Raw genomic sequence first — 230,686 nt, 5'->3', positions numbered from 1 at the left:
GCCCGCGCGGTGATGCCCACGTTCGTGCAGGTCTTCGTCGCGGACGCGCGCGCAGCGGAGGCCGCTGGGCCCGCGTGCGCCGACGGTGCGGCGTCGTCGGAGCGGGACGCGGCGCAGCTGGAGCTGGACCAGCGGGTCTTCCGCGTGCGCAAACGGGCCCAGAACAAGTTCGGGATCTACTTCCCGTCCTTCTCCTCCCGCACGCTCGTGTACAAGGGCATGCTGAGCACGGCGCAGCTCGAGCCGTTCTACCCGGACCTCTCCGACCCCCGCTTCACCACCGAGCTGGCCGTGGTGCACTCCCGGTTCTCCACCAACACCTTCCCGTCCTGGCCCCTGGCACAGCCCATGCGCACCCTGGCGCACAACGGGGAGATCAACACCGTGGTGGGCAACCGCAACTGGATGCGCGCCCGGCAGTCCTCGATGTCCGGGGCGGTGCTGGGCCGCCAGCCGGAGGACCTCTACCCGATCTGCTCCGAGGGCGCGTCCGACTCCCAGTCCCTGGACGAGGTCGCCGAGCTGCTGCAGCTCGCGGGACGACCTGTCACCGAGACCATGCTCATGCTGATCCCGGAGGCCTGGCAGAACCACGAGAGCATGGATCCCCGGCTCAAGGCCTTCTACGAGTACCATTCCACGCTCATGGAGCCGTGGGACGGCCCGGCGTGCGTGTCGTTCACGGACGGCGTGCGCGTGGGGTCCGTGCTGGACCGCAACGGTCTGCGCCCGGGGCGCTTCTGGCAGACCCAGGACGGCCTCGTGGTCTTCGCGTCCGAGGTGGGCGTGGTGGATGTGGGGGACCGTCGCGTGGTCCGCAAGGGCCGGGTGGCTCCCGGCACCATGTTCCTCGTGGACACCCGGGCGGGGCGGATCGTGGAGGACGCCGAGATCAAGGCCGAGCTCGCGGCCGCGAAGCCCTGGGAGGACTGGGTGCGAGAGTCGGTCCGGCCGGTCTCCGAGCTTCCCGAGCGTGAGCACATGAGCCACCCGGCCCACTCCGTGCGGCTGCGGCAGAAGACCTTCGGCTACACCGAGGAAGAGCTCAAGATGATCGTGGGCCCCATGGCCACGACGGGTGCGGAGCCCATCTACGCGATGGGCACCGACACCCCCGTGGCCGTGCTCTCCAACCGGTCGCGTCTGCTCTACGACTACTTCGTGCAGTCCTTCGCGCAGGTCACCAACCCCCCGCTGGACGCCATCCGCGAGGAGCTCGTGACCTCCATGGCGGGCGCCGTGGGGCCCATGGCCAACATGCTCTCCACCGCCCAGACCCGCACGCGGCAGATCCGCCTGGACTTCCCGGTCATCGACAACGACCAGCTGGACCAGTTCGCCCACCTGGACGACGACGACGGCGCGTCGCTGAGTCTGCGCGTGCGCGGGCTCTACCGGCCCGTGGACGGGGCGCGGTCGCTGCGGGACAGGATCGCGGAGATCTGCGAGAAGGTCTCCGCCGCGGTCAACCGCGGTGTGCAGTTCGTGATCATCTCGGACCGCGACTCCAACGGGGCGTGGGCCCCCATCCCGTCCCTGCTGCTGACCTCGGCCGTGCACCACCACCTGCTGCGCTCGGCCACCCGCACCAGGGTGGCGCTGATCGTGGAGTCCGGTGACGTGCGCGAGGTCCACCACGTGGCGCTGCTGCTGGGCTACGGCGCCTCCGCGGTGAACCCGTACCTGGCCATGGAGTCCGCGGAGGAGCTCGTGCGGCGCGGTGAGGTCACCGGCGTCAACGAGGAGCAGGCCGTGTCGAACCTCATCACGGCGCTCGGCAAGGGCGTGCAGAAGATCATGTCCAAGATGGGCATCTCCACCGTGCAGTCCTACTGCGGCGCCCAGACCTTCGAGGCGCTCGGGCTGTCCAGCGAGCTCGTGGCGGACTACTTCTCCGGAACCCGCACGCAGATCGAGGGCGTGGGCCTGGACGTGATCGCCGCGGAGACCGAGGCGCGGCACCGGCTCGCGTACCCGGAGGACGGTGTCACCGAGCCCCACCGGGACCTCGCGACCGGCGGCGAGTACGACTGGCGCCGCGAGGGACCCCGCCACCTCTTCGACCCCCACACGGTGTTCCGGCTGCAGCACGCCACGCGCACGGGGCGCTACGACATCTTCAAGTCCTACACGCAGCGGGTGGACAGCCAGGCCCGGGAGATCGCGTCGCTGCGCGGGCTGATGAGCTTCGCCTCCACCCGCGAGCCGGTGGACATCGACGAGGTCGAGCCGGTCAGCGAGATCGTCAAGCGCTTCTCCACCGGGGCCATGAGCTACGGCTCCATCTCCATGGAGGCGCACGAGACCCTCGCGATCGCCATGAACCGGCTGGGCGGGAAGTCCAACACGGGCGAGGGCGGCGAGGACGTGGAGCGGCTCGTGGACCCCGAGCGCCGTTCCGCCATCAAGCAGGTGGCCTCGGGACGCTTCGGTGTCACGAGCCTCTACCTGGCGTCCGCGGACGACCTGCAGATCAAGATGGCCCAGGGTGCGAAGCCCGGTGAGGGCGGCCAGCTCATGGCCCAGAAGGTCTACCCGTGGATCGCCCGCACCCGGCACTCCACCCCCGGGGTGTCCCTGATCTCTCCGCCGCCGCACCACGACATCTACTCGATCGAGGACCTCGCGCAGCTCATCTACGACCTCAAGCGCTCCAATCCGAAGGCGCGCGTGCACGTCAAGCTCGTCTCGGAACGGGGGATCGGCACCGTGGCGGCGGGCGTGACCAAGGCCAAGGCCGACGTCGTGCTGGTCTCCGGCCACGACGGCGGCACCGGTGCCGCGCCGCTGAACTCGCTCAAGCACGCCGGGATGCCGTGGGAGCTGGGGCTCGCCGAGACCCAGCAGACGCTGCGGCTCAACGGCCTGCGCGAGCGCGTGGTGGTGCAGGCGGACGGGCAGCTCAAGACCGGGCGGGACGTGGTCGTGGCCGCGCTGCTCGGGGCGGAGGAGTTCGGCTTCGCGACCGCTCCGCTCGTGGTCGAGGGCTGCATCATGATGCGCAAGTGCCACCTGGACACGTGTCCCGTGGGCGTGGCCACGCAGAACCCCGAGCTGCGTTCACGCTTCACCGGCAAGGCCGAGCACGTGGTGAACTTCTTCGAGTTCATCGCCCAGGAGGTGCGCGAGCACCTCGCGGAGCTCGGCTTCCGCAGCATCGCGGAGGCCGTGGGCCACGCCGAGGTGCTGCGCACCCGGGAGGCCGTCGAGCACTGGAAGGCCAAGGGGCTGGACCTGAGCCCCGTGCTGGACTCGTTCCGCGCGGAGGGCGTCACGGACGGACTGCGCAGCACCACGTCTCAGGACCACGAGCTGGAGAAGCACTTCGACAACCGGCTCATCCCGCTCGCGGCCCCGGCCATCGAGCGCGCGGAGCCCGTGCGGGTCCAGGAACGCGTGGTCAACACGGACCGTGCGGTGGGCACCATGCTCGGCTACACCGTCACGAACGCCCTGGGCACGCGCGAGCTGCCGGACGACACGATCGACGTGACCCTCACGGGCCAGGCGGGCCAGTCGCTCGGCGCCTTCATCCCGCGCGGCATCACGCTGCGTCTCGAGGGGGACGCCAACGACTACACCGGCAAGGGACTCTCCGGCGGGCGGATCGTGGTGCGGCCACCGCGGGATGCGGCCTTCACGGCCCACGAGAACGTGATCGCGGGCAACGTGATCGGCTACGGCGCCACGAGCGGTGAGATGTTCTTCAACGGCGTGGTGGGCGAGAGGTTCCTGGTCCGCAACTCGGGCGCCACCGCGGTGGTCGAGGGCATCGGGGACCACGGCTGCGAGTACATGACCGGCGGCGTCGCCCTCGTGCTCGGTGAGACCGGACGCAACTTCGGCGCCGGCATGTCCGGGGGAGTGGCGTACGTGCTGGACCTGGACGAGACGGACGTGAACCGGCAGGCACACGCCAACGGCGACCTGCAGCTCGGGCACCTGGACGGCAACGACCGCGAGCTGGTGCTGGAGCTGCTCAAGCGCCACGGCGAGGAGACGGGCTCCGAGTTCGCCGCCGCGCTGCTCGCGGACCCCCAGCACAGCCTGACCCGCTTCACCAAGGTGCTGCCGCGGGACTACTCCGCGGTGCTGGCACTGCGCAACGAGGCCGAGGCCGAGGGCGAGGACCCGGACGGCGACGGCACCTGGCACAAGATCCTGGAGGCGACCCGACGTGGCTGATCCCCGTGGTTTCCTGACGGTCCGCGAGCGTGCGGACCGTCCCAAGCGTCCCGTCCCGGTGCGCCTGATGGACTGGAAGGAGGTCCAGCAGCGCCAGGAGGCCGGCGTGCTCCACCAGCAGGCCGGGCGCTGCATGGACTGCGGCGTGCCCTTCTGCCACCAGGGGTGCCCGCTGGGCAACCTGATCCCGGAGTGGAACGACCTGGTGTGGCGGGAGCAGTGGGGCGAGGCGTCCGAGCGGATGCACGCCACCAACAACTTCCCCGAGTTCACCGGCCGGGTCTGCCCCGCGCCGTGCGAGTCCTCGTGCGTGCTGGGCATCAACCAGGATCCCGTGACCATCAAGCAGGTGGAGTACGCGATCGGGGAGAAGGCGTTCGAGGACGGCCTGATCAAGCCCTGCATCCCGCAGCGACTCGTGGGCCGGACCGTCGCGGTGGTCGGCTCCGGGCCCGCGGGTCTTGCGGCGGCCCAGCAGCTCACGCAGGCGGGCTTCACGGTGGCGGTGTACGAGCGCGACGACCGCATCGGTGGGCTGCTGCGCTACGGCATCCCCGACTTCAAGCTCGAGAAGTCTGTGCTGGAACGCCGTCTGGACGTCATGCGCCAGGAGGGCACGCGCTTCCGAGCCGGCGTGGAGATCGGCCGGGACATCACGTGGGACGTGCTGCGCCGGCGCTACGACGCCGTGGTGGTGGCCACGGGTGCCACCCTGCCCCGCGAGCTGGAGATCCCCGGGCGGGACCTCCACGGGATCCACCCCGCGATGGACTACCTGGTGCGCTCCAACAAGCACGTGGCGGGGGACGAGGTCCCGGACCTGGTGGACGCCCGCGGCAAGCACGTGATCGTGCTCGGCGGCGGGGACACCGGGTCCGACTGCATCGGCACCGCCCTGCGACAGGGTGCTGCGTCCGTGACGTCGCTGGCCATCGGCCGCAAGCCGCCGGTGGACCGGGCGGACGAGGAGCCCTGGCCCATGATGCCCAAGGTCTTCGAGGTCTCCACGTCCCACGAGGAGGGCGGGGAGCGCACCTTCCTGGCCTCCACCGTGGAGTTCGTGGGGGAGGACGGTCACGTCACCGGACTGCGCGTGGCCGAGACCGAGTACCGCGAGGACGGCTCCCGCGGTCCCCGCACCGGGACCGAGAAGGTGCTGCCCGCTGACCTCGTGCTCCTGGCCCTCGGGTTCACGGGCAACGAGTCGGAGCAGCTCACGGAGCAGCTGCCCGTGGCACTGGACGGCCGCGGCAACGTGGCACGGGACGAGAGCTACATGACCGCGGTGGACGGCGTGTTCTCGTGCGGGGACGCCGGGCGCGGTCAGTCGCTCGTGGTCTGGGCCATCGCGGAGGGCCGCGCGTGCGCCGCGAACGTGGAGCGCCACCTCACGGGCCAGACCCGGCTGCCGGAGCCCGTGGCACCCTCGGAGCGGGCGATCGACCTGAGCCTGTGAGGCACGGTGCGGCAGACCCCGGCCCAGCGGCGTCGGGGCCCGTGCGGAGGGTGTGACGCAGTGTGCGGCGCCCCGTAAGCGGGCTCATGTTCTTCCGGTGCCCGGGATTGCTAGGCTGGGGACAACATCGGCGGAGCGGCCGCGGCCACGCAGCATCGGCAGCGTGACCCGGCCGCTTCCGTTGTGTGTGACAACCATCCGTTCTTCGAGAAGGAGTCACCCATGCGTCGAGCGAAGATCGTGGCCACCATCGGCCCCGCCATCTCCTCGTACGAGAACATCACCCAGGCGATCCGGGCCGGCATGAACGTGGCCCGCCTGAACATGAGCCACGGGGACCACTCCGTGCACAGCGCCTCCTACGAGAACATCCGCCGGGCCGGCGAGGAACTGGACACCACGGTGGCGATCCTCGCGGACCTGCAGGGTCCCAAGATCCGCCTGGGCAACTTCTCGGACGGCCCGCACGAGCTGGAGGTCGGTGACACCTTCACGATCACCGTCCGGGACGTGCCCGGGACCCGGGAGATCTGCTCCACCACGCACAAGGGCCTGCCCGGGGACGTCTCCGTGGGGGACCCGCTGCTGATCGACGACGGCAAGGTGGCCCTGCGCGCCACCCAGGTCACGGACACGGACGTCACCACCGAGGTGGTCGTGGCCGGACCGGTCTCCGACCACAAGGGCATCAACCTGCCCGGTGTGGCCGTCAACGTCCCCGCCCTGAGCGACAAGGACGAGGCGGACCTGCGCTGGGCGCTGCAGCGCGGCGTGGACATCATCGCGCTGTCCTTCGTGCGGGACGCCAAGGACATCACCCGCGTGCACGAGATCATGGCGGAGGAGGGTCGCAAGATCCCCGTGATCGCCAAGATCGAGAAGCCCCAGGCCGTGGACGCGCTGCACGAGATCATCGACGCGTTCGACGGCATCATGGTGGCCCGCGGCGACCTCGGTGTCGAGCTTCCGCTCGAGGCCGTGCCGATCGTGCAGAAGCGCGCGATCGAGCTCGCGCGCCGCTGGGCCAAGCCCGTCATCGTGGCCACCCAGGTGCTGGAGTCCATGATCGACAACCCGCGTCCCACGCGCGCCGAGGCCTCCGACTGCGCCAACGCCGTGCTCGACGGCGCGGACGCCGTGATGCTCTCGGGCGAGACCTCGGTGGGCAAGTACCCCATCAAGACGCTCGAGACCATGGCCAGCATCATCGAGGCCACCGAGACCGAGGGCATGGACCGGATGCCGCCGCTCGGCACCGAACCGCGGACCCGCGGCGGTGCGGTCACTCGCGCGGCGGTGACCATCGCCCGGCAGCTGGACGTCGAATACATCTGCACGTTCACGCAGTCCGGTGACTCCGCACGTCGGCTCTCCCGGCTGCGTCCCGACCGGCCCATCCTGGCCTTCACGCCCGAGAAGAGCGTGCAGTCCTGGTTGCAGCTGCTGTGGGGGGTCCAGTCCATCCGCGTGGACCGCGTGGAGCACACGGACGACATGACCCGCCAGGTGGACCACCACCTGTTGCAGTACGACCTCGCGGACACCCAGGACATGGTGGTGATCTGCGCCGGTTCGCCCCCCGGCCACGCCGGGTCCACCAACCTGGTCAAGGTCCACCGGGTGGGAGACCTCCAGGACGCGGGGGAGGCCCCGCAGCGCGAGCCGCACGAGGGTGTGGGCCCGTGGCGGGAGACCCTTCGCGGTTCCGGTTCCTGGCGCGAGCCGTGAGCCGGTGACCGGCCGAACGGCACGCTCCCGGTCTCACGGGGGCGCCGTGGACGACGACGCGGGGTGCGGATCGTGGGATCGGCGCCCCGCGTCGTCGTCGTGGGGACCGCCCACCGGCCCGCCCGGGGGCGCGACCCGGTGCGGCGGACGCAGCGGTGGCGCGAGCGGACGGGCACCCGGGAACGACGAACGGCCCCGTATCTACGGGGCCGTTCTCGTGCTGGTCCGACCAGGTGGTTCGTGGTGCCCAAGGTGGGACTCGAAAACGCCTCCCGCGCGTGTCCTGAGACGGTACGGCCCGGAACGGCGCGGAACGCGGCTAACCCGATGCGGGCCGGGGCGCCGGGCTCGTTGACGCGGTCAACACGCCCCAAACCTACCCCGCCGCGCCCTGCAGCTCCTCGAGCTCCACCGCGCTCGCGAAGTGCAGGCGGTCGATGAGCACCTGCTCGGTCACACCGAGTTCTTGGGCCAGGTGCCATTCGTCCAGTTGGGATCCCACATGCGCAGTGATCGCCTCCCACGGTACGAGTAGCCGCGCGGTCTGCGCTCGGACGTCGTCTTCCACCGCCGCGGGCTGGTGCCGGGTGTGGCCGCGGCTGATGTGCACGAGCTCGTGCGTCAGCGCGCAACGGGCCTCTACATCGGTGAGGTGTTCATCCAGCCACACGTGCCGCCCGTCGGTGCATCCGCTGGCCACGCGAAGCGGCGCGCGCTGCACGGAGATGCCGTGCTTCTCGATCAGGGCCCAGGGGTCGAACATGCGTTCGAATGTAGTTGTGGCCGGGGACACGCATAGGCCCCCGCCCTCAGAGGAGCTGCGTCTCTCCCTGCGCACGGAAACTGTCAGGTTGACGCATAACGAGGCCCTGGTTGGTCGCAACCACTCTGCCGCGGGCTTCGACAATCTCGTGGTGCTTGAACCAGTCGTGGGCTTGCGCCAGAGTTTCGTCGGCACGTAGGTGGATCTCGACGCTGGCCGCGCGTCCATTGCGGCGTGTGTCGACGGTGGCTATCCCGAAGGGCTCCCCAGTCTTGTGCTGCATCCGGTAGATGGGACCAGATAGGACCTCGGTCTTCTGCACCGCCGATCGTCTGAACTTTGGGATCATCTGATCCAGGAGATCTGTGGCTTCCGAGGGGATGTCGACATGAACCGAGTAGAGGCTCCGCGCTACAGGCACCTCGGTGGCCCACTTTGGAGTCACGTCGAGACTCTTGACGTCATCGTGTTCGATGATGTTCTTGACCGAGACGAGCAAGTTACGTGTGACACCTCGGTGGATCAGTTCGTTCACGGCCTCCGTATCGGGGACACGGGCCCGGTCAATCGCGATCGTCTGGAGTTGCCCTAGCGCGTCGATCATTGTGCGGGTGACCCGGCGTTCTTCAGGCTCGCGGATAGCCACCTGCGTGTCCGGCAACGGCTGGGTTTCCTCAGCGTTCTGCGCTGTCGTTGTCTGCGGCAGCGGGACGATGAGTGGAAGGATGTAGGAGCCGGGCTTTGTCTGCCCGAACTGCGCGTGTTTCACGACGCGGTCGCCGATCCTCGACCAGTTCGTGATGTGGGGTTGCGGCCTCTGCGCTGCAGTGGCCGCAGACCGCAGGACCTGCCACACGCTGCGGAAGAGATCCGCTCCGGAGGCTGCGTAAATCGTGTGTTCTGATGCCAGCGCTGTTCCGGCCCGGAAGTCGAAGACATCGGCCCACAAGCCACGGAGTCGTGAGTCGACCTCCTCGACGGCAAGACCCATGCCGGAAGCAACTCGTTCAAGAACGCCAGCCCACCCCCAGTCTTGCTGGGTGAGTCCGTTTGGGATGCCGACGCGCGCGCCTAGGGGGGAGGCCCAGAGCTCGCCAGCGGGTCCACGTGATGCCAGTGACCATCCGGCATCTTCAAGTACCTTGAGAAGGCCGGAGCGATCGGCGGGGGCGCTCAATTCAGTGGCTGTATCCATCAGGCTCCGAACCACCTTTCCAGCTCCTCGAAGATCTCACGAACAGTGTCCGCCGTGAAGCGCTGGGACCGTGGGAACACAACCCCACCGGAGGTCTGAGTTACGGTCGGGCCATTCAGCTTAGCCCAGTAGGCTGCAGCTGGAATGCGAGTGACATCCTCGACCGAACTGTCCATCCATTGCGCGTCGTCAGGGGTGTTCTCAAGGACGACCAGTACCCCGTAGACAGGAAGCAGGTTCTCAGACCACTGTTCCCAGTGCTGTGGGGTCACCTGAATCCTGGCTTCGCCTGCCTGGTTGAACTTGGGCGCTGTGGTCGCCTTGACCTGCACCCGCACAGGACCCAAGTTGTACTCGATGTTCGCGTCGATGCCGATGACGTCTTCATCGGAGGAGGTCTCACTGAAACCGACGCCAGCGCTAGCCATCACTGCGCGTACGTAGGCCACGCCGAAACGACCCGTTCGGGCAGTACGCGCCAGCGTCTGATGTGGCAGACGCGAGACCTGGGAAGCGCTCATGCCTGGTCTGCCTCATGTGCGCCGTTCGGCAACTGCGGCCTCTCGGCCGTCTCGTCCTGCGCCCGCCGGCGCTCGCTGCTGGTCACTGGAGCTCCGGACTCACGGAGCCGGCGTCGCGTGCGGATGCAGCGGAGTTCTTCTTCTCCCGCGTTTTGGCCGCCTTGCGCAGCTTCTTGATGACCGTCTTCTCGTTGAAGAGGCTGTCCCTGCGCGTGTTGATGACCCCGTTCTCGTCGATGCTGATGATCTCAAGGCCGGGCGCTACGTTCCCGTCCTTCTTGGAGCGAGATAGCCCCAGAAGGAGCAGGACGACCAGCCAGAGGCCAAGCGAGATACAGATCAGCAGGATGTGAAACGAAAGGACGAGGATCCCGCCCACTGTGCCGAGTGACAGGTCTGTCAGGTCTCGGAGGAGGCTGGTCTTGGGGCGCGCGTACTTGAGGCACACCGTGCTGTCGTCCCGGTAGAGGATGGTCGTCTCGAGTGGATCTCGGACTCGAGCACTCCGACGGACTACCTCCTCTGTGAGTAGCTGGTCTCGTTGACTCTGCGAAACGGTGTTCAAGGCGTGACTCCTGGGGGGGGTCAGGCGGGGTCCCATTCCCCGCCGTCTTGCGAGGCTTCCGCCTCCTGGTCTTGGACTGTGCGCATGGCACGTCCCTCGCTGGGGGCATCGTAGGCCGCCAGCGCGTACTCGTCGGGGACGGGTGGTGCGGTGTCCTCGGGCGCCGGGCTCTCCCCGGCGTGGTTCATGGGGGACGGTTGCGTCGGCTGCGCGCCGCCCGCTTCCGTCCGCGGTTCCTGCTCGTGGTCCTCGGGGTCGTGTTCATGGGTGCTTGCTCCTTCAGTGGCTGCGCGGATCACGTGCAGGATGGCGTCCTGCATCATCGGATCCAGCGTCGAGACGGTGGCCGGCAGTCGAACCTCGAACGGGCTGCGGGTCTCGCGAACGTCGATGCCGAAGGATGCCGCGTAGGCCAGCACCACGGTCCGCTCGGGGACGTCCAGGGCGACCGACAGGGCCTTCACCATGTCCGCGCTCTTGGGCCACCCCTTGGGCCGGTTGTTCGCAAGGTCCGACAGCTGCTGCTTCGTGAGGCCAAGACCGGCACCCTGCGCTCGCTGGGCGAGGGCTTCATAAGAGAGGTCGCTGGCCGCCTTCTGGGCCTTCACGAGGTCGCTGATCGTCTGCACGGATCCAATATCTCCACTGCCGGGGGAGCGGTCTAGCGGGCCGCAACACATACCGTCTACCACTGATTGACGTCCCCACCATACCTAGGCGGCTACTAGAAAAACGTCACGAGAGGGGCGCGCCGCGCAATAACGGCGCGGATTGGGGGTGTCCCGCCCTCTTGCACCGTCTACCAGTAGGCACTACTCTGTCCATCAGTAGTTGACAGATATACGCCTACTAGGAGACACTCAGATGCACAAGGTGACGAGACTGAAGCACCGTTGGCCGAAAGGAACTTGGATGCGACTCAAGAGCGCAGACACCTTGCGGGCATTGATGGATCAGGACGGGTTCTCCCACGGTCGACTCGCGCGCTACGCCGGATGCAGCAAGGGGTTCATCTCCCACCTGCTGGCCGGCCGCCGCAGCTCATGCACCCCCGAGCTCGGGGCTCGCATCGCGGAGGCGCTGAACGTACCCGTCCAAGTCCTTTTCGACGTCCACAAGTCCACCAGCAGCAGTACGAACGACATCCACGAGAGGACGGCGGCATGAGCCAGCAACTCACTGAGTTCATCTACGGCAACCAGCAGGTGCGCGTCGTCGAGCACGAGGGCATGCCCTGGTTCGTCGCCACGGACCTGGCGCGGGTCCTTGAATACCGAGACTCGGCGAACCTCGTGCGTGGTCTCGACGAGGAGGACGTTCGTACTCACATTGTGAGTACGAACGCCGGGCCCCGCGAGGCACTGGTCATCAGCGAAGGCGGGCTGTACACGATCCTCGTCCGGGCCCGCACGGAACGGGCTCGCCCGTTCCGCCGGTGGGTGACCCACGAGGTGCTCCCGCAGATCCGGAAGACGGGCGCGTACACCGCCCAGCCGCAGCTGCAGGTCCCGCAGTCCCTCCCGGAGGCGCTGCGAGCTTACGCCCGTGAGGTGGAAGCTCGGGAGGCCATGGAGGCCTACGCGAAGGAGCTTGAGCCCAAGGGCGAGGCCTATGACGCCTTCCTCTCCGGTGACGGGACCTACTCCATCGGCAACGTCGCGAAGATGCACGGCCTGTCCCAGAACAAGCTGTTCGCGCTGATGCGCTCGGCCGGGGTGATGATCTCTAAGGGCGCCATGCGCAACACCCCGTACCAGCGGTACATGCACCACTTCGCTGTGAAGGCCTACGACTTCACCCGCACGGACGGCACGGTCGGCACCTCGTACACCACCCGCGTGCAGCCCTCCGGCGTGGACTTCCTCCGCCGCAAGCTCTCCCTCACCCCGGCCACGGACGTGGAGGTGGCGGCGTGAGCACCCCCACGGACTTCACCGGCTGGATGCCCGCCGAGGTCTCGGCCATGACGGGCCTGTTCTCGGAGACCGAGCTCAAGCGCATGGCCGGGCGCGGCGAGATCGCACACCACCGCGGCGCCCGCGGCAAGGTCGTGTTCTTCCCGGACGACGTGAAGGCCCTACTGCGCCACACCGCGGTCCGCCCTGCCAAGGCCGAGAAGACCACCCCGGCACCCGCACCCGCGGAGCTCGTCCCGCCGGTGGTCTCACCGTTCCGCACCACGTCGCGCTCGCGGGCGGCTCATAACGAGGCGGCGGCGTCGTGAGCGCGGCGCGGCGGGTCACGTACGAGCGGGTCACGTTCACGGACCTGCGAGCAGACCCCTTCCGGGAGGTGGTGGGCATGGTCCGGCACACGGACGCCCCATCCCGGCGGGTGGCAGTGGGGACGTTCGTCCAGCACTGCCTGTCTCGTGCGACGCGCAACAGCGCGGCGTTCGAGATCGCGTGGGGGAACTCGGGGTCAGCCCCAGCACAAGTGCTCTTGGGGGGCATATGTGCCGGCGACCTCGAGTTCGCCCCCGCCACTTTCGATCAGGCCCACGCGGCCGCAGACCACGACGCCGGCCAGCCGCTGGCTGTCGGACATGCAAGGGGAGACTAATGAGCACCATCCTCAACGCGCTGTGCGCGATCATCCCGGACCCGCTCGAGGCGTGGCTGGCCGGTGGCGGGAACATGACCGTCCTGGTCCTCGGCCTGGTCGGCCTGGGCCTGTACACCTGGGTGCGCCCGGCCGGGGGTGAGCGTCGTGGTTGAGACGACCCTGTCCCGCCGCCTGGCTGCGTTCGCTGACGCGGTGACCACGGCGATGACGGGCGCTACCGCGGTCATGCAGGCCCGCGAGGAGGAGCAGCAGGCACGGGCCTCCCGTGCGCGGCGTCGCGACCTGGACCGTCCCCGGGTGCACGTGCACAAGGGCGGGGCGAACCTGTTCAGCAGGCTCCCGCAGGGCGACCCCCGCAACCTGATGCCGGCAGGCGGGCGGCTGTCCCAGGACAGCTGGCACGTGTGGACCCTGCAGCCCGAGGCCGCAACCGAGGGCATCACGGGATCCTTCGTCGGGTCCTTCGACACGTGGGACGAGGCCATGCTCGTCGCCCACCATGTTGCCGAGCACGGACGTGTCCCGGCCCAGTGGGTCCCCAACGTCTCCGACCTGATCGAGGGCCTGCTCGACGAGACCACCGAGGACGTTTTCTGCGGGGTGGGTGAGGTCCCATGCTGACTGCCCCCACCATATTTCTCGTCGTGCTCCCCGGGTGCATCGCCGTCATCGCCGCGGGTGCCCTCGGCGCGCACTGGTCCGCGGCCCAACGCGCCCGCCAGCAGCGCGACCTCCTCGCACGCATGCAGGGCCGGGGTGATCGCTCATGAGCGGCTACGTGTACCGCGGGGGCAAGCCCGAGGACCGGTCCGCGCTCAGTCAGCGCAACCGCGCCCTGGCCGCGGAGCTGGAGACCGCGCGGCAGCGTATCCAGCAGCTCAGCGGGGCCGTCTCCACGCTCACAGGCGTGAGGGACCGGCAGCGCGCCGAGGTCCTGGACCTCACCCGGCAGGTCGCGGCCGCCCGCGCCGAGACCCCCGCACCGGCCCCGTCCCAGGACGTGGCCGTGCACCGGGGCCGGGTGCGTGCCCTGCTCACCGCGCTGCGCGCCGAACGCGACGCCGCTCAGCGCGCGGCCGGGGAGGCCACAGCCGAGCGCGCCCGCCGTACCCACGCCGAGACCGCCGCGTCCCGCGCCGAGCAGGCACTGCAGGAGCTGCGCGCCGAGATCGCCGAGGACCACCAGGCCCGCGTGGAACGCGTCACCACCGAGACCACCACCACCCGCGAGAACGCCCGCCTCACCCAGCGTGTCGCTGACCTCGAGGGCGCCCTCACCGACTGCCAGCAGATGCGCACCGACGCGCTCGCGGATCGTGACCGGGCGGTGGCGGAGGCCATGACGGTCCAGGCCGCTCTGGACGAGACGCACACGACGATCACCCACGCGCTGCCCGCCATGTGGGCGGTCCGCCGGCACCGCAACGAGATCGAGAAGGAGAACGCCTGATGGCTGGAGAGACCAACCTGACCGTGGTCGGGAACCTGACCGCTGACCCTGAGCTGCGCTTCACCCCCTCCGGGGCTGCGGTGGCGAACTTCACCGTGGCGTCCACGCCGCGCCAGTTCGACCGGCAGGCCAACGAGTGGCAGGACCAGGAGACCCTGTTCATGCGCTGCTCGGTGTGGCGTGAGGCCGCGGAGAACGTGGCCGAGTCCCTGTCCAAGGGCACCCGCGTGATCGTGCAGGGCAGGCTCAAGGCCCGCTCGTACGAGACCCGTGAGGGGGACCGCCGCACCAGCATAGAGCTGGACGTGGACGAGGTCGGCCCGTCCATGAAGTACGCCACCGCCAAGGTGCAGCGCAACGCCAAGGGCACCGGCAACTCCTCGCAGGACTTCGGCGGCCATCAGGGCGGCGGGTACGGCGGCGCCCAGGGCTACGGCGGCGCCCGGGGCTACCCGCAGGGCCCCGAAGCCCAGCAGGGCGGGTCCGCGTGGGACGCGGCCACCCCCGGCGCTCAGAACGCCTTCGACGGGATGCCCGCCGGGGACGCCGAGCAGGAGCCCCCGTTCTGATGGGCGCCCGGACCCCGTACACGGCGACGTTCACCGTGCGCTTCACCCGCGCCGGCCACATCAAGGACCTCGCGTGCACCGTCGAGCTCGACATCAACCCGGCCCGGGCCGACCCGTCCGACGTGATGCCCGCCCTCCACGCCGCTGTAGGCCCCTGGCTGATCCAGCACGCCCCCGGGATGACCGGCCAGGACCTCGAGTTCGTGCAGGAACGCGTGGACCCACCCGCCGGATTCATGCGCCTCAACGGCGGCCTCTACGGCGGCGGCACCTGGGAACAGACCGCCACGAGACCAATCACCACCCCGGAGGCCACCCCATGACCATCACCACACCCCGCCCCATGCCCGTCAGCCAGTGGGACGACTACCTCGCCGCACTCCAGCGCGTCACAGCCGGCCCGCACACCGAGGACATGGTCGAGCTCTGCCGCACCCGCTACGGAGCCACCACAGCCGAGACCACCGCCGCGCTCGCAGCGATCCAAGACACCGAGGAGCCCCGATGAGCCCAATCATCTACGCCCGCCACCGTTGCGCCCCCGCCGAGGACCCCGACGGCGCCGCCATGGGCTGCGATGAGGCCGAGGGCGTCATGTGGCAGTGCCCCGAGTGCGACGCCTACTGGGAGACAGAGGTCACGAAGGCCATCAACGGGCAGGTGCTCAGATTCGCCTGGGCCTGCATGGGCCGGCCCCGCGAGCAGGCACAGCTCCGCGAGGTCGAAGCTGCTCTCAACCCCACGGCTACCACCCCCACGGTGACGCCGGACATGGTGCAGCTCGTGCTCGACACGTACGCGAAGCACATGAGCGTCACCCCGAACGACGGCGCCGAGCCTCTCGGATGGTGCGGGGAGTGCGAGACCGGCATCTACGGACCGCACACCATCCAGGCGCACGCCCGGGAGAAGGCCGCTGAGGCCCTGCAGGGCGCGCTCGCCGCGGGCGTTCACCAATGAGCGCCTACACGCCCCGCCCGGGGGAGCGCGCCGTGCTCCACACCGCCAGCACGGGCCAGCTGTGGCTGCTGGTCATGAACCCGATCGGGAAGTGGCAGCACATCGGCGCATTCGACCCGGATGGACCCCACGTCTCCTGGTACCCGCACGTCACCTACGAGGAGGACTGGTGCCGGTCCCGGCCCACGGACCACGCCACCCAGGAGTGGGCATGGAACCTGCTCGACCTAGCGAGGAACCGAGCCCGGCTCGGATATCCCCTCGCCGACCTGGCCACCCACGAGGTGACCGTGATGCCGCGCGCTCCGCGGCATGTCCTGCAGCTGGGACCACTGGACCGGCCCGCCGAGACCACACCCACCCACCAGCCCGCGGAGACGGAGGAACTGTGCCTGTTCTGACCACCCACAGCGCTCGCCGCGACCCCGGGAGCCGACCGTGATTCTCGGCGTCCTACTAGCCCACGTGGCGGCCCGATGGGCTGCCACCCGAGACCGAGCACCCGTCCACGGGTGGGTGCCAGACGAAAGCGAGACCGAAGAATGAAACCGATCATCAGAGACCGCGCCCGCGCCGCATTCACCCAGCTGCGTGAGGACCTCGCCGCCGTAGCCCCGACGTTCGCGTACCTGCTGCGGGTGGCCGCCGACTGCATCGTGCCCACGAGCCGAACCATCGCCAGGCGCGTCTACCGCGCCTGGGAGGACGGATGCCCTAGCGCTGAGGTGCGTCGAGACCTGGAACGCCGCGGACAGGAGGGGGCATGACCCTCATCCTCGGGATCCTCATCGCCGCGGCCCTCGGCCCCACCCTCACCGGCGCCGCCATGACCATGCTCCTCATCATCTTCGCGCTCGCCGTGCTCCCGCCCGTGGAGCCCGCCGAGCGGGTGACCCTCATCGACGTCCTCGAAAGGAAGTAGCCATGCCCACCGATTCCAAGGTGACCGTGGAGTCCACCTACCAGAACCCCATCCCCTTCGGTGAGATCCAGCGGTTCGTCTCGGACGTGGGCCACTACATCGGGGATGACGCCGAAGTGAGGATCCGCCAGACCCCAGAGACAGGCCACCCGACCGACCCCGGCGGGGACATCACCATCAGGGCCACCGGCTCACCGCGACCCCACACCCAGGAAGGAAACCTCCGATGACGAAGCTCTCCGGCTCACTCCCCAAGGAGAACGGCCTCACCCAGATCAACAGCCTGATGGTCAACGACCCCCAGCAGGGCTACCTCGTGGTCGGGATCGTCCGCCCCTCCAAGATCACCACCGACGTCGACACCGGCGAGGCGGAAGCCACCGCCACCCTGCATCGGCTCGAGGTCATCACCGGCCAGGACCTCATGACCGCGGACCAGCTCATCCGCCGAGCCACCGAACGCCGCACCGGCATGCAGGAGCTGCCCATCGACATGGAGGACGAGCTCACCCGGCTGCTCGCCGACGTCGTCGACCCTGAGACCGGCGAGCTAAACGAGGACCAGCCATGATCGACCGCCCGCACGGCGCCGACTGCAGCTACTGCAACCGTGCCGTCGAGGAAGCACGCCGCACCGGGGACGAGCTCGGCCGCGCCTGGACGAGCGAGTTCTACGACTACGACACCGGCACCCACCACATCGTCCACTACGACCCCGAGACCCCCGCCGAGCAGGTCACGGCCACGGCCGAGACCTTTGAGGAGGAGGTCATGAAGCTGGCGGTGGCCCGGTACAAGTACCGGGGCGTGAGGGACCAGGACATCTACGACTTCATGCGCCGGCACGGCCACCGGCCAGGGGGCGTTGGGCTAAACATGCGGTTCTGGATGACGGTGAACCGGCTCCGCCAGGACCCGGCGGTCATCGCCGCGCACCCGCAGCTCACGGCGGAACTCAACCGCCGAGTGGAGGCGGCGGGATGAGCGGGTACACCCCGGGAGAGCGCCGCGAGCATCACCGCACCCTCCACACCGCACGCGAGGTCACCGCTGACCACGTGGGCCACCTGGTCAGCGTGGCCACCACGGATCGCACGAGCCGCGGCTTCTTGCAGGCCGTGGCCTCGGACGGGGACTTCGCCCGCCTGGACCTCCAGGTCCGGGATGGGCGGGTGCTCTCGGTCTGGGTGCAGCAGGACACCGCGGTGCTCGTGCACCGCACACGACAGCAGGACAACCGGAAGGACAGGACATGAGCGCGACACCGATCACCACCATCCAGGCCATCGACAAGCGAGGCGGGCTCACGGTCGCCGATCTCGTGGTCTGGACGAACCACCTCCGATTCCTGGACCTGGACCCCCGCACGCCGGTCCAGGCTCGCGTGGGATTCCGTGGCCAGCTCCTCGAGGTCAAGCCGCGCCTCGACCAGGAGCCACCACGCTGAGGCGCTGCGCCGCAGGACGGCGCGCCCCGCCCGAATGATCCACCAGATGGGAGACCCCAGTGCCACCACGCACGCAGCACACTGCCGGCCGCACCGCAGCACGCCGCCTCGACCGCGCGACCCCCGCCCAGCGGGGACACCGCCGCACGTCGGGCTGGAAGCGCGACGGCCACCCGCAGGACACCGCCCGAGCCGCGCGACCCACCACCGTGGGTACCGCTGCACGCCGGGCCGGGACCGCGACCAGGCAGGAGCGCGTCTGATGCCGTGGCTACGCGTGGGCGACTCAGCCGCCACCAACCCGATCGTTGCAGAGGTGCGCGAGCACCCAGCCGCGGACGACCGAACGAAGCTCGAAGTGTTCGGGTTCGTCACGCTGTGCGCGACGGTCGGAGCGCAGCACCTCACCGACTACGTCGTCTCGCGGGCCACCGCGGCCGACGTCGCCGGTTCGATGGAGCGCGCAGACCTGCTGCTGGAACAGGCCGTGTTCGCCGGGTACCTCGAGCCCGTCACCGAGCTGGTGCGCGGGCAGGAGCGGGCCCGCTGGCGGATCGTGGAGGACCCCGAGTTCATCCACATGCGCACCCAGGAGGAGGTGGAGTGGGAGCGGCGTCGCAAGCGCGACAACTCCAACCCCGCCCTCACGATCCCCGTGCGCCTGCGAGACGGGGACGCCTGCCGGTACTGCGGGCAGGTCGTCCGCTTCCGAGCGCGCACCGGGCGTCTGGCCGGCACCTACGACCACCGGAGCCCCGGCCGCGGCGCCGAGACCCCGGACGATCTCGTGGTGGCCTGCACTCGGTGCAACTCGGGCAGGAAGAACAACCCGCACGCGGAGAGGGAGTACCCGCTGCTCCCGGTCCCCGAGAAGCCGTACTACTCCCTGGACACGATCGAGTTCGTCAAGAACAGCGACTGGGCCAGGAGCAACGGCATCGAGCCACCACCCGCCCCGAAGACCAAGGTCCAGCCCGGCCACGTGCCGGCGGGCCACGCCACACCAACACCCGGCACTCCCGCCGCGGGAGAGGACAGCGCGCCCACGGGCAACAGCGACTCACCCGCCCGCGAGCCTGACACCGCAGCCCCCACACCCGTGGACGAGGCGCGACAGGCCACCGCCGAGGGACGACCATCCGGGCGCTCTGCAGAGACAGGCAGGTCTCGGCAGGAATCCGCAGGGAGCCTTCCTCCGGATCCTGACAGCCCGGGACGGGGCGGGACGGGTCGGGCCGGTACGGGAGGGAACGGGAACCCAGCACGACCACCTCAGAGACAGAACACGCCAGACCACCATGACCACCCACCCAAGAAGCGCGGATCAAGATCACGACGCAGGGGGAGAAGGGGAAAGCGATGAGAGCCACAGATCACCAGGAGCAGATGATCCTGTCCTGGAAGGAAGCCCAGCTGCAGAACCACGTCGTCCAGATGGCCACGGCCCTGGGGTGGGAGCACTACCACACCCACGACAGCCGGCGGTCTCCGGGCGGGTTCCCGGACCTGGTGCTAGTGCACCCGCGCAAGCGGATCTGTCTCGTGCGTGAGCTGAAGACCGAGCGGGGCCGGTTCCGCCCGAAGCAGGAGCAGTGGCTGGAGAACCTGCACGACGCCGGCGTGGACGCGGGGGTGTGGCGTCCGAGCGACGTCGTGTCCCAGCGGGTGCACCGTGAGCTGTCGGCGGGCACCGGGTACGGGACCGGGTCGATGGGGGGTCGGCCATGAGCGCGCTGTGCGTGGTGGACGGGGCGCCGGCCACGATGGGCAACCTGTGCACCCAGTGCGTCACCGCTCTGCACACCGCGGTGCTCGAGGTTCCGCGTCTGCTGCGGGAGTTGGACGTGACCATCACCAAGCAGTCCAGGCAGGGCACGTTCGTCGCCGGGGCCTCCGGTGAACGCCCGCTGGTGCTCAACCTCTCGGCGTCGGCGGTGGCCGACTCGATCACCGTGGCACTGCGCACGGTCGCGCACCTCGGCGCGCAGGAGCACGAGCCCATCCCCGTGGCGGCCGCGGCCCTGTCGCCATGGACGGCCCGCCGCCTCAAGTTCGCGGTGCGCCGCCCCGAGATCGAGGGCGCGCACGATGCTCTCCTCGAAGCGGTACGGGAGGGATGGCGGTCTGTGGACCGTGCGCCGGAGCGGCGCGTGGTCGGGACGTGCGACTGCGGGGGCGTGCTGGCCACAGCCCAGCTCGAGGGGGAAGTGCGGTGTCCGGCGTGCGGTGTGCTCTGGGACGTGGAGGAACGGGAGGAGGCCCGCAACCAGATGTTGCTGGGGCTCACCGTGTGCACCGCTGATCTCGTGACGTTGTTCCGCACCGTGCTGGGTAAACGCATCACCACGGACACGGTGCGGAAGTGGGTGCAGCGTCGACAGCTGCGGCCGGTGCGCGTGGACCCGATGATGTTCCGTGCCACAGATGCAGTGCAGACCTGGGAACGGCTCCACGGTCTGCAGACGGACGAACGACAAGGCCGGGCGAAAGAACCAGCCTGAGCGATTCCAGCCCGTGGTGTGGACGAACACGGTGCTGTCACGCTACTGTGTACTCAAATGGAAGCAGTCTCGGATAGGGACGCGCTAACACGAAAGGCCCCGGCAATTCTGTCGGGGCCTTCGTCGTACCCGGAGCAGGACGCCATGCCTCACGCAGCACCGACTCGATGCACGGCCCGGGGATGCTCGGCCTTCGCCACCCGCAAGGGCCGGTGCGACGAGCACCAGTCCTCGGGCTGGACCGAACGACGTCGACCGCAGGACGACCGGAGCACGAGGGACCGCCTCGGCATCGGCGAGGGCGCTTGGCAACGACTCCGCAAGCAGGTGCTCGCCGAGCACGAGGGCATCTGCTACGTCTGCGGAAAGCCCGGCGCCACGGAAGTTGACCACGTGCAGGCCATCGCCCTCGGCGGGGCCCGCACGGACCGCGCGAACCTCGCCCCGATCCACTCCAGTCCCTGCCATGAGCAGAAGACCCAACGCGAGCTCGCGCTCCTGCGCCGCCTCGCCGGAACCGCCCGTCGCACCGGAATCTGACCCTCTCCAGGGGGTGCCCCCAGGGGGTAGGGGAGTCAGAATCCCGGAAATTGCAACGCGCCGTTGCGGCGCCGGTCAAAAAACGCACGTCCCCGCGAAATGTGGACCCCCCTTTGTTGACCTGGGGCGATAACCGAAATTCAGGCCCGTTCGAACCCGTTTGGCGGGGGCGATCGACGACATGAGGAGACGCGAATGGGCGCAGCGAATCTTGGGCGAAAGCCGAAGCCTCGAGCGCTCAAGGTCGTGGAGGACAACCCCGGCCATCGCCCGATTGAGCCGGAGGTCCCGTTCAATCGTGGGTCTCCCGTCAAGCCGGAGGACCTCAGCGAGGACGCATCGACGCTGTGGGACCTCGTAGTCGAGCAGATGCAATCTGTCGGCCTGCTCAAGCCCCTCGATGCACCGTCTTTGGAGATCCTCTGCGAGACCTACGCCCGGTGGAAAGAAGCCGCGCGGATGAGGCGCAAGGACTCGATCCTGGCGGACAACAGCCAGGGGCGTGTGTCCGCGCCGTGGGTGGGCATCGAAGAGCGCGCGGGCAAAGAGTTCCGCGCCTGGTGCTCGGAGTACGGGCTCACCCCAGCAGCGGAGCGAAACCTTGTGCCGGACGCCGAGAAGGAGGACGCTGACAATCCGTTCGCGTAGGAGGGGGCCGCCGTGGTGCTGAAGCAGCCCCGGGCTTTCGCTGAGCAGCACGAGGACGGGCGCCGGTGGAACGGCAAGCGGTGGGTCGAGGAGGAGACGCTCCTGCGGAAGCTGCGGCTCTCCCCGGAGGTCGCCGCCTACCTGGATGCGCGGGACATTCCGTGGCCGGAGATCCCGCCGAAGATCAAGACCCCGGAGCCCTCGGGTGTGACGGACGCGGCGTTCAGCTTCGCCCGCGTGGACCGCGTGCTCGACGCGTTCAGCCGCCTACGGCACACGCAAGGCCCGCTCGCGGGTCAGCCGCTGGTGCCGGACCCCTGGCAGGTCGCCTACTTCCTCGCCCCCGTCTTCGGCTGGATCAAGCCCGGCGGCGGGCGCGACGGGTACGTGCGGATCATCCGCAACGCCACTCTGGACGTGCCGCGCAAGAACGGCAAGACCACGCTGTGTGGCGGCGTCGCGATCTACCTCACCGCGGCGGACGGCGAGGCTGGCGCGCAGGTGATCGCCGCAGCCACGACGAAGGACCAGGCAGGGTTCACGTTCGCGCCGATCAAGACCCTGGCGGAGAAAGCCCCGGCCCTGCGCGGGCACGTGAAGCCGTTCAAGGAGCGCATCACGCACCCCCGCTCCGGCTCCTACTTCCAGGTGATCTCCTCGGCCGCGGACGCCCAGCACGGCGCCAACTTGCACGGCGGCATCGTTGACGAACTGCACGTCCACAAGAAGGGCGACCTCGTCGAAGCGATCGAGACCGGCACGGGCTCCCGCGAGCAGCCGCTGATCTGCAAGATCACCACGGCCGACGACGGCAAACCCCAGTCGCCCTACTCCCAGAACCGGGAGTACCTCGAGAAGCTCGCCCGCGGGGTGTTCAAGGACCCCACGGTCTACGGGGTGATCTTCGCCGCTGGGGACAACGACGACCCGTTCAGCCCGGAGACCTGGCGGAAGGCTAACCCCGGATACGGAGTCAGCCCGAAGGCCGACTACCTGGCCTCGGAGGCGAACAAGGCGAAGAACAGCCCCGTGCTGCTTGCCCGCTTCAAGCGCCTGCACCTCGGGATCCGCACCCGCCAGACCACCGCGTTCATCCAGACGAAGGACTGGAGGATGAACAGCGGCGGCCCGATCCGCGAGTCGGACCTCGCGGGGCGGCCCGCCTACGGCGGCCTGGACCTCGCCTCGGTCTCCGACCTCACGGCGCTGTGCTGGCTGTTCCCGTACAGCCCCGAACGGGGACCGGGATACGACGCCCTGTGGCGCTTCTGGACCCCCGAGGAGAACCTCGACGCGCTCGACGACCGCACCGCCGGCCGCGCGTCCCGCGACTGGGTCAAGAACGGCTGGCTCACGGTCACCCCGGGCAACGTCACCGACTACGGCTGGGTCAAGGCGCAGATCAAGAAGGACGCCGACACCTTCGACGTCCAGTCGGTCGGCTTCGACCGCTGGAACTCCTCACAGCTCGTCACCGACCTCATGGACGACGGCGTGAACATGGTCCGCGTCGGCCAGGGCTACATGAGCATGAGCCCCGCGCTCAAGGAGGTCCAGCGCCTCGTGCGCATGGGCGCCAGCGGCCGCCCCGCCGACCGCGTGCCCCGGCTACGCAACGGCGGCAACCCCGTCGCCCTCTGGTGCGTCGACAACCTAGCCGTGGACATGGACCCCTCCGGGAACGTCAAGCCATCCAAGGCCAACAGCGCCGACAAGATCGACGGCGTCTCAGCGCTCTGCGACGCGATATACGAGGCCATCAGCTCCGGCGGCGTCCGCGCCAGCACCTACGAATCAGACGACCTGCGGGTCGTGTAACCACGAAAGGAGGCCCCGATGCGCACGCTCCGAGGACTCGAAGGCGTCAAGATCATGGTGAACCTCACCACCGGGGACGCCCTCGTGGGACGACTCGCCCGCACCGGCCGCGACTACCTCGACCTCACCAGCGCCGAGCTGCGCTCGCGGGAGGGCAACGGGTCTCTGGACGGCACGGTGATCATCCCCGTGGAGCGCGTCGCCTGGGTGCAGGTGGTCGCCTGATGGGGTACGGGCTGCGAGACGGCGACATCATCAGCACGGACAACGAGAAGTTCGGTGCGCTGGTCCACTCGGTGCCGGTGACCAACTACGACGGGTCCGGGTTCTCCCCGGCGGCGATGTGGGCGGACCAGCCCCAGATCCGCACGGTGGTCGACTTCATCACGAACAGCATCGCGCTGGTGCCCTTCGACGTGTACGAGCGGACCCCGGACGGCGGCCGCCGCAAGGCCCGCGGGCACGCCGTGCAGGAGGCGCTCAAGGCCCCCGGATTCCGCATGGGGCAGCGCCGCTGGGTGCAGCAGCTGCAGCACGACATGCTCCTCTACGGCCGGTGGGCGTTCACCACGTACCCGCGCGAGGACGGCGGCCTGGAGTTCATCATCATCCCGGCCCACATGTTCAGCATCGCCGTGGACGGCCTGGGCCGGTACACGGACCTCGTGCTGTACCTCGGGGACGGCCGGAAAGTCACCCGCCCGCTCACGGACGTGACCTTCGACCTGAACGTTCAGGTGTGGAAGGCCGGCACGCGCACGGGCAGCACCCCGGTCAGCACCCTGGACGGGCTCGCGCGCGAGACCGAGGCGCTCAACGAGTACCGCTCCGAGCTGTTCCGAAACTCGGCCATGGTGCCCGCGGTGATCGAACGCCCAAACGAGGCCGGCAAGTGGTCCGATGAGGCGTGGGCACGGTTCCGCAAACAGTTCTCCACCTACCGGCCCGGCGGCGGCTCCGCCGGCGGCGTCCCGATCCTCGAGGACGGCATGACCTACAAGCCGGTGGACACGGTCAACCCCAAGGACCTCGAATACGTCCAGGTACGCCAGCTCACGCTCATGGAAGCAGCGCAGGCCCTCCACATACCCCCGGAACTGGTCGGGGCGAAGGACGGCACGCACAGCAACATCGTCGCGCTGCGCGAGCAACTCTACGTGGACGTGCTCGGCGCGGACATCGGGTTCTTCGAGGACGCGCTCAACGCCGGCCTCCGAGACCACCTCGGACCGGACCACTACGTGGAAGCCAACGTCGACGCCCGCCTGCGCGCCACCTTCACCGAACGGGTCAAGGCGTACCAGTCCGCCGGCGGCGGCCCCTGGATGACCCGCGCGGAGATCCGCAACCGCGAGAACCTCGAATTCCTCGACGGCACCGACGAACTCATCGTCCCCATGAACGTCACCGCCGGCGGCCTCGCCTCCCCGAACGACACCGGGCAGACCAACGAGGAAGGCGGGGAACCGTACAAGGCCCGCAGCACCCCGGGAAAAAAAGCGCAACCGCCGGCACCCCCGCGCCGGCGCACCGAACGCGCTCGCAGCGAGTGGGAAGCGGCCGTGCTGGAGAAGGGCCGGGAGATTCGGGAGACCTGGATCCGCCGGCACGACATCACGGACGGGGAGCAGAAGGCGGCCAAGGCGCTGCCGAAGCTCACCCCGGATGACGCGTTGCAGGACATGGACGATCTGCAGCGGTGGGCCTACCCCCGCATGATGCGGGTCATGGAGGCCGCCTCGCAGGACACCCTCGAGGAACTCGACGCGGGGGACTGGCGCGAGTGGGACACCACCACGCAGAGCAAGTGGTGCTGGAAAACAGCAGGCTCGTGGTCCGAACAGGTGATTTACCAGGAATATCAGCAGATCATCACGGACGCGATCGCGGAGGACCCAGCCCGGTGGGAGCACCTCGCGCTCCTGCGGCTGGGCGAGGAAACCGCGCTGAGCAAACGCGCCATGACCCTCGGCACCGAGATCGAGTCCGTGGGCCGTAACGACGCCGCCCGTTCGGTGGGCGCCACCACCAAGACGTGGCTCACCACCTCGAAGAATCCCCGGCCCACGCACGCCGCGCAGTCCGGGGCCACGGTCCCGATCGACGGCTACTTCCTCAACGGCCTGCGCTGGCCGGGAGACCACACCGGCCAGGGACCGGAGACCGCGAACTGCAAGTGCGTCCTCAAGTACGGGGGCGTGCCGGGAAAGGACACCGAATGACCACACAGGCGAAGTTCAAGGCCACCACCACAGCAGGCACCGGGGCGCTCGCCGCGGGCCAGTTCCGCGCGCTGGTCTCCGTGTTCGACAACACGGACTCCTATGGGGACGTGATCCGCCCCGGCGCCTTCGCGGAGAGCATCGCGGAGTGGGAGGCGAAGGGCCAGCGCATCCCGGTGATCTGGTCCCACGACTGGGGGGACCCGTTCTCGCTGGTCGGCAGCGTCGTCAAGGCCACCGAGACCGCCGACGGCCTGGAGGTCATCGGGGAGATCAGCGCGGAGGACCTGGAATACAACCCGAAAGCCGCCCAGGTGTACCGGCTGCTCAAGGCCGGGCGCGTCAACCAGTTCTCCTTTGCCTACGACGTTCTCGAAGGCGGGTGGGCGGAGCAGGACGGCCGGGAGGTCTACGAGCTGCGGAAGCTCGCGATCCTCGAAGTCGGCCCCTGCCTCGTGGGCGTGAACCGCGAGACCGAACTGCTCGAGATCAAGGGCGTGGACCCTGCGGCGCTCGCCGCGTTCGAGCGCGAACTCGTGAACGCCACCGGCTCGAAGGGCACGCACCTCCACGACGTCGCCCACGCGCTCGCCCGCGCGGCCGCCCGGAAGTCCCGGGACGCCACCACGGCCGAGAACACCACCACGGTGGAGGACACCGCGCAGCGGCCCTCCGACACCGACACCCCGCCGGCGCCCGCGCCGGACGGGGACCAGACCACCTCGCCGGCCGCATCCGGTGAGGCAGAAGGGGACCCCGACACCGACCAGGACCCCGCCCCGGCTCGCACGCCAGGGCAGGACCCGCACCCGGACGGTGACGTGGACCCCGCGATCTCTCTCACGGAGATCGACCTCATCCAGATTCAAGCCGAAGGAGAAGCATCGTGAACAAGAAGGCACAGGAACTGCTCACCGCAGCCCGCGACGTCGCCAAGGCCGCCGAGCTGGCCGGCCGCTGGCTGACCACCGAGGAGAAGGCCCAGATCGACGACCTCACCACCCGCGCACGCGGTGAGTTCGAGCAGGAGAAGGCCGCCCGCCAGGCCCGCCAGTCCATCGAGGACCTCGGCCGCGAGATTGAGTCCGGCGAAGCGGCCGAGCTGAACGCGAAGGCCCTGGAGGGCACCCGCCAGGGCATGGGCGCCGCCCGCAAGTCCGTGGGCCGCACCTTCACCGACTCCGCGCAGTTCAAGGCGCTGCAGGATCGGTTTCCCGGAGGGAACGTGCCCCGTGAGGCTCGAGTGACCATGGACTCCGTCCAGGTCGACGGCATGAAGGCGCTCATCACCTCCGGCGCCGGCACCGCCACCGCGGACTCGTCCGCGAACGGCCTGGTGACCCCGGACCGCCTCGGCCTCGTGCCCTTCCCCCAGGTGCAGCCGAAGCTCCGCGACGTGATCACCAACGGCACCACCGGCTCGGACCGCATCGAGTACGCGCAGCTGCTGCCCGACACCGACGACGCCGTCACCAACGCCGCGAAGGGCGTGAAGGAGGCCCCGGCCACCACCGGCACCGTCGGCGTGAAGCCGGAGTCCGCCTTTGGATTCCGTAAGGCGTCCGCGGACGTGATCACCATCGCCCACTGGATCCCCGTGACGAAGCGGGCGCTGTCGGACGCCGCCCAGATCGCCACCATGATCGACGGGTTCCTCGCCCGCGGTCTGGAGCAGGAGATCGAGCGGCTCGTGGTCGAGGGCAACGCCACCACGCCCAAGAAGGGCGAGGAAGAGTGGAACGGCATCTTCAACACCACCGGGGTCCAGGACCAGGCGTTCGACACCGACGTGTTCAAGACCGCCCGCCGCGCGCTGACCCGCGTCACCAACCTCGGCGGCCAGGTATCCGCGTTCCTCGTCTCTCCGGAGCTGGACGAGCAGATCGACCTCGCCCGGGACCAGAACGGCCGCTTCTACGGCCAGGGCCCGTTCAGCCTCGGCCCCGGCACGCTGTGGGGACGCCCCCGCATCGTGATCCCCGCGCTCACGGGCACCGGGAAGTTCATCGCCGGGGACCTCAGCCAGTGCGTGCTCTGGGACCGCGAGCAGGCCACGATCACGGCCACGGACAGCCACGCGGACTTCTTCGTCCGGAACCTCGTGGCGCTGCTGTCCGAGTGCCGCGCCGGCTTCGGGATCCTCAACCCCAGCCTGCTGGTCACCGGCCACGAGTCCGGTGAGGGGGCGGGCGCGTAATGGCCGCCGGCGATATCCACGTGATCAACGGGATCCGCTACCAGGAACACGACGCGATCACGCGGGGCCTTCTGGGGAAGGACGGCCGGCCCTCGCGAGAGGACCCGGCCACCGCCGGGAAGGCAGCCCGCCCCGCGCGCAATAAGGCCCGGAAGGCGCCCGCGCGCGTCACCAGCGAGTCCGAAGGAGGACAGACCAGTGAGCACGCCGAGCACGGCGCCGCTGCTGGCTGACCCGCAGGACCTCGTGGACGTCCTCCCCGCCGGCACCATCGCCGGCGGGGAGGACCCCCGGGCGGTGCAGGCAGTCCGGCGGGCGTCCAACAGGTTCCGGGCAGCAGCACGCCACCCCGTGCACCGAGTCACGGGCGACCAGATGACCTTCGACGGGCCCGGCGGGCACGTACTCCGCCTGCCCGTCGTCCGGCCCACCGTCCACCGGGTCACAGACCAGGGGCAGGACATCACCGCCCACATACGGGTCTCCCCGGACGGCTACCTCCAGACCACCGGCCGCCCGTTCAGCACCGGATACGGGGCCATCGTCGTGGAGCTGGACCACGGATACGAGCACGTGCCCCCGGAGATCGCGGACGCCGTGCTCGACGCCGCAGCCCGCGCGCTCGCTATCCCCGTAGGCATCAAGGACCTCGCCCTCGACGGGGCGTCGGTGTCGTTCGGCAGCGACCAGGGCACCTCGCAGGACTGGGCGGACGCGGTCAGCAGGTACGGCATCGGGGCGGGGGACCGCGCATGATTCACCCGTTCTTCGCCACCAACACCGTCACGATCCACCCGGCCACCGTGCTCACACAGTTCGGCAAGACAACCCGCAAGTGGGGCGTCGAGCCGGACCGGGCCGTCGAGGGCTGCCACATCAAGTCCGGGCCAGCCCAGGAGGTCCTCACCCGGGAGGAGGCCGCGGTCACCGAGTACACGATCTCCATGCCCCCGGGCGTGCAGATCAGCCGCCACGACCGGGTCTCCTTCACCTACGGCGGCCAGCAGTACGGGGGGTCACCGGGCACCGGCCTGGAGCTCACCGCACCGCCGCGCCGACCCTCGGGGCCCACGGGCCTGCTGGACCGCACGATCGTTGCCACCCGCAGCCGAGAGGAGACCTGACCCATGGCGAACAAGTTCGAGCTGAACAGGAAGGCCGTGGGCCGCTTCCTCAAGAGCCCCGAAGTCGCCCGCGGCGTCCGCCGGGTCGTCGAACCCATCCGGGACCAGGCCGAGACCAACGCCCGGACCGCCCGCCCCCGCGAGAACCCCGAGGTCGAGCTCAAGGAATACATCGGCCGGGACCGCGTCCGATTCCACGTGGCCATGGTCAACCCCGCGGCCATCCGCGCGGAACAGATCGACCGGGCACTGACCCGCGCGAAACCCGCCGGCGGCCGCTGATGAGCACCATCGCCGCCCCAGCCCTCGTCGCCGTGGACGCCGTACTCCGCGACGCCGGCCTCACCGCCGGCATCCGCCGCCCCAGCAAGTACCCGCCAGACGGCTTTCTCGTGTACTTCCTCAACGGCGGCGGAGACCCCACACGCGTGACCCAGGACGTCCGGATCGAACTCGAGGGCTGGGGCCCAGACGTCCTCACCGCCATCGGGCAACTCGACCGCGCTCGCGGCGCGCTGCACGCGGCCACGGGCACGCACGGGATCCGGCATGTGGAGAACGCCGCGGGCCCCGTAGATCTCCCCACGGGGGAGGAGGACTGGACGCGGTTCACCGCGACCGTCCGAATCACCATGCGCACACCGAACATCTAGCGGAAGGACCACCACCATGGCCACCAACGACACCACCGAGGCTCTGACCTTCGTCACCACCGTCCGAGACCCCGTGAACGGGTCGTTCTACGTCCAGGGCAAGACCTACGACATCCCGACCGCGTGGGCGAAGAACCTCCTCCACCAGGGCGTGGCCGTGCCGAAAGGCAGCCCGGCGGCCAAGACCGCCGAGGACGGCAAGTCCCTGTCCGAGCTGGCAGAGGACCACCGAGGCGACAAGACCGCGGCGCCCGCCGGCAAGGCCGCCTCCAAGACCACGAGCAAGTGACCGGGCCGCGCGCCCACCACGGAAGGACACACCGATGAGCGAGAAGACACTGAACAACGCGAACGTGCGGGTCTACGGATCCATGTTCGACGGGATCTGGGTGGCGCCCCTGGGCACCCCGGACCCCGTGATCAAGTCCGAAGCGGACCTGCTCCTGGACCTCCCGAAGCCCTGGGTGAACGTGGGCTGGCTGAACGAAGACGGGATCCCGCTGACGGTCTCCACCGACATCGAGAAGATGAAGGGCCACCAGGGCGGCTCGCTGCTCCGCACGAAGGTCACCTCCACGGAGAAGGGCTTCAGCATCGGAGCCCTCGAGGAGTCCCCGCTCGTGACCGGCATGTTCTTCGACCACAAGGACCCCTACAAGGTCACCGAGGACGTCGCCCGCGTGGACCTCCCCAAGGGCATCGGCACCGTCGCCGTGAAGACCATCCAGGTGGTCAACGACGACGACGTCACGAAGTGGATCGTCTCCCAGCGCACCGAGATCGGTGAGCGCGAGGACGTCGACCACCAGAACGCCGCCATCTCCGGCTACACCATGGCCGCGTCCATCGTCGGCGAGGCGTACATCCTCACCAACAGCCAGTCCTACATCGACGCCGCGAAGCCCCTGGTCGACGCGGAGGGCTGAGCACCCCACGACAGGCCCCGGCCGGCGATCGGCGATCTCGCCGGCCGGGGCCGCACCACACCCCACCAGATCGCCACCGAGATAGGAGATCGCCGCAATGCCCAAGAACGAAACCCCCGCAGAGAAGCTCGAGCGCAAGTCCCGGGAGGAAACCGGCCGCGCCCCCGCCGGGTCCCCGAAGGACCGCGCCGGAGCCAAGCGCCCCCAGGACCGCAAGAAGCCCGCCCCGAAGCCCAACAAGGACGGCATGCTCGACGTCGAGCTCGACGGCGTGAAGGTCACCGTCGACACCAACGGCATGCGCGACTGGCGCTTCATCGAATCCAGCGGCGCCGTCGAAGCCGGCGCCGGCGGCCCCGCAGAGATCTACCAGGTCGTCGCCCTCGTCATCCCCGACCGCAACGACCGCGCTCGCATCTCGGAGCATGTCAAGGACGACACGGGCTTCGTGGACGTGCAGCGGTTCTTCGAGTTCTACCAGCGGCTGGTGCAGGAGGCGGGGGCAAAAAACTCCTGATCCTGGCCCGGCTGCTGCTGGACGTGCCGGAGGAGGTGACCGCGGACCTGCACCAGGTCTACGGGATCCGCCTCCGGCAGGTCCGGGAGACCGGGGAGTACGGGGCCGGTGAGATAGCGGACCTCGTGATGCAGCTCCCGGCCGGGTCCCGCGTGTGGGCTGCGGTGGGCGGCTGGGCCGCCCTGACCGTCGAGGCACGTCAGGTGCAGGTCGTCGAGTACCAGATGCGCGCGATCTGGCACGCCTACACGGGGGGCAAGGGCAAACGCCCGAAGCCCCCGGAGGCTCCGAAGGGCTGGCTCGTGGAGCAGCAGGAGGAGCAGCGCAAGGCCGCACAGTGGGCGGACCGCGCGACCGCCTGGCGGGCGCGGTATGCCGAGCACCGCGAGGAGATGCAGCGCCGGGCGGCCGCGTTCCGGCTCAAGCCGGAGAAGCAGCCCGACCAGAAGTAATCGAACACAGCAGAAGGCCCCGCCGGTCACCGGCGGGGCCTTCCCCGTACCCGAGGAGGGCGAGATGGCCGAGAGCATAGCCACTCTCTACGTGGACATCGTCCCGTCCGTGCGCGGCATCCAAGGCCAGCTCGCCAGCCAGCTCAACCCGCAGGTGGTCAAGGCCGCCGAGCAGGCCGGCAAAGAGGGCGGCAAGGCCCTCGGGAACAACATCAGCTCAGGCGCCCGGGACTCGCTGGCCGCGACGAAGACCCTCGGCAAGGACCTCGCCGCCGCACTGCGCCCGGCGCTGACCGGCACGCAGAACCTCGTATCCGGCTTCCGGGACGCGCAGGCCGCGGCCAGCTCGTTCACGGGCTATCTCGGCAGCGTGGGAGGCGCGGCACGCAAGGTCGCCGACACGGCGGCTGTGCCCGGGCAGAACTTCGTGTCCGGCTTCAAGGACGCGCAGGCCGCAGCGTCCACCTTCACGGGCCACTTGGGCACGCTGGGTGGCGCTACCCGCAAGGTCGCGGACGTGGCCGCGCTCCCGGCCCAGAACTTCGTCTCCGGGTTCCGCGACGCGCAGGCGGCCGCCTCCTCGTTCACGGGCCACCTGGGCACGTTGGGTGGCGCTACCCGCAAGGTCGCGGATGTGGCCGCGCTCCCGGCCCAGAACTTCGTCTCCGGGTTCCGCGACGCGCAGGCGGCCGCCTCCTCGTTCACGGGCCACCTGGGCACGTTGGGTGGCGCTACCCGCAAGGTCGCGGATGTGGCCGCGCTCCCGGCCCAGAACTTCGTCTCCGGGTTCCGCGACGCGCAGGCGGCCGCCTCCTCGTTCACGGGCCACCTGGGCACGTTGGGTGGCGCTACCCGCAAGGTCGCGGATGTGGCCGCGCTCCCGGCCCAGAACTTCGTCTCCGGGTTCCGCAACGCGCAGGCCGCGGCGTCGACCTTCACCGGGCACATGGGCTCCCTCGGCGGCGTCACCCGCACCCTCGCGACCACCGCAGCACTGCCCGGCCGGGAGTTCGTGACCGGCTTCAAGAACGCCGGTGACGCCGCAGTCCGCTCCAGCAGCCTCTTCGCGCGCGCGGGATCCGCCGTGGGCACCATGGCCACCAGCGCGCAGACCGGTCTCTCCCGCGTCACCACCAGCACTCTCAACGCCGGCCGCCAGGTCGCCGGAGCAGTCTCCGCAGCCAGCGGCGCCGTCCGCGGCGTGGTCACCGAGACCACCGGGGCGTTCAAGACCTTCGGCACGAGCATCAGCAGCTCGATCGCGCCCGTGCGAGGCCACGTCACAGACCTCACCAACGGCATCAGCGGCATCGGCACCGCAGCACTCACCGCCGCCGGCACCACCGCCGGCGCGATCGCCGGTATCGCCGCGGTCGGTGGCTTCAACCGCGCCGTCCAGATCGAGCAGGCACAAGCCAAGCTCAAGGGCCTCGGGAACACCACCGAGGACATCCAGATGATCATGGAGAACGCCAACAACGCGGTCAAGGGCACCTCCGCCGCGCTGAACGAGTCCGCCTCAGTCGCCGCCGCGGCCGTGGCATCCGGCGTCGCCCCCGGCGAAGACCTCGAGCGGGTGCTCCGCACCATCAACGACACCGCCGGGATCGCCGGCATGTCCATGCAGGACGCCGGCGCGATCTTCAACTCCGTGCTCGCCCGCGGCAAGCTCCAGGGCGACGACCTGCTCCAGCTCACCAGCCGCGGCGTGCCCGTCCTCAAGTTCCTCTCCGACGAGCTCGGCGTCAGCACCGAACAGGTCTCGAAGTGGGTCTCCAAGGGACAGGTCTCCTTCGACGAATTCGCCTCCGCCATGGAGCACGGCGTCGGCGGCTCCGCCGTCGCCATGGGCAAAACCACCTCCGGCGCGCTCGCCAACCTCACCACGGCCATCAGCCGCTTCGGGGCCAACGCCATCACCCCGTTCATGCCGATCATCCAGAGCCTCGCACTCGGACTCACCGCCGTGTTCGACGGACTCGGCGCCGCCGTGAAGCCCGCCGCGCAGGCCGTCGCCAACGCCCTCGTCGCCATGGTCCAGCCCGGCAGCCTCGTCGCCAACACCTTCCAGTTCATCTCCGACAAGGCCGCCGCGTTCATCGACATCGCCGCCGGCGTCATCGACGCGATCCCCGCCCCCGCGCTCGCGGGCATCGCCGGGGTGCTCGGCGTCCTCGCGGTGAAGTTCGGGGCCGCGAAGATCGCCGCGGCACCACTGGTGGGCATCATCGGCAAGCTCTTCGCCGCACTCGGTCTCACCACCGGCAAGCTGGCGATCTTCGGCCGCGCCTTCACGCTGCTGACCGGCCCGGTCGGTATCGCCATCGCCCTGGTGGGTGCGGCGATCGGCAGCAGCGAGGAGCTCCGCACCACCATCGGCCAGGTAATGGGGACCATCGGCGGGCTCGTGGCCACGCTCGTAGCCCAGCTCGTCCCGCTCTTCGCCCAGCTCGCCTCGGCGATCCTCCCCGCGGTCGTCATGGTCTTCCAGGCAGTCGTCACCGTGGTGGCGCAGCTGCTGACCGCGATCCTGCCGCTGGTGGCCACGCTGCTCGCGCAGCTCCTGCCGGTCTTCGTGCAGCTCATCTCGACGATCCTGCCGCCAGTGGTGACCATTATCACCGCGATCATCCAGGTCGTGGCCGCCCTCGTCATGGCCCTGATGCCGGTCATCACCACCATCCTGAATCTGCTGGTCCCCGTCCTGCAGTTCGTGGTCACGGTCGTGGCCGCGCTCGCCTCGGGGATCTTGACGCTGATCGGTGGGGCCGTCACGTGGCTGACCACCGTGGCCGTGCCCGCCCTCGGCGTGGCGCTGCAGGCGGTCGGCGGGTTCTTCTCGTGGCTGTGGACCGGCGTCGTGCAGCCGGTGTGGACCTGGATCCAGGGCGCGATCAGCAACGTCGTGACCTGGATCGCCACCATCGTGGTGCCGTGGGTGCAGACCGCGATGGCCGCGCTCGGGCTCGTGTTCTCGTGGCTCTACACGACCGTCGTGCTCCCGGTGTGGGACGGCATCAAGACCGCCATCGCCGTGGCCGTGGCCGTAGTCATGACGATCTGGCAGGGCCTGGTGGCCTTCGTCCAGGGCGTGCTCGCACCGCTGTGGAACTGGCTCTACGCCACGATCATTCTCCCGGCGTGGAACGGCATCAAGAACGTCATCGCCGCGGCCTGGGCATGGATCCGGGACACCGTTTTCACCCCGCTGATGAACTTCGTGCGCGGGCCGCTGACCAGCGCGTGGCTGTGGATCCGTAACATCGTGGCCCAGGTGTGGGGCGCGATCCGCAGCGCCATTTCGGCAGCCTGGACGTGGATCCGCGACGTCGTGCTCGTGCCGCTGATCAACTTCGTGCGCGGCGCGCTGACCAGCGCGTGGCTGTGGATCCGTAACATCGTGGCCCAGGTGTGGGGCGCGATCCGGGGCACGGTATCCAGCTCGTGGGCCTGGGTGCGGGACGCGGTCCTGGTGCCGCTGATCAACTTCGTGCGCGGGGCCCTCACGGGCGCGTGGCTGTGGATCAGCACGGTGGTCTCCCAGGTCTGGACCGGGATCCGCAACACGGTCTCCAACACCTGGAACTTCGTGCGCGGCTCGATCCTGCAGCCGATGATCAACTTCCTCCGGGGCAGCGTGGTCAACGCGTGGAACGCCGCGAAGGACGGCATCAAGAACGCCTGGGACAAGATCAAGTCCATCGTGGACAAGCCTGTCGACTTCGTGATCAACACGGTGATCAACGGGGGGTTCATCAAGAACTTCAATAAGGTCGCCACGAAGTTCGGCATCGACCCGGTGGACGAGATTCACTACAAGGGTCTGGCACGCGGTGGCGTGGTGCCTGGCTACCAGCCCCGGAAGATTGACGACCACCTCTATCCGGTGGCCGGCGGCGGGGTGCAGCCGCTGCGTGGCGGGGAAGGAATCCTCACCCCCGAGGCCACACGCGCACTCGGCGGCGAGGCGTGGATCCACGGGGTCAACGCCGCGGCGAACACCGGGGGCGTGGACGGCGCCCGCTCCTGGCTGGACGCCTCGAAGCCCTCGATCGAGACGTTCCCGAAGGCTGGGGACAGGCGCTTCGCGATGGGCCCCCCGGGCGGTCCCTCGGGCGGGCTATGGTCCTCGAACCAGGCGCGCGCCTCGCAGCTGGGGTACTTCAACGTGCCCCGCGGGTCGATCAGCGGTGTGTCCTTCGAGTCTGCGGCCAAGGCATGGATGGGCCGGTCGGCGCTGGAGATCCGCATGGGCTCCGGCGGCCCGGGTGTGCAGTCCATCTCCGGCGGCGGTGGTGGCCCGTGGGGCTACGCCACCTCGGACGGTCGGATCACGATCACCCCGGGCGGCCCGGCGGCTGTGGGCAAGAACGCGGTGCGTGGCACGCTGATCCATGAGATCGGGCACGTCCTGTCCCTGAACCACCCGCCCGGTGGGTACGGGGCCACGGGCACGATCATGTCCGCGGGCATGTCCGGCGGCTACTGGCCCTCGAGCCTGGACTACGCGAAGCTCGCGGAGATCTACGGCCAGCCGGGCAAGGGCGTCAAGAAGTACGACGACCCGGGCGGAGGCGGGGGCATCCTCTCCGGGCTGCTCGACATGATCGGCTTCGACAAGCTCATGGAGAAGATCCCCGGCGCGGGATTCGCGAAGGACCTCATGGTCGGTGCCGCGAAGACCGCGTGGGAAGGCTTCAAGTCCTGGGCGGCGTCCGTCATCAACCCGTTCGACGGCGGCGACTCCGAGGTGGCCTCCGGGCAGTCCGCGGAGTCCTGGCGCGACACGGTGATCGAGGCGCTCAAGCGCGCCGGCCTGCCCTCCACGAAGCCCTACCAGGACGCGTGGATCAAGCAGATCCAGTCGGAGTCCGGCGGTGACCCGAACGCGATCCAGGGCAACATCGGCGACGTGAACAACGCCACGGGCGACCTCGGCAAGGGCCTGGTCATGGTCATCGGCTCGACATTCGCGGCGAACAGAGACCCGGCCCTGCCGAACAACCAGTTCGACCCGCTCGCGAACCTCACCGCCGGCATGCGCTACGCCAAGGGCCGGTACGGCGTTGAGGGCATGCTCGCCCAGATCGGCCACGGCCACGGATACGCGCGCGGTGGTGTGCTCCCCACCAACCTCAAGGGGCTCACCGCCGGCACCCAGGTGTTCGACGGCGGAGGATGGCTCAAGCGCACCACGGACCCGATGCTCGTCCACCACCGCGAGACACGGCCCGATGCCGTCCTCACGCACCAGCAGTTCCAGGACATGCACGCGCTCGCGCGTGAGGTCGAGGAGCAGCGCGGGGCGGCCGGTGCGTGGGAGAACCACTTCCACCTGGAGGGCGCCCCGGAGGACCCGGACAAGTTCGGCCGCCGGGCCGGGGAAGCATTCGCCTTCGAGATGATGAGAGCGGGGATCTAGATGGACGACATCAGCCGGCGTCGCGCCGAGCTGCGCTGGGGCGATCAGGTCTTGACGCTGAGCACCTTCGAGGACGACCGGGAGGAGGAGCACCACCTCACGGACCTCGAGGGGTGGTTCGGTGGCGTGGCCGTCTACGGCACGCAGCCGCAGCGGGAGCTCGGGCACGGGCTCTTCCCGCGCAAGGCTCTGCGGACCGGGCGCACGCTCACGCTCAAGGGCTCGCTCTGGTTCCGTGAGGAGTCCTGGCGGGACCTCGCGGACCGCTACGTGTCCGGGATTCTCGGGGACGGGCAGTTCGGGACGCTCACCTACACGGTGGACGGGCTCGAGCTGTCCACCCGGGTTCGCCTGGACGGGGAGGTCAAGCACACCACGAAGGGCTACGAGTGGATCGACTTCGAGGTGCCGCTGAGCGCCCCGGACCCGTTCCTATACGCCCCGCCGACCACTGTCCAGGTGTCCCCGCCCGGCGCGGGTGTGGGGTTCTCCTGGGCCAACGGTGTGTTCCCCGGCGGCGGTGTGGAGTGGCGGGAGGGCCGCAACACGGCGGCGCGGATCGTGAACGAGGGCAACGCGGACGCGTACCCCGTGATCGCCGTCCAGGGCAGCTGGCCGAACGGGTTCCGGCTCACGGACGGCCGCCACGCGGTCGAGTACCCACACGCGGTGTTCGACCAGTCCCCGGTGACCGTGAACATGCGCGCCGGGTCCGTCACCGTGCGCGGCGCGGACCAGACGCACCGGCTCACGAAGCGGCAGTGGTTCAAGGTGCCGCCGCGGGGCGCGCTCACGGTGCGCACCGAGCAGTTCGCCCCATCCACGGGATGGGCGGACATCACCCTTCACTCGACCTACATCTAGGAGGACTCATGACCACTGCCTGGGGCATCCCCGACCTGCGCGACGAGAACGGCGTGATCATCGACGCCACGACTCCGCAGGACATGCAGCTGATCATCGACGCCCAGTACCAGAACGCCGGCATCCTCACGGGCGCGTACATCGGGCTGCGCTCGGACCTGAAGGTCGACGTGTACGACGGCGCCGTGGTCATGAAGTGGAACAACCGCGGCTCGGTGCTGGTGCCGGTGTACCGGCAGACCATCACCCTCGACCCGCCCCCGGCCACTGGTGACGTGACCGTGAGCTTCTACGTGGAGCAGGCCGACACAGCCACCTCGAAGGCGGCGTCGGTGGTGATGACCACGGGCGCGGTGCCGGCGGGCCGGGTGGTGCTGGACAAGATCCGCGTCCCGGCCGGGACCACGAAGACCTCGTCCTGCACCCGGGTGTGGGACCGGCAGTACGCGATGCACTCCCAGTCCACCCTCGGCAGTCTGTCGGTGGCCGTGGACCAGGGCGGGGACGTACGGAAGAAGGGCGCCAAGTACAAGAAGTGCGCCCAGCGGTTCACGGTCGACACGGACCGTGAGGTGAACGTGAAGCTGTCGACCACCGCGGGGCGCACGAACGCCTCCGGGGTGTCGAGCATCGGGACGGTCGCCGGCACCGCGGGGTCCCTGCGGTACAGCCTGTTCATCGACGACGAGCTCGTGAAGACCTTCGAGGTGCCCATCGACCGCCGGTGGACCACTATGCAGGTCGAGGCCATGCACACGGTCACCCGCGGCGCGCACACCGCGCACGTGGTCTCGGAGTGGGCGGATGACGGGGACATGGCCACCAACACGTGCTGGGTGGTGCGCTGGGGCGGCACGCAGAAGTTCCCCGGGGACGCGCTGACGATCTTCGACGCGGGGGTGGCGGTGTGAGCTGGCAGGTGAACCTCGTGGAGACGGTCACTGGGCAGGTCGGCCGCACGCTGTCCCCGGAGTCCGGGTCGTGGGCGATCGAACTGAACAAGGCCGACTCGGGTTCCGTGAGGATCTCCAAGGAGGACGTGGCGGACATCGACCGACGGCGCCTGTCCCCGTGGTGGGCCTCGGTCCTGCTGTCCTACATCACCCCGGACGGGAGGGTCATCCCCGTGTGCGGGGGCCCGATCATCTCGTGGCCGGCCGAGGACCAGTACAGCCTGACGCTGGACTGGCGGGGCATGCGCGAGATGTTCACCCGCCGCCACCTCGAGAAGGACTACGCGCTGCGGGGCCTGTCGCTGGGCACGATCGCGTGGGAGGTCGTCAAGGCCGGGATGGACCGGCCCGCCGGGGGGCTGCCGATCTTGCACGGCTCCCCGTACGAGTCGAAGTCCACGCTGAACGAGCGCACCTACGAGGCGTGGAACCTCGCGAACAACAACTGCGAGAAGCGCCTCACGGAGCTCACCAACGTGATCAGCGGCCCCGACATGATGTTCCGGCCCGAGTGGGCCGACGACGAAATGACCCGGGTCCGCTGGCGGTTCGTGCACGGCACCTCGTGGGATCCGACCATCGCGCAGGACACCACGATGGTGTGGGACACCACCGCCGCGGGCACCCACGTCACCAACCCCTCCGTCACCTCGGATGGCTCCAAGATCGTCACCCGCGTGTTCGGCACCGGCGCCGGGGAGGGCGCGAAGGTCACCCGCACGCAGGCCGAGTCCCTGGCACTGGTGAAGGAGGGCTGGCCGCCGCTGGAGACGGTGATCTCCGACCAGGACCAGGCCAAGCCCGAGCCGATCCGCCAGAAGTGCCTGGGTGAGCTCGCGGACTCCCGGCGGATGGTGGACCAGCTCTCGGTGTCGGTGTACGCCGCGCACGAGGCGTCCCCATGGGGCACCTGGCATGTAGGCGACACGGTGACCGTGGTGCTCACCAACGACTGGTGGTCGATCCCGGGCGGGGCGCACGACATGGACATCATCAAGGCCAGCGGGGACCTCACCGACATGGTGAAGGTCGAGCTGCAGCAGGGCCAGTGGTACACCCCGGCCGATCTGATCTAGGAGGCCCACATGCCACAACGGCAGAACCTCAAGCCCGCGCTCGCGGACACGCTGCGCGCGCTGCGCAACGACGTCCAGTCCGGCGCCACCGTCCCGCACGGGGTGAAGACCGTCCAGCCTGGGGAGGGCCTGCAGCTGCTGTCCCCCGAGGGCGCGGAGATCTTCTGGGACTGGGCGACCGCTAACAGCGTGGAGCAGCGCATCCAGGACGGCACGGCGCTGATCGACCAGACCCGGGCGACGCTCGCGCAGACCGAGCAGGAGCTGCAGTCCGCGCAGGACCGGATCGGGCGGGTCGCGGCCGGGGAGATCGAGAAGATCGACGGGCACATCATCATCAACGGCACCGTGGACCTGCCGGCGCTGAACGTGACCGGGGAGCTGTCCACGGCGATCGTGAAGGCCCTGGACGTGGAGGCCCGCCGGGGCATCTTCACGGAGGGTCTCACCGCCCAGGACTCCACCCTGCTGGGCACCACGGTTGCGGAGGTCATCAACGCGGGCACGGTCGCCACCCGGATCATGACCTCGGGTCTGCTGCAGACCACCACGGACACGAACCGCGGCGTGAAGATCGACAACACGGGCATCCGGGCGTGGGACGAGAACGGCTCCCAGACCGTGAATCTCAACGGCAAGGACAACTACATCACTGGGACGTTCGCCACCGCGGAGAAGGAGCAGCGGGTGGAGATCAAGTCCGGAGGCTCTATCGCCGCCGCAGACTTCTACGGCTCCGGGCAGACCACCGACCACCTCGGGGTGTGGCATCAGGCCGATCGCGGCGCGGACACCGTCTCGAAGATCATCTCCTTCAACCAGGTTGCTCAGCACGCGAATTCCCCCGGGGTGCTTATGTACCCGTTCCGCGGGGAGGTCGCGCTCGCCGGGCGGTGGGCGCGAGAGTCGGACACGCTGAAGATGTTTTTCGTCCAGAGCTTCAACGGCATGGACGAGGGCAATTGGATGGACCTCGTTTACACGTACGCGACCCCCTTCACAACGCTTTACTCTCTGCGGTTCCCGGTCCTATCGGTTGAGACCTCCAGCGGCCGCGAGTGCACGGTCGGTATCATCGAGCAGACCGAAAAATATATCAAGATGCGCGTCGTGAACAAATCCGCTGGGCCGACGGGAAAGCTCATCGTCCGCGGCATCGTGTTCAACGCGAACAGTCAAATCTATGGCAGGTATTGGTGACATATGGCACAAACGGATTGGTTCTCACCCGGCGGCGGAGCCGTCGAGATCACCGCAACGGGCCTATATATCGACGGGGAGTTCCTGCCCGACAGGACGCAACCCACAACGGAAGGAACCACCCATGACGCAGACGCCTGACCTCACCCCGCAGGACTACCAGCGGATCATCGCCACCTTGAACGCGCAGAAGGCCGCGGCCGAACTTGCCGCCTTGGAGTGGCAAGTCCGCGCCGAGAACGCCACGGCCGCGCTCGCCGCGCAGACCACCACCGAGGAAGCCACCTCGTGAGCGCGTTCATCCCGTCCCACGACCCGCCCACCTGGTGGGAGCGGGCCCTGACGCACCCGATCATCTGGGTGGCGGCGTGGTCAGTGATCGCTGGCACGCTGCTGGGGGTCTCCCCGTTCTTCCCGGAGTACACCCCCTCCAAGTCGTTGGGTCGCCTGCCGGGGTGGACGGCCGCTCTGCTGGCGGTCACGCTGGTGGGCGGTGGGACGGCGGGGGTGGTTGGCATCCTCAACGACTGGGAGAACCGGTCGCGGGCATGGAACGTGGAGCAGGCGGGCTGGATCCTCATGGCCGCCGGGTGGGCGTCGTACGCGTTCGTGGTGCTGCAGAACTTCCCGCGGTCTCAGTTCTCCTGGGGTCAGGGGGTTATGTTCGTGGCCATGGCCGCCACCCGGGTGGTCGCGTTGCACCTGATGGCCCGGCGTACCCGGGCGAAGCTCCGAGAGATCCGGGAGGCGGCGACCAGCGAGCAGGAGGTGATCACCCGTCATGAGTGAGGACAGCATCGTGGCGATCGTGGTCGCGGTCCTCGCCGGTGGTGGCATCTGGACGTTCCTCGCCGCGCTGATCCCGAAGAAGCAGCCGCCGATCAAGAAGGACGACGCGGAGACCGTCGCCGCGCACACCTCCCAGCAGATGACCCTGGAGCTGCTGCACGACGTGCAGAACGAGCTGCGCGAGACCCGGGAGAACGCGGATCGGGAGTACCGGGCGCGGCTGTGCCTGGAGTCCAAGGTCCAGGGCTTGCAGGCCGACCGTGAGGCCGACCGGCAGGAGCTTGGCCTGCTCCGCCAGGCCGTGGAAGTCCTCGTGGGCGGGTGGCGTGACATTCAGGAGCGGTGGGAGGAGCTGCGCCACCGCCCGGACCCGCCCGCGTTGCCGCACTTCCGCATCCCCCCGCGCCGGGGGTCCGCGGCCACCCACGAGCAATAGACCACCACATACATCAGCCCCGCAGGCATACGCCGCGGGGTTTTCTCATGCCCGAGCACGGGCGGAAAGGAGGGACCCCATGGGCATGCGCCCGGTGCCGGACAGCGCACCGATCACGCAGGAGTACGGGGCGAACCCGTCCGAGATCAACGGCCCGAACGGCCACTCTGGCCGGGACTACGGGGTGACCACCGGCACCCCCGTGGTGTCGCTCGTGGACGGCGTTGTGCGGTGGGCGGACTGGTGCACGAAGTTGCCGGGTGGCCCGAACGGATGGGCGGCCCGCTGGTTCCTGTCCCTGACGTTCGGCGGGATCGTGGTGGTGGTCGAGCACGACGACTGCTTCGCGATCACCGCGCACCTCTCGCGCACGGACCTCAACCCCGGCGACGTCGTGGCCAAGGGCCAGGTCATCGGCTGGTCTGGTGCCACGGGGCTGGGTACGGGCCCGCACGCGCACACCGAGATCCTCCCGAAGCCGGTGAACTACTCCATCGGCTCCTACGGGCGGATCAACCCCGGGCCCTACCACCTGGAGCCTTACCGGCCACTGACGGGCAAGACGCCGTCGCCGGCGGGCCGGGCCACGCGCAATGGCATCGACGTGTCCTCGCACCAGCCCGCCGACGTCACGAAGCGGGTGGCGGCGGACTTCGTGATCGTCAAGGCCACGGAGGGCACGGGGTACGTGAACCCGTTCCTGGGCGAGCAGGTGGCCGCGGCCCGCACCCGCGGGGCGGCCGTGGGGCTCTACCACTTCGCCACCGCACAGGCGTCCTCGGATGAGGAGGCCGCGGCGTTCCTGCGGGCCGCGAAGCCCTACCTCGACGCGGGGGCGGTCGCGTTCCTGGACTGGGAACCGGCGGGACTGACCTCATACACGGCGTGGGCGGAGGACTGGCTGCGCCGCGTGGACCAGGCCACGGAACGGACCACGCCGGTGTACATGAACCTGGGGGTCTCCCGGCTCACCTCGTGGTCCGCGTTCGTGAAGCGCCACCCCCTGTGGTTGGCGTACTACGGCAAGGAGGACCACTTCGACGGGTACGCCACGAGCTTCGATCCGCCGGCGGTGCCGGGCTGGCGTCTGGCGCTGTGGCAGTACAGCGAGCACGGTCGGCTTCCCGGCTATGCCGGCTACCTCGACCTCAACGTTTATCTCGGCGGAATCGACCAGTGGGACAAAGCCACTGGCGCCGCCATCGGCATCGACCCTCTGGAGGAGATCATGGGCTGGTACAAGAACAAGGCGGACTTCGAGCACTCCGTGGCCATGGCCGTGCTCGGCTACCGCAACCCGAAGGTCAACGGGAACCGCGACGCGTACGCGTTGCTGACCGAGGCCGCGAAGAACACCAGGGGTCTGCTCGGCCTCGTGAAGGGGATCCCCGCGTCCGTGATGGGCGTGAAGGTCGTCCGCAAGGGCAAGGACGCCGGCACGACCGTCACCCCCGCTGAGGCCCTGGCCTGGGAGCGGGACAACGCCGCCACCGACCGCACCAACGCGGAGAGGATCCTGAGCATCCTCACCAGCATCGAGCAGCGCCTGACCGCGCTGGAAACCACGAAGGAGTCCTGATCATGGCAGCAGCAGTGACCACAACCCCGGACGGCAAGACCGCCGGCCGGGTGACCATGGCGACCACGGTCGCCTCGCTCGTGCCTCCGCTGGCTGCGGCGGCCGTGGTGATCGTCTGCTTCCTCGTGGGGATCCTCGACGCGGAGGCCGCGGCCGCGGCGATCCTCGCGATCCTGGCGACTGCGGGTCTCACGACCAGCGCCGTGTTCACCACGGCGAAGAACACGCCCACGGACCAGGTTGTGGTCCGCCGCGAGATCCTCACTGCGCAGGAGGGCACGGCCGAGGAGAAGGAGGCCGCCGCCGTTGCGGCCGCCCCGCAGCCGGCTGGTGTGCCCGGGGCCGTCCCGGACGGGACGGGCGAGCACCGCGCAGCCGAGGACACGGCTTCTGTCGGATCTACGGTCGCGGCCGTGGAGCCGGCGGACCCGGACCCGGTGGTCACCGAGACCACCGTCGAGGTGCCCTGACCCCATACAGCGAAGCGCCCCCACCATCCCGGTGGGGGCGCTTCCGTCATGCCCAGGGACCGGTCCATCAGTCCAAGGCCGCTGCCGCGGCCTGATCCGCGTCGTCCGCCAGGTGCCCGTACGTGTCCGACGTCGTCTTGATGGACTCGTGCCCGAGCCGCCGCTGGATCACGGTCAGCGGCACCCCGGCCGCGATCAGCCACGACGCGTGCGTGTGCCGCAGGTCGTGCACACGCGGCGTCCCGGGGAGCTGCTTACCGACCTTGGCCAACGCTGGTTGCCACATGGCCTTGTGGAACTCGCCGTTCCAGATCCGCCCCCCGTGATACCCGGTGAACAGCAGCTCGTCCCGCCCGCGCCCCCTCGCGCGCCCCTGCACCAGCGAAGTGAGCGCCGCCGGCATCACCACGGTGCGCCGCCCGCGCGAGGTCTTGGGTGCTCCGATGACCCACCCGTCCCCGTTCTCCTTCCACGCACGGGTGACGTGCACCGTCCCGCGCTCGCTGGTGAGGTCGACGTCGCGGATGCGCAGAGCCGTGGCTTCGGACCAGCGCAGCCCGGTGCCGGCGAGGAAGTGGATGAAGGGGCGGTAGTGCTCGGACATGGCCCCGGCGATCGCATCTACTTGGTCGCGGGTGAGAAAGACGGGCTCGCGGCGGCTGTTGGACTTCGTGAAGCGGATGCCGTGCGCCACGTTGGTGGGGACGTGGCCGTCCCGCTGGGCGTCACCCAGGGCGGCTGACAGCAGGGAGTGGACGTTCTTCTTGCTCTTGGTGGCCAGGGGCAGGCCATTGAGCCACCGGGAGACGTCCACGCGGGCGAGGGTGTCGATGGGGATCCCGCCGAGCTCGGTCTGCGTGATGTGACGGTCGGCGAGCAGTCGGTAGCGGTGCCGCGTACCGGGGGTGACGCTCGTGAGAGTCTCGATGTGGTTCGCCACCGTCGCGGCCACGGTGGGGGCGGGGGAGCGGAGCCGAGCTGCAGCTTGGGCCGCGAGGGCGAAGCTCTGCCCGTTGGCGTTGAGGAAGTCACGCAGCTCGAGCGCATCCTGCTTGGTGACCATCGACCGGGACGTCTGCTTGCCGGTCTCGGCTTCGCGCCAGAGCACGGCCCAGGTGATCGTCCCGTCCTTTCGCACGCGCTCGCGGATGCTTGCCATGGGGTTGAGCATAGGGGCCGTGTCAACGAAAAACGGCCTCGTGTCAACGAGGCCGTTCCTGTACCGCTCTGACTAGGCGGTTTACGGTGCCCAAGGTGGGACTCGAACCCACACATGTCTCCATACCGCATTTTGAGTGCGGCGCGTCTGCCAATTCCGCCACTTGGGCCCGGACCGTGCGCGTCCCGCCGCGGATCGTCGAGGGATCCGGGGGCTCCGGCGCCGGTGCGGCTCACAGCCTACATGATGGGACTAGCATGACAGGGACACCGGGCGCCCCGCCGGTGACCCCGCCCGGCGCGGCGGTGTGCTGTGCCTCACGGGGCGCCGGGGCCGCGCCCGTGGTTGGATGCGGTCTCGAGACGAACGTGACCACCTCGAGACCAGGAGTGCCCGTGACGGATACGCCGACCACCCCCGAGCCCGCCCCGACACCGTCGGAGGAGCTGGGCGAGCAGGAGACCGCATCGACCGCGGACGCCACAGGGACCGCACCCCGGACGGTCGTCGTGGCCGAGGACGAGGCCCTGATCCGCATGGACGTCGTGGAGATGCTCGAGGACGCCGGCTACCGCGTGGTGGCCCAGGCCGAGAACGGCGAGCAGGCGGTGGCACTGGCCACCGAGCACCGCCCGGACCTCGTGCTGATGGACGTCAAGATGCCCGTGATGGACGGCATCACGGCTGCGGAGCAGATCGCCGCGGACCGGATCGCCCCCGTGGTGCTGCTGACCGCCTTCAGCCAGCGCGAGCTCGTGGAGCGCGCCCGCGAGGCCGGGGCCATGGCCTACGTGGTCAAGCCGTTCACCGTGGACGACGTGGTGCCCGCGATCGAGATCGCCATGTCCCGCTTCGAGGAGATCGCGGCACTCGAGAACGAGGTCGCGGACATGAAGGAGCAGTTCGCCACCCGCAAGCTCGTGGAGCGCGCCAAGTCCCTGCTGCAGTCCAAGATGGGGCTGTCCGAGCCCGAGGCGTTCCGCTGGATCCAGAAGACCTCCATGGACCGCAGGCTGTCCATGCGCGAGGTCGCGGAGGCCATCATCAACCAGGTGGCCTGAGCGTTCCCCAGCTCCCTGTCCGGGGGTGCCCCTAGGATGGGTGCGTGACCGAGACGAGCCAGCAGCCCAGCCAGGATCCGAGCACGCCCCGCACGGTGGTGATCGGCGAGAAGACCGACGCCCCGCAGCAGGTGCCCCTGCCCGAACCGGTGTCCCGCCCGGACAGGAGGCTGCTGCTCATCGACGGGCACTCCCTGGCGTTCCGTGCCTTCTTCGCGCTGTCCCGCGCCGCCGAGTACGGCGGCGGTCCCGGATTCGTGACCTCCGAGGGTGTGCACACGGAGGGCGTCTACGGCTTCGTGAACACCATGGTCAAGCTCGTGCGCGAGGAGAAGCCCACGCACCTGGTGGTCTCCTTCGACCTCGAGGGCCCCACGCTGCGCTCCCAGGAGTACGGGGAGTACAAGGGCGGCCGCGACGAGACCCCCGAGGAGTTCCACGGCCAGGTCCCCAACATCCAGCGTGTCCTGGAGGCCCTGGGCGTGCCGATCGTCACCATGGAGGGCTACGAGGCGGACGACGTCCTGGCCACGCTGGCCTCCCGGGCTGCCGCAGACGACTTCGAGGTCCTCGTGTTCTCCGGGGACCGGGACGCGTTCCAGATGATCACGGACCACGTGAACGTGGTCTACCCCGGCCGCACCCCCTCGGACCTGCGCCGCATGGACGCGGCCGCCGTGTTCGAGAAGTACAAGGTGGCGCCCCAGAACTACCCCGATCTCGCCGCGCTCACGGGCGAGACCGCGGACAACCTCCCGGGTGTCCCGGGGGTGGGCCCCGGTTTCGCCGCCAAGTGGATCACCGCCTACGGCCCCGTGGAGTCCCTGCTGGAGCACGCGGGGAAGATCACCGGCAAGAAGGGGGAGGCCCTGCGCGAGAACGAGGACCTCGTGCGGCGCAACCGCAAGCTCAACCGGCTCGTCACGGACCTGCCCCTGGACATCGACCTGTCCACCGCGGTGCTGCCGCGGGCCGACGCCGAGCGCGTGGGCGAGGTCTTCGACGAGCTCGAGTTCGGCTCCCAGCTGCGCGGACGCCTGCTGGACGCCTTCGGCGGGGACGTTCCCGCGGACGACGCCGCCGTGCTCGCCCCCGCCACGGACGTCACCGTGGTGCGCACCGCCCAGGAGTTCGCCGACTGGTTGGCCGTGCAGGAGGACGGTGTGCCCGTCGTCGTGCGCCGGCTGTCCCCGGACCCCAAGGCGCTCAGCGGGGAAGAGGTCACCACGCTCGTGCTCACCGGGGACACGGGTGCCGTGGTCGACCTCGTGGCGGCGGACGAGGACCTCACGCACGCCGTGGAGTCCTGGCTCGGGGACGTCGCGGCCCCCAAGATCGTGGACGGCCTCAAGGACCTGTACCACGGCCTGATCCAGCGCGGCATCGACCTCGCGGGGGCCGTGGACGACGTCCAGCTCTCGGGCTATCTGGTGCGGCCCGCGCTGCGCTCCTACGAGCTGGAGGCCCAGCTGGCCCAGCACCTCGAGGTCGAGGTCCCCGCGGCGGAGGACACCGCCGGGGATGCGCACGGGCAGACCGAGCTGGCCCTGGACCAGGAGGACGGGCTCGGCGACGTGAGCGAGGCGGTGCTGGTGCGCGAGGCCACCCTCGGTCGCGCGTGCCGGGACCTCAGCGAGCACCTGCGCGGGCTGCTGGAGGCGGACGGGCAGCTCGGACTGCTCACCGAGCTCGAGATGCCGCTCGCGGTGATCCTCGCGCGCATGGAGGCCACCGGGATCGCGATGGACCGGCCGGGGATCGACGCCCTGTTCGAGGACCTCCAGCACCCGATCGACCAGGCGTTCGAGCAGGCCCAGGCCCAGCTCGACCACGAGGTCAACCTGGGCTCCACCAAGCAGCTGCAGGCCGTGATGTTCGACGAGCTGGGACTGCCCAAGACCAAGAAGACCAAGACCGGCTACACCACGGACGCCGCCGCCGTGGCGGACCTGATCGGCAAGGTCTCCCCGGACACCCCCGGCTCCCGGTTCCTGGTGGCCCTGATGCACTGGCGCGAGTACTCCAAGCTCAAGCAGATCGTGGCCGGGCTCCGGGACGCGATCGCGGACGACGGCCGCATCCACACCACCTACCAGCAGACCGTGGCGGCCACCGGGCGGCTCTCCTCCACGGGCCCCAACCTGCAGAACATCCCGGTGCGCACCGAGCAGGGCCAGCGCATCCGGGACGTCTTCGTGGTGGGGGAGGACTCCGCGGGGCCCTTCGAGTGCCTCATGACCGCGGACTACTCCCAGATCGAGATGCGGATCATGGCGCACCTGTCCGGGGACGAGGGGCTGATCGAGGCCTTCCGGGGCGGCGAGGACCTGCACCGGTTCGTGGGCTCCCGCGTCTTCGACGTGGCCCCCGAGGACGTCACCCCGCAGATGCGCTCCAAGGTCAAGGCCATGAGCTACGGGCTGGTCTACGGGCTGAGCTCCTACGGGCTCTCCCAGCAGCTGAACATCGGCGTGGATGAGGCCCGGACCATGATGAGCGGCTACTTCGAGCGCTTCGGCGGTGTGCGGGACTTCCTGCGCGGCGTCGTCGAGGAGGCCCGGTCCAAGGGCTACACCGAGACCATCGACGGCCGCCGCCGCTATCTCCCGGACCTCACGAGCGACAACCGGCAGGCTCGCCAGGCCGCGGAGCGCATGGCCCTGAACGCCCCCATCCAGGGCTCCGCGGCGGACATCATCAAGAAGGCGATGATCGGTGTGGACCGGGCGCTGCGCGACGGAGAACTCCGCTCCCGTGTGCTGCTGCAGGTCCACGACGAGCTCATCGTGGAGGTGGCCCCCGGGGAGAAGGACGCCGTGGAGAAGATCCTGCGCACCGAGATGGCCGGCGCGGCCGATCTCACGGTGCCCCTGGACGTGAACGTGGGCACCGGGCCCACGTGGCACCAGGCGGCGCACTGACCACTGCCCGACCCCCCGCCCGGCAGTTCTGATCGGCTGCCGGGCACCGCACCCCCCGACCCCCTGCGGCCCCGAACGGCTCCTCCCTCCGAGGGACGGAACCGGGGACCGGAGCACGGAACGAAGGAGCACGATGAGCACGACACCCCCTCAGGACCAGCCCACCGAGACCACCCACACCGCCCGGGGCAACACCTACCGGCTGCGGCGGTTCACCGTGACCGAGGGCTCGCTCGCGGACAACCCCGAGGCCGTGCAGTGGAACCGCGCCGTGTACCAGGGCTTCCACGACGCCGAGCCCACCGACGAGGCCACCCGGCGGATCCTGCGCTCCCTGCGGGAGGCGGGCACCCGGCTGCGCTGCGTGTACACGACGGATCCCGTGCCCCCCGCGGCCCTGGGGGCGGAGCGTCCCGTGGCCACGTTCTGCTCGTGGGACTCCGAGCTGACGCTGGGCGAGGGCCGCAGCATCCCCGCGTGGCTGATCTCCGAGGTCACCGTGCGACCCACCCACGCCCGCCGGGGACTGCTGCGCCGCCTCATGACGCAGGACCTCACCGAGGCGCACGAGGCCGGGTTCCCGATCGCGGCGCTGACCGCCTCCGAGGCCACGATCTACGGGCGGTTCGGATTCGGCGCGGCCACCTTCAACGCCGAGGTCACGGTGGACGCGCACTCCCGGCTCCAGCTCAAGGCCCCCACCGTGGGGACCGTCGAGATGGCCGACAACCTGGCCGTGGCCGAGCTTGCCCCGCAGATCTTCGAACGCTTCCACCGCACCACCGCCGGTTCGCTGCGGCGGACGGTGAAGTGGTGGGACTACGTCTCGGGGCAGTGGAACTGGCACCGCGGCGCCGCCGAACCCGAGCTGCGCACCGCCGTGCACTACGACGAGCAGGGCCAGCCGGACGGCTACGTCAGCTACAAGTTCCTGCCCACCCAGGGCTACGAGGGAACCCTTGAGGTCGTGGACCTGGTGGGCGCGGACTCCCAGGCGCAGATCGCCCTGTGGGAGTTCCTGTGCAACCTGGACCTCGTCACCGAGGTGCGCTACAGGTCGGCCCCCATCGAGGACCCCCTGATGTGGGGCATGGTGGACATGTCCGCGTACACCGTGCACAAGCGCACCGACCGGGTGTGGCTGCGGGTCCTGGACCCCGTGGCCGCGCTGTCCGCCCGTCACTACACCGCGCACCGGAGGATGACCCTGTCCATCGTGGACTCGCTGGGCTTCGCGGACGGGATCTACGAGATCGACACCACGGGCGAGGAGACCCGGGTGGCGCGGGTGGGGGAGCGGCCCCGCACCGAGAGCGACCGTGCCGGCGCCTCCCTGCCGGCGGTGGAGCTGCCGGAGGGGGTCGACGCCGCGCTGACCGTGGACCTGCTGGGCTCCCTCTACCTGGGCGCGGTCAAGGCGTCCACGCTGCACCAGGCCGGTCTGCTGCGGGTGCGGGACGAGGACGCGCTGCGGGACCTCCAGGACCTGATGACCACCACGGCGGACCCGTACTGCATCTCCCCGTTCTGATCTTCAGCCGCTTGAACACGCACCTGCCGGGCACTAGACTGGTACGGTGCGTGTTTTCGCACGCCCACACCAAGTTCTACTCTTCCGCTCGACCGTGCCCTCGAGGTGCGGGTGCGGAAGTGACAATCCATCACACCAATTCCATCGGAGTCCCTACTACATGACCACCACCACCCAGCAGGTCGCCGTCAACGACATCGGAACCGAAGAGGACTTCCTCGCCGCTGTCGACGCGACCATCAAGTACTTCAACGACGGCGACCTCGTGGAAGGCACCGTCGTCAAGGTCGACCGCGACGAGGTCCTCCTGGACATCGGGTACAAGACCGAAGGTGTCATCCCCTCTCGCGAGCTGTCCATCAAGCACGACATCAACCCCGACGATGTCGTGGCCGTGGGTGACGAGGTGGAGGCTCTGGTCCTCACCAAGGAGGACAAGGAAGGTCGCCTGATCCTGTCCAAGAAGCGCGCCCAGTACGAGCGCGCCTGGGGCGACATCGAGAAGGTCAAGGAGGACGACGGCGTCGTCACCGGTACCGTCATCGAGGTCGTCAAGGGTGGTCTCATCCTGGACATCGGCCTGCGCGGCTTCCTGCCGGCCTCCCTCGTGGAGATGCGTCGCGTCCGCGACCTCGCGCCGTACATCGGCCAGCAGCTCGAGGCCAAGATCATCGAGCTGGACAAGAACCGCAACAACGTGGTCCTGTCCCGCCGTGCATGGCTCGAGCAGACCCAGTCCGAGGTCCGCGCCAACTTCCTGCAGCAGCTGCAGAAGGGCCAGGTCCGCACGGGCACCGTGTCCTCGATCGTCAACTTCGGCGCGTTCGTGGACCTGGGTGGCGTGGACGGCCTCGTGCACGTCTCCGAGCTGTCCTGGAAGCACATCGACCACCCCTCCGAGGTCGTCGAGGTCGGTCAGGAAGTCACCGTGGAGGTCCTGGACGTGGACATGGACCGCGAGCGCGTGTCCCTGTCGCTGAAGGCCACCCAGGAGGATCCCTGGCAGTTGTTCGCCCGCACCCACGCCCTGGGTCAGGTCGTGCCGGGCAAGGTCACCAAGCTGGTTCCGTTCGGTGCGTTCGTGCGCGTCGAGGACGGCATCGAGGGCCTGGTGCACATCTCCGAGCTGGCCCAGCGCCACGTGGACATGGCCGAGCAGGTCGTCTCCGTCAACGAGGAGCTGTTCGTCAAGGTCATTGACATCGACCTGGAGCGCCGCCGCATCTCGCTGTCCCTGAAGCAGGCGAACGAGGGTGTGGACCCTGAGTCCACCGAGTTCGATCCCGCCCAGTACGGCATGGCCGCGGAGTACGACGAGCAGGGCAACTACAAGTACCCCGAGGGCTTCGATCCCGAGACCAACGAGTGGATCGAAGGCTACGAGGAGCAGCGCTCGGCGTGGGAGGAGCAGTACGCTCAGGCCCAGTCCCGCTGGGAGGCCCACAAGGAGCAGGTGCGCAAGCACATCCAGGACGATGCCGAGGCCGCGACCACGTCGTCCTCGTCGTCCTCCTCCTCGTCCAGCCCCTCGCAGAGCCACTCCTCCGGCCCCACGAGCTTCTCGTCCGAGGCTCCGGCCGAGGACTCCGGCACGCTGGCGTCCGACGAGGCCCTCGCCGCTCTGCGCGAGAAGCTCACCGGCCACTGAGTCGAGCGTGTGGGTGATCCCGTGAGGGCAACCCGCCCGTGAGAGAGGCCCCGCACCCCGGATGGGGTGCGGGGCTTCTTTGCATGTCCGCCCGGTCAGCGCAGCGGCACGTCCTCCCACCGGGTGGTTCCCTCCACCACCGTGGCGAGACCGGAGGTTGCCGCAGCGAGGTCCTCGTGGGCTCGGGCGATCTGCGCGGCGTGGTCCGGGACGAGCAGATTCAGGGTGGCGTGGGCGGCGTCGTAGCCGGTGGGGAGCACGGTGTATTCCTGCAACCGCAGCTCGGCCTCGATCCGCCCGGCCTCGGCGTGCGGTGCGGACACGCTCAGTTCCCGGCAGCGGAGCCTGCGGGCCAGGGGAGCGGTCTCGAGTGCGGCCGTGATGGCGCCGGAGTAGGCGCGGACCAGACCGCCCGCGCCGAGCTTCACGCCGCCGAACCAGCGGACCACCACGGCGCACACGTCCGAGAGGTCCCCCGGTTCCCCGGCCTCGTGCTGGCGTGGCGTGGCGAACTGGGTGAGCGTCTGCAGCATGGGAACGCCCGCGGTGCCTGCGGGTTCCCCGTCGTCCGAGGAGCGGGTGGTGTCCCGCGCGGGACCCAGCACGAACGCGGTGCAGCGGTGGCGGGCGTCCCGGTGCTGGGTGGCGACCTCGGCAATGGCCGTCCGCGCCGCGTCCTCGGAGTCCACCCGGGTGAGCACCGCGAGGAACCGCGACTTCCTGATCTCGAGCTCCGCGGTGTGCGCCGTCCCGGCCCGCAGGACGGTGTAGGACACGTGCGGTGCGCGGCCGGCGTCGGGCTGGTCGGGGTGCGCGTCGGAAGGCATCGTCCCAGTGTAGGCACGCGGGGCCCGGTGCTCCCGGCGCTCTCGTGTCCGGGCACCGTGGACCGATACAGTGAGCACGGCCACCGTCGCGGTGGCCGAACGCGTCCTGACCGTCGACCGAAAGCGCCCTCTGTGCTCAACCGCCTCCACGACCGCCTCGGACTACGCACCACACCCTCCATCTTCTTCGTCTCCGCCGCACTCATCGTGGTCTTCACGGTGGCCATGGGACTGTTCCCCGGACCGGTGCAGGGGATCTTCGGGGCCGTGGCGCACGTGCTGCGGTACGAGACGGGCTGGTTCTACACGTTCAGCGTGACCGCCCTGGTGATCTTCGCCCTGGGACTCGCGCTCAGCCGCTACGGCAGGGTCCGGCTGGGCGACGACGACTCCGCGCCCGCGTACTCCGGCCTCACCTGGTTCGGCATGCTGTTCGCCGCGGGGGTGGGCGCCGTGCTGATGTTCTGGGGTGTGGCCGAGCCCATCAACCACTACGCGAACCCGCCCATGTACGGCACGGAGCCCGGGTCGGACCAGGCCGCCGTGGAGGCCCTGAACATCGCCAACTTCCACTTCGGGCTGCACATGTGGGCCATCCTGGCCGTGCCCGGGCTGGCGTTCGGCTACTTCACGTACAAGCGCAAGCTGCCGCCGCGGGTCTCCTCCGCGTTCCACCCCCTGCTCGGGGACGGCATCCACGGCCCGTGGGGCAAGGCCATCGACATCCTCTCCATCGTGGCCACCGTGTTCGGTCTGGCGGTGTCCGTGGGCCTGGGTGCCCTGCAGATCAACAGCGGGCTGAGCTACGTGTACGGGATCCCCATGGCCGGCTGGATCCAGGCGGCCATCATCGCGGTCATCACCGCGGTGGGGCTGGCCTCTGTGCTCGCGGGCATGGAGAAGGGCGTGAAACGGCTCTCCTACGGCAACATCATCCTGGCCGTCGCCCTCATGCTGTTCGTGCTCATGGCCGGTGCCAGCATGGACACGATGCGCGCGATCGTGGAGTCCGCGGGAAGCTACGTCAACCAGCTGCCCACCCTGGCGTTCTTCAACGACACCTTCGGGGGCGGACAGTGGTCCGGCGACTGGACGGTGTTCTACTGGGCCTGGACCGTCACGTGGGCGCCGTTCGTGGGCATGTTCGTGGCCAAGATCTCCCGGGGGCGCACCATCCGCCAGTTCGTGGTGGGTGTGCTGGGTGTGCCGTCCGCGTTCGTGGTGGTCTGGATGGCGATCTACGGCTACAACGCGATCCGCATCGACCGGGCCCCCGGCACGGAGGGCAGCCTCACCGAGACGATCGTGACCCAGTCCAACCCGGAGGCGGCGCTCTTCCAGTTCCTGCAGTCCATGCCGTTCTTCGGCGTCACCGCGTTCGTGGCCCTGATCGTGATCACCATCTTCTTCATCACCTCGATCGACTCCGGGGCCCTGGTCATGGACGCCATGGCCAACGGTCACGAGGACGAGGGCCCCCGCCGGCAGCGCATCTTCTGGACCCTCTCCGTGGGTGCGGTGTGCACGGCCATCGTGCTGACCTCGGGGGAGAACGGGCTCAACGCCCTGCAGGAGGTCATCATCGTGATCGGCGCACCCGTGATGCTGCTCGAGGTGCTGCAGGCCGTGATGCTGCTGCAGGCCCTGCGCCAGGACGCGGGCACCGCGCGTCCCATGCGCACGCGGCAGTGGAAGCGCGTCCTGCCCGCGGAGGAGTACCACCGCCGGGCGCAGGAGGACACCTCGGCGGTGTCCGAGTACGTGATCCGTCCCGAGTACGAGGTGGGCACGGAACCGGAGCACGACACGCACCAGCCGCGCACGTGGCACTGGCAGCGCGAGCAGGAGGGCCGTCCGGTCTTCCAGCTCGCCCTCACCGGTGGCGCCTCGGCGGGCAAACGCACCGCCGCGCACGCGTTCGAGGAGCTCGGTGCGGTCATGCTCGACAGCGTGCAGATGTGGCAGGAGCTGCTCGAGCCCGGCACACAGACCCGCGCGGAGGTGGACCGGATCTTCGGGGAGCAGCTGCCCACGGGGCCCGGCGCGGGTGCCGCGGACACCACGGAGGCCCTGGACGAGCTGATGGCCGGCAACGACACCGTCCGGGCCCGCGCCCACGAGCTGCTGCTGCCGCACATGCGGGAGTCCGCGCGGCGTCGTGCCCGCGAGGCCGGGCCGGACCGCGTGGTGGTCCAGGTGCTGCGGGACCCCCTGGAGACCGAGCAGCGGGACCGCTTCGACCTCGTGGTCGCGGTGGCGGCACCGGCCGAGGAGCGCGTGCAGCGCCTGCGCCGGGACGAGGGGGTGCCCGCGGACGTCGCGTGGGAGATCGTGGACCAGGCCCCGTCCGACGACGAGACCCGCGAGGTCGCCGACCGCGTGATCGTCAACGACGGCGGCGTCGAGCGGGTGCGCGAGCAGGTGCGGGAGATCTGGGAGGACACCGTCCGCCCGGTCCTCGACGAGGACGAGCCCCAGGAGGTGGCCGACGATGACCACGCCGTTCGCACGCCCGGGACGCACTGACGTGCTGCGCGTGGGCCTCACGGGAGGCATCGCCTCCGGGAAGTCGACCGTGTCCCGCTGCCTGGCGGAGCTCGGGGCGGTGGTGGTGGACGCGGACGCGATCGCGCGCCGGCTGCAGGAACCGGGAGAAGCCGGCTACGAGGCCGTGGTCGAGCACTTCGGGGACACCGTGGTGGATGCGGCCACCGGGCGCCTGGACCGCGCGGCGCTGGCGGGGATCGTGTTCGCGGACGAGGCCCGGCTCGCGGAGCTCAACGCCGTCATGCACCCCCTGGTGCGGGCCGAGGCCGCACGGCTCGCGGACGCCGTCCCGCCGGGGGGCGTGCTCGTGCAGGACATCCCCCTCCTCGTGGAGACCGGTCAGCATGCGGACATGGACCGCGTGCTGGTGGTCGAGGCCCCCGAGGACGAGCGGGTGCGGCGCATGGTCGCCGACCGCGGCATGGACCCGGACGACGCACGACGCCGCATCGCCGCCCAGGCCTCGGACGCCCAGCGCCGCGCCGTGGCCACCACGGTGTTCGACAACTCGGGCACGCGTGAGGACCTCGTGCGCCAGGTGCACGAGTGGTGGGCGGAGGAGACGGGCTGAGCCGGAGCCCGGACCGCGGCCGCCGCTGGTCGTCGATTGCCTCGGGTTCTCCGGGCCCGGCCGTGGCAGCTTTCGACCGTGCCGTGGCCGGGCCCGCAGCGTGCTGCGCGCCCGGGTGCGGTGGCGCACCCGGGCGGCCGTGCGGCGTCGTCGTGCGTGTCGGAGGGCCCGCGTAGCCTGGTGCCATGTCGCTCGCCCAGAAGATCAACCGTGTGGTCGCCCCGTTCGAGGTCGTGTCCGAGTTCCAGCCCGCCGGGGACCAGCCCAAGGCCATCGCGGAGCTCTCGGAGCGGATCCAGGGCGGGGAGAAGGACGTGGTGCTCATGGGCGCCACGGGCACCGGCAAGTCCGCCACGGCGGCCTGGCTGATCGAGGCCGTGCAGCGGCCCACGCTGCTGCTCGTGCAGAACAAGACGCTCGCGGCGCAGCTGGCCAACGAGCTGCGGGAGCTGCTGCCGAACAACGCCGTGGAGTACTTCGTCTCCTACTACGACTACTACCAGCCCGAGGCCTACGTCCCGCAGACGGACACCTTCATCGAGAAGGACTCCTCCATCAACGAGGAGGTCGAGCGGCTGCGCCACTCCGCCACCAACGCGCTGCTGACCCGCCGGGACACCGTGGTGGTCTCCACCGTGTCCTGCATCTACGGCCTCGGCACGCCCGAGGAGTACGTCAAGCAGATGGTGACCCTGGCCGTGGGCCAGGAGATGGACCGGGACGCCCTGCTGCGCCAGTTCGTGAACATGCAGTACGTGCGCAACGACGTCGACTTCCACCGCGGCACGTTCCGCGTGCGCGGGGACACTGTGGAGATCATCCCCATGTACGAAGAGAACGCCCTGCGCATCGAGTTCTTCGGGGACGAGATCGAGGCCATCTACACCCTGCACCCGCTCACCGGGGAGGTCATCAACGAGGAGCGGGAGATGTACGTGTTCCCGGCCTCCCACTACGTGGCCGGTGCGGAACGGATGGCCACGGCCATCGAGTCCATCCAGAACGAGCTGCAGGAGCGGCTGCAGGAGCTCGAGTCCCAGAACAAGCTCGTGGAGGCCCAGCGGCTGCGCATGCGCACCCAGTACGACCTCGAGATGATGGAGCAGATGGGCTACTGCAACGGCATCGAGAACTACTCGCTGCACATCGACGGCCGCCCGCGCGGCTCCGCCCCCCACTGCCTGCTGGACTACTTCCCGGACGACTTCCTGCTGATCATCGACGAGTCCCACGTGACCGTGCCCCAGATCGGCGGCATGTACGAGGGGGACATGTCCCGCAAGCGCACCCTGGTGGACCACGGTTTCCGGCTTCCCTCCGCCATGGACAACCGCCCGCTGAAGTGGGACGAGTTCCTGGAGCGGATCGGTCAGACCATGTACATGTCCGCCACCCCCGGACCGTACGAGATGTCCAAGGTGGACTCGGTGGTGGAGCAGATCATCCGCCCCACGGGTCTGGTGGACCCGCAGGTGGTCGTGAAGCCCACCAAGGGCCAGATCGACGACCTCCTGGAGCAGATCGAGCTGCGCGTGGAGCGGGACGAGCGCGTCCTGGTGACCACCCTGACCAAGCGCATGGCCGAGGACCTCACCGAGTACCTCATGGAGCACGGGGTCAAGGTGCAGTACCTGCACTCGGACGTGGACACCCTGCGTCGTGTGGAGCTGCTGCGCGAGCTGCGCATGGGCACCTTCGACGTCCTCGTGGGCATCAACCTGCTGCGTGAGGGCCTGGACCTCCCCGAGGTGTCCCTGGTGGCCATCCTGGACGCGGACAAGGAGGGCTTCCTGCGCTCCACCACGTCCCTGATCCAGACCATCGGCCGTGCCGCCCGCAACGTGTCCGGCGAGGTCCACATGTACGCGGACAAGATCACGCGCTCCATGGACGTGGCCATCGAGGAGACCAACCGCCGCCGCGAGATCCAGGTGGCGTACAACACCGAGCACGGGATCGACCCCCAGCCCCTGCGCAAGAAGATCGCGGACATCACGGACCAGCTGGCCCGCGAGGACGAGGACACCAGGACCCTGCTGGCCCAGCGCTCCGCGGCCAACAACCACACCGCCCCCGTCAAGGGCGGCAAGGGGAAGAACTCCGAGAAGGACCAGGCCGCGGCTGCCGCGGAGTCCAAGCTGCTGCGGGACGGCGTGGCCGCGGCGCCCGCCGAGGACCTCGTCCAGCTCATCGAGGACCTCAGCGAGCAGATGCGCAATGCCGCAGCCGAGCTCAAGTTCGAGCTGGCCGGCCGGCTCCGGGACGAGATCGCGGACCTCAAGAAGGAGCTGCGGCGCATGAAGGACGCCGGCCACGCGTGAGCGGGGCCACGTCCCTCCTGGCCACGCCAAGGGGTCGGGTAAACTGGCGGTCCTGTACGGCCCGCACCCGGGTTGTTCCCTGTCGTCATCTCACCTAAGGGGTACCCGTGGACATCTCCAGTCTGCAGTGGGGTCTCACCATTGCACTGATCGTGGGTCTGCTGGCCTACGACTTCATCTTCCACGCCCGCAAGCCGCACGAGCCGACCGTCAAGGAAGCGGCCATGTGGACGGGGCTGTACGTGTCCCTCGCGCTGCTGTTCGGGCTGGTCGTCCTGTTCCTCGACGGCCCCACCTACGCGGCGGAGTACTACGCCGGCTTCGTCACGGAGCAGGCGCTGTCCGTGGACAACCTGTTCGTGTTCCTCATCATCATGGCGTCCTTCAAGGTGCCCCGCGCGGACCAGCAGAAGGTGCTGCTGTTCGGCATCGTGGTGGCGCTGATCGCCCGCACGGTGTTCATCTTCGTGGGCGCGGCCGCCATCAACCGCTGGTCCGCGCTGTTCTACGTGTTCGGTCTCTTCCTCATCTACACCGCGGGCAACCTGGTCAAGGGTGAGGTCACCGACTCCGCGGAGGACGAGGACGCCAACAACATCATGGTCCGGCTGGCCAAGCGCTTCCTCAAGACCACGGACGAGTACGACGGCGACAAGCTGTTCACCCAGGTGGACGGCAAGCGCGTGATGACGCCCATGCTGCTGGTCATGGTGGCGATCGGCCTCACGGACATCATGTTCGCGCTGGACTCGATCCCGGCGATCTTCGGCCTCACCCAGGAGACCTACATCGTCTTCACGGCCACGGCGTTCTCCCTCATGGGTCTGCGCCAGCTGTACTTCCTGATCGACGGTCTTCTGGACCGGCTCATCTACCTCTCGTGGGGCCTGGCCATCATCCTGGGCTTCATCGGTGTGAAGCTCATCCTGCACGCGCTGCACGAGAACACCCTGTCGTTCATCAACGACGGTGAGCCGGTGCACGTGGTCGAGGTGACCACCGGGTTCTCCCTGGCCGTGATCGTGGGCGTTCTGGTCCTCACGGTCCTGGCGTCCCTCTTCAGCCCCAAGGGCCGCGCGGTGCGCATCATCAACGGCGCACGCGACTGGTCCGAGCGCTACCTCGAGATGCCGGAGTCGGCGCCCGTGGAGGAGCGCACCAAGGCCGCCGAGAAGATGAAGAAGTACCGCGAGCAGCTGCCCACCGTGAAGGCCAAGTACCGGGACGAGCTCATCGAGTCCGAGGCCCGCTACCACGACCTGCTGGAGCGTGCCCACGGTCTGCGGCAGGAGCGGCTGGCCGAGGCCGAGCGCCAGAACTGACCCGAGCGGGCTGAGAAACCTGCCGCCCCCTGCGACGTCCCTCCTGCCCCGCGGCGGAGGGACGTCGTCGTTTTCCGGATTCCTCTGGGCCCACGGGTCCGGCACGGGTAGAATGGATCTCGATCAAGGGAGTATCCCTCACCTCCGTGCACGTCAATACGTCCAGCGCCGCCGCTGGGCCGGGTGCGGACCACGTTCCTGCCGGCCCCGGGTCGGAGAGCGTGGGGGAGAGACTTGTGCGGTTCATCCCACCCACAAGGAGTTCCCACCGTGGAAATCACCACGTTGCAGTGGTCTGTCACCATTGCGTTCATCCTGGGCCTGCTGGCCTACGACTTCATCTTCCACGTGCGCAAGGCGCACGAACCCTCCATCAAGGAAGCGGCCGTCTGGTCCGCCGTGTACGTGGGCATCGCGCTGCTGTTCGGTCTCGTGATCCTGTGGCTGGACGGTCCCACCATGATGGCCGAGTACTACGGCGGCTACGTCACGGAGAAGGCGTTGTCCGTGGACAACCTCTTCGTGTTCCTGATCATCATGGGCTCGTTCGCCGTGCCCCGGGCGGACCAGCAGAAGGTGCTGCTGTTCGGCATCATCTTCGCGCTCGTGGCCCGCACCGTGTTCATCTTCGCGGGAGCGGCGGCCATCAACGCCTTCTCGTGGGTGTTCTACCTCTTCGGTCTCATCCTGATCTTCACGGCCGGCAACCTCATCAAGGGGGAGATGTCGGAGAACGCCTCCAACGAGGCGGACAACATCGTGGTGCGCCTGGCCCGGAAGGTCTTCCACACCACGGACTACTACGACGGTGACAAGCTCTTCACCGTGCACAACGGCAAGCGCGCCCTGACCCCCATGCTCCTGGTCATGGTGGCGATCGGCGGCACGGACATCCTCTTCGCGCTGGACTCGATCCCCGCCATCTTCGGGCTCACGCAGGAGCCGTACATCGTCTTCACGGCCACGGCGTTCTCGCTCATGGGCCTGCGCCAGCTGTACTTCCTGATCGACGGTCTGCTGGACCGCCTGATCTACCTCTCGTGGGGCCTGTCGATCATCCTGGCTTTCATCGGCGTGAAGCTCATCCTGCACGCGCTGCACGAGAACACGCTGCCGTTCATCAACAACGGTGAGCACGTGGACGTGGTGGAGATCGGCATCGGCACGTCCCTCGCCGTGATCCTCTCGGTGCTCGCCATCACGGTCCTGGCGTCTCTCTACAGCCCCAAGGGTCGCGCGCTGCGCACCATCCAGAAGACCCAGGACCTCACCGAGCGGTACCTGGCACTGCCCGCGGACGCCCCGGCCGAGCAGCGCAACCGGATCGACGCCGAGCTCGCCGATCTGCAGGCGCACTTCCCGAAGATGTCGGAGAAGCACAAGAACGAGCTCATCGAGCACCGGGCCCGGTTCCGGACCATGCTCGAGACCGCACGCGGCCAGCACCGGGAGTTCGCGGAGACCGGGGCGGTGCAGACGCCCTCCCCGGACTTCACGCCGGACGGCGAGGGTGAGCGGACGGCCGCTGATTCGCCGGGCGGCGACAGCGGGCGCGGCGCCGGCTCGTCACCCGCGTAGCACGACGCCGCACGGCACCCTGACCGGGCCCGTTCCCTACCCGGGGAACGGGCCCGGCGGCGTCGAGCACCACAGCGCCGCGCCCGCGAACAGGGCCGCCCACAGGAGCGAGGCGAGGGTGCCGATGATGAACTGCTCCCGCTGCTGCGCGTTGGTGAACTCGCCGTAGCGCGCGAGGCCCTTGACCGCCACGACCACACCGATGCCCGCGACCATGCCGGTGAGCAGCGAGACGATGGCCGCGGCACGTTCCAGGGCACCGATCACGAGGCCCCCGCGCAGGGGCGGGTCCACGGGTTCCGCGGCGGCCTCGGAATCCACCCAGGGACTCTCGGAGGGCTGGGCGCGCACGGCGGAGAGGTCCGCGAAGCGGAAGACGGCGCGGACCACGGGATCCCCGGAGAGCGCCCCCGCCACGAGCAGGGCGGGGTACGCCCACTCGCGCGGCACGGTGCCCGCGGCCCAGGTCCAGGCCACGGTGACCAGCAGGAGCGTGAGCGGCAGCACCACGGTGGTGAGCGGTCGCACGTGGTTCATGAGCGGTGCCCCCTGTCCGCCGGGGTGGCGGGTGCGGCCGACGTCGTGTCCTCGGACCCGGCCTGGGCGTCCGCGAGCTCGAGCAGGGCGACCACCGTGGTCCGCGCGTCGCGCTCCTCCCGCCACAGTGCGGCGTCGAGCCGCCGGGACACCGAGGACTGCGTGATGCCGAGGCGCTCGGCCATCTGCTGCTGCGTGAGTCCGGTGTCTGCGAGTGCCGCTGTCTGGATCCCCGACGCGGTCCTGCGCCGGCGCACGGCGCACACGAGGTCCAGCACGGAGCCCGTGCGCTCCGCCCACGCGCCACCGTGGACGGCGGGGGAGTCGGAGTCCTTGGCGGCCTGGACGGCCTCCCGGGCCGCCACGAGGGCAGGACCGGTGCTCTCGCGCACCGCGCCGGCGAGGGGAAGGTCCACCGGGCCGAGGCCGAGCCCCACGTGCCACTCGCCGGTGTCGGCCAGGGCTAGCGCGGCGGCGAGGACCGCGGCGGCGTCGTCGTAGAGGGCTTGGAGCTCGTCCCCCGCGGTGATGTCCCACGGGAGCACGGGGGAGGGGAGATCACGCTGGCACGATGCCAGGTGCTCCCGCATGTTCAGGCGCGGGCCGTCCCTGCGGGAGTCGCGGCGATCCACGGTGAGGGCGAACATGGACCCCATCCCTTCCTGCTATGCAACTGCAACTGCATCACGACCGAATATGCTATCCAGACTACATGCTGAAGGTGGCTGTCACCGACCGGTCTCGGTCACGGGACCCACGTTGTCCACGAGCACGGCGGGAAAACCGTCCTCGTCGGAGGCGGCCAGGTCGATGCGCGCGTTGATGCCCCAGTCGTGGTGGCCGTCGGGGTCGTCGAAGACCTGCACCACGGTCCAGAAGCCCGGCAGACCCTCGGGGTGCTCGGTGATGCGGATCAGGGAGGGGCCGCGGGACTGGGCGTCGGTGTAGATGTCCTCGTACTCGTCGAAGTACGCGTCCATGGCGTCCGCCCAGCGGTCGCGGTCCCAGCCGGACTTCTCGTCCAGGGCACCCAGCACCTTGTCCTTCTCCTGCGCGAAGAGCTCCACGCGCTGGAAGAGCGCGTTGCGCACCATCACGCGGAACGCCCGCGGGTTGGAGGTGACCCCCTCGGGCTGCTCCGCGACGAGCTCCTCCAGGGAGTCGGCGCTCGTGCCGGACGGGGACTCCTCGCCGGAGGCCAGCTTCTCCCACTCGTCCAGCAGGGAGTTGTCGGTCTGGCGGATGCTCTCGCCGAGCCACTCCACGAGGTCCGTGAGGGTCTCGGTGGTGGCGTCCACGGGCACCGTCTGGCGCAGGGCCTTGTAGGCGTCCGAGAGGTAGCGCAGCAGGATGCCCTCGGAGCGCGCCAGCCCGTAGTACTGCACGTAGTCCCCGAAGGTCATGGCGCGCTCGTACATGTCCCGCACGATCGACTTGGGGGACAGCTCGAACTGGGACACCCACGGGGCGGAACCCCGGTAGGTCTCGAAGGCCTGGTCCAGCAGCTCCTTCAGCGGCTGCGGGTAGGTGATCTCGTCCAGTTCGCGCATGCGCTCCATGTATTCGATGCCCTCGGCCTTCATGGTGGCCAGCGCCTCGCCCTTGACCTTCTTCTCCTGCATGTTCAGCACCTGGCGGGGCTTCTCCAGGGTGGCCTCGATGACCGAGACCACGTCCAGCGCGTAGGTCTCGGACTCGGGGTCCAGCAGGCCCAGGGCCGCGAGTGCAAAGGGGGAGAGGGGCTGGTTGAGCGCGAAGTTCTCCTGCAGCTCGACCGTGAGGCGGTAGCGGCGCCCGGTCTCGTCCGGTTCGGGCAGGCGTACGACCACCCCGGCGCGCAGCAGCTCCTTGAGGATGGACAGGGCGTGGCGCAGCAGGGCGCGCTGCCGGGCGCGGGGCTCGTCCACCGAGGTGAGCAGCCGGTAGCCCGCAGCGATGTTGTCCCCGGGGCGCTGCAGCATGTTGAGCACCATGGAGTGCGTGATGGCGAAGGACGAGCTCAGCTGCTCGGGGGTGGCCTCCACGAGGTGGTCGAAGGTCTTGCGGCTCCACGACACGAAGCCCTCGGGCGCCTTCTTCTTGGGCACTTGGCGCAGCTTCTTCTGGTCGTCGCCGTGCTTGGCACGTGCCTTGGCCATGGCGCGCTCGTTCTCGATCACGTGCTCGGGGGCCTGGACCACCACGGTCCCGGCGGTGTCGTAGCCGGCCCGCCCAGCGCGGCCGGCGATCTGGTGGAACTCGCGCGCGCTGAGCCGGCGGGTGCGGCGGCCGTCGTACTTGGACAGCGCGGTGATCAGCACCGTGCGGATGGGCACGTTGATGCCCACGCCCAGGGTGTCGGTGCCGCAGATGACCTTGAGCAGCCCGGTCTGCGCCAGCTGCTCCACGAGCCTGCGGTACTTGGGCAGCATGCCGGCGTGGTGCACGCCGATCCCGTGGCGCACGAGCCGGTTGAGGGTCTTGCCGAAGCCCGCCGAGAACCGGAAGTCCTTGATCAGCTCCGCCACCCGCTGCTTCTCCTCCTTGCTGAGCACGTCCACGGACATGAGGCTCTGCGCCTGCTCCGCGGCCGCCAGTTGCGAGAAGTGCACCACGTACACGGGAGCCTGGTGGGTGGTGAGCAGCTCCTCGAGCTCCTCGTGGATGGGCCGTTCCGAGTAGTAGAAGTGCAGGGGGATGGGCCGCTCGCCCGAGGAGACCAGGGACGTGGTCCGGCCCGTGGTCTCGGTGAGCCGCTGCTCGATGCGGGTGACGTCCCCCAGGGTGGCGCTCATGAGGAGGAACTGCGCCTGCGGCAGCTCGATGAGCGGCGCCTGCCACGCCCAGCCGCGCTGGGGGTCGGAGTAGAAGTGGAACTCGTCCATGACCACCAGGCCGAGGTCCGCGTCCGGTCCCTCGCGCAGGGCCACGTTCGCGAGGATCTCCGCGGTGCAGCACACGATGGGCGCGTCCGCGTTCACGGCGGAGTCCCCGGTGACCATGCCCACGTTCTCCGCCCCGAAGATCTCGCAGAGGTCGAAGAACTTCTCGGACACGAGCGCCTTGATGGGGGCGGTGTAGTAGGAGCGCTGCCCGCGCGCCAGGCCCGCGAAGTGCGCGGCCACGGCCACGGTGGACTTCCCGGAGCCCGTGGGCGTTGCGAGGATCACGTTGGACCCGTTGGCCACCTCCAGCATGGCCTCGTCCTGCGCGGGGTACAGCTCCATGTCCCGGGAGGCGATCCAGCCGAGGAACCCCTCGTAGATCTCGTCCTCGCTCAGCGGGTTGGACGCGAAGTCGCCGCGCAGGTACTGGTGACCGGGGGCGGAGAGGTCTGGGGCCAGGGAGTCGAGGAGTTTCATCCCCGCCAGCCTATCCGCCGCCGGGGACACCCACACGGGGCGCGTCAGTCCACGACGACGCCGCGCGCGGCCTTCGCATCCGCGCGGCGGCACAGCAGCGCGAACACGGCCCCGGAGAGGTTGTGCCAGACCGAGAACACCGCACCGGGCAGAGCGGCGAGCGGGGACATGTACTGGGCGGCCAGCCCCGCGGCGAGCCCCGAGTTCTGCATGCCCACCTCGATCGCGGTGGTGCGTCGGACGGCCGCGGGCTGTCCGGTCAGACGCCCCACGAGCCAGCCGAGTGCCATGCCCAGCGCGTTGTGCACCGCCACCGCCACCAGGACGAGCAGTCCCGCCTGCAGAATCTTCTCCGCAGAGCCGGAGACCACGATGGCCACGATCACCGAGATCGCGAGCACTGAGAGCCACGGCAGCACGGGCAGCAGCCGGGTGATCACCCGGGGCAGGAGGAGACGCACCACCAGGCCGGCGAGCACGGGCAGCAGCACCACCACGGCAATGGAGCGGGCCATGTCGGCCCCGTTCAGCGGCATGTACGCGCCGGCGAGCCACAGCGTCAGCAGGGGAGTGAGCAGTGGAGCCAGCAGGGTGGAGATCGACGTCATGGTCACGGACACCGCCACGTCCCCGCGGGCCAGGTAGGACACCACGTTGGAGGCGGTGCCCCCGGGCGCGCATCCCACCAGGATGACCCCGGCCGCGATCTCGGGCGGCAGCTGCAGGGCCCACGTGACGAGCACGGCGATCCCGGGCATGAGCACGTACTGCGCCAGGACCCCCAGCACGACCGGCACCGGCCGCCTGGCCACCAGCGCGAAGTCCGCGGGGCGCAGGGTGAGCCCCATCCCGAACATCACGAGTCCGAGCAGGGGGTTGGTCCAGCTCGCGGCCTGGTGGACGGTCGGTGCGAACAGGTACCCGCCCAGTCCGCCCGCGAGCACGAGCAGGGGGAACACCAGCACCGCCACGTAGGCGGCGCGGTCCGCGGAGGACTGCGCGGCGGCGTCGTGCCCGGTGGCATCCGCGGGCGAGGCGGGTGAGCTCACCAGCCGCGCTCTTCCCACTCCCGCAGGTGCGGCCGCTCGGCGCCCAGGGTGGTGGGCTCGCCGTGGCCCGGGTGGATCACAGTGTCGTCGTCGAACCGGTCGAAGATGCGCTCGGTGACGTCCCGGAAGAGCTGACGGAAGTCCTCGGGGGAGTTCGTCTTCCCCAGCCCGCCGGGGAACAGGGAGTCCCCCGTGAAGATGTGGGCGGGGCCCTCGGGATCCCGGTAGACCAGGGCGATCGAGCCGGGGGTGTGCCCGCGCAGCTCGAGAACCTCCAGCTCGATGCCGTCCAGCTCGGCGGTGTCCCCGTTCTCGAAGGTGAGGTCCATGGGCACGGCGATGTCGGCCTCGTCCGCGGCGCCGCACGCGGTCATGGCCTCGGCGTGGGTGGCCACGCTCTCCAGGGCGCGCACGTGGTCCCAGTGCGAGTGCGTGGTGACAATCAGCTGCAAGTTGCCCCAGTCCGAGCAGTCCCCGGAGCCGGCGGCGACCATGCCCGCGATCGCACGGGCGTCGTCGGCGGCGTCGATGAGCACCTGCGTGCCCTCGGACTTGGAGGTGAGCAGGTAGACGTTGTTGTCCATCTCGCTCACCGAGATGCGGCGGACGGTGATCCGGGCGAGTTCGATGACCTCGGTCTGCGTGGCGATCATGCCCACGAGTGTAGGCGCCGGGAGCGGTGCGGGCGAATACCACGGGGGCCTGGGAGGCCGCCCGGGGGAGATGGGGAACGCGGTGGACAGCATGCGGCGGAATATATATAGTTGCGTGAAGCAAATAATTGACGGGGAGTGGTGCGCCCACCGGCCAACTCCCGGAGGGGACAGGCATGGGCGTCTCGCACAAAACCGCCGAGGACCTGGTCCGCGACCTGCTGGAGCTGCAGCGGGCCACCCGAAGGGTGGTCAAGGCCACAGAGGCCCACCGGGGGCTGAGCGTGGTGCAGACCAACATCCTCACGCTGCTCAGCTGCGTGCCCGGACGGCGCGCCAAGGACATCGTGGCGGAGTCAACGCTCGGCGCCTCGGGGCTGAGCCGACACCTCGCCACGCTCGAGCAGCTCGGCCTCGTGTCCCGCGCTCCGGACCCCGAGGACGGACGCGCGCAGATCGTGTCCATCACGGAGGCGGGCCGGCACGCGCTGGACACCAACCTGCGGGCGGACGCGGAGAACCTCGTGTCGCGCCTCGGGGACCTCAGCGAGGAGGAGGCGGCGCGCGCGAGCGCGTCCCTGAACCGGATCACCGAGCTGTTCCTCGACTCGCTCGGGATGTCCCGGATGACCTCGCCGCCGTGGTCCGACCGCCCCCGAACCCCACAGACCAGCGCGCCCCGCGGCACCGGGTGCGGAGAGGAGCCCACCCCGTGACGCCACCCCACGACACCGCGCGCAGCACGCGCCCGGCACGCACGAGCCAGCAGGAGCACCGAGACGTCCTGCGGGCGCTGACCGGCATCCTGTCCGCCTTCTTCATGGCCATGGTCACGCTGACGATCATCGGCACCGCCCTGCCCGTGATCATGGCGGACCTGGGCGGGGACCAGACGGCGCTGTCCTGGACGGTGACCGGAACCCTGCTGGCCAACGCGGTCACCACGCCCATGTGGGGCAAGCTCGCGGATCTCTTCGACAAGAAGAAGCTCCTGCTGATGGCCATCGTGATCTTCGTGATCGGCTCCGGCGCGGCGGGTCTGGCACCGAGCATCGGCATGCTCGTGGTGGCCCGTGTGATCCAGGGTGTGGGGATGGGTGGGCTGATGGCTCTGGCCCAGACCATCCTGGGCACCATCATCCCGCCGCGTGAGCGCGGTCGCTACGCCGGGTACATGGGCGCCGTCATGGCCGTGGCCACGTCCGTGGGTCCGCTGCTGGGCGGGCTCATCGTGGACGCCTTCGGGTGGCGGTGGTGCTTCCTCATCCCGGTTCCCCTGTCCATCCTCGCGGCCATCCTGATCGTGAAGACCCTGCACCTGCCCGAGGTCACCCGGGACCGCACGCCCCAGGTGGACTTCCTGGGCATGGGGCTGCTCGCCGTGGCCACGTCCGCGCTGCTGCTGTGGGTCTCGTTCGCCGGGAAGCTCTTCGACTGGGGCTCGTGGGAGTCCGTCCTCCTGGCTGTCGTGGCGGTGCTGGGCGCTGTCGCGTTCGTGGCGGTCGAGCGCCGCGCGAGCGAACCCACCATGCCGCTGCACGTGATCACGGAGCGCACCACGGTGCTCGCGATCATCGCGGCGATCGCCACGGGTGCCGCGATGTTCGCCTCCACCACGTACCTGGGCCAGTACTTCCAGCTCGGCCAGGGGTACAGCCCCACCGAGTCGGGTCTGCTCATGCTCCCGCAGGTCGTGGGGTCCTTCCTGGGCTCGATGGTCGCCGGGCAGCTGATCTCCCGCTTCGGACGGTGGAAGCGGATCCTGGTGATCGGCGCCGTGGTCCTGGCCGTGGGTCTGTTCCTCGGCTCGCAGCTGACCCACACCACCCCCGCGTGGCTCGTGGGCGTCTACATCTGCCTGGTGGGCCTGGGTGTGGGCACGCTCAACCAGAACCTCGTGCTCGCCGTGCAGAACACCGTGGGTCTCAAGGACATGGGCTCCGCATCCTCCGCGGTGGCCTTCTTCCGCACCGTGGGCGGTGCCGTGGCCGTCTCGCTGTTCGGTGCGCTGCTCACGCGCCACCTCACCACGGAGATGGCCAGCTTCGCCGCCGAGCACGGCATGGACGCCTCGGCCGCGCCCGACGCCGCGTCGATCGACTTCGCGGGTCTGCCCCCGGCCGCCCTCGAGGCCGTGCGCGAGGCGTACGGCACAGGCACCGGGCTGCTGTTCCTGGTGGCGGGCGTCGCCTCGCTCGTGACCCTGCTGTGCGTGCTCCTCATGAAGGAGGTTCCGCTGCGCACCACCGTGGACGTGGCCGAGGTGGACCCGGACACGGGCGAGATCACCGTGGTGACCCGGCAGGTGGACCCGGTGGAGGCCGCCGGGCTGCGCATGCAGCGTGCGGAGACGGGGCAGATCCCCGTGATCGACCCGGACGCCACGGGTCTGCGCCGCGGCCGCGGCGAGCAGGGCACGGACCCCGCGCAGGCGGCCCGGGCGGCGTCGACCGCGGAGGCCGCGGCCGTGGAGAACTCGGCGCCGGAGCGCTCGGGCCCCGGGCGTCACGCGCAGGGCGGGGTGGCCGACGACGCCGCCGGCCGGCCTTCGGGCCGAGCTCGCCACCGCGCGTGAACCCGCACCCGGGGCCGGGCGGCTGCTGCCGTGTCGGGGCCGGGTACTAGAGTTGCAGCCGTGTCAGAGCGAACCCACGAAACGTCCAGCGAACGCCCCTCCACGTCCGTTCTCGCGGAACGGACCGCGCACGAGCACGCCCCCGCCACCCGCGCCTCAGGGGTCTCCGACCTCACGGAGATCGTGGTCCAGGGTGCCCGCGAGCACAACCTCAAGAACGTGGACCTCACCATTCCGCGTGACTCCATGGTGGTGTTCACGGGTCTGTCCGGATCCGGGAAGTCCTCCCTCGCGTTCGACACCATCTTCGCGGAGGGTCAGCGGCGCTACGTGGAGTCCCTGTCCTCCTACGCCCGCATGTTCCTGGGCCGGGTGGACAAGCCGGACGTCGACTTCATCGAGGGGCTGTCCCCGGCGGTGTCGATCGACCAGAAGTCCACGTCCCGCAACCCGCGCTCCACGGTGGGCACCATCACCGAGATCTACGACTACATGCGCCTGCTCTGGGCCCGCATCGGCCGGGCCCACTGCCCGGTGTGCGGCGAGCCCATCACCCGGCAGACCCCCCAGCAGATCGTGGACCAGCTGCTTGAGCTGCCGGAGCGCACCCGCTTCATGGTGCTGGCGCCCGTGGTCAAGGGCCGCAAGGGCGAGTTCCAGGACCTCTTCCAGCAGCTGAGCCAGCAGGGCTACGCGCGCGCCGTCGTGGACGGCGAGACCGTGCAGCTCGAGGACGCCCCCAAGCTCAAGAAGCAGTACAAGCACACCATCGACGTGGTGGTGGACCGCCTCACCGCCAAGCCGGATGCCCGCCAGCGGCTCACGGACTCCGTGGAGACCGCGCTCAACCTCGCGGACGGCCGCGTGGTCGTGGAGCTCGTGACCCGCGAGGGGGAGGAGTCCCCGTGGCAGGACGTGCGGCGCACGTTTTCCGAGAACCTCGCGTGCCCCAACGAGCACGAGCTGCAGACGGACGAGATCGAGCCCCGCTCGTTCTCCTTCAACGCGCCCTTCGGTGCGTGCCCCGAGTGTGACGGCATCGGCTCGCGGCTCGAGGTGGACGAGGACCTCGTGGTGCCCAACCCGGATCTCTCCCTCGTGGAGGGCGCCATTGCCCCGTGGTCCCTCGGCAAGGCCACGAGCGAGTACTGGAACCGGCTGCTCGCCGGCCTCGGCAAGGAGGTGGGCTTCGACATGGTCACACCGTGGAAGGACCTCCCCGCCAAGGCCCGCAAGGCCGTGCTCGAGGGCAAGGACCACAAGGTCACCGTGGCCTACCGCAACCGGTGGGGCCGCGAGCGCAAGTACTCGCAGGGCTTCGAGGGCGTGTACGGCTACATCAAGCGCAAGCACGAGGAGACCGAGTCCGACCACGCCAAGGACCGCTACGAGCAGTACATGCGCCAGGTGGCGTGCCCGGCGTGCGGCGGTGCCCGGCTGAATCCCACCATTCTGGGCGTGACCGTGGGCGGGAAGAACATCGCGGAGGCCACCCGGCTGCCCATGCGGGAGTCGCTCACGTTCTTCGAGGAGCTCGAGCTCAGCGACCGTGACGCGCAGATCGGCGACCAGGTGCTCAAGGAGATCGTCGCGCGCCTCACGTTCCTGATCGACGTGGGGCTCGACTACCTCAACCTCGAGCGCGCGGCGGCCACGCTGTCCGGCGGCGAGGCGCAGCGCATCCGCCTGGCCACGCAGATCGGTGCGGGACTCGTGGGCGTGCTCTACGTCCTGGACGAGCCCTCGATCGGTCTGCACCAGCGTGACAACCGCCGCCTCATCGACACCCTGCTGCGGCTGCGGGACATGGGGAACACGCTCATCGTGGTCGAGCACGACGAGGACACCATGCGCGAGGCCGACTGGATCGTGGACGTGGGCCCGGGTGCGGGCATCCACGGCGGTGACGTGGTGCACTCCGGGACCTACGAGCAGCTGCTCGAGAACCGGAAGTCGATCACTGCGGACTACCTCACCGGCCGGTCGCTGATCGAGGTGCCCGCACGGCGTCGTCCGGTGGACCGCAAGCGGCAGCTCACCGTGGTGGGGGCCAAGGAGAACAACCTCCAGAACCTCACGGTGGACTTCCCCCTGGGCGTCTTCGTGGCGGTCACCGGAGTCTCCGGGTCCGGCAAGTCCACGCTGGTCAACGACATCCTCTACACCAGCCTGGCCAACCAGCTCAACGGCGCCAAGCAGGTGCCCGGGCGGCACCGGCGCATCGACGGCCTGGAGCACCTGGACAAGGTGGTGCACGTGGACCAGAGCCCGATCGGGCGCACCCCGCGCTCCAACCCCGCCACCTACACCGGGGTGTTCGACCGGATCCGCAAGCTGTTCGCGGAGACCCAGGAGGCCAAGGTGCGCGGCTACCAGCAGGGCCGCTTCTCCTTCAACGTCAAGGGCGGGCGCTGCGAGGCGTGCTCCGGGGACGGCACCCTGAAGATCGAGATGAACTTCCTCCCGGACGTCTACGTGCCCTGCGAGGTGTGCAAGGGCGCGCGGTACAACCGGGAGACCCTGGAGGTGCACTACAAGGGCAAGAACATCGCCGAGGTGCTCGACATGCCCATCGAGGAGGCCGCGGAGTTCTTCGCGCCCTTCACCGCCATCGCGCGCTACCTCAACACCCTCGTGGAGGTGGGTCTGGGCTACGTGCGCCTCGGCCAGCCCGCCACCACGCTCTCCGGCGGTGAGGCGCAGCGCGTGAAGCTCGCCGCCGAGCTGCAGAAGCGCTCCAACGGCCGCACCATCTACGTGCTGGACGAGCCCACCACGGGGCTGCACTTCGAGGACATCCGCAAGCTGCTGAAGGTGCTGCAGAGCCTCGTGGACAAGGGCAACAGCGTGATGACCATCGAGCACAACCTGGACGTGGTGAAGTCCGCGGACTGGATCGTGGACCTCGGACCGAACGGCGGTTCCGGGGGCGGCACCGTGGTGGCGCAGGGCACCCCGGAGGAGGTGGCCGAGAACGAGGACAGCTTCACCGGGCAGTTCCTGCGCGAGGTGCTGGAGAACTCGGCGGCCCGCGAGAGCGCCCACCGGGCCGGCTCCCCGGAACCCGCGGCGGCCGCCACGGGGCAGGGCGGGGCCCACGGGGCGTCGTCGTGAGCGGTCAGCGTCCCGTGGTGCTGTGGGACCTGGACGGAACGGTCCTGGACCCGGCCGGCGCCATCACGGAGGGCATCGCCGAGGCACTGTGGGCGTGCGGCTTCGAGGCGCCCGAGAACCTGGAGCGGTTCGTGGGCCCGCCCATCGGGGAGTCGCTGCGGCGCTTCACGGACGTCCCCGAGGAGCAGATCCCCCAGGTGGTCTCCGTCTACCGTTCCGGCTACCTCACGGAGGGGCTCGAACGGACGCGCATCTATCCGGGGATCGGGGAGATCCTGCAGTCGCTGCACGCGAGCGGGGTGCGCCAGGCCGTGGCGACCCAGAAGCCGGAGCACATCGCGGTGGAGGTCGTGTCCAGGTTCGGGTTGGGGGAGTACTTCGAGACCGTGAGCGGCGCCTCGGACGACCTCGCCCCGCCCACGAGCGGTGCCGGGCAGATGCACGACAAGCCCGCCATCGTGGGCGAGGCCCTGCGCCGGCTGGGTGCCCTGCCGCCGGATCCGGCGCGCACGGTCATGATCGGCGACCGCAGCTACGACGCCGATGGCGCGCGCAGCCACGGCATCGACTGCCTCGGCGCGGGGTGGGGTTTCGCGCAGCCCGGCGAGCTGGACACGGGGTGTGCCGCGCTCGCCCGGGAGCCCGGTGATTTGGCACACTTGCTCAGTCGGTACACGGACCTCTAGGGAGCACGGGCAATGATCACCAAGTACGACCTGACCAAGGCCACGGTGGCGCGGGCCCTGCGTGTCCTGTGCCGCCCCGTGGTCACCGGCCTGGACCGGCTGCCCGAGACCGGCCCCGTGATCATCGCGTCCAACCACCTCACCTTCCTCGACTCGGTCATCATCTCGGCGTTCATGCCGCGTCGCGTGAAGTTCATCGCCAAGGCGGAGTACGTCAACAGCCCCGGGATCAAGGGGAGGCTGATGCGCGAGGCCTTCGAGTTCATCGACATCATCCCCGTGGCCCGCGGCCAGCAGAGCGAGTCCGTGGCGGCCCTGCAGCCCGCCGTGGAGCACCTGCGGGAGGGCAAGGTCTTCGGCATCTACCCCGAGGGCACCCGCTCGCGGGACGGCTACCTGTACCGCGGCCACTCCGGGGTGGCGTACCTGGCCTACCTCACGGGCGCCCCCGTGGTCCCCGTGGGGATGATCGGGACCCAGCGGCTGCAGCCGCCGGGCGCCACGATGATCCGCCCCGCCAAGTTCGAGATGCACGTGGGCGAACCCATCACGGTGGCCCACGCGGGGGAGCAGCAGACGGGCAGAATGCGCAAGGAGCTCGTGGCGCAGGTCATGGACACGATCGCGGAGCTCTCCGGCCAGCCCCGCAAGGACGTGTACAACGTCTCGCCGTCCGCGGGGAGGGACCTGGGGCGTGGCTGACCCGGCCAGCTACCGGCCGGCGCGCCAGGACATCCCCACCAATCCGGGGGTGTACCGCTTCCGCGACGAGCACGGCCGTGTGATCTACGTGGGCAAGGCCAAGAACCTGCGCAACAGGCTGTCCTCCTACTTCGCGCCGCTGCACCAGCTCGCCCCCAAGACCCGCGCCATGGTCACCACGGCCGCAGCGGTGCAGTGGACCGTGGTGGGCTCCGAGTTCGAGTCCCTGCAGCTCGAGTACACGTGGATCAAGGAGTTCGCCCCGCGGTTCAACATCGCCTACCGGGACGACAAGTCCTATCCGTACCTTGCGGTCACCATGTCCGAGGACGTGCCGCGCGCCATGGTGACACGCGGGGAGAAGAAGCCCGGCAACCGCTACTTCGGCCCGTACTCCCAGGCGTGGGCCATCCGTGACTCCCTCGACGCCCTGCTGCGGGTGTTCCCCGTGCGCACGTGCACCAAGGGCGTGTACCAGCGTGCCGAGCGCAGCGGCCGGCCGTGCCTGCTGGGCTACATCGACAAGTGCTCCGCGCCGTGCGTGGGCGAGATCTCCCAGGAGGACCACCGGGCCCTGGCGGACGACCTTTGCCGCTTCATGGCCGGGCACGCCAAGCCGTACATCCGGGAGCTCACCCGTCAGATGAACGAGGCCGCCGAGGCCATGGACTTCGAGACCGCCGCGGCGCGCCGCGACGACATCGGGGCGCTCGAGCGGGTGTTCGAGCGCAACACGGTGGTGCTGCCCGACTCCACGGACGCGGACTTCTTCGCGATCGCGGAGGACGAGCTGGAGGCCGCCGTGCAGGTGTTCCACGTCCGCGGGGGACGCATCCGGGGCCAGCGCGGCTGGATCACGGAGAAGGTGGAGGACGTCACCACCCCCCAGCTGATGACCCACCTGCTGCGGCAGGTCTACGGCGAGGTGCACTCGGAACTGGCCCCGGCGGCGTCGGGCCGCAGACGGGGCGCGCGGCAGGGCAGCGAGGACGTGGTGGGCCAGCACCGGCGCACCTCGGAGCTCGCGTACCGCCAGGACACCGTCCCGCGCGCTGTCCACGTGAGCGTGGAGCCGGACGAGGCGGACGAGATCGCCGGGTGGCTCAGCGAGCTGCGCGGCTCCCAGGTCACGGTGCAGCGCCCGCAGCGCGGGGACAAGGCGCAGCTGCTCGAGACGGTCGCGGAGAACGCCCGGCAGGCGCTGACCCTGCACAAGTCCCGCCGGGCCGGGGACCTGACCACGCGCTCGGCGTCCCTGCAGCAGCTGCAGGAGGCCCTGGACCTCCCGGACGCCCTCATGCGCATCGAGTGCTACGACATCTCCCACGTGCAGGGCACCAACGTGGTGGCGTCCATGGTGGTGTTCGAGGACGGGCTGCCGCGCAAGTCCGAGTACCGCAAGTTCTCGATCACCGGGGACGCCGCCCGGGACGACACAGCCTCCATGTACGACGTGATCCACCGGCGCTTCTCCCGCCACGTGGAGCAGCAGAAGCGTGCGGCGGAGAAGGGCGTGAGCACGGGGGAGGTGGACGCCCAGGAGGAGGAGCCCACGTCCCGCGCGTTCGCGTACCCGCCCAACCTGGTGGTGGTGGACGGCGGCCCTCCCCAGGTTGCCGCCGCGCAGCGTGCACTGGACGACCTCGGCGTCACGGACGTCCACGTGGTGGGCTTGGCCAAGCGCCTTGAGGAGGTCTGGATCCCGGACGACGAGTTCCCCGTGATCCTGCCCCGCGCCTCCGAGGGCCTGTTTCTCATGCAGCGCATCCGGGACGAGGCCCACCGCTTCGCCATCACCTTCCACCGGCAGAAGCGCTCCAAGGCCATGACGGTCTCCGCGCTGGACGAGATCCCCGGACTGGGCCCCGCCAAGCAGAAGGCGCTGCTCAAGCACTTCGGCTCCGTCAAGAAGCTGCGGGCCGCCGCACCGGAGGACATGCTCGCGGTCAAGGGCGTGGGACCGGCACTGGCCGTCAAGGTGGCGCAGGCCCTGGGAGGGCAGGCGGCGGCGTCGTCCGGGCCCGCGGTCGACACGGAGACGGGCGAACTGCTCGACTGATCTGGTCTACCCTGGAGGGGAACCTTGCAGTCGGCAGATCAGGCGGTCCGTCACCCCATGAGCACCCCACCCCCGGATGCCTCGGCCCCCGCGCTGGAGCCGGTGAAGCCCCCCACGGCCGAGCTGCTGATCGTCACGGGGATGTCCGGTGCCGGCCGCTCCACCGCGGCCCATGCCCTGGAAGACCTCGGGTGGTACGTGGTGGACAACCTGCCGCCGCAGATGCTGGGGACCCTGGCGGACCTGGCCTCCCGCACCCCGCAGACGCTGCCCAAGCTCGCCGTGGTGATCGACGTGCGAGGCAAGGCCCTGTTCAACGACATGCGCGAGACGCTGGCCGCCCTGGAGACCTCGGGCGTGGACTTCTCGGTGCTGTTCCTGGAGGCCTCGGACGAGGTCCTGGTGTCCCGCTACGAGCTCCAGCGCCGCCCGCACCCGCTGCAGGCCGGCGGGCGGATCCTGGACGGCATCAAGGCGGAGCGGGAGCTGCTGCGTGATCTGCGCGAGACCGCGGACTCCGTGCTGGACACCACGTCCTTCAACGTCCACGCCCTGACCAAGGCCGTGGCGGACATGTTCTCCACGAGCGGGCCCGTGGTGCTGCGCCTCACCGTGATGAGCTTCGGCTTCAAGTACGGCGTGCCGGCGGACGCCAACTACGTGGCGGACGTCCGCTTCATCCCCAACCCGCACTGGGTGCCCGCCCTGCGCCCGCGCACGGGCAAGGACCCGGAGGTGCGGGACTACGTGTTCGGCAACGACGGCGCCCGGACGTTCGTGGACCGCTTCGTGTCCATGCTCGAACCGGTCTTCGCCGGATACCGCAACGAGAGCAAGCACTACGCCACCATCGCCATCGGGTGCACGGGCGGCAAGCACCGCTCCGTGGCCATCACCGAGGAGGTCGCTCGGCGGCTCAGCAAGTCGCCCCGGGTGACCGTCAACATCCAGCACCGGGACATGGGCCGCGAGTAGCCTGCCCCCAGACATGACGGAATCGATGAGTTCACTTCCCACCACGGGTGCCCTGCCCCGGCTGCCACTGAGCAGCCGGCGTGACGTGGACCCCTACCACTCCCTGGACCCCTCCGCCCGGGACGCCCTGACCGACGCGGACTCGGTGGTGGCCCTCGGCGGCGGCCACGGGCTCTCCGCGAGCCTCTCCGCGCTGCGGCTGCTGGCCCCCGCCCTGACCGCCGTGGTCACGGTCGCGGACGACGGCGGGTCGTCCGGTCGGCTGCGCAACGACCTCGGCGTGCTGCCGCCGGGCGATCTGCGGATGGCGCTGGCGGCCCTGTGCGACGACTCCCAGTGGGGCCGCACCTGGAGCGACGTGATGCAGCACCGCTTCAGCATCGAGGGGCACCCGGACGAGGGACTGGACAACCACGCGCTGGGCAACCTGCTGATCGTGACCCTGTGGGAGCTGCTGGGAGACCCCGTGGAGGGACTGCGCTGGGCGGGGGCCCTGCTCGGGGCACGCGGTCAGGTGCTGCCCATGAGCTGCACTCCGCTCGTGATCGAGGGGGACGTCTCCCCGGGCAGCAGCCCCACGGTTGCCTGCCCGCCCGAGGCCGTCACGCGCACGGTCACGGGGCAGGCGCGCCTCGCCAAGGAGGCGGACGTGTGCAACGTGCGGCTCTGCCCGGCAGACGCCGAGGCGTGCCCGGAGGCCGTCACCGCGATCGAGGAGGCGGCCTGGGTGGTGCTCGGCCCCGGCTCGTGGCACACGTCCGTGCTTCCGCACCTGCTGCTGCCTCAGCTGCGGGATGCCATCTGTGCTTCTCCCGCCAAACGGCTAGTCACGCTCAACCTCTCCCGCGACTCGGAGACCCTCAGCATGGGCTCGGGGGACCAGCTGCGGGTCCTCAAACGCTACGCCCCGGAGCTGCGCCTGGACGTGGTGCTCGCGGACCCGTCCGCGGCCGAGTCCCCCAAGGACGTGGAGGCCGCCGCGGCGCAGCTCGGCGCGGTGGTGCACTGGGACTCCCTCCGGGACAAGGACGGCGGCTCGGTGCACAACCCCTTCAAACTGGCCGCGGCCTACCAGCAGATCATGAACGCGGAGCACTGACCGGGGCAGCCCCGGCCCCGCCCGAGCACGACAAGGAGATCGACGTCTATGGCATTGACCGCCTCGGTCAAGGAAGAACTCGCCCACCTGCAGGTGCGCAAGTCCGCGGTGCGCGCGGCGGAGCTGTCGGCCCTGCTGCGCTTCGCGGGCGGGCTGCACATCGTGGGCGGGCGAATCGTGGTGGAGGCGGAGCTGGACACGGAGTCCGTGGCACGCCGCGCAGCACGCACGGTGGGGGAGGTCTTCGGCCACGACTGCGAGCTCGGGGTGATCAGCGGCGGCGGTCTGCGCCGGGACCGCACCTGGGTGGTGCGGGTCGCCCGCGACGGCGAGGCCCTCGCCCGGCGCACCGGACTGCTGGACGCCCACGGCCGGCCCGTGCGCGGGCTGCCCCCCACGGTGGTCAACGGCAGCGTGGAGGAGTCCGCGGCCGTGATCCGCGGCGCGTTCCTGGCGCACGGCTCCCTCACGGAGCCCGGTCGCGCGGCCGCCATGGAGTTCACGTGCCCGGGACCGGAGGCGGCCCTCGCGCTCGTGGGCTCCGCGCGCCGTCTGGACGTCCTCGCCAAGGCGCGGCAGGTGCGCGGCGTGGACCGCGTCGTCGTGCGCGACGGCGACACGATCGCCGCGCTGCTCACGCGCCTGGGCGCCCACCGCGCGCTGCTCCAGTGGGAGGACCGGCGCATGCGCAAGGAGGTGCGGGCCACGGCCAACCGGCTCGCGAACTTCGACGACGCCAACCTGCGGCGTTCCGCGCAGGCCGCCGTCACGGCGGGAGCCAAGGTGGAGCGCGCCCTCGACATCCTGGGCGACGACGCCCCCGAGCACCTGCGCGCGGCCGGGCGGCTGCGCGTGGCCAACAAGCAGGCGAGCCTGGACGAGCTGGGCCGGCTGTCGGACCCGCCGCTGACCAAGGACGCGATCGCGGGCCGGATCCGCCGGCTGCTGGCCATGGCCGACCGCCGCGCGGAGGAGCTCGGCGTGGCCACCACCACGGAGTTCGCGGCCCAGGCGGGCGGGGAGCGGCGGCGCGGATAGTACCAGCCGCCCGTGACCCCGCAGTGAATGTTGGTTCATGTGGGGTTTGCGAACAAGTGGCGCGTCGGTCCCCGCAGCACTGTCCTCGCGACGCCGGACGCGCTAGAATGGACACGGAAGAGCAGGTGGGTCCGTTGGTCGCCGAGCACTCCGGGTGTGGGAATCATGCCGAATGGTTTTGATCCCACATCCAGGCGATCACCGTCCGCCGCACACCCACACGCAGAGGAGAACGCAGTGACAGTCAAGGTTGCCATCAACGGATTCGGACGCATCGGCCGTTGCTTCGCGCGGGCCCTGTACACCCACCACGGCCACGACATCGAGCTGGTGGCCGTGAACGACCTCACCGCCCCGGAGACCTTGAAGCACCTGTTCGAGTTCGACTCCGTCATGGGTCGGCTGGGCTCCAAGGTCACCCTGGACGGTGACGTCATGTCGGTGGACGGCCACCAGGTGAAGTTCTTCGCCGAGGCCGATCCCTCCAAGCTGCCGTGGGGTGAGCTCGGGGTGGACATCGTGGTCGAGTCCACGGGCAAGTTCACCACCGGCCCCAAGATGCAGGCCCACCTGGACGCCGGCGCCAAGAAGGTCGTCCTCTCCGCCCCGGGCAAGGAGGTGGACGGCACCTTCGTGTACGGCGTGAACCACGAGAGCTACGATCCCGCCACCATGAACCTGGTGTCCGCGGCGTCCTGCACCACCAACTGCCTGGCCCCGCTGGCCAAGGTCATCAACGACGAGTTCGGCATCGAGCGCGGCCTGATGACCACCATCCACGCCTACACGGGTGACCAGCGCCTGCACGACGCCCCCCACAAGGACCTGCGCCGCGCCCGTGCCGCCGCCCTGAGCATGATCCCCACCACCACCGGTGCCGCTGCGGCCGTGGGCCTCGTGCTCCCGGAGCTCAAGGGCAAGCTGGACGGCTTCGCCGTGCGCGTCCCGGTCCCCACGGGCTCGCTCGTGGACCTCACCGTGGACGTCCGCGAGGACGTCACGGTCGAGTCCGTCAACGCCGCCGTCAAGAAGGCCGCGGAGGGCCCCTTCCAGGGCATCATCGAGTACTCCGAGGAAGCGCTGGTGTCCAAGGACATCGAGGGCTACGACGTCTCCACGGTGTTCGACGCGCCGCTGACCAAGGTGATCGACAACCAGGTCAAGGTCATCGCGTGGTACGACAACGAGTGGGGCTACACCATCCGCCTCGTGGACTTCGTGTCCTACGTGGCCGATAAGCTCTGAGACAGACCGCTCAGTGGCGCCGGTGCCCCGAGGGTGCCGGCGCCATTGTCGTCAGCAAGCGTTCACCACAGGGAAAGGGATGACAGACATGGCCAAGTCTTTGGACGATCTCATTGCGGAGGGGGTCGCGGGTCGCCGCGTCCTGGTGCGTTCGGACCTCAACGTCCCGCTGGACGGCTCCACCGTGACGGACGACGGTCGCGTGCGGGCGTCGCTGCCGGTGCTGGAGAAGCTCGCCGACGCCGGGGCGCGGGTCATCGTCACGGCCCACCTCGGCCGGCCCAAGGGCACCGTGGACCCCAAGTACTCGATCAAGCCGGCCGCGGACCGTCTGGCGGAGCTCTCCAAGACGCCGGTTCTGGTGGCCGCCGACGTGGTGGGCGAGGACGCCCGGGCCAAAGCGGAGGCGTTGCAGGACGGTCAGATCCTCGTGCTGGAGAACGTCCGCTACGATCCCCGCGAGACCTCCAAGGACGACGCCGAGCGGGGCGAGTTCGCGGCCGAGCTCGCGGCCCTGACCGGTGAGAACGGCGCCTACGTGGACGACGCCTTCGGGGCGGTGCACCGCAAGCACGCGTCCGTGTACGACATCGCGCAGAAGCTCCCGGGCTACCTGGGTGACCTCGTCAAGACCGAGGTGGACGTGCTGAGCAAGGTGATCTCCGATCCCGAGCGCCCGTTCGTGGTGGTCATGGGCGGTTCCAAGGTCTCCGACAAGCTCGCGGTGATCGACAACCTCATCGGCAAGGCGGACTCCCTGCTGATCGGCGGCGGCATGGTGTTCACGTTCCTTGCCGCCCAGGGCCACGCCGTGGGGTCCTCCCTGCTGGAGAAGGACCAGATCGAGACGGTCAAGGGCTACCTGGACCGGGCCGAGAGCGCGGGCACCGAGATCGTGCTGCCGGTCGACGTCGTCTACGCCTCCCGCTTCGCCGAGGACGCCGAGCACGAGGTGCGGCCCGTGGCGGACATCGAGGGTGGCTCGATCGGCGACTCCGGACTGGGTCTGGACATCGGGCCCGAGTCCGCCAAGCTCTTCGCAGAGCGGATCGGGCAGGCCAGGACCGTGTTCTGGAACGGCCCCGTGGGCGTGTTCGAGATGGCGGCGTTCGCCGGTGGCACCAAGGCCGTGGCCGAGGCGCTGGCCACCTCGGACGCCATGAGCGTGATCGGCGGCGGCGACTCCGCCTCCGCCGTGCGCAACCTGGGGTACCGGGACGAGCAGTTCGGTCACATCTCCACCGGGGGCGGCGCCTCCCTGGAGTTCATCGAGGGCAAGGAGCTGCCGGGCGTCGTCGCGCTCGGAGCCTGAGCACCCCTCGGCGATCCGTCCCACAGCGAAGGAGAACCAGCATGACCACGCAGACCAACGGTGCTTTCGACCGCACGCCCCTGATTGCGGGCAACTGGAAGATGAACATGGACCACACGCAGGGCATCGCCCTGCTGCAGAAGCTCGCCTGGACGCTCAAGGACGCCAAGCACGACTTCTCGCGCGTGGAGGTGGCGGTGTTCCCGCCCTTCACGGACCTGCGCTCGGTGCAGTCCGTGGTGGAGGGGGACGGGCTGCAGGTCCGCTACGGTGCCCAGGACCTCTCGGACCAGGACTCTGGCGCCTACACGGGTGACGTCTCCGGGCAGTTCCTGGCCAAGCTCGGGTGCACCTACGCCCTCGTGGGCCACTCGGAGCGCCGGGCCATCCACGAGGAGTCGGACGAGACCTGCCGGGACAAGGTCCGCGCGGCCATCCGCCACGGGCTGACCCCGGTGCTGTGCGTGGGGGAGGGCCTCGAGGAGCGCCAGGCCGGCAACCACGTGTCCTACACCCTCGAGCAGCTGCGCGGGAGCCTTGCCGAGCTCTCGGAGGGTGAGCTCGATGGCCTTGTGGTGGCGTACGAGCCCGTGTGGGCCATCGGCACCGGGGAAGTGGCCGGGCCGGAGGACGCGCAGGAGATGTGCCACGCCATCCGTGACGAGCTGACCTCGCTGCACAGCAAGGGCTTCTCCGACGCCACGCGCATCCTGTACGGGGGATCGGTCAAGTCCTCCAACGTGGCGGCCATCCTCTCCGGCGCGGATGTGGACGGTGCCCTGGTGGGCGGCGCGAGCCTCGACGCGGAGGAGTTCGCCAAGATCGCGCGCTTCGAGCAGCACCTGGTCACCGGCTGACCGGTGCACGGCCGGACCCGGGAGGGAGCTCTTCCCGGGTCCGGTTCGGGACCCCTCGTGCTCGCGCGAGTGGTTTTCCAGTGTCCGCCTGTAAACTGTCCCGAGAACCTGCGTCCGTGCCCCGGGCCGGAGGCCGCTCACGCGGCCGCCGTGGCACCCGCGCAGCAGTCCCAGCCATCGTGAAGTGAGGCAATTCGTGGAGATCCTCCAGATCGCCCTGCAGGTCGTCATCGTGGTGACCAGCATCCTGTGCATCATGTTCGTCCTGCTCAACAAGGGCAAGGGCGGTGGACTCTCCGACATGTTCGGTGGCGGCATGACACAGTCCCTCAACACCTCGGGTGCCGCTCAGAAAAACGTGGTGCGCATCACCACGGTACTCGCCGTCGTGTGGGCACTGGCTATCGTGTGCTACGCGCTCGTGCTGCGGTTCGGCCCTCCGGCCGCCTGAGCCCGGGGCACCGCACGCGGGTCGGCAGTCGGCCACGCCGGCGCCCCGGGGTGGAACAACCCGGCACCGCGGTCGAGGTGAACTTACTCGTGACGAAGGCCCGGACCTGAGGTCCGGGCCTTCGTCGTGCTCGGGGGTTCTGCGCCTCACGGCCCGGGCGTCAGGACTGGCGCAGCACGGACTGCACCCCGCTATGTTCCGCACGGCCGGGGAGTGACGACGTGGGGGACACGGACTGCGGGTGACGAGCTGCGGCGGTGCACTGGCCTGGCCAGCCGCCGCCGGTCGTCGGAGCCGCCTGCACAGTCAGCCGATGTCCTCCGCAGGATCCTGCGGGACACCGGGCAGCGCGTCCTCGGTGACCAGCCACAGGGTCTCGTGCACGCCCCGCACAGCGCTCCCGGGCGCGGCCACCGGCGAGGTCTCGCGGCGGATGTGCGCGAGCGCGTCCGCCTTGGCGGCACCGGAGACGAGGAGCCACACACGGTCCGCCGAGTTGATGGTGGCCATCGACATGGTCACCCGCTCGGGCGGGGGCTTGGGGGAGTCCTTCACGGCGAACACCGGTTCGTCGTGGCGCAGCACGTCCTGCCGTCCGGGGAACAGGGATGCCACGTGGGTGTCCGGGCCCAGGCTCAGCAGCGCGAGGTCGACGTGCGGCAGCCCGGTGGGCGAGTCCTCCGCGGCGGCTGCCGCCGCCAGCTCGTCCCGGTAGTCCGCGGCCGCGGCATCCACCGTGTCGATCTCGTCTGCTCCGGCCACTGGGTGGACACGGTCCCACGTCAGCGCGAGGGACTCGTTCCACGCGTCGGCGGCCTGCACGCCGTTGCGCTCGGGATCGGCGCCCGGCAGGAAACGCTCGTCCGACCACCACACGTTCACGCGTGACCAGTCGACGAGCTGGGCGTCCGGGTGCGTGGCAACCTCCCGGATCACCCGGGTGCCCATGCTTCCGCCCGTCAGGGCGATCGTTGCCTCACCCCGCTCGTCCTGGGCCCGTTCCAGCACCTCCAGGATCCGTCGGGCGGTGTCCTCGGCCAGACGGTCGTCGTCCGCGTGGGGCACGAGCCGGGGGACTGGCCGGTCGTGCGCGCTCACGACCGTTCCCCCGCGCCTGTGGACCGGGTTCCTGACCCGGGGTCCCCGGCGGGCGAGGTCCCCGGCGCCGACGTCGCGGGCGCGCCGTCGGTCTCGTCCGGAACCGTGGCCGATTCGCCGGTGTCGTCCGCCCCGGCCATGGCCTCGTCGAGCGGGTCCTCCGCGCCGGGCTCGTCCGACGAGCGCGTGGTGATCCGTGCCCTGGACAGGCCCTGGGTGATGACCTCTCCGTAGATCTCGTCCGCGTCCAGGCGGCGTAGCTCCTCGGCCAGGCACGCGTTCAGGTCGCGGACGGGCATGGCGATCTGCTGCTGCGGCTGACCCGGCTGGGTCAGCACGGCCACGGTGCGCCCCGGGCGGTCGAGCTCCACGGGCCCGTGCTCGGTGACCAGGCACACCCGGTCGAGGGCACGGCGGGAGTCGTCGCTCACGATCGTGGCGGGCGCGTCCAGCCGGCACGAGAGCCACACACCGAGCAGCACCATGGACGGGGCCACCGCGGCGCCCTCGAGGATGATCTCCCGCACGTCCACGGGGCCCACCTGGTCGAGCACGGCGGCGAGTTGGACGCGCCAGTTGGTGATGCGCGTCCACGCGAGATCCGTGTCCCCGGGGGTGTACTGCCGGGACAGCTGCTCGAGCGACTCGAACGGCTCGTCGGCCCGGGACGAGTCCGTGATGCGGCGGTGGGCGATCCGCCCGATCGAGCTGCCGCTCGGGTTCGCCGGGAAGTCGTGCGGCCACCACGCGACGATCGGGGCGTCGGGCAGCAGCAGGGCGGAGACCAGGGTCTCCGTGGGCTCCGCGAGCTCGCCGTAGCCGTGCATGAGGATGACCTCCGAGGCACCGGCGTCACCGCCCATGCGCAGCTGGGCGTCCAGCCGTGTCTCGTCCGAGGGGGAGTGCGCCACGTGCACGATGATCCGGCACGGGTGCTCGTGGCTCGCGTAGTTGGCCGCCTCGATGGCCATCTCCGAGTGCCCCGCCTGCGCCAGGATCACGAGGGTGAGCACGCGCCCGAGGGTCACCACGCCGTTCTCGTCCCGCAGCTCGTTGAGCTTCTTCTCGATGCTCGCAGCGGTGGTGTTTTCCATGTCAACTATCACGGTCGCCTCCAGACGCGTCCGTCACGAGCCATGAGCTCGTGCGCCGATGCGGGACCCCAGGAGCCCGGTTCGTACGGCTCGGGGGTCACCCGGTGCTCGCTCCAGTACTGCTCGAAGGGGTCCAGGATCTTCCAGGACTGCTCCACCTCCGAGTGGTCGGGGAACAGCGGCGGCTCCCCGAGCAGGACGTCGAAGATCAGCCGTTCGTAGGCCTCGGGGCTGGACTCCGTGAACGCGTGGCCGTAGCCGAAGTCCATGGTCACGTCCCGGATCTCCGACTGCGTGCCGGGGACCTTGGAGCCGAAGCGGATGGTCACGCCCTCGTCCGGCTGGATCCTGATCACGATGGCGTTCTGACCGAACTCCTCGTGGTCCGTGTCACGGAACAGCAGGTTGGGGGACTTCTTGAACGCCACGGCGATCTCCGTGACCCTGCGGCCCAGCCGTTTGCCGGCCCGCAGGTAGAAGGGCACCCCGGCCCAGCGCCGGTTGTTGATGTCCACGCGCAGGGCAGCGAACGTCTCCGTCCGCGAGTCCGCCGGGATGTCCGACTCCTCGTGGAAGCCCTTGACGAACTCCCCGCCCTGCAGCCCCGAGGTGTACTGGCCCAGGGCCGAGTGCTCGCCGAGGTCCTCGGGCAGCACCACCGACTCCAGCACCTTGGCCTTCTCCCGCCTCAGGTGGCTGGCGCTGAACGAGGCGGGCTCCTCCATGGCGGTCAGGGCGAGCAGCTGGAGCAGGTGGTTCTGGATCACGTCCCGGGCCGCACCCACGCCGTCGTAGTACCCCGCACGGGAACCGATCCCGATCTCCTCGGCCATGGTGATCTGCACGTGGTCCACGGAACGGGCGTCCCACAGCGGCTCGAACATCTGGTTGGCGAAGCGCAGCGCCAGGATGTTCTGCACCGTCTCCTTGCCCAGGTAGTGGTCGATGCGGAAGACGCTGTCCGCGCGGAACACGCGCTCCACGATCGCGTTGAGCTCGCGCGCTGACTCGAGGTCGTGGCCGAACGGCTTCTCGATGACCACACGGCGCCAGCCCGTGCTGTTCTCGCTGTCCGCGAGGTCGCGGTCCGCGAGCTGCTGGCACACCGTCTCGAAGGCCTTGGGCGGGATCGAGAGGTAGAACGCGTGGTTGCCGCGGGTGCCCCGGTCCCGGTCCAGCTCCTCGAGGGTCTGCGCGAGACGGTCGTAGGCGTCATCGTCGTCGAACTCACCCTGCACGAACCGCAGGCCGGAGGCGAACTGGTTCCACAGGTCCTCGTTGTACGGCGTGCGGGCGTGCTGCGTGACGTTCTCCTTGACGTACTCCGCGAACTGGGCGTCGTCCCAGTCCCGCCGCCCGAAGCCCACGAGCGAGAACGCCGGGGGCAGCAGGCTGCGGTTCGCGAGGTCGTACATCGCGGGCAGCAGCTTCTTCTTGGCGAGATCGCCGGTCACGCCGAACAGCACGAGGGCCGACGGCGCCGCCACGCGCGTGAGCCGCCGGTCGCGCGGGTCCCGCAGGGGGTTGGGATTCTTGGTGTCGGGCACGGGACTTCCTGTCCGGTCGCTGGTGGGTGGCGGATCTCAGAGGGCGGACGCCGCCTCGAGCAGCTGGGCCACTCCCGCCGCGCGGTCGGTGAGACGCAAGCGAAGGACAGGGCGGTCGTGCTCGCCCAGCACGGCCGCGTCCCCGTCCGCCTGGGCGCTGATGAGCTCTCCGAACGTGAAGGGGATCCCGGGGATGTCCACGTCCGTGTCGGTGGCCGCCGTGATCTGCAGGTACACGCCCTGGGCGGGCCCGCCCTTGTGGTACTGCCCGGTGGAGTGCAGGAAGCGGGGACCCCAGCCGAACGTCACGGGACGGCCGGTGTGCCGGGCCAGCTGGTCACGGATCGCCTCGAGCTGCGTCCAGTGCAGCCGGTCGAAGTAGGCCTGGACGCTGACGTAGCCGTCCTCGGGGAGCTGCTCGAGCAGTGCCGTGAGCGCGTCCTGCACGGTGGTGGCGCCGTGTAGCAGGGACTCGTCGCCCCGAATCTCCACGCTCCCATCCGTGGCCACGGCCGGGGAGGGCTCGGGGGAGGAGGCCAGCAGCTCGCGCGTGGCGGCCTTGGCGGACTCCACGTCCGGCTGGTTGTAGGGGTCGATGCCGAGCAGGCGCCCGGCCACGGCGGTGGCCACCTCGAAGGCCAGCATGAGCCCGCTGAGGGAACCGGCCACGCGCACGCCGTCACCGGAGCCGGTCTCCACCGACTCCTCGTCCACGAGGGACACCACGAGCACGTCCTGCGCACCGGAGGTCAGCTCGGGTGCGGACTCGTCCACCACCACGGGCAGGACACCGGTGCCCGACTTGCCGGTGGACTCCGCGATCAGCTGCTCTGCCCAGTCCGCAAAGCCCACGAACGGCGCGCCCTGGTTCACCAGGACGATCTTGTCGCGCAGCGGATCGGTTCCGCCGAGCGCCGCGCCCAGCTGCAGGCCGATGTTGTTCTCGTCGTCCTCGCGCAGCATCTCGGCGGCCTCCTCGGCGTCGTCGAGCAGCGCGGCGACGTCCACCCCGGCGAGCCCCGAGGGAACCAGTCCGAAGGCGGTGAGCGCGGAGAAGCGGCCGCCCACGTTCGGATCGGCGTTGAAGGTCTTGCGGTAGCCGGCCTCGCGCGAGGCCGAGTCCATGGGGGAGCCCGGGTCGGTGACCACCACGACGCGCGACGGGCCGTCGATGCCGGCCCGTTCGAACGCCTCGAGGAACACGCGGCGGGCGGAGTCCGTCTCCACGGTGGAACCCGACTTCGAGGAGACCACCAGAGCGGTGCGCTCGAGGTCCTGGAGGGCCGTGGAGACCATCTCGGGATCGGTGGAGTCCAGCACGAACAGCTCCACACCGGCGCTGCGCGTGATGACCTCGGGGGCCAGCGAGGAGCCGCCCATGCCGGCGAGCACGAATCGGGTGACGCCCTCGCGGGCGAAGTCGTCGCGCAGCTCCATGATCTCCGGGATCAGGGGACGGGAGACGGTCGCGGCGTCCGTCCATCCCAGCCGGATCGCAGCCTCCTCTTCTGCCGCGGCACCCCACAGCGTGGGATCCTGCGCGAAGAGCTTGGAGGCGAAGTTGTCGGCGACGAGACGGGGCACGTGGGTGTCCACGGCGTCGCGCGCGGATCCTGCGGCCTGCAATGACAATGAGCTCACGGGGAGCCTCCTCGGACTGGTCGAGCTGGCGGTGTGGTGGATCGTGGGACCGTGCGCCGCGCCCTGCCGGGGAACCCGACGGGACGCGGCGCACGGGCAGGCCCGGCGGTGGCCGGGCAGGGTCTCAGCGGGCGTCGTCGAGCGCGGTGCGCACGGTGGCGAGCAGCTCGTCCCAGGAGGCGTCGAACTTCTGGAGACCCTCGGTCTCCAGCTGCTCCACGACCTCCTGGTAGGAGACGCCCAGCGCGCCGATCTCGTCGAGGATCCGGGAAGACTCCTCGTACGTGGCGGTCACGGTGTCCGCGGTGACCTCCGCGTGATCGAACGTGGCGTCCAGGGTCTTCTCCGGCATGGTGTTCACGGTGTTCGGCGCCACCAGCTCGGTCACGTAGAGGGTGTCGGGCAGCTCAGGGTCCTTGACTCCCGTGGAGGCCCACAGCGGGCGCTGAGGGTTGGCGCCCGCGGCCGCGAGACGCTTCCAGCGCTCCGTGTCCAGGGACTGCTCGTAGACCTGGTAGGCGAGACGGGCGTTGGCGAGCCCCGCCTTCCCCTTCAGTGCCGCAGCTTCACTAGAGCCAACGGCGTCCAGGCGCTTGTCGATCTCCGTGTCCACGCGGGACACGAAGAAGGACGCCACGGAGTGGATGGTGGAGAGGTCCTTGCCGTTCTCGAGAGCCTTCTCCAGCCCCTCCATGTAGGCGTTGATGACGTTGCGGTAGCGCTCGAGCGAGAAGATCAGGGTCACGTTGACCGAGATGCCCTCGGCGATCGTGGCCGCGATCGAGGGCAGGCCCTTCTCCGTGGCCGGGATCTTGATGAGCGCGTTCGGCCGGTCGATCGTCTGCGAGAGCTTCTGTGCCATGGTCGAGGTCGCGTCGGCGTCCTGGGCGAGCCGCGGGTCCACCTCGATGGACACGCGCCCGTCCTGGCCCTGCGTGGCCTCGGCGATCGGCGCGAAGAGGTCGCACGCGTCTCGGACGTCGTCGGTGGTGATGCGGAACACGGCGTCGTCCACCGAGGTGCCGGCCGCGGCGAGCTCGGCCACCTGTTCGCGGTAGGACTCGCCGTCGGCGAGGGCCGCCGCGAAGATCGTGGGGTTGGTGGTCACGCCCACCACGTTCTTGGTGTCGATCAGCTCTTGCAGGTTGCCGCTCGTGAGCCGCTGGCGGGAGAGGTCGTCCAGCCAGATGGAGACGCCGGCGTCCGAGAGCTTCTGAGTGGGAGTGGTCATGTCTGTGTCCTCCGGTCGCGTGGGAAATCTGGGGCCGTTGCGGGCGGCGGGTCCGCCGCCCGCAACGGGTGCAGGGGTGTGGGGCTCAGCGCGCGGCGGCGATGGAGTCCAGGGCGGCCTCCGTCACGGCCTCTGCGGTGATGCCGAACTCGCGGTAGAGCGTCTCGTAGTCCGCGGACTCCCCGAAGTGCTCCAGGGAGACGGCCCGCCCGGCATCGCCGAGGAGGTCGTTCCAGGACATCCGGATACCGGCCTCGACCGTGACCCGGGCCTTGACGCCCGCGGGGACCACGGACTCGCGGTACTGCGCGTCCTGGGCATCGAACCACTCGCGGCACGGCATCGAGACCACGCGGGCGGACACGCCCTGGGCCTTGAGCTGCTCGCGGGCCTGCAGTGCGAGCTGCACCTCCGAGCCGGTGCCGATCAGCACCACGTCCGGCGTGCCCTCGCTGTCGGCCAGCACGTAGCCGCCGCGCGCTACGCCCTCGGCGGAGGCGAACTTCTCGCCCTGCGCGTCCGGGTGCAGGTCCTCACGGGCCAGCGTGGGCAGGTCCTGGCGCGTGAGCGCGATGCCCGCCGGGTGCTCGTGGCTCTCCAGGATGGTCCGCCACGCCACCGCGGTCTCGTTGGCGTCCGCGGGGCGCACGACGTCGAGTCCCGGGATCGCGCGCAGCGAGGACAGCTGCTCCACGGGCTGGTGCGTGGGTCCGTCCTCGCCCAGACCGATGGAGTCGTGGGTCCAGACGTAGATGGAGGGCACCTTCATGAGCGCACCCAGGCGCACGGCCGGGCGCTGGTAGTCGGAGAAGATGAGGAACGTCCCCGAGAAGGCGCGGGTCTGGCTGCTCATCACGATGCCGTTGACGATCGCCGCCGCCGCGTGCTCACGGATGCCGAAGTGCAGCACCCGGCCGTACGGGGAGCCCGTCCACTTCTCGGTGGAGCGCTTCTCCGGGATGAAGGACGGGGCGGAGTCGATCGTGGTGTTGTTGGAGCCCGCGAGGTCCGCGGAGCCGCCCCACAGCTCGGGGAAGGTGTCCGCGATCGCGTTGATGACCTGCCCGGAGGCCTTGCGGGTGGCCATGGCCTTGCCCGCAGGGAACGTGGGGAACGCCGCGCGGTAGTCCTCGGGCAGCTCCTGGTTCTTGATGCGGTCGTAGAGGGCCGCCTTGTCCGGGTGGGCGCTGCGCCACTGCTCGAAGGACTTCTCCCACTCGGCGCGCTCGGCCTTGCCGCGCTGGGCGACCTCGCGCACGTGGTCCATGATCTCGAGCTCGATCTGGAAAGACTTCGCGGGATCGAAGCCCAGGATCTCCTTGGTGGCGGCGACCTCGTCCGCACCGAGCGCGGAGCCGTGGATGCCGCCGGTGTTCTGCTTGGTGGGGGAGGGCCAGCCGATGATGGTGCTGAGCGCGATCAGGGACGGCTTGTCCGTGACCTTGGTGGCGGCCACGATCGCGTCGTAGAGGCCCTGGACGTCCTCCTGGTACTCCCCGCCGTTGCGCCAGTCCACGCGGGTGGTGTCCCACCCGTAGGCCTCGTAGCGGGCCAGCACGTCCTCGTTGAACGCCACGTTGGTGTCGTCCTCGATGGAGATCTTGTTGTCGTCGTAGATCACCACCAGGTTGCCCAGCTCCTGCGTGCCGGCCAGGGACGAGGCCTCGGAGGTGATGCCCTCCTGGAGGTCCCCGTCCGAGGCGATCACGAACACGTGGTGGTCGAACGGGGAGGTGCCCTGGGCGGCGTCGGCGTCGAAGAGCCCGAGCGTGTAGCGCTGGGCGTACGCGAAGCCCACGGAGGAGGCGAGCCCCTGGCCCAGCGGTCCGGTGGTGATCTCCACGCCCGTGGTGTGCCGGTACTCGGGGTGGCCCGGGACCTTGGAGCCCCACGTACGCAGCGACTCCAGGTCCGACATCTCCAGGCCGTAGCCCGAGAAGAAGAGCTGCAGGTAGAGCGTCAGCGAGGTGTGCCCGGGGGAGAGGATGAACCGGTCGCGCCCGGTCCAGCGGTCGTCCGAGGGGTCGTGGCGCATGATCTTCTGGAACAGCAGGTAGGCCACGGGTGCCAGGGACATGGCCGTGCCGGGGTGGCCGTTGCCGACCTTCTGCACGGCGTCCGCCGCGAGGACACGCGCGGTGTCCACGGCGCGGGCATCCTGTTCGGTCCAGTTCAGCGGTTGATCGAGGTTCGGCACGGTGGCGCGCCCCTTTCCTGTGGGGATGTGCGATGCGAACCGCCGCCCGACCGGCCGCAAGGCCTCCGGGCGCCGCGGAACGCGAGTTCCGCGCTCAACCTTAGTCCCGAGAAGCCGTGCCCGTCAGGGACGTACGCTGTGAGCGCGAACGGCCACCGGGCACCGGGTCGAGCGCCATCCAGGTGTCAATCCCGGCGGCTATACTGTTGACCGGGTGTCCCCGCGCGCACTGCCGCGCCGGACGCCGCAGGACTCCCGCCCGTGCGGGCCGCACACGTTCTTTGGAGCATCGATTCCGTGAATCACCTCGATACCGCGACGCATCCGGATTCCTCGGGATCCCCCGCGCCGCAAGGACACGGAGTGACCGGGACCCGGATCGGGGAGGTCGCCCCGGTGGGGTACCAGGGCCCGATGACCGCGCGCCGCAAGCTCAAGGCGTACGTGGCGCTCACCAAGCCCCGGATCATCGAGCTGCTCCTCGTGGCCACCGTGCCCACCATGTTCTTCGCCCAGCAGGGCGTCCCTGATTTTTGGCTCGTGCTCAACACCCTGGTGGGTGGCACCCTCGCGGCGGGCGCCGCGGGAGCCTTCAACTGCTACATCGACCGCAACGAGGATCGTCTCATGCGGCGCACGGCCAAGCGCCCCCTGGTCACCGGGGAGGTCAGCGACCGTGAGGCCCTGGTGTTCGCGTGGCTGCTGTCCGCGGTGGCCGTGGCCTGGCTGACCCTCGGGGTCAGTGTGCTGTGCGGTGTGCTGGGTGTGGTGGCCATCGCCCTCTACGCCGTCTTCTACTCGATCATCCTCAAGCGCCGCACCGCGCAGAACATCGTGTGGGGCGGGATCGCCGGGTGCATGCCCGTGCTGATCGGCTGGGCCGCAGTGCGCGGCACGCTCGAGTGGCCCGCGTTCGTGCTCTTCGCGTTCATCTTCCTCTGGACCCCGCCGCACTACTGGCCGCTGTCCATGAAGTACGCGGAGGACTACTCCCGCGCGGGGGTTCCCATGCTCGGCGCGGTGGACACTGCGCGGACCGTGGGCGCGCAGGTGGTGCTGTACGCGTGGGCCACTGTGATCTGCTCGCTGCTGCTGATCCCCGTGGGCGGTGCGGGCTGGGTCTACGGGATCATCGCGCTGCTCTCCGGCGCGTGGTTCACCTACCACTGCCACAAGCTCTACGGTCTGGCCCGGGCCGGGCGGCCCACGCTCAAGCAGGCCATGTACGTCTTCCACGGGTCGATCGCCTACATCACGTTCGTGTTCGTGGGCGTGGCCCTGGACCCGTTCCTCGGCGGTCCCATTCTCTGACCGGTGTGTCCGGCCCGTTGCATCCTGTGCGTCCCGTCCACCGGCCGTCTCGCCGTGGCCCGGGACGACGCCGCTCGGCCGGCCCGGCCGCGCCGCTCGCCTAAACTGGCCCCATGCTCTCCATGGACTTCTCCGGTGTGATCGCCTACCCCGTGACCCCGCTGCACCCCGGTGGTGCCCTGGACCTGGACTCCCTGGAGAGCAGCGTGGCCCGGCTGGCCCGCAGCGGTGTGGACGGGATCGTCGTTCTCGGCACCTCGGGCCTGTTCGCCTACCTCGACGCCGCCGAGCGGTCGGAGGTGGTGCGCACCGCCGTCCGCGCGGCGTCCGGCTCGGGAACCCCCGTGGGGGTTGGCATCTCGGCCATCACCACGCGTGAGGTCCTCCAGCACGCCTACGCCGCGGAGAACAACGGTGCGGACGGGCTCGTGCTGAGCCCCGTGAGCTACATCCCGCTGGTGTCGCAGGAGATCGCGGACCAGGTGGAGACCGTGTCCTCGGCGGTGTCGCTGCCCGTGTGCCTCTACAACAACCCCTCCACCACGGGATTCACGTACCCGGTGGAGCTCGCCGCGGAGCTGTCCTGGCTGGACACCGTGGTGGCGTTCAAGGACACGGCGAGCTCCGGGCGGCTGTTCCACTCACGCCAGCTGCTGTTCGCCCAGCAGGCGGAGCCCGGCACGGTCCACGGTGTGAGCCGGGACCAGCTGATCGTGGAGGAGTACCCGCCGGCCGCGTGGCACAGCGGCATGGCCGCCCTGCTCGCTCCGGAGTTCGTGGAGTTCCACCGGGCGGTGCGGGAGGGTCGCGCGGAGGATGCGGCGGCCTGGAGCTCCGCACTGCGCCCCCTCATGCAGCTCATGGGGCACGAGCGCCCCCTGTCCGTGCTGTACGCCCTCGCCGAGGTCTGCGGCGTGCGCACGAGCGCACCGCGGCGTCCGCTGCTGCCCATTCCCTCCAGCGGCAAGCGCGCACTCGCGGACGCCGTCGCGCAGCTGCGCAGCCGTCCCGCGGCGCCGTCGGAAGCCTGAGCGCCTGCGGCACGGTGCGTCGTCGGGGGCATGAGCACCCGCGTGGTCGCGAGCCTGGGAACCAGCTGCTCCCGGCGGTGTCGGGAGTCCCTGCACCAGCGGCACAGGACGGAAAAACGTCTGCCCCCGGGATGACCGGGGGCAGACGACGTAGGGGGAGGCGCGCGGTCAGCGCACCGGCTGTGCGGGCGCGGAGGCGGGCGAAGTCTCGCCCAGGTCCACGGGCGCCGCGTGCTCGTGGTGGTCGTCCGCGAGGTAGAAGCTGATGGAGACCACGCGGGTGGCCGCCCAGATCAGCACTGCCGAGAGCACCATGTGCAGGGACACGGCGGCCTCCGGAACGCCGTTGAAGTACTGGTAGTAGCCCACAGCGCCCTGGGCCATGATCACCAGGATCATGATGGCGTACGCGTTGCGCAGCACACGGGGCAGGGACTTCACCGTGGTCACCACGATGCCCGTCACGGCCGTGAGGGTGAGCAGGTAGACGGGGACCGCGTGGGCGCGGGCAATGACCACGGAGTCGAAGGCCAGTCGTGCGCTGTCCTGGTCCCCGGCGTGGGGGCCGGTGCCGGTCACCAGGGTGCCGAGGTATAGCACCACGGCCGCGATCACGCCCGTGGCGACCGCGAGGCCGCGCACCAGGGTGGTGTGGCCGTGCAGCTGGCCGGGGCGCTGGTCGTGGGCCACTCGCGAGAGGCCCTCACGCCGGGTGTTGAGCACCAGCAGCGTGGACAGCGCGATCATGATGGCCGAGAGGAAGTAGTGCGCACCCACGAGCAGCGGGTGCAGCTCCAGGTGCACCAGCACGCCGCCCACCACGGCCTGCACGGGGATCCCGAGCAGCAGGAGAAGGGCCAGCCGGAACAGCTTGGGGTGCTCGTGGCGCAGCTTCAGCACGGACAGGAACGTGAGGACCGCCACCACGGTGAGGACGAACGTGAGCAGGCGGTTGCCGAACTCGATGACCCCGTGCAGCCCCATCTCCGGCGTGTTCGTCCAGGAGTCGGCCGTGCAGCGGGGCCACGTGGGGCACCCCAGGCCGGAACCGGTCAGCCGGACGAGGCCTCCCGTGAAGATCAGCAGTCCGTTGGCCACCAGGGACGCCACCGCGAGGAAGCGCACCCAGGGGGTCACGGTGCTGGGCCACCAGAACGAATCGACGGCGGTGCGGGGAGCGGTGTCAGACATGGCGGGGCATCCAGGGGCAGAGGGGACGGTACCCCCTCAGTGTAGCGAGCCCGCCGTGGGAGCATCCTGGACGGGACCCCGCGCCCAGGGGGTCAGACCCACTTGAACCACCGCACGGTGGCCGCCCAGCTCGCCACCGCCCATGCGGTGAGGACCAGCAGGGGAGCGGCACTCACCCGGCCGTGCAGGAAGCACTCCCGCAACACCTCACCGGCGGCCGAGGAGGGCAGCCAGGACACGATCCCGGCGAGCCAGCCCGGCAGCGCGGACGCGGGGAAGATCACACCGCCGCCCGCGGCGAGCGCCACCCACACCACGTTGAGCACCGCCAGGGTGGCCTCGGCGCGCAGGGTCCCGGCGATCAGCAGGCCCAACCCGGTGAACGCCACGGCGACCAGCACGAGCAGGGGGAGGGAGCTGAGCACGGAGGCCACGGTGGGGTGCCAGCCGAGCCAGAGGGCCACGGCCGCCACGATCACGTACTGCACGGCGAGCACGGCCAGCACGGCGAGCAGCTTGCCCGCGATCAGACCGGAGCGTCCCAGGGGAGTGGTCGAGAGCTGGCGCAGCACCCCGTAGCGGCGGTCGAAGCCGGTCTGGATGCCCTGCCCCGAGAAGGCGCTGGAGAGCACGCACAGCACCAGGATGCCGGGCACGGCCACGTCCGCACGGGAGGCCCCGTCCACGCGGTAGGGGTCCAGGAGGTCGGTCATGGTCAGGGCCACGAGTGCCATGACGGGCAGGATCACGAGCAGCAGCAGCTGCTCCCCGTTGCGCAGCATCGTGGTGGCCTCGAAGCGCGCCTGGGACACCACGCGCCGGGGCAGGGACGCGGCACGACGCCGCTCGTCCGGGTGTGGTGCCGAGGTGACGGCGTCTGCGGGGGTCATCGGGCATCCCTCCCGGCCACGTCCAGGAACACGTCTTCGAGGGAACGGGGTTGCACGCTCAGCGCCTCCGGCAGGGTGTCGTTGCGGGTGGCCCACGCGGTCAGCTCACGGACGCGGGCGGCGTCGAGCGGGCCGGTGAGGGTGACGGTGCGGTCCTTGACGACCCAGCGGACGTCGTCGTAGTCGGGGCGGCGCCAGGGCGGGTCCGTGCGCAGCACGGGACGCTGCTCCGGCGTGACGGTGATGGTCATGACCAGGGACGAGTCCCGGCCGGTGCGCACGAGGTCGGCCACGGTGCCCTGGGCGGCCACCGCGCCGTGGTCCACGATGTACACGTAGTCGGCCAGCCGGGCGGCGTCGTCCATGAGGTGCGTGGTGAGGATGATGCAGGTTCCCTGGTCCCGCAGGCGCTGGACCACGTCGAAGACGAGCTGGCGCGAGCGCGGGTCCAGCCCGGCGGACGGCTCGTCCAGGAACAGCACGTCCGGGCGGCCCACGAGCGCCGCGGCGAGCGCCACGCGTTGGCGCTGGCCGCCGGAGAGCCGACGGACGGGCGTGTGGAGGAAGGACCGGATGCCGAGGCGCTCCACCAGCTCGGTCTCGGGGACCGGGTCCGCGTAGAGGTTGCCGAGGTGGCGCAGCAGTTCTGCGGGTCGCACGGCCTGCGGGAGCCCGCCGTCCTGGAGCATGACGCCCACGCGGGCGCGCAGCTCCGGGGAGGCCCGCCAGGGGTCCTGGCCGAGCAGGCGGACCGTGCCCGAGGTGGGCTGCTGGAGGCCCTGGGCACACTGCAGCGTGGTGGTCTTGCCCGCGCCGTTGGCCCCGAGCAGGGCCGTGACGCGCCCGGCGTGGGCCGCCATGCTGAGACCGCGGACCGCGCGGACGGGCTCACCGCGCCCGTGGAACGTCTTGACCAGGTCGCTGATGTGCAGGGCCGCGGTCCCCGGATCGGGGGCGGCAGCGGGGACTGAGGAGAATTCTGGGGGCGTCTGCACCCGGACAGTCTAGGACGGCCCGTGCCGTGACGCCCGGTGGGGACTCCCGCCCGCGCCTCGGCGGGCGCCTCCCCGGGGCGAGCTCCGGGCGTTTGTCGGGGAATGGATTACCGCATACCCTCGTTATGTATTGCGTGCCTCACCGGTGAACCCAGTTCCCGTGGGGCCCGGGCCGCACGGAGCTGCACCGGCCCGGTCACCTCCCCGACACGCCGCGAAGGATGTTGCACCCAGCATGAGTTCACCGGCCACGGACCGCACGAGCGCGGTGCGCACGGACCAGGATGACACCACCCGCTCGCGGGTGCTCTCGCTGGTGCTCGCCCACGGGCCCATTTCCGCCGCGCAGATCGCCAAGGACCTCGGACTCACGCCCGCCGCCGTCCGGCGTCACCTGGACGCCCTGGAGTCTGAGCAGTTCGTGGAGGTGTCCATGGTGCGCAGCACCGCCTCGGGAGCCGGTCGGCCGGCGCGCCGCTACGTGGTGGCACCGGGCGGGCACGAGCAGCTCGCGCAGGACTACCGAGGGCTTGCCAGCCGTGCTCTGGCCACCATGGCCCGGGTGGGTGGTGAGGATCTCGTGCACGGGTTCGTGACCGAGGAGGTCGAGCGCTGGCGTGAGCGCTACCGGCCCAGCGTGGAGGCCGCGGGTCCGGACGTGGAGGACCGCCTCAACGCGCTGACCGCCGCCATGAGCCACGACGGCTTCGTGGCGTCCCACACCACGGTCACCCCCCGTGGTCCCAAGGGCGTGACGCTGCGCTCCGCCCAGCTGTGCCAGGGCCACTGCCCCATCCAGGACATCGCGAACGAGTACCCCGAGTTCTGCGAGCAGGAGACCGCCATGATCGCCGAGCTGCTGGACGTCGACGTCCGCAGGCTCTCCACCATGGCTGCGGGCGCCCACGTCTGCACCACACACGTCCCGCTGCAGCTGCGTGCTGCGGGCACCAAGAACTCCACCAACCACACAACCGCACGACAGGGAGGGTTGTCATGACCGAGCGCATCGAACCCGCGGACACCGCGGGCACCATGACAGGCGACACCACGATTTCCGAGATCCTGGAGATGAACCCGGAGCTCGAGGGGATCGGCCAGTACCAGTACGGCTGGGCCGACAAGAACGACGCCGGCGCCTCGGCACGCCGCGGCGTGAACGAAGAGGTGGTCCGGGACATCTCGGCCAAGAAGAGCGAGCCGGACTGGATGACGCAGCTGCGTCTGAAGGGCCTGAAGTTCTTCGACCGCAAGCCCATGCCCACGTGGGGCGCGGACCTGTCGGGCATCGACTTCGACAACATCAAGTACTTCGTGCGCTCCACGGAGCAGCAGGCGGGCTCCTGGGAGGAGCTGCCCGAGGACATCCGCAACACGTACGAGAAGCTCGGCATCCCCGAGGCGGAGCGCAACCGCCTGGTGGCCGGCGTGGCCGCGCAGTACGAGTCAGAGGTGGTCTACCACCAGATCCGCGAGGACCTCGAGGCCCAGGGCGTGATCTTCATGGACACGGACACCGCCCTGAAGGAGCACCCCGAGTTCTTCGAGGAGTACTTCGGCACCGTGATCCCCGTGGGCGACAACAAGTTCGCCGCGCTGAACACGGCCGTGTGGTCCGGCGGCTCGTTCGTGTACGTCCCCAAGGGCGTGCACGTGGACATCCCGCTGCAGGCGTACTTCCGCATCAACACCGAGAACATGGGTCAGTTCGAGCGCACGCTGATCATCGCGGACGAGGACTCCTACGTCCACTACATCGAGGGTTGCACCGCGCCGATCTACAAGACCGACTCGCTGCACTCCGCCGTGGTGGAGATCATCTGCAAGAAGAACGCCCGGGTGCGCTACACGACCATCCAGAACTGGTCCAACAACGTGTACAACCTGGTGACCAAGCGCGCCATCGCCCACGAGGGCGCCACCATGGAGTGGGTGGACGGCAACATCGGCTCCAAGGTCACCCAGAAGTACCCCGCGGTCTACATGACCGGCGAGCACGCCCGCGGTGAGACCCTGTCCATCGCGTTCGCGGGTGAGGGCCAGCACCAGGACACCGGTTCCAAAATGGTGCACATCGCCCCCAACACGTCCTCTTCGATCGTGTCGAAGTCCGTGGCGCGCAACGGCGGGCGCTCCGCCTACCGCGGCCTCGTGCAGGTGCGCGAGGGCGCCACGCACTCCAAGTCCAACGTGGTGTGCGACGCCCTGCTGGTGGACACCATCTCGCGTTCGGACACCTACCCCTACGTGGACATCCGCGAGGACGACGTCACCATGGGCCACGAGGCCACGGTCTCTCGCGTGTCCGAGGAGCAGCTGTTCTACCTCATGCAGCGCGGCATGCCCGAGGAGGAGGCCATGGCCATGATCGTGCGCGGCTTCGTGGAGCCGATCGCGCGTGAGCTGCCCATGGAGTACGCGCTCGAGCTCAACCGTCTCATCGAACTGCAAATGGAAGGATCCGTTGGCTGATATGTCCACCACTGATCAGACCGCCCGTGCCGCACAGGACGCCGACGAGCAGGTGAACGGCGTGCCCACCGGCGAGGACCGCGTGGCCATCCCGGGCATGAGCCAGGAGGGCGAGACCCTGCAGGAGGGCCGCAACCAGGCCGGTGAGCCCGAGATCCGCCACACCCAGCACGGAGACATCTCCGGCGTGCCGGACTCCTCCCGCGCGGGCCGCACCACGTCCTACGACGTGGCCGACTTCCCGCCGCTGAGCAGCAAGCTCGAGGACTGGCGCTTCACGCCCATCAAGCGCCTGCGCGGGCTCGACGACGCCGCCCTGCAGGGCCCCGCGCCCGCCGTCTCCGTCTCGGGGGACGACGCCGTGCAGGTCACCTCCGTGGGCCGCGACGACTCCCGCGTGGGCTCGGCCGGCATCCCGGAGGACCGGGTCTCGGCGAACGCGTGGTCCTCGTTCCGCGAGGCCACCGTGATCGCCGTGCCGCGCGACGCCCAGGTGGCGGAGCCCGTGATCGTGACGCTCACCGGTGAGTCCGAGGAGCCCGCGGCCCAGCACATCGTGGTGGACGCCGGAGCCAACTCCAAGGCGCTCGTGGTGCTGCGCCACGTGGGCACCGCCGTGCTGGCCCAGAACATCGAGTTCTCGGTGGCGGACGGCGCCAACCTCACCGTGGTCTCGCTGCAGGAGTGGACGGACGACTCCGTGCACGCGTCCTCGCAGCAGGCCAAGCTGGGCCGCGACGCCACGTTCAAGCACGTGCTCGTGAGCCTGGGCGGTGACCTGGTGCGCGTCACCCCGTCCACCCGCTTCACCGCTCCCGGCGGCGACGTGGAGATGTACGGACTCACGTTCGTGGACGACGGCCAGCACCTGGAGTCCCGGCTGTTCGTGGACCACTCCGTGCCGCGCTGCCGCTCCCGCGTGAACTACAAGTCCGCGCTGCAGGGCGAGAACGCCCACGGCGTGTGGGTGGGCGACGTCCTGATCCGCGCCGAGGCCGAGGGCACGGACACCTACGAGCTCAACCGCAACCTGATCCTCAACGACGGTCCGCGCATGGACTCCGTGCCGAACCTGGAGATCGAGACCGGCCTGATCGCCGGTGCCGGTCACGCCTCCACCACGGGGCAGCTGGACGACGAGCACCTGTACTACCTGATGTCCCGCGGCATCCCGGAGGACCAGGCACGGCGCCTGGTGGTCCGCGGATTCCTGTTCGAGATCATCCAGCAGGTGGGCGTGGAGGCCCTCGAGGAGCAGCTGCGCGCGTCCCTGGAGGACGAGCTCGCCCGCACCGAGAGCTGAGACCCCGGCCCAGCGCCGTCGTCAGACCCGAGAATTCCGCACCGCGCCCGTGAACGGGCCGGTGCCCACGAGACCCAAGGAGAAACACCGCATGTCAACTCTGGAGATCAAGGACCTCCACGCGTCCGTCATCCTGGACGACGAGAGCACCAAGCCCATCCTCAAGGGCGTGAACCTGACCATCAACTCCGGTGAGGTCCACGCGATCATGGGCCCCAACGGCTCGGGCAAGTCCACGCTGGCGTCCACGATCGCCGGTCACCCCAAGTACCAGGTGGACTCCGGCTCCGTGACCCTGGACGGGCAGGACGTGCTGGAGATGTCCGTGGACGAGCGCGCCCGCGCCGGTCTCTTCCTGGCCATGCAGTACCCGGTGGAGATCCCCGGCGTGACCACCTCCAACTTCCTGCGCTCCGCGAAGACCGCGATCGACGGCGAGGCACCCTCCCTGCGCACGTGGACCAAGGACGTCCGCACCGCCATGGACAAGCTGAAGATCGACAACGACATGCTCATGCGCAACGTCAACGAGGGCTTCTCCGGCGGCGAGAAGAAGCGCCACGAGATCCTGCAGCTGGAGATCCTCAAGCCGAAGATCGCCCTGCTGGACGAGACGGACTCCGGCCTGGACGTGGACGCGCTGAAGATCGTGTCCGAGGGTGTGAACCGCGCGCTGTCCGAGGACAACACGGGCATCATGCTGATCACGCACTACACGCGCATCCTGCGCTACATCAAGCCGCAGTTCGTGCACGTGTTCTCCGACGGCCGCGTGGTGGACCAGGGCGGTCCGGAGCTCGCGGAGCAGCTGGAGAACGAGGGCTACGACCGCTACGTCCAGGCCGCTGCCAAGTAGGCACCGGCGCACCACTTCCTGAGGAGGTCGCCATGAGCGAATCCACCGGCACCGCCGCGGCGGAGACCACCGGGCCCAACGGCCAGGCCTCGGTCGAGGAGATCACGGACCTGCTGAAGAACGTGATCGACCCCGAGCTGGGCGTGAACATCGTGGACCTGGGCCTGCTCTACGGCCTGGAGTACCAGGACGACGCCTCTCTGCGCCTGGACATGACGCTCACCACGGCGGCGTGCCCGCTGCAGGACGTCATCGAGGAGCAGGTCTCCCAGAACCTCTCGCCCGCCGTGGACGAGTGGCACGTGAACTGGATCTGGATGCCCCCGTGGGGTCCGGAGCGGATCACGGAGGACGGCCGGGACCAGATGAGGGCCCTGGGCTTCAACATCTGATCCCACCGGGTCCGCCACGCGCGGGCCACGGTGGCCACCATTCTGGAAACGGGGCACGGGAAGGGCACGATCCGCAGGGATCGTGCCCTTCCCGCCGTTCGCCGACGGAACAGCCGCCCCCTGCAGACGCCGGAGCGTGCGGCGGCGTCCGTGCGCACCGGACGTGACGGCACGTGGGCGGACCGTGAGGCCGACCGCAGGTGTCCAGCGGAACCTGGTCTGGGTGCCCTGGTAGTTTCGAGCGAGAATCCGCGACCGGGAGGACCCCATGGAACGCCAGCTGCCGCAACTGTCCGAACTCACACCGCTCATGCGGTTCGGCTCCTTCAACCCGGACCGGCGCGCCGCGAGGCTCGCGAAGGCCGCGGACGTGGAGGCACTGCGGCGGATCGCGCGGCGTCGTACGCCCCGCCCGGCCTTCGACTACGTGGACGGCGCGGCCGGGCAGGAGATCACCCACCGGCGCAACCGGGAGGCGTTCGAGTCCGTGGAGTTGCTGCCGCGGATCCTGCACGGCACGGACACCGCAGACCTGAGCACGGAGATCGCCGGTGTCCGCAGCGCTCTGCCGTTCGGGATCGCCCCCACGGGATTCACCCGCTTCATGCACTCGGAAGGTGAGATCGGGGGAGTCCGCGCCGCCCAGCGTGCCGGCATCCCGTTCTCCCTGTCCACCATGGGCACCCGCTCCATCGAGGAGGTCCGGGACGCCGCTCCGGACGCGCAGCGGTGGTTCCAGCTCTACCTCTGGCGTGAGCACGATGCGTCCCTGGACCTGCTGCGGCGCGCCAAGGCCGCGGGCATGACCACGCTGCTGGTCACGGTGGACACGCCCGTGCCCGGTCAGCGGCTGCGGGACACCCGCAACGGCATGACCATCCCGCCCAGGATCACGCCGAAGACCGTTCTGGACGCCTCCTACCGCCCGGAGTGGTGGTTCAACTTCCTGACCACGGACTCGCTGAAGTTCGCCTCGCTCTCGGACACCTCTGGCGCCCTGGCGGAGCTGATCTCCACGATGTTCGACCCCGGACTGAACCTGGAGCACCTCGCGTGGATCCGGGAGAACTGGGACGGGCAGCTGTTCGTCAAGGGCATCCTCACGCGGGAGGATGCCCGGCGCGCCCTGAGCGTGGGCGCGGACGGGCTGGTGGTCTCCAACCACGGCGGGCGCCAGCTGGACCGCGCACCGGTCTCCCTCACCGCGCTGCCGGAGATCCGCGACGAGGTGGGCCCGGACGTTCCCCTGATCCTGGACTCCGGGGTGATGTCCGGCGCGGACGTGGTGACGGCCCTGTGCGCGGGCGCGGACTTCGTGCTGATCGGCCGCGCGTACCTCTACGGCCTCATGGCCGGGGGAGAGCAGGGGGTCTCACGGGTCATCGAGCTGCTCGAGGAGCAGATCCGCACCACCTTGCTGCTCATGGGCGCCCAATTGGTGGCGGAGCTGGGCCCGCACGCCATGCGGGCCCCGTGGCTGCCGCGCGCGGAGGATGCGCGACGCCACTGACTGCCGCGGGCGTCAGGCCAGGGCGCCCGGGTGGTCCAGGTCCTCGGCGGAGAACGTGCTGCACGCGCGGATGTCGCCGGTCTGGTAGCCGCTCAGGAACCAGGCCTGGCGCTGGGCGGACGTCCCGTGCGTGAAGGACTCCGGGTTGGCCCGCCCCTGGGCGGCCTCCTGGATCCTGTCGTCGCCGATCGCGCCGGCCGCCTCGATCGCGTCCGAGAGCTGGGCGCGCGTGATGGGCTGCAGCTGCACGGCTCCGCCCGGCTCCACGGCGTGGTGGGCCCACAGTCCGCCGTAGCAGTCCGCCTGCAGCTCGGTCCGCACGGCCGCGGACGTCGCACCGTGGGGATCGCGCTGGGCGCGCCCCAGGGTGCCCTGCAGGTTCTGCACGTGGTGGCCCACCTCGTGGGCCATCACGTACTCCTGGGCCAGGGCGTCCGCGTCCGCACCGAACTCCGTGCGCAGCTGCTCGAAGAACCCGGTGTCCAGGTACACGGTCTGGTCCGGCGGGCAGTAGAACGGACCCGTGGCGGAGGACGCCTGCCCGCAGGACGTGCCCGCCGAGCCCGCGAAGAGCATGACCTCGGGCAGCACGTACCGCTCACCCGTGGCCTGCGGGTAGTACTCGCCCCAGAACTGGTCCAGGGACTGCACGGTGGCCACCATGCGGCACTGGGGGTCGGAGTTCGCGTCCGCTCCGGTGCGGCAGCGGTCCTCCAGCCCGGAGTCGACCTGCTGCGTCCCTGTGGTCTGCGCCTGGGTGCCGCCCGTCACGGCGTCGATCCCGTCCTGGCCGAAGAACAGTCCCGCGAGCAGCAGCAGGACGACGCCGCCCAGCCCGCCTCCCACGGCGATGCCGCGTCCGCCACCGCCGCCGGTGCGGACCCGTCCGGCGTCCAGCTGTGAGTTGTCGTTGAAGCTCATGAGCGCATCATAGGACCACGCTGACGCTCAGGGGTCCCCGGGAGCCCCGGTGTCACTCGTGTCTGCGCGTCACTCCAGTCCGCGCGCCACAAGGGCCTCGCCCGTGCGGTGGGCGTAGTCCACGGTGGCGATCACCGCCGGGGTGACCAGCTGAACGGGGCGGGGACGCACGGTGCGCGCCGCGGCGGCGTCGCGCAGGGAGGAGATGACGCCGAAGAGCCAGGGGACGGAGCGGATCATGAGGGAGACCGCCAGCCCGATGCGCTCGGGGTCGATGCCCACGCGGCGCAGGGGGGAGCACAGCCGGACGAGCCCGTCGATGAGCCGGGGCAGCTCCGTGGTGGTCAGCAGCAGGCGGGTCAGGGTCACAACCGCCAGCAGGGACAGCACCACGTCCGCTGCCCGGGCGGGACCGGTGGCCAGCACGTGGTAGACGGTCAGCAGCAGCACCAGGAACCACAGGGGGCGCAGCGAGGCCGCCCAGCGGCGCACACCCAGACCGGTCGTGACGGAGATCAGCGCGGTGAGGGCCAGCGCGGTCAGGGACACCGGCCACGAGCGCAGCAGCATCACGGCGAGGCACGAGCCCAGCACCAGCACGGCCTTGAGCCCCAGCGGACAGCGGTGCAGCCACGAGGTGCCGGGAACGTAGGTGCCCAGCAGGTCGTCGGGGCGGGCGGCGGTGCGGCTCACCGGGCGCGGTCCACGTGCGGCACGGCGCCTCGGCGGGAACAGGGGCTCACGCGGCTTCCCCCGGGAACCCCGTCTCGCACCACGCGCGGTAGCGGGGGATGACCTCCTCCGGCGGGCCCTGCGCGATGATGCCCGCACCGTGGACCACCGCCACGTGCTGGGCGGTGGCCGCCAGCTCCAGGTCGTGCGTGCTGATGAGCTGCTGCTGGGGCAGTCCGTCCAGCATCTCCCGCAGCCGCAGCCGGTTGCGCAGGTCCAGCAGGGTGGTGGGCTCGTCCAGGACCAGAACACGGGGGTCCACGGCGAGCACCGCGGCCAGGGCCACGAGCTGGCGCTCACCGCCCGAGAGGTCGAACACGGAGTGGTGCGCGCGGTCCGCCAGGCCCATGCGCCGTAGCCACTCGACGGCCTGTTTCGTGCGTTCCGTGCGGTCGCGGACGCGGCGGCGCAGGGACAGCTCGATGTCCTCCACGGGGGTGGGCATGAGGATCTGTGACGCGGGGTCCGTGAAGACGAATCCCACCCGGGACCGGGCGTCCTTGGGGGAGGCCACGGGGTCCACGCCGTGCGTGCGCACCGCACCCGAGGACGGCGTCACCAGCGCGTTGAACAGGCGCAGCAGGGTGGACTTGCCGGAGCCGTTGAGCCCGATCACGGCGGTGCGCCGTGCGGTGAACTCGCACGAGATGCGGTCCAGGACGGTCACCGGACCGCGGGGCCCGTCCACCGCGACGGTCACGTCCGCGCAGGACAGGGACTCGCGCCGCGCGGAGCGTGGCTCACCGTCCACTCAGAGGACCGCCCCGGCCATGCGGGGGAACGCGCGGTGCACGGCCACGGCGATCAGCGCGGCCACGATGACCTTGAGCACATCTCCGGGGATGTAGGCGAGGTCGGCGATCACGGCGGCCTGCAGGCCCAGCCCGCCGTTGATCATCATGCCCGCGATGCCCATCACGTGGGAGAGGATCATGCCCGCGAGGCCGGCAAGGAACAGTTTGATGCCCAGCGCACTGCGACGGTCGGGGTCCACGGCGGAGGATCCCTCGCGGCGGGTCACGCGCTCCACCCGCACGAAGTAGTGCGACATCCAGCCCACGAGGCCGGCCACGAACGGGAACGACAGCAGGTAGCCCGCGGACGGGCCGGCCAGCACCGCGGGCCCACCCGTGAACCCGGCGAAGACCGGGACGCCCAGCAGGCCGACCACCACGTACAGGGCGAGGGCCAGGAAGCCGCGCCAGCCGCCCAGCACCATGCCGGTGAGGAACACCGCGAGGGTCTGCAGCGTGATGGGTACTCCCAGCGGGCCCACGGGGATCGCGGGGACCAGGGCGAGCACGCACGTCAGCGCGGCGAACACGGCGATGTTCGCGAGGTCGAAGGAGGTCACGGTGCGGGGGGCGCGGGTGGCTTCTGTCATGGGGTGCAGTCTAGTTGCTGGCCCCGTGGGAACGGCCCGAGCCACGATTTGCGCGAGCGGATAGACTGGTGCGGTTCCCCGCTCCCACGGGGTGACCGCATGCCCGGAGCTCTTCCGGGCCCCGCACCCTCCGCCCACGCCACCTCGCGTGCGCGCGCGGCACCGTCCCACGAAAGGCCTTGCTCCGTTGATCACCGTGACCGACCTCGAACTGCGCGCCGGAGCGCGTCTGCTCATGGACGAGGTGAACTTCCGGGTGGACAAGGGCGACAAGGTGGGTCTGGTGGGCCGCAACGGTGCCGGGAAGACCACCATGACCAAGGTGCTGGCCGGGCTCACCCTGCCCGCCGCGGGTGAGGTCGCGCGCTCGGGATCCATCGGCTACCTGCCGCAGGACCCCAAGGTGGACGACATGAACCAGCTGGCGCGGGACCGCATCCTCTCCGCGCGCAACCTCGCCGGTGTGATCAGCAGACTGCGGCGCACCGAGGAGGAGATGGCCTCGGAGGACGACGCCGTCCGCGCCAAGGCCATGCGCCGCTACGACCGCCTGGAGTCCGAGTTCCTGGCCGGCGGCGGCTACGCGGCGGAGTCCGAGGCCGCCACCATCACCAACAACCTCAACCTTCCGGCGCGCGTGCTGGAGCAGCCCCTCCACACGCTCTCGGGTGGTCAGCGCCGGCGCGTGGAGCTCGCGCGGATCCTCTTCGCGGACGCGGACACCATGCTCCTGGACGAGCCCACCAACCACCTGGACCACGACTCCGTGGTGTGGCTGCGCGAGTTCCTGCGCTCCTACCAGGGCGGGCTGCTCATGATCTCCCACGACGTGGAGCTCATGGAGATGGTGGTCAACAAGGTGCTGTACCTGGACGCCAACCGGTGCGTGGTGGACGTCTACAACATGACCTGGAAGAACTACCTGCAGCAGCGCGAGCAGGACCAGGCCCGCCGCAAGCGCGAGCGCGCGAACGCGGAGAAGAAGGCCGGGGTCCTCATGGACCAGGCCAACAAGATGCGCGCCAAGGCCACCAAGGCCTCCGCCGCCCAGCAGATGATCCGGCGCGCGGAGCGCCTCATGGCGGGCATCGAGGGCGAGCGCGTGCAGGACAAGGTCGCGGCCATCCGCTTCCCCAAGCCCGCGGACTGCGGCAAGACCCCGCTCACCGCGCAGGGGCTGTCCAAGTCCTACGGCTCGCTGGAGATCTTCACGGACGTGGACCTCGCGATCGACCGGGGCTCCCGCGTGGTGGTGCTCGGGCTCAACGGCGCGGGCAAGACCACCCTGCTGCGGATGCTCGCGGGCCAGGCCGAGCCGGACACCGGTGAGGTGGTCGCGGGGCACGGGCTCAAGCTGGGCTACTTCGCCCAGGAGCACGACACCCTGGACACGGACCGCACGGTGCTGGAGAACATGAAGTCCGCCGCGCCCGATCTCGCGGACACCCAGGTGCGCACCATCCTGGGCTCGTTCCTGTTCCAGGGCGACGACGTGGACAAGCCCGCCGGGGTGCTCTCCGGCGGCGAGAAGACGCGACTGGCGCTGGCGACCCTCGTGGCGTCGTCGGCGAACGTGCTGCTGCTGGACGAGCCCACCAACAACCTGGACCCGGCCTCGCGCCACGAGATCCTCAACGCGCTGCGCACGTACGAGGGCGCCGTGGTGCTCGTCTCGCACGACGAGGGCGCCGTGGAGGCGCTCGAGCCCGAGCGCGTGGTCATGCTCCCGGACGGCGTGGAGGACCTGTGGAGCCAGGAGTACCAGGACCTCATCAGCCTGGCCTGACCCCCGCCCGCCACGCGGCACGCGGCCGACGACGCCGCGGGGCCGGGCGCGTGGCTCATCGCACGGGTGCGGCGGGCGTCAGTCCTCGAACAGGATGACCTGGCGGACCGCGCGTCCGTCCGCGAGCCGGTCGAAGCTCTCGTTGATGTCCCCGAGCGCCACGCGCTCTGAGATCAGCTCCTCGATGGGCAGTTTGCCCGCGCGCCACAGGTCCAGGTACACGGGGATGTCCCGGGCGGGGACCGCGGAGCCCAGGTAGGAGCCCACGATCGTGCGTGCCTCCGCCGTGAGGCCCAGCGGAGCGATGGTGGAGCGGGCGTCGGGGGAGGGCAGGCCCACCGTCACGGTGATCCCGCCGGGTGCCGTGGCGGCCACTGCCGTCTCGAACGCGCGCGGGTGCCCGGCGGCCTCGATGACCACCTGCGCCCGCACCCCGTTCTCGGCGAGCTCGTCGGGGGAGTGCACGGCCGTGGCGCCCAGTTCGGTGGCCCTCGCGAGCTTCTCAGGGTTGGCATCCACGCCGATCACGGGCCCCTTCTCCAGCGACAGCGCGGTGAGCAGCGCGGCCATGCCCACCCCTCCGAGACCCACGACCATCACGGTGTCCCCGTCCGAGGGGCGTCCCGCGTTGAGCACGGCACCGCCGCCCGTGAGCACGGCGCAGCCCACCACGGCGGCGATCTCCGGGGGCACGTCCGCCCCCACGGGGACGACCGACTGGCGGCTCACCACGGCGTGGGACGAGAAGCCGGAGACCCCCACGTGGTGGTGGACGTCCTGCCCCTCGCGGTGCAGCCGCAGCGCGGAGCCCGGCAGCAGCCCGGCGTTGTTGGTCTCGGTGCCCGGGGTGCACGGCAGCTTGCCGTCCGTTGCGCAGTTGGCGCACTGCTCGCAGCGCGGCAGGAACACGGTGGTCACCTGGTCGCCGGGGGACACGTCCGTGACGCCCTCGCCCACCTGTTCCACGATGCCCGAGGCCTCGTGACCCAGCACCATGGGCATGGGGCGGGGCCGGTTGCCGTCCACCACGGAGAGGTCCGAGTGGCACACACCTGCCGCACGGATCCGCACGAGCAGCTCGCCCGGTCCGGGGCCGTCCAGCTCCAGCTCCTGCACGGACAGCGGACGGGACTCGGCGTACGGGCGGGACAGCCCGATCTCGTCCAGCACGGCAGCGGTGATCTTCACGGCGACTCCTTCGTCACGGGTGGGGTGGGCCGGGGCGGATCGCGCCGCCCGGTCGGCTCACCGGTGGTTCTGCGCCTCGAGCGCGTCCAGCAGCGCGTCCTCCTCGTCCTCCGCGGTGGGGGCGGTGGAGGTCCTGGTGCGCTTGGGCCGGTAGAGGGACTTCAGGTGGGCGGGCATGTCGTCCGCCATCTGCAGCTGGCGGATCACGAGGGACTCGTCCACGTCACCGATGTAGTTGCCCTCGGCGTCGTAGTAGCGGGCGAGCTGCCGCTCGACCTCCGCGGCGTAGGCGCGGTCCCACTCCTCGTTCTTGACGTGCTGGCGCGCCGAGTAGCCGTAGGCCACGAACACCAGGACGGCGAACGCGTACCACTGCATGGAGTAGGACAGGTGCGGTCCGTAGTCCACCTCGGGGCGCTCCGCGGCCTGGGGGGTGTTCGCGGCGGGCGGCTGCTCGGAGACGAGCTCTCCGTAGCCCTCCGTGGCCACGTCCCCGCCCCACTGGGTGCTGAGAACCGGGAGGTCGATGGAGGCGGACTGGCCCTCGGGCGCCCCGCGGTCCACGGTGCCCTCCGAGGGCCGCAGGCGGACCGTGACGCTCACCGTGCCACCGGGCGGAGGGGGCACGGCGGAGGGCATCCCGTTCGCGGAGTTGTCGGTGGGGATCCAGCCCCGGTCCACCGCCACCACGGTGCCGTCGTTCGTGCGGAACGGGACCACCACGTCGTAGCCCACCCGGCCGTCGTGGGGGCGGTTGCGGATCAGCACGGTGTCCTCGGGCACGTAGCTGCCCTCCAGGGTCACGGGGTGCCAGGTCTTGGACTCGTCGTAGTCCTCGAACAGCGGCGTGCCCTGCGCGGCGTCGTACGGGGCGGCGTCGTAGTTCTCGGTGATCTTGGTGTTCTCCGCCACGAGGTGGTCGTTGCGGGACATCTGCCACTGCGCCAGGTACAGGCACACCACGGCGGCCACGCACGTGAGCGCGAACCACCCGATCCAGGCGGGGGAGGTCAGGAAGGAGTACTTGCGCATCAGTCCAGCTGCTCCGTCCCTGCGGGGCGGACGCCGCTCGCACGCTCGGTGGTCTCCGGGGCGGCCTCGCGGGGGGCCTCGTCCCGTCCGGTGCTCCGCGCGCCAGGGACGACGCCGCCGGTGGGCTGCTGCTCGAACGGCTCCACGTCCTTGAGGAACCCGCGCTGGCCCAGGAAGTCCGCGAGGTGCTCCCGGTGCTCGTCGCACGCGAGCCACGTCTTGCGCCGCTCGGGGGTGTGCACCCGGGGGTTGTTCCACACCAGGCTCCAGCGTGCGGCGGCACGGCAGCCGCGACGGGAGCACACCGCGTGAGGTGCGGTGTCCGCGGGGCCGGACGCGGCGGCGTCGTGCCCCGTGGTGCGAGGTGCCAGCGAGCCGAGCAGATCGAAGTCCACGGTGAGATGTTCCTCCGGATTTCGTGTGGTGGGCAGAGCGCACTCCACCCTAGTTGCGCCGCGTGGCCGAGTGGCCGGGGGCCGGCAGCTGCCGGGGTGCGTGGTGCACCGTGTACTCGCCGTCCACCACCACGTCCCCGGCCTCGGGGGAGACGTCCCGCGTCTCGGCCACGGTGGGCAGCTCCGTGCGCGTGGGGGGCTGGTAGGCGGAACCGGCCCGCTGGGAGCGGTCCGCGCCGCGGTTGGCAAGCATCACCGCGAGCCACGGGAGCACCGCGGCGCCCAGGATCAGCAGGACGCGCACGGTGAGGTTGTCGATCAGGAAGACCCCGATGATGCAGGCCACGCGCAACGCCATCTGCACGCCGTACACCTTCATGCGGTGCGACATGTCCGTGGTGTGCGCGTCCGCCGCCGAGGTGATCGAATGGACCTCGGTGGAGCCGTGCGTGGGGTGCTGGGAACGTGTGATGGGAACCGGTCCTTTGGCGGATGTCCTGTGGGATGTACCCGGTGGTCACGCTTCCACCACTGACTGGGAGCGTGCTGACCATTGTGGCACCGTTGCGGTGCGGCCCCAAGTGGAGGAGCCCAGCAGGTCGGGGGACGGCTAGGATGCTGTGACGTCTTGATCCCCCTGGGCGCGGCAACCCCATCGCGTCCGCCCTCCACGGAAGGTTCCACCATGTCTGAGAAGCCCTCAACCGCGCGCACCGTGCTCGTAACGGGAGGCAACCGCGGCATCGGACGCGCCATCGCGGAGGCCTTCGTGGCGGCCGGGGACAACGTGGTCATCACCTCGCGCTCCGGCGGCGAGGGACCGGAGGGCGCCCACACGGTTGCCGCGGACGTGACGGACTCCGCCTCGGTGGACGCGGCCTTCAAGGAGGTCGAGGCGAGGTTCGGTCCCGTGGAGGTCCTCGTGGCCAACGCGGGCATCACCAAGGACAACCTGCTGGTCCGCATGAAGGAAGCCGACTTCCAGGACGTGATCGACACGAACCTCACCGGGGCCTTCCGCGTGGTGCAGCGCGCCACCAAGGGTTTCATGCGCCTGAAGAAGGGCCGTGTGATCTTCATCTCCTCCGTGGTGGGCTACACGGGAGCTCCGGGGCAGACCAACTACGCGGCGTCCAAGGCCGGGCTCATCGGCATGGCGCGCGCCATCACCCGTGAACTGGGCTCCCGCGGTGTCACGGCCAACGTGGTGGCCCCGGGATACATCCACACGGCCATGACGGAGGGGCTCTCCGAGGAGGTCACGGCGAACTACCACTCGATGATCCCCGCCGGGCGCTTCGGGGAGGTGCAGGAGGTCGCCAAGGCCGTGACATTCCTGGCCTCGGAGGACGCCGGCTACATCTCCGGCGCTATCATCCCCGTAGACGGCGGGCTCGGCGTGGGTCACTGATCCACCGCACCGGGCCCCACCACCCCACCTGCTAAGGAGTCACAGCATGAGCTCAGTCGCCGGCAAGACCGTCATCATCACCGGGTCATCGCGAGGGGTGGGCGCGGACACCGCCAAGATCCTCGCGTCCCAGGGCGCCAACGTGGTGATCAACTACCGCCAGAAGGCCCCGCGTGCCACCAAGGTGGTCAAGGAGATCACCGAGGCGGGCGGCCGCGCGATCGCCGTGCAGGCGGACATCACGGACCCCGAGTCCCGCGGCGGCCTCTTCCGCGCGGCGCAGGACGAGTTCGGCGGGGTGGACGTGCTGATCCTCAACGCCTCCGGCGGCATGGAGACGGAGCTCGGCGAGGGCTACGCGCTGAAGCTCAACCGGGACGCCCAGAACGACACCCTCACCGAGGCACTGGAGCTGCTGCCCCGGGGCGGTCGCGTGGTGTTCGTCACGAGCCACCAGGCGCACTTCATCAACGAGGTGGAGACCATGCCGGAGTACGAGGCCGTGGCCAGGTCCAAGCGGGCCGGCGAGGACACCCTCTCCGCGCGCGTGCCGGAGATGGCCGAGAAGGGCGTGAGTTTCGTGGTGGTCTCCGCGGACATGATCGAGGGCACCGTCACCGCCACCCTGCTCAACCGCGCCCGCCCGGGTGCCCTGGACGAGCGCCGCGCCGCCGCGGGCAAGCTCTACACCGTCAACGAGTTCGCGCAGGAGATCGCCACCATGGTCACCGCGGACGTCGAGTCCGGGCACGTGGAGCTCGTGGGCGGGGCCGAGGACTTCCTGGCCCAGGCTGGCAAGTGACCGGCACCGCCACAGCCGCTGGCTGAGCCCCGCGGACCACGACGCCGCACGCGCACCCCGCGTGCGGCGTCGTCCCGTTCCGGGGCCGGCCCGGTTCGAACGGCCCCGCGAACTGTGGTAGGTTTTCTGTCGTTGCCGAGGGCCACGGAGTTTCTGTTCACAGAACTTCACCGGCCCAGACACCTGCGCGGGTGGCGGAATAGGCAGACGCGCTAGCTTGAGGTGCTAGTCCTCGTATTAGAGGGTGGGGGTTCAAGTCCCCCCTCGCGCACAGAGAAGAACCCCGTTCGACCACTGGTCGGACGGGGTTTTCTCGTTCCCGGTTCTGCGGTCGCCGGGGTTGCGGCTCAGAGCCCGTTCGCGGTGGCTCCGTGCGCCGCCTGCTCCGGGGTGAAGCCCTCGAAGACGAGCTGGTCGATCAGCGCGGAGCGCGAGAATCCGGACATGTCCAGGTACTGCTTGCCCTTCTTGGCCGCCTGCGCCATGTAGTCCGGGTTGGTGGTGTCCACGCCGTAGGTGGCCTGCTCGGTGGTGAAGCCCTCGAACTCGAGCTGCTCGATCAGCCCGGTGCGGGAGAACGCGGAGGTCCGGAGGTAGTCCTTGGCCTTCTTGGCGGCCTGCTCGTTGTAGTTGGTGGAGAGGCTGTCCACCGCGGCCGTGGCCTCCTGGGTGGTGAATCCCTCGTACTCCAGCTGCTCGATCAGTCCGCTCCGGGAGAACGCCATGAACGCGAGGTAGTCGGAGGCCTTCCGGGTGGCGCTGTCCTGGGACACGCCGCCCTTGGTGCCGCCACCGCTCGTGCCGGCCTTCGCTGCGCCGCCGCTCTGAGAGCCTGAACCGGTAGTGTCCTCGGCCGGGCTCGGTGCGGGCATTTCGGGGGCGGGACTCTCCGCGACCGCAACGTAGGTGGTGCTCTCCTCGGTCGGCGTCTAGGCGGCCTCGGTGCTCTGGGGTGCTTCGGACGCCGGCGCCGTGAACGTCTCGGTGGACGAGCTGGACGCGGGGGAGCTCTTCGTCGGAGCGGAGTCCGCAGAGGTCGCGGTGGATCCGCATCCGCTCAGCAGTGCGAGCGCCACGGCGCCACCGGTGAGCAGGAGAACGGGGGAGGGTCGCTGAGCCATGGCTGGCCTTTCGAGAAGGGATGTGCCGAGAGGGCATATCGAATGCATGAGCATGTATTTGCTTTCATACATAGTGGCACCCGCACGCCCCGGTGGATGCCCCCACTACGGCCCACACGGCCCGTCCCGCGGCTGGAGCCTCACGCACCCGGACAGGGCCCGGCCGTACCCGTAGCATGAGGGGCAGTGACCCGCGGCACGCAGCGCCGCCGCGTCGTCGTCAGGGCCGGAGCGCAGTGCGCGGACGGTCGTCCGTGCGTCGAGACCCCAGGTGAGACATGCCGAGCAGCCCCCAGCCGTCCCCCGATCCGAACAGCAGCAGGACGGGCGAGACCACCGTCCGCACCGCAGGACTCGACCGTGCGGGTGAGTGGTGACGGCCCGCAAAACGCGAACCAGGACCCTGCCGCCAGCGCGGCGGAGCGCGCCGCTCCGGATCGCGGCATCGGCCACCCACGCGGTGGCACCGGCGTACCGGGATGGCTGCGCTGGCTGATCCCCGTGGTGCTCGTGCTCGTGTGGCTGGGCGTGATGGGCGTGGGCGGCCCCACGTTCGGGAAGCTCTCGGAGGTGACCTCCAACTCGCAGGCGGACTTCCTGCCCGTGGACTCGCAGGCCACCCAGGTGCAGGCCCGGCTGGGGGAGTTCCGGGACTCGGACGGCATCCCCGCCATCGTGGTCATGGAGTCGCAGGGTGAGATCACCCAGGCGCAGCTGGGGGAGATCGGGGCGGCCACCCAGGACCTCGCGGGCGTGCCGGACGTCCTGGAGGTCTCTCCGCCCATCCCGTCCGAGGACGGGCGCGCGGTGGAGGTGGTCGTGCTCGTGGATGCCGAGGCGGAGACGGGCGACGTGGTCGCCGAGCTGCGCGACGAGCTGGCGCAGGACACCCCGGAGGGACTCACCGTGGCCGTGACCGGCCCGGCGGGCCTCGTGGCAGACCTGTCCGAGGCGTTCTCCGGCATCGACGGGCTGCTGCTGGGGGTGGCGCTGCTCGCAGTGCTGGTGATCCTGGTGATCGTCTACCGCTCACCGCTGCTCCCGTTCCTGGTGCTGCTCACGAGCGTGGCCGCGCTGTGCGGCGCGATCCTCGCGGTCTACTTCCTGGCGGAGCGCGGGGTCATCGCCCTGAGCGGGCAGACGCAGGGCATCATGTCGATCATCGTGATCGGCGCGGCCACCGACTACGGACTGCTCTACACCGCCCGGTTCCGCGAGGCGCTGCACACCACGCCGTCCCGCTGGACCGCCACGCGGATCGCGTGGAAGGGCACCGTCCCCGCGGTGCTGGCCTCCGGGACCACCGTGATCGCCGGCCTGCTGTGCCTGCTGTTCTCGGAGCTCACCTCCAACCGCGGGGTGGGACCCGCCACCGCCATCGGCGTGGTGTTCGCGATCCTCGCCGGGCTGACCCTGCTGCCGGCGCTGCTGGCGATCTTCGGCCGCGTGGCCCTGTGGCCCAGGATGCCGCGCGTGGACGAGCACCCCGAGGCCCACGAGCAGGCCATGGACCCCTACACCCACAAGGGCCTGTGGCCCGCCGTGGCCCGGCTGGTGGACCGGAAGTCGCGCGCGGTGTGGATCGTGTGCACCGTGCTGCTCGGTGTGGCTGCGCTGGGCGCCACCCAGCTGGACGCGGGCGGTGTGCCGGAGTCCGAGTTCGTGCTGGGGGAGTCCGAGGCCCGGGACGGCACCGCCGTCCTGGAGCAGCACTTCCCGGGCGGTTCCGGGGACCCGGTGTACGTCATCGCTCCGCAGTCCGAGGCCGACGAGGTGGCCCAGCACCTCGCGGGGGACGACGACGTCGCCTCGGTGGCCTTCGCAGCGAACGAGTCTCCGAGCGGAACGCTTCCGTACCCCGCTCCGCAGGGCGGTCCGTTCGCGGGGGTGGAACCCACCGTGAGCCAGGGGGACGTGCTGATCCAGGCCACGCTGACCTCTGCCTCGGACTCCGAGGAGGCCCAGGCCGCGGTGCAGCGGCTGCGGGGTGAGCTCGCCGAGATCACCCCGCAGGCCGCCGTGGGCGGAACCACCGCGGTCCAGGTGGACACCATCGCGGCCTCGGAACGGGACCGCGCGGTGATCATCCCGATCATCCTGGTGGTCATCCTGCTGATCCTCATGGTCCTGCTGCGCAGCGTGCTGATGCCGGTGCTGCTGATCGCCACCACGGTGCTGTCCTTCCTGGCGGCACTGGGGATCTCCACGCTGGTGTTCGAGCTGCTGGACCTCAACCAGGCGGACCCCACGGTGCCGCTGTTCGGGTTCGTGTTCCTGGTGGCGCTGGGGATCGACTACAACATCTTCCTCATGAGCCGCGTGCGCGAGGAGGTGGTGACCGCGGGGCACCGCGCGGGTGTGCTGGCCGGGCTCACCACCACCGGAGGGGTCATCACCTCGGCGGGCATCGTGCTCGCCGCCACGTTCGCCGCCCTGGCGGTGCTGCCCATCCTGTTCCTGGTGCAGCTCGCGGTCATCGTGACGGTGGGGGTGCTGCTGGACACCGTGGTGGTGCGCTCCCTGCTGGTGCCCGCCCTGGTGCTGGACATCGGGCCCCGGTCCTGGTGGCCCTCCCGCGTGGGAACCCCCGGCCGGCACCGGGCCGTGGAGGGGCACGAGGCCTAGGCGGCGCTCCCGCGGTCTTTGTGCGCCCCGCCGGGTGGCCGATACACTGCGGCCATGCCCCAGAACTGTGCCGTCGTCGCCCTTGCCGTGTCCCCGGACGATGAAGCCACGCAGGCCGTGGCGGACCTCCTGCAGCGCGCGGGAGTGACCGTGGACTCGCCCACCTGGGTGCGTGTCACCGGCACCGCGTCCGACGACCAGGCCGCGGACGTGGAGGGGTACAACGCCCTGACCATCCCGGTGGAGACCGAGGACCCGGCCGCCCTGCGGCGTGCCCTGCAGCCGGACCCCCGGCGCCAGAGCGTCCCCGGGGTGGACCTCAACGTGGTGGAGGCCCGGTGGACGGACCAGTCCCGCCGCAAGCTCGTGGTCCTGGACGTGGACTCCACGCTGATCCGCCAGGAGGTCATCGAGCTGCTGGCCGCCCACGCCGGGCGTGAGGCGGAGGTCGCGGAGATCACCGAACGCGCGATGCGCGGGGAGATCGACTTCGAGCAGTCCCTGCGGGAACGGGTGGTCGTCCTGGCGGGCCTGTCCGCCGAGGTGGTCGACGACGTCGCCGACGCCGTGCGGCTGTCCCCGGGCGCGCAGGCGCTCGTGCGCACGCTGCTGCGGGAGGGCCACGCTGTGGCCGCCGTGTCCGGAGGCTTCCGGCAGGTGCTCGCCCCGCTGGCCTCCTCCCTGGAGCTGACGCGCTGGGCCGCGAACGGGCTCGAGGTGGAGGACGGGCGGCTGACGGGTCGCGTCGGCGGCCCGGTCGTGGACCGCGCCGCCAAGGCGGAGATCGTGGCGCAGTGGGCCCGTGATCTCGAGATCGCACCCGAGGACGTCCTGGTGGTGGGCGACGGAGCCAACGACGTGGACATGGCCCGTGCGGCCGGGCTGTCCGTGGCCTACCGCGCCAAGCCGGCCCTGCAGGACGTGGCGGACACGCAGATCAACATCCCCAACCTGGACGCCCTGCGCTTCTTCCTGGACCTGTGACCCGCGCGTCCTGTCCGGTGGTCCCGCGCCGGTGCGCCGGTCTGGGGACGCGCCCGTCACGGGCACTAGAGTGGCCGTCATGAGCTCAGTTCTTGAAGTGGCGGACGTCTCGGTGGTCCGCGGTGCGAAGACCCTGCTGGATTCCGTGAACTGGACCGTGCAGGACGGCGAGCGCTGGGTCATCCTGGGCCCCAACGGGGCGGGCAAGTCCACGCTGCTGTCGATCGCCGCGGCCCGGCTGCACCCCACCACCGGCATGGTGGACATCCTGGACGAGATCCTGGGCGCGGTGGACGTGTTCGAGCTGCGTCCGCGCATCGGCCTGAGCTCCGCCCCGCTGGCCGGCCAGATCCCGCACGCCGAGACCGTGGGGGACGTCATCCTCACCGCGGCCTACGGGGTCACCGGGCGCTGGCGCGAGGAGTACGACGACGCCGACGTCCAGCGCGCCGAGGAGCTGCTCGCCACGTGGGGACTCACGGAGCTGCGGGACCGCAGCTACGGCACCCTCTCCGAGGGTGAGCGCAAGCGCGTGCTGATCGCCCGGGCGCTGATGACGGACCCGGAGCTGCTGCTGCTGGACGAGCCCGCCGCCGGGCTGGACGTGGGCGGGCGCGAGAAGCTCGTGCAGCGCCTGGACGAGCTCGCCCGGGACGAGTCCGCGCCGGCCATGGTCATGGTGACCCACCACCTCGAGGAGGTCCCGGACGGGTTCACGCACGCGCTGCTGCTGCGCGAGGGCCGGGTGGTGGCCGCGGGCCCCGTGGGCCACGTGATGACCCAGAAGAACCTGTCCGAGACGTTCGACATGCCGCTCAAACTGGTCAAGGTGGGCGACCGGTACGCGGCGTTCGCCCGCTGAGCCGCTCGTGATCGCACTGTCAGCCGCGTCCGTGCCGGCCGAGGTCTTCGGCGCCGGGGGAACCGTGGGCTTCGAGTGGTGGCAGGTCCTGCTCATCCTCGTGGCCGGTCTGTGGGCCGGGACGATCAACACGATCGTGGGCTCCGGAACCCTCGTGACGTTCCCGGTGCTCGTGACCATGGGGGTTCCCCCGGTCACGGCGTCCATGTCCAACGCCATGGGCCTGATCGCGGGCAACCTCACCGGGGCGTGGAGCTACCGCAGCGAGCTGCGCGGGCTGAAACGCACCCTGCTCAAGCTCCTGCCGTGCTCGGTGGCGGGCGGTGTGATCGGCGCGGCGCTGCTGCTGCACCTGCCCGAAGAGGTCTTCGAGGTGGTCGCCCCGGTCCTGATCGTGGTGGCCCTGCTGTTCGTGGTGTTCCAGCCGCGGCTGCAGGCGGTGGTGCGCGCCCGCAAGGAGCGCCAGGCGAGCACGTCGGGCACCGCTCAGGGCGCCCCGGGGAACGACGGCGCTGGCCCCGCCGAGGGGGGCACGGCGACATTGTCCGCCCAGCCCTACGGCGCCGTCCCCGCCCAGGCGGGCACGGCGGCGTCGTCCGCGCAGGTGGACGGCTCCCGGCAGCCCGCGATCCTGTACGTGCTGGTGTTCCTGGCGGGGATCTACGGCGGGTACTTCGTGGCCGCTCAGGGAGTGCTGCTCGTGGGCATCCTGGGCGTGTTCCTGCTCGCGCCGCTGCAGTCCGCGAACGCCGTGAAGAACGCGCTCGTGGCGGCGGTGAACATCGTGGCCGCGATCTCCTACGTGCTGCTCGCGTTCGACCGCATCAACTGGTGGGTCGTGCTGTTCATCGCGGTCAGCTCCACCGTGGGCTCGTGGCTGGGTGCCAAGATCGGCAAGCGGCTCTCCCCGGTGGCGCTGCGCACCGTGATCGTGGTGCTGGGGCTCGTGGCCCTGGCGAGCATGGTGTCCAACCTGATTTGACCCGCGCCCCCACCTGGGCGCGCGCGACCGCACCCTGAACCCGCCGCGCCGGGCCGGCCCGTCCCAGGACCTCCCGGATCCCATGCACAGCCCAGGTGCGCGCACGGCACGCACCGGAACGAATCCCGACCTCGACACCCCAGGAAGACCCGTGACCTCACCCGCGCCCCTGTCCGAACGCCTCGTCGAGCTGAGCGACCCCGCCGATCCCCGCGTGGCCGACTACACGAGCCTCACGGACGTGTCCCTGCGCCGCAAGCTCGAACCCGAGCGCGGGTTGTACCTCGCGGAGTCCTCCAAGGTGCTGCGCCGCGCCCTGGACGCCGGTCACCGGCCGCGGTCCTTCTTCATGGCGGAGAAGTGGGTGGACGGGCTCCGCGACGTGCTGGAGTCCCACGACGTGCCCGTGTACGTGGGCACGGACGAGGTGCTCGAGCAGATCACCGGCTTCCACCTGCACCGCGGGGCGATGGCCGCGATGCACCGGCCGGCACCGCTGCCCCTGGAATCCGTACTGGCCTCCGCGCGGCGCGTGGCCATCCTTGAGGACATCGTGGACCACACGAACGTGGGGGCGATCTTCCGCTCGGCCGCGGCCCTGGACGTCGACGCCGTGCTGGTCACCCCGCGCTGCGCCGACCCGCTCTACCGGCGTGCGGTGCGGGTCTCCATGGGCACGGTGTTCCAGGTCCCGTGGGTGCGCCTGGAGCACTGGACCGCGGACCTGCAGCGGGTCAAGGACGCCGGGTTCCTCACCGCGGCGCTGGCCCTGAGCGACGACGCCGTCACGGTGGACGCCCTGGCCGCCGAGCAGCCGGAGAAGCTGGCGCTGGTCCTGGGCACCGAGGGCCAGGGCCTGGGTGCTGCGACCCTGCACCACGCGGACCGCCACGTGGTCATTCCCATGAGCCACGGCGTGGACTCCCTCAACGTGGCGGCCGCGAGCGCGGTGGCGTTCTGGGAGACGCGGCCGCGCTGAGGTGACCGGCCTGCGAGCCGGTGCGAGCGGCGTCGTCGGCCGTGGACCTGCACGACCTCACCGAGGATGCGTCACAGCTGGGCCCCCGCAACGCGTGGGCCACACGTGCCCAGCCTTTTGGAGCGGCAGGCCGTTCCCGAGACGCCGACGGGCGGCTCCCCAGAGGGGAACCGCCCGTCGTTCGTGTCAGCGCAGCTGCGGCGAGGGGACCGTCAGCGCGTGGTCCACACTCCGCGCTGGGGGGTCCAGTGGGCGGTCACGCCGTTGGAGAAGCGCTGGTGGACCACCCCGTTGGACGTGTACTCGTCCGTGGCGGGCCAGCCCCAGCCGCGTTCGAGCCCGGCTCGCTTCCATGCCTTGCCGATGGCTCCGGTCTCCTTCACCGCGTGTGCGCCGGTGGCCTGGCTCCACAGCACCTTGGTCTGCGCGGAGCCCTTGCGGTGCACCTGGTAGGCGCCGCCGGAGACACGCATCTCGTCGGTGCTGGGGTAGCCGTAGCCGCGCTCCCGGCCGGCCGAGACGAACTTCTTGCCCACCAGGGTGGCGTTCTCCAGGATGTGGGCGCCCGTGGCCGAGCTCCAGTAGATGGTGGTCTTGCGGCCGTTCTTGGAGAACTCCTGGTAGCGACCGCCGTTGGCGGCGTCCGCCTCGCTCGAGACCGGGTTGCCCCACTTGGCGGCACCGCCCGTGGAGCGCCACTTGGCGCCGATGCCACCGGACGTGGTGTAGCCGCCGGCGGGAACGACCGCGCGCACGGCGGCGGCCGGGTTCAGGTTCAGGGATCCCATCCGGCCGCTCGCGGTGGACTTCAGGATCTGCTCCACGCGGGCGGGCGTGATCGAGGGATCGCGCTGCTTCATCAGGGCCACGGTGCCGGAGACCAGCGGGGTGGCCATGGAGGTGCCCATCATGTTGCCGTACGTGGCGCCCGCCGGGCCGCGGGTGCCCGAGTTGACCGTGGAGAGCATGGGGTACTGGCTGGTTCCGCCCGGTGCCAGCACGTCCACCACGGCGCCCGTGTTCGAGTAGCTGGCGGTGTTGCCGTTGTTGTCGGCGGCGCCCACCACGATCGTGTTGGCGCAGTTCGCCGGGGCGGTGCCGCCCGCGTTGATCGCGGAGTTGCCGGCGGCGGCCACCACCGGCACGCGCCGGTTCACGGCGGTGTTGATGGCGTTCTGCATGGTGGCACCGCACTGCCCGGGGTAGTTAAGGGACAGGTTGATGACCGTGGCGGGGTTCGGGTTGGCGGGCTCTCCGGCCACAGGGGCCCCGGCCGACCAGGCCACGGCATCGGCGATGTCCGAGACATACCCGTTGGTGCACTTGCCCAGGACACGCACCGGCTGGATCTTGGCTCCCGGTGCGGCGCCGGTGATTCCCGCGCCGTTGTTGGACTGCCCGGCGGCGAGGCCGGCCACGTGGGTGCCGTGCCAGGACGAGTTCCTCGCGGACGGCGAGCACTCACCCGCGCCGCTCCAGTCGCCCTCGTCCCTCGGGTTGGAGTCACGCTCGTTGCCGTCGCGCGAGAGGTAGGTGTCGCTCACGAAGTCGCGGCCGGGCACCACCTTCGCGTTGAGGTCGCCGTGGGAGGTGATGCCGGTGTCCAGCACCGCGATGGTCTGGCCGTTGCCGCGGGACATGTCCCACGCCTGGGTGAAGCTCACTCCGCCCTGCTGGGGCCACAGGCTCCACTGGAAGTTCGTGTACACGTCGTTGGGGACCCACGAGGTGGACGCCAGACGGTCGGCCTCCGCGTACTCCACGGCCGGGTCCGCCTCGATCTGCGCCACGAGCTCCTTCTGCTCGGCCTCGTCCAGCTCACGGTCCAGCTCCAGCACGTCCGCCTGGGCCACGGTGGTCTTGACCCGCTGGGTGACGTCCGGGGCCTTCGCGCCGTCCAGGGCCTCCTCGGAGGCGGCCTCCACGACCTTCTCCTTGCTGGCGTCGGGGGCCGCGGTGTCCTTGAACTTCACGATCACGCGGTCGGACTCGGTGGGGGGATCCGAGGGCACGGTCGTGGTGGGGGAGTCCGGCCCGCCGGCAGGCGCGGCGGGGGCCGCGCTGGCCGGCTGCGCGGTGAGCACCAGGGCGGCCGTGACCGCGAGCGGCAGGACGGTACGGCGCGCGGCGGCCCCGAGCACACCGAACGGCGACGGCGCGGCGTCGGCAACGTGCTTCGCGGCACGGGACGCGCCGGGACCGTGGGAGGTGACGGGGGGAATGCGGCGCTCAGGGCGCACGCGGGAGTGACGTGACGTCATGGGTGGGGGAAACCTTTCGGTGACCGCGGCACAGGATCAGGGGGGTGTGCCGGGGCCTGGGGGGACAAGAGCCAGGCCCATCCTATGGGGAAGGTCACGAAATGGTGACGATTGGTCCGCGAGTGTCGTCATCTGCTGGACCGGGACGAGCGGCGGTCCGTACAGCACGACGCCCGGCCCACCGTGCGGTGGACCGGGCGTCGAAGGGGGAGTGTCCGCTGGTTACTTGGACTTCCCGAAGTTCGCGAACCGCTGGTTGAAGCGCTCCACGCGGCCGGCGGAGTCCATGATGCGCTGCTTGCCCGTGTAGAACGGGTGGGACTCGGAGGAGATCTCGACCTCGATGATCGGGTACTCGTTGCCGTCCTCCCACGTCTCCGTCTTGGAGGAGGTGGCGGTGGAACGAGTCAGGATGACCTTGCCGGAAGCGAGGTCACGGAAGAGAACCGGGTGGTAATCCGGGTGGATGTCAGCCTTCATGGTGTCAACCTTCTGTAGGTGCCTGGATTTTGCCAGGCACGGCGTTGCTCGGACGCGGCGCGCTCGAAAGTGAGCACACCAACCGCCTATGGTACGCCTCCGGCCCACGTCGGTCGATTCGACCCACCAGTGCATACCATCAGGAGAGGAATTCACGGGCAACGAGCTGAGGCGCCCCGCCAGGGCGCAACACCCGGCACCACACCCCGTGCCACCACTCGCAGCGGAGGTCAGTGAATGAGCACGTCACGAGCACACGGAGAGTACAAGGTCCTCGGCGGGAAGCTGGTGGTCGCGGACTTCACCGTCCACGACCACCGGCTGGCCGAGGTCTCCGTCAACGGCGACTTCTTCCTCGAGCCCGACGAGGCGCTCGCGGACATCAACGCCGCCCTCACCGGTCTGCACGAGGACACCGGTCCGCAGGAGATGGCGGCCAGGATCGAGGCGGCGTTGCCGCGCGACGCCGTGCTGTTCGGCTTCGACGCCCGAGCCGTGGTGATTGCCGTGCGCCGTGCACTGGCCAAGGCCACGAGCTGGAGCGACCACGAGTGGCAGGTGATCCCCGCGCAGGTGCGCCCCACTCTGGAGAACCTGGCCCTGGACGAGGTCCTCGCCCGGGAGGTGGGCGCGGGCCACCGTCCCCCCACGCTGCGGTTCTGGGACTGGGACGAGCCCGCCGTGGTGATCGGCTCGTTCCAGTCCGTGCGCAACGAGGTGGACCTGGAGGGCGCCCGGCGGCACGGGGTGCAGGTGGTCCGCCGCGTCTCCGGCGGTGGCGCCATGTTCATGGAGGCGGGCAACTGCATCACGTACTCGCTCTACATCCCCCAGACCCTGGTGGACGGGATGAGCTTCGCGGACTCCTACCCGTTCCTGGACGCGTGGGTCATGCAGGGGTTCGCGGACCTCGGCGTGGAGGCGTTCTACGTGCCCCTCAACGACATCGCCACGCCGCAGGGAAAGATCGGGGGAGCGGCCCAGAAACGCTTCGCCAACGGCGGGATGGTCCACCACGTGACCATGAGCTACGACATCGACGCGGACAAGATGACGGATGTGCTGCGGATCGGCAAGGAGAAGATCTCGGACAAGGGGATCCGATCCGCCAAGAAGCGGGTGGACCCGCTGCGACGCCAGACCGGCATGGCCCGCGGGGATGTCATCTCGGCCCTGACCCGCACGTTCACGGAACGCTACGGGGCCCAGGTTGGTAAGGTCTCAGACAGCGAACTCGCCGCGGCCCGGAATCTCGTCGAGCACAAGTTCGGCACGCAAGAGTGGATCCACAGGGTGCCGTAGCTAGGATGTGCGAAAGCACCCACAGCCCCGCCAGCGCCCCCGCCGGAACGCACCCCGTAGCACGGGTGCCCTGCACCGGATCCCGGTGGGTCTCGCGCGAGTCATGTCCCCCCAGCCTCGGAGAGCACATCGTGTCCACGAATCCGGTCGAGTTCAACGAAGACCAGCCCACCCCCCGCAAGAAGCACACCGGACGCAACATCCTCCTGGTGCTGCTTGGCATCGTGCTGGTGATCGGAGTGGTGGCGGGTTTCTTCGTGTGGAACCTCGCCCGCAACTTCGACAACGGCGCGCAGAACCTCGAGTCGGCGTTTCCCGAGGAGTCCAGCCGCCCCGCCAAGGGCTCCTCCGAGGATGCAGGCACCACCGTGCTGCTGCTCGGCTCCGACAAGCGCCCCGAGGGCCAGGACCCTACCGTCACGGGCTCCCGCGCGGACTCCATCATGCTGCTCCACATCCCGGAGGACGGCGGCGAGATGTACGTGATGTCCATCATGCGCGACACCTGGGTGACCATCCCCGGCCACGGCGAGGCCAAGATCAACTCCGCTCTGGACGTGGGCGGGATGCCCACCATGGTGAGCACGATCGAGGAGAACTTCGACACCCGCGTGGACGAGGTAGCCATGGTGGACTTCGCGGGCTTCGAGGGGCTCACGGACGCCCTGGGTGGCGTGACCGTGGACGTGCCCGTGTCCTTCACCTCCCAGGACGGCCACCAGTTCCAGGAGGGACCCCAGGAGATGAACGGCGAGGAGGCACTCGCCTTCGTGCGTGAGCGCTACGCCTTCCCGGACGGTGACTACCAGCGCGTGCGCAACCAGCGGGCGTACCTGGAGGGGCTGATCAACGAGCTCGTCAGCGCCGGGACGCTGACCAACCCCGTGAAGCTCAACGAGGTGGTCAAGCAGATCTCCCCGTACCTGACGGTCAGCGACGGCATCACGGCCGGATGGATCGCCCAGCAGGCCCCCAAACTGGTGGGGATGACCAGCAGCGACATCCACATGTTCACCGTGCCCAACCAGGGCGTGGGAACGTCCGCGGACGGGCAGTCGATCATCATTGCGGATGAGGCCGCCATGAAGGAGATCGGCAAGTCCATCTCGGACGGCACCCTGGACGACTACGCAAAAAAGGTGGAGCAGTCCGGCCCCTGATTCTTCCGTCCCTCTCGAAAGGGCGTGCGCGCGGTTGGAGTCAGGCTGCGGTCGAAGGAGTGGCTATCGCCCGAGAACCCTGGCGCGAGCTCGCCCGCAACCGCTTCCACGTGGCAACCGCACCACGCGATTCCGGGGGTGCGGTTGCCATGAGCCTCTCAGTACCGCCAACGGAACCGATTTGGGCCGTGCAACGGGCCAAGCCGATCCACCCCTGCAGGGACAAGGTCTTACCCATTCCCGGTCTGCCGGAGAGAACCGCGCCTCTCGACCGACCCACTGGAGCAGCCAGCTCGGCACGAGTGGGGTCACACGTAATGAGGGTTCAGTTCCGTCGCCCGAGTGCGAGGTACTGCCATCCGGCTGCCTCCCAGGTGGCAGGATCCAGCACGTTGCGGCCGTCTAAGATGGTGGGCACCTCGACGAGCGCGGCCACCGCTGCTGGGTCCATCTCCTTGAACTCGCGCCACTCGGTGAGCAGCAGCGTCATCTGGGCACCGGTCACGGCGTCCTCGAGAGAGTCCACATAGTCCAGGCGGGGATATCGCTGGGCGGCGTTCGCGTTCGCCTGGGGATCGTAGAGACGCACATCCGCACCCTGGGAATGCAGACGGGCGGCGATGTCCAGTGCGGGGGAGTCCCTCACGTCGTCGGATTCCGGTTTGAACGCCGCTCCCAGCACGGCGATCTTCGCGCCGTGGAGGGACCCTCCACACTCTTGCGCGACCAGCTGCGTGGTGCGCTCGCGTCGCCGGAGGTTGATGTCGTCCACCTCTGCCAGGAAGCGCACTGACTGGTCCAGGCCCAGCTCCGAGGCCCGCGCGCGCAGGGCGCGAATGTCCTTGGGGAGGCACCCCCCGCCGAATCCAACCCCCGCGTTGAGGAATTTCCTCCCGATGCGATCGTCCAGACCTATGGCGTCCGCGAGGGTGCGGATGTCACCCCCGACGGTCTCCGTGATCTCGGAGAGCGCGTTGATGAAGCTGATCTTGGTGGCCAGGAAGCTGTTGGCCGCCACCTTCACGAGTTCCGCAGTCTGGTAGTCGGTCACGATGAACGGTGTGTCCACGGCTAGCTGCTGGGCATAGACCTCCCGCAGGACAGCCTCGGCGCGCTCAGCTCCTGGCGTGCGCCGGGCGTCGTCGTTGTGCTCGACCCCCAGGACCATGCGATCGGGGCGCAGCGTGTCCTCCACCGCGTGACCTTCGCGCAGGAACTCGGGGTTCCAGACGAGGTCAACGGTGACGCCGTCACGAGCGGACGAGCGCGCCACGTGCTGAAGGCGCTCGGCGGAGCCCACGGGGACCGTGGACTTTCCGGCAATCACACAGTTGTGGTCGGCCGCGCGTGCGATCTGCTCCACCGCTGCGTCGACGTAGGTCATGTCCGCGGCGTGTCCGTCCCGCTTCTGCGGAGTTCCAACGCCGATGAAGTGAACGTCTCCGAAGCGGCCTGCTTCATCGTAGGAGGTGGTGAACCGCACGGCCCCCGTGGACACGTGCTTGCGCAGCAGTTCCGGCAGACCCGGCTCGTGGAACGGAACGCGTCCCGCGGCCAAGGAGTCAATCTTCGCCTGGTCCAGATCCACGCCCAGCACCTCGTGGCCGAGTTCCGCCATGGCCACGGCGTGCGTGGCCCCCAGGTATCCGGTGCCGATCACTGTCATGCGCATAAGATGATCCTTTCTGAAGAGATGGCGGGCTCAAACCCGGGAATCGCTCTCAGCGATCCGCAGTACTGCTCCGAGCATCTGCCTTTATGGGTATCTGCGAAGGCGCGGCCCCCGCGCAGTGGGGTACCTTGGCCGTTGCCCTCCGGCAAAACACGTGTCGCCGCGCCGCCCGAGGGGGGAGTCAGATCTTGTCTACCTGGTCAGAACCTGGCCGCATTCTGCGGTTGTGGGGACCAAGGTCTCGATCTGCAGACCTTCCAGCCGTGTCGTGGGGAAAGGTTCGGCTCGTCGCCTCCGGGCGGGTGCCGTAGATCGGCATGATCGTGAACACGCAGTACATCCTTTGCTGGAACCCGTGGACGAGCCGGGACCCGCCGCGAGGTGCCGGTGCCCGTTCTTCCCCTACGTGTGGAGAGTCTATGGGAGCGGCGCGGTCAACCCCGTCAACGCGGGAATGGACGTGTCCCCCTTAGAGGGTACAGATGAACGCGCGAGTAGGAAGGATGCTTAGCCCTCGCTGCAATACACTTTTGTGCATACGAATGCATGTCCCTTCGACGTGGAAACGTCTGCATTTCCCCCCGCGCCGCCGGTGGATGATTCCCAGAATACCCGAGAACGCAATTCGATTGCACAAAACACACTTCACCTGAACAGGCGAGTTCGAGGAGAGAACCAGTGGCATCACCACTCCCGGGATCCATACCCCCCAATGCGCAGATCCCGGTCCTCATCACCTACAGCACCAGCGCAGGCCTCCAGCTGCCGCTGCCCCAGGCGACCATGCGGGAGAGCTTCACAGGACTGCAGATGCTTTCCCACCACATGTTCGAGCCCTCGGCCATCACCCTGGAGGGCTACCAGCACGACTTCACCATCATGCAGATGGGCCCCTCCGCCTTCTAGATCGAGATCCGGGCCTCGGTGTCCCGGTCCGCCCGGCTGCGCGGCCGCACGGCAGCCAAGAACCACCTCAGGACGGCCGCCATCCTGGAGCGCCTCGCGGACATGATGATCAGCATGGGGGAACTGGTGTGCTTCATTGCCAACCACCCGGACATCGAGGTGCGCTACGTGACCGGCTGCTCCGGGCAGTACTACGAGTTCCTCGTGGCCGGCCACGTGGTGCGGGCCATGGAGGCCCGTGCCGTGGAGATCCTGCCCACGCTCCCGCTGCAGGAGTCCATGCGTGCCATCCTGGCAAACCTGAAGCAGCCCGGGGTGGCGTACTGCACGCTGGAGAGACGGATCGCCGGCGTGGACTACATGCGGCGCGTGGTCATTCCGTCCTCGGACCACCTGCGGCGCTTCGCGAACGGCGGCCCGTTCTACCTGACCGCGGAGGACCTCGAGACGGCCCGGGCCCGCGTGGATCCCGCGCGCGCCGAGCAGTGGGAGGTCGTCCCCTCGTCCAAGAACGCCTACGCGGTCTGGGACCTGATCTGAGCCACGTCCGGCGGAAGCCCCGCCGGACGGGCGGCACCCGGGAGGGCGGCGCCGGGCGCGCACCCCGCGGAGCGAGGACACCACACCGCTGACCGGACACCACGCGGAGCGGGGACGACGCCGGACGGGCACCCCCGCGCTCAGCGCACCGTGCGCTTCTGGCGGTTGCCGCGCAGCAGCCGCGCCAGGTGGCGGACCCGGTCCACGTTGGAGGACACCGCCAGGTAGCCGCTGAGGACTCCCACGGTGGACATGCCTCCCACGATCAGGGGCGTGTGATACTTCTTCCACCGCTCGGGGTCCGAGGCGATGATGTGCGCGGTGCCGTTGATGGTCGCGGCAATCACGCCGCCGGCCACCACCTGGTGGCTGATCTTGGCGCCGTTCTTGAACAGCGGTTCCAGCTCGTCGGTGCGCAGGTGGACGTCGAACCCGCCGCGTTCGAGCACCACGATCAGCCGGCGCACGTACTCGGGGACGTCCACCCCCATCTGCACGGCGTCCTCCACCGTGGAGCGCAGCCGGTTGAGCAGCATCTCGGGGGAGAGCCGGTGCATGATGAAGCGCTCTGCGTACGGCTGCACCGAGGAGACCAGGTCGAACTCCGGGTCCAGGCCCGTGCCCATGGACTCCGCGGTGACGAGCATCCGCAGCAGCAGCGCGGACTGCCGGGGCAGCTGGAGCTTGTGGTGGCGCAGCACGGAGATCAGGTCCGCCATGAGCGCCCCCACGCGCACCTCCTGCAGGGGCTTGTTGGCGTAGCGGCGCATCATGACCGCCACGTCCTTCTCGATCTCCCGCTTGGAGACGTCGTGGGTGCCGCTGTCCGTGAGTCCCAGCAGTCCGGTGGCCGCGCGCCGCGGGTTGTCCTGCACCACGCCCAGCAGCAGCGTGATCAGGTGGTCGCGGAACTCCTCGGTGAGGTTGCCCACCATGCCGAAGTCGATGATCGCGATTCGGCCATCCGGTTCCACGAACAGGTTCCCTGGGTGCGGGTCCGCGTGGAAGAAGCCGTCCTCGAACACCATTTTGCAGATGGCGTCCGTGGCCTCCTTGGCCAGCAGGTGCCGGTCGACGCCCTCGGCCTCGAGAGCCGCGTAGTCGTTGATCTTGACGCCGAACATCCGCTCCATCGTGAGCACCCGGGAGGTGCTGGCCTCCCAGAAGATCTCCGGGATGTGGATCTGCGGGTGGCCCGTGAAGTTCTCGGCCATGCGCTGGGAGTTCTTGGCCTCCTGCAGGAAGTCCAGCTCGTCGCGCAGGGACGTGCTGAACTCCTCCACGATGCCCTCGAGGTCGTAGTCCTGGGCCGCGGTCCAGTAGCGGGAGACCCACTTGGCCATGTCCTGCAGGATCTCCAGGTCCCGGTTGACCTCGTCCGTGACCCCGGGGCGGCGCACCTTCACGATCACCTGGTGGCCCTGGTAGGTGGCCGCGTGGGCCTGGCCGATGGATCCCGTGGCCACCGGGTCCGGGTCCATGTGGGTGAGGATCTCCTCCGCCTGGGTGTCCGGCTCGGCCTCGATCATGGCGCGGATCTGCTCCACGGGGATGGGCGGGGTGTTGTCCTGGAGCTTGAGCAGCTCCTCCGCGTAGCCCGGCGGCAGCAGGTCCGGGCGGGTGGAGGTCAGCTGGCCCAGCTTCACGAAGGTGGGCCCCAGCTCCTCCAGCGCCATGCGCAGGTGCTCGGGCTGCGAGTGGACGGTCTGCGGGTCGATGAGCTTCACCCGCGCGAGCGGAGCCCGCCACTGGGGCTTGAGCCCGCCCAGGGCGAAGCCGAAGCCGTGCTTGGTGAGGACCTCGATGATCTGGAGGAACCGTTCGCGGCGGGAAATCATACGGGTGGACGAGCCCCTTACAGCGTTCTGTGGAGGTACATGGCCATGAATCCGGTGGCCACGGCCACGATCAGGACGAGCGTGGTGACCAATGGTTCCACACCCAGCATGAAGATCCCCAGGAGAACCAGGACCGCGGTGAGCACGAGCAGCGCGGTGACCACGGGTTTCAGTCCACTCACCAGCCGCGACGCCGCACCGCTGGCGGGTCGGGGGGCGCGTGGCGAGTCCTCGGTGCGCACCGGGGACGGGGAGACCTCGGCGGGCCCGCCGTCCGCGCGCACGGGGGCGGCGTCGTCAGGGGCAGTCGTGGTGGCCGCGCGCGTGGCCTCGGCCCGTCCGGCGTCACCGCGCAGACGCGCGGCAAATCCGCGAGCCGCGGCGGCCGCGGAGCTGGAGCCCGCGGCCTCCGGGTGGGCCGCGGTGAAGCCCCGGCGCCACTTCTTGGAGTTGCGCCCGTGGTCGGACTCCACGGCCACATAGGCCGGCGGGACCTCGTACTCCTCGGCGTCGGGCAGCAGCTCGGGAACGTCGTTGGGCAGCTCCGTGAACCACTGGGCCGGGACCTCGGAGGCGCGCGCGGCCTGCAGGGTCATGGACACCTCGAACGAGGACCCTCGGATGGTGCCCCACACCGCGGTGAGCAGGTCGTGGTCGAAGGCGTGGTTGATGATCGGGATGAACTGCTGGGACATCTGCGTGGAGAGCCGCCCCACCTGCTTGCGCTCGTAGAGCACGTCCACGGTGTCCACGGTGACGCCGTGGGAGTTGCGCACCTTGTTGACCTCCAGCGTGAGGATCACGCGGCCCTCGCCGGAGGCGGGCACGATCGAGTGCAGGTACTCCGCGAAGTCCTGCTCGTCCAGCACCTTGATCGAGGAGCCCTGGGGCAGCACGGCCGCCTGGGCGGGGGCGGTGTTCAGGGGGAACAGCAGGTCCGGGGGAGCGATGTCGATCACCGCACGCGCGTCCACCTCCGCCACGCCGTCCTGACGCAGCAGCTCCGCCTCAAGGTGCAGGGGAACCACGGGGGTGTAGCCGGAGGCGATCACGCGGGAGAGCGGGTGCCAGTAGCGGTGCGCGTCCTCCGAGGACAGGTGGGCCACCTTGTTCTCGCCCACGCGCACGGACACGGTGCGCGGGTCGAAGGGGTTGTCCGGCTCCGGCACGAGGGCGGCCATGCCGTTCCACGTCTGCGCGCGACCCGCGGAGAGACCCCCGAACACCCTCATGATCTCGGTGTCGTAGAAGTTCTCGGTGACGACGTCCAAGGACCCCCGGTCGTTGAGCGCGTAATCGGTCATGGTCTCCCTCGCTGTAGCACTGGCAGATCCTCCGCCGCAGGATCTGCCCTCATGCTATCCGTTGATCCAGGTGCATCGATGTTCATCCACTCGGTGGACATGGCCGGTCCCGGCTCAGCGGGACAGGTACATCAGCTGCAGGGTCACCGCGCGCTGGGCGTCGTCGAGCAGCTCGGTGACGATGCGCCGCAGGGCCGCGGGAGCGTCGTCGTGCGCGTCCAGCCACGTGCGGGCGGCACGGACCACGGGATGCTGCGCGGCCGCCTCCGCCGGGTCCCCGGTGGGAGTCCCCGCCGCGCTCGACGACGCCGCCTGGGCGTCCACCGCGCGCGGGAACAGCCCGCGGACCATGCGGGTGGCGATCTCCATGGAGTGCCCGGCCCACCACGCGGTGAGCTGCTCGAAGTAGACGTCCTCGTAGCGGCGCAGCACCGTGGGCGCCGCGAGCTGGAAGCCGGCAATGGTGGCGCTGAGCTCGTCGTTGGACAGCGTCCCGGAGACGATCCGCTCCCACGCCTGCTGCTTGGAACGGTCCGAGCGCATGGCCGCGACCGCCTCGAGGTAGCCCAGGTGACCGTCCCGCGTGGGGTCCTGGGCGTGCTCGGACTCCAGCTCGGACACGGTGCTGTGCCCGGTGGCGGTCACCGCGGTGAGCATGCTCCAGCGCAGCTGCGGGGTGAGCTCCAGACCGGGGACGGTGTGCACACCGCCCAGCCACTCCTGGATGGGCCGGGCGTACTTCCCGTCCCGTGCGGCCTCCCGGGCGAAGGAGCGCGCCAGGATCAGCTGCGCGTCCGAGCCGGGCTCCGCGGCCAGCATGGAGGAGCCCAGGGCGTCGAGCAGCGCCCGGCGCGCGGCGGTGCGGTGCGTGACGGGCACGTACTGGCCCAGGGCCTGGCGGGCGTGGTCCAGGACCGTGGTGAGGATCGCGGCGTGGGACTCGGTGGTGCAGCGGCGGGCCACCATGAGCACGTACTCGCGCGGGCACAGCCGCCCGTCCCGCACCGCGGCCCACAGCTGGGAGTGCGCCACGGCGCGGGCCAGGGGCTCGGTGATCTCACCCACGAACTCCACCAGCCCGGCCAGGGACGCCGGGTCCGGGTGGGCCAGGCAGTAGGTGAGGTCGGTGTCGTTGACCAGCACCACGGCGTCGCTCGTCTCACTCGCAGGCTCGCCGGTGGGACCGGTGCCGACAGGCATCGTGGACTCGGCGGCAGCGCCGGCGGCACGGGCGTCGCCAGCTGCCGCGTGGCCCGCCGCGGCATCGGTGGCCCACGGGCCGGTCACCCCGTTGAGCTCGGTGGGCCGGTCCTCGGCGGGCACGCGCACCTCCGCGCGCGCGGTGTTCTCCACCGCACCCTCGGCGGTGCGGGCGTAGGTCCCCACGGTCAGCACGTGGGGGCGCAGGGGCTCGGCGCGCTGGGTGAGCGTGGCGGGGGAGCCCGCGGCGGCGTCGTCGGGCGCGGTGACCGCGAGCACCGGAACACCCGTGGTGCGCAACCACTGGTCCGCCCACGCGCGGACGTCGTGCTCGCACGCCTCGTCCAGGACCGCGAGGAAGTCGTCCAGGCTGGTGTTGCCGAACGCGAAGCGGTGGAAGTAGGCGCGGCACGCGTCCATGAAGGCGTCCTCGCCCACGAAGGCCACGAGCTGCTTGAGCACCGAGGCGCCCTTGGCGTAGGTGATGCCGTCGAAGTTCTGCCGTGCGGCCTCCAGGTCCACGATGTCCGCGACGATCGGGTGCGTGGTGCGCAGCTGGTCCTGGCGGTACGCCCACTCCTTGCGGGCCAGCGCGAACGTGACCCACGCGTCCGTGTACTGCGTGGCGTGCACGCACGCGTACGCGCCCATGAACTCCGCGAAGGACTCCTTGAGCCAGAGGTCGTCCCACCACTGCATGGTGACCAGGTCCCCGAACCACATGTGTGACATCTCGTGCATCAGGGTGTTGGCGCGCCCCGCGAGCTGGGCGCGCGTGGCACCGGACGGGAACAGGTAGTCCTCCGTGAACGTGACCATTCCCGGGTTCTCCATGGCCCCCAGGTTGTACTCGGGCACGAACGCCTGCTCGTACTTGCCCCACGGGTACGCGAAGCCGAACAGCTCCGGGAAGAAGTCCAGTCCCTGCTTGGTGAGGGTGAACAGCTCCTCGGCGTCCATGTGCTCGGCGAGCGCCCGCCGGCAGTGCAGCGCGAGCGGAACGGTCATGGGCTCGCCGTGGGGGTCGGTGCCGCGCCACTCGTCCGTGACCGTGGCGTACGGTCCCGCGAGGATGGTGGTGATGTAGGAGGAGATCCGCAGCGTGGGCGCGAACTCGTGGCTCACGGCACCCGGGGCGTCGCAGTCCTCGGTGGGCGTGGACGCCACCAGCTCCCCGTTGGACGCGGCGATCCAGTCCTGCGGGGTGAGCACCGTGAACGTGTAGCTCGCCTTCAGGTCCGGCTGCTCGAACACCGCGAACACCCGGCGGCAGTCCGCGGGCTCGTACTGCGTGTAGATGTAGACCTCGCCGTCCTGCGGGTCGATGTAGCGGTGCAGACCCTCGCCCGAGCGCGAGTAGAGCGCGCGTCCGACCACGCGCAGCTCGTTGGCCTGGCCCAGCTCGGGCAACCGGATCCGGTCCCCGTCCACCACGTCGTCCACGTCCAGGAGCTCACCGTTGAGCTCCACCTCCGTGACCGTGTCGTGGATGAAGTCGATGAACGTCTCCGCACCCTCCTCGGCGGTGAACCGCACCGTGACCTCCGAGCCGAAGGTCGTGCTCTCGGGGTTCTTCGCCCCCGAGAGGTCCACCGTGACCCGGTAGTCCTCCACCCGGATCTGCTCGGCACGCGTGGCTGCTTCTTCTCTGGTCAGGCTGGCTCCCATGCCCCCAGTGTAGGCACGGGGCGGTGTCGCCGGTCACACGGCGACACCGCCCGCCCTGTGCGCCTACTTCTCGAAGCGGTAGTTCTTGGGAGCGATCGTGAGACCGGACTCCGTGACCGTGAGCCCGCGCGCGAGGTCCTGCTCCCGGTCCAGGCCCACGGTGAACCCCGGGGGGACCACCACGTTCTTGTCCAGGATGCAGCGGTGCACCGTGGCACCGGCACCGATCTGCACGTTCTGCATGAGCACGGACTCGGTGACACGGGCGTCGTGCTCCACCTTGACCTTGGGGGAGAGCACGGAGGAGCCCACGTGCCCGCCGGTGATCAGCACGCCGGGGGAGACGATGGAGTCGAACGCCACGCCCGCCTGGCCGTTGGGTCCGCGCACCGTCCTGGCGGGAGGCGCCATGATCTGGTGCGTGTAGATGGGCCAGTCGTAGTTGTAGAGGTTGAACACCGGCAGCGGGCGGATCAGGTCCATGTGGGACTCGTAGTAGGAGTCCAGGGTGCCCACGTCCCGCCAGTACTGCCGGTCCCGGTCCGTGGAGCCCGGGACGTCGTTGTGCGTGAAGTCGTAGACCACGGCCTCCCCGCGCTGCGAGAAGTACGGCATGATGTCCCCGCCCATGTCGTGGTGGGTGTCCGCCTTCTCGTTGTCCGTGCGCAGCGCCTCCACGAGGGCGTCCCGGTCGAACACGTAGTTGCCCATCGAGGCCAGGAACGAGTCGGGATCGTCCGGCAGGGGAGCGGTGGTGTCCGGCTTCTCCACGAAGCGCGCGATCTTCGCGGGATCGTGCGGGTCCGTCTCGATCACGCCGAAGGACTTGACCATCTCCATGGGCTGGCGCACGGCGGCCACCGTGGCCTTGGCCCCGGACTCGATGTGCTTCTCCACCATGTCCGCGAAGTCCATGCGGTACACGTGATCCGCGCCCACCACCACCACGATGTCCGGATCGGCGTCGTCGATCAGGTTCATGGACTGGTAGATGGCGTTGGCCGAGCCCAGGAACCAGTCCTTGCCACGGCGCTGCTGCGCGGGCACGGACGTGACGTAGTTGCCCAGCTGCGTGGACAGCCGCCACGTCTCGGACAGGTGCCGGTCCAGGGAGTGGGACTTGTACTGCGTGAGCACCACGATCTGCAGGTACCCCGAGTTCACCAGGTTGGACAGGGCGAAGTCGATCAGCCGGTAGCCCCCCGCGAACGGCACGGCGGGCTTGGCCCGGTCCTCCGTGAGCGGCATCAGGCGCTTGCCCTCGCCGCCGGCCAGCACGATCGCCAGGACCTTCTTCTGTCGTGACATACGTAGCACTCCACTTCCCGAGACGGTCAGGGCCCGTGGGCCGCGACGCGGCGTCGACGTCATCTGGTCTTCACCGTCATTGTGTCCCACTCCACCTGGGCTGACACAACACCGACCCGAACTCATGGCAACTTTTCGCCCCCGCCGGGCAGTAGTCGCCCGTCTCCACGGCACCGGCTGCCCGGGGTGGCACGACGACGCCGCCGCGCCCCTCGCGCGCACCACCCCTGAGGGGGTGAGGGTCGGTGTCGCTCGGCCGCGGACGGGAGTGCGGGGTGGGGCCGGGTGGTCTCGGACCGGCATGCGGGGCGGACCCCGGCGACACGGGCCGTCGTCATGCGGCCGTCGTCGCCCAGACCGGGGCGCACGGACCGCGGGCGCAGCGACGGCGCACGCGCGGTGCCGTGGCGACCGGGCGGCGTCGCCCGAGGGACACCTGTGGAGCGCGGGAGCCGTGCAGTACGCTCGCACTGTGCGAGTAGACATTCTGAGCAAAGAGTTCCCGCCGGCCATCTACGGGGGAGCGGGGGTGCACGTGGCCGAGCTGTCCCGCGTGCTCGCACCGCTCGTGGACCTCAACGTCCGCTGCTTCGGTGAACCCCGGGACCCGGACTTCCACGGCGCACGGGTCAAGGCGTACCCGGTGCCCTCCGAGTTCGGTGACGCGAACGCCGCCGTGCAGACCCTGGGCGTGGACCTCACCATGGTCCAGGACGTCGCCGGCTCGGACCTCGTGCACTCCCACACGTGGTACGCCAACATGGGCGGGCACCTCTCCTCCCTGATGTACGACATCCCGCACGTGCTCTCCGCCCACTCCCTGGAGCCCCTGCGCCCGTGGAAGGCCGAGCAGCTCGGCGGCGGCTACCGGGTGTCCTCCTTCGCGGAGCAGACCTCCTACGAGGCCGCCGCCGCGATCATCGCCGTGTCCGAGGGGATGCGCCAGGACATCCTGCGCTCCTACCCGGCCGTGGACCCCGAGCGCGTGCGCACCGTGCACAACGGCATCGACGTCACCCAGTGGAACCGGGACGAGGCCACGGACGTCCTGGTGGAGTACGGCATCGACCCCGCCCGGCCCTCCGTGGCGTTCGTGGGCCGCGTGACCCGCCAGAAGGGTGTGCCCTACCTCCTGCGCGCCGCCCTGCAGCTGCCGCCCGAGGTGCAGCTCGTGCTGTGCGCCGGAGCCGCTGACACCCCCGAGCTCGGCGCCGAGGTCAACGCCCTCATCGAGCAGCTCAAGAGCGAACGGGACGGCGTGGTGCTCATCGAGAAGATGCTGCCGCGCCGCGAGGTCATCCAGATCCTCTCCCACGCCACCGCCTTCGCGTGCCCCTCCGTGTACGAGCCCCTGGGCATCGTCAACCTCGAGGCCATGGCGTGCGGCGCGGCCGTGGTCGCCTCCGCCACGGGCGGCATCCCCGAGGTCGTCGCCGACGGCGAGACCGGAACCCTGGTCCCCATCGAGCAGGTCACCGACGGCACCGGAACGCCCCTGGACCCCCAGAAGTTCGTGGACGACTTCGCCGCCGCCCTCACGGACATGGTCTCCGACCCCGAGCGCGCTCGCCGCATGGGTGAGGCCGGGCGACGCCGCGTGGAGGAGCACTTCTCGTGGGAGTCCATCGCCCAGCAGACCCTGGAGGTCTACCGCTCGGTGCTCTGACGCTCACCCCGGCACGGGAGACCCGCACCTCGCGTCCCTCGGCTCGGACCCCGGCGCCCCGGACCGCATGGTCCCTGGGCGCCGGGGTCCGTTCATGTCCGGCACGCGCGGCTCAACGGGCAGCTCGGGGGGCTCTCCACCCGACGGCAAGTGCGGTGCTTGGGGACTGCCGTGCCAGGACGTGCTGCCCCACCACCTGGTCAGCCGTTGGCGGGCCCGGCATCCTGACCCGGCTGGGCCAGAACGCCGCTCAACAGGTGTTCGACCGCCTGCACGTAGGCCTCGTGCGTCTGCTTCGGATCCTCTGAGAGGCTCACCTGCACCATGTAGCCCTGGACCAGCCCGATGAAGGCGGGACGGAGGCAGTCGGCCAGCCGATCGGCGTCGTCCTCCACCAGGCCGCGCTCGCTGCGCAGCCACGCGCTCAGATAGCGGCGCAGATGGCTGCCCGCCTCCGCGAGAATTCCGCGCGCCGCCACCTGCAGCTCGGGGCGGCGGACCGACTCGCCCCACACCTGCAGGGGCAGACCGGGGAACGTGGCACCCTCCGGCAGGTCCGTGACCACCATGGCCATGGCGCGCGCCGGATGGGGGAGCGGGCTCTGGGAGTGCAGGCGGTCCAGGGCCCCCAGCCGGTCGCGCATGACGCCGCGGCTCGCGTCCAGGAAGAGGTCGTCCTTGCCCCGGTAGTAGACGTACACGGCGCCGGACGAGAGGCCCGACTCCGCGATGATGTCCGCCATGGACACCGCCGAGAAGCCCTTGCGCCCGATGCAGACCAGGGCGGCGTCCTGGATCCGACGCCGCATCTGCTCCCTGTGCTCTTCCGTGACCTTGGGCACGTCCACCTCCAAAAACGAACGATCGTTCTTGACAGCCTAGCGGAGCGGGTTCACACTTTCCAAGAACAATCATTCTTTTTGAAAGGGGCGGGTCATGTCCCACGTCCAGACTCCGCAGCCACGGCGGCGCCCCGACTGGCTCAAGAGCGTCACAGCGGCCCTGGTCGCCTCGGGCGTGGTGGCCGTCGTGCTGCTCGCCTTCGCCTGGCCCACGATGACCTCGACCACCGAGAACCTGCCCGTGGCGATCGTCGGCACGCAGGAGCAGATCGACGCCGTGACCGAGAAGATGCCGGAGAACATGCTGGACCTGCACCCGGTGGCCCACCGGGAGGACGCCGTCAACGGGATCAGGACCCGCGAGGTGTACGGCGGGATCGTGCTGGGGGAGCAGCCCGAGTTCCTCACGGCCAGCGCGGCAAGCCCCGTGGCGTCACAGATGCTCAGCGGGATGGCCACGACCGTGCAGCGCGGCATCGACCAGAAGGTCATCGAGGGGACCACGGAGGCGCTCGAGAAGGTCAAGGAGGCCGCGGCCAATGGGCCCGCGGGCATGGCGGCCCTGAGCCAGCAGGCACCGCAGCAGCAGGCCGGCGCTCCGCCCACGGTGACCACCACGGACGTGGTCCCGCTGTCCGAGGACGATCCGAAGGGGAGTGGGCTGGCCATCGCCGGGCTGCCCCTGACCATGGGTGGGATGATCGGCGGCATCCTGATCTCCACGCTGGTGACCGGGGTGCGCAAGCACCTGCTGGCACTGGGGCTGTACGGAGTCATCGGAGGCTTCGTGCTGGCCGCCATCCTGCAGGGACTGTTCGGGATCCTGCAGGCCAACTTCCTGGCCAACTGGGCCGCCATCGGGCTGGGGATCACCGCCACCGCCTCGGTGATCGTGGGGTTGAGCTCACTCATCGGACGAGCGGGGCTGGCCGTGGGTGCGATCCTTACCATGTTCATCGGCAACCCGATCTCGGCGCTGACCTCACCCAAGGAGTTCATCCTGGCGCCGTTCGGGGATATCGGGCAGTGGCTGGTGCCGGGCCTGTCCGGAACACTGCTGCGGGATCTCTCGTACTTCCCGGAGGCGAACATCGCCGCACAGGTGTGGGCGCTGATCGCCTGGGTGACGCTGGGGGTCGTGCTGACGTTCCTCGGTCACCACAAGAACGAGTCGGCGCTCACGGGCAAGGAAGAGGCGCCGGACGTCGTGCCGCGGGACCTACCCGGGTGAACGGAGGATGACAAGAGGGGACGAAGGGGAGTCGTCGGGAGACGGTTCCCCTTCGTCCGTTCCGGCTTACTTTACATAATGTGCATTATCGGCTGTACGGGTGCAGCGTGAGATCTCGGGTCACAGCCCAGAACGACGACCCATTGGACGCCACCTGGAGCCCCCGTGGTGAGGCCCGTCGCATGCGGCACCACGCCGGCCCAGCATTCCGCAACCGTGCGCCGGTTTCGCCCGTCGGCCCTTCGAGCCACAGGCGACGGCGCACTCACGCGCGCTGCCGACCGCCCGCGGTGCCCCATCACCGCAGGACTGGTACAAACCGTCAGTCGCCACCGTGGCGCACCATGGACCCAGTGGTCGGCACTGCATCTCGGCGAGGAATCCAGGACCCTGCGTCCCACTGCGCGTCCCACCACATGGCCGGCGTCACAGTCTCGTGGATGCGGCGTCGCGCCGCCCCGCAGCACACCGATTACCACGGCACACCGGCTGAGAGGCTTCCACTGTGACCCATTGCATGATCACCGTCTTCCACGCCCAGGGCCCCCAGGCCGCCGATGCGGTCTACTCGTCACCCAACACCGCGCAGCGTGCAGCACAGGCGTCTGCTCCGTGCGGACGGCGCGCGGAGCTCCGGGCCCTCGAGGGCTAGGCGGTTGGTGCGACTCCCCCAATGTCCCGTCCTGCACAGGCACGCCATTTCTTCGTGTCTCACGTGAGCCTTGCACCTTTTGATTTGAGTTTCACTGCAGACTTGACTTAGTGAGCGGGCGATAGCATCGACATCATGGACACCGACTCGCCCCACAGCACCGCCGACCGATCCCTCACCACGTCCCCGACCTCCTCCGGTCCCGAGATGCACCGCTCGGGCGAACGGTGGCCCGCGTACCTGGCCACTGACCTCCTGCTGGTCATCGTGTTCGCCGGGATCGGCCGCACGAGCCACGGCGAGAGCCTCTCGGGAATCCTTGTGACCGCGTGGCCGTTCCTCGTGGGCGCGCTCCTCGGCTGGCTGGCCTGCAGAGGAACCCGTCACCCCGCTGCGGTGATCCCCACGGGCCTCTCGGTGTGGCTGTGCGCCGAGGTGGGCGGCATGGTGCTGCGCACCCTCACCGGCCAGGGCACGGCGCTGCCGTTCGTGGTGGTGAGCCTGCTGACGCTGGCGGTGCTCCTCATCGGCTACCGGCTGGTGCTGGCGCTGCTCCACCACCTGCGCTCCCGCTGACACCTCACTCCATGCGTCCCGTCGGCATCCGCGGTGCCCGCACGGGCGCGTGTCGGCCGCACGGCCCAGCTAGGCTGGGACGACCCCGTGGAAAGGAACCCCATGTTCACCGCCATCGTCCTGATCAAGACCTCCTCGGACCGCATTCCCGAGGTCGCGCAGGAGGTCTCCGACATCCGCGGGGTCTCCGAGGTCTACTCCGTGACCGGTGAGTGGGACCTCATCGCCATGGTGCGGGTGGACCGCCACGAGCAGCTGGCCGACGTCATCGCGGACGAGCTCTCCAAGGTGCCGGGCGTGGTCTCCACCAGCACCAACATCGCCTTCCGCACCTACAGCACGCACGACCTCGACGCCGCATTCTCTCTCGGCATCGACGACTGAGACTCACCCGCACGCAAACGCCGCCCACCCGTGTCAGGGGTGGGCGGCGTCGTCGTTCCGGGGCGGCGCACTCCCCCGGGCCGGGTCACTCGGCGGCGAACGCCACCCAGCGCGCCAGGACGTCCCGGGCCGCGCCGGAGTCCACGGCCTCCTCTGCACGGCGCAGCGCACTCGCGAACCGGTCCATGAACGACCCCTCGGCCGACTCCTCCGCGGCCACGAGCCCTGCCGCCGCGTTGAGCAGCACGGCGTGCCGCACGTGTCCCGGGGCCCCGTCCAGCACATCGCGCACCACACCGGCGTTGTAGATGGCGTCCCGGCCCCGCAGGTCCTCCACGGTGGCGCGGGGCATGTCCAGGTCCAGGGGGTCCAGCGAGTGCTCCTGGATCTCACCGTCGCGCACCTCCCACACGTCCGACGGCGCGGTGACCGTGAGCTCGTCGAGCCCGTCGCCTCCGCGGAACACCAGGGCACGGTCGCCACGGTTGCGGAACACGCCGGCCATCAGGGGTGCCAGAGCGGCGTCGGCCACCCCGATCGCGGACGACCGCACCCGCGCGGGGTTCGTGAGGGGGCCCAGGAAGTTGAAGGCGGTGGCCACGCCCAGGGACTTGCGGGCCGTGGCCGCGAAGCGCATCGAGGGGTGGAAGGTCTGGGCGAAGAGGAAGGTGATGCCCACCTCGGTGGCCGCGCGGCGCACCCGGTCCAGGGGCATGTCCAGCTGCACGCCCAGCACCTCCAGCACGTCTGCGGAGCCGGACTTGGACGACGACGCACGGTTGCCGTGCTTGACCACCCGCGCGCCCGCGCCGGCGCACACCAGGGCCGCCATCGTGGAGATGTTGACGCTCGAGAGCCTGTCCCCGCCCGTTCCCACGATGTCCAGGGACGGCCCCGGCACCGAGATGGGGTGGGCGCGAGCCACCATGGCGTCCGCCAATCCGTTGAGCTCGGCGACACTCTCCCCCTTGGTCCGCAGCGCCATGAGGAAGCCCGCGATCACGGCGTCGGGGACCTCCCCCGCCATGATGCGGTCCATGGCCCAGTAGGCCTGGTCCCAGGAGAGGTCCCTGCCCTGGGACAGCATGGTGAGGAGATCGGGCCACTGGGCGGGTGTCACGGTGCTGCTGGAGGTAGTCACGCGTTCGACTCTACCGTTCTGCGGACCGCGCTCCGCCGCCCGGTGGGGACCCGCAATCTGTGCGGTGGCGCGGTGCAGCGGGCCCCCGACCGTCCTCCCCCGCCGGCCCGAAGCTGCGACACGGTGGAGCCCCGAGGCCCAGATGGTTGGTCCGCCGGAAGTTTTGGCGACATAATGTCTCTGTGACAACTGCGACTCATACCCCAGCCAAACCGGTGGGTGCGAGCATCACTCGCCCCAACCTCACCTCCGTGGGCACCATCGTGTGGTTGTCCTCCGAAGTGATGTTCTTCGCCGGACTCTTTGCCATGTACTTCACGCTGCGCGCCACCTCACCCGAGGTGTGGGCGGAGAACACCGAAGTGCTCAACGTCCCCATGGCGTCGGTCAACACCCTGATCCTCGTGCTCAGTTCCGTGACGTGCCAGTTCGGCGTGTTCGCTGCCGAGCGGCTCCAGCCCCGGCGCACCGGCGGCCTGTTCCAGTTCTCCAAGTGGGGACTCACCGAGTGGTTCGCGCTGACCTTCCTCATGGGCGCCGTCTTCGTGTCCGTCCAGGTCTACGAGTACGCCTCCCTGGTGGCCGAGGGCGTCACCATCTCGGCCAGCGCCTACGGCTCTGCCTTCTACATCACCACCGGCTTCCACGCGCTCCACGTGACCGGCGGTCTGATTGCATTCCTCTTCATCATCGGCCGCGCCTTCGTCGCCAAGCGCTTCGGCCACTACGAGGCCACCTCGGCCATCGTGGTGTCCTACTACTGGCACTTCGTCGACGTGGTCTGGATCGTCCTCTTCTTCCTGGTCTACTTCATCAAGTAGTCCATCACCGGACCATCCGCCCCTCCCTGATCTAGAACCGAGTAAAAGGAACGTTTGACGTGAAGGCACTCTCACAAAAGCGCCGCCATCCTCTGGCAGCCCTCGCGCTGCTGGTCATGGCTTTGCTTCTGACCGGTGGACTCTACGCAGTTGCCACAACCACCAATGAAGCCAAGGCCGAGACCACCAGCTACTCGGCTCAGGACGTCCAGGAGGGCGAGAAGCTCTTCCAGGCCAACTGCTCCACGTGCCACGGCATGCAGGCCCAGGGCAGCGACACCGGCCCGTCCCTGATCGGCGTCGGCGCCGCCGCCGTCGACTTCCAGGTGGGCACCGGGCGCATGCCCATGCAGATGCAGGGCCCCCAGGCCCCGGTCAAGCCCGAGCAGTTCAGCCAGGAGCAGACCGACCAGCTTGCGGCGTACGTCGCGTCCCTCGGTGCGGGCCCCACGGTTCCCGAGGAGGAGTACCTCGACATCGCCGAGGGCGACTCCGCCAACGGAGCCAAGGTGTTCCTCGCCAACTGCGCCATGTGCCACAACGCGGCGGGCCAGGGCGGCGCGCTGACGCGCGGCAAGTACGCTCCCTCCCTCATGGGCGTCAGCGAGAAGCACATCTACGAGGCCATGCAGACCGGCCCGCAGAACATGCCCGTCTTCAACGACGCCAACATCACCCCCGAGGAGAAGCAGGACGTCATCACGTACCTCAAGACCCTCGACAACAACACCACGGTGGGCGGCTTCAGCCTCGGCTCGCTGGGCCCCGTCTCCGAGGGCCTCTTCATCTGGACCATTGGCCTGGTCGTGGTGATCGGCTTCACCGTCTGGCTGACCTCCCGCTCCGCCTGAGAGCACCCGTCGGCCACCGGCCGGCACCCAAGACACTATTCACAGCACCAAGAGAAGAATGAGGGACCACATGGGCGACCATCGTGATGGCACTCCCCACGACAGCGGGGCGGTAGTCACCTCGGACGGCGCGGACCAGGACCGCTTTCACAATCCGGGGCTTCCGCCGCACCGTCCGCGGGTGACGGACGTCGACCCCAAGGCGGCCAAGCGGGCAGAGCACCAGGTGGTGCTGCTGTTCCTGCTCTCCATCATCGGATCCGTGATCTTCTTCGTGGGGTACTTCGGCGTCCGCGTGGACGGCCCGCTCTACGATGCGGTCAACACCGAGCCCACTTCCCAGCTGCGCCTGCAGAACCTTCTGCTGGGCCTGGGCATCGCACTCGGAATGTTCGGCATCGGCATCGGCGTGGTCCACTGGGCCCGCACCCTGATGCCTGACCACGAGATCGTGGAGATGCGTCACGACATCCGCACCGAGGAGCAGCGCGCTGACGCGCAGAGCATCCTCAACACGATCTACGACGAGTCCGGCGTGAAGCGTCGTCCGCTGCTGCGCAACACCCTGATCGGTGCGGCCGTCCTGATGCCCCTCCCCTTCGTGGGGCTGCTCAAGGACCTCGGCCCGACCGACCTCAAGGTGCTGCGCCACACCATGTGGGACGAGGGCGTCCGCCTGGTGCGTGACCCCTCCGGGACCCCCATCAAGGCCTCGGACGTCACCCTGGGCTCCGCGTTCCACGTGATCCCCGAGAACCTCACGAGCCTCGGCCACGAAGAGGGCTACCTCGACGAGAAGGCCAAGGCCGTGGTGCTCCTCATGCGTCTGGACCCGGACCAGGTCAACGTGTCCGAGGACCGCAAGGACTGGAACGTGGACGGCATCTTCGCCTACTCCAAGGTCTGCACGCACGTGGGCTGCCCCATCGCCCTGTACGAGCAGCACACGCACCACCTGCTGTGCCCGTGCCACCAGTCCACGTTCGACCTCACGAACGAGTGTGAGGTCATCTTCGGCCCGGCATCCCGCCCCCTGCCGCAGCTGCCCATTTCCGTTGATTCCGACGGCTACCTCGTTGCCCGTAGCGACTTCCACGAGCCCGTGGGACCCACCTACTCCCAGCGTGGTTTCGCCGTCCAAGACATGCAGGATGAGGCGAACTGATGTCCACATCTACTGACTTCGAATACCGGCCCACCACTCGCACCGGACGCATTGCCAACTTCGTTGACACTCGCGTGGGCGGGTCCTCCATTGTGAAGGAGTTCGGGCGCAAGGTCTTCCCCGACCACTGGTCCTTCATGTTCGGCGAGGTGGCGCTGTACAGCTTTGTGATCCTGCTGCTGTCCGGCACGTTCCTGGCCCTGTGGTTCGATCCGACCATGACATCCACGGAGTACACCGGAAGCTACGTGCCCATGCAGGGCGTGGAGATGTCCGGCGCCTACGCCTCCACCTTGGACATCTCCTTCGACATCCGCGGCGGGCTCTTCCTGCGTCAGCTGCACCACTGGTCCGCATTGCTCTTCGTCATGGCGCTGTCGGTGCACATGCTCCGCGTGTTCTTCACCGGCGCGTTCCGTCGCCCCCGTGAGCTCAACTGGGTCGTGGGCTGCGTGCTCTTCATCCTGGCGATCGTGGCCGGCTTCTCCGGCTACTCCCTCCCGGACGACGTGCTCTCCGGCAACGGCCTGCGCATTGCGGACGCCATCGCGAAGTCCATCCCCGTGGTGGGCACCTACATCTCGATGTTCATGTTCGGCGGCGAGTTCCCGGGTGACGCGATCATCGGTCGCCTGTACATCGTCCACGTGCTGATCATCCCCGCGCTGATCCTCATGATGATCGTGGTCCACCTCTTCATGGTGGTCGTGCACAAGCACACCCAGTTCCCTGGCCCGGGCCGCACCGAGGACAACGTGGTCGGCTTCCCCGTGGGCCCCGTGTACGCAGCCAAGGCCGGTGGGTTCTTCTTCATCGTCTTCGGCATCCTGGCGCTGATGGCCGGCACCACCACGATCAACGCGATCTGGAACTACGGTCCCTACGATCCCTCCCCCGTGCAGGCGGGCTCTCAGCCCGACTGGTACATGGGCTTCTCGGACGGCGGCCTGCGGCTCATGCCCGGCTCGTGGCCCTTCTCGTGGGAGGTGGACATCTTCGGGATCGTCCTTCCCCTGGCCATCCTGCTGCCGCTGATCCCCATGGCCGCGATGTTCGGGGTCATGTTCGCCTGGCCCTGGATCGAGCGCTGGGTGACCCGCGACGACCGCGTGCACAACGTTCTGGACCGCCCCCGCAACGCGCCGTTCCGTACGGCCGTGGGCGCCGCTGGCGTGACCTTCTACGCCGTTCAGATGATCGCCGCCTCCGGCGACCTCATCGCGACTCACTTCCACGTGGCCGTGAACGACGTCATCTACTGGCTGCGGGCGCTGTACTTCCTCGGCCCCATCCTGGCGTTCATCATCGTCCGCCGATTCTGCCTGTCGCTGCAGCGCAAGGACCGCGAGATTGTGCTGCACGGCCGCGAGTCCGGTCGAATCCAGGCGCTGCCCCACGGTGAATTCGTGGAGGTCCACGAGCCGCTCGACGAGTACCGCCGCTACAAGCTGGTGGACTTCGAGGACCGACAGGTGCAGCCTGCTCGGGCGAACGCCAAGGGCAAGATCACGTCATCCGAGAAGATGCGCGGCCGACTGAGCCAGTTCTTCTTCGAGGACCGTGTGGCCCCCGTGACCCCGGCGGAGCTTGAAGCCGCGCACGGTCACCACGGTGCGGAGCCTGTCGCGGTGGGCGCCGGGTCGCACTCGGCGCAGATCGAGAAGTAGCCGCGCACGGGTTAGCACCCGTTCGGCCATGGGCCCGTGGAGATCTTCGGATCTCCACGGGCCCACTTTTTCATCTGCACTCCTTGAGATGGCCCCGCGGAGGCCAGGCGCTGGTCTGGTCATCGAGGATGTCCGCCGGCGAGGCCTCCTGCCGCGGCCAGAAGAACTCGGGGCCGCGGAGCGCGGGGGCAATCATCAGGTGCCTTCTTCCCTCGCTCTGACACCGCGTCCGGGGCTGGAAACCACTACGCGCCCCTGGCCGGACACCACCACGCGCCCCGTTCGCGACACAACCGGCCGGCTCAGCTCGGTCGCAATAGGGCGCCCCAGCGCGGATGCCATGCCTCGCACACGCGGTACTGTCGTATGAACGCGCACATGACAGGCATCCTCCATACTGACCCTCGCGTCGTTGAGGAGGACAGCGGGCATTCCCGTTCACCGCAGCTGGCCCTCACGTCGTGACGTTGCACCTGCCGGCCACAGGGCCGGTCCCACACAACCACGGCCTCTCTCCCTCCCCGCTCCTGGCGATCCACCCCCGCCAGTCGGGCAGAGTTCACGTGCCTCAGGGGTCCACAGACGCGCTCAGGGGTCAGCGGAGGGCACACACGAACACCCGGGACATGGGCTCCCCGCAGCAGTTCCACCACCGGTCGTGTGCTGACGCGCCTCCCCCGCTCGGCGCCGCACGTCGTGGAAGGCCCTGCTCCGCGGTTATTTGGTCGTCTGCACGCCGTCGCACAGAAGCACCGGCCACGGACGGAGCGCAGCGCTTTCAGCGTGCTACAGGGGCAGCAGAAGCCGGTAGAGTGCCAGGCCCACCCCCGCTGAGTGCCGGAGGGAACAGATCCGTCACTACTGGTCTGCCGGAATACCTAGTTACCCGTCTTCCGGGGCTGCCGGGCCTACCGATCCTGCTGAACCCGCTAACCCGGCTAAGCTTGCCGGGCCTGCCCTGCCTGCCGAGCCTGCCGAGCCTGCCGAGCCTGCCGAGCCTGCCGAGGGAGATGATGCACCGCCCGACGGGCTGTCTGCTGCACGCGGTTACGGGGCGCACCGACATCCTACGAACGTGGATTCAGGGGGCTATCGACGGGACCACCGCCCGCCGTCGCGGGCTGGGGCCCACGGGGCACCGCCGGCCGTAGCAGGACACCCGGTGCAGGCCCGGGGACCCGCTGAGGTTCCACCCGGGCCCGCGGCCGCTGTACGGGCCTTCTCTGTGAGGGCCCTGCCATCCGGGGCCCCGTTACAGGCGCAGGGGGCTCACACGGCCTCGTCCCCGGGTGGGGCTTGGAGGATGGCTCGGTGTCGGTGCCGGTACCGGTGCGCCTCGCCCGTACTCGGTGCTGGTCCTGACATCACGGGGCCTGCCCCTGAGATCAGGCTGCAAACATCTCGGATGCGAAAGTTCGGATGCCACCGCTGGACATCAAAGAGCCCGCACCGTCCGGGGACAGTGCGGGCTCCTTGAGTGAACCTCAGACGCGTGACGTCAGTGGGCGTGATCTCCACGGCTGTGCTCGAACACGAGGCCGAGCAGACCGAGCAGCGCCACGGGAACAGCGAGCCCCACGATCCACCAGTCGATGGCCAGAGCAGTCACGAACAGCGCGCAACCGAGACCGAGAAGCAGCGGCCACCAGCTCCACGGGGAGAAGGCGCCGTACTCGCCCGACATCTCCACGATCTCGCCGTCCTCGCGGTCCTCCGGAAGGGTGCCCCCGGTGGAGCGCTGGACGAGCCAGAGGTACACCACGAGCATGAAGCTCATGGCCGCGACCGCCAGCAGAGCCGGGAAGCCCGCGAGCTCCTGGAAGTCCGTGACGTAGCCGTACACGAACCCGACCACGGTGCAGAAGACACCGAGCATCAGGAAGGTCTTGATAGTGGTGCTCATCGTCCGTTCCTTCCGCTGCCGCCGACCAGGGGGGTCTCGGCATCATACTGCTGGCTCGAGAACGCGGAGAGCTCCGGGTGGTGGAGATCCAGCGCAGGGCGCTCGGAACGGATCCGAGGCAGGGAGGTGAAGTTGTGGCGCGGGGGCGGGCAGGAGGTCGCCCACTCGAGAGAACCGCCGAAGCCCCAGGGATCATCCACCTCCACCTTCTTGGCGTTGCGGTGAGTGGTGTACACGTTCCAGAAGAACGGGATCATGGACACGCCCAGCAGCATGGAGCCAATGGTGGAGAACTGGTTCATCCAGGTGAACCCGTCCTCGGGCAGGTAGTCCGCGTACCGGCGGGGCATGCCGTCCACGCCCAGCCAGTGCTGGATCAGGAAGGTCATGTGGAAGCCCACGAACAACAGCCAGAAGTGGATCTTGCCGATTCGCTCGTTGAGCATCTTGCCGGTGAACTTGGGCCACCAGAAGTAGAAGCCGGCGAACATGCCGAACACGATGGTTCCGAAGATCACGTAGTGGAAGTGCGCGACCACGAAGTAGGTGTCAGACACGTGGAAGTCCAGCGGCGGGGTGGCCAGGATGATGCCGGTCAGACCACCGAACAGGAACGTGAACAGGAAGCCCAGCACCCACAGGATGGGCGTCTCGAAAGTGAGCGAGCCCTGCCACATGGTGCCGATCCAGTTGAAGAACTTCACGCCGGTGGGGACCGCGATCATCATGGTCATGAAGGAGAAGAAGCCGAGGGCCACAGCACCGGTGACGTACATGTGGTGCGCCCACACGGTCACGGACAGAGCCGCGATGGCGATGGTCGCGAAGACCAGGCCCTTGTACCCGAAGATCGGCTTGCGGGAGAACACCGGAATGATCTCCGAGACGATGCCGAAGAACGGCAGGGCGAGCACGTAGACCTCGGGGTGGCCGAAGAACCAGAAGAGGTGCTGCCACAGGATGGCGCCACCGTTCTCCGGGTCGAAGATGTGACCACCCAGGCGCCGGTCCATGCCCAGCGCGAACAGCGCGGAGGCCAGCGGCGGGAAGACCATGATGACCAGCATGGAGGTGATCAGCGTGGTCCAGGTGAACACGGACATGCGCCACATGGTCATGCCGGGCGCGCGCATGCACACGATGGTGGTGATGAAGTTGACCGCACCGAGGATGGTGCCGAACCCCTGCAGGCCGAGGCCGAAGACCCAGAGGTCACCACCGACGCCCGGACTGAACGTGGTGCTGTTCAAGGGCGCGTAGGCGAACCAGCCGAAGGAGGCGGCGCCCTGCGGGGACAGGAAGCCCGACACCGCGATCAGCGAGCCGAACAGGAAGAACCAGAACGACAGCGCGTTCAGTCGCGGGAACGCCACGTCCGGTGCGCCCAGTTGCAGGGGCACGATGACGTTGGCGAAGCCGATGAACAGCGGGGTGCCGAACATCAGCAGCATGATCGTGCCGTGCATGGTGAACAGCTGGTTGTACTGTTCCTTGGTTTCCAGGATCTGCATGCCGGGCTGGAAGAGCTCGGCGCGGATGAGCAGCGCCATGACGCCGCCCGCGCAGAAGAAGATGAACGAGGAGATCAGGTACATGTACCCGATCGTCTTGTGGTCCGTGGAGGTGAGCCAGTTGACGATCACCCGGCCCTTGGAGCGTGGGACAACGCGGGGTGCGGCTGCTGCCGCGTCGTCCCGCGAATATTCAAGCGTAGACATTGCCTATCCCCTAGTTGTTGGAGGTTGCGTTCTGATTGGGATTGCGGTTGTACTCGTCGCCCACGAGGCCGGTGTTGCCCTCGTCACGCAGCTTCTGCATCTGAGCGTCGTACTCCTCCTGGCTCACGACGGCCACGTTGAAGAGCATCTCCGAGTGGTACTCACCGCACAGCTCCGCGCACTTGCCGGCGAAGGTGCCTTCGTGACCGGTGGTGAAGCTCATGTAGTTGGTGCGGCCCGGGATCATGTCGATCTTCTCCAGGAATGCCGGAACCCAGAACGAGTGGATGACGTCACGGGAGGTGATCTCCAGCTCCACCTCGCTGTCGGCGGGGAGGTAGAGGGTGGGCAGCGTCTCCTCGACACCAGGCTCACCGGTGAGGTGCGCCTGGACGCCCTGGTAGTGGACGTCGTCGTCCACGTAGTTGAAGTCCCACGCCCACTGCTTGCCGTAGACCTGGATCTTGGTGTCCGGGTTCTCGAAGCGGTCCGTGATCTCGGTCTGGGCGCGGAAGGAGAAGAAGAACAGGGTCACGATCATGGCGATCGGGACGATGGTGTAGAAGATCTCCAGCGGTGCGTTGTACGCGAGCTGGCGAGGGTAGCCCGTCTCGTTCTTGCGCCGGCGGTAGGCCACCATGCACCAGAGCATGAGGCCCCACACCAGGAGACCGACGGCGAGGGCCGCGACCCACGAGCCGATCCACAGGTCCATGATCAGATCGGCGTTGTCGGTGGTGCCACGTTTGGTGGGCAGGAAGCCCACCTCGACCTGCTCCGAGCACGCGGTGAGCGAGATCGTCGCCAGGACTGCCACTGCCGAGAGCTTCAGCTTCCGACCGCGGCGGCTGCCGGTTCGAGTTTGCGAACTCACAGACGGCCCTTCCTCTTCTGTACGTGGGCTCGGCGTCGGTCCTGCGCGTGGGCACAGAGGACACGTTGCCCGTTAATGGTTCTCCCTGGGAAGCTTACCCCTCACCCCCACGATGTGCTGACACTGTGTCAGCGCGCCGTGTCGTGCCCGCCCACGGGGTGGTGTCCCACTCCCCCGGGCCACGCGGCGGCGTCGTGCGCGTGCGGGGGCAGGGGTTCGCTCGCGCGGTGGAGCCGGCGCGGTAGAGCCGGCGCGGGGGCGTCACGGGGTGCCGTGGCCGAGGTGTGCGGGCACGGAGAAGGGGTGCACCGGGCCCGTCAGGCCCTGCGCACCCCTTCGCGACGGCGTGCTCCTAGTGGAAGCTGTCTCCGCATGCGCAGGAGCCCTGCGCGTTGGGGTTGTCGATCGAGAAGCCCTGCTTGGAGATGGTGTCCTCGAAGTCCACGGTGGAGCCGCTGAGGTACGGGACGCTCATCTTGTCCACGATGACCTCCACTCCCCCGAAGTCACGCACGTGGTCCCCGTCCAGGACCCGCTCGTCGAAGTACAGCTGGTAGATCAGCCCGGAGCAGCCCCCGGGCTGCACCGCGACGCGCAGGCGCAGGTCCGTGCGGCCCTCCTGCTCGAGGAGGTCCCGGACCTTCTGCGCGGCGTTGTCGGTGAGCAGGACCTCGTGGGCGGGCAGGTCCTGGGTGGTCTCGTTGTCCGTGGTGACGCTCATGGTGCTCGCTTTCTGTGCGACCCGGGGGCCTACCCCTGAGTGCGGTTCAACGGTTCTGCGGGTGGAACGCGGTGGTGCGCGGAATCATTCCGCTGCGCCGCGCCCCTGTTCGGCGAGGGCGGTGAGGACCAGGGCCTCGGCCGTCACGGCGTGCAGGAAGTCCCCGATGTGCAGGGACTCGTTGGCGCTGTGGGCGCGCGTGTCCGGGTCCTCGATGCCGGTGATCAGGATCTGCGCGTCCGGGTAGGCCTCCGTGAGCGTGGCGGTGAACGGGATCGACCCGCCCATCCCGGCGGTCACGGCCGGACGTCCCCAGGCCTGCTCGAAGGCCCACAGCGCGATCTGCGAGCTCACGGCGGTGTCGTCCGCGCGGAACGACGGCCCGGCCTCCTCGACCTCGAACGTCACGTGCGCACCGAGCGGGGCGTGCTCCAGCACATGCGTGCGCAGCGCCTCGGCGGCCTCCTTGGGGTCCTGCCCGGGGGCCACGCGCAGGCTGAGCTTGGCTCGGGCGCTGGCGGCGATGGTGTTGGAGGCGTGGTCCACGTCCGTGACGTCGATGCCGGTCACGGAGATGGCGGGCTGGGTCCAGATCCGGGAGGAGATGGAGCCGCGCCCGGCCAGCTGCACGCCGTCGAGCACACCGGCGTCCGCGCGGAAGCGGGCCTCGTCGTAGTCCACGTCCGTGGCGTCCTCGCTCAGCAGCCCGGCCATGGCCACGGCACCGTCGTCGTCGTGCAGCGTGGCGATCAGTCGGGACAGCAGCGTGGGCGCATCCAGGACGGGACCGCCGAACATGCCGGAGTGCACCGCGTGGTCCAGCGCGCTGATCTCCACGATCCCGCCGACGACGCCGCGCAGCGTGGTGGTCAGCGCGGGGACCCCGACCTCCCAGTTGGCGGAGTCCGCGATCACGATGACGTCCGCGGCGAGCTTGTCCTTGTGGGCCGCCAGGAAGGCCTCGAAACCGGGCGAGCCGGCCTCCTCCTCCCCCTCGACGAACACGGTGATTCCCAGTCCGGGCTCCTCGCCGTGGTGCTCGAAGAACGCCCGGAGCGCTCCGACGTGAGCCATAACACCGGCCTTGTCGTCGGCCGCGCCGCGGCCCCACAGACGTCCGTCCTTCTCCACGGCCTCGAACGGCTCGGTGTTCCACAGCTCCCGCCTGCCCGGGGGCTGCACGTCGTGGTGGGCGTACAGCAGGATCGTGGGGTGCCCCGGAGCCGCGGCCCGGCGCGCGACGACGGCCGGGTGACCCGCGTCGTCCGGCGACGGCACGCGCAGCACCTCCACGCTGTCGAACGGCAGACCGCGCAGGAGGGCTGCGACGGCCTCGGCGCTGCGGTCCAGGTCGGCGGCGTCGAACGAGTCCCAGGCGATGCCGGGAATCGCGACGAGTTCACCGAGCTCGCCGAGCAGCGTGGCGCGGGAGTTCTCCACGCTCGCCCGGAGGGCCTCGACGGTGTCGGAACTGGGACGTGTGAAGTCTGTGCTCATGGGCCCAGCCTAACGGCGCCTGCCGTCAGGTGGCAGGTCGCACGCGCGGAGCCCGCCCGGGACTCCGTTAGGCTGGTCGGGTGTTTGGACGCAGGAAGACAGAAGAATCCACGGGTTCCACCGCCGTGCGCGCCACGGCCGTGACCGAGGCCGCCGAGACCCCGGACCGCGGCGGGCAGCCCGCCGACGGCCGCAAGGGCCGCCCCACGCCCACCCGCAAGGAGCAGGAGGCCGCTCGTCGTCGTCCCCTGGTTCCCGAGGACCGCAAGGCCGCCAAGGCGGAGTCCAAGCAGGCCGAGCGTCAGCGCCGCGCGCAGGCCCAGGCTGGCATGGCCGCCGGGGACGAGCGCTACCTGGGTCCGCGGGACGCGGGACCCCAGCGCCGCTTCGCGCGCGACTGGGTGGACGCCCGGTTCAACGTGGGCGAGTACGTGCTGATCTTCCTGCTGCTCGTGTTCCTCATCCTCTTCCTGCCGGTGCAGTCCCTGGCCATGACCCTGATCTGGGTCGTGTACGGGTACGTGGCGCTGAGCATCATCGACGCCGTGATCATGTCCCAGCGCATGCACAAGGCCATGCAGCGCAAGTTCGGCACAGTGCAGCGGGGCACGCGCTGGTACGCGTCCATGCGAGCGTTCACGATCCGCCGGCTGCGCCTTCCCAAGCCGCAGGTGCGGCGCGGCGAACGTCCCGAGTGACGCCCGACCTCGAAGGACAGGGGCCCGGACCACGGTGGTGGTCCGGGCCCCTGTCCTTCGCCGGGGCGGCGACGATCAGCGGGTGGTGCGCCGCGCCGCGCGCCGCAGGCCCTTGTTGATCCGTGCGGCCCAGAACGGCCCCTCGTAGAGGAACGCGGTGTACCCCTGCACGAGGGAGGCACCAGCGTCCAGGCGCTCCACGACGTCCTCCGCCGTGGAGACACCGCCCACCGAGACGAGCACCAGACGGTCCCCCACGTGCGCCTTCAGCAGCCGGAGCACCTCGAGGGAGCGCCGACGCAGCGGGGCACCCGACAGGCCACCGGCACCGCAGCGCACGACCTCGTCCTGCTCCGTGGTCAGTCCCAGCCCGTCACGGGCGATCGTGGTGTTGGTGGCCACGATGCCGTCCAGCCCGAGGTCCATGGCCAGGTCCGCCACGGCGAGCACGTCCTCGTCCGCCAGGTCCGGGGCGATCTTCACCAGCAGCGGCACCCGCCGGGAGGTGTCACGGTCCGCCTCGGCGCGCACGGCACGCAGCAACGGCCGGAGGGAGTCCAGCTCCTGGAGCTGACGCAGCCCGGGGGTGTTGGGCGAGGACACGTTGACCACCAGGTAGTCCGCGTAGGGGGCCAGCAAGCGCGTGCTGCGCACGTAGTCCTCGGTGGCGTGCTCCAGCTCCACCGCCTTGGTCTTGCCGATGTTCACCCCCACCACAGGACGACGCCGCCCGGTCCGGGCCGCCTCCTGCGCCAGGCTCTGCAGCGCAGCAGCCACGCGGGGAGCCACCGCCTGGGCTCCGTCGTTGTTGAAGCCCATCCGGTTGACCACGGCGCGGTCCCGCACGAGCCGGAACAGGCGGGGGCGGGGGTTGCCGGGCTGAGCATGCCCCGTGACCGTGCCGACCTCCACGTGACCGAAGCCCAGATCGGTGAGGGCGTGAACGCCCGTGGCCCCCTTGTCGAAGCCGGCGGCCAGACCGAAGGGCGAGGGGAAGGTCAGGCCCATCACGGTCACCTCGTTCCCGGCATCCGGGGCGGTGAACCGCGAGAGCACGCGGCCCAGCCCGCAACGACGGGTCAGCGAGATGCCGGCGAAACCCAGGGTGTGGGCGAGTTCGGGATCCATCCAGGAGAAGGCGGCCTTGAAGAAGGCGGGATACACGCGCATGGGTCCAGTTTCCCACACGGGCTCCGGGCCGAGATCGGTCTGCGTCGGACGGGGGCCGCGGGTGCCACTGGGTGGGGTGATCGATGCCCTAGTACTTCAAGTTTCAGGTGATTGTCACGAGTTGATTCTCAAGTTTTGGTGAAGACTTCCAACATTGAGCCCGTCAGGATCCCTCCGGATTCACGGCCTGATCCACCGCTCCCCCGTAGCGCCGGTCCCGCTCCACGTAGTCCTGGACGGCCCGCCACAGCACCCGCCGGTCCATGTCCGGCCAGAGCACGTCCAGGAACACCAGCTCGGCGTAGGCGGACTGCCAGAGCATGAAATTGGACAGCCGCTGCTCCCCGGAGGACCGGAGGAACATGTCCACGTCGGGCAGCTGCGGCTCGTCCAGGTACCGCTGCACGGTGTCCTCCGTGATGGACCCCGGCTTGAGCAGACCCTCACGGGCGTCACGGGCCATGGCTGCGGCGGCGTCCGCAATCTCCGCCCGGCCGCCGTAGTTCACGCACATGGTCAGCGTGATGACGTCGTTGCCCTCCGTCTCGCGCTCGGCGGTCTCCAGCCGCTTGATCACCGAGCCCCACAGCCGCGGGCGACGCCCGGCCCAGCGGACCCTGATCCCCCACTCCTGGAACGTGGGCAGCTGGCGGGACATCACGTCCCCCGTGAAGTTCATGAGGAAGGCCACCTCGGACGGTGAGCGCTTCCAGTTCTCCGTGGAGAAGGCATATGCGGAGACGTTGGGGATGCCCAGCTCGATGGCACCGGCCACCACGTCCATCAGGGCCCGTTCCCCGGCCCGGTGGCCCTCCGTGCGCGGAAGCCCCCGCTGATTGGCCCACCTGCCGTTGCCGTCCATCACGAGCGCCACGTGCTGGGGAAGAAGGGCGGGGTGGATGTCGGGCGCGGTCTCCCCGCTGGAGTGCGGCGGCGGGGGGCTGAAGCGGTTCACGCGGTGGTCCTCTCGGAGCGACGGTCGGTACTCCCCCACCCTAGAACCTGGCAGGGCCCACCCCGTGCGGGTCAGCGGTCTGCGGGGGCCTCCGGTGCTGCGTCCCAGGTTCCCGCTCGCTCCACGAGAGCCAGGGCTCGCACGGTGCGCTCCATGTGCCACTGGACGTAGGTGGCCACGAACCCGGCCGCCGCACGCGCCGTCCGGGGATCGGCGGCGTCGATGGTGGGCCAGTGACCGCGCAGCAGACCGTCCAGCAGCTGGAACGTGGCGTCGCTCGGTGCGGCCGAACCCGGGGGGCGGCACTGCGGGCACACGGCGCCGCCGAGTGCGGCGGAGAACGACCGGTGGGGCCCGGGAGCACCGCAGCGGGCGCAGTCCACGAAACTCGGCGTCCACCCCGCCAGGGAGACGGCCCGCAGCAGGTAGGAATCGAGGATTCGCCCGGGTTCGTGCAGCCCCCGGGCCACCGCCGAGAGCGCTCCGACGAGCAGCCGGTAGTGCTGGGAGGAGGTGTCGTGGTCGTCGGCGGTGAGTTTCTCTGCCGTCTCCGCCATGGCCGCGGCCGCGGTGTAGCTCTCGTAGTCGGAGGCGATCCGCTCCCCGTAGGACCGCTTGCCGATGGCCTGGGACACGATGTCCAGGGTCCGCCCGTGGACCAGCTGCACCTCGGCCACGTTGAACGGCTCGAGGCGGGCCCCGAAACGGGACGTGGTGCGGCGCACACCCTTGGCCACGGCCCGCACCTGCCCGTGCTCGGCGCTGAGCAGGATCACGATGCGGTCCGCCTCACCCAGCTTGTAGGTGCGCAGCACCACGGCGTCGTCGCGGTAGCTGCGCGAGGCGAAGGTTGAACGGGTCACGCGCGCCATTGTGCCACCCCGCGCGGTGCCCTGCGCGCTGGTCCGGGAGCGCGGTCCGCACGGACAACGCCGCCCCTCGGTCTGCCGGACCGTGGCGGTGCGCTCCGTGCCCCGCCGGGGACCGCTCGGTGCCGGGCCGGTGGCTGCGCCGCGGTCCGGAGCCACCGGGGTCCGACGATCCCCGCGGTGCACCGTCGGGGCCCGGCCGTACTGGCCGGGGCCCCGACAGGCGCGGAACCGCAGCCCCCGCGGGCCCGGACGGGGACGTCGGGATCAGTCCTGCTCGGCGCCCTGGGCGTCCCGCACCGCGCGGTTGACGGCCGAGATCACGGCCTTGAGCGACGCACGGGTGGTGTTGCTGTCCATGCCGGCACCCCACAGCACCCGGTCCCCCACCGCCAGCTCCACGTAGCTGGCCGCCTGGGCGTTCGCAGAGGCGGACAGGGTGTGCTCGGTGTAGTCGAGCAGGCGCACGTCCACGCCCTCCTGGTTGAACAGGTTGATCAGGGCGTCGATGGGACCGGTGCCCTGCGCGGTGCGCTCGCGGTGCTCACCGCCCACGTCCAGACCGATCTCCAGCACGGTGCCGCCCTCGTCCTCCGCATGGGTGGAGATGGAGGTGATGCGGTAGTGGCCCCACCGGGAGGTGCCGTCCGTGGTGGGCAGGTACTCGTCCGAGAAGATCTTCCACAGCTGCTGCGCCGAGACCTCGGAACCGGACGTCTCCGTGTACTTCTGCACGGCACCCGAGAACTCGATCTGGGCGCGGCGGGGCAGGTCGATCCCGTACTCGCTCTTGAGCAGGTAGGCCACACCACCCTTGCCGGACTGCGAGTTCACGCGGATCACGGCCTCGTAGCTGCGCCCCACGTCCTTGGGGTCGATGGGCAGGTACGGCACCGCCCACTCGAGGTCGTCCACGCCCACGCCCTGCTGCTCGGCGTCGCGCTGCATGGCCTCGAAGCCCTTCTTGATGGCGTCCTGGTGCGAGCCCGAGAACGCCGTGAACACCAGGTCACCGCCATACGGGCTGCGCTCGGGGACGGGCAGCTGGTTGCAGTGCTCCACGGTGCGGCGGATCTCCTCGATGTCCGAGAAGTCGATCTGCGGGTCCACGCCCTGGGTCAGCAGGTTCAGCCCCAGGGTCACCAGGTCCACGTTGCCGGTGCGCTCGCCGTTGCCGAACAGGCACCCCTCGATCCGGTCCGCCCCGGCCAGGTAGCCCAGCTCCGCGGCGGCCACACCCGTGCCGCGGTCGTTGTGGGGGTGCAGGGACAGGATGATGTCCTCCCGGTGGTACAGGTGACGGCCCATCCACTCGATGGTGTCCGCGTACACGTTGGGGGTGGCCATCTCCACGGTGGCGGGCAGGTTGACGATCATCTGCCGTCCGTTGCCGATCTCGAAGGTCTCGGCCACCTCGTTGCAGATCCGGGCCGCGAACTCCAGCTCGGTGCCGGTGTAGGACTCCGGGGAGTACTCGTAGACGATGTTCGTGCCGCTGAGCTGCTCCTCGTACTTGCGGCACAGGCGGGCCCCGGTCAGGGCGATGTCCACGATCCCGTCCATGTCCTGCTGGAACACCACGCGCCGCTGCAGGGTGGAGGTGGAGTTGTAGAGGTGCACGATTGCGTTCTTGGCGCCGTCGATGGCCTCGTAGGTGCGTTCGATCAGGTGCTCCCGGGACTGGGTCAGCACCTGGATCGAGACGTCGTCCGGGATGTGACCGCCCTCCACCAGCGTGCGCACGAAGTCGAAGTCGGTCTGGGACGCGGACGGGAAGCCCACCTCGATCTCCTTGAAGCCCATGCGCACGAGCAGCTGGAACATCTTCAGCTTGCGGTGGGAGTCCATGGGGTCGATCAGGGCCTGGTTGCCGTCCCGCAGGTCCACGGCGCACCAGCGCGGCGCCGTGGTGGCCACCTTGTCCGGCCACGTGCGGTCGGACATGTCGAACGGGAAGTTCTGCTGGTACGGGGTGTACTTGTGGGCGGGCATGCCGGAGGGGCGCTGCAGGTTCTTCACGGGAGGGGCCTTTCGAGCTGTGACGTGGTGGCCGGCACCGGGCGACTCCGCAGCGGGTGCTCGGCCGTTGAACGTTGTGTCAGGCCCCGCTGCGGCACGTAAGCAGGAGTCGCTGCACGTTGGTCCACATGTGATCCAACGTACCACCGGGGGTGCGCATCACCACAACGTCAGCCGTCCGCTGTGGCCTGGCACGTGAACTGCTCCGCCGTCTGGCCGTCGAGCCCGTCCGGCAGCTGCTGGTCCCGGGTCATCCGGTCCCCGCTCGTGAAGTCCTGCCCCACGGCCACCTCCACGCCCTCGACCTCGTAGGACGCCACCAGCTGGCTGTCCGAGACATTGAGCAGCCGCGCGACGTCGTCCGCGGCCACCGCCCAGTCCGGGTGGTAGAAGATCTGCGTGGCGGACAGCTGGGCGCCCGAGCGGCCGCTGCGGGTCTGCTCGTAGCCGGCCTTCTTCAGCACGGACACGAGCTGCGCGTCCCGTCCGCCCGCGTCCGAGCGGTTGGTCACGGTGACGGGAACGAGGGCCGGGGCCACCGCGGGGGCGGTCGCGGAGGGCGTGGCGCTCGACGGCGCGGCGGCACCGGGTGCCGAGGGTGCGGCGTCGTCCGAGGTGGCGGGCGAGGGCGACGACGCGGACGGGGACGCAGAGCCCTGCGTGCCGCCCGTGACCCCGACGTCCTGCTGGAGGGTGGCGAACAGCTTCTGGGCCGGCTGCTCCTCGAGCTGCAGCCGGTTGGGGTCCTCCGGGTGCGGGTGCGTGGGGGCCGTGACGAACGCGATGCTGCCCGGGTCGATGCCGTTGAAGGTGCCCGCGATCTCCACGAGCGCGGGAATGGAGGTGAGCCCCTGGTCCACGTGCAGGTTCTGCGTCATGACCTCGGCGATGTGGTAGAGCTGCGGCAGGTTGGTGAGCGTCCCGTCCGCCTGGATCTTGCGTGTCAGGGACGCCAGGAAGGCCTGCTGGGAGCGGATTCTGGCCTCGTCCCCGCCGTTGCCGAACGCGGCGCGGGAGCGCAGGAACGCGAGGGCCTGCTCCCCCTCCACGGTGGAGATGCCGGCGGGCAGCTTCAGCCCGGACTTGGGGTCGTCCACGGCCTCGTTGACGCACACCTCCACGCCGCCCACGGCGGTGGAGAGCTCGGTGACGGCGTTGAAGTCCGCCAGCATGAAGTGGTCCACGTCCACACCGGTGAGCTTGTTGATGGCCGCGACCGTGCACCCGGGGCCGCCGCGCTCCACCGCGCTGTTGAGCATGTCCGTCCCGGCCGGGTAGACCTTCCCGGACTCGGGGTCGGTGCACTGCGGGATGTCCACCACGAGGTCCCGTGGGAAGGACACCACGGTCACGGCGTCCCGGGCCTCGGTGACGTGCACGAGCATCATCACGTCAGTGCGTCCCTCGGAGTCCTCGGCGCTGCCGTACTCGCTGTTGCCCTGTCCGCTGCGCGTGTCCGAGCCCATCACCAGGATGTCCAGCGGGCCACCCTCCACGGCGTTTGAGCTCTCCGAGAGGTCCAGTGGACTGGAGGTGAGGTTGCTCGTGAGCCGCAGAGCGGCCACCCCGCCCAGTCCGATCACGCTGATCAGCGCCAGGACCACGAGGATCACGGCGATCCTGCGGGTCGAGGAGCGGTGCTCCCGGGCCCGGTGGTGGCGTCCCGTCTGACGGAGCTCGAACGGCTCCTCCGCCGGCGCGGCGCTCTGCGCGGGCTGGGAGGCCCACGGCGCCGCCGCGCCGGGTTCACGGCGGCTGCGGTGACTGGGACTGGGTTCCACCGGTGACTCCTGGGAAGTTGATCTCGCGGGGTCGCGGCGCCGACGGTCAATCCGGCGGGGCACTCCCCGCGGGGGGGGACGGCTCGGACCGGGTCAGAACCCCAGCTTGGACAGCTGCCTGGGGTCCCGCTGCCACTCCTTGGCCACCTTGACGTGGAGGTCCAGGTAGATGCGGGTGCCGAGCAGCGCCTCGATCTGCTCACGGGAGCGCGTGCCGATCTCGCGCAGCCGCGCCCCCCGCTTGCCGATCACGATCGCCTTCTGGGACGGACGCTCCACGTAGAGGCTCGCGTGCACGTCCAGCATGGGGTTCTCGGGCGAGCGCCCCTCGCGCTCGGAGACCTCGTCCACCACCACGGCCAGGGAGTGCGGCAGCTCGTCCCGCACGCCCTCCAGGGCGGCCTCGCGGATGAGCTCGCCCATCATGGTGACCTCCGGCTCGTCCGTGAGGTCGCCCTCCGGGTACAGCGGCGGGGACACCGGCATGAGGGACACGAGCAGCTCGCCCAGCTCGTCCACCTGGTAGCCGTCCGCGGCGCTCACGGGGATCACGTGGGCCCAGCCGGCGTCCTCGTCCGACGCCGCCCCCCGGCCCGGCGCGGAGGGGGGCCGTCCCGAGGACGCGGCGTCGCGGCGTCGTCGGCGGGCCTCACGCTGGGCGCGCTCCGCGGTGACGACCTCGCGGCCCAGCTCGCTCACCGCGAGCAGCTGCTCCATGAGCCGGTCCTGCGGCACGAGGTCGGCCTTGGTCACGATCGCGACGACCGGTGTGCGCCCCACGGCGGCGACCACCTGCTGCGCGATGTAGCGGTCCCCGGGACCCACCTTCTGGTCGGCGGGAACGCAGAAGCCGATCACGTCCACCTCGCCGAGGGTCTCCGCGACCACGTCGTTGAGCCGCTGACCCAGCAGGGTGCGGGGCCGGTGCAGACCGGGGGTGTCCACGAGGACCAGCTGTCCGTCCTGGCGGTGGACGATGCCGCGGATCGTGTGCCGGGTGGTCTGCGGGCGGTTGGAGGTGATGGCCACCTTCCGTCCCACCAGGGCGTTGGTGAGCGTGGACTTGCCCACGTTCGGGCGGCCCACGAACACCGCGAATCCGGCGCGGAAGTCCTGCTCGGCGGGGGTGCTGTCCTGGCTCATGCGACGTCCTCGGAAGTTCGGTGCGTGGTGCGGTGCGGCGGGCGGGGGGTCATGACATGGTCTCCACGGGCGCGTCGCGGCCGAGGAACTCCTCGAGCAGTGCGCGCTGCGCGCGGAACATGCGCTCGCGCTCGTCCTCCTCCGCGTGGTCGTGGCCGAGCAGGTGAAGCAGGGAGTGGGCGGTGAGCAGGCACAGCTCGTCCTCGGTGCTGTGCCCCGCGGCCTCCGCCTGGCGCTGCGCCACCGGAGGGCACAGCACGACGTCCCCGAGCACTCCCAGGGAGGGCTCCTCCGGGGTGCCCTCCCGCAGCTCGTCCATGGGGAAGGACATCACGTCCGTGGCGCCAGGCAGCTCCAGCCACTGCTCGTGCAGCTGGGCCATCTGCTCCTCGTCCACCACAGCGATCGAGACCTCGGTGTCCGGGTGCAGGTGCCAGCGCCGGAAGGCGAGCTCCACGAGCGCGCCCAGCTGGGCCGTGTCCACCGCGCGCCAGCACGGCGCCAGGCCGGCCTGGTCCTCTGGGGTCTCCCACGGCAGGTCGAACGCGACGCTCACCGCGCGGACCCCTGCCCCGGACCGGCCTCCGCGGCCCCGTGGGCGGGGCGGGCGGCACGCCGGTCCTCCTTGCGCCGCGCGCGCTCCACGCGGTGCCTGTTGGTCGTGTCGAACTGGTCGTACGCGGCCACGATCTCCCCCACGAGCTCGTGGCGCACCACGTCCGCGGAGGTCAGCTCGCAGAATGCGATGTCGTCGATCCCGCCCAGCACGTGCTGGACCTGGCGCAGCCCGGACTTGGTGGCGCCGGGGAGGTCCACCTGGGTGACGTCACCGGTCACCACGATCCGGGAGCCGAAACCCAGTCGGGTGAGGAACATCTTCATCTGCTCGGGCGTGGTGTTCTGGGCCTCGTCCAGGATCACGAAGGCGTCGTTGAGCGTGCGCCCTCGCATGTAGGCGAGCGGTGCCACCTCGATGCTGCCGGCCTCCATGAGCCGCGGAATGGACTCGGGGTCCATCATGTCGTGCAGCGCGTCGTAGAGCGGGCGCAGGTACGGGTCGATCTTGTCGTTGAGCGATCCGGGCAGGAACCCCAGCCGCTCCCCCGCCTCGACCGCGGGCCGCGTGAGGATGATCCGGTTGACCTCCTTGGCCTGCAGCGCGCGCACGGCCTTGGCCATGGCCAGGTAGGTCTTGCCGGTGCCCGCGGGGCCGATGCCGAACACCACGGTGTGCTCGTCGATCGCGTCCACGTAGGTCTTCTGGTTCACCGTCTTGGGGCGGATGGTGCGCCCGCGCGTGGACAGGATGCTCGTGGACAGCGCGCTCGAGGGCCGCAGGTCCTGGGCGTCACGCATCATGCGGGCCACGCGCATCACGGTGCGCTCGGTGATCTCCGTGCCGCGCAGCGCCATGGCCAGCAGCTCCTCGAGCAGCGACGCCGCCAGGCGGGTGTCCGTCACGGGCCCCTCGAGCACCACGTCCAGGTCCCGCACGGTCATCCGCACGGCCGGGAACTGCTGCTCCAGCAGGCGCAGAGTGGTGTCCGCCTGGCCCAGGCAGCGGACGGCGGTGTCCCGGTCCGGCATGTGCACGCTCACACGGGTGGTCTCACGGCTGGGACGGGATGCGGTGGTCAGGGTGTTGTTGCCCTCGAGTGCTTCGGTCATCGCCCCCCAGCCTATCCGCTCACGGCCCGGCCGGGGCCGCGGGTTGCAATCCGGTAACGGTCCCGTGCGCACGCGCGCAACGGTGGCACCGCACGTTTCTCCCCCGGTAGGTTGTGTCGTCGGCGGGACGCCCGCCACCACGACCACCGCCGGGCCGGGGACGGCAGCCACCGTCTCCTCGGTCCACGACGCCGACCGCGGCGTCGTACCGCCCGTCACGACCACTGCGACAGGCACCCAGGCGACCGAGAGGAACCCATGACGACCCGCATCCTGCACCGCGTCACCGCGCTCGCGGTGGCGGGCGTGCTCGCCGTTGGCGTCTCCTCGTGCGGCAATGCGGCAGACCGCCCGGACAACAAGTCCGCGGCCGCGCCGGGCATCGGCGCCGCGCACGGCAGCACCAACGACTCCGTGGACGGTGTGGCCACGGAGCAGGCCCCCGTGTACTGGGTGGGCACCGGCGAGGAGTCGGGCTACCTCTTCCGGGAGTTCCGCACCCCCGTGACGAGCGACATCGCAGATCCCGTGGCACGCGCGGCCCTCACCGTCACCGCGGCCGCGCCCTCCGACCCCGACTACCGCACACTGTGGTCCGCGGTCGACACCGTGGGAACCAGCGTCACCCCGGACGGCACCGTCACAGTGGACCTGCCGGCTGCGGCGTTCACGGCGCAGCTCTCCGAGCAGGACGCCCGGATGGCGCTGCAGCAGATGGTCTACACCGTCTCCGCCGCCGCGGTCACCGCGGGCCTGCTGGACTCCGCCACCGCCAAGGAGGTCCGCATCCTGGTGGACGGACGCACGGGCTACCGGGCCTTCGGCGCGGTGACCCTGGACGACCCGCTCACGCGGGACCCCGCGCTCGCGGCGCCCATCTGGCTCATCGACCCCCAGACGGGCACGGATCCCGGCAGCCCGCTCACGATCTTCGCCCGCATCCTGCCCTCCGTGCACAACGTCCGGTGGGAAATCACCTCGGGCGAGCGGCGCGTCAAGGGCGACACCGTGGACGGACCCACGCCCGGCACCGATCCCACCACAGGAACGGAGCTGCGCACCGTGGTGGACCTGGAACCGGGGACCTACACCATCCGGGTGAGCGGCACGGACGAGCAGGGCCACACGATCGCGGACGACCACGAGATCACGGTGTCCCCCGCGGACTGAGCACGGTCCGGAACCGTCCTCCTCAGTCCCACAGCCCCAGCACCGCGCTCAGCGCCGCGAGTGCCGCCGGACCCGCCGTGGAGGAGCGCATCACCGTGGCGCCCAGGCGCACGGGCCGCGCGCCGGCCGCGCACAGTGCTTCGAGCTCCCGCTCGCTGATCCCGCCCTCGGGACCGACGACCACCGCCACGTGCTCCTGCTCGCCCCAGGCGGCCACCTCGCGGGACGACCACGGGACGTTCGCGCTCTCGTGGAGCACGAGCCACAGCGTGCCCGGCTCGGAACGGATCAGCTCTGCCAGCCCGGCCGTGTCCACCCACGGTGCCAGTTCTGGCCACGTGGCCCTGCGGGACTGCTTGGCCGCGGTGGCCAGCAGCGACTCCCACTTGCCCATGGTCTTGGCGGCGCGCTCGGCCCGCAGGCGCACGATGCTGCGCTCTGCCTGCCAGGGCACCACCCGGGAGACCCCGAGCTCGGTCGCCGACTCGACGGCCTGAAGGTCCCGCTCCCCCTTGGCCAGTGCCTGCACCAGGCTCAGCAGAGGCCGCGGCTGCGGTTCACGCGCGACTGACTTCACGGCCACGGTCATCCGGTCCTTCTCACCGTCCCTGAAGATGCACGTGGCGCGGGTGCCGTGGCCGTCCACGAGGTCGAGGAGCTCGCCGGCGCGCAGCCGGCGCACGGTCACCGCGTGGCGCGCCTCGGGCCCGTGCACGTCGAGGAGCTCCCCCGGACGGGCCCGGGAGAGCTCCTCACCGGGGTGGTGGAAGACGGGGTTGGTCACTGGTCGTTGAACCGCCCGCGCAGCCGGGAGAAGAATCCGCCCGAACCGGTGGCGTTGACCGTGGTGCCGTCGTGGGCCTCCTCGTCCCGCAGCTGCGCCAGCCGCTGCACGAGCTCACGCTGCTCGCCCGTGAGGTTGCGGGGGGTCTCCACCTCGAAGTGGACCTGCAGGTTTCCGCGTCCCTTGCCGCGCAGGTGCGTCACGCCGAGCCCGTCGAGGGTCACGGTGGCGCCGGACTGGGTTCCGGGCTCCACCGCCACGCTGCGGGTGCCGTCGAAGGTCTCCAGGGTCACGGTGGTGCCCAGGGCGGCCGCGGTCATGGGGATGCGCAGCCGGGCGTGGAGGTCGTCGCCCTCGCGGTGGAACGTGGGGTCCGGGTCCACCTTGAGCTCCACGAAGAGGTCGCCGTTGGGCCCACCGGCGGTGCCGGCCTCGCCCTGGCCGCCCAGGCGGATGCGGTTGCCGGACTGGATGCCGGCGGGGATCTTCACGGTGAGCGGGCGGCGGTCACGCACCCGGCCCTCGCCGTAGCACTCGTGGCACGGGCTCTCGATCACGGTGCCAAAGCCGTTGCACTGCGAGCACGGGCCCTGCGTGGTGACCATGCCCAGGATGGACTGGCGCTGGTACTGCATGTGCCCCGAGCCGCGGCACATGCTGCACGTGGTGGGGCTGGTGCCGGGCTGGCAGCAGGAGCCCTCGCACGCGGGGCACACCACGGCGGTGTCCACGGTGATGTCCTTCTCCACCCCGAACACGGCGTCCTTGAGGGAGATGCGCACGTTGATCAGTGCGTCCTGGCCCTGCCGGGTGCGGGACTGCGGGCCGCGCTGGCCGCCCGCCCCCGCGCCCTGGAAGAACGTCTCGAAGATGTCGGAGAAGCCGAACCCGGAGCCCGGGAAGCCACCGCCGAAGCCGGTGTCCGTGCCGTTCTCGTTGCCCGTGGCGTCGTAGACCCGGCGCTTGTCGGGGTCCGAGAGGACGTCGTTGGCGTGCGAGACGCGCTTGAACTCCTCCGCGGCCTCTGGTGACGGGTTGACGTCCGGGTGCAGCTTGCGCGCCTTCTTGCGGTAGGCGCGCTTGATCTCTTCGGCGCTGGCGTCACGGCTCACGCCGAGGGTTTCGTAGTGGTCGCTCACGATGTCGTCGCTTCTGCTTTCGTCGGGTCTGTGGTCTCGGTCGGGGCGGCGCCGGCGCGGCGCTCAGTCCCCCAGGTTCCTGGAGAGGTATCGGGCCACCGCGCGCACGGAGGCCATGGTGGTCGGGTAGTCCATGCGGGTGGGTCCCACCACGCCCACCTTGGAGGCGGCGCGCGGTCCGTAGCCGGTGGCCACCACGGAGGCTTCTGCCAGCGGGTCGTCGCACTCCTCGGAGCCGATCCGCACGGCCACCCCGCGCTCGTCCTGCTGCATCTCGGACAACAACCGCAGCATGGTCACTTGTTCCTCCAGTGCCTCCAGCACCGGGGAGATGCTCTGCGGGAAGTCGCCGCTGAACCTCGCGAGGTTGGCCGTGCCGGCCATCACCAGGCGGTGCTCGTCCGTGGCCGAGGCGAGCAGGGAGAGGGTCTCCCCGACGGCGTCCCCGGCCTCGCGCAACTCCGCGGGCAGCGTCTCCCCCAGTCCGGCGACGGCGCTCGGCACGGCATCCAGCGCCTGTCCCAGCACCCGGGCGAGCACGCGGGCACGCAGCTCCAGCAGCTGGGGCTCCTCCAGCGCGGTGCGCAGCTCCACGGCCCGCTGCACCACGCGGCCCGAGGTGGGGATGAGGATGACCAGCACGGCCGCACCCACGTCCACGAGCTCCACGTGGCGCACGGTGGTTCCCGTGCGCACGGGGTACTGGATCACGGCCGCCTGGTGGGTCAGCTGCGCGAGCAGGCGCACAGTCCGCTCCATGACGTCGTCGATGTCCTGCGCGTCCTCCAGGAACACCTGGATGGCGCGGCGCTGGGCAGGACTCAACGGCTGGACCGCGGCGATCTGGTCCACGAACACGCGGTAGCCCTGGTCGGTGGGGATCCGCCCGGAACTGGTGTGCGGTGCCACGATGAGACCGGCGTCCTCGAGGGCCGCCATGTCGTTGCGCACCGTGGCCGAGGACACGGGAAGCCGGTGGCGCTCCACGAGCGCCTTGGAGCCCACGGGTTCGCGGGAGTGGACGTAGTCCTCCACGATGGCCCGCAGGATCTGCACCCTGCGCGGATGGTCCATGGTCCTCACCTCCCGTGGCGTGTCGAGCAACGGGCCGTGCGCCCGTCGTGGCCGAGCACCAATTTTGGCACTCATCCAGTCACAGTGCTAATCCCCCAGTCTAGGGCGCGGGTGCCCCGGGGCCGCTTTGGTACGCTCGCGGCTGATCTGCCCGCCGCACCGAGGAGGAACCCGTGAACGCACCCGGCTGGGGCTGGGGTCCCCAGGACCTGGACAGCCCCGAGGTGTCCCGCACCCGGCCGAGGGCGCGCGAGGTCGCCGTGGCGCGCGACATGGTGCTGGAGGACGTCGAGACCGGGTGGGTGGGCGCCGTCGTCAGCGTGGAGGTGATCGGCGGCATGCGCGTGGTGGGGCTCGAGGACCGCCACGGCCGGGTCAAGACCTTTCCACTGGGGCCGGGCTTCCTGCTGGACGGCGAACCCGTGCGGCTCACACCCCCCGCGCCGCGGAGCGCCCCCGCCGGCAAGCGCATCACGCGCTCCGGCTCCGTGGCGGTGGAGGGCCTCAGGGCGTCCGTGGCCAAGGAGTCGCGCGTGTGGGTCGAGGGCTACCACGACGCCGAGCTCGTGGCCAAGGTCTGGGGGCACGACCTCGCGGTGGAGGGCATCGTGGTGGAGCCCCTGCACGGCATCGACGACCTGCCCGCCGCCATCCGTGTCTTCAACCCTGGCCCGCAGCGACGCCTGGGGATCCTGGTGGACCACCTGGTGGCCGGCTCCAAGGAGTCCCGCATCGCCGAGCAGGCCCTGCGGGTTCCGGGTGCCGCGGACAACGTGCTGATCCTGGGGCACCCCTACGTGGACATCTGGCAGGCCGTGAAGCCCTCCGCGCTGGGCATCCCCGCGTGGCCCGTGATCCCGCGCGGAGTGGACTGGAAGACCGGCATGGCCAAGGCATTGGGACTGCCCCACCGCACCCCGCAGGACGGGGGCCGCGCGTGGCAGCAGATCCTCACGCGCGTGAACACCTACGCGGACCTGGAGCCTGCGCTGCTGGGCCGTGTGGAGGAGCTCATCGACTTCCTGACCGCGGACCAGGGCACCGCACGCTGAGCCGTCCCCGAACACGGGCGGCCGCAGGGGTCCCGCGGTGTGACGCACACCGTGGCGAGCTCCCAGACGCCCCCGGTATCATCGGGGGAACCAGACCCCCGCTCTCCCGTCTGGTCCGGCTACCGCCCCTGAAAGGGACACCCTCACGTGACTGACGTTGCCTCCACGCCCTCTGCCTCCGCCCAGGACTCCGCCGCGCCGTTCGAGTCCGTGCACCCGGTGGCCCAGCCCCTGGACGTCAACCAGGACCGCCAGTGGGCCACCCTGGCCCACCTCGGCGGCGTGGTGGGTGTGATCCCGAGCTACGTGATCCACCGCGTGTTCAAGGACCGCGGACCGTTCACCGCCCAGGAGTCCCGCGAGGCGGCCAACTACACCATGCTCCCCAGCATCATCGTGCTGGGCGGCATCCTGCTGTCCCTGCTCCCCGTGGTCGGCGGTGTGTTCTCGGTCGTCGCCGCCGTCACCTGGGTGTTCCTGGCGGTCACCTCGGTGCGGGCCGGCATCAAGGTCAACCGCGGTGAGCCGCACCAGTACCGCGCCAACACCCACCTCTACGACCGCTTCACCGGCCACCGGGGCTGACTCGGGCCCCGTCCCGGCTGCGGTGCGCACGACGTGTGCCCGGTGCCGCGTTGCGACCCTGCCGCACAGCTCACCAGTCGAGCAGCCGCCGCGTCACGGCGTCGGCCATGAGGCGCCCGGCATCCGTGAGCACCGCCGTGCCCGCCAGGGCCGCGGGGCCGTCCAGCCAGCCGTCCGCGATCAGCCCCGCCACGGCCCGGCGGCCCTCCGGACGCAGGGACGAGACCGGGATGCCCTCGCTGATCCGGATGCCGAGCATCACGTGCTCCACGTACTGGGTGTCCGCGTCCAGGGTCTCGCGACCCACCGCGGGTGAGACCCCCGCGCGCACCTTGTTGGTGTAGGGCAGCGGGTGCTTGAGGTTCCACCAGCGCACCCCGTCCACGTGGGAGTGGGCTCCGGGTCCGATGCCCCACCAGTCCTGGTTTCGCCAGTAGGCGATGTTGTGCGCGCTGCGGTTCTGTTCCGCCGTGCGCCCGTGGGCGGCACGCGAGAAGTTGGACACCTCGTACCACGCAAAGCCCGCGTCCCGCAGCATGCGGTCCGCGAGCGTGTACTTGTCCGCCTGGTCGTCCGGGTCCGGCTCGGGCACCTCGCCGCGCCGGATCTGGGCGGCCAGCTTGGTGCCGTCCTCGATGATGAGCGAGTACGCGGAGACGTGGTCCGGTTCCATGGCCAGGGCCGCCTCCACGGAGACCTCCCATTCCCGCAGACTCTCCCCCGGAGTTCCGTGGATCAGGTCCACGCTCGTGCCCAGCCCGCGCTCCTTGGCCCAGCCGACGGCGCGCGGCACGTTCGCGGGGGTGTGCGTGCGTTCCAGCACGGCCAGCACGTGCGGCACCGCGGACTGCATCCCGAAGGACACCCGGGTGACACCGGCCTCGGCGAGGACGTCGAAGGTCTCCTGGGTGACGGAGTCGGGGTTCGCCTCGACCGTGACCTCGGCGTCCGGCGCCAGCCCGAAGCTCTCCCGGGCCTGGTGCAGCATGGCGGCGAGTTCCCGCGCGGGCAGCAGCGTGGGGGTGCCCCCGCCGAAGAACACGCTGTGCAGCGGCCGCGGTGGTGCACCGGCGGCGTCGAGCACCGAGCGTGCGAAGCGGACCTCCGCGGCGGCGTCGGCGTGGTAGTCCGCGCGGGACACGCCGTCCCCGAGCTGCTCCATGGTGTACGTGTTGAAGTCGCAGTACCCGCAGCGCACGGCGCAGAACGGGACGTGGACGTACAGGCTCAGGGTGCGCTCGGCGGCGCGGGCCACCGCACCGGCGGGCAGTGCGCCGTCCTCCGGAGCCGGATCACCCTCCGGTTGCGCGGGCACTACTTCTTCTTGTCCTTGCCGTTGTCCTCGTCCGAGGACAGCGCGGCCACGAAGGCCTCCTGGGGGACCTCCACGCGGCCCACCATCTTCATGCGCTTCTTGCCCTCCTTCTGCTTCTCCAGCAGCTTGCGCTTGCGGGAGATGTCTCCGCCGTAGCACTTGGAGAGCACGTCCTTGCGGATCGCGCGGATGTTCTCACGCGCGATGATGCGCGAGCCGATGGCCGCCTGGATGGGCACCTCGTACTGCTGGCGCGGGATGAGCTTCTGCAGCTTGCCCGTCATCAGCACGCCGTAGGAGTAGGCCTTGTCCTTGTGGGTGATGGCGCTGAACGCGTCCACCTGCTCGCCCTGCAGCAGGATGTCCACCTTGACCAGGTCCGCGGCCTGCTCGCCGTCCGCCTTCCAGTCCAGGGACGCGTAGCCGCGGGTCTTGGACTTGAGCTGGTCGAAGAAGTCGAACACGATCTCCGCGAGCGGCAGTCGGTAGCGCAGCTCCACGCGGTCCTCGGAGAGGTAGTCCATGCCCTTCATCTCGCCGCGCTTGGACTGGGACAGCTCCATGACCGCGCCGATGAACTCGGACGGCACCAGAATGGTGGCCGAGACCATGGGCTCGCGGATCTCCAGGATCCGGCCCTCGGGGAACTCGGAGGGGTTGGTGACCTCCACCTCGGAGTGGTCCTCGAGCGTCACGTTGTAGGACACCGAGGGCGCCGTGGAGATCAGGTCCAGGTTGAACTCGCGCTCCAGGCGGTCCCGGGTGATCTCCAGGTGCAGCAGGCCCAGGAACCCGCAGCGGAAGCCGAAGCCGAGTGCTGCGGACGTCTCGGGCTCGTAGACCAGGGCGGCGTCGTTGAGCTGCAGCTTCTCCAGGGCGTCGCGCAGCACCGGGTAGTCGGAGCCCTCCACCGGGAACAGGCCCGAGAAGACCATGGGCTTGGGGTCCTGGTAACCGCCCAGGGACTCCTGAGCAGGCTTCTGCTGGTTGGTCACGGTGTCGCCCACGCGGGACTGGCGGACGTCCTTCACACCCGTGATGAGGTAGCCCACCTCCCCCACGCTCAGCCCCTTGGACGGGATGGGCTCCGGGGAGATCACGCCGATCTCCAGCAGCTCGTGCGTGGCGCCCGTGGACATCATCTCGATGCGCTCGCGGGGCACCAGGGTGCCATCCACCACGCGCACGTAGGTGACCACTCCGCGGTACGTGTCGTACACGGAGTCGAAGATCATGGCGCGCGACGGCGCGTCCTTCACGCCCTGGGGGGCCGGGACGTCCCGCACGATGCGGTCCAGCAGCTCCTCCACGCCCTCACCGGTCTTGCCGGAGACCTTCAGGACCTCCTCCGGCTCCACGCCGATGAGGTTGGCGAGCTCCGCCGCGTACTTCTCCGGCTGCGCGGCCGGAAGGTCGATCTTGTTGAGCACCGGAATGATCGTGAGGTCGTTCTCGATGGCCAGGTACAGGTTGGCGAGCGTCTGCGCCTCGATGCCCTGGGCGGCGTCCACCAGCAGGATGGTGGCCTCGCACGCGGCCAGGGAGCGGGAGACTTCGTACGTGAAGTCCACGTGCCCGGGCGTGTCGATCATGTTCAGCGCGTAGTCCGTGCCGTCCACGTTCCACGGCATGCGCACCGCCTGGGACTTGATGGTGATCCCGCGCTCGCGCTCGATGTCCATGCGGTCCAGGTACTGGGCCTTCATCTGCCGGGGCGTCACCACGCCCGTGGCCTGCAGCATGCGGTCCGCCAGCGTGGACTTGCCGTGGTCGATGTGGGCGATGATGCAGAAGTTCCTGATCACCGAGGGGTCGGTCGAGGCAGGTGCCGGTGGATTGACGGCCAACGGTGACACGGGCGGTCCTTTCGTTCTCAGGATGACTCCCCAGTTTCCCATGATCCCGGGCCGGGGGCGAACCGGTCCCCCTACGATGTCCCCATGGCCGACATCTCTCGACTCCTGAACCAGGGGCTGCGCCTCGTCCGCATGTACCAGCGCTACGCGGGCTCCCGCGGGCCCGCCTCCCGTTCGTCACGCTCCGGGGGCACGACGCCGCCGCCCATCGTGGCCCACGAGCGCGGCACATCGAGCGCGCGGCCGGGCACGGCGACGTCGCCCTCCCGCACCACTGCCTCGTACCCCGGGGACTGGACGGGGCCCGTGAACCCGCGGTGGGCCGCGAAGCCGGACGGCCGGCCCGATCCCGGGGAGGTCGTGTGGACCTGGGTGCCGTACCAGGAGGACCACTCGCGCGGGAAGGACCGGCCCGTGCTGATCGTGGACCGCGCCGGCGAGCACCTGCTGTGCGTGATGCTGACCTCCAAGGACCACGACACCGCCCGGCACGACGACCCCTTCTACGTGGACGTGGGCGTGGGTGGCTGGGACCGCTCGGGGCGGCCGTCGGAGGCGCGGATCGACCGGATCATCCCGGTGCGGCCGGAGGACGTGCGGCGTGAGGGCGCGGTGCTGGACCGCGCGCGGTTCGACGTCGTGGCGGCGGAGCTGACGCGGCGGCGATGAGCCCGGGTGAGCCCTCGCGGCACCGCGCGCCTACCCAGGGGCCGGCCCGCGCTCGCACATGCCGAAGGGCGTCATCGGGCACGTCGCCTCAACCCGGACCGGGCGGCGCACCCCGACGCTGTCGCGCCGCACCGGGCATCCGCGGCTCTGGTCTGCTAAAGTAGTCCGCTGTGTGTCCGCGCTGGTCGTCGGGCACAGCGGATGGTTGCCACCGAGCATCCCCACTCTCACAACTCAGTCGATGACCATCCGTGAGCCCTCACTGACCTACTTCCGCAATCGTTCTAGGAGTTACACGTGGCCAACATCAAGTCGCAGAAGAAGCGCATCCTCACCAACGAGAAGGCTCGCCTGCGCAACAACTCGTACAAGTCCGAGCTCAAGACGCTCATCCGCAAGGTGGATGCCGCTGTCGAGTCCGGCAACAAGGACGCCGCTGCTGAGACCCTGCGCACCGCGTCCCGCAAGCTCGACAAGGCCGTGTCCAAGGGCGTTCTGCACAAGAACACCGCGGCCAACAAGAAGTCCGGTCTGGCCAAGAAGGTCGCCAAGATCTGAATCGGCTGACACCGTCTCACTGACGGAGCACACGGGCCCGGCACTCCTCGCGAGTGCCGGGCCCGTTGTCGTGTGAGGTGTGCTGCCGCCCGTTCAGCGGTTGCCGGACGTGGCGATCACCGTGATGGCGCGCTCCACCGCGAAGTACGGGGACCGGGAGGCCCCCTTGACCTGGGCGTCCGCCTCGGCGATGGCCTGCAGCGCCCGGGTGACGTCCTGCGCCGTGAAGCGTCGCGCCTCGTTCTGGGCCCGCTCCACCTGCCATGGGGCGGCACCGACGTCCCGGGCAATCTGCCCCGCTCCCCCGCGCGACCCGGCCGTGAGCGCGATCAGCCGCATCTTCGAGCCCAGCGTGGCGACCATGGGCACGGGATCGACCCCCACGTCCACGGCCTGCCGCCACAGCTTCAGAGCCTGCTCGGCGTTGCCGGCCACGGCGGCGTCCGCCACCCGGAACGCGGTGACCTCCACGCGGCCGCCGTAGTACTTCTCCACGAGTTCGAGATCCACGGTCACGGGACCGTCCGCGATCAGCTGGGAGCACGCGGCGGCCAGCTCGGCGGTGGAGGTGCCGACCGCCGCGGCCAGGGCGCGGGCGGCGTCGGGCTCGATGCGTTTGTTCTGCGCGCGGAACTCCGCCAGGACGAACGAGGACTTGTCCCGGTCCGACTTGGGCGGGGTGCAGTCCAGGACGAGAGCCTTCTCCTTGAGGGCGTCCAGCAGCTTCTTGCCGCGGGTGCCGCCGGAGTGCTGCCACAGCACGGTGACGTCCGGGTCGGGGTTGGCCACGTAAGCCAGGGCGTCCGCGAGCAGGTGCTCGTTCATGCTCGCGAGCTCCTGGACGCACACGAGCTTGGGGTCGTCGAAGAGGGACGGGCTGGTGACCACGGCGAGCTGGCCCGGCTCGTAGTCCCCGGCCGCGATGTCCGTGACCTCGCAGGAACCGCGCTCCGCGCGGATGGTGTCCCGGAGCGTCTCCTTGATCCGCTGCAGGATGTACTCGTCCGAGCCGGAGGCCAGCACCAGCGGTTGAGGGGTGGCCTCACGCCACGAGGTCTGCGGTGCCGAGGGCGCCTGGCGGCGGGAAGACGTGCGTGCCGGGGTCATGGTGCTCCTCGTTCGTGGCCGACTGCTCGGGTGGCGACGCCGCTCGGACCCGGGTGCGAGCGGGCTCTCTCACCGGAAGGTGCGAGGCCGGGACGCCGACGCTGCCTCCTCATGCTAGCCGTGGGTGCAGACACCCCGGAGAGTCTGTGCAGGGCGAGAGCCGGCGCGGCCGCGTGCGGCACTGCGGACGAGTGCCGGGGCCCCGACGTCGTCCCGGCTGCACCCCGGCCCTTGCTCGTCGTTCCACTCCGCATCGCGGATCTGGTGGTGTCCCCCGAGCGCCCGGGTTCACCTGCTCGGTGTTCACCGCCGGATCACGCTCGGGTCGCAGTCCGGCGGACGCCGGGGCTCACCGCGAGCGCGGCGGGCGGCGGTAGGCGCGTTCGTACTGGCCGGGGACGGGCAGCTCCTGCACCCCAAGTTCGCGGGCGGCGGTGAGCGCCACGTGGGGGTCGCGCAGGGCTTCGCGGCCCATGAGGACCACGTCCGCGAGACCGGTGGCCACGATCTGTTCGGCCTGCCAGGCGGTGTCGATCATCCCGACCGCGGCCACGGGGACTCTGGCGGTGGTCTTGATCTCGGTGGCCAGGGGCACCTGGTAGCCGGGGCCCACCGGGATCTCGGCGGGGACGTTGGCGGCGGAGGAGACGTCGATGAGGTCCGCGCCGTGCTCGGCGAGCAACCCGGAGACGCGGGAGGTGTCCGTGACGGTGAGTCCGCCGTCGGTCCAGTCGGTGGCGGAGAGGCGCACGAGCAGGGGCATGTCCTCGGGGATCACGTCCCGGACGGCGTCGGTGACGCGCAGCAGCAGCCGGGCGCGGTTCTCCAGGGTGCCGCCGTACTCGTCCGTGCGCTCGTTGCTCAGCGGGGACAGGAACTCGTGGAGCAGGTAGCCGTGGGCGCCGTGGAGCTCCACGAAGTCCATGCCGGCTTCCACCGCGCGACGGGCCGACGCGGCGAACGCGGCCACGACCTCGTCGATGCCCCGCTCGTCCAGCGCGACGGGTTCTGCCAGGCCGGGAAAGGCGACGGCGGAGGGACCCACGGTCTCCCAGCCGCCGTCTTCTGCGGAGAGGGACCGTCCGGGATTCTCGGAGCCCCACGCGGCCTCGGTGCTGGCCTTGCGGCCCGCGTGGGCGAGCTGAACCCCGATGGCCGCGCCCTGCTGGTGGGCGAAGTCCACGATCCGCACGAGGGCGTCCCGCTGCTCGTCGTTCCACAGTCCCAGGTCCCGGGGACTGATCCGCCCCTCGGGCACGACGGCGCTCGCCTCCACGATCACGGCCCCCGCCCCACCGGCGGCGAGCGATCCGTAGTGGACGAGGTGCCAGTCGGTGGGCACGCCGTCCTCCCCGAACGCGGAGTACTGGCACATGGGCGGGACCCACAGCCGGTTGCGGACCGTGAGGCCGCGGAGGGTCAGGGGTTCGAACAGTGTGGAGCGCATGGCAGTCCTTTCGTCGACGTGGCCGCTGCACCGGGTGAGGTCCCTCCCACGGATGGGGTGGCCAGACCTGCCGTTCTCGACGGCGGCGGTTCCTCCGGGGACGACGCACACGCCCAGGGAGGGGGCCCTGTGGCATCACGTGAACAACGGATCCTCCGTGCGCGATATTTCTGCGGGCCCCGACTCAGCGGCGGGACACCACCACGCGCTCGCCCTCCCGGTGCACCCACAACGCACCGCTCTCATCCGTCCGAGCCACTGCAGCGCCCGCGTCCTGCAGCGCGGCGACCATCTGGGGGTGTGGGTGGCCGTAGCTGTTGTCCTCCCCCACGGAGATCACCGCGAGCGCTGGGTGGGTGTCGTGGATGATGTCGGTGCCTCCGTTGCGGGCGCCGTGGTGGGAGACCTTGAGGACGTCGACCGGGGGTGCATGTCCGCCGGGGAGGGTGCGCAGCGTGCGGCGGTAGCCGTCCGCTTCGAGGTCGCCTGCACTGAGCCAGGTGGTGGTGCCGTCGGGGCCGTCGAGGGTCAGGAGCAGCACGAGGGAGGCGTTGTTCTCGTCCTCGGAGGTGGGACGTGCTTTCGGGCTTCCCTTCGTGGGGGCCAGGACCTCCACGGTGAGTGGCCCCAGGTGCAGCTGCTCACCCGATGAGGGGCGTGTGGCGATGTCCGCCCACTGGGCGAGCTCATCCGGTGGGGTGTCCCCGGCTGCGGAGTACCAGACGCGGTCCACGTCCACGGTCTCGGCGAGGCCCTCGAATCCGGCAACGTGGTCGGCGTGGTCGTGGGTGGCGATCACCGCGTCCAGGTGGGTGACGTCAGCGTCCCGGAGGCACCGGGTCAGTGCCCGGGGGTCGGGCCCGCCGTCCACGAGCACGGCGCTGTGCTCACCCGTGCGGTGCAGGACGGCGTCCCCCTGCCCCACGTCGCACACCACCGACTCCCAGTCCGGGGGCGGGCGGAACCACCACAGCACGGCGGTGACCAGGAGCATGACCAGGGCGAGGGACGCGGTGACGGCGAGCAGGCGGCGTCGTGCCCGGAGGCGGTGTGCGCGGGCGCGCCACACGGCGTCGGGCAGCGGCGGCTCGGCGGGTCTGGGGTCCACCGAGCCGGTGGTGGGCGGCGGGCGGCGCATGCGACCGTCCACCGTGTGCAGGGCGGCAAGCGCGAGGACGGTCAGGAGCGTGAGCAGCAGGAATCCCAGCACCCCGGGTGGCCACGGGACGTGGGCGCCCGGCAGGGCGGCGAAGGTGTCGGCGATCCAGCCGAGGGTTCGCGCCGGGTAGGAGGCGATGCCCACGGGCAGGCTCGCGGCTCGGTCCCACCCCGCGAAGGAGGAGGGATCGGCCGCGCCCGGCAGGGCCCAGGACAGGGCCGGGCCCAGCAGGTGGCCGACCAGCAGCACGCACACCGCGAGCAGACCCGCCACCGTGACCACGGGGACCAGGGGCGAGGCGGCCATGTTCGCGGGCAGGGAGTACAGCGGCAGGTCCGGGTTGAGCAGCAGCAGCGCGGGGCCACACCACAGCTGGGCCACGAGCGGCACCGCGATGCACACGGCGAGCGCTGTGGGCAGGCGGGCGCTGAGCACCCGGGTGACGGGACGGGCGCTGACCACGATGCCAGCTGTGGCCAGCACGGAGAGCACGAATCCCATGTCCGTGGCGAGGTCCGGGCGCACGAGCACCAGTCCCGTCACCGCCGCGCACAGGGCGTTGAGGCTCACCCCGGTGCGCCCGCTGAGCATGGCGACGCCGCCCAGAGCCCCCATCACCCCGGCGCGCAGCACAGAGGGATCCGGGCCCACGAGCAGCACGAATCCCGCGAGCGCCAGGAGACCCACCCCCACGCACATGCGGCGGCCCGCGCCGAGGGACAGTGCGGTGAACCCGCTGAGAGTCATCACCAGCGCACAGTTGCTCCCGGAGACGGCCGTGAGGTGGGTCAGCCCGGTGTCCTTCATGCTCTGGGCGAGGGCCTCGGGCAGCTGGGAGGTGTCCCCCACCGTCATGCCGGGTACTAAACCTGCGCTGACGGCCCCGAAGCCTCCGGCGATGCGGGTGAGGTCCGCCCGGACGGTCTCCAGCAGACCGGGCTCCTCCGCTGGGCCTTCACCTGTCACGGGCGGGGAGGTCGCACGGGCCAGCAATCGGGCGGGCGCGGCGGTGTCCGCCACGGTCACGACGCCGCCCACACGCTGCCCGTCCTGCACGCCCTCCCAGCCGGGGTGGGTCGCGAACACCGTGAGCTCCGCGGCGGCGGGCTCCCCGTCTGCGCGCTGAAGGTCCAGGGTCACGGCCACCCCGTGGGATGCCTCCTGATCGCCCGCGCCGCTGCGTGACGTGTACGGCGACGGGACCCCGGACACCGTCCCCTCCACCCGCACGACCGAACCCTGGGGATGTCCGTCCAGGAACGCCGCAGCCGGCGCGGTCGCCGCAAGCGCGCTGACGACCGCCGCCGCCCCGGCGAGGAGCACGAGGGCGGCCATCGCAGGACCTGGAGGCGTGGGGCGCTGCTTCGCGGCGGAGGGGGCGCGTCGTGACGAGTCGCCGCTCCTTCGGGACAGAGCAGAACGCGAGGACCGGGCAGTGTGAGGGCGCTGAACACGGAGAGGGGGCCGAGCGCTGCGGCGGGGCTGACGAGCACGGCTCGGCGCAGTCCCTCCACGGATTGCCGGGCCGAGGATCCCGGGAGCACCGACCCGGCGCATGCGCTGTGCCCACCCCAGCGTCAGCCGGGCCCACCGTGGTACCCGCTCCACCACCGGGACCAGGACCGTGGCGACCAGCGCGCACGCGACACCCCCGACCCACCCGGCCGCCAGGGTAGCGGCGGCGGAGCCCCATACCGCGAGCGCCACGGGCAGCAGCCGCAGGTCCCACGTCACGCTCACACCGTGACCAGCGGCAGCAGCGCCTCCAGCATGGCGGGGCCCACTCCGCTGACGTCGTCCAGCTGCTCCGGGGCCGTGAACGCTCCGTGCTGGGTGCGGAACTCCACGATGCGCTGCGCAAGCACGGGCCCCACCTTGGGCAGCTCCTCGAGCTCGGCCTGGCTGGCGGTGTTGAGGTTCACCAGCGCCCCGCCGCCCGTGTCCGGAGCGCGCTGACCCCCTGCACCGGATGACCGTCCCGTGTCCGACCCACTCTGCCCGGGCGCTCCGGTCCCCGCGGACCCGCCCGGAGAGGACCCACCCGGAGCGGCATCACCTGGCGCGGACCCGGCGGACCGTGCTCCCGCACCCGGAGCGGCACCGGCAGCGAGCACCTTGTCCGCGTTGGACCGGTTGGGAATCACGATCTGGGCGCCGTCCACCACGGGCTCCGCCAGGTTGATGCGGTCCTTCACGGCCCCGGGTGTGAACCCTCCGGCGGCCTGGACCGCGTCCATGACGCGTGCTCCGGGAGACAGGGTGACCACCGAGGGGTCGTTGACCTCTCCCACCACGTGGACGGTCACGACACCACCGTCTGCGCCGGGCGAGGATCCCGCGATACCGGTTCCACGGTCCGCACCGGTGCCCGGTCCGCCGGGCGTCCGCGACGGCCCGCCGGACACGGACCCGGCACCCTCCGGTCCGCCCTCCGCCCCGTCCTGCGGGCTGTCAGCCCCCGAGGACGCGGTGGCCACCACCGCTTCCCCCTGAGACCCACCGGTCAGCAGACTCACGCACCCCACGCCGAGCGCAATGAGCAGCACGACGCACAGCAGCACGAGCGCGGGGCGGCTCAACCGGCGGCGCACGATCACGTCCTCGCGGTGCCGGGATGCCCCTGGGTCGGACCAGTCTCCGGCGTCTCCCTCGCGTTCGATTCCCGGGCCGGTCAGCGACCCGGGGCTGGAGTGGCTGGCCGCAGTCCCGGTGGAGGCGTGTGCCGCGTGACCCGCCGGAGCGCCCGACGACATGCTGGCCTCCCGCGAGACCGATCCGCCCGACAGGTCCTCGTCATCCTGGTGGCCGGGCACCGCCTGAGACGTCCCGCCCGCCCCGTTCTCGCGCAGCAGCGCGGTCAACCGCTCCGTGGCCTCGCTGTCCCGGAACCTGCGCCGCCCTCTGAAGTCGATGCCACTCATGCCCCCACTCCAGCGCGTCCCGCCGCCCCGCCAGGGGCGTCACCGCGTCACTGTGGACCCGGTGCACGATGTGGGGGTCAGGCGCCCGGCTGGGGAGCCCTCACACCGTGCGCGACCGGGCTGGAGGTGGGCCCCTCCACGATCGCCGCCTTCGTCCCCAGCCCCACGTGCGCGCTGAGCACCGGGGGCAGCTCACTGACCACCAGCTCGGCGTCCGGGCGGTAGCGGTCCATGAGCACCTCCCCGATCTCCCGCGCCCCGTGCGGGTCGGCCACGTGGTGCACGCACAGCACCGGATGCGCTGCCTCGGAGTGCTCCAGCGCGTCCCCCGCGAGCGCCATGAACCGCTGCTTCGCCCGCGGCAGCGACACCGGGCGCTCCACGGTCACGATCTTCCCCTCGGCCAGACTCAGCAGCGGCTTGATCTGCAGCATCGTGCCCACCATCGCCGTGGTCGGGTTCACCCGCCCGCCACGGCGCAGGGTGTCCAGGGAGCGCACCTGGATCAGCACCTGCGCACGGTGCGCCGCCTCGGTGGCTGCGCGGGCGACGTCGTCGATCCCCGCCCCCGACGCCGCCGCCTCCAGGGCTGCACGCACGCCCAGTCCCTGCGCCAGACCGGCGCTGCGGGTGTCCACGATGCGCACCGGGATGCCGATGTCCTGCCGCGCGATCCTCGCGGCCCCCACCGTGCCGGAGAGCTCACCCGAGAGGTGCACGGACACGACGGCCTCGAAGCCTGCCTCCTCGAAACCCCGGTAGGCCGCCCGCAGCCTGCCCGGGGAGGGGCGGGACGTGGTGACCGGGCGGCCCTCGGCCAGCGCGACCACCAGGGACGAGAACCGGTCCGCCTCGTCCTCGGTGTGCAGCTGCCCCCCGATCAGCACGGGCATGTCCACGAGCGCGAACCCGCCGGAGGACTCGACATCGGCGAGCCAGGACGGCGGGAGGGCCGCGGCGCTGTCGGTGACCACGGCGACCCGGCGTCGCCCGCCCCCTGTCCCGGGACATTGCAGCGTGGCCGGGGATCCCGGTGCATCAGGGGCACCGGGTCTATCCTCCGGGAGCACAGGATGGGCCGCGCGATGGTGACCCTGGGCGGGTCCCTGCGCTGCGGCGTCGTCCTCCGGGGCTCCCGCGGGAGACGCGGGCGGGGCCGGAGCGTCCTCCGGGAGCCCACCGCCGTCCGTGCGCAGCCCCGGGAACGGGCGGAGCCCGCCCTCCGGCTCGTGCGAGTCGGGGGACGGGCTCCGGGAACCGTGGGCGGTCATCAGACCACGATGTTCACGAGCTTGGGAGCACGCACGATCACCTTGCGCACCGTGGCGTCCGCCAGCAGCCGCTGGACCGTCTCCGAGGCCATGGCCGCGGCCTCCAGGTCCGCCTCGGTGATGTCCGCGGGGACCTCCAGGCGGTCACGGACCTTGCCTTTGATCTGGACCACGGCGGTCACGGTGTCCTGCACCAGCAGCGCAGGGTCCACGGCGGGCCACGGGGCGCGCACCACAGTGTCCTCGTGGCCGATCAGGTGCCACATGTCCTCGGCGGTGTACGGCGCCACGAGGCTCAGCAGGATCGCGACGGCCTCCACGGCCTCGCGCACCGCGGGATCCGCGGGCCCGCAGCCGGTGTCGATGGCCTTGCGCACCGTGTTCACCAGCTCCATGGTGCGGGCGATGACCACGTTGAACTTCCCGGCGTCCAGCAGCTGCTCGGCATCCGCGACCGTGCGGTGCGTGGCGCTGCGCAGCGCCTTGTTCCCGTCTGCGAAAGACGCCGCGGGGTCCGCCGTGCAGTCCTGCGCGAGGCGCCACGCGCGGGCCAGGAACTTCTGGGAGCCCTGCGGGGAGACGTCCGCCCAGTCCACGTCGTCCTCGGGCGGGGACGCGAACACCATGGTGAGGCGCACGGCGTCCACGCCGAAGGCGTCCAGCTGCTCGCCCAGGTCCACGCCGTTGCCCAGGGACTTGGACATGGCCTTGCCGCCGTTGAGCACCTGGCCCTGGTTCAGCAGCGCCTTGAACGGCTCGGTGAAGCCCACCAGCCCGAAGTCGTAGAGGGCCTTGGTGAAGAACCGCGAGTACAGCAGGTGCAGGATGGCGTGCTCCACCCCGCCCACGTACTGGTCCACCGGCATCCAGCGGTCCACCGCCGCGCGGTCGAACGGGGCGGCGTCGTCCTGCGGGGACGTGTAGCGCAGGTAGTACCAGGACGAGTCCACGAACGTGTCCATGGTGTCGGTGTCACGCTTCGCAGGCCCTCCGCACGCCGGGCAGCTGACGTTCACCCAGTCCGACGCCGCGGCGAGCGGGCTCTGCCCCTTGGGCGCCAGCTGCTCGCCGCGCAGGTCCTCGGGCAGCCGCACGGGCAGCTGGTCCTCGGGCACGGGCACCTCGCCGCACGAGGCGCAGTGGATGATCGGGATGGGAGCACCCCAGAAGCGCTGCCGGGACAGCAGCCAGTCCCGCAGCCGGAAGTTCACGAAGCGCTCGCCGGCGCCGGCCCCGGTGACGATCTCGATCGCCTTGGCCAGCGCCTCGGGCTGGGTGAGCCCGTCCAAGGGCCCGGAGTTGACCATGGTGCCCTCACCCAGGGCGGGCACCCCCGTCTGGGCGGGGTCCTCGGCGCCGGTGTCCACCACCACGCGCACGGGCAGGTCGAACGCGCGGGCGAAGTCCAGGTCACGCTGGTCGTGGGCGGGCACCGCCATGATCACGCCCGTGCCGTAGTCCGCGAGCACGTAGTCCGAGGCCCACACCGGCAGCTTCTCGCCCGTGAGCGGGTTCACCGCCCAGCGGCCCAGGAACACCCCGGTCTTCTCCCGGTCCGAGGACTGCCGCTCGATGTCCGACAGCGCCTTGACCTGCTCGCGGTACTCGGCGAGCGCCTCGGCCTGCTCGGGGGCCACGACGTCCTGGGCGATCTGGGCGTCCGCGGCCACCACGCAGAACGTGGCGCCGTAGAGCGTGTCCGGGCGGGTGGTGAACACGGTGACGGTGCGCCCGGAGGTGTCCGAGGGCTCGGCACCCTCCGCGGGTGCCCCCTCGATCACGAAGTTCACGTGCGCGCCCTCGGAGCGCCCGATCCAGTTGCGCTGCATGGCCAGCACGCGCTCGGGCCAGTGGCCCTCCAGCCCGGTCATGTCGTCCAGCAGGCGCTGGGCGTAGTCGGTGATCTTGAAGTACCACTGGTTCAGGGACTTCTTGGTCACGGGGGTGTGGCAGCGCTCGCAGGCCCCGTTGACCACCTGCTCGTTGGCCAGCACGGTCTGGTCCTTGGGGCACCAGTTGACCGGGGAGTCCTTCCGGTACGCGAGACCGTGGGAGTAGAACTGCAGGAACAGCCACTGGGTCCAGCGGTAGTACTCGGGGTCGGAGGTGTGGATCTCCCGGTCCCAGTCCGCGCTGATCGCGTAGCGCTTGAAGGACTCGCGCTGGGTGTCGATGTTGCGGTAGGTCCACTCCGCGGGGTGGGCGTCGCGCTTGATCGCGGCGTTCTCCGCGGGCAGCCCGAACGAGTCCCAGCCCACGGGGTGCATCACGTCGTAGCCGCGGTGCCACCAGTAGCGAGCCACCACGTCACCCATGGCGAACGCCTCGGCGTGGCCCATGTGGAGGTCGCCCGAGGGGTACGGGAACATGTCGAGCACGTAGCGCCGTTGCGCGGAGCCGTCGTCGGCGGGTGCGTAGACCCGGTTCTCGTCCCAGTAGCCGGACCAGGTGGCCTCGATGCGCTGGACGTCGTACTCGGTGCCCGCCTCCGGGGTGCTGTGCTCGCTCACGTGCCTCGCCTTCAGGTTCACGGGGCCGGGCGGGTGCCGGGGCGGCAGCGCGGTCCCCCGCGTGGTGGTGTGGGGATCCCTCCCAGTTTAGACCAGCCGCCGTCACGGCCCGCGTGCAGGGGGCCCGGATACCATGGGGACGCCCGATGACGGACGGATGGAGGCCCGGTGGACAACCCCTACGCAGAACGCCGCAGCGTGGTACTGGACGGGTACCGCGTGCGGTACTGGTTCTACGACGCGGACAAGCAGCGCAAGCCCCTGCTGGTCATGCTCCACGGCTTCCGCGGCGACCACCACGGACTGCAGCTGATCGCCACCGCCCTGCGGGAGAAGTACCACGTGGTGGTCCCGGACCTGCCCGGCTTCGGCCGCTCCGAACCGTTCCCGGAGCGCGAGCACTCGGTGGACGAGTACGTGCGGTTCACCCGGGACTTCATCACCGCCCTCACGGACGGCGCCGTGACCCCGGACTCCGGCACGGGCGTGGTGCTCGCGGGGCACTCCTTCGGCTCCATCCTGGCCGCGCACTTCGCCGCCGAGCACCCCTCGATGGTGGAGCGCCTGGTGCTCATCAACCCGATCTCCCAGCCCGCGCTGAGCGGGTCGCAGAAGTCCCTGACCAAGCTCACCCGGCTGTACTACGGCGCGGGTTCCACCATGCCCCGCCGGTTGGGCACCCGGCTGCTGTCCTCGAACGCCGTGGTGAAGCTCATGACGGACGTGATGATCAAGTCCGATGACCCCGAGATCAAGCACTACGCGCTGCGCCAGCACCAGGCGTACTTCAACACGTTCGCCAACCGGGACGTGCTCACCCAGGCCTACGACGCCTCGATCTCCCGCACCGTGGCCGAGGTGGCCATGAAGCTCACCATGCCCACCCTGCTGATCGTGGGAGAGCTGGACGACCTCGGCTCCGTGGACTCCCAGCGCACCATGGCGTCCTGGATCCGCAGCCACAGCCTGCAGATCATCCCCGGGGTGGGCCACCTGATCCACTACGAGGCGCCGCAGACCGCCGCGCGGATGATCGAGGAATTCCTGGAGTCCCCCGCCCCCGAGCCCCTCGAGGGCTACGACCAGCTGCCGTTCGCGGACACCACCGTGTCCACCCCGGACCAGCTCACCGGGATGCTCCCCGCCGTGGACCCCGCGGCGAGCGCCGCGCAGTTCCGGCGGGAGACCCGGGCACGCGGCCTGTCCGGGGAGTCCGAGCGGTGAAGCTGCTCTTCGACGCCCGCTACCTCCGCACCGACCACCACGATGGCATCAGCCGCTACAGCGCCGAGCTGCTCGCCGCGACCGCCCACGAGGTGCGCAAGGATCCGCGAGTGCGGTTGTGCGCGCTGGTCAGCGACCCCGCCCAGCGGGCGTTCGTGCCCGAGGACGTCGTCAGCATCACGGGCCCCTCCGTGACGTCACCCGCCGAGGTGCTCACGGCGCTCGCCGTCAACCGCTTCGACCCCGACGTGGTGTTCTCACCCATGCAGACCATGGGCTCGCTGGGGCGCCGGTACCGGTTGATCCTCACGCTGCACGACCTGATCTACTACGAGCACCCCCAGCCCCCGGGTGACCTGCCGCTGCCGGTGCAGTGGGGCTGGCGTGCCTACCACAAGGCCTGGTGGCCGCAGCGGCTCACGCTCAACCGCGCGGACGCCGTGGCCACGGTCTCGCAGACCTCCCGGCAGCAGATCCTGGCCCACCGCCTCACGAAGCGGGACGTGCGCGTGATCGCCAACGCGGCGCCGTCGGCGGGAATCCCCGAGGACGAGGCACTGGACAGACTGACACGCCGCGGCACGGACCTCGTCTACATGGGCTCGTTCCTGCCGTACAAGAACGTGGAGACCCTGCTGCGGGCCATGGCGCACCTGCCCGACCACACCCTCCATCTGCTGTCCCGGATCTCCCCCGCACGCCGCGCCGAGCTGGAGGCGCGGGTCCCGGCCGGAGCCCGGGTGGTCTTCCACGGCGGAGTGGGCGAGGACGAGTACCGCGAGCTGCTGTCCTCGTGCGCAGCACTGGTCACGGCGTCCCGCGCGGAGGGCTACGGCCTGCCGCTCGTGGAGGCCTTCGCGCAGGGCGCGCCCGTGGTGTGCTCCGACCTGCCGATCTTCCACGAGGTCGCCGGGGAGGCCGCCGGCTACGCCCCCGCGGACGACGACGCCGCGTTCGCCGCCCGGGTGCGCGAGCTCACGGACCCGGGACTCTCCCGGCAGCGCGTCCTCGCGGGGCTGGAGCGGATCCGCGAGCACACGTGGGCGGACTCCGCCCGGGACCTGCTGGACCTCGCCGGAGAGCTGCACCAGCGCGGCTGACGGGCACCCCGCGAGCGGACTCCCCGCGACGCTCTCAGCCGGCCACGGTGCACGCCGACCGCTCGTCCCGCGGCGCACTCTCCGGCGCCACCGCTGGCCGGGGGCGAGCCGCCGGCACGGAGACCATCGCGATCACGGCCGCGACACCCACCGCGAGCAGCGCGTGCAGCGTTCCCACCCGGTCGCCCAGCAGCCCGAGCAGCGGCGGGCCGCTCAGGAACGCGGTGTAGCCCATCGTGGAGACCACGGACAGCCGGGCCGCCGCGCGAGCGGGGTCGTCGGACGCCGCGGACATCCCCACCGGGAACCCGAGGCTCGCCCCGATCCCCCACACCGCAGCGCCCGCAAACGCCACGGGCAGGCTGCCGAAGACCACCATGAGGCTGCCCGCGAACGCCGTGCCGAACAGCACCAGCAGGATCGTGACCCGCCCGAAACGGTCCAGCGCGGAGGTGCCCAGGATCCGGGCCAGGGTCATCGCGCTGAGGAACACGCTCACCGCGATCACCCCGGTCCCGGAGCTCACACCGTGGCCGTCCACGAACGCGACCGCCAGCCAGTCGTTGGCCGTGCCCTCGGTGAACGCCGCGGCCATGACCATCACCCCGATCGCCAGGGTGCGCGGTTCGAGCCACGCGCCACCCGCCCCGGAAGTGCGGGACGCGTGGGACTCGCGCCGCGGCGTCGTCGTGGGGGCGGTCAGGAAGCGCGCGCTCGCGAACCACGCGGCCGCGGCGGCCAGCACCACGACGACGCCGATGTGCGCCCCCGCGGGAACGCCCGCCGCGATCGCCGCGGCACCCGTGAGCGCACCGAGCACCGTGCCACCGCTGAACGCGGCGTGGAACCACGGCATGATCGAGCGGCCCACCCGCTCCTCCACCGTGGCGCCCTCCAGGTTCTGGGCCACGTCCCACATGCCGTTGCCCAGCCCGAAGACCGTGAGCAGCGGCAGCACCCACCGCACATCCGGCGCCGTGGCGATCATGACCGACGCGCCCACCAGTCCGGTGGCGGCCACCGCCGCCGCGATCCGGGTGCCCCGGGTGGTCCCGGTGCGCTCGAGCACCCGCCCCGCCAGGGGCAGTCCGATCAGCGAGCCCGTGGCGATCGCGAGCAGCAGCATGCTCAGCTCCCCCGGGCTCAGCAGGAAGTGGGCGCGGATGTCCGGGAGCCGGGACATCCAGGACGCGAACGCGAACCCGTTCGCACCGAACACCACGAGCGTGGCGGTGCGGGCGGCGCTCGCGGTGTCCGAGGCTGTCGTCTCTGCGGAGCGTGCCATCAGCCGACCACCTCCACGCGGTGACCCTCCGGGTCCAGCACGACGGCCTCGTAGTACCCGTCGCCGGTCACGCGGGGACCGTCCACGGGCTCGATCCCGGCGTCCCGCAGCCGATGCACGAACGCGTCCACGGCGGCCCGCGACCCCAGGTGGAACGCCACGTGGTGGTATCCCAGCGCGAACTCGTCCCGCGGCCGGTCGTGGCCCGGACGGGCCATGACCTCCAGGCGCCCACCGCCCTCGAAGGACAGGAAGTACGTGCGCAGCCCCGTGCACGGGTTGTGGTAGCCGGCGCCCTGGGTGGCGCCGAGGTGGGTGGTGTAGAACGCGCACACGGCGTCGAGGTCCTCGACGTACAGCGCGGCGTGGTCCAGCACAGCCATGGGAAATCCTTCCGAGATCGGTGGAGAACTTGCGTACTGATCACGCTAGATGGCTGAATGATCACATGCACCGATCAGTACGGGCCAAGATGATCGTCCAGTCCCTGCGCGGCTCCGGCCGGATGACGGTCGACGAGCTGAGCCGTCTCACGGGCGCCTCCCCCGTGACCATCCGCCGCGATCTGGCCACGCTCGAGGCCCACGGCGCGCTGCGGCGCGTGCCAGGAGGGGCCGCCCGCGCGGTGAGGTCCGGGGAGGAGCTGCCCTACGCCCTGCGCCTGGGCGAGGACCTGGAGCGCAAGACGGCCCTGGCGCAGGCGGTGTGCGAACTGATCAGCGATCACGAAACCGTGATCATCGACAACGGCACCACGTGCCACGCCGTGGCCACCCAGCTGGTGGGCCGCCCGCTCACCGCGGTGTGCCTGTCCCTGCACAGCGCCACGGTGCTGGCGAGCGATCCCGCCGCGCGCGTCGTCGTCCCCGGCGGGGTGGTCACCACGGACACCCTCGCGCAGCTGAGCACCCAGGCCACCGACGCGGTCCGCGCCCTGAACGCGGACGTGTTCGTGATGGGGGCGTGCGCGGTCTCCCCCACGCGCGGGCTCGTGTGCGACCTGCCCGAGGACGCGGCGATCAAAGCCGCCGCCATCGAGTCCTCCGAGCGGCGGGTGCTGGTGGCCACCGCGGACAAGCTGTCCCGGCCCTCCACGTTCCGCTTCGCCGCGATCTCGGAGCTCACCCACCTCATGACCACGCAGGACGCCCCCCGATCCGCCCTGGAGCCGTTCGAGGACGCGGGCGTGGAGGTCACGGTGGTCCCCAGCGTGTGAGACCGCCCGCGCGAGGCCCAGCCGTCGCGTGGTGGTTCAGAGCAGGTCGGCGACGTCGCAGCGCACGTTCACGGGGGCGTGCTCCCGCAGGGCCGAGGCCCGGGCCTTCTCCGCGCGCAGTGCCGCGGTGATCTTGGGCGCGATCCCGAACCCGAAGAACAGCAGGGCGCGGTAGGGGCGGTCCTCACCGGATCCTGCGCCGGCCCGGCCCGAGCGCGCCGTCTCCGCGGACCCCGGACGCGCGAGCCCGTCGAGGGTGCCGTCGGACGTCTCCCCGGTGTCGTTCTCCGCGACGTCGGCGCCGTTGCCGGGTGTGTTCTCGACCGGGGCGGGCCCCACCACGCGCACCCGCTCGGGCAGCTGGAGGTCCCGCAGGGTGGCCGCGAGCGCCCCGCGGGGACCGGTCAGCGCCGCGGTGCGCACCGCGGGGGGCAGGCCCAGCTCGTGGCGCTCGTGCAGCTCCCGCTCCGAGTGCCCGGCGGGGTCCCAGCGCACGAGCGCGGACACGGCGCGGTCCTGGTCCGCGGTGACCACCACCGTGCCGCCGTGCTCGGACGAGCGCACGAGGGCCGCGGCATTGAACCACCGGCGCAGGGTCTGCTCCTCGGCGCGCAGCCACGGGCGGGCGAGCATCTGGTTGCCGTCCAGCAGCAGCGCGGCGGCGTACCCGCCCTCGGCCACCGGTTCCGCCCCGGGGGTGGCCACCACGAGCGCGGGGGCGGATCCCACGCGCGCCCGCACCGTGTGCTCGGACGAGGAGATCACGGGCACCTGGGGGAAGGCCCTGCCCAGCTCCTCGGCGGTGCGCCCGGCCCCCACGGAGCTCAGGCGCACCCGGGTGAAGCCGCACTCCGCGCAGCTCCAGTCGTGGGCCTGCCGCCCGCACCACGTGCACACCGGCACGGCGTTCGCCGAGGACAGGGCGAGGGGTCCGTCGCACGCGCGGCAGCGCGCGGGTGTGCGGCACCGCTGGCACGCGAGGACCGGCGCGTAGCCCTTGCGGGCCACCTGCACGAGCACCGGGCCCTTCTCGAGTGCCGCACGGGCCACCCGGAACGCCTCGTGGGGCAGGCGCGCCCGGGCCGCGAGCGGATCGCGCGCCGTGTTGTAGGAGTCCGAGGTCGCCTCGATCCGCGGGGAGCACCTGCGCAGTTTCGACCGGTCCGGTGCCACCCGCACGGCCCACCCCGTGCTCACGAGACGTTGGGCCTCCGGGCTCACGGCGTAGCCGGTGAACAGCGCGGCCAGGTCCTGCTGCTGGGTCCGCAGCAGCAGGACGTCCCGGGTGTGCTGGTAGGGGGCGCGCTGCTCCACGAAGTTCACGTCGCCGTCGTCGTGGCAGCACACCAGGGCGAGGTCCTGCACCGGGGCGTAGGCCGCCGAGCGCGTGCCCACGGCCAGCCGCTTGCGGCCCAGCGCGAGCTCCAGGAAACCGCGGTAGCGCGGCGTGGGGCCGTCACCGGCGTGCAACCGCACCACGGCGTCCTCCCCCACCAGCTCGTGCAGCGCGGTCTCGAGCCGTTCCAGGGCCTTGTGGTCCGCGACCACCCCCACCGCGCCGCGGCCGGCGGCGTACGCGGTGGCCATGGCGTTGGCGGTCAGGCGCGCCCAGTCGTGGTCCTCGGCGGACGGCAGCACCTCGACGACGCCGCGCGCAGGCCTCCCGGACGCCACCGCCGCGATGAACTCGGGGCCGTGCTCGTAGTGTCCCCAGACCTCGGGGGACGGGGGCGTGACTTCTGGGTCCTCTCTGTCCGGCTCCTCGGGCGTCGCGGCGCCGGTCGAGGATTCCTCCCGCGCAGGAAGTGGCGTCTGCTCCGCGGGGGCGCTCGACGGTTCCTCCGCTGGTGCGGGTGTGGCGTCCCCCGCGGCGAACTCCTTGTCCACGCGTGCCACCCGTGGAGCGATGGCCACGCGCAGCACGTCCGCGGCGGTTCCCGCGCAGCGCTGGGCCACGGCCTCCGCGAGGTCCACGATCTCCGGGGCGGCCACCGGCAGCGGCGAGAGCACCCGCCGGATGGGCAGCAGCCGTTCTTCCGGAACGTCGGTGCGCGCCACCCTGTCCACGACCCACCCGGACATCTTGCGCCCGGAGAAGATCACGGACACCTTGGCCCCCACCACGGCCTGCTCGTGCAGGGCGGCGCTCACCCGGTAGTCGAAGACCCGGTCCAGGTGGGGGACGTAAGCCTCCAGCAGCACGCGGGCCACGGGGTTCTCTGCGGCCACGCCTTCCGAGCCCAGGGCGGCGCCCCGCGACCGGGGCCCCGCCGACCGCGTGCCGCTGGAAGGGCGCGAGCGGGCGGCGCTGGGTTCCGGTGCCGAGGGCAGGCCGGCGAGCGTGAGCTGCTCACCGGAGCCGCCCTCCGGTTCCGGGGTGTTCCCCGGCCCGGAAGCGTGCTCCGGCGCAGGGTCCACCTCCGGCTCGGGGGTGTCCTGCCCGGAGCTCACAGCCCCGCGGCGGAACGCAGCTCCTGCACCCGGTCGGTGCGCTCCCACGTGAAGTCGGGGTCCGTGCGGCCGAAGTGCCCGTGCGCCGCGGTCTTGGCGTAGATGGGCCGCTTGAGGTCCAGGTCCTCGATGATCGCGAGCGGGCGCAGGTCGAAGACCTCCGTGATCGCGTTCTCGATGCGCACGGGATCCACGGTCTCGGTGCCGAAGGTCTCCACGTACAGACCCACCGGGTGCGCCTGGCCGATCGCGTAGGCCACCTGCACCTCCGCGCGGCGCGCGAGCCCGGAGGCCACCACGTTCTTGGCCACCCAGCGCATCGCGTACGCGGCGGAGCGGTCCACCTTGGAGGGGTCCTTGCCGGAGAACGCGCCACCGCCGTGACGGGCCATGCCGCCGTAGGTGTCCACGATGATCTTGCGCCCGGTGAGCCCGGCATCCCCCACGGGCCCGCCGCGCACGAAGTTGCCCGCGGGGTTCACGATGATCCGCGTGCCGGAGAGGTCCAGACCGGAGTCACCCAGGACCGGATCGATCACGCACGTGGTGATGTCCCGGGTGAGCTGGTCGAGGTCGTAGTTCTCCGCGTGCTGGGAGGAGACCACCACGGTGTCCACGGAGACGGGGGTGTGCCCGTCGTAGCCCAGCGTCACCTGGGTCTTGCCGTCCGGGCGCAGCTCGGGCAGCACGGCGGTCTTGCGCACGCGCGTGAGCTGCTCGGAGAGCCGGTGCGCCAGGAGGATGGGAGCGGGCATCAGCGCCTCGGTCTCGTCCGACGCGTAGCCGAACATGATGCCCTGGTCCCCGGCGCCCTGGGCGTCCCTCGGGTCCTTGGCGATCCCCGTGCGCTCCTCCAGGGAGTTGAACACGCCGTCGTAGATCTCGTTGGACTGCTCGCCCACGCTGATGGACACGCCGCAGAACTCGCCGTCGAAGCCGTGCACCGCGGAGTTGTAGCCGATGTCCAGCAGGGTCTTGCGCACGATGTGCGGGATCTCCACGTACGCGTCCGTCTTGACCTCCCCGGCCACGTGCACGAGGCCGGTGGTGACCATGGTCTCCACCGCCACGGAGGACTGGGGGTCCTCGCTGAGCAGCGCGTCCAGGATGGAGTCCGAGATCTGGTCGCAGATCTTGTCGGGGTGGCCCTCGGTCACGGACTCGGACGTGAAGATTCTCAGGTGCTCAGTCGATGCGCTCACGCCACCACATTACCCGGCGGCGCCGACACCCTCTTCCCGCGCGATGCGCTCCACCACGAACCGGGCGACCTCGTCCTTGCTCCCCCGCGTGGCCGCCTCCTCGGCACCCCGTGCGGAGAGCACGACCACCTCGTTCTCGTCCCGGCCGAAGACCTTGTCCGTGCCCACCTCGTTGAGCACCAGCAGGTCGCAGCCCTTGCGGGCCAGCTTGGCGCGGCCGAAGTCCAGCACGGAGTGCTCGGCGTCCCCGGTCTCCGCCGCGAAGCCCACCACGAGCTGGTCCAGGCCGCGCTCGTCCCGCTGCGCCACCACGGCGCGCAGGATGTCCGGGTTGCGCACCAGCCGGATCACGGGGTCCGTGCCGTCCTCGGACTTCTTCATCTTGTGCTCCCCCACGGTGTCCGGGCGGAAGTCCGCCACGGCCGCGGCCATGACCACGACCTCGCTCTCAACCGCCGCCGCGAGCGTTGCCTCCTCGAGCTCTCGCGCCGAGGACACGCGGGTGGTCCGCATGCCCTCCGGAAGGTCGGTCTCCACGTGGGCCGCAATCAGGTGGACGTCCGCCCCCGCCGCGCGTGCCGCCCGGGCCAGGGCGATTCCCTGCTTGCCCGAGGAGCGGTTGCCCAGGAATCGGACGGGGTCCAGCGCCTCACGGGTGCCACCCGCGGTGACCAGCACGCGCCGCCCGGAGAGGGCCCCCGGGGCGGATGCGGCACGGCCCGCGGAGAGGGCCAGGGCGGCGTCGACGATGTCCTGCGGCTCGGGGAGCCGACCGGGGCCGCTGTCGGTCCCGGTGAGCCTGCCCGTGGCGGGCTCCATGACGGTGTGGCCGTGCTCCCGCAGCAGCGCCACGTTGCGCTGCGTGGCGGGGTTGAGCCACATCTCCGTGTGCATGGCCGGTGCCAGGAGCACGGGCGCGGAGGTGGCGAGCACGGTGGTGCTCAGCAGGTCGTCAGCCTGGCCGTGGGCAATCCGCGCCATGAGGTCCGCGGTGGCCGGGGCGATCACCACCAGGTCCGCGGCCTGGCCCTGGGCCACGTGGTTCACGGTGTCCACGCGGTCGAAGACGGACTCGGAGACGTGCTCCCCCGTGAGGGCCTCCCACGTGGGCGCGCCCACGAACTCGAGCGCCGCGCGGGTGGGCATGGGCACCACGTGGTGCCCCGCCTCGGACAGCAGCCGGGAGACGAGCGCGGCCTTGTATGCGGCAATGCCCCCGCCCACACCCAGCACCACGCGCAGGGGCGCGGGCCGGGCGGGAACGGGGGCGTGGCCGGAGTACGGCTCGGTCACTGCTCGGTGGCCTCCGCGGAGTCCTCGGAGGTCTCCTCGACCACGGTCTCCGCCGTCTCAGCCATGTCCTGCGCGGGGGTCTCCTCCGAGGCCGGCAGCTGGGCGCCGTCCGAGAACATGGCGGTGGAGTCCTGCTCCTCGCCCTGGGCGAAGAAGTCTCCGGTGAACATGTCCGTGGCGGTGGGCTCGTCGCTGACCATCTGGCCGTTGGGGGTGAACCCCGCGTGGGCCACGTGGTCGGCCTCGATCAGGCCCTCGTCGATCTCGCGGAACGCGATGGACAGCGGCTTCTCGTTGAGCTGGGTGTCCACCAGCGGCCCCACGTACTCGAACAGGCCCTCGTGCAACTGCGAGTAGTACGCGTTGATCTGGCGGGCGCGGCGGGCCCCGAAGATCACGAGTCCGTACTTGGAATCCGTCTTGTCGAGCAGCCGATCGACGGGCGGGTTGACGATGCCTTCGTTGTTCGTGCTCACGTGCTTCATGACTCCTGTGGTGGACGTAGATGTCAGTGGCGTGCGGGGCGTTCCGCGGTGGTGGGTCAGGGTGGCGGGGCGCTCAGCGCCCCTGCTCACCCGGCAGCCCCATGAGTGCCACAAGCTCTGCGGCGGCGCGCTCCACGGTGTCGTTGACGACCGTGTGATCGAACTCTGACTGCGCCGCGAGTTCCAGTTTAGCCGTTTCCAGCCGGCGCTGCTGCTGCTCGGGCGTCTCGGTGCCCCGGCCGACCAGCCGGTGCACCATCTCGTCCCAGCTGGGCGGGGCCAGGAAGACGAACTGCGCCTCGGGCATCGCCTGCCGGATGCTGCGCGCGCCCTGCAGGTCGATCTCGAGCAGCACGCTGCGCCCGGCCGCCAGTGCCTCCTCGACCTTGTGCCGCGGGGTGCCGTACCGGTGGAGGTTGTGCACCACGGCCCACTCGAGCAGGTCGTCCTCCTCGATCATGCGGTCGAACTCCGCGTCGCTGACGAAGAAGTAGTGCACGCCGTCCACCTCGCCCGGCCGGGGGGCACGGGTGGTGGCCGAGACGGAGAGCCACACGTCCGGGTAGTGGTCCCGCACATGGGTGGACACGGTGCCCTTGCCCACGGCCGTGGGCCCGGCCAGAACGGTCACGGTGGGCGATGCGGGCACGGGTACCTCCGGGGGTGTGGTGGTGGACGGGTCGAACTCGTCCGTCACTGTACCAACCGGGGGTCACCGGCCGCGCGGCGGTTCCTCAGCGGTCCAGGTACTCCACCAGGGCGCGGCGCTGGTGCTGGCCCAGCCCGCGCACGCGGCGGGTGGGGGCAATGCCGATCTGCTCCATGATCGCCGCGGAGCGGACCCTTCCGATCCCGGGGGTGGACTCCAGCAGCTCGGTGACCTTGAGGCGGCTCACGGCCTCGTCCTCGTCACCACGGCGCAGCACCTCGGCCACGGAGACGGTGCCGTCCCGCAGCCCCTTCTTGATCTCGGCGCGTGCGGACCGTGCCGCCGTCGCCTTCTCCCGCGCCCGGGCGCGCTCGTCATCCGTCAGTGGCCGCAGTGCCATTCCCAGCTCTCCTCGTGGTAGCCCGACGGCCCGGCCGGTCGCGCGAAAGGGGGGTGGCGAACGGGGCCGTCTCCCACCGAAAGTACCCGAGGACTTTGCGGGGGTAAATGCACGACCGTCCCCCGACGAGCCTCCGGGCTCGCGTTCCAGGGGACGGTCGTGCTGGGGGTCAGACGCGCTGCAGGTGCTCCGCGAGCTCCCCCGCCGAGCGGGTGATGGCCTCCCCCAGGGCGCGGACGTCCGGGCCGTGACGGAGCACGTCACGGGAGGAGTTGGCCAGCACCGTGCCCCTGACCTGGGAGAACACCGAGGCCACGGCGGCAGCGTCCGCGCCCTGCGCACCGTATCCCGGAGCGAGGACCGGCCCGTTCAGCTCCCGCAGGTCGATGCCGAGGCGGCTCATGGCCTCGCCCACGGTGGCCCCGATCACCACCCCGCACGAGCCCAGCCCGCCCGATTCCGCCGGCGTCACGATTTGGTCACGATCGCCCGTGTGACGTGCGGGACCCCGCTCCACCGCCCCGGCGGACGACGACGCCGCGGTGTCCGCCGCGGCCGACGTGCGGTTCTCGCGGGACACGGCGGAGAGGATGCCCGCGGCCACGGAGTGCTCACCGCCCACGTGCTGCACGCTGGCGCCCTCCGGGTTGGAGGTCAGCGCGAGCACGAAGGTTCCCCGTCCCGTGTCCCGCGCCAGGTCCAGCGCGGGACGCAGGGACTCGAAGCCGAGGTACGGGCTCAGGGTCACGGCGTCCGCGGCGAGGGGCGAGTCGTCGGAGAGCCACGCGCAGGCATAGGCCGCCATGGTGGAACCGATGTCGCCGCGCTTGGCGTCCGCGATGCTGAGGATCCCCGCGGCCGCGGACTCCGCGAGCACACGCTCGAGCACCGCGAGGCCGGCCGAGCCGAGGGCCTCGAACAGCGCCACCTGCGGCTTGAGTGCCGCGGCCCGGCCGGCGGCGGCCTCCACGACCCGCAGGGAGAAGGTCTCCAGCCCCTGCGCGGTGCGCGGCAGTGCCCAGGCGTCGAGCAGCCCCGGGTGGGGGTCGATGCCCACGCACAGCGGACCCCGCTCGGCCATGGCCCGCTGCAGCCGGACCCCGAAGGGCTCGCGCTGCGCACCGGTGGCGGGCTCGCCGCGGTGCGCGGGCGGCGTCGTGGGACGGTGGGCGTCCGTGACGGGCACGGCGGTGTCGTGGGGCGTGGCCGCGCTGTGGCGCCCGTGGGAGGGCTCAGTCACGGGAGGCCTCCCGAGCCGCGCGCTCACGCAGGGTCTGCTCGTGCTCCTGCAGGGAGGTCACGGACCACGAGTACTGCCGCTGCGCGGTGATCGCCTGCAGCGCCGCACCGAGCTCGGACACCGTGGTCATGGTGGGGACGCCCACCGAGGTGGCCGCCGCGCGGATCTGGTAGCCGTCGCCGCGCGCCGCCTGGCCGCCGGAGGGGGTGTTGAAGATCAGGTCGATCTTCCCGTCCGTGATCAGGTCCGCCACAGTGGGCTCGTCGCCCTCGGCGTCCGCGATCTTGGCCACCACCGTGGACTCGATGCCGTTGCGGCGCAGCACCTGCGCGGTGCCGCCCGTGGAGACGATCTCGAAGCCCAGGTCCGCGAACATCTTGACCGGGATCACCGCGGAGCGCTTGTCCTTGTTCGCCACCGAGACGAACAGCGAGCCGGACGTGGGCAGCGGACCGCCCGCGGCGGCCTGCGCCTTGGCGAACGCGGTGTCGAAGTACTTGTCCACCCCCATGACCTCGCCCGTGGAGCGCATCTCGGGGCCCAGCAGCGAGTCCACCACGGTGCCCTCCGGGGTGCGGAACCGGGCGAACGGCAGCACGACCTCCTTGACCGCGGTGGGCGTGCCCTCGGGCAGCGTGGTGCCGTCGTGGTCCGCGGGCAGCACACCCTCGGCGCGCAGCTGCGCCACGGTGCGGCCCGTGCCGATCAACGCTGCGGCCTTGGCCATCTGCACGCCCGTGGCCTTGGACACGAACGGCACCGTGCGCGAGGCGCGCGGGTTGGCCTCGATCACGTACAGCACGTCCGAGGCGAGCGCGAACTGCAGGTTGATCAGACCCTTCACGCCCACGCCGCGGGCAATGGCCTCGGTGGCCGCGCGGACGCGCTCGACCACGTCCGGGGCCAGCGTGATGGGCGGCAGCACGCAGGCGGAGTCGCCGGAGTGGATCCCGGCCTCCTCGATGTGCTCCATGATCCCGCCCACATAGCAGTCGCGGCCGTCGAACAGCGCGTCCACGTCGATCTCGATGGCGTCCTCGAGGAACTTGTCGATCAGAGCGGGGCGGCTGGGGCTGACCTCCGTGGCGTTCTCCAGGTAGGTCTTCAGGGAGGCCTCGTCGTAGACGATCTCCATGCCGCGGCCACCCAGCACGTAGGACGGGCGCACGAGCACGGGGTAGCCGATCTCGTGGGCGATCCGGCTGGCCTGCTCGAAGTCGTACGCCGTGCCGTTCTTGGGCTGGCGCAGACCGGCCTCCGTGAGCACGCGGGCGAACTCCCCGCGGTCCTCCGCGAGGTCGATGGCCTCGGGGCTCGTGCCGAGGATCGGCACCCCCGCCGCCTTGAGGTCCGCGGCGAGCTTGAGCGGGGTCTGACCGCCCAGCTGCACGAACACGCCCAGCAGCCCGCCCGAGCGGCGCTCGGCCTCCACGACCTCCATGACGTCCTCGAAGGTCAGCGGCTCGAAGTACAGCCGCGTGGAGATGTCGTAGTCCGTGGACACGGTCTCCGGGTTGCAGTTGACCATCACGGTCTCGTACCCGGCCTCGCGCAGCACCATGGAGGCGTGCACGCACGAGTAGTCGAACTCGATGCCCTGCCCGATCCGGTTGGGACCGGAACCCAGGATCATGACCGAGGGCTTCTCGTGCGGGGCCACCTCCGTCTGCTGGTCGTACGAGGAGTAGTGGTACGGGGTGAACGCCTCGAACTCCGCGGCGCACGTGTCCACGGTCTTGTAGACCGGGCGGATGTCCAGGGCGTGACGCACGCCGCGCACCACGGACTCGTCCAGGTGCACGAGCTCACCGATCTGGGCGTCCGAGAAGCCGTGGCGCTTGGCCTCGCGCAGGGTCTCCGGGTGCAGGTCCGGGTCCTCGCGGATCATGTCCGCGGTCTCGTTGAGCAGCTGGATCTGGTCCAGGAACCACGGGTCGATGGAGGTGGCCTCGAAGACCTGCTCCACCGTGGCGCCGGCCAGCAGCGCGCGCTGCACGTTGCGCAGCCGCTCGGTGGTGGTCTCCTCGGTCTTGGAGACCAGCCGGGCCACCGTGTTGGGCCCGGGCTCCACGGCCGGGCGCGTGAAGCTGAAGGAGGAGCCCTTCTGCTCGAGCGAGCGCATGGCCTTCTGCAGCGCCTCCGTGAAGTTGCGCCCGATCGCCATGGCCTCGCCCACCGACTTCATGGTGGTGGTCAGCGTGGGGTCCGCCGCCGGGAACTTCTCGAACGCGAAGCGCGGGACCTTGACCACCACGTAGTCCAGCGTGGGCTCGAAGCTTGCCGGGGTCTTGCGGGTGATGTCGTTGGGGATCTCGTCCAGCGTGTAGCCCAGGGAGAGCTTGGTGGCGATCTTGGCGATCGGGAAGCCCGTGGCCTTGGACGCGAGCGCCGAGGAGCGGGACACGCGGGGGTTCATCTCGATCACCACGATGCGGCCGGTGGCGGGCTCCACGGCGAACTGGATGTTGCACCCGCCGGTGTCCACACCCACCTCGCGGATCACGGCGATCGCGATGTCGCGCATGCGCTGGTACTCGCGGTCGGTGAGGGTCAGCGCGGGGGCCACCGTGACGGAATCTCCGGTGTGCACGCCCACGGGGTCCACGTTCTCGATCGAGCACACGACCACCACGTTGTCGTTGGCGTCGCGCATCATCTCCAGCTCGTACTCCTTCCACCCCAGGATGGACTCCTCCAGGAGCACCTCCGAGGTGGGCGAGTACTGGATGCCGGCGCCCGCGATGCGGTGCAGGTCCGTCTCGTTGTACGCGAGCCCGGAGCCCAGACCGCCCATGGTGAAGGACGGGCGGACCACCATGGGGTAGCCCAGCTGCTCCGCGGCGGCGAGCGCCTCGTCCATGGAGTGCACGATCACGGAGCGCGCGGACTCGGCGCCGCAGCGCTCGACGACGCCCTTGAACGCCTCGCGGTCCTCGCCCAGGTTGATCGCGTCCACGTCCGCGCCGATGAGCTCCACGCCGTACTTCTCCAGGGCGCCGTTGGCGTCCAGGGCGAGCGCGGTGTTCAGGGCGGTCTGGCCACCCAGGGTGGGCAGGACGGCGTCGGGCCGTTCCTTGGCGATGATCTTCTCGACCGTCTCCGGGGTGATGGGCTCCACGTAGGTGGCGTCCGCGAACTCGGGGTCGGTCATGATGGTGGCCGGGTTGGAGTTCACGAGGATCACGCGCAGGCCCTCGTCCTTGAGGACGCGCAGGGCCTGGGTGCCGGAGTAGTCGAACTCGGCGGCCTGCCCGATCACGATGGGCCCGGAGCCGATCACCAGGACGCTGTTGAGGTCTTGCCTGCGGGGCATCAGTTGTCTCCTGCTTCCGTGCCGGAGCCCTGGGAGGCCCGGTCCATCATGTCCACAAAACGGTCGAAGAGGTACGCGGAGTCGTGGGGTCCCGCGGCCGCCTCGGGGTGATACTGCACGGAGAACGCGGGGATGTCCTCGCACCGCAGGCCCTCCACCACGTTGTCGTTGAGCCCCACGTGGGACACCGACACGCGCCCGTAGCGCTCCTCGGGGGCGGTCACGGTCTCCCCCACGGGCGCGTCCACCGCGAAGCCGTGGTTCTGGGAGGTGATCTCCACGGTGCCGGTGGCGAGGTCCTTGACGGGCTGGTTGATGCCCCGGTGGCCGAAGGTGAGCTTGTAGGTGCCGAAGCCCAGGGCGCGGCCCAGCAGCTGGTTGCCGAAGCAGATCCCGAAGAACGGGATGCGCGCGTCCAGGACCTCGCGCAGCAGCGCGACCTGGTCGTCCGCGGTGGCGGGGTCCCCCGGGCCGTTGGAGAAGAACACGCCGTCCGGACCCAGCTCGCGCAGCTGCTCGAAGGTCGTGGCCGCGGGCACCACGCGCACGCGCACGCCGCGCTCGGCCAGACGCTGCGGGGTCATGGACTTGATGCCCAGGTCCACGGCGGCCACCGTGTGCTTCACGGGCCCGTTCCAGCCGTGCTCCGAGGGCTCCACCGTGTAGGACTCGTCCGTGCTGACCTCCTCGGCCAGTGCCCGACCGGCCATCGCGGGCTGCTCCGAGACCAGCCGCACGAGCTCGGGGACGGGCCGTGCGGCGTCGTCGCCCGCGAAGATCCCGGCGCGCATCGCACCCTTGTCCCGCAGGTGGCGCGTGAGTGCGCGGGTGTCCACGCCCTGGATGCCGGTGACGCCCTGCGCCGCGAGCTCCTCGTCCAGGGTGCGCTCGCTGCGCCAGTTGGAGGGGCGGCGCGCGGGGTCCCGCACCACGAAGCCGTTGACCCAGATCCGCCGGGACTCCATGTCCTCGGTGTTGATCCCCGTGTTGCCGATGTGGGGTGCGGTCTGGATGACGATCTGCCCCGCGTAGGAGGGGTCGGTGAGGGTCTCCTGGTAACCGGTCATGCCGGTGGCGAAGACGGCCTCCCCGAACGCGGTGCCGGGAGCGCCCCAGGCGCGGCCCTCGAAGGCGGTGCCGTCCTCCAGCACCATCACGGCCGGTGCGTTGTGTGGTGAGTTCATGGCGAACTCCTTTCGTTAAGCAGGTGTGGTCTTCAGCGGGCGGCCCCGCGGGGCGGGCCCGGTGCGGGAGTCTCAGGCGTCCAGCAGGGCCGACGCCGCATCCTCCAGTTCGTGCGATCCCTCGCCCGAGCGGGCGCGGAAGCCGGTGTCCACGCGCGTGTCCCCCAGGTCCCAGGTGAAGACCACGAGCCCGTCGCGCTCCACGAACTTGCCCACCATCCCGGAGGCCGTGGACACGGCGCGCAGGTCGCGGCGCGGGATGAACACGTCCGGGGCGCCCTGGCGGTTGATGAACACACCGTCCGGGGCCACCACGGCCTCGGCGTTCGTGCGCACCCCGAGACCGTGGCGCGCGATGCGTTCGAGCGGCTGGTCGGTGTAGGTGGTGACCACGTACATCCCGTCCACGCGGGTGGTGGCCCGGCTCATCAGGTCCCGGGGCGCGGGCGTCACCTCGGCGACGTCCGACTGGCGCCGCACACGGCCCCGCCAGCCCCACCAGATCAGGGCGAAGAGCACCACCACGATCGCCAGGGTGAGCAGGGTGGGTACGAGCTTGTCCGACATGGGGACACAACCTTTCGGGGAGGACGGTGGGGATCAGCGGGCCACGGGGGTGGTCAGCTCACCGTCACGGACCACGGGGTGGCCGCGGTAGAAGGTGGCGCGCACCCCGCCCGGGAGGGTCATCCCCCGGTACGGGCTGTTGCGCGCCTTGGAGGCGTGGTGCGCCGGGTCCACGGGGGTGGCGCCGGCGGGGTCCCACAGCACGATGTTGGCCACGGATCCTGGAACCAGCTCCTGGCCCTGGTCCGTGAGACCGAGGATCTGCGCGGGGCGGCGGGACATGATCTGCGCGACCCGTTCCCACCCGATCATCCCGGTGTCCACGAGGGCGTGCTGGACCACGGCCAGCGCGGTCTCCAGCCCCGTCATGCCGTGGGCCGCGCAGGTCCACTCGCACTCCTTGTCCTCCGTGGTGTGCGGGGCGTGGTCCGTGCCGATCACGTCCACCGTGCCCTCGGCCACCGCGCGGCGCAGGGCCTGGACGTCCTCGTCCGTGCGCAGCGGCGGGTTGACCTTGTAGACGGGGTCAAAGGTGCGCACCAGCTCGTCGGTGAGCAGCAGGTGGTGCGGGGTGGCCTCGGCGGTCACGGTCACGCCGCGCTCCTTGGCCCACCGCACGATCTCCACGGACCCGGCCGTGGAGAGGTGGCAGATGTGCAGCCGGGAGTCCACGTGCTGGGCCAGCAGGACGTCGCGGGCGATGATCGCCTCCTCCGCCACGGCGGGCCATCCGGTGAGCCCGAGGTCCGCGGACACGCTGCCCTCGTTCATCTGGGCGCCCTCGGTCAGGCGGGGCTCCTGGGCGTGCTGGGCGATGATGCCGTCGAACGCCTTGACGTACTCCAGGGCCCGGCGCATCAGGACGGGGTCGTGAACGCACTTGCCATCGTCGGAGAACATCCGCACCCCGGCGCGGGACTCGGCCATCGCGCGGATCTCGGACAGCTGCTCGCCCTCGAGGCCCACGGTCACCGCACCCACCGGGTGCACGTCCGTCCAACCGGCGTCGCGGCCCAGCTGCCACACCTGCTCGACCACGCCGGCGGTGTCCGCCACGGGGTTCGAGTTGGCCATCGCGAAGACCGCCGTGTACCCGCCCCGGGCCGCGGCCCGGGTGCCGGTCTCCACGGTCTCGGCGTCCTCCCGGCCGGGCTCGCGCAGGTGGGTGTGCATGTCCACGAGCCCCGGCAGGGCGATGAGCCCGGAGGCGTCGAGGACCTCGGCGTCCGCGGGGACGTCCAGGGAGCCGGGGGCTCCCACGGCGGCGATGCGCCCGTCCACGACGAGCAGGTCCGCGGGGTCACCGCCCTCGGGGCGGGCGTTGCTGATCAGGTGGCAGCTCATGAGGACCTCAGTTCTCGCTCGGGTTCGGGGTGCTCTCGTCACCGGAGAGCAGCAGGAAGAGGACGGCCATGCGCACGGACACGCCGTTGGCCACCTGCTCCAGCACGGTGGAGCGCGGGGAGTCGGCGGCCTCGGAGGAGATCTCCAGCCCGCGGTTCATGGGCCCGGGGTGCATGAACACCGTGGGTGCCCCCACGGCCTCGAGGCGCTGCACGCGCTGGGCGGTCAGCCCCCAGCCGCGCGTGTACTCGGCCTCGCTCGGGAAGAACGACGCGTTCATCCGCTCGCGCTGCAGCCGCAGCATCATCACGGCGTCCGGCGCCTCGGCCAGCACGGCGTCGAGGTCGTAGCTGATCTCGCACGGCCAGGTGTCCGTGGCCACGGGCACGAGGGTGGGCGGGGCCACCAGCGTGACCCGCGCGCCCAGGGTGGTCAGCAGCCACACGTTGGAGCGGGCCACGCGGGAGTGCAGCACGTCCCCCACGATCGCCACGTGCATGCCCTCCAGGTCCATGCCGGTGCTCGCCACGCCCGTGGCGCGCGAGCGGACCCGGCGCAGGGTCATGGCGTCCAGCAGGGCCTGCGTGGGGTGCGCGTGCTTGCCGTCCCCCGCGTTGACCACCGCGGCGTCGATCCAGCCGGAGTCCGCGAGCTGCTGCGGCGCCCCCGAGGACGGGTGGCGGATCACCACGGCGTCCGCGCTCATGGCCATCAGCGTCTGGGCCGTGTCCTTGAGGGACTCGCCCTTGGACACCGAGGACCCCTTGGCGGAGAAGTTGATCACGTCCGCGCTCAGCCGCTTGGCGGCTGTCTCGAACGAGATCCGGGTGCGCGTGGAGTCCTCGAAGAACAGGTTCACCACGGTGCGCCCGCGCAGCGCGGGCAGCTTCTTGACCTCGCGGGAGGACACGGCGGCCATCTGGTCCGCGGTGTCCAGGATCCGTACGGCGTCCGCGCAGGACAGGTCGGTGGTGCTCAGCAGGTACTTCACGCGCGCTCACCCTCCCGTCCCGGCAGGGGCGACGACGCCGCACGCCCGGGTGCGCGGGCGACGTCGGGATCCGAAGCCACCGGCGCGTCGATGACCACGCAGTCCTCGTGGCCCGCGTCGCGGGTCCCGGGGTCGGTCTCGAGCAGCAGCACGCGCACCTTCTCGCGGGAGGACGTGGGGAGGTTCTTGCCCACGTGGTCCGCGCGGATGGGCAGCTCGCGGTGGCCGCGGTCCACCAGGACCGCGAGCCGCACCACGGTGGGCCGGCCGAGGTCCACGAGGGCGTCGAGTGCCGCGCGGATGGTGCGCCCGGAGCACAGGACGTCGTCCACGAGCACCACGGTGCGCCCGTCGATCCCGGCGTCCGGGATCAGTGTGGGCTGCGGGGTGCGGGCGGGATTGCGGCGGAGGTCGTCCCGGTACATGGTGATGTCCAGCTGACCTGTGGCGGTGGCGGCGTGGAAGCCGGGGTCGATCTTCTCCAGGCGGGCCGCCAGGCGCTGCGCGAGCGGGTAGCCGCGGCGGGCGATGCCCAGGAGCACGAGGTCCTCGGGTCCCCTGTTGGACTCCAGGATCTCGTGGGCGATCCGGGACAGGGCCCGGTCGATGTCGGATGTCGAGAGGATCACGCGGGAGGTGGTGGCCTCCGGTGCGCTCTCGGCGTGTTCGGGCACGCTCACGTGCCGCCTCCTTCCCCGCCTCACGGGACGGAATTTAAAGGGTGCGATCGGTCCTGAAGCTACCACACGCGAAACCCCGGCCCGTGGGAACCACGAACCGGGGCCTCGTCTCAGTCGTCCAGCAGGGAGGGCTTGACCTTCTGCAGCCGCCCCAGCAGGCCGTTGACGAACCGGGGCGAGTCGTCGGTGGAGAGCTCACGGGTGACGGCCACGGCCTCCGCCACGGCCACGCCGTCCGGGATCTCCGCGTTGTAGAGCAGCTCCCACGCGCCAACACGCAGCGCGTTGCGGTCCACCGCGGGCATCCGTCCGAGCGCCCAGCCCTGCGAGTAGGTCTCCAGGAACTCGTCGATGTCCTCGCGGCGCTCGTCCACGCCCTCGAGGATCTCCACGGTGTACGGGTTGATGGGCGAGGACGAGTTCTCGCGGCGGCGCACCAGGGCGTCCCGCACGGACTCGTTGCGCTGCTCGGCCTCGAAGAGGATCTCGACGGCGCGCACCCGCGCCTTGCTCCGTGCGCCGCTCACTCGTTGACGCGTCCCAGGTAGTCACCGGTGCGGGTGTCCACCTTGACCTTGGTGCCCTGCTCCAGGAACAGCGGGACCTGGATCTGGTAGCCGGTCTCCACGGTGGCGGGCTTGGTGCCGCCCGTGGAGCGGTCGCCCTGCAGACCGGGCTCGGTGTAGGTGATCTCCAGCACGACCGACGGCGGCATCTCGATGTACAGCGGTGCACCCTCGTGGATGGCCACGGTCACGTTCTGGTTCTCGAGCATGAAGTTGGCGGCGTCACCGACCACCACGCCGGGCACGGTGATCTGGTCGTACGTGGAGTTGTCCATGAAGACGTAGTCGTCGCCGTCCTGGTACAGGTACTGGTACTCGCTGCGGTCCACCGTGGCGGTCTCGATCTTGGCACCGGCATTGAACGTCTTGTCCACCACCTTGCCGCTGGTCACGTTGCGCAGCTTGGTGCGCACGAACGCGCCGCCCTTGCCGGGCTTGACGTGCTGGAACTCGATGGTCTGCCAGAGGTTGCCGTCGAGCTTGAGGATGGTGCCGTTCTTGATGTCGTTGCTGGTTGCCACGGTGTCACTTTCTCGTCGGGTACGTCGCCGCACTGGGTCCGGCTCGTGGAGCCGGACCAGTCTACCGCGTGCGCCCGGCTCCCCCGGTTCCGGGGGCCGGGCCCACGCCCGCGCGGGAGGTTCAGTCAGCGATCTCCTGGTAGCACGCGAACAGGATGGCCGGGTCCGGCACCTCCATGGTCCGGGGGGCGCCGATCCGGTCCAGGACCACGAAGCGCAGCAGGTTGCCCCGGGTCTTCTTGTCCCGCTTCATGACCTCCAGCAGCCGGGGCCACTGGTCCGCGCGGTAGGAGATCGGCAGGCCCAGGGAGGTGAGGATCTCGCGGTGCAGGGCCACGGCGTCGTCGGACAGGCTGCCGGCGGCCCGGCCGAGCTCCGCGGCGAAGACCATGCCCACGGACACCGCCGCGCCGTGGCGCCACTGGTAGCGCTCGTTGTGCTCGATCGCGTGGCCCAGGGTGTGGCCGTAGTTCAGGTACTCGCGCCGGCCGGACTCGCGCAGGTCCGTGGAGACCACCTCCGCCTTGACGCGCACGCTGCGCTCCACGAGCTCCCGCACCACGGCGGAGGAGCTGTCCCGGACCTCGGCGGGGTGCTCCTGGATCAGGGTGAGGATCTGCGGGTCCGCGATGAACCCGCACTTGACCACCTCGGCCATGCCCGTGAGCAGCTCGTTCTCGGGCAGGGTGGCCAGGGAGTCGAGGTCGCACACCACGGCGGCCGGCGGGTGGAAGGAGCCCACCAGGTTCTTGCCCTCGGCGGTGTTGATACCGGTCTTGCCGCCCACGGCGGCGTCCACCATGCCCAGCAGCGTGGTGGGCAGGTGCACCACCCGCACACCCCGCAGCCACGTGGCGGCCACGAAGCCCGCGAGGTCCGAGACGGCGCCGCCGCCCACGGAGACCACGGCGTCGGTGCGCGTGAAGTCGGACTGGCCCATGATCTGCCAGCAGAACGCGGCGACCTCCACGCGCTTGCCCTCCTCCGCGTCCGGGATCTCGGCCACGAAGCTCTGGATCCCGGCGGCGCGCAGGTCCTCCTGCACCAGGTCGCCGGTGGCGCGCAGCGCGCGGGGGTGGATGATGAGCACCTTCTTGACGCGCTCCCCCAGCAGCTCGGGAACGCGGCCCAGCAGTCCGTGGCCCACCAGGACGTCGTACTGGTTCTCGGGGGTGTCCCCTCGGACGGGGATCACGGTCTCGTTCATGCGGTGTGGTCCTTTCGCGGCTCGGAGCGCGCGGTGGCGCCCAGGGCGGTGTGCAGGTCGTGGGCGATCTGGGAGGCCGAGCGCGGCGCACGGGCGTCCAGGGTGATCGTGGCGAGCCGCTCGAAGGTCTCACGGCGCTCGGCCATGATCTGGCTCCAGCGGGTCTCTGGGTCCGGCTGCAGCAGCGGGCGTGACGCGCCGCCCCGGATGCGGGGGCGCACCGTGGCCAGGTCCACGTCCAGGTATGCGACCGTTCGGCCCTCGAGCAGCGGCTGCACGAGCGGGGACATGGGTGCGCCCCCGCCCAGAGAGATCACGCCCTCGGTGTAGCGGGGGTTGTCCAGCAGCTCCGCCACGACCTCCGCCTCGAGGCGGCGGAACTCCGCCTCGCCCCGGTCGCGGAACAGCTGGGCAATCGTCCCGTGGCGCGCCTCGATGACCTGGTCCGAGTCCGCGTGCGCCATGCCGTAGCGCCCGGCCAGGTACCGTGCCACCCGGGACTTCCCGGCCGCCATGGGCCCGATCAGCACCACGGGCAGGGGCGCCCGTGTCACGAGAGGTCCCCTCGCACCTCGTCCAGGGCGGCCAGAGCGGCGGGGTCCGCGAGCTCGGGCGAGGTCCGCAGCGCTTCCGGGATGGCCTCGAGGTAGGCGTCCCGGTTGCGCACCATCTCGGCGGCGGAGTCCCCGCCGAACTTCTCGAGCGCGGCCTCCGCGAGGACGAGCGCCACCATGGCCTCCGCCACGACTCCCGCGGCGGGCACGGCGCACACGTCCGAGCGCTGGTGGTGGGCCCGCGCGGGTTCGCCCGTGGCCACGTCCACGGTGTGCAGCGAGCGGGGCACCGTGGCGATCGGCTTCATGGCCGCGCGCACCCGCAGCAGGTCACCCGTGGACATCCCGCCCTCGATGCCGCCGGCGCGGTTGCTCACGCGGTGCACCGCGCCGTCGGCGCGCAGGGTCTCGTCGTGCGCCTGCGAGCCCGGTCGCTCGGCCGTGCGGAAGCCGTCCCCGACCTCCACGCCCTTGATGGCCTGGATGCCCATCAGTGCCCCGGCCAGCCGCGAGTCGAGCCGCCGGTCCCAGTGGACGTAGGAGCCGAGCCCCGGGGGCACGCTCTCGGCCAGCACCTCGACGACGCCGCCCAGGGTCTCCCCGGCCTTGTGGGCGGCGTCCACCGCGGCGACCATCCGCTCGCTCGTCCCGGCGTCGAAGCAGCGCAGCGGATCGGCGTCCAGCGCGGCGACGTCCCCGGGGCCGGGCAGCGGCGCGCCGTCCGAAACGCTCACGTCCGCAATGGCCGTGGTGTGGGACACGAGCCGGATGCCCAGCGCGGCCAGCACCTGCGAGGCGACCACGCCGAGCGCCACCCGGGTGGCGGTCTCACGGGCGGACGCACGCTCGAGCACCGGGCGGGCCTCGTCGAAGCCGTACTTCTGCATGCCCGTGAGATCTGCGTGGCCCGGGCGCGGCCGGGTGAGCGGCGCATTGCGGGCGCGGCCCTCCAGGACCTGCGGGTCCACGGGGTCCGAGCTCATCACGTCCTGCCACTTGGGCCACTCCGTGTTAGCGATCTCGATCGCCACCGGGCCTCCCTGGGTGAGGCCGTGACGCACCCCGCCGAGGATGCGCACGCGGTCCTGCTCGAACTTCATGCGCGCCCCGCGGCCGTAGCCCAGGCGTCGGCGGGCCAGCGCGTCCTGGACCATCCCGGTGGTCAGTTCCACACCGGCGGGCACGCCCTCGACGATCCCCACGAGCGCCTCGCCGTGGGACTCCCCGGCCGTGAGCCAACGCAACATCCAAGTCTCCAGTCCTCGAGGGGGATCCGGCGGATCCCCCGGTGGTCTTCAATCCGGCGGGTGGGAAAGACCGGAGGGTAACCCGTGGAACCCTCCGGGACGCCCCGTGCGCTGCGCGTCCGACACCTGCCGCACACCGGTGCTGCCCGACCGCTCGTTCTGCGGCTCAGGACGAACCGCTCGTCCGGGCTCCGGCGCGAGCCGGATCTCCGGGTCGAGGCACGCGGTGCCACCGACGCGCCCGTTCACTCGGGCCGACGACGCTCCTGCGCGCGGCGCACCCGTTCCGGCACCGTGCGCTCCGGGCGGCCGACCGCGCGGCACATGGCCGCGGTCACGCGTGCTTCCCGGGGCAGCTCCTCGTGGGGCCCGCCCCCGACGAACCAGCGCAGCTGGTCCACCGCCTGGAAGATCAGCATATCGACACCCGGTGCGATCGCTCCCCCCGCGTGCTCCCACGCGGCGGCCAGCTCGGAGGGCCACGGGTCGTACGCCACGTCCAGCAGCACCCCGTGCACGGTGGGCCGTGTCCCGCGCCACTGCCGGGCAAGCTCGTCCGCGGCACGCGGCGGCAGGGTCGAGACCACCACGTCCGCCCGCCGGAGCAGCTCCGAGGCCTCGGACCAGGGACGGACGTGGACCGTGGCGCCCAGCGCACCGGCCACGCCCTCGAGAGAGCGGGCGCGGGCTGCCGTGCGCACCGCCACGTCCACCGCGGGCGCCCCCAGGGCCTGCAGCGCGGCCACCGCGGCGTGCGCGGTCGCTCCCCCGCCCAGCACGACGGCGCGGGGCGCGTCCGGAACCGGACCCGCGGCACACAGCGCGGCCATGATGCCCATGACGTCCGTGTTGTCCGCCACGGAACCCTGCGGGGTGAAGGTCACGGTGTTGGCCACCCCCAGGGCCTCCACCAGCGGGGTCACCCGCTCCGCGTCACGCGCGGCCAGGGGCTTGAGGGGCATGGTCACGGAGAACCCGTTCCACCCGCCCTGCGCGCGGGCACCCGCCCAGAACGCCTCCCACTCGGGCTCGGGGACGTCCAGCCGGGTGTACTCGGTGCTCAGGCCCATGGCCTCACCGGCCGCGGTGTGCAGCGTCGGGGACAGCGAGTGCGCCACCGGGTGGCCGAGGACGGCCGCCCGGAGCCTGGAGGGTGTCACCGCAGGCACGTCAGGAGCACTTGCCCTCGTTGTCCGCGCACCACTGCTGGTACTCCTGCACGTACTTCTGGTGCTCCTCGTACGTCTTGGCGAACTTGGTCTCACCCGTGTCCAGGTTCACGGTCACCCAGTAGTAGTAGTCGTTCTTCTCCGGGTTGGCCGCCGCCGCAATGGCGTCGTCGCTCGGGGAGCCGATGGGGCCCACCGGCAGACCGGGGTTCGCGTAGGTGTTGTACGGGTTGGACTTGTCCTTCTTCTCCTCCTCCGTGAGGTGCACGGTCTTCTTGCCCAGACCGTAGGTCACGGAGGCGTCGGACTGGATGAACCCGCTGGTCTCCCCGTCCGGGTTGTTCATGCGGTTCTCGATGGCGCCGGCCACGGAGGCGTAGTTCTCCGGTGTGCCCTCGAACTCCACGATCGAGCCCACGGTGAGCACCTCGAACCAGCGGTCCTCGGAGACGTTGTTCTCCTCCAGGGTGGCCCGGGTGCGGTCCACCATCTCCTGCAGGATCTGCTCGGCCGTGGCGTCCAGGGGGAAGTGGTACTCCCCCGGGTGCAGCCAGCCCTCGAGGTTGGGGAACTGCTCGGGAATCCCGAACGTCTCGTTCTGCTCCGCGAGCTTCTCGAACTCGGAGCGGTCGATGCCGGTGGCCTCGCTCAGGGCGGTGAAGGTGTCGTCCATGCGCTGGGTCTTGGGGATCGCCGCGTAGTGGGTGGCGGCTTCCTTCTCCATCAGGGAGTTGACCACGTCCTCGGAGCTCATCCTGGTCTTGAGCTGGTACTCACCGGGCTGGATGAAGTCCTCGGGGTACTTCTGCTGGAACGTGGACACGAATGTCGAGGCGTCGGCCACGATGTCCTGGGACTCGAGGTCCTGCGCGATCTGACCCGTGGTGCTGCCGTCCGCCACGGAGAACGTGACCTCCTGGTCCCCCGAGCCGTGGTAGTCCTTGCGCTCGAAGAGACCGAACGTGGAGCCCAGCACCGCCACCACCACGATCAGCGCGGCGACGAACAGGGCGATGGCCGTGGTCATGGACGCACGGGAACGGGCCTGTCGGCGCTTGCGCTGCTCCGGCGTCACGTCGTGGTGCTCGAAGGAGCCGGCCAGCTCGGAGTGGGAGCCGCCGTCCGAGGCGTGCGACGCGCTCAGCTCATCGCCGTCCGACCCGCGCGGGGGGTTCCCGTCACCGGTTGCGTTGTCCCGCGGCTCATCGCTCACGAATACTCTCCGTCCGCCGTTCTGGTGGTCTTGGGGGGCGTCCCCCTGCGAGGAGGTTTCCCGCCCCGCGGTGCACTACTGCGCCTGTTCCACGGCCCCGACCCGCTCGCCCGGCTCCACGCCGGTGCGCAGGCCCTGGTCCACCGCAGTCTGCAGGAAGGTCACGGCGGCTGCCTGGTCGACCCTGTCCATGTGGTCCCTCCGGGAGACCCCGGAGTCCAGCAGGGACTGGTGGGCAGCGACCGTGGACAGCCGCTCGTCCACCAGGCGCACCTGCGTGGTGCACCCCCGTGAGCCTAGCCGACGAACGAGCATCGCGGCGTAATCCCTGGCCATCCCGGTCGAATCGTTCTCACGCCCGTCCAGGCTGCGCGGCAGGCCCACGTACACCGTGCGCACGTCCCGCTCCTCGCAGAGCCTGGTGATGATCTTCACGTCGAAGGCCTTGCGGGGGTTGGAGTCCCGCGCGAGCGTCTGGTGCGGCGTGGCCAGGACGCACCCGGGGTCGGTCAGGGCGACGCCCACCCTGACCTTCCCCACGTCCACGCCCATGCGCACGGCACGCTCGAAGGGCTCGGTCATCAGCTCGCGGCGTCCTGGATCTGCTGACGCACGGCCGCCAGCGCATCGTGGATCCTGGCGGCGTCGGAGCCGCCTCCCTGGGCGACGTCCGGCTTGCCGCCGCCGCCACCACCGAGAACCGTGGCCGCGGTGCGCACGAGCTGGCCGGCGGCGAGCCCTGCCTGCCGGGCGGCGTCGTTCACGGCCACCACGATCAGGGGACGGTCGTTGGCGACGCCGGTCACGGCCGTGAGCGCGGGATCGGAGCCCAGGCGCGTGCGCAGGTCCAGGGCGAGGGAGCGCAGCGCGTCCGCGGAGGCGATCTCACCGGCGTCGTGCAGCACGGCCGTGACCGTCCCGATGCGCTCGGCGTCCTGGGCGAGCTGGCCGGCCTGGGCCTGCAGCTGCTGCTGGCGCAGACCGGCGAGCTGGCGCTCGGTCTCCTTGAGCTTGTCCAGGGTGGCCGCAAGACGCTCCGGAAGCTCCGCGCTGGACTGCACCTTGAGCATTCCGGTGAGCTGGTTGACCAGCGTGCGCTCGGCGGCCAGGTGGTTGAACGAGTTCAGACCCACGAGCGCCTCCACGCGGCGGTTGCCCGAGCCCACGGACTGCTCCGAGACCAGGGACAGCGAGCCAAGCTGGGACGTGGAGCCCACGTGGGTGCCACCGCACAGTTCACGGGACCACGGGCCGTTCATCTCGACCACGCGGACCTCGTCCCCGTACTTCTCGCCGAACAGGGACATGGCACCGAGCTTCTTGGCCTCGGCCAGCGGCATCTCGCGGGTGACCACCTCGAAGTCGTCACGGATCGCGGTGTTGGCGATCTGCTCGATCTCCTGGATCTGGCCCGCGTTCAGGGCCTCCCCGTGGGAGAAGTCGAAGCGGAGGTAGCCCTCCTTGTTGAACGAGCCGCGCTGGACCGCGTCCGGGCCCAGGACGTCGTGCAGGGCTGCGTGGATCACGTGGGTGCCGGAGTGGGCGGCCTCGCCGTCGTGGCGGCGGCGGGAGTCCACGCGGGCGGTGACCTCGTCCCCCACGACCACCTGGCCGGAGGCGACCGTGACCTTGTGCACGGACAGACCCTTGACGGGCTGCTGCACGTCCTCCACGCTCAGGCGCAGCCCGTCAGCGGAGTCGATGGTGCCGACGTCCGCGGCCTGGCCGCCGGCCTCGGCGTAGAACGGGGTGCGCTCGAGCACGATCTCCACGTGCTCGCCCTCACCGGCCGCGGGGACGGAGACGCCACCCGAGAGGATCGCGCGCACCGTGGTGGGCGTGACCAGTTCCGTGTAGCCCGTGAACTCGCTGCCGTGGTCGTCGAGCATGCGGCGCAGCTCGGAGAGGTCCGCCATGGCGCCCTTCTTGGCGCGGGCGTCCTCCTGAGCGCGCTGCCGCTGCTCGGCCATGAGCTCGCGGAACGCCTTCTCGTCCACCGCGACGCCGGCCTCGCCGGCCATCTCCAGGGTGAGGTCGATCGGGAAGCCGAAGGTGTCGTGCAGGGCGAAGGCGTCCGCGCCGCTCAGTGCGCGCTTCTCGCCCTTGGCCACGTCCACGGCGTGCTCGAGGCGCGTGGTGCCGGACTCGATGGTCTTGAGGAACGCCCGCTCCTCGGCGTAGGCGATCCGCGAGATCCGCTCGAAGTCCTCGGCCACCACGGGGTAGACGCCCTTCATCGCGTCCCGGGACTCCGGCAGCAGCACGGGCAGGCACGGCTCGGTGACCCCCAGCAGGCGCATGGCCCGCACGGCACGGCGCAGCAGCCGGCGCAGGATGTAGCCGCGGCCCTCGTTGCCGGGAGTCACGCCGTCGGCGATGAGCATGAGGGAGGAACGCACGTGGTCGGCGACCACACGCATGCGGACGTCGTCCTCGTAGCCCTCCTCGCCAGCCTTCTCGGCACCGTGGTACGTGCGCCCGGAGAGCGTGGCTGCGGCGTCGAGCACGGGGCGGACCTGGTCCGTCTCGTAGAAGTTCTCCGCGCCCTGCAGCAGCATGGCCAGGCGCTCCACGCCCAGGCCGGTGTCGATGTTCTGCTGCGGCAGGTCGCCCAGGATCTCGTAGTCCTTGCCGTTGCCCTCGCCGCGCTGGTACTGCATGAACACGAGGTTCCAGATCTCGATGTAGCGGTCGTCGTCCACCGCCGGACCGCCGTCCTTGCCGTAGCGCGGACCGCGGTCGTAGAAGATCTCGGAGTCGGGACCCGCGGGCCCGGGCTGGCCGGTGTCCCAGTAGTTCTCGTCACGGCCCATGCGCTGGATGCGCTGGGCGGGCAGCCCCACGGTGTCGTGCCACAGGTCGTAGGACTCCTGGTCCCCCTCGTACACGGTGACCCACAGCCGCTCCGGGTCCAGCCCGAAGCCGCCGTCGGCGGTGGGGGTGGTGAGCAGCTCCCAGGCCATGGGGATGGCCTGGGACTTGAAGTAGTCGCCGAAGGAGAAGTTGCCGGCCATCTGGAAGAACGTGCCGTGACGGGCGGTCTTGCCCACCTCGTCGATGTCCAGGGTGCGGATGCACTTCTGCACGGACGTGGCCCGGCGGTAGGGCGGGGTCTCCTGGCCCAGGAAGTACGGGATGAACGGCACCATGCCGGCAATCGTGAACATGGCACCGGGCTGCTGGGACACCAGGGACGCCGAGGGCACCACGTGGTGGCCCTTGGCCTCGAAGTAGCTCAGCCAGCGCTGGGTGATCTCGTGAGAGAGCATTACCGCTCGTTTCCTTCCGAAGGGGTGTGGTCGATGACCCGGGCCCGGGGGTCCTCCGGGTCGGTCGAGGAGTCGTGGGACGTGACGGGGTGCCACGGGATGCCGGCGGGGGGCACGGCGTCGTCGGGGGCCGCCGGGTGGTTGGCGGTGTGGTCCACGGGAGAGCGCACGCCGAACTGCTGCTGCAGCTGCGCCTCGCGCTCGTCCATGCCCGCACGGACCCGGGCCGCGAACTCCCCGAAACGCCGGGCCGCGGTGCGCAGGGTGTCCACGGCGCCGGGACGGGCGCGGTGCGCCACGTCACCGTGCGGCGTGCGCGCCACCTCGGTGCTCTCGGGCGGCCCCTGGATCGCCCGCGAGAGGGACTGTCGGGCGGCGGGATCGGAGGCGACGCGCGTGGCCGCACCGCCCACCAGGGCACCGGCGGCGAGCAGGGCGAGTTTGGACCACATTCCCATGGTCAGCTCCTGGTGTCCGTGGGGACGGATCCATCAGCGGATGGTTCGTGCCCGGTGTGGTCCGCGGGGACGTCGGTGGCGCTGCGCGGCTGGTAGGAGGGTGCGGGGCCGGGATCGGCGCCGGGGGGGTTATCGGATCCCGCGGCGGCGCCGGGTCCTGCCGGGGCACCGGGCTGGGGCGAGAAGGCGCGGCGCAGGCCGTGGGAGAAGGAGGCCACCTTGATCAGGGGCTGCCCCACTGTCGAGGCCACGAGCGAGGACAGCGCCGACACGTTCGCCGAGGCGTCGGAGACGTTCGACGTGATCCCGTCCACCTTCTCCAGCTGCGTGTTCGTGGTGGTCACCGTGCGTGTCACCTCGTCGATCAGCGGCGTGGTGCCGTCGTTGATCGAGCGGATGGTCAGGCGCAGCTCGTCGAAAACCCGCCCGAGCTTCACGATGGGCAGCGCGAGCAGACCCACGAGCACCGCGAACACCAGCACCGCGAGCAGCCCGGCGATATCTCCACCGTCCATGGGTGACCTTCACTTCCGTCCGTGTGTCGTCGTCGAGGTCGGCGCGAAGAACCGACCGAAGCGCAACTCTACCCAACAACCCGGACACGACCGAGCACCGGAGAGCGACCCCGCGGCACCGCGCGGATCCGTGAGCGGCGCCGATCGCCGGTGCAGGCAGCCGCCCGCCCTCGGTGCGCCCGGCTCCAGGAACGCGGACAGCCCGCGGGGTGAACCCGCGGGCTGTCCGGTGGCCGACCGCTGGGCGGTCGGCCGTGCACGAATGATCAGGCCATGCGTGCGTAGTACTCGACCACGAGCTGCTCCTCGCAGGTCACGGGGACCTCGGAGCGCTCGGGCTTGCGCGAGAGCGTGGCCTGCAACCGGTCGATCGTCACGTCCAGGTACGGCGGGGTGTCCGGCAGGACATCCTGGTTCGCACCGGTCGCGGCGATCTGGAACGGGACCATCTTCTCCGAGCGCGGGTGCACGTGGATCATCTGACCCGGGCGCACGCGGTACGAGGGGCGGTCCACGCGCTGGCCGTCCACCATGATGTGACGGTGCACCACGGCCTGGCGGGCCGCGGCCATCGTGCGGACGAAGCCCGCGCGCAGCACGAGGGCGTCCAGGCGGGTCTCGAGCAGCGCGATGAGGTTCTCACCGGTCTGGCCCTCGACGCGCTTGGCCTCCACGTAGGCGCGGTGCATCTGCTTCTCGCGGATGTTGTACTGCGCGCGCAGCCGCTGCTTCTCGGTCAGGCGCACCTTGTAGTCGGAGTCCTGCTTGCGGCGGGCACGGCCGTGCTCACCGGGGGCGTACGGGCGGCGCTCGAAGTACTTCTCGGCCTTCGGCGTCAGCGCGATGCCGAGGGCACGGGACTTGCGCACCTGGCGGCGCGCACGTGAGCTGTTGTTCTGGGACAAAGCATGCCTTTCATGCGGTTCGACGGCGTACGGGCACAGCCCGCGTTCCGTTCTGGGTGGTACTGGCCTCCTGCGCGGGGAAATCGGTTCCCGCGGGAGAGGTGCGGATCAGCCGCAATCCGACGAACCTAGCGTCCGCGGTGCCTCCGCGCCGGCCGTGAGGGTGTCACGGGCGGCGCAGGCACACCGCGAGACGTGCCAGCCAGCGATCTACTATAGCGGACTCAGTCCACGTCCTCGTTCACCCAGTCCAGCGACTTGGTCACCGCTTTGCCCCAGTTGCGGAACAGCTTCTCCTGCTGCTCGCGGTCCCCCTCGGGCTCCCAGCGCTTGTCCTCGGCCCAGTTCTGGGTGATCTCGTCCAGGTCCGCCCAGAAACCCACGGCCAAACCGGCCGCGTACGCGGCGCCCAACGCGGTGGTCTCCGTGATCTCGGGGCGGATCACGGGGACGCCCAGCTGGTCCGCCTGGAACTGCATGAGCAGCTCGTTGGCGGTCATCCCGCCGTCCACGCGCAGCTCCACGAGATCCTGGCCGGAGTCCTTGTTCATGGCCTCCACGACCTCGCGGGACTGGTAGGCGGTGGCCTCCAGCACGGCCCGGGCGATGTGCTCCTTGCGCACGTAGCGGGTCAGACCCACCAGCGCACCGCGGGCGTCCGGGCGCCAGTGCGGCGCGAACAGGCCCGAGAACGCCGGCACGAAGTACGCCCCGCCGTTGTCCTCCACGGCTCGTGCGAGCGGCTCGATCTCCTTGGCGTCCTGGATCAGGCCCAGGTTGTCGCGGATCCACTGCACGAGCGAACCTGTGACGGCAATCGATCCCTCCAGGGCGTAGACCGGCTTCTCACCCTCGATCTGGTAGCAGACCGTGGTGATGAGCCCGTGCTCCGAGCGCACCGGGGTCTCCCCCACGTTCATGAGCAGGAAGCTGCCCGTGCCGTAGGTGTTCTTGCCCATGCCGGGCTCGAAGCACGTCTGGCCGAAGGTCGCGGCCTGCTGGTCACCCAGGATGCCGGCGATCGGCACCTGCTTGAGGAAGCCGCGGGCACGGCCCTTGCCGTAGACCTCTGAGCTGCAGCGGATCTCAGGGAGCATGGACGTGGGAATGCCCATGGTCGCGCAGAGGTCCTCGTTCCAGTCGAGGGTGTCGATGTTCATGAGCAGGGTGCGGGACGCGTTGGTCACGTCCGTCACGTGCACGCCCTCGTTGGTGCCACCGGTGAGGTTCCACACGAGCCAGCTGTCGGTGGTGCCGAACAGCAGGTCACCGGCCTCGGCCTTCTCACGGGCACCCTCCACGTTGTCCAGGATCCACTTGACCTTGGGCCCCGCGAAGTAGCTCGCCAGGGGCAGCCCCGTGAGCTCCCGGAAATGCTCCTCGCCACCGTCCTTGCCCAGCTCGTCCACGATCTCCTGGGTGCGGGTGTCCTGCCACACGATCGCGTTGTAGACGGGCTCCCCCGTGTTCTTGTCCCACACCACGGTGGTCTCGCGCTGGTTGGTGATGCCCACGGCGGCGAGGTCCTCGCGGGTCAGCTCGGTCTCGGCGAGCGCGTCCGCCACGCAGCGGCGGGTGTTGCGCCAGATCTCCTGCGCGTCGTGCTCCACCCAGCCCGCGCGCGGGAAGATCTGCTCGTGCTCGTACTGGCCCAGGCCCTTGATCTTCCCGGAGTGGTCGAAGACGATCGCGCGCGTGCTCGTGGTGCCCTGGTCGATGGCCATCACGTACTGGGGTTCGCTCATGGGGTGACTCCTTCGTCAGTTGTGTGTTGTGCTGGGGTGCGGGGCACTCAGCCGATGAGGTGTGCCGCCACACCGGCAAGCACACCGCCCACCACGGGGCCGAGCACCGGAACCCAGCTGTAGGACCAGTTGCTGCCCGGCTTGCCGGGAATGGGCAGCACCGCGTGCGCGATGCGGGGGCCGAGGTCACGGGCCGGGTTGATGGCGTAGCCCGTGGGACCGCCGAGGCTCATGCCGATCGCGACCACCAGAACACCCACGGCGAGGGGCCCGAGCTCGCTCGGGGTCTCCCCGAAGACGAGGATCACGTACACGAGCACGAAGGTCGCGATGACCTCGGTGAGGAAGTTCCAGCCGTGGCTGCGGATCTCGGGCCCGGTGGAGAAGACATCGATCGTGGGAACGCCCTCGCGCCCGGCGACGTCGAAGTGCTTCTTGTAGGCGAGCCAGCACACGACGGCACCCACGAAGGCACCCACCATCTGCGCCACGATGTAGACCACGGTGCTGGCCACGCTGACGGCCACCCCGTGGGCGTACTCGGGTTCCTGGCCCGCGAGCATGCCCAGCGTCACCGCGGGGTTCAGGTGCGCTCCGGAGTCGTGGGCCACGTACACGCCGGCGAACACGGCGAAGCCCCAGCCGAAGCTGATGAGCAGCCAGTCCGCCCCGTTGCCCTTGGTCCGCGGGAGCACGACGTTGGCCACCACGCCGCAGCCCAGCAGCACGAGCACGGCCGTGCCGAAGGCCTCCGACAGGAAGACGGTGGACAGCGCCACCTCGGTCACTTCATTCACAGCACCCTCCATTGGGTGTTCGGGGGCCCGGAACGTCCCGGGCCCGAGATCTTCTCTCAGCCCCGCTGCTGCGGGTACGGGTTGCCCGCGCCCTCGCGCAGCCGCTGGGCGGTGTCCTCGTCGTTCTCCTGCAGCGCGGCGTGCTCGGCGCGGCGCATCTGCTCGTAGAGGTCCACCTGGCGCGTGCGCTCGGCCTCGTCCCAGCCGAGGACGTCACCCATGATGCGGGCGATCTCCGGGGCCGCGGCGGAACCGCCGTCGCGCTGCTCGTAGTTCAGGTGGGTGCGACGGCACATCACGTCCTCGAGGTCCAGGGCGCCCTCGTGGGTGGCCGCGCGCTGGATCTCGATCTTGAGGTACTGCTCGGCGCCGGGAACGGGCTCACCCAGTTCGGGGTGGTCCGTGATGGTGTCGATCATCTCCAGCGTCTCGTCCCCGTAGCGGTTGAGCAGACGCTCCACGACGACCTGCTCCATCCCCGCGCGCCGGGCCAGGTGCTCCGACTGGTTCATCAGCCCGGACCAGCCCTGCGCACCCAGCAGCGCCACGTGCTCGGTGATGGACGGGTTCTCCTTGGCGGCCTTCTTGCCGAGTGCGGCGTCCACCGCGTCCTTGCCCATCACCCGGTAGGTGGTCAGCTTGCCGCCGGCGATGGTGAACAGCCCGGGCGCGGCCTCCACCACGGAGTGCTCGCGGGAGATCTTGGTGGACGGAGTCGTCTCGCCCTTGGTGCCCGGCTGCACGAGCGGGCGCAGCCCGGCCCACGTGCCGATCACGTCGTCCACGGTCAGCGGGTCCCGCAGGATGGCGTTGGCGTGCTCCAGGACGTACTCCACGTCCTCGCGCGTGGCCGTGGGCGTGGCGAGGTCCCGCTCGTAGGGGGTGTCCGTGGTGCCGATGACCCAGTAGTTGTCCCACGGGATGATGAACAGCACGGACTTCTCGGTCTGCAGGATGATGCCGGTGGAGCCCTCCAGCCGCTCCTTGGGGACCACGATGTGGATGCCCTTGGAGGCCAGCACCTTCAGCCCGGTCTCGGACTGCGCCAGGTCCTGGACGGGTTCCGTCCACACACCCGCCGCGGAGATCACCGTCGTGGCCCGCACCTCGCGGGTCTCCCCCGTGGTGAGGTCCTCGATGTGCGCCCCGACCACGCGGCCGGAGTCGTCCCGGAGCAGGTTGCGCGCCGCGGCACGGTTGGCCGCGAGGGCTCCGTAGCGCTGGGCCGTGCGCACGAGGTCCAGGGTCAGGCGGGCGTCGTCCACGCGGCCGTCCCAGTAGGCGATGGCGCCCACGGCGGCGTCGTCGCGCATGGCCGGGAAGGTCTTGCGCACGCCGGCGGCGCTGAGGTGGCGCTGGATGGGCAGGGACTCGGCCTTGGCGCCCACGTGGGCGAGGGTGTCGTACATGCCGATGCCCGTGGCCACAAAGGGGCGTTCCCAGCCCTTGTGCGTGAGCGGGTACATGAACTGGATGGGCTTGACCAGGTGCGGGGCCAGCCGGTGCATCAGGAGGTCACGCTCCTTGAGGGCCTCCGCCACGAGCGCGAAGTTCAGCTGCATCAGGTAGCGCAGCCCGCCGTGCACCAGTTTGGAAGAGCGCGAGGAGGTGCCCTGGGCCCAGTCCTGCGCGTCGATGATGGCGGTGGACAGACCGCGGGTGGCCGCGTCCAGGGCGATCCCGGCGCCCGTGATCCCGCCGCCGATCACCAGGACGTCCACGGGGTGCTCCGCCATGGCGCGAAGGTCGTTGTTGCGCTGCTGTGCATTCAAAGAGGTCAGTGGCACGGTTGCCGCTCCTGTCTACCGGTGGGTAGCTGACGATCGTTTCGGGTGAGAGTCACAATAGTCCTCACTCCGTGACACGGAAAACACCGGCCGTGGCGAGGGCCTCGCGGCGGTCGACCTGACCGGCTCAGTCCCCTCGCCGGGTGCCCCGCACCATGGACCGCAGGATCCCCAGCCGGTGCGCCAGCTCCTTCTCGTGGCCGTAGGGGGTGGGCCGGTAGTAGTCCCTGCCCAGGAGCTCGTCCGGCGGGTACTGCTGGGTGGCCACCGCGTTGGGGGCGTCGTGGGCGTAGCGGTATCCGTCACCGTGGCCGAGCCCCGCCGCTCCCGGGTAGTGGGAGTCGCGCAGGTGCGCAGGAACGGGGCCGGCGCCCCCGGCCCGGACGTCGGCGATCGCGGCGTCCACCGCGAGGTAGGCGGCGTTGGACTTGGGCGCGGTGGCCAGGTGCGCCACCGCCTGGGCGAGCGGGAGCCGCCCCTCGGGCATGCCGATCAGCTGCACGGCCTGAGCGGCCGCCACCGCGATCTGCAGCGCCGTGGGGTCCGCCATGCCGATGTCCTCGGACGCGGAGATGATCAGCCGGCGCGCGATGAACCGGGGGTCCTCCCCCGCCTCGATCATCCGGGCGAGGTAGTGCATGGCGGCGTCCACGTCCGAGCCCCGGATGGACTTGATGAAGGCGCTCACCACGTCGTAGTGCTGGTCGCCCTGCTTGTCGTAGCGCACGGCCGCGCGGTTCACGGCCTCCTCGGCGTGCGCCAGGGCCACTGTTGCGGGACCGCCGGTGGTGGCGCCGGGCTGCCCGGCACCGGTCCGTTCCACTGCGCGGGCCTCGTCCGTGGTGCCGCCCTGCTCAGCGGCTGGGCCCTGTTCCGCGGCGTCGTCCTCGTGCGCCGCGGCGCCTCCGGCGTCCGGCCCGCTCGCATCCACGGAGCCGTTCTCGTTCTGCGGACCACTCGCGTCTGCCGCGCTGGTCTCCTCCCCCGCGTCGTCCTGGTCCCCCGCGTCGACGCCGCCCGCGTGGGACAGCGCGACGCCGGCGGCCGCCTCCAGTGACGTGAGGGCCTTGCGGGCGTCTCCTCCGGCCACGTCCAGCAGGTGCTCCCGGGCCTCCGGGGAGAGGACCACCGCGCCGTCCAGCCCGCGGGGATCCACGACCGCCCGGTCCAGCAGCTCCCCGATGTCCTGGCGTTCGAGCGGCTGCAGCGTGAGCAGCAGCGAGCGGGAGAGCAGGGGCGAGATCACGGAGAAGGACGGGTTCTCCGTGGTGGCCGCCACGAGGATGACCCACCCGTTCTCCACGCCGGGCAGCAGGGCGTCCTGCTGCGCCTTGGTGAAGCGGTGGATCTCGTCCAGGAACAGCACCGTGGTGCGCCCGTGCAGGTCCCGAGCCGTCAGGGCCTCCTCCATGACCCGGCGGACGTCCTTGACGCCGGCCGTGACGGCGGAGAGCTCCACGAACGTGGTGCCGTGCCCACGCGCGATGACCTGCGCGATCGTCGTCTTGCCCGTGCCGGGCGGGCCCCACAGGATCACCGAGGACGGTGCGGCCGGCCCCGACCTCCCGGTGACGAGCGCGCGCAACGGGGATCCTGACCGCAGCAGGTGCTTCTGTCCCACCACCTCGTCCAGGGTGCGCGGGCGCATCCGCACGGCGAGCGGGGCGCGGGAACGGCCCTGCGACCCGAAGTGGTGGGCGGTGGAATCGGACGCGCCTGAGCCGTCACCGCTGAGCGGGTCGGGCAGGTCGAACAGGGAAGTGCTCACTCCTCGACAGTACTGCCCACCCCGGACAGGCAGCACTCTGCCGGCGGCTGCGCGCTGCCCGCCCCGGTCAGGGTCAGCCGCGGGCCCGTGGCGGCACGGCGGCGTTCACCCCCGCCGGGGCCGGTCCAGCTCGTCGCTGTCCACCAGGACGGTCACGGGCCCGTCGTTGACGAGCGAGACCTCCATGTGCGCCCCGAAGCGCCCCGTCTCCACGGGGATCCCGCGCCCTCGCAGCGCCCGGACGAACTCCTCGAACAGGGGTTCGCTGACGTCCCCGGGAGCGGCCCTGGACCACGAGGGCCGGCGTCCCTTCCGCACGTCCCCGTACAGGGTGAACTGGCTGACCACGAGCACGGGCGAGGGCCCGTCCGCGCACGAGGTCTCCCCCGGCAGGATCCGCAGGCCCGCGATCTTCTCCGCGAGCCGCACCGCGGTCTCCGGGGTGTCCGTGTGCGTGACGCCGACGAGCGCCAGCACGCCCGGACCCTCGATCTCCCCCCCGGTCTCCCCGGCCACGGTCACGGCGGCACGGGACACGACTTGCAGCACGATTCTCATGCGCCCAGTCCACCACACACGCCCCGCGGCGTGCCTGCGGGGTGGCGGTCCACGACGCCGCCCGGGGCCGCCCCGGGTGACCGCACCGGGACCGCCGGGGTCGAGGCGGGCGACCGCCCCGGGACCGCCGGGGACGCGCGGAGGGTCACCGTGCGGCGTCGTCCTCCATGAACCGGTGGCGTCCGGTCATGAGGATGCCCGCGCTGAGCACCACGAGCATGAGCCACAGGTAGCCGAAGGACGGCCACCAGGACCCGGTGACCCCGAAGAGCAGGCCGAACGCGAGCGGCCCCAGCGAACCGGCCAGGTAGCCGAGACCCTGCCCGAAGCCGGAGAGCGAGCCGGCGCCCGCGGTGGTGCGCGTGCGGGCGTTGATCAGCGTGATGGCCAGCGGGAAGGACGCCTGCGCCAGGCCGAACACCGTGATCCACACCCAGACCAGGCGGAAGTCCCCCCACGTGGCGTGCGGCCACAGCAGCACCGCGAGGTAGCCCAGTGCGTACAGCACCACGGTGGACAGCCCCAGCACCACGGTGTTGCCGAAGCGCCGGACCAGGAACGGGACCGCGAAGCTGACCGGCACGGCCAGGATGGCGTAGTAGGACAGCATGAACCCGGCCTCGTGCTCGGAGAACCCGGTGTCCGTGAGGAAGCGCGGCAGCCACAGGAACATGGAGAACGTGTTGGCGGACGTGCCGGTGAACATCAGCACCACGCCCCACCCGATCCTGGAGTGCCACGGCTTGACCCGGGCGGTGGACGCCGGAGCCACCACGGCGTCCGGCAGCACGGTCAGGTCCGGGGTCTGCTCGGCGGGGGGCTGCGCACGACGGCGGGCTCCCACCCACAGCACGAGCCACGGGACGAGTGCGGCCAGGGAGAACACGGCCCAGGACCCCACGGAGACGCGCCAGCCGGCGGCGTCCGCGAGCGGGACCGCGAAGAAGGGCGCGGTGGCCGTGGACATGCCCAGCAGCATCGAGTAGATCGCGGACAGTGCCGCGATGCGGTGCGGGAAGTACTTCTTGATCACGGGGGGCAGGACCACGTTGCCCATGCCCAGCCCGCACATGATCACGAACGTGAGGACCACGAAGCCCACGTCCCCGGGGGACACGGCGCGCGCGAGGGTGCCGAGGGCGGCGAGACCGCACGAGACGATCAGCAGCGCCTCGAGGCCCACCCGCCGCATGGCCAGGGTGGTGAGGATCCCGGTGAGGGCGAAGCCCAGCGAGGGCATCATCGCGAGCAGTCCCGCCTCGGCGGGTGTCAGGTGCAATTCCTGGGTGATGCGTCCCAGCACGGGTGAGACCCCGGAGACGGCCAGGCGGAGGGTGAAAGCGGTGACAACGACACCGGCCAGGGCCACGAGGCCCTGGCCGGTGCGACCGTGTGGTGCAGCGGAGCTCAGTGTGATGACCCTTCCGGAACGTCGGCGGCGGTGTCCTGGGTGGTGGCCTGGGTCCGGGGTTCGGGCTTGGCATCCACCCCTGCCTCCTTGCGCTGCTGCGCCGTGATGGGCGCGGGAGCGGCGGTCAGCGGGTCGTAGCCGTTGCCGGTCTTGGGGAACGCGATGACGTCCCGGATGGACTCGGTGCCCGCGAGCAGCGCGACCACGCGGTCCCAGCCGAACGCGATGCCGCCGTGCGGGGGCGCGCCGAACTGGAAGGCGTCCAGCAGGAAGCCGAACTTCTCGCGGGCGTCCTCCTCGCTCAGTCCCATCACGCGGAACACACGGTCCTGCACGTCCCGGCGGTGGATGCGGATGGAGCCGCCGCCGATCTCGTTGCCGTTGCACACGATGTCGTACGCGTAGGCCAGTGCGGAGCCGGGGTCGGTGTCGAACGTGTCCATGAACTCGGGCTTTGGCGAGGTGAACGCGTGGTGCACCGCGGTCCAGGCACCGGAGCCCACGGCCACGTCACCGGACTCCACGGCCTCCGAGGCCGGCTCGAACAGGGGCGCGTCCACGATCCACACGAAGGCCCAGTCGTCCTCGTCGATCAGGCCCACGCGGTGGCCGATCTCCACGCGCGCGGCGCCGAGCAGCGCGCGGGAGGTCTTCACACCGCCCGCGGCGAAGAACACGCAGTCTCCGGGCTTCGCGCCCACGGCCTCGGCCAGTCCGGCCTTCTCCTCTTCGGAGATGTTCTTGGCCACGGGCCCGGCGATCTCCCCGTCCTCCTTGAACAGCACGTAGGCGAGGCCCTTGGCGCCGCGCTGCTTGGCCCACTCCTGCCACGCGTCGAGCTGGCGGCGGGGCTGGGACGCGCCGCCCGGCATGACCACGGCACCCACGTACGGAGCCTGGAACACGCGGAACGGAGTGTCCTTGAAGTACTCGGTGAGCTCCGTGATCTTCAGGTCGAAGCGCAGGTCCGGCTTGTCGGAGCCGTAGTCCGCCATGGCCTGGGCGTAGGTCATGCGCGGGATGGGGGTGGTGATCTCCACGCCGATCAGGGCCCACAGGGACTTCACGATCTGCTCGCCCAGCGCAATGATGTCGTCCTCCTCCACGAAGGAGGCCTCGACGTCCAGCTGGGTGAACTCGGGCTGGCGGTCCGCGCGGAAGTCCTCGTCCCGGTAGCAGCGGGCGATCTGGAAGTACTTCTCGATCCCGCCCACCTGCAGCAGCTGCTTGAACAGCTGCGGGGACTGCGGCAGCGCGTACCAGGAACCCGGGGACAGCCGTGCGGGCACCACGAAGTCACGCGCACCCTCGGGGGTGGAACGGGTGAGGGTGGGGGTCTCCACCTCGGTGAAGCCCTGCTCGTGCAGCAGCGCGCGGGCCACCCGGTTGACCTCGGAGCGCAGCCGCATGATGCGGGCGGGCTCCGGGCGGCGCAGGTCCAGGTAGCGGTACTTCAGGCGGGCTTCCTCGCCCACCTCCACGTGCTCGTCGATCTGGAACGGCAGGGGGGCCGCGGTGTTGAGCACGGTGAGCTGGTCCACCATGACCTCGACCTCGCCGGAGGGCAGGTTGGGGTTCTCGTTGCCCTCGGGGCGGCGCTCCACGGTGCCGGTGACCTGCAGGACGTACTCGTTGCGCAGCTGGTGGAACTGCTCCTCGTCCCGCACCACGATCTGCGCCACGCCGGAGGCGTCACGCAGGTCCACGAACGCGACACCGCCGTGGTCCCGGCGGCGCCCCACCCAGCCGGCCAGCGTGACGGTCTCTCCGATGTTCTCGGCGCTCAGGGCGCCGAGCTCGTGTGTTCGCAGCACGTGCATCCACCTTCTCGTTCGGTCGTGGTCGGGGTCGCGCACCCCGGAAGTCCTGGTTCCCGCGGCTCGCGGGCGCCCCGGTTCCGGCGGACGACGCCGCTGGGCCGGGTTCTCGTTCCCCGCGAGTCTACAAGCGCCCCCGCTCCGCCGGGCGCGCGGGAGATCCCGCTCACAGCGGGGCGGGGGTTCAGCCCTCGGTCTGCTCCGCAGAGAGGACCGTGGCGTGCAGGTCCTCGGCCGGCGGCTGCCAGCTCGCGGGGTCCGCGGACACCTGCTCGCCCGAGCGGATGTCCTTGACCTCGTGGGTCACGGTGCCGTCCTCGGCCACCGCGGAGAACCACACGAAGGGGATCCCGCGGCGCTCGGCGTAGCGGATCTGCTTGCCGAACTTCTGGGCGGTGGCCGCCACCTCGGTGGCGATCCCGCGGGCGCGCAGCGCGGCGGCGACGTCCTGCGCGGCGGACCACGAGGCGTCGTCGTTCAGGGCCACGAGCACCGCAGAGGGCACGGCGCGGGAGGCCCGGGCCATGGACTGGGAGAGGATGCGGGTGACCAGGCGGGTCACGCCGATGGACAGGCCCACACCCGGGTAGGTCTTCTCGCCGTTGCTCGCGAGGGACTCGTAGCGCCCGCCCGAGCACACGGAACCGAGCTTCTCGTGGCCCACCAGGACGGTCTCGTAGACGGTGCCGGTGTAGTAGTCGAGACCGCGGGCGATCGAGAGGTCGGCCACGACCTTTCCGGGGGCGCGGCGTGCGGCCTCCCCCACGACCTCGGCGAGCTCCGCGAGGCCCTCCTCGAGCAGCTCGTTGGACTGGCCCAGCTCACGCACGCGCTCCACGAAGGAGGTGTCCTCGGTGCGGATCGCGGCGAGCGCGAGCGCGGCCTGCGCCTGCTCCGGGGTGGCACCCACGTGCTCCTGGAGGTTGCGGGACACGGCGTTCGCGCCGATCTTCTCGAGCTTGTCGATCTCCCGCAGCACGGCCGGGGCGTCGGTGAGGCCCACGGCCCGGTAGAAGCCCTCGGCGAGCTTGCGGTTGTTCACGCGCAGCACGAACGGCGGGATCGGCAACTGGGACAGCGCATCCACGATCACGAGTGCGAGCTCCACGTCGTAGCGGAACGGCAGCGCGCCGTCCCCCACCACGTCGATGTCCGCCTGGGTGAACTCCCGGGCCCGCCCCTCCTGGGGACGCTCGCCGCGCCACACCTTCTGGATCTGGTAGCGGCGGAATGGGAACGTGAGGTGTCCGCCGTTCTCCACCACGTAGCGGGCGAACGGCACGGTGAGGTCGAAGTGCAGGGCCAGGGCTCCCTCGGGGCTGGTCTCGTTCTCCTCCTGGTGCAGGCGCGAGACGCCGTAGACCTCCTTGTCGATCTCACCCTTGCGCAGCAGCTGATCCACGGTCTCCACCGCACGGGTCTCGATCGAGGAGAAGCCGTGCAGCTCGAAGGTCCGCCGCAGGGAGTCCATCACGTGCTGCTCCACGATCCGCTCCTCGGGGAGCCACTCGGGGAAACCGGACAGTGAGGTGGTGCGGGCCATGGGTGGAACTCCTCGGTTGCTGAGCAGGGCGGGACGGCCGAGCGCTCCCTGTGCGGCGGGGGCGTGGTGGGGCGGCCGTGCGCCGCGGGGTGTCTGCTGGTCATTCTAGGACCCGGGCATCGCTAGGATGGCCGTGTCCACCAATGGAGCCCCCGCCCGGTGACGAGCACCACACCGGCGAGGCCGTGCAGAGAGAGTTGTAGCGGTGACAGAACGTCCTGAATCCGACGACCGCCGTCCCCTCCCGGGACCGCCCGCCCCCCACGCGCCCGAGGAGCGCACCGACGCACCGGCCCCCGAACCTGCCGCGCACGACGCAGCCCCGCACCCGGGGGCCCCTGACGCACCCGCCCCGGGTCCGGCGTCGTCCGCCCCCGAGCGCCCTGCTCACGAGCCGCCCGCTCCCGCGGCACCTGCGGCCCCGCCGGCCCCCACGGGCGCGCCCGCACCCCAGGGCTCTCCGGCCCCGAAGGCTCCACCCGCACCCAAGCCGCCGGCCGCGCCCCAGCCCCCGGCAGGTCCGAAGCCCCCGGCGGCTCCCAAGGCGCCGCCCGCTCCCCACGCTCCGGGCGCAGCACACCCGGCCGACGCCGCACACCCCGCCCTCGCACCGGCCGAGTCCGTGGCGCGCGCCAAGAAGTTCGGACGCGCGGACGAGAACGGCACCGTGTACGTGACCGTGCGGGACGCGGAGCACGAGTGCGGCCAGTTCCCGGACGCCACCCCGGACGAGGCGCTCGCCTACTTCGCACGCAAGTTCGACGACGCCGAGGCGCAGGTCGCGCTGCTGGAGCAGCGCATCGCGGCCAAGGCCCCGGCCGGTGAGATGCGCAAGACCGTGGCGCACGTGCGCGAGCAGGTGGACGCACACACCATGGTGGGCGACCTC

The 230,686-nt window shown here is 70.3% G+C and carries 208 protein-coding genes, 2 tRNA genes and 2 pseudogenes (2 of these 212 running past the window's edge); 111 read left to right on the top strand and 101 right to left on the bottom strand.

Annotated features, from left to right (window positions below; translation table 11 throughout):
- The 3 genes from gltB to pyk all read left to right on the top strand — a co-directional run.
- On the top strand, nt 1-4,185 hold the 3' portion of the coding sequence (gltB, locus tag AABM36_RS08530) for a glutamate synthase large subunit (RefSeq protein ID WP_423445817.1). Its footprint begins 510 nt before the window's first position; 4,185 of the gene's 4,695 nt are visible here — the last part of the coding sequence; its start codon lies beyond the left edge, outside the window; its stop codon occupies nt 4,183-4,185.
- On the top strand, nt 4,178-5,641 hold the full coding sequence (locus tag AABM36_RS08525; RefSeq protein ID WP_121240763.1) for a glutamate synthase subunit beta: 1,464 nt from the start codon (nt 4,178-4,180) through the stop codon (nt 5,639-5,641). The genes gltB and AABM36_RS08525 overlap by 8 nt, the downstream gene beginning before the upstream one ends.
- A gap of 222 nt (nt 5,642-5,863) precedes the next feature.
- Nucleotides 5,864-7,369 carry a pyruvate kinase gene (pyk, locus tag AABM36_RS08520; RefSeq protein WP_121240761.1) on the top strand — a complete coding sequence of 502 codons (1,506 nt, stop codon included), beginning with the start codon at nt 5,864-5,866 and terminating at the stop codon, nt 7,367-7,369.
- Between the two features lie 376 nt (nt 7,370-7,745).
- Here the strand turns inward: pyk and AABM36_RS08515 are convergent, their stop codons facing one another.
- The 5 genes from AABM36_RS08515 to AABM36_RS08495 form a co-directional block, all read right to left on the bottom strand.
- On the bottom strand, nt 7,746-8,132 hold the full coding sequence (locus tag AABM36_RS08515; RefSeq protein ID WP_423445814.1) for an ImmA/IrrE family metallo-endopeptidase: 387 nt from the start codon (nt 8,130-8,132) through the stop codon (nt 7,746-7,748).
- A gap of 46 nt (nt 8,133-8,178) precedes the next feature.
- Nucleotides 8,179-9,327 (bottom strand): hypothetical protein, encoded by a 1,149-nt coding sequence (locus tag AABM36_RS08510; RefSeq protein WP_423445812.1) that lies wholly within the window; start codon nt 9,325-9,327, stop codon nt 8,179-8,181.
- On the bottom strand, nt 9,327-9,848 hold the full coding sequence (locus tag AABM36_RS08505) for a DUF4365 domain-containing protein (protein ID WP_423445810.1): 522 nt from the start codon (nt 9,846-9,848) through the stop codon (nt 9,327-9,329). Before AABM36_RS08505 ends, AABM36_RS08510 begins: the two co-directional genes overlap by 1 nt.
- An 82-nt stretch (nt 9,849-9,930) precedes the next feature.
- On the bottom strand, nt 9,931-10,413 hold the full coding sequence (locus tag AABM36_RS08500; RefSeq protein WP_423445808.1) for a hypothetical protein: 483 nt from the start codon (nt 10,411-10,413) through the stop codon (nt 9,931-9,933).
- Between the two features lie 20 nt (nt 10,414-10,433).
- Entirely contained in the window at nt 10,434-11,042 is a 609-nt protein-coding gene (locus AABM36_RS08495; RefSeq protein ID WP_423445806.1) for a hypothetical protein, read from the bottom strand.
- A 235-nt stretch (nt 11,043-11,277) separates the two neighbouring features.
- Between AABM36_RS08495 and AABM36_RS08490 the strand changes: the two genes are divergently transcribed.
- The 3 genes from AABM36_RS08490 to AABM36_RS08480 are packed head-to-tail and all read left to right on the top strand — an operon-like array spanning nt 11,278 to nt 12,637.
- Nucleotides 11,278-11,580 carry a helix-turn-helix domain-containing protein gene (locus AABM36_RS08490; RefSeq protein ID WP_423445804.1) on the top strand — a complete coding sequence of 101 codons (303 nt, stop codon included), beginning with the start codon at nt 11,278-11,280 and terminating at the stop codon, nt 11,578-11,580.
- A complete protein-coding gene (locus AABM36_RS08485) occupies nt 11,577-12,329 on the top strand; it encodes a phage antirepressor (protein ID WP_423445803.1) in 753 nt (250 codons plus the stop codon). The genes AABM36_RS08490 and AABM36_RS08485 overlap by 4 nt, the downstream gene beginning before the upstream one ends.
- Nucleotides 12,326-12,637, top strand: coding sequence for a hypothetical protein (locus AABM36_RS08480; RefSeq protein ID WP_423445801.1), 312 nt, complete (start codon nt 12,326-12,328; stop codon nt 12,635-12,637). Before AABM36_RS08485 ends, AABM36_RS08480 begins: the two co-directional genes overlap by 4 nt.
- 197 nt (nt 12,638-12,834) lie before the next feature.
- Here the strand turns inward: AABM36_RS08480 and AABM36_RS08475 are convergent, their stop codons facing one another.
- Nucleotides 12,835-12,960: a hypothetical protein gene (locus AABM36_RS08475; protein ID WP_423445799.1), complete on the bottom strand. Its 126-nt coding sequence runs from the start codon at nt 12,958-12,960 to the stop codon at nt 12,835-12,837.
- A 14-nt stretch (nt 12,961-12,974) separates the two neighbouring features.
- On the opposite strand from AABM36_RS08475, the gene AABM36_RS08470 reads away from it, so the two are divergent.
- The 44 genes from AABM36_RS08470 to AABM36_RS08255 all read left to right on the top strand — a co-directional run bounded on the left by AABM36_RS08470 (nt 12,975) and on the right by AABM36_RS08255 (nt 44,713).
- Complete coding sequence (locus AABM36_RS08470; protein ID WP_423445797.1) at nt 12,975-13,130, top strand: hypothetical protein; 156 nt, start codon at nt 12,975-12,977, stop codon at nt 13,128-13,130.
- Nucleotides 13,123-13,599: a hypothetical protein gene (locus AABM36_RS08465; protein WP_423445796.1), complete on the top strand. Its 477-nt coding sequence runs from the start codon at nt 13,123-13,125 to the stop codon at nt 13,597-13,599. Before AABM36_RS08470 ends, AABM36_RS08465 begins: the two co-directional genes overlap by 8 nt.
- Before the next feature lie 145 nt (nt 13,600-13,744).
- Nucleotides 13,745-14,428, top strand: a complete 684-nt coding sequence (locus tag AABM36_RS08460) for a hypothetical protein (protein ID WP_423445794.1) — start codon at nt 13,745-13,747, stop codon at nt 14,426-14,428.
- Nucleotides 14,428-14,997, top strand: coding sequence for a single-stranded DNA-binding protein (locus tag AABM36_RS08455; protein ID WP_423445792.1), 570 nt, complete (start codon nt 14,428-14,430; stop codon nt 14,995-14,997). Before AABM36_RS08460 ends, AABM36_RS08455 begins: the two co-directional genes overlap by 1 nt.
- Nucleotides 14,997-15,320 (top strand): hypothetical protein, encoded by a 324-nt coding sequence (locus AABM36_RS08450; RefSeq protein WP_423445790.1) that lies wholly within the window; start codon nt 14,997-14,999, stop codon nt 15,318-15,320. The genes AABM36_RS08455 and AABM36_RS08450 overlap by 1 nt, the downstream gene beginning before the upstream one ends.
- A complete protein-coding gene (locus tag AABM36_RS08445; RefSeq protein ID WP_423445788.1) occupies nt 15,317-15,505 on the top strand; it encodes a hypothetical protein in 189 nt (62 codons plus the stop codon). Before AABM36_RS08450 ends, AABM36_RS08445 begins: the two co-directional genes overlap by 4 nt.
- Nucleotides 15,502-15,957: a hypothetical protein gene (locus tag AABM36_RS08440; RefSeq protein WP_423445787.1), complete on the top strand. Its 456-nt coding sequence runs from the start codon at nt 15,502-15,504 to the stop codon at nt 15,955-15,957. The genes AABM36_RS08445 and AABM36_RS08440 overlap by 4 nt, the downstream gene beginning before the upstream one ends.
- Nucleotides 15,958-15,989: 32 nt before the next feature.
- Nucleotides 15,990-16,358 carry a hypothetical protein gene (locus tag AABM36_RS08435; protein ID WP_423445785.1) on the top strand — a complete coding sequence of 123 codons (369 nt, stop codon included), beginning with the start codon at nt 15,990-15,992 and terminating at the stop codon, nt 16,356-16,358.
- Nucleotides 16,359-16,499: 141 nt separating this feature from the next.
- Nucleotides 16,500-16,724, top strand: a complete 225-nt coding sequence (locus AABM36_RS08430; protein ID WP_423445783.1) for a hypothetical protein — start codon at nt 16,500-16,502, stop codon at nt 16,722-16,724.
- Nucleotides 16,721-16,879: a hypothetical protein gene (locus AABM36_RS08425; protein ID WP_423445781.1), complete on the top strand. Its 159-nt coding sequence runs from the start codon at nt 16,721-16,723 to the stop codon at nt 16,877-16,879. The genes AABM36_RS08430 and AABM36_RS08425 overlap by 4 nt, the downstream gene beginning before the upstream one ends.
- Before the next feature lie 2 nt (nt 16,880-16,881).
- Nucleotides 16,882-17,109 carry a hypothetical protein gene (locus AABM36_RS08420; RefSeq protein WP_423445779.1) on the top strand — a complete coding sequence of 76 codons (228 nt, stop codon included), beginning with the start codon at nt 16,882-16,884 and terminating at the stop codon, nt 17,107-17,109.
- On the top strand, nt 17,106-17,450 hold the full coding sequence (locus tag AABM36_RS08415; RefSeq protein ID WP_423445778.1) for a hypothetical protein: 345 nt from the start codon (nt 17,106-17,108) through the stop codon (nt 17,448-17,450). The genes AABM36_RS08420 and AABM36_RS08415 overlap by 4 nt, the downstream gene beginning before the upstream one ends.
- On the top strand, nt 17,447-17,863 hold the full coding sequence (locus AABM36_RS08410) for a hypothetical protein (RefSeq protein ID WP_423445776.1): 417 nt from the start codon (nt 17,447-17,449) through the stop codon (nt 17,861-17,863). The genes AABM36_RS08415 and AABM36_RS08410 overlap by 4 nt, the downstream gene beginning before the upstream one ends.
- Nucleotides 17,860-18,135: a hypothetical protein gene (locus AABM36_RS08405; RefSeq protein WP_423445774.1), complete on the top strand. Its 276-nt coding sequence runs from the start codon at nt 17,860-17,862 to the stop codon at nt 18,133-18,135. Before AABM36_RS08410 ends, AABM36_RS08405 begins: the two co-directional genes overlap by 4 nt.
- On the top strand, nt 18,132-18,326 hold the full coding sequence (locus AABM36_RS08400) for a hypothetical protein (protein ID WP_423445772.1): 195 nt from the start codon (nt 18,132-18,134) through the stop codon (nt 18,324-18,326). The genes AABM36_RS08405 and AABM36_RS08400 overlap by 4 nt, the downstream gene beginning before the upstream one ends.
- Nucleotides 18,327-18,588: 262 nt before the next feature.
- Entirely contained in the window at nt 18,589-19,689 is a 1,101-nt protein-coding gene (locus tag AABM36_RS08395; protein WP_423445770.1) for a hypothetical protein, read from the top strand.
- Nucleotides 19,686-20,054: a VRR-NUC domain-containing protein gene (locus tag AABM36_RS08390; RefSeq protein ID WP_423445768.1), complete on the top strand. Its 369-nt coding sequence runs from the start codon at nt 19,686-19,688 to the stop codon at nt 20,052-20,054. Before AABM36_RS08395 ends, AABM36_RS08390 begins: the two co-directional genes overlap by 4 nt.
- Entirely contained in the window at nt 20,051-20,827 is a 777-nt protein-coding gene (locus tag AABM36_RS08385) for a hypothetical protein (protein WP_423445766.1), read from the top strand. Before AABM36_RS08390 ends, AABM36_RS08385 begins: the two co-directional genes overlap by 4 nt.
- A gap of 144 nt (nt 20,828-20,971) precedes the next feature.
- The gene (locus AABM36_RS08380; protein ID WP_423445764.1) at nt 20,972-21,367 is read left to right on the top strand and encodes an HNH endonuclease; all 396 of its coding nucleotides are present in this window, start codon (nt 20,972-20,974) and stop codon (nt 21,365-21,367) included.
- Between the two features lie 195 nt (nt 21,368-21,562).
- The gene (locus AABM36_RS08375; RefSeq protein WP_423445762.1) at nt 21,563-22,015 is read left to right on the top strand and encodes a phage terminase small subunit P27 family; all 453 of its coding nucleotides are present in this window, start codon (nt 21,563-21,565) and stop codon (nt 22,013-22,015) included.
- 12 nt (nt 22,016-22,027) lie between these two features.
- The gene (locus AABM36_RS08370; RefSeq protein WP_423445760.1) at nt 22,028-23,833 is read left to right on the top strand and encodes a terminase large subunit; all 1,806 of its coding nucleotides are present in this window, start codon (nt 22,028-22,030) and stop codon (nt 23,831-23,833) included.
- A gap of 18 nt (nt 23,834-23,851) precedes the next feature.
- Nucleotides 23,852-24,058, top strand: coding sequence for a hypothetical protein (locus tag AABM36_RS08365; RefSeq protein ID WP_423445759.1), 207 nt, complete (start codon nt 23,852-23,854; stop codon nt 24,056-24,058).
- Nucleotides 24,058-26,055: a phage portal protein gene (locus tag AABM36_RS08360; RefSeq protein WP_423445757.1), complete on the top strand. Its 1,998-nt coding sequence runs from the start codon at nt 24,058-24,060 to the stop codon at nt 26,053-26,055. The genes AABM36_RS08365 and AABM36_RS08360 overlap by 1 nt, the downstream gene beginning before the upstream one ends.
- Nucleotides 26,052-26,945 carry an HK97 family phage prohead protease gene (locus AABM36_RS08355; protein ID WP_423445756.1) on the top strand — a complete coding sequence of 298 codons (894 nt, stop codon included), beginning with the start codon at nt 26,052-26,054 and terminating at the stop codon, nt 26,943-26,945. The genes AABM36_RS08360 and AABM36_RS08355 overlap by 4 nt, the downstream gene beginning before the upstream one ends.
- Nucleotides 26,942-28,252, top strand: coding sequence for a phage major capsid protein (locus tag AABM36_RS08350; protein WP_423445755.1), 1,311 nt, complete (start codon nt 26,942-26,944; stop codon nt 28,250-28,252). Before AABM36_RS08355 ends, AABM36_RS08350 begins: the two co-directional genes overlap by 4 nt.
- Complete coding sequence (locus AABM36_RS08345) at nt 28,252-28,485, top strand: hypothetical protein (RefSeq protein WP_423445753.1); 234 nt, start codon at nt 28,252-28,254, stop codon at nt 28,483-28,485. Before AABM36_RS08350 ends, AABM36_RS08345 begins: the two co-directional genes overlap by 1 nt.
- Complete coding sequence (locus tag AABM36_RS08340; RefSeq protein ID WP_423445751.1) at nt 28,451-29,008, top strand: hypothetical protein; 558 nt, start codon at nt 28,451-28,453, stop codon at nt 29,006-29,008. Before AABM36_RS08345 ends, AABM36_RS08340 begins: the two co-directional genes overlap by 35 nt.
- Entirely contained in the window at nt 29,005-29,376 is a 372-nt protein-coding gene (locus AABM36_RS08335; protein WP_423445749.1) for a hypothetical protein, read from the top strand. Before AABM36_RS08340 ends, AABM36_RS08335 begins: the two co-directional genes overlap by 4 nt.
- Before the next feature lie 3 nt (nt 29,377-29,379).
- Nucleotides 29,380-29,658: a hypothetical protein gene (locus tag AABM36_RS08330; protein ID WP_019309122.1), complete on the top strand. Its 279-nt coding sequence runs from the start codon at nt 29,380-29,382 to the stop codon at nt 29,656-29,658.
- Nucleotides 29,658-30,029: a hypothetical protein gene (locus AABM36_RS08325; protein ID WP_423445748.1), complete on the top strand. Its 372-nt coding sequence runs from the start codon at nt 29,658-29,660 to the stop codon at nt 30,027-30,029. The genes AABM36_RS08330 and AABM36_RS08325 overlap by 1 nt, the downstream gene beginning before the upstream one ends.
- Before the next feature lie 16 nt (nt 30,030-30,045).
- A complete protein-coding gene (locus tag AABM36_RS08320; RefSeq protein ID WP_423445746.1) occupies nt 30,046-30,318 on the top strand; it encodes a hypothetical protein in 273 nt (90 codons plus the stop codon).
- Nucleotides 30,319-30,352: 34 nt separating this feature from the next.
- Nucleotides 30,353-30,955: a hypothetical protein gene (locus AABM36_RS08315; RefSeq protein WP_019309125.1), complete on the top strand. Its 603-nt coding sequence runs from the start codon at nt 30,353-30,355 to the stop codon at nt 30,953-30,955.
- Between the two features lie 97 nt (nt 30,956-31,052).
- Complete coding sequence (locus tag AABM36_RS08310; RefSeq protein ID WP_423445744.1) at nt 31,053-31,472, top strand: hypothetical protein; 420 nt, start codon at nt 31,053-31,055, stop codon at nt 31,470-31,472.
- A 35-nt stretch (nt 31,473-31,507) separates the two neighbouring features.
- Nucleotides 31,508-31,924: a hypothetical protein gene (locus AABM36_RS08305; protein WP_423445742.1), complete on the top strand. Its 417-nt coding sequence runs from the start codon at nt 31,508-31,510 to the stop codon at nt 31,922-31,924.
- A 64-nt stretch (nt 31,925-31,988) separates the two neighbouring features.
- On the top strand, nt 31,989-37,346 hold the full coding sequence (locus AABM36_RS08300; RefSeq protein ID WP_423445740.1) for a tape measure protein: 5,358 nt from the start codon (nt 31,989-31,991) through the stop codon (nt 37,344-37,346).
- A complete protein-coding gene (locus tag AABM36_RS08295) occupies nt 37,347-38,210 on the top strand; it encodes a hypothetical protein (protein WP_423445738.1) in 864 nt (287 codons plus the stop codon). It abuts the gene before it with no gap.
- Nucleotides 38,211-38,218: 8 nt separating this feature from the next.
- On the top strand, nt 38,219-39,121 hold the full coding sequence (locus AABM36_RS08290; RefSeq protein ID WP_423445736.1) for a hypothetical protein: 903 nt from the start codon (nt 38,219-38,221) through the stop codon (nt 39,119-39,121).
- A complete protein-coding gene (locus AABM36_RS08285) occupies nt 39,118-40,239 on the top strand; it encodes a hypothetical protein (RefSeq protein WP_423445734.1) in 1,122 nt (373 codons plus the stop codon). The genes AABM36_RS08290 and AABM36_RS08285 overlap by 4 nt, the downstream gene beginning before the upstream one ends.
- A gap of 9 nt (nt 40,240-40,248) precedes the next feature.
- Entirely contained in the window at nt 40,249-41,439 is a 1,191-nt protein-coding gene (locus AABM36_RS08280; RefSeq protein WP_423445732.1) for a hypothetical protein, read from the top strand.
- Between the two features lie 124 nt (nt 41,440-41,563).
- A complete protein-coding gene (locus tag AABM36_RS08275) occupies nt 41,564-41,731 on the top strand; it encodes a hypothetical protein (RefSeq protein ID WP_423445730.1) in 168 nt (55 codons plus the stop codon).
- Nucleotides 41,728-42,228 carry a hypothetical protein gene (locus tag AABM36_RS08270; protein WP_423445728.1) on the top strand — a complete coding sequence of 167 codons (501 nt, stop codon included), beginning with the start codon at nt 41,728-41,730 and terminating at the stop codon, nt 42,226-42,228. Before AABM36_RS08275 ends, AABM36_RS08270 begins: the two co-directional genes overlap by 4 nt.
- On the top strand, nt 42,221-42,664 hold the full coding sequence (locus tag AABM36_RS08265; protein ID WP_423445726.1) for a hypothetical protein: 444 nt from the start codon (nt 42,221-42,223) through the stop codon (nt 42,662-42,664). The genes AABM36_RS08270 and AABM36_RS08265 overlap by 8 nt, the downstream gene beginning before the upstream one ends.
- Nucleotides 42,665-42,743: 79 nt before the next feature.
- The gene (locus AABM36_RS08260; RefSeq protein WP_423445724.1) at nt 42,744-44,243 is read left to right on the top strand and encodes a GH25 family lysozyme; all 1,500 of its coding nucleotides are present in this window, start codon (nt 42,744-42,746) and stop codon (nt 44,241-44,243) included.
- Nucleotides 44,244-44,245: 2 nt separating this feature from the next.
- Complete coding sequence (locus tag AABM36_RS08255; protein WP_423445722.1) at nt 44,246-44,713, top strand: hypothetical protein; 468 nt, start codon at nt 44,246-44,248, stop codon at nt 44,711-44,713.
- A gap of 67 nt (nt 44,714-44,780) precedes the next feature.
- Here AABM36_RS08255 and AABM36_RS08250 read toward each other — a convergent pair whose 3' ends face one another.
- Both AABM36_RS08250 and AABM36_RS08245 read right to left on the bottom strand, forming a co-directional pair.
- On the bottom strand, nt 44,781-45,872 hold the full coding sequence (locus AABM36_RS08250) for a tyrosine-type recombinase/integrase (protein WP_423445720.1): 1,092 nt from the start codon (nt 45,870-45,872) through the stop codon (nt 44,781-44,783).
- A gap of 87 nt (nt 45,873-45,959) precedes the next feature.
- A tRNA-Leu gene (locus AABM36_RS08245) sits at nt 45,960-46,041 on the bottom strand.
- 277 nt (nt 46,042-46,318) lie between these two features.
- Here AABM36_RS08245 and AABM36_RS08240 point away from each other — a divergent pair.
- The 4 genes from AABM36_RS08240 to rpsA all read left to right on the top strand — a co-directional run bounded on the left by AABM36_RS08240 (nt 46,319) and on the right by rpsA (nt 53,033).
- Nucleotides 46,319-46,933 (top strand): response regulator, encoded by a 615-nt coding sequence (locus tag AABM36_RS08240; protein WP_121241216.1) that lies wholly within the window; start codon nt 46,319-46,321, stop codon nt 46,931-46,933.
- A gap of 44 nt (nt 46,934-46,977) precedes the next feature.
- Nucleotides 46,978-49,854 (top strand): DNA polymerase I, encoded by a 2,877-nt coding sequence (polA, locus tag AABM36_RS08235; RefSeq protein ID WP_121240760.1) that lies wholly within the window; start codon nt 46,978-46,980, stop codon nt 49,852-49,854.
- 133 nt (nt 49,855-49,987) lie between these two features.
- Entirely contained in the window at nt 49,988-51,385 is a 1,398-nt protein-coding gene (locus tag AABM36_RS08230; RefSeq protein ID WP_121240758.1) for a GNAT family N-acetyltransferase, read from the top strand.
- 160 nt (nt 51,386-51,545) lie between these two features.
- The gene (gene rpsA / locus AABM36_RS08225) at nt 51,546-53,033 is read left to right on the top strand and encodes a 30S ribosomal protein S1 (protein WP_121240756.1); all 1,488 of its coding nucleotides are present in this window, start codon (nt 51,546-51,548) and stop codon (nt 53,031-53,033) included.
- A gap of 95 nt (nt 53,034-53,128) precedes the next feature.
- Here rpsA and AABM36_RS08220 read toward each other — a convergent pair whose 3' ends face one another.
- A complete protein-coding gene (locus tag AABM36_RS08220) occupies nt 53,129-53,860 on the bottom strand; it encodes an IMPACT family protein (protein WP_121240754.1) in 732 nt (243 codons plus the stop codon).
- 132 nt (nt 53,861-53,992) lie between these two features.
- Here AABM36_RS08220 and AABM36_RS08215 point away from each other — a divergent pair, with 132 nt between their 5' ends.
- The 5 genes from AABM36_RS08215 to AABM36_RS08195 all read left to right on the top strand — a co-directional run bounded on the left by AABM36_RS08215 (nt 53,993) and on the right by AABM36_RS08195 (nt 62,199).
- Entirely contained in the window at nt 53,993-56,386 is a 2,394-nt protein-coding gene (locus tag AABM36_RS08215; RefSeq protein ID WP_121240752.1) for a dephospho-CoA kinase, read from the top strand.
- The gene (gene coaE / locus AABM36_RS08210; protein ID WP_121240750.1) at nt 56,352-56,978 is read left to right on the top strand and encodes a dephospho-CoA kinase; all 627 of its coding nucleotides are present in this window, start codon (nt 56,352-56,354) and stop codon (nt 56,976-56,978) included. The genes AABM36_RS08215 and coaE overlap by 35 nt, the downstream gene beginning before the upstream one ends.
- Nucleotides 56,979-57,163: 185 nt before the next feature.
- Nucleotides 57,164-59,299, top strand: coding sequence for an excinuclease ABC subunit UvrB (uvrB, locus tag AABM36_RS08205; protein WP_191550714.1), 2,136 nt, complete (start codon nt 57,164-57,166; stop codon nt 59,297-59,299).
- A gap of 107 nt (nt 59,300-59,406) precedes the next feature.
- Nucleotides 59,407-60,621, top strand: coding sequence for a TerC family protein (locus tag AABM36_RS08200; protein WP_121240746.1), 1,215 nt, complete (start codon nt 59,407-59,409; stop codon nt 60,619-60,621).
- Nucleotides 60,622-60,891: 270 nt separating this feature from the next.
- Nucleotides 60,892-62,199 (top strand): TerC family protein, encoded by a 1,308-nt coding sequence (locus tag AABM36_RS08195; RefSeq protein ID WP_224764863.1) that lies wholly within the window; start codon nt 60,892-60,894, stop codon nt 62,197-62,199.
- 36 nt (nt 62,200-62,235) lie between these two features.
- Here AABM36_RS08195 and AABM36_RS08190 read toward each other — a convergent pair whose 3' ends face one another.
- The 5 genes from AABM36_RS08190 to AABM36_RS08170 form a co-directional block, all read right to left on the bottom strand.
- A complete protein-coding gene (locus AABM36_RS08190) occupies nt 62,236-62,736 on the bottom strand; it encodes a hypothetical protein (protein WP_039101212.1) in 501 nt (166 codons plus the stop codon).
- Nucleotides 62,733-63,383, bottom strand: coding sequence for a transcriptional regulator (locus AABM36_RS08185; RefSeq protein ID WP_065118177.1), 651 nt, complete (start codon nt 63,381-63,383; stop codon nt 62,733-62,735). The genes AABM36_RS08190 and AABM36_RS08185 overlap by 4 nt, the downstream gene beginning before the upstream one ends.
- A gap of 81 nt (nt 63,384-63,464) precedes the next feature.
- The gene (locus tag AABM36_RS08180; protein ID WP_423445714.1) at nt 63,465-66,077 is read right to left on the bottom strand and encodes a DEAD/DEAH box helicase; all 2,613 of its coding nucleotides are present in this window, start codon (nt 66,075-66,077) and stop codon (nt 63,465-63,467) included.
- A gap of 44 nt (nt 66,078-66,121) precedes the next feature.
- Nucleotides 66,122-67,126, bottom strand: coding sequence for a bile acid:sodium symporter family protein (locus AABM36_RS08175; RefSeq protein WP_019309151.1), 1,005 nt, complete (start codon nt 67,124-67,126; stop codon nt 66,122-66,124).
- On the bottom strand, nt 67,123-67,779 hold the full coding sequence (locus AABM36_RS08170; RefSeq protein ID WP_029603106.1) for an MBL fold metallo-hydrolase: 657 nt from the start codon (nt 67,777-67,779) through the stop codon (nt 67,123-67,125). The genes AABM36_RS08175 and AABM36_RS08170 overlap by 4 nt, the downstream gene beginning before the upstream one ends.
- Nucleotides 67,780-67,955: 176 nt before the next feature.
- On the opposite strand from AABM36_RS08170, the gene AABM36_RS08165 reads away from it, so the two are divergent.
- The 13 genes from AABM36_RS08165 (at nt 67,956) to secG (ending at nt 83,892) form a co-directional block, all read left to right on the top strand.
- Complete coding sequence (locus tag AABM36_RS08165; protein ID WP_019309153.1) at nt 67,956-68,495, top strand: MarR family winged helix-turn-helix transcriptional regulator; 540 nt, start codon at nt 67,956-67,958, stop codon at nt 68,493-68,495.
- Nucleotides 68,492-70,354 carry an MDR family MFS transporter gene (locus AABM36_RS08160; RefSeq protein WP_259919772.1) on the top strand — a complete coding sequence of 621 codons (1,863 nt, stop codon included), beginning with the start codon at nt 68,492-68,494 and terminating at the stop codon, nt 70,352-70,354. Before AABM36_RS08165 ends, AABM36_RS08160 begins: the two co-directional genes overlap by 4 nt.
- A 183-nt stretch (nt 70,355-70,537) precedes the next feature.
- Nucleotides 70,538-73,468 carry an excinuclease ABC subunit UvrA gene (gene uvrA, locus AABM36_RS08155; RefSeq protein ID WP_375543623.1) on the top strand — a complete coding sequence of 977 codons (2,931 nt, stop codon included), beginning with the start codon at nt 70,538-70,540 and terminating at the stop codon, nt 73,466-73,468.
- The gene (locus AABM36_RS08150; protein ID WP_223110159.1) at nt 73,465-74,154 is read left to right on the top strand and encodes an HAD hydrolase-like protein; all 690 of its coding nucleotides are present in this window, start codon (nt 73,465-73,467) and stop codon (nt 74,152-74,154) included. The genes uvrA and AABM36_RS08150 overlap by 4 nt, the downstream gene beginning before the upstream one ends.
- 12 nt (nt 74,155-74,166) lie before the next feature.
- Nucleotides 74,167-74,856: a lysophospholipid acyltransferase family protein gene (locus tag AABM36_RS08145; protein WP_144801663.1), complete on the top strand. Its 690-nt coding sequence runs from the start codon at nt 74,167-74,169 to the stop codon at nt 74,854-74,856.
- Nucleotides 74,849-76,915: an excinuclease ABC subunit UvrC gene (uvrC, locus tag AABM36_RS08140; protein WP_144801660.1), complete on the top strand. Its 2,067-nt coding sequence runs from the start codon at nt 74,849-74,851 to the stop codon at nt 76,913-76,915. Before AABM36_RS08145 ends, uvrC begins: the two co-directional genes overlap by 8 nt.
- Before the next feature lie 57 nt (nt 76,916-76,972).
- Nucleotides 76,973-77,890 carry an RNase adapter RapZ gene (gene rapZ / locus AABM36_RS08135; protein WP_019309159.1) on the top strand — a complete coding sequence of 306 codons (918 nt, stop codon included), beginning with the start codon at nt 76,973-76,975 and terminating at the stop codon, nt 77,888-77,890.
- A 25-nt stretch (nt 77,891-77,915) separates the two neighbouring features.
- On the top strand, nt 77,916-78,989 hold the full coding sequence (locus AABM36_RS08130; protein ID WP_019309160.1) for a gluconeogenesis factor YvcK family protein: 1,074 nt from the start codon (nt 77,916-77,918) through the stop codon (nt 78,987-78,989).
- A gap of 48 nt (nt 78,990-79,037) precedes the next feature.
- Nucleotides 79,038-80,027: a DNA-binding protein WhiA gene (gene whiA, locus AABM36_RS08125; protein ID WP_019309161.1), complete on the top strand. Its 990-nt coding sequence runs from the start codon at nt 79,038-79,040 to the stop codon at nt 80,025-80,027.
- Nucleotides 80,028-80,264: 237 nt separating this feature from the next.
- A complete protein-coding gene (gap, locus tag AABM36_RS08120) occupies nt 80,265-81,272 on the top strand; it encodes a type I glyceraldehyde-3-phosphate dehydrogenase (RefSeq protein ID WP_019309162.1) in 1,008 nt (335 codons plus the stop codon).
- 88 nt (nt 81,273-81,360) lie between these two features.
- Nucleotides 81,361-82,584: a phosphoglycerate kinase gene (locus tag AABM36_RS08115; protein ID WP_081477402.1), complete on the top strand. Its 1,224-nt coding sequence runs from the start codon at nt 81,361-81,363 to the stop codon at nt 82,582-82,584.
- 41 nt (nt 82,585-82,625) lie between these two features.
- Nucleotides 82,626-83,441 carry a triose-phosphate isomerase gene (gene tpiA / locus AABM36_RS08110; protein ID WP_019309164.1) on the top strand — a complete coding sequence of 272 codons (816 nt, stop codon included), beginning with the start codon at nt 82,626-82,628 and terminating at the stop codon, nt 83,439-83,441.
- 196 nt (nt 83,442-83,637) lie between these two features.
- Nucleotides 83,638-83,892, top strand: coding sequence for a preprotein translocase subunit SecG (gene secG / locus AABM36_RS08105; protein ID WP_029603109.1), 255 nt, complete (start codon nt 83,638-83,640; stop codon nt 83,890-83,892).
- 306 nt (nt 83,893-84,198) lie between these two features.
- Here secG and pgl read toward each other — a convergent pair whose 3' ends face one another.
- From pgl to tkt, 6 genes and pseudogenes are all read right to left on the bottom strand, one after another.
- Nucleotides 84,199-84,990: a 6-phosphogluconolactonase gene (gene pgl, locus AABM36_RS08100; RefSeq protein WP_019309166.1), complete on the bottom strand. Its 792-nt coding sequence runs from the start codon at nt 84,988-84,990 to the stop codon at nt 84,199-84,201.
- Between the two features lie 191 nt (nt 84,991-85,181).
- Nucleotides 85,182-86,096 (bottom strand): annotated as a pseudogene (locus AABM36_RS08095) (glucose-6-phosphate dehydrogenase assembly protein OpcA); the annotation flags it as partial.
- Nucleotides 86,093-87,631: a glucose-6-phosphate dehydrogenase gene (gene zwf, locus AABM36_RS08090; RefSeq protein ID WP_019309168.1), complete on the bottom strand. Its 1,539-nt coding sequence runs from the start codon at nt 87,629-87,631 to the stop codon at nt 86,093-86,095. The pseudogene AABM36_RS08095 and the gene zwf, both read right to left, overlap by 4 nt.
- Before the next feature lie 36 nt (nt 87,632-87,667).
- Nucleotides 87,668-89,272: a glucose-6-phosphate isomerase gene (locus tag AABM36_RS08085; RefSeq protein ID WP_144801655.1), complete on the bottom strand. Its 1,605-nt coding sequence runs from the start codon at nt 89,270-89,272 to the stop codon at nt 87,668-87,670.
- A gap of 124 nt (nt 89,273-89,396) precedes the next feature.
- Nucleotides 89,397-90,503, bottom strand: a complete 1,107-nt coding sequence (gene tal, locus AABM36_RS08080; RefSeq protein ID WP_019309170.1) for a transaldolase — start codon at nt 90,501-90,503, stop codon at nt 89,397-89,399.
- 85 nt (nt 90,504-90,588) lie between these two features.
- On the bottom strand, nt 90,589-92,700 hold the full coding sequence (tkt, locus tag AABM36_RS08075) for a transketolase (RefSeq protein WP_423445707.1): 2,112 nt from the start codon (nt 92,698-92,700) through the stop codon (nt 90,589-90,591).
- Nucleotides 92,701-93,114: 414 nt separating this feature from the next.
- Between tkt and AABM36_RS08070 the strand changes: the two genes are divergently transcribed.
- Together AABM36_RS08070 and AABM36_RS08065 are read left to right on the top strand one after the other, a co-directional pair.
- Nucleotides 93,115-94,011, top strand: coding sequence for a heme o synthase (locus tag AABM36_RS08070; protein WP_070638531.1), 897 nt, complete (start codon nt 93,115-93,117; stop codon nt 94,009-94,011).
- A gap of 113 nt (nt 94,012-94,124) precedes the next feature.
- On the top strand, nt 94,125-95,042 hold the full coding sequence (locus AABM36_RS08065; protein ID WP_019309173.1) for a dihydrodipicolinate synthase family protein: 918 nt from the start codon (nt 94,125-94,127) through the stop codon (nt 95,040-95,042).
- Between the two features lie 168 nt (nt 95,043-95,210).
- On the opposite strand, the gene AABM36_RS08060 is transcribed toward AABM36_RS08065, so the two are convergent.
- From AABM36_RS08060 to AABM36_RS08050, 3 genes are all read right to left on the bottom strand, one after another.
- Nucleotides 95,211-96,233: a COX15/CtaA family protein gene (locus AABM36_RS08060; RefSeq protein WP_019309174.1), complete on the bottom strand. Its 1,023-nt coding sequence runs from the start codon at nt 96,231-96,233 to the stop codon at nt 95,211-95,213.
- Between the two features lie 92 nt (nt 96,234-96,325).
- A complete protein-coding gene (locus AABM36_RS08055) occupies nt 96,326-97,123 on the bottom strand; it encodes an ABC transporter permease (RefSeq protein ID WP_019309175.1) in 798 nt (265 codons plus the stop codon).
- Nucleotides 97,120-98,118, bottom strand: a complete 999-nt coding sequence (locus AABM36_RS08050; protein WP_019309176.1) for an ABC transporter ATP-binding protein — start codon at nt 98,116-98,118, stop codon at nt 97,120-97,122. The genes AABM36_RS08055 and AABM36_RS08050 overlap by 4 nt, the downstream gene beginning before the upstream one ends.
- Before the next feature lie 235 nt (nt 98,119-98,353).
- On the opposite strand from AABM36_RS08050, the gene AABM36_RS08045 reads away from it, so the two are divergent.
- From AABM36_RS08045 to AABM36_RS08020, 6 genes are all read left to right on the top strand, one after another.
- Nucleotides 98,354-99,118, top strand: a complete 765-nt coding sequence (locus tag AABM36_RS08045; protein ID WP_019309177.1) for a helix-turn-helix transcriptional regulator — start codon at nt 98,354-98,356, stop codon at nt 99,116-99,118.
- Nucleotides 99,115-100,590 (top strand): Fe-S cluster assembly protein SufB, encoded by a 1,476-nt coding sequence (gene sufB, locus AABM36_RS08040; protein WP_039101192.1) that lies wholly within the window; start codon nt 99,115-99,117, stop codon nt 100,588-100,590. The genes AABM36_RS08045 and sufB overlap by 4 nt, the downstream gene beginning before the upstream one ends.
- Nucleotide 100,591: 1 nt before the next feature.
- Nucleotides 100,592-101,893: a Fe-S cluster assembly protein SufD gene (gene sufD / locus AABM36_RS08035; protein ID WP_019309179.1), complete on the top strand. Its 1,302-nt coding sequence runs from the start codon at nt 100,592-100,594 to the stop codon at nt 101,891-101,893.
- A gap of 91 nt (nt 101,894-101,984) precedes the next feature.
- Entirely contained in the window at nt 101,985-102,749 is a 765-nt protein-coding gene (gene sufC / locus AABM36_RS08030; protein WP_019309180.1) for a Fe-S cluster assembly ATPase SufC, read from the top strand.
- Nucleotides 102,750-102,781: 32 nt separating this feature from the next.
- Entirely contained in the window at nt 102,782-103,141 is a 360-nt protein-coding gene (locus tag AABM36_RS08025; protein WP_019309181.1) for a metal-sulfur cluster assembly factor, read from the top strand.
- Nucleotides 103,142-103,409: 268 nt separating this feature from the next.
- Nucleotides 103,410-104,651 carry an alpha-hydroxy acid oxidase gene (locus tag AABM36_RS08020; protein WP_019309182.1) on the top strand — a complete coding sequence of 414 codons (1,242 nt, stop codon included), beginning with the start codon at nt 103,410-103,412 and terminating at the stop codon, nt 104,649-104,651.
- A 12-nt stretch (nt 104,652-104,663) separates the two neighbouring features.
- Here AABM36_RS08020 and ypfJ read toward each other — a convergent pair whose 3' ends face one another.
- From ypfJ to AABM36_RS08000, 4 genes are all read right to left on the bottom strand, one after another.
- The gene (gene ypfJ, locus AABM36_RS08015) at nt 104,664-105,572 is read right to left on the bottom strand and encodes a KPN_02809 family neutral zinc metallopeptidase (RefSeq protein ID WP_423445704.1); all 909 of its coding nucleotides are present in this window, start codon (nt 105,570-105,572) and stop codon (nt 104,664-104,666) included.
- A 69-nt stretch (nt 105,573-105,641) separates the two neighbouring features.
- Entirely contained in the window at nt 105,642-106,265 is a 624-nt protein-coding gene (locus tag AABM36_RS08010; RefSeq protein WP_239358234.1) for an energy-coupling factor transporter transmembrane component T family protein, read from the bottom strand.
- 46 nt (nt 106,266-106,311) lie between these two features.
- A complete protein-coding gene (locus AABM36_RS08005; RefSeq protein ID WP_239358233.1) occupies nt 106,312-107,055 on the bottom strand; it encodes an energy-coupling factor ABC transporter ATP-binding protein in 744 nt (247 codons plus the stop codon).
- On the bottom strand, nt 107,056-107,688 hold the full coding sequence (locus AABM36_RS08000) for a biotin transporter BioY (protein ID WP_019309186.1): 633 nt from the start codon (nt 107,686-107,688) through the stop codon (nt 107,056-107,058).
- Between the two features lie 187 nt (nt 107,689-107,875).
- On the opposite strand from AABM36_RS08000, the gene AABM36_RS07995 reads away from it, so the two are divergent.
- Nucleotides 107,876-109,474 (top strand): ABC-F family ATP-binding cassette domain-containing protein, encoded by a 1,599-nt coding sequence (locus AABM36_RS07995; protein ID WP_019309187.1) that lies wholly within the window; start codon nt 107,876-107,878, stop codon nt 109,472-109,474.
- 78 nt (nt 109,475-109,552) lie between these two features.
- Here the strand turns inward: AABM36_RS07995 and AABM36_RS07990 are convergent, their stop codons facing one another.
- The 4 genes from AABM36_RS07990 to AABM36_RS07975 are packed head-to-tail and all read right to left on the bottom strand — an operon-like array spanning nt 109,553 to nt 112,513.
- Nucleotides 109,553-110,662, bottom strand: a complete 1,110-nt coding sequence (locus AABM36_RS07990; RefSeq protein ID WP_019309188.1) for an alcohol dehydrogenase catalytic domain-containing protein — start codon at nt 110,660-110,662, stop codon at nt 109,553-109,555.
- A 57-nt stretch (nt 110,663-110,719) separates the two neighbouring features.
- On the bottom strand, nt 110,720-111,694 hold the full coding sequence (locus AABM36_RS07985; protein ID WP_019309189.1) for an SURF1 family protein: 975 nt from the start codon (nt 111,692-111,694) through the stop codon (nt 110,720-110,722).
- On the bottom strand, nt 111,694-112,089 hold the full coding sequence (locus tag AABM36_RS07980; protein WP_019309190.1) for a hypothetical protein: 396 nt from the start codon (nt 112,087-112,089) through the stop codon (nt 111,694-111,696). Before AABM36_RS07980 ends, AABM36_RS07985 begins: the two co-directional genes overlap by 1 nt.
- 49 nt (nt 112,090-112,138) lie before the next feature.
- Nucleotides 112,139-112,513 carry a DUF3099 domain-containing protein gene (locus tag AABM36_RS07975; protein WP_406019549.1) on the bottom strand — a complete coding sequence of 125 codons (375 nt, stop codon included), beginning with the start codon at nt 112,511-112,513 and terminating at the stop codon, nt 112,139-112,141.
- A 261-nt stretch (nt 112,514-112,774) separates the two neighbouring features.
- Here AABM36_RS07975 and fabG point away from each other — a divergent pair, with 261 nt between their 5' ends.
- The 3 genes from fabG to AABM36_RS07960 all read left to right on the top strand — a co-directional run bounded on the left by fabG (nt 112,775) and on the right by AABM36_RS07960 (nt 114,573).
- Entirely contained in the window at nt 112,775-113,500 is a 726-nt protein-coding gene (gene fabG / locus AABM36_RS07970) for a 3-oxoacyl-ACP reductase FabG (RefSeq protein ID WP_019309192.1), read from the top strand.
- A 46-nt stretch (nt 113,501-113,546) separates the two neighbouring features.
- Nucleotides 113,547-114,302 carry an SDR family oxidoreductase gene (locus AABM36_RS07965; RefSeq protein ID WP_019309193.1) on the top strand — a complete coding sequence of 252 codons (756 nt, stop codon included), beginning with the start codon at nt 113,547-113,549 and terminating at the stop codon, nt 114,300-114,302.
- A 185-nt stretch (nt 114,303-114,487) separates the two neighbouring features.
- Nucleotides 114,488-114,573 (top strand) — tRNA-Leu (locus tag AABM36_RS07960).
- A gap of 76 nt (nt 114,574-114,649) precedes the next feature.
- On the opposite strand, the gene AABM36_RS07955 is transcribed toward AABM36_RS07960, so the two are convergent.
- Both AABM36_RS07955 and AABM36_RS07950 read right to left on the bottom strand, forming a co-directional pair.
- The gene (locus AABM36_RS07955; RefSeq protein WP_423445699.1) at nt 114,650-115,075 is read right to left on the bottom strand and encodes an Ltp family lipoprotein; all 426 of its coding nucleotides are present in this window, start codon (nt 115,073-115,075) and stop codon (nt 114,650-114,652) included.
- A 156-nt stretch (nt 115,076-115,231) separates the two neighbouring features.
- Complete coding sequence (locus AABM36_RS07950) at nt 115,232-115,423, bottom strand: hypothetical protein (RefSeq protein ID WP_423445697.1); 192 nt, start codon at nt 115,421-115,423, stop codon at nt 115,232-115,234.
- Nucleotides 115,424-115,783: 360 nt separating this feature from the next.
- Here AABM36_RS07950 and AABM36_RS07945 point away from each other — a divergent pair, with 360 nt between their 5' ends.
- From AABM36_RS07945 to AABM36_RS07925, 5 genes are all read left to right on the top strand, one after another.
- The gene (locus AABM36_RS07945) at nt 115,784-118,048 is read left to right on the top strand and encodes an MMPL family transporter (RefSeq protein WP_019309195.1); all 2,265 of its coding nucleotides are present in this window, start codon (nt 115,784-115,786) and stop codon (nt 118,046-118,048) included.
- A gap of 54 nt (nt 118,049-118,102) precedes the next feature.
- Nucleotides 118,103-119,032: a phosphoserine phosphatase SerB gene (gene serB / locus AABM36_RS07940; RefSeq protein ID WP_019309196.1), complete on the top strand. Its 930-nt coding sequence runs from the start codon at nt 118,103-118,105 to the stop codon at nt 119,030-119,032.
- A 79-nt stretch (nt 119,033-119,111) separates the two neighbouring features.
- Complete coding sequence (locus AABM36_RS07935) at nt 119,112-119,894, top strand: ABC transporter ATP-binding protein (protein WP_019309197.1); 783 nt, start codon at nt 119,112-119,114, stop codon at nt 119,892-119,894.
- Between the two features lie 7 nt (nt 119,895-119,901).
- A complete protein-coding gene (locus AABM36_RS07930) occupies nt 119,902-120,876 on the top strand; it encodes a sulfite exporter TauE/SafE family protein (protein ID WP_019309198.1) in 975 nt (324 codons plus the stop codon).
- Nucleotides 120,877-121,027: 151 nt separating this feature from the next.
- Nucleotides 121,028-121,855, top strand: coding sequence for a TrmH family RNA methyltransferase (locus AABM36_RS07925; protein ID WP_019309199.1), 828 nt, complete (start codon nt 121,028-121,030; stop codon nt 121,853-121,855).
- A 212-nt stretch (nt 121,856-122,067) separates the two neighbouring features.
- On the opposite strand, the gene AABM36_RS07920 is transcribed toward AABM36_RS07925, so the two are convergent.
- The gene (locus AABM36_RS07920; RefSeq protein WP_019309200.1) at nt 122,068-124,116 is read right to left on the bottom strand and encodes a S8 family serine peptidase; all 2,049 of its coding nucleotides are present in this window, start codon (nt 124,114-124,116) and stop codon (nt 122,068-122,070) included.
- Between the two features lie 222 nt (nt 124,117-124,338).
- Nucleotides 124,339-124,596: a type B 50S ribosomal protein L31 gene (locus tag AABM36_RS07915; RefSeq protein ID WP_019309201.1), complete on the bottom strand. Its 258-nt coding sequence runs from the start codon at nt 124,594-124,596 to the stop codon at nt 124,339-124,341.
- 237 nt (nt 124,597-124,833) lie between these two features.
- Here AABM36_RS07915 and AABM36_RS07910 point away from each other — a divergent pair, with 237 nt between their 5' ends.
- Together AABM36_RS07910 and AABM36_RS07905 are read left to right on the top strand one after the other, a co-directional pair.
- Nucleotides 124,834-125,898, top strand: a complete 1,065-nt coding sequence (locus AABM36_RS07910) for a lipoate--protein ligase family protein (protein ID WP_019309202.1) — start codon at nt 124,834-124,836, stop codon at nt 125,896-125,898.
- Nucleotides 125,899-126,029: 131 nt separating this feature from the next.
- The gene (locus AABM36_RS07905; RefSeq protein ID WP_019309203.1) at nt 126,030-127,058 is read left to right on the top strand and encodes an LCP family protein; all 1,029 of its coding nucleotides are present in this window, start codon (nt 126,030-126,032) and stop codon (nt 127,056-127,058) included.
- A 325-nt stretch (nt 127,059-127,383) separates the two neighbouring features.
- On the opposite strand, the gene AABM36_RS07900 is transcribed toward AABM36_RS07905, so the two are convergent.
- Entirely contained in the window at nt 127,384-128,730 is a 1,347-nt protein-coding gene (locus AABM36_RS07900; RefSeq protein ID WP_019309204.1) for a UDP-glucose dehydrogenase family protein, read from the bottom strand.
- A 678-nt stretch (nt 128,731-129,408) separates the two neighbouring features.
- Here AABM36_RS07900 and AABM36_RS07895 point away from each other — a divergent pair.
- Nucleotides 129,409-129,636 carry a hypothetical protein gene (locus AABM36_RS07895; protein WP_423445692.1) on the top strand — a complete coding sequence of 76 codons (228 nt, stop codon included), beginning with the start codon at nt 129,409-129,411 and terminating at the stop codon, nt 129,634-129,636.
- 18 nt (nt 129,637-129,654) lie between these two features.
- Nucleotides 129,655-130,176 carry a hypothetical protein gene (locus AABM36_RS07890; protein WP_423445690.1) on the top strand — a complete coding sequence of 174 codons (522 nt, stop codon included), beginning with the start codon at nt 129,655-129,657 and terminating at the stop codon, nt 130,174-130,176.
- 140 nt (nt 130,177-130,316) lie between these two features.
- On the opposite strand, the gene AABM36_RS07885 is transcribed toward AABM36_RS07890, so the two are convergent.
- The 4 genes from AABM36_RS07885 to glgC all read right to left on the bottom strand — a co-directional run bounded on the left by AABM36_RS07885 (nt 130,317) and on the right by glgC (nt 137,494).
- The gene (locus tag AABM36_RS07885; protein WP_423445688.1) at nt 130,317-132,014 is read right to left on the bottom strand and encodes an ABC1 kinase family protein; all 1,698 of its coding nucleotides are present in this window, start codon (nt 132,012-132,014) and stop codon (nt 130,317-130,319) included.
- 17 nt (nt 132,015-132,031) lie between these two features.
- Nucleotides 132,032-133,318: a hypothetical protein gene (locus AABM36_RS07880; protein ID WP_019309207.1), complete on the bottom strand. Its 1,287-nt coding sequence runs from the start codon at nt 133,316-133,318 to the stop codon at nt 132,032-132,034.
- 114 nt (nt 133,319-133,432) lie between these two features.
- Nucleotides 133,433-136,186: an aminopeptidase N gene (gene pepN / locus AABM36_RS07875; protein ID WP_423445686.1), complete on the bottom strand. Its 2,754-nt coding sequence runs from the start codon at nt 136,184-136,186 to the stop codon at nt 133,433-133,435.
- A gap of 63 nt (nt 136,187-136,249) precedes the next feature.
- Nucleotides 136,250-137,494, bottom strand: coding sequence for a glucose-1-phosphate adenylyltransferase (gene glgC / locus AABM36_RS07870; RefSeq protein ID WP_257744122.1), 1,245 nt, complete (start codon nt 137,492-137,494; stop codon nt 136,250-136,252).
- A 472-nt stretch (nt 137,495-137,966) separates the two neighbouring features.
- Here glgC and glgA point away from each other — a divergent pair, with 472 nt between their 5' ends.
- Nucleotides 137,967-139,160, top strand: coding sequence for a glycogen synthase (glgA, locus tag AABM36_RS07865; protein ID WP_423445684.1), 1,194 nt, complete (start codon nt 137,967-137,969; stop codon nt 139,158-139,160).
- Nucleotides 139,161-139,360: 200 nt separating this feature from the next.
- Here glgA and AABM36_RS07860 read toward each other — a convergent pair whose 3' ends face one another.
- Nucleotides 139,361-140,002 (bottom strand): TetR/AcrR family transcriptional regulator, encoded by a 642-nt coding sequence (locus AABM36_RS07860; protein WP_423445682.1) that lies wholly within the window; start codon nt 140,000-140,002, stop codon nt 139,361-139,363.
- 94 nt (nt 140,003-140,096) lie between these two features.
- Between AABM36_RS07860 and AABM36_RS07855 the strand changes: the two genes are divergently transcribed.
- The 3 genes from AABM36_RS07855 to AABM36_RS07845 all read left to right on the top strand — a co-directional run bounded on the left by AABM36_RS07855 (nt 140,097) and on the right by AABM36_RS07845 (nt 142,845).
- Nucleotides 140,097-141,233 (top strand): ABC transporter permease, encoded by a 1,137-nt coding sequence (locus AABM36_RS07855; RefSeq protein ID WP_144801571.1) that lies wholly within the window; start codon nt 140,097-140,099, stop codon nt 141,231-141,233.
- Nucleotides 141,234-142,020: 787 nt separating this feature from the next.
- Complete coding sequence (locus AABM36_RS07850) at nt 142,021-142,461, top strand: DUF3054 domain-containing protein (RefSeq protein ID WP_019309213.1); 441 nt, start codon at nt 142,021-142,023, stop codon at nt 142,459-142,461.
- Between the two features lie 102 nt (nt 142,462-142,563).
- Complete coding sequence (locus AABM36_RS07845) at nt 142,564-142,845, top strand: Lrp/AsnC family transcriptional regulator (RefSeq protein ID WP_029603117.1); 282 nt, start codon at nt 142,564-142,566, stop codon at nt 142,843-142,845.
- Nucleotides 142,846-142,930: 85 nt separating this feature from the next.
- Here the strand turns inward: AABM36_RS07845 and trpD are convergent, their stop codons facing one another.
- Nucleotides 142,931-143,932 carry an anthranilate phosphoribosyltransferase gene (trpD, locus tag AABM36_RS07840; protein ID WP_180956189.1) on the bottom strand — a complete coding sequence of 334 codons (1,002 nt, stop codon included), beginning with the start codon at nt 143,930-143,932 and terminating at the stop codon, nt 142,931-142,933.
- Nucleotides 143,933-144,168: 236 nt separating this feature from the next.
- Here trpD and AABM36_RS07835 point away from each other — a divergent pair, with 236 nt between their 5' ends.
- The 4 genes from AABM36_RS07835 to AABM36_RS07820 all read left to right on the top strand — a co-directional run bounded on the left by AABM36_RS07835 (nt 144,169) and on the right by AABM36_RS07820 (nt 148,490).
- Nucleotides 144,169-144,807 (top strand): cytochrome c oxidase subunit 3, encoded by a 639-nt coding sequence (locus AABM36_RS07835; RefSeq protein ID WP_019309216.1) that lies wholly within the window; start codon nt 144,169-144,171, stop codon nt 144,805-144,807.
- A gap of 59 nt (nt 144,808-144,866) precedes the next feature.
- Nucleotides 144,867-145,658 carry a c-type cytochrome gene (locus AABM36_RS07830; protein ID WP_039101168.1) on the top strand — a complete coding sequence of 264 codons (792 nt, stop codon included), beginning with the start codon at nt 144,867-144,869 and terminating at the stop codon, nt 145,656-145,658.
- A 70-nt stretch (nt 145,659-145,728) separates the two neighbouring features.
- Nucleotides 145,729-146,823 carry a ubiquinol-cytochrome c reductase iron-sulfur subunit gene (locus AABM36_RS07825; RefSeq protein WP_039101167.1) on the top strand — a complete coding sequence of 365 codons (1,095 nt, stop codon included), beginning with the start codon at nt 145,729-145,731 and terminating at the stop codon, nt 146,821-146,823.
- A complete protein-coding gene (locus AABM36_RS07820) occupies nt 146,823-148,490 on the top strand; it encodes a cytochrome b (RefSeq protein WP_423445679.1) in 1,668 nt (555 codons plus the stop codon). The genes AABM36_RS07825 and AABM36_RS07820 overlap by 1 nt, the downstream gene beginning before the upstream one ends.
- A 1,498-nt stretch (nt 148,491-149,988) precedes the next feature.
- On the opposite strand, the gene AABM36_RS07815 is transcribed toward AABM36_RS07820, so the two are convergent.
- From AABM36_RS07815 to AABM36_RS07795, 5 genes are all read right to left on the bottom strand, one after another.
- Nucleotides 149,989-150,393: a cytochrome c oxidase subunit 4 gene (locus AABM36_RS07815; protein ID WP_019309220.1), complete on the bottom strand. Its 405-nt coding sequence runs from the start codon at nt 150,391-150,393 to the stop codon at nt 149,989-149,991.
- Entirely contained in the window at nt 150,390-152,111 is a 1,722-nt protein-coding gene (ctaD, locus tag AABM36_RS07810) for a cytochrome c oxidase subunit I (RefSeq protein ID WP_019309221.1), read from the bottom strand. Before ctaD ends, AABM36_RS07815 begins: the two co-directional genes overlap by 4 nt.
- 10 nt (nt 152,112-152,121) lie before the next feature.
- Entirely contained in the window at nt 152,122-152,985 is an 864-nt protein-coding gene (coxB, locus tag AABM36_RS07805) for a cytochrome c oxidase subunit II (RefSeq protein ID WP_423445677.1), read from the bottom strand.
- A gap of 352 nt (nt 152,986-153,337) precedes the next feature.
- Nucleotides 153,338-153,706: a HesB/IscA family protein gene (locus tag AABM36_RS07800; protein WP_019309223.1), complete on the bottom strand. Its 369-nt coding sequence runs from the start codon at nt 153,704-153,706 to the stop codon at nt 153,338-153,340.
- Nucleotides 153,707-153,790: 84 nt separating this feature from the next.
- On the bottom strand, nt 153,791-155,203 hold the full coding sequence (locus tag AABM36_RS07795; RefSeq protein WP_423445674.1) for a dipeptidase: 1,413 nt from the start codon (nt 155,201-155,203) through the stop codon (nt 153,791-153,793).
- Between the two features lie 80 nt (nt 155,204-155,283).
- Here AABM36_RS07795 and AABM36_RS07790 point away from each other — a divergent pair, with 80 nt between their 5' ends.
- On the top strand, nt 155,284-155,901 hold the full coding sequence (locus AABM36_RS07790) for a DUF3043 domain-containing protein (RefSeq protein WP_223110147.1): 618 nt from the start codon (nt 155,284-155,286) through the stop codon (nt 155,899-155,901).
- 75 nt (nt 155,902-155,976) lie between these two features.
- Here the strand turns inward: AABM36_RS07790 and AABM36_RS07785 are convergent, their stop codons facing one another.
- The 8 genes from AABM36_RS07785 to AABM36_RS07750 form a co-directional block, all read right to left on the bottom strand.
- Nucleotides 155,977-157,071 carry a quinone-dependent dihydroorotate dehydrogenase gene (locus AABM36_RS07785; protein WP_423445673.1) on the bottom strand — a complete coding sequence of 365 codons (1,095 nt, stop codon included), beginning with the start codon at nt 157,069-157,071 and terminating at the stop codon, nt 155,977-155,979.
- Between the two features lie 163 nt (nt 157,072-157,234).
- On the bottom strand, nt 157,235-158,026 hold the full coding sequence (locus tag AABM36_RS07780; RefSeq protein WP_423445671.1) for an isoprenyl transferase: 792 nt from the start codon (nt 158,024-158,026) through the stop codon (nt 157,235-157,237).
- A 71-nt stretch (nt 158,027-158,097) separates the two neighbouring features.
- Nucleotides 158,098-158,889 carry a DNA repair protein RecO gene (gene recO / locus AABM36_RS07775; protein WP_423445669.1) on the bottom strand — a complete coding sequence of 264 codons (792 nt, stop codon included), beginning with the start codon at nt 158,887-158,889 and terminating at the stop codon, nt 158,098-158,100.
- Nucleotides 158,890-159,162: 273 nt separating this feature from the next.
- Nucleotides 159,163-160,914 carry a 2-isopropylmalate synthase gene (gene leuA, locus AABM36_RS07770; protein ID WP_406019419.1) on the bottom strand — a complete coding sequence of 584 codons (1,752 nt, stop codon included), beginning with the start codon at nt 160,912-160,914 and terminating at the stop codon, nt 159,163-159,165.
- A gap of 170 nt (nt 160,915-161,084) precedes the next feature.
- On the bottom strand, nt 161,085-162,695 hold the full coding sequence (locus AABM36_RS07765) for an LCP family protein (RefSeq protein WP_406019418.1): 1,611 nt from the start codon (nt 162,693-162,695) through the stop codon (nt 161,085-161,087).
- 93 nt (nt 162,696-162,788) lie between these two features.
- Nucleotides 162,789-163,838, bottom strand: a complete 1,050-nt coding sequence (locus tag AABM36_RS07760) for a GTPase Era (RefSeq protein ID WP_406019417.1) — start codon at nt 163,836-163,838, stop codon at nt 162,789-162,791.
- 49 nt (nt 163,839-163,887) lie between these two features.
- Nucleotides 163,888-164,343 carry an rRNA maturation RNase YbeY gene (gene ybeY / locus AABM36_RS07755; RefSeq protein ID WP_192807211.1) on the bottom strand — a complete coding sequence of 152 codons (456 nt, stop codon included), beginning with the start codon at nt 164,341-164,343 and terminating at the stop codon, nt 163,888-163,890.
- A 47-nt stretch (nt 164,344-164,390) separates the two neighbouring features.
- On the bottom strand, nt 164,391-165,506 hold the full coding sequence (locus AABM36_RS07750) for a PhoH family protein (RefSeq protein WP_019309233.1): 1,116 nt from the start codon (nt 165,504-165,506) through the stop codon (nt 164,391-164,393).
- Nucleotides 165,507-165,764: 258 nt separating this feature from the next.
- On the opposite strand from AABM36_RS07750, the gene AABM36_RS07745 reads away from it, so the two are divergent.
- Entirely contained in the window at nt 165,765-166,676 is a 912-nt protein-coding gene (locus AABM36_RS07745) for a GerMN domain-containing protein (RefSeq protein ID WP_019309234.1), read from the top strand.
- Between the two features lie 22 nt (nt 166,677-166,698).
- Here the strand turns inward: AABM36_RS07745 and AABM36_RS07740 are convergent, their stop codons facing one another.
- From AABM36_RS07740 to hrcA, 3 genes are all read right to left on the bottom strand, one after another.
- Complete coding sequence (locus tag AABM36_RS07740) at nt 166,699-167,460, bottom strand: 16S rRNA (uracil(1498)-N(3))-methyltransferase (RefSeq protein WP_019309235.1); 762 nt, start codon at nt 167,458-167,460, stop codon at nt 166,699-166,701.
- Nucleotides 167,457-168,599, bottom strand: coding sequence for a molecular chaperone DnaJ (gene dnaJ / locus AABM36_RS07735; protein ID WP_019309236.1), 1,143 nt, complete (start codon nt 168,597-168,599; stop codon nt 167,457-167,459). The genes AABM36_RS07740 and dnaJ overlap by 4 nt, the downstream gene beginning before the upstream one ends.
- 63 nt (nt 168,600-168,662) lie before the next feature.
- A complete protein-coding gene (gene hrcA / locus AABM36_RS07730; protein WP_423445665.1) occupies nt 168,663-169,673 on the bottom strand; it encodes a heat-inducible transcriptional repressor HrcA in 1,011 nt (336 codons plus the stop codon).
- A gap of 173 nt (nt 169,674-169,846) precedes the next feature.
- On the opposite strand from hrcA, the gene AABM36_RS07725 reads away from it, so the two are divergent.
- Nucleotides 169,847-170,725, top strand: a complete 879-nt coding sequence (locus tag AABM36_RS07725) for a DUF3097 family protein (protein WP_423445663.1) — start codon at nt 169,847-169,849, stop codon at nt 170,723-170,725.
- A gap of 147 nt (nt 170,726-170,872) precedes the next feature.
- Nucleotides 170,873-171,310 (top strand): DUF4870 domain-containing protein, encoded by a 438-nt coding sequence (locus tag AABM36_RS07720; RefSeq protein ID WP_423445662.1) that lies wholly within the window; start codon nt 170,873-170,875, stop codon nt 171,308-171,310.
- 70 nt (nt 171,311-171,380) lie between these two features.
- Here the strand turns inward: AABM36_RS07720 and hemW are convergent, their stop codons facing one another.
- Together hemW and lepA are read right to left on the bottom strand one after the other, a co-directional pair.
- Nucleotides 171,381-172,625, bottom strand: coding sequence for a radical SAM family heme chaperone HemW (gene hemW, locus AABM36_RS07715; RefSeq protein WP_423445660.1), 1,245 nt, complete (start codon nt 172,623-172,625; stop codon nt 171,381-171,383).
- Nucleotides 172,625-174,481 carry a translation elongation factor 4 gene (gene lepA / locus AABM36_RS07710; protein WP_191872294.1) on the bottom strand — a complete coding sequence of 619 codons (1,857 nt, stop codon included), beginning with the start codon at nt 174,479-174,481 and terminating at the stop codon, nt 172,625-172,627. Before lepA ends, hemW begins: the two co-directional genes overlap by 1 nt.
- A gap of 84 nt (nt 174,482-174,565) precedes the next feature.
- Here lepA and AABM36_RS07705 point away from each other — a divergent pair, with 84 nt between their 5' ends.
- Together AABM36_RS07705 and rpsT are read left to right on the top strand one after the other, a co-directional pair.
- A complete protein-coding gene (locus tag AABM36_RS07705) occupies nt 174,566-175,150 on the top strand; it encodes a type II toxin-antitoxin system PemK/MazF family toxin (protein WP_423445658.1) in 585 nt (194 codons plus the stop codon).
- Nucleotides 175,151-175,447: 297 nt separating this feature from the next.
- Entirely contained in the window at nt 175,448-175,708 is a 261-nt protein-coding gene (rpsT, locus tag AABM36_RS07700) for a 30S ribosomal protein S20 (protein ID WP_012398375.1), read from the top strand.
- A 93-nt stretch (nt 175,709-175,801) separates the two neighbouring features.
- Here the strand turns inward: rpsT and holA are convergent, their stop codons facing one another.
- The 6 genes from holA to leuS form a co-directional block, all read right to left on the bottom strand.
- Complete coding sequence (holA, locus tag AABM36_RS07695; RefSeq protein ID WP_423445655.1) at nt 175,802-176,815, bottom strand: DNA polymerase III subunit delta; 1,014 nt, start codon at nt 176,813-176,815, stop codon at nt 175,802-175,804.
- A 349-nt stretch (nt 176,816-177,164) separates the two neighbouring features.
- Nucleotides 177,165-178,262, bottom strand: a complete 1,098-nt coding sequence (locus AABM36_RS07690) for an NADH:flavin oxidoreductase/NADH oxidase (RefSeq protein ID WP_423445653.1) — start codon at nt 178,260-178,262, stop codon at nt 177,165-177,167.
- 184 nt (nt 178,263-178,446) lie between these two features.
- A complete protein-coding gene (locus AABM36_RS07685; RefSeq protein ID WP_423445651.1) occupies nt 178,447-180,756 on the bottom strand; it encodes a ComEC/Rec2 family competence protein in 2,310 nt (769 codons plus the stop codon).
- A gap of 401 nt (nt 180,757-181,157) precedes the next feature.
- A complete protein-coding gene (locus tag AABM36_RS07680; RefSeq protein ID WP_423445649.1) occupies nt 181,158-182,342 on the bottom strand; it encodes a helix-hairpin-helix domain-containing protein in 1,185 nt (394 codons plus the stop codon).
- Nucleotides 182,343-182,419: 77 nt separating this feature from the next.
- Nucleotides 182,420-183,316, bottom strand: coding sequence for a DegV family protein (locus tag AABM36_RS07675; protein ID WP_423445647.1), 897 nt, complete (start codon nt 183,314-183,316; stop codon nt 182,420-182,422).
- 296 nt (nt 183,317-183,612) lie between these two features.
- Nucleotides 183,613-186,123, bottom strand: coding sequence for a leucine--tRNA ligase (leuS, locus tag AABM36_RS07670; RefSeq protein WP_423445646.1), 2,511 nt, complete (start codon nt 186,121-186,123; stop codon nt 183,613-183,615).
- A gap of 168 nt (nt 186,124-186,291) precedes the next feature.
- Between leuS and AABM36_RS07665 the strand changes: the two genes are divergently transcribed.
- Both AABM36_RS07665 and AABM36_RS07660 read left to right on the top strand, forming a co-directional pair.
- On the top strand, nt 186,292-187,347 hold the full coding sequence (locus AABM36_RS07665; protein WP_423445645.1) for an alpha/beta fold hydrolase: 1,056 nt from the start codon (nt 186,292-186,294) through the stop codon (nt 187,345-187,347).
- Nucleotides 187,344-188,447 (top strand): glycosyltransferase family 4 protein, encoded by a 1,104-nt coding sequence (locus AABM36_RS07660; protein ID WP_423445644.1) that lies wholly within the window; start codon nt 187,344-187,346, stop codon nt 188,445-188,447. Before AABM36_RS07665 ends, AABM36_RS07660 begins: the two co-directional genes overlap by 4 nt.
- 34 nt (nt 188,448-188,481) lie before the next feature.
- On the opposite strand, the gene AABM36_RS07655 is transcribed toward AABM36_RS07660, so the two are convergent.
- Both AABM36_RS07655 and AABM36_RS07650 read right to left on the bottom strand, forming a co-directional pair.
- The gene (locus AABM36_RS07655) at nt 188,482-189,732 is read right to left on the bottom strand and encodes an MFS transporter (protein ID WP_423445642.1); all 1,251 of its coding nucleotides are present in this window, start codon (nt 189,730-189,732) and stop codon (nt 188,482-188,484) included.
- Nucleotides 189,732-190,115 carry a VOC family protein gene (locus AABM36_RS07650; RefSeq protein WP_423445641.1) on the bottom strand — a complete coding sequence of 128 codons (384 nt, stop codon included), beginning with the start codon at nt 190,113-190,115 and terminating at the stop codon, nt 189,732-189,734. Before AABM36_RS07650 ends, AABM36_RS07655 begins: the two co-directional genes overlap by 1 nt.
- Before the next feature lie 65 nt (nt 190,116-190,180).
- Here AABM36_RS07650 and AABM36_RS07645 point away from each other — a divergent pair, with 65 nt between their 5' ends.
- Nucleotides 190,181-190,948 (top strand): DeoR/GlpR family DNA-binding transcription regulator, encoded by a 768-nt coding sequence (locus AABM36_RS07645; RefSeq protein ID WP_423445640.1) that lies wholly within the window; start codon nt 190,181-190,183, stop codon nt 190,946-190,948.
- A 36-nt stretch (nt 190,949-190,984) separates the two neighbouring features.
- On the opposite strand, the gene AABM36_RS07640 is transcribed toward AABM36_RS07645, so the two are convergent.
- From AABM36_RS07640 to hisS, 33 genes and pseudogenes are all read right to left on the bottom strand, one after another.
- A complete protein-coding gene (locus AABM36_RS07640) occupies nt 190,985-193,399 on the bottom strand; it encodes a primosomal protein N' (protein WP_423445638.1) in 2,415 nt (804 codons plus the stop codon).
- A complete protein-coding gene (gene metK / locus AABM36_RS07635; RefSeq protein ID WP_423445636.1) occupies nt 193,396-194,601 on the bottom strand; it encodes a methionine adenosyltransferase in 1,206 nt (401 codons plus the stop codon). Before metK ends, AABM36_RS07640 begins: the two co-directional genes overlap by 4 nt.
- Before the next feature lie 9 nt (nt 194,602-194,610).
- Nucleotides 194,611-195,894, bottom strand: a complete 1,284-nt coding sequence (coaBC, locus tag AABM36_RS07630) for a bifunctional phosphopantothenoylcysteine decarboxylase/phosphopantothenate--cysteine ligase CoaBC (protein ID WP_423445634.1) — start codon at nt 195,892-195,894, stop codon at nt 194,611-194,613.
- Entirely contained in the window at nt 195,891-196,379 is a 489-nt protein-coding gene (rpoZ, locus tag AABM36_RS07625; RefSeq protein WP_423445632.1) for a DNA-directed RNA polymerase subunit omega, read from the bottom strand. Before rpoZ ends, coaBC begins: the two co-directional genes overlap by 4 nt.
- Before the next feature lie 73 nt (nt 196,380-196,452).
- Entirely contained in the window at nt 196,453-197,076 is a 624-nt protein-coding gene (gmk, locus tag AABM36_RS07620) for a guanylate kinase (RefSeq protein WP_423445630.1), read from the bottom strand.
- Nucleotides 197,077-197,113: 37 nt separating this feature from the next.
- Nucleotides 197,114-197,428: an integration host factor, actinobacterial type gene (gene mihF, locus AABM36_RS07615; protein WP_191872265.1), complete on the bottom strand. Its 315-nt coding sequence runs from the start codon at nt 197,426-197,428 to the stop codon at nt 197,114-197,116.
- Nucleotides 197,429-197,597: 169 nt separating this feature from the next.
- Nucleotides 197,598-198,509 carry an orotidine-5'-phosphate decarboxylase gene (pyrF, locus tag AABM36_RS07610; protein WP_423447928.1) on the bottom strand — a complete coding sequence of 304 codons (912 nt, stop codon included), beginning with the start codon at nt 198,507-198,509 and terminating at the stop codon, nt 197,598-197,600.
- A gap of 151 nt (nt 198,510-198,660) precedes the next feature.
- Nucleotides 198,661-201,981: a carbamoyl-phosphate synthase large subunit gene (carB, locus tag AABM36_RS07605; protein ID WP_423445628.1), complete on the bottom strand. Its 3,321-nt coding sequence runs from the start codon at nt 201,979-201,981 to the stop codon at nt 198,661-198,663.
- Nucleotides 201,981-203,165, bottom strand: coding sequence for a glutamine-hydrolyzing carbamoyl-phosphate synthase small subunit (carA, locus tag AABM36_RS07600; RefSeq protein ID WP_423445626.1), 1,185 nt, complete (start codon nt 203,163-203,165; stop codon nt 201,981-201,983). Before carA ends, carB begins: the two co-directional genes overlap by 1 nt.
- 72 nt (nt 203,166-203,237) lie before the next feature.
- On the bottom strand, nt 203,238-203,732 hold the full coding sequence (locus tag AABM36_RS07595) for an ABC transporter permease (protein WP_423445625.1): 495 nt from the start codon (nt 203,730-203,732) through the stop codon (nt 203,238-203,240).
- 33 nt (nt 203,733-203,765) lie between these two features.
- Complete coding sequence (locus AABM36_RS07590) at nt 203,766-205,076, bottom strand: dihydroorotase (protein ID WP_423445623.1); 1,311 nt, start codon at nt 205,074-205,076, stop codon at nt 203,766-203,768.
- 7 nt (nt 205,077-205,083) lie between these two features.
- On the bottom strand, nt 205,084-206,067 hold the full coding sequence (locus AABM36_RS07585; RefSeq protein WP_423445621.1) for an aspartate carbamoyltransferase catalytic subunit: 984 nt from the start codon (nt 206,065-206,067) through the stop codon (nt 205,084-205,086).
- Nucleotides 206,064-206,747: a bifunctional pyr operon transcriptional regulator/uracil phosphoribosyltransferase PyrR gene (pyrR, locus tag AABM36_RS07580; RefSeq protein ID WP_423445619.1), complete on the bottom strand. Its 684-nt coding sequence runs from the start codon at nt 206,745-206,747 to the stop codon at nt 206,064-206,066. Before pyrR ends, AABM36_RS07585 begins: the two co-directional genes overlap by 4 nt.
- 110 nt (nt 206,748-206,857) lie before the next feature.
- On the bottom strand, nt 206,858-207,274 hold the full coding sequence (gene nusB / locus AABM36_RS07575) for a transcription antitermination factor NusB (protein WP_019309281.1): 417 nt from the start codon (nt 207,272-207,274) through the stop codon (nt 206,858-206,860).
- Nucleotides 207,271-207,834, bottom strand: coding sequence for an elongation factor P (gene efp / locus AABM36_RS07570; RefSeq protein WP_012398407.1), 564 nt, complete (start codon nt 207,832-207,834; stop codon nt 207,271-207,273). The genes nusB and efp overlap by 4 nt, the downstream gene beginning before the upstream one ends.
- A gap of 121 nt (nt 207,835-207,955) precedes the next feature.
- Complete coding sequence (gene aroB / locus AABM36_RS07565; protein WP_191872234.1) at nt 207,956-209,041, bottom strand: 3-dehydroquinate synthase; 1,086 nt, start codon at nt 209,039-209,041, stop codon at nt 207,956-207,958.
- Nucleotides 209,038-209,595 carry a shikimate kinase gene (locus tag AABM36_RS07560; RefSeq protein WP_406921409.1) on the bottom strand — a complete coding sequence of 186 codons (558 nt, stop codon included), beginning with the start codon at nt 209,593-209,595 and terminating at the stop codon, nt 209,038-209,040. The genes aroB and AABM36_RS07560 overlap by 4 nt, the downstream gene beginning before the upstream one ends.
- Nucleotides 209,592-210,842: a chorismate synthase gene (aroC, locus tag AABM36_RS07555; protein WP_423445615.1), complete on the bottom strand. Its 1,251-nt coding sequence runs from the start codon at nt 210,840-210,842 to the stop codon at nt 209,592-209,594. Before aroC ends, AABM36_RS07560 begins: the two co-directional genes overlap by 4 nt.
- 245 nt (nt 210,843-211,087) lie before the next feature.
- Complete coding sequence (locus tag AABM36_RS07550) at nt 211,088-212,002, bottom strand: shikimate dehydrogenase family protein (protein WP_423445613.1); 915 nt, start codon at nt 212,000-212,002, stop codon at nt 211,088-211,090.
- A gap of 10 nt (nt 212,003-212,012) precedes the next feature.
- A complete protein-coding gene (mltG, locus tag AABM36_RS07545; protein ID WP_423445611.1) occupies nt 212,013-213,224 on the bottom strand; it encodes an endolytic transglycosylase MltG in 1,212 nt (403 codons plus the stop codon).
- Nucleotides 213,225-213,299: 75 nt separating this feature from the next.
- The gene (gene ruvX / locus AABM36_RS07540; RefSeq protein WP_423445609.1) at nt 213,300-213,806 is read right to left on the bottom strand and encodes a Holliday junction resolvase RuvX; all 507 of its coding nucleotides are present in this window, start codon (nt 213,804-213,806) and stop codon (nt 213,300-213,302) included.
- Complete coding sequence (gene alaS, locus AABM36_RS07535) at nt 213,806-216,493, bottom strand: alanine--tRNA ligase (RefSeq protein WP_423445608.1); 2,688 nt, start codon at nt 216,491-216,493, stop codon at nt 213,806-213,808. The genes ruvX and alaS overlap by 1 nt, the downstream gene beginning before the upstream one ends.
- Nucleotides 216,493-216,951 carry a hypothetical protein gene (locus AABM36_RS07530; protein WP_423445607.1) on the bottom strand — a complete coding sequence of 153 codons (459 nt, stop codon included), beginning with the start codon at nt 216,949-216,951 and terminating at the stop codon, nt 216,493-216,495. Before AABM36_RS07530 ends, alaS begins: the two co-directional genes overlap by 1 nt.
- Before the next feature lie 181 nt (nt 216,952-217,132).
- Nucleotides 217,133-217,466, bottom strand: a pseudogene (locus AABM36_RS07525) (DUF948 domain-containing protein); the annotation flags it as partial.
- 266 nt (nt 217,467-217,732) lie between these two features.
- Complete coding sequence (rpsD, locus tag AABM36_RS07520; protein WP_012398417.1) at nt 217,733-218,371, bottom strand: 30S ribosomal protein S4; 639 nt, start codon at nt 218,369-218,371, stop codon at nt 217,733-217,735.
- Between the two features lie 224 nt (nt 218,372-218,595).
- On the bottom strand, nt 218,596-220,116 hold the full coding sequence (gene glpK / locus AABM36_RS07515) for a glycerol kinase GlpK (protein WP_423445605.1): 1,521 nt from the start codon (nt 220,114-220,116) through the stop codon (nt 218,596-218,598).
- 47 nt (nt 220,117-220,163) lie between these two features.
- Nucleotides 220,164-220,913 carry an MIP/aquaporin family protein gene (locus AABM36_RS07510; RefSeq protein ID WP_423445604.1) on the bottom strand — a complete coding sequence of 250 codons (750 nt, stop codon included), beginning with the start codon at nt 220,911-220,913 and terminating at the stop codon, nt 220,164-220,166.
- A 56-nt stretch (nt 220,914-220,969) separates the two neighbouring features.
- A complete protein-coding gene (locus AABM36_RS07505; RefSeq protein ID WP_423445603.1) occupies nt 220,970-222,700 on the bottom strand; it encodes a glycerol-3-phosphate dehydrogenase/oxidase in 1,731 nt (576 codons plus the stop codon).
- A gap of 127 nt (nt 222,701-222,827) precedes the next feature.
- Entirely contained in the window at nt 222,828-224,468 is a 1,641-nt protein-coding gene (locus tag AABM36_RS07500) for a replication-associated recombination protein A (protein ID WP_423445602.1), read from the bottom strand.
- Nucleotides 224,469-224,573: 105 nt separating this feature from the next.
- A complete protein-coding gene (dtd, locus tag AABM36_RS07495; RefSeq protein ID WP_423445600.1) occupies nt 224,574-225,026 on the bottom strand; it encodes a D-aminoacyl-tRNA deacylase in 453 nt (150 codons plus the stop codon).
- A gap of 145 nt (nt 225,027-225,171) precedes the next feature.
- On the bottom strand, nt 225,172-226,395 hold the full coding sequence (locus tag AABM36_RS07490) for an MFS transporter (RefSeq protein ID WP_423445598.1): 1,224 nt from the start codon (nt 226,393-226,395) through the stop codon (nt 225,172-225,174).
- Nucleotides 226,396-226,433: 38 nt separating this feature from the next.
- Complete coding sequence (gene aspS / locus AABM36_RS07485) at nt 226,434-228,257, bottom strand: aspartate--tRNA ligase (protein WP_423445596.1); 1,824 nt, start codon at nt 228,255-228,257, stop codon at nt 226,434-226,436.
- Nucleotides 228,258-228,438: 181 nt separating this feature from the next.
- Nucleotides 228,439-229,797: a histidine--tRNA ligase gene (gene hisS, locus AABM36_RS07480; RefSeq protein WP_423445594.1), complete on the bottom strand. Its 1,359-nt coding sequence runs from the start codon at nt 229,795-229,797 to the stop codon at nt 228,439-228,441.
- Between the two features lie 622 nt (nt 229,798-230,419).
- On the opposite strand from hisS, the gene AABM36_RS07475 reads away from it, so the two are divergent.
- On the top strand, nt 230,420-230,686 hold the 5' end (the start) of the coding sequence (locus AABM36_RS07475) for a DUF349 domain-containing protein (protein WP_423445593.1). Its footprint extends 984 nt past the window's final position; 267 of the gene's 1,251 nt are visible here — the first part of the coding sequence; its start codon is at nt 230,420-230,422; its stop codon lies beyond the right edge, outside the window.

Source organism: Kocuria sp. KSNUG (assembly GCF_049532735.1).
Taxonomy (GTDB): domain Bacteria; phylum Actinomycetota; class Actinomycetes; order Actinomycetales; family Micrococcaceae; genus Kocuria; species Kocuria rhizophila.
This window is presented reverse-complemented; position numbering and strand designations above follow the sequence as displayed.

What these genes read in the sequence shown, in the direction of transcription:
- AABM36_RS08490 (WP_423445804.1), top strand. Translation starts at nt 11,278, where the DNA reads ATGCACAAGGTGACGAGACTGAAGCACCGTTGGCCGAAAGGAACTTGG.
- AABM36_RS07750 (WP_019309233.1), bottom strand. Translation starts at nt 165,506, where the DNA reads ATGACCGAAGCACTCGAGGGCAACAACACCCTGACCACCGCATCCCGT.
- AABM36_RS07705 (WP_423445658.1), top strand. Translation starts at nt 174,566, where the DNA reads ATGGCCGACATCTCTCGACTCCTGAACCAGGGGCTGCGCCTCGTCCGC.
- AABM36_RS08165 (WP_019309153.1), top strand. Translation starts at nt 67,956, where the DNA reads ATGGGCGTCTCGCACAAAACCGCCGAGGACCTGGTCCGCGACCTGCTG.
- AABM36_RS08230 (WP_121240758.1), top strand. Translation starts at nt 49,988, where the DNA reads ATGAGCACGACACCCCCTCAGGACCAGCCCACCGAGACCACCCACACC.
- holA (WP_423445655.1), bottom strand. Translation starts at nt 176,815, where the DNA reads ATGACCCCGGCACGCACGTCTTCCCGCCGCCAGGCGCCCTCGGCACCG.
- AABM36_RS08045 (WP_019309177.1), top strand. Translation starts at nt 98,354, where the DNA reads ATGAGTTCACCGGCCACGGACCGCACGAGCGCGGTGCGCACGGACCAG.
- AABM36_RS07910 (WP_019309202.1), top strand. Translation starts at nt 124,834, where the DNA reads ATGAGCACGTCACGAGCACACGGAGAGTACAAGGTCCTCGGCGGGAAG.
- AABM36_RS07915 (WP_019309201.1), bottom strand. Translation starts at nt 124,596, where the DNA reads ATGAAGGCTGACATCCACCCGGATTACCACCCGGTTCTCTTCCGTGAC.
- AABM36_RS08385 (WP_423445766.1), top strand. Translation starts at nt 20,051, where the DNA reads ATGAGCGCGCTGTGCGTGGTGGACGGGGCGCCGGCCACGATGGGCAAC.
- AABM36_RS08395 (WP_423445770.1), top strand. Translation starts at nt 18,589, where the DNA reads ATGCCGTGGCTACGCGTGGGCGACTCAGCCGCCACCAACCCGATCGTT.
- AABM36_RS08430 (WP_423445783.1), top strand. Translation starts at nt 16,500, where the DNA reads ATGAAACCGATCATCAGAGACCGCGCCCGCGCCGCATTCACCCAGCTG.
- AABM36_RS08440 (WP_423445787.1), top strand. Translation starts at nt 15,502, where the DNA reads ATGAGCCCAATCATCTACGCCCGCCACCGTTGCGCCCCCGCCGAGGAC.
- AABM36_RS08255 (WP_423445722.1), top strand. Translation starts at nt 44,246, where the DNA reads ATGGCAGCAGCAGTGACCACAACCCCGGACGGCAAGACCGCCGGCCGG.
- AABM36_RS07900 (WP_019309204.1), bottom strand. Translation starts at nt 128,730, where the DNA reads ATGCGCATGACAGTGATCGGCACCGGATACCTGGGGGCCACGCACGCC.
- AABM36_RS08065 (WP_019309173.1), top strand. Translation starts at nt 94,125, where the DNA reads ATGCTCTCCATGGACTTCTCCGGTGTGATCGCCTACCCCGTGACCCCG.
- AABM36_RS08275 (WP_423445730.1), top strand. Translation starts at nt 41,564, where the DNA reads ATGACGCAGACGCCTGACCTCACCCCGCAGGACTACCAGCGGATCATC.
- aroB (WP_191872234.1), bottom strand. Translation starts at nt 209,041, where the DNA reads ATGAACGAGACCGTGATCCCCGTCCGAGGGGACACCCCCGAGAACCAG.
- AABM36_RS07885 (WP_423445688.1), bottom strand. Translation starts at nt 132,014, where the DNA reads ATGATTTCCCGCCGCGAACGGTTCCTCCAGATCATCGAGGTCCTCACC.
- AABM36_RS08170 (WP_029603106.1), bottom strand. Translation starts at nt 67,779, where the DNA reads ATGATCGCCACGCAGACCGAGGTCATCGAACTCGCCCGGATCACCGTC.
- AABM36_RS08190 (WP_039101212.1), bottom strand. Translation starts at nt 62,736, where the DNA reads ATGAACCACGTGCGACCGCTCACCACCGTGGTGCTGCCGCTCACGCTC.
- AABM36_RS07645 (WP_423445640.1), top strand. Translation starts at nt 190,181, where the DNA reads ATGCACCGATCAGTACGGGCCAAGATGATCGTCCAGTCCCTGCGCGGC.
- AABM36_RS08515 (WP_423445814.1), bottom strand. Translation starts at nt 8,132, where the DNA reads ATGTTCGACCCCTGGGCCCTGATCGAGAAGCACGGCATCTCCGTGCAG.
- AABM36_RS08410 (WP_423445776.1), top strand. Translation starts at nt 17,447, where the DNA reads ATGATCGACCGCCCGCACGGCGCCGACTGCAGCTACTGCAACCGTGCC.
- AABM36_RS08355 (WP_423445756.1), top strand. Translation starts at nt 26,052, where the DNA reads ATGACCACACAGGCGAAGTTCAAGGCCACCACCACAGCAGGCACCGGG.
- AABM36_RS08400 (WP_423445772.1), top strand. Translation starts at nt 18,132, where the DNA reads ATGAGCGCGACACCGATCACCACCATCCAGGCCATCGACAAGCGAGGC.
- AABM36_RS08115 (WP_081477402.1), top strand. Translation starts at nt 81,361, where the DNA reads ATGGCCAAGTCTTTGGACGATCTCATTGCGGAGGGGGTCGCGGGTCGC.
- AABM36_RS07795 (WP_423445674.1), bottom strand. Translation starts at nt 155,203, where the DNA reads ATGAGCACAGACTTCACACGTCCCAGTTCCGACACCGTCGAGGCCCTC.
- pyk (WP_121240761.1), top strand. Translation starts at nt 5,864, where the DNA reads ATGCGTCGAGCGAAGATCGTGGCCACCATCGGCCCCGCCATCTCCTCG.
- AABM36_RS08455 (WP_423445792.1), top strand. Translation starts at nt 14,428, where the DNA reads ATGGCTGGAGAGACCAACCTGACCGTGGTCGGGAACCTGACCGCTGAC.
- AABM36_RS07680 (WP_423445649.1), bottom strand. Translation starts at nt 182,342, where the DNA reads ATGAGTGGCATCGACTTCAGAGGGCGGCGCAGGTTCCGGGACAGCGAG.
- AABM36_RS07800 (WP_019309223.1), bottom strand. Translation starts at nt 153,706, where the DNA reads ATGAGCGTCACCACGGACAACGAGACCACCCAGGACCTGCCCGCCCAC.
- ypfJ (WP_423445704.1), bottom strand. Translation starts at nt 105,572, where the DNA reads ATGAGCTTCAACGACAACTCACAGCTGGACGCCGGACGGGTCCGCACC.
- AABM36_RS08315 (WP_019309125.1), top strand. Translation starts at nt 30,353, where the DNA reads ATGAGCGAGAAGACACTGAACAACGCGAACGTGCGGGTCTACGGATCC.
- trpD (WP_180956189.1), bottom strand. Translation starts at nt 143,932, where the DNA reads ATGCTGTCCCAGGGCAGGGACCTCTCCTGGGACCAGGCCTACTGGGCC.
- AABM36_RS07855 (WP_144801571.1), top strand. Translation starts at nt 140,097, where the DNA reads ATGTCCCACGTCCAGACTCCGCAGCCACGGCGGCGCCCCGACTGGCTC.
- AABM36_RS07985 (WP_019309189.1), bottom strand. Translation starts at nt 111,694, where the DNA reads ATGCGCAAGTACTCCTTCCTGACCTCCCCCGCCTGGATCGGGTGGTTC.
- AABM36_RS08445 (WP_423445788.1), top strand. Translation starts at nt 15,317, where the DNA reads ATGACCATCACCACACCCCGCCCCATGCCCGTCAGCCAGTGGGACGAC.
- carA (WP_423445626.1), bottom strand. Translation starts at nt 203,165, where the DNA reads ATGAACTCACCACACAACGCACCGGCCGTGATGGTGCTGGAGGACGGC.
- ctaD (WP_019309221.1), bottom strand. Translation starts at nt 152,111, where the DNA reads ATGTCTACGCTTGAATATTCGCGGGACGACGCGGCAGCAGCCGCACCC.
- glpK (WP_423445605.1), bottom strand. Translation starts at nt 220,116, where the DNA reads ATGAGCGAACCCCAGTACGTGATGGCCATCGACCAGGGCACCACGAGC.
- AABM36_RS07880 (WP_019309207.1), bottom strand. Translation starts at nt 133,318, where the DNA reads ATGACCGATTACGCGCTCAACGACCGGGGGTCCTTGGACGTCGTCACC.
- carB (WP_423445628.1), bottom strand. Translation starts at nt 201,981, where the DNA reads ATGCCCCGCAGGCAAGACCTCAACAGCGTCCTGGTGATCGGCTCCGGG.
- AABM36_RS08280 (WP_423445732.1), top strand. Translation starts at nt 40,249, where the DNA reads ATGCCACAACGGCAGAACCTCAAGCCCGCGCTCGCGGACACGCTGCGC.
- rpsA (WP_121240756.1), top strand. Translation starts at nt 51,546, where the DNA reads ATGACCACCACCACCCAGCAGGTCGCCGTCAACGACATCGGAACCGAA.
- AABM36_RS07745 (WP_019309234.1), top strand. Translation starts at nt 165,765, where the DNA reads ATGACGACCCGCATCCTGCACCGCGTCACCGCGCTCGCGGTGGCGGGC.
- aspS (WP_423445596.1), bottom strand. Translation starts at nt 228,257, where the DNA reads ATGCACGTGCTGCGAACACACGAGCTCGGCGCCCTGAGCGCCGAGAAC.
- AABM36_RS07595 (WP_423445625.1), bottom strand. Translation starts at nt 203,732, where the DNA reads ATGTCGGACAAGCTCGTACCCACCCTGCTCACCCTGGCGATCGTGGTG.
- sufC (WP_019309180.1), top strand. Translation starts at nt 101,985, where the DNA reads ATGTCAACTCTGGAGATCAAGGACCTCCACGCGTCCGTCATCCTGGAC.
- ruvX (WP_423445609.1), bottom strand. Translation starts at nt 213,806, where the DNA reads ATGACCGAGCCCTTCGAGCGTGCCGTGCGCATGGGCGTGGACGTGGGG.
- AABM36_RS07690 (WP_423445653.1), bottom strand. Translation starts at nt 178,262, where the DNA reads ATGCGCTCCACACTGTTCGAACCCCTGACCCTCCGCGGCCTCACGGTC.
- dtd (WP_423445600.1), bottom strand. Translation starts at nt 225,026, where the DNA reads ATGAGAATCGTGCTGCAAGTCGTGTCCCGTGCCGCCGTGACCGTGGCC.
- AABM36_RS07530 (WP_423445607.1), bottom strand. Translation starts at nt 216,951, where the DNA reads ATGGGAATGTGGTCCAAACTCGCCCTGCTCGCCGCCGGTGCCCTGGTG.
- AABM36_RS08405 (WP_423445774.1), top strand. Translation starts at nt 17,860, where the DNA reads ATGAGCGGGTACACCCCGGGAGAGCGCCGCGAGCATCACCGCACCCTC.
- hisS (WP_423445594.1), bottom strand. Translation starts at nt 229,797, where the DNA reads ATGGCCCGCACCACCTCACTGTCCGGTTTCCCCGAGTGGCTCCCCGAG.
- tal (WP_019309170.1), bottom strand. Translation starts at nt 90,503, where the DNA reads ATGACCACTCCCACTCAGAAGCTCTCGGACGCCGGCGTCTCCATCTGG.
- AABM36_RS07820 (WP_423445679.1), top strand. Translation starts at nt 146,823, where the DNA reads ATGTCCACATCTACTGACTTCGAATACCGGCCCACCACTCGCACCGGA.
- AABM36_RS08460 (WP_423445794.1), top strand. Translation starts at nt 13,745, where the DNA reads ATGAGCGGCTACGTGTACCGCGGGGGCAAGCCCGAGGACCGGTCCGCG.
- AABM36_RS08300 (WP_423445740.1), top strand. Translation starts at nt 31,989, where the DNA reads ATGGCCGAGAGCATAGCCACTCTCTACGTGGACATCGTCCCGTCCGTG.
- AABM36_RS08185 (WP_065118177.1), bottom strand. Translation starts at nt 63,383, where the DNA reads ATGTTCGCCCTCACCGTGGATCGCCGCGACTCCCGCAGGGACGGCCCG.
- AABM36_RS08345 (WP_423445753.1), top strand. Translation starts at nt 28,252, where the DNA reads ATGGCCGCCGGCGATATCCACGTGATCAACGGGATCCGCTACCAGGAA.
- AABM36_RS07650 (WP_423445641.1), bottom strand. Translation starts at nt 190,115, where the DNA reads ATGGCTGTGCTGGACCACGCCGCGCTGTACGTCGAGGACCTCGACGCC.
- AABM36_RS08415 (WP_423445778.1), top strand. Translation starts at nt 17,106, where the DNA reads ATGACGAAGCTCTCCGGCTCACTCCCCAAGGAGAACGGCCTCACCCAG.
- AABM36_RS08000 (WP_019309186.1), bottom strand. Translation starts at nt 107,688, where the DNA reads ATGACAGAAGCCACCCGCGCCCCCCGCACCGTGACCTCCTTCGACCTC.
- coaE (WP_121240750.1), top strand. Translation starts at nt 56,352, where the DNA reads ATGACCACGCCGTTCGCACGCCCGGGACGCACTGACGTGCTGCGCGTG.
- rpoZ (WP_423445632.1), bottom strand. Translation starts at nt 196,379, where the DNA reads ATGAAGCACGTGAGCACGAACAACGAAGGCATCGTCAACCCGCCCGTC.
- AABM36_RS08290 (WP_423445736.1), top strand. Translation starts at nt 38,219, where the DNA reads ATGACCACTGCCTGGGGCATCCCCGACCTGCGCGACGAGAACGGCGTG.
- AABM36_RS08485 (WP_423445803.1), top strand. Translation starts at nt 11,577, where the DNA reads ATGAGCCAGCAACTCACTGAGTTCATCTACGGCAACCAGCAGGTGCGC.
- AABM36_RS08425 (WP_423445781.1), top strand. Translation starts at nt 16,721, where the DNA reads ATGACCCTCATCCTCGGGATCCTCATCGCCGCGGCCCTCGGCCCCACC.
- sufD (WP_019309179.1), top strand. Translation starts at nt 100,592, where the DNA reads ATGTCCACCACTGATCAGACCGCCCGTGCCGCACAGGACGCCGACGAG.
- AABM36_RS07825 (WP_039101167.1), top strand. Translation starts at nt 145,729, where the DNA reads ATGGGCGACCATCGTGATGGCACTCCCCACGACAGCGGGGCGGTAGTC.
- aroC (WP_423445615.1), bottom strand. Translation starts at nt 210,842, where the DNA reads ATGTTGCGTTGGCTCACGGCCGGGGAGTCCCACGGCGAGGCGCTCGTG.
- AABM36_RS08180 (WP_423445714.1), bottom strand. Translation starts at nt 66,077, where the DNA reads ATGAAACTCCTCGACTCCCTGGCCCCAGACCTCTCCGCCCCCGGTCAC.
- tpiA (WP_019309164.1), top strand. Translation starts at nt 82,626, where the DNA reads ATGACCACGCAGACCAACGGTGCTTTCGACCGCACGCCCCTGATTGCG.
- pyrF (WP_423447928.1), bottom strand. Translation starts at nt 198,509, where the DNA reads ATGGCCGAGCGGGGTCCGCTGTGCGTGGGCATCGACCCCCACCCGGGG.
- AABM36_RS07760 (WP_406019417.1), bottom strand. Translation starts at nt 163,838, where the DNA reads ATGAGCCAGGACAGCACCCCCGCCGAGCAGGACTTCCGCGCCGGATTC.
- AABM36_RS08055 (WP_019309175.1), bottom strand. Translation starts at nt 97,123, where the DNA reads ATGACCCCCGCAGACGCCGTCACCTCGGCACCACACCCGGACGAGCGG.
- fabG (WP_019309192.1), top strand. Translation starts at nt 112,775, where the DNA reads ATGTCTGAGAAGCCCTCAACCGCGCGCACCGTGCTCGTAACGGGAGGC.
- AABM36_RS07950 (WP_423445697.1), bottom strand. Translation starts at nt 115,423, where the DNA reads ATGGCTCAGCGACCCTCCCCCGTTCTCCTGCTCACCGGTGGCGCCGTG.
- AABM36_RS07685 (WP_423445651.1), bottom strand. Translation starts at nt 180,756, where the DNA reads ATGGCCGCCCTCGTGCTCCTCGCCGGGGCGGCGGCGGTCGTCAGCGCG.
- AABM36_RS08020 (WP_019309182.1), top strand. Translation starts at nt 103,410, where the DNA reads ATGGAACGCCAGCTGCCGCAACTGTCCGAACTCACACCGCTCATGCGG.
- hrcA (WP_423445665.1), bottom strand. Translation starts at nt 169,673, where the DNA reads ATGGACCATCCGCGCAGGGTGCAGATCCTGCGGGCCATCGTGGAGGAC.
- AABM36_RS08265 (WP_423445726.1), top strand. Translation starts at nt 42,221, where the DNA reads ATGAGTGAGGACAGCATCGTGGCGATCGTGGTCGCGGTCCTCGCCGGT.
- AABM36_RS08365 (WP_423445759.1), top strand. Translation starts at nt 23,852, where the DNA reads ATGCGCACGCTCCGAGGACTCGAAGGCGTCAAGATCATGGTGAACCTC.
- AABM36_RS08325 (WP_423445748.1), top strand. Translation starts at nt 29,658, where the DNA reads ATGAGCACCATCGCCGCCCCAGCCCTCGTCGCCGTGGACGCCGTACTC.
- AABM36_RS08070 (WP_070638531.1), top strand. Translation starts at nt 93,115, where the DNA reads ATGACCGCGCGCCGCAAGCTCAAGGCGTACGTGGCGCTCACCAAGCCC.
- AABM36_RS08380 (WP_423445764.1), top strand. Translation starts at nt 20,972, where the DNA reads ATGCCTCACGCAGCACCGACTCGATGCACGGCCCGGGGATGCTCGGCC.
- AABM36_RS08145 (WP_144801663.1), top strand. Translation starts at nt 74,167, where the DNA reads ATGATCACCAAGTACGACCTGACCAAGGCCACGGTGGCGCGGGCCCTG.
- AABM36_RS08130 (WP_019309160.1), top strand. Translation starts at nt 77,916, where the DNA reads ATGAGTTCACTTCCCACCACGGGTGCCCTGCCCCGGCTGCCACTGAGC.
- AABM36_RS07655 (WP_423445642.1), bottom strand. Translation starts at nt 189,732, where the DNA reads ATGGCACGCTCCGCAGAGACGACAGCCTCGGACACCGCGAGCGCCGCC.
- AABM36_RS08220 (WP_121240754.1), bottom strand. Translation starts at nt 53,860, where the DNA reads ATGCCTTCCGACGCGCACCCCGACCAGCCCGACGCCGGCCGCGCACCG.
- AABM36_RS08420 (WP_423445779.1), top strand. Translation starts at nt 16,882, where the DNA reads ATGCCCACCGATTCCAAGGTGACCGTGGAGTCCACCTACCAGAACCCC.
- AABM36_RS07935 (WP_019309197.1), top strand. Translation starts at nt 119,112, where the DNA reads ATGAGCTCAGTTCTTGAAGTGGCGGACGTCTCGGTGGTCCGCGGTGCG.
- AABM36_RS08260 (WP_423445724.1), top strand. Translation starts at nt 42,744, where the DNA reads ATGGGCATGCGCCCGGTGCCGGACAGCGCACCGATCACGCAGGAGTAC.
- glgC (WP_257744122.1), bottom strand. Translation starts at nt 137,494, where the DNA reads ATGTCACGACAGAAGAAGGTCCTGGCGATCGTGCTGGCCGGCGGCGAG.
- pepN (WP_423445686.1), bottom strand. Translation starts at nt 136,186, where the DNA reads ATGGGAGCCAGCCTGACCAGAGAAGAAGCAGCCACGCGTGCCGAGCAG.
- whiA (WP_019309161.1), top strand. Translation starts at nt 79,038, where the DNA reads ATGGCATTGACCGCCTCGGTCAAGGAAGAACTCGCCCACCTGCAGGTG.
- AABM36_RS08320 (WP_423445746.1), top strand. Translation starts at nt 30,046, where the DNA reads ATGGCCACCAACGACACCACCGAGGCTCTGACCTTCGTCACCACCGTC.
- uvrB (WP_191550714.1), top strand. Translation starts at nt 57,164, where the DNA reads ATGTCGCTCGCCCAGAAGATCAACCGTGTGGTCGCCCCGTTCGAGGTC.
- serB (WP_019309196.1), top strand. Translation starts at nt 118,103, where the DNA reads ATGCCCCAGAACTGTGCCGTCGTCGCCCTTGCCGTGTCCCCGGACGAT.
- AABM36_RS08475 (WP_423445799.1), bottom strand. Translation starts at nt 12,960, where the DNA reads ATGTCCGACAGCCAGCGGCTGGCCGGCGTCGTGGTCTGCGGCCGCGTG.
- AABM36_RS08310 (WP_423445744.1), top strand. Translation starts at nt 31,053, where the DNA reads ATGCCCAAGAACGAAACCCCCGCAGAGAAGCTCGAGCGCAAGTCCCGG.
- AABM36_RS08250 (WP_423445720.1), bottom strand. Translation starts at nt 45,872, where the DNA reads ATGGCAAGCATCCGCGAGCGCGTGCGAAAGGACGGGACGATCACCTGG.
- AABM36_RS07815 (WP_019309220.1), bottom strand. Translation starts at nt 150,393, where the DNA reads ATGAGCACCACTATCAAGACCTTCCTGATGCTCGGTGTCTTCTGCACC.
- AABM36_RS08025 (WP_019309181.1), top strand. Translation starts at nt 102,782, where the DNA reads ATGAGCGAATCCACCGGCACCGCCGCGGCGGAGACCACCGGGCCCAAC.
- AABM36_RS08330 (WP_019309122.1), top strand. Translation starts at nt 29,380, where the DNA reads ATGGCGAACAAGTTCGAGCTGAACAGGAAGGCCGTGGGCCGCTTCCTC.
- sufB (WP_039101192.1), top strand. Translation starts at nt 99,115, where the DNA reads ATGACCGAGCGCATCGAACCCGCGGACACCGCGGGCACCATGACAGGC.
- AABM36_RS08295 (WP_423445738.1), top strand. Translation starts at nt 37,347, where the DNA reads ATGGACGACATCAGCCGGCGTCGCGCCGAGCTGCGCTGGGGCGATCAG.
- AABM36_RS08510 (WP_423445812.1), bottom strand. Translation starts at nt 9,327, where the DNA reads ATGGATACAGCCACTGAATTGAGCGCCCCCGCCGATCGCTCCGGCCTT.
- AABM36_RS08450 (WP_423445790.1), top strand. Translation starts at nt 14,997, where the DNA reads ATGGGCGCCCGGACCCCGTACACGGCGACGTTCACCGTGCGCTTCACC.
- AABM36_RS08335 (WP_423445749.1), top strand. Translation starts at nt 29,005, where the DNA reads ATGATTCACCCGTTCTTCGCCACCAACACCGTCACGATCCACCCGGCC.
- mihF (WP_191872265.1), bottom strand. Translation starts at nt 197,428, where the DNA reads ATGGCACTGCGGCCACTGACGGATGACGAGCGCGCCCGGGCGCGGGAG.
- AABM36_RS07850 (WP_019309213.1), top strand. Translation starts at nt 142,021, where the DNA reads ATGGACACCGACTCGCCCCACAGCACCGCCGACCGATCCCTCACCACG.
- AABM36_RS08375 (WP_423445762.1), top strand. Translation starts at nt 21,563, where the DNA reads ATGGGCGCAGCGAATCTTGGGCGAAAGCCGAAGCCTCGAGCGCTCAAG.
- AABM36_RS07920 (WP_019309200.1), bottom strand. Translation starts at nt 124,116, where the DNA reads ATGACGTCACGTCACTCCCGCGTGCGCCCTGAGCGCCGCATTCCCCCC.
- alaS (WP_423445608.1), bottom strand. Translation starts at nt 216,493, where the DNA reads ATGCTCTCTCACGAGATCACCCAGCGCTGGCTGAGCTACTTCGAGGCC.
- AABM36_RS08360 (WP_423445757.1), top strand. Translation starts at nt 24,058, where the DNA reads ATGGGGTACGGGCTGCGAGACGGCGACATCATCAGCACGGACAACGAG.
- AABM36_RS08060 (WP_019309174.1), bottom strand. Translation starts at nt 96,233, where the DNA reads ATGTCTGACACCGCTCCCCGCACCGCCGTCGATTCGTTCTGGTGGCCC.
- rapZ (WP_019309159.1), top strand. Translation starts at nt 76,973, where the DNA reads ATGAGCACCCCACCCCCGGATGCCTCGGCCCCCGCGCTGGAGCCGGTG.
- AABM36_RS08505 (WP_423445810.1), bottom strand. Translation starts at nt 9,848, where the DNA reads ATGAGCGCTTCCCAGGTCTCGCGTCTGCCACATCAGACGCTGGCGCGT.
- AABM36_RS07785 (WP_423445673.1), bottom strand. Translation starts at nt 157,071, where the DNA reads ATGCGCGTGTATCCCGCCTTCTTCAAGGCCGCCTTCTCCTGGATGGAT.
- AABM36_RS08390 (WP_423445768.1), top strand. Translation starts at nt 19,686, where the DNA reads ATGAGAGCCACAGATCACCAGGAGCAGATGATCCTGTCCTGGAAGGAA.
- AABM36_RS07965 (WP_019309193.1), top strand. Translation starts at nt 113,547, where the DNA reads ATGAGCTCAGTCGCCGGCAAGACCGTCATCATCACCGGGTCATCGCGA.
- AABM36_RS08470 (WP_423445797.1), top strand. Translation starts at nt 12,975, where the DNA reads ATGAGCACCATCCTCAACGCGCTGTGCGCGATCATCCCGGACCCGCTC.
- AABM36_RS07845 (WP_029603117.1), top strand. Translation starts at nt 142,564, where the DNA reads ATGTTCACCGCCATCGTCCTGATCAAGACCTCCTCGGACCGCATTCCC.
- AABM36_RS07590 (WP_423445623.1), bottom strand. Translation starts at nt 205,076, where the DNA reads ATGAGCTGCCACCTGATCAGCAACGCCCGCCCCGAGGGCGGTGACCCC.